The organism is Lentisphaera marina (genome assembly GCF_028745505.1).
Classification (GTDB): Bacteria; Verrucomicrobiota; Lentisphaeria; order Lentisphaerales; family Lentisphaeraceae; genus Lentisphaera; species Lentisphaera marina.
On record NZ_JAQZZL010000001.1, the window covers coordinates 2,306,860 to 2,537,545 of the forward strand.

Consider the following 230,686-nt stretch of genomic DNA (forward strand, 5'->3'; position numbering starts at 1 on the left):
TTAAAGACAAGACAAAAATCCAGTTTCAGATGGATAAAGCGCTTGAAGAGAATCCCGACGCCCATTACCCGAGCGATATCTATCGCGGCCATAAGGCGGATATTTATGAAGGTGGTCACCGGGTTCCGTACATTGTCCGTTGGGATGCTAAAGTGAAGGCAGGAAGCGTGTCAGATGAGCCTATTTGCCTGGTTGACCTCTATGCGACTTGTGCTGATATCGTGGGTGCAAAAATCCCAGATACCGCCGCGGAGGACTCGGTGAGCACTCTTCCAGTAATGCTTGGCACGGCAACAGGACCGATTCATGAGGCCCTCGTGCACCACTCTTACAATAGTTATTTTGCTATCAGAAAAGGTAAATGGAAGCTGATTTTTGGACCTGATTCAGGCGGTTGGAGTAACCCGGCACCTCCATCTAAGAGAATAGTTAAGGGTAGAACCAGTACCGACCCTGCTAAGCTTCAGGAAAATGAATGGCTGCAGCTTTTTGATTTGGAGGCGGATCCGGCGGAATTGAACAACCTTTACGGCAAGTACCCGGAAGTGGTGAAGAACCTGACTGAGATTGGACAGAAGTATATCGATAACGGGCGTTCGACCCCGGGTGCGAACCAGAAAAATGATGTAAAAACGAGTTTGACGCCTAACTGGGTCGATAAGTACAAACGTAAAAGTAAATAATTAAAAGCTAATAGCATTATTGCGGACTCCGCAATGAGGCTTTTTGTAGAAATCAATTCAAGCACAGATCGAACAGATCAACACAGAAGAATTGATATCGACTTTGAACTCGGTCGGACCTTCGGCCCTCATACCGGGGGCTCGCTAAATCATGCACCTGACGCTGCATGCTATCATCGATCGGACTTACAGCCCTTAGTGATAGTAAAGTTCATCTACTTACAATAATTCTCTTATCGATTGAGTCGATAGACCTATTAATCTAGCAATAATATAGAGTAAAAAAGTATTAGCTAATAATGCTGAAAGCATGGATTAATAAAGCCCAATGGCGTGAGAGGCTGTGTGAAAAACACTCTTTTAGGTGCAGTGCACCGATAGAAAATAGCGTGTGGTGCAGCCACACGTATGAAAAAAAATGTATCTAAGGTGCAACGCACCGACACAAGGTATTGAATGTGTCGGACTTACAGCCCTTCAACTTCCTCTTTCAATACAATCATGCACCTATCGGTGCATGCTATAATCGGACGGGCTTTCAGCCCTAAATCAAATTATATTTGTTTTTCAGGTGCAGCGCACCGATAGACAATAGCGTGTGGTGCAGCCACACGTACGGGATAACAGGTTTTATCCGCCCGTATGGCAATACCTCGCGGATGTGAGTCCGACATAGAGTGTCGGACCCAAGTTTGGGCCCTGGCTTAATTTCGAACACATTTTCATGCCCCTGACGGAGCATGCTACGTTCTAGCGGACTCACAGGTGAGCCCTGACAATATAGATATTTCTTTATTTTTCACACAGTCTCTCACGAGCTAGGCTTGATTAAGGCATTCCTTCAGAATTCAAAAGTAAATCTAATTCATTGCCAAAGTAATAGGGCTGGAAGCCCGATCTATTCCAGCGTGGGGCAAAGCCCTACGAAACGAAAATCAAGAACAACTCCAGGGCCGAAGGTCCTAGCGAAATAATGTTATTCTAATGATTGCAAACTCCGCAATTTTTATGCTCTTTGCTGGTTTAATAAATTCCACAAAGCATTCACAAGCAGATACCGTTTGCGAATTTCCTGATGACAGTAGATATTTTTATAATCAAAAAAAGTTTACTTAGCTGTAAAGAACTCACTTCAGGTCTCCGTGAATATTCATATCTAAGTTTCTAAACACTGATATTCCACAGCGATATTTAACGCTATTGAAAGCTGATAAGGTGGCAGACTATATGTATAATTTCGAATTTTTAAGATAAGGATATTAATAATGAAAAAAAGTTTATTTATTGTAGTTTTGTTTTCAATTGGAGGGCTGCTTTGGGCAGACACAAGACCAAATATTGTTTTTATTCTCGCTGACGATATGGGACTCGGCGACATCAAGGCTTATGGGGGCGATCGATGCAAAATCGATACGCCTCACGCCGACCAACTCGCCGCCAAGGGCATGATGTTTCTCGACGCGCACACCTCCTCCGCCGTCTGCACCCCCAGCCGGTATGGCTTGATCACCGGGCGTTACTGCTGGCGCACAGAGAAGCAAGGCGGTGTCCTGAATGGCTATAAGAAAGCCTTGATTAAACCCGACGTACCCACCGTTGCCAGCTTCCTTAAAGAAAATGGGTATCAAACGGCCTGCATCGGGAAATGGCATATAGGTCTGAATCTTGACTCAACTGTTGGCAATAAAAGAACAGAATATAATGCCCTGGAGGCTAAGTGGAGAAAAGGTGAAAATGTTGACATAGATTTAGACTGGTCGGCCGAGATTAAGGGCGGCCCGGTTGATGTGGGCTTTGATTATTTTTTTGGGATTAGCGCCTCCTTGGATATGTCGCCTTACGTCTGGATTGAAAATAACCACTTTGTCGGCACGGGCTCGGTAATTAAAAAAGGAGATGGACGCCCTGGCCCAGCACATCCCGATTTTAAAGCGGATGAGGTGCTGGCGAAGACAACTGAAAAAACCGTTGAATATATCGACCAGGCGGTCAAGAACAAGAAACCCTTCTTTATCTATATGCCCTTGAATAGCCCGCATACCCCAATTGTTCCTTCGTCCGAATTTATCGGCAAGAGTGAGGTCGGTCTTTTTGGTGATTTTGTGATGGAAACCGATTGGTCGGTGGGGCAGGTCGTGGCGGCACTTGAGCGTAACGGCGTTCTGGAAAATACCATGATCGTCTACTCCGCTGACAATGGTTGCAGTACTACTGCACAGAGAAACTCGAATAAGTCTAAAACGAAAATTATTTTCCAAAATGGAGACGGGCAACCCATTGATCCGGACGCACATTACCCAAGTGATATTTATCGCGGCCATAAAACCGACTTATTTGAGGGCGGTCACCGCGTACCCTTTATTGTGCGTTGGGACAAAGGAGTTGCGCCGGGCAGTAGTTGTGATAGCATCGTTGGACTTACCGATTTTTTTGCCACCTGCGCTGACATTATTGGTAAACCCCTGCCGTCGCAAGTGCCGGACTCAATCAGCTTTCTGCCGCATCTTAGGGGCGAAACCCCAGATGCGAAGGGGTCGCGAAAAGATATTATTAATCATTCATTCAAGGGGAAATTCGCCATCCGGCAAGGGGATTGGAAGTTGCTGCTAATACCCGACAAAAGAGTTGCGCCGGCATCAGAAAATTCGCAAGCGCAGAAAGACAGCCGACCTGAAATTCAACTTTACAACCTTTCCAACGATCCAGGAGAAGTAAAAAATGTGCAAGACGCGCATCCTGAAATCACTAAAAGCCTTATCGCTCTACTAGAGACGCAGGTGCAAAGCGGTCGCAGCAACCCTGGTGCTCAATTAAGCAATGATGCTGAGGTGGACATCTGGAAAACCGCAAAAAGCAAAGCCGAAGCTAAAGCTAAAGCTAAAAGCAAAAAAGGCAAAAAGTAATCCCCGTGGGTGGATCGTCTTTCTTTTTCGGCGCATTCTCCTGCCCGCCAACTTGGCAGGACAATGTAATCATAAGGGTCATGAGATAGAGAATGCCCTGGGGACGTCGTAAAGGACAAGCTGTTCAAAAGCGCACTTCCCGCGAGGAAGGAACATGGATCAGTTCGGGTACAGGTGATCACGCGATCCAGCACAGCAATAAGCGCGCCGAACCGGCGCATCCAAACGTGGAGATGGTAAAAATAAGAAAGAAGAAAAAGCCGAGGAATAAGGATAAGAAAAAGTAGAGGCGTATCTGTCATCCGCTGATTTTTTGTTAAGGGGGGGGATTCACAAAAGTTAACAGAACCCAGACTGGAAAGGTAAAAAGCCCCCTGCCCTTACCGAATGAATAAACTAAAACTCATGAAATCAGGATAGAGATTTCACCCTGATCAAAAAAATTATACTACTAATATTAAAAGATAATTGAAAGTGGAGAAACATTACACAAAATGAATCAAAATACCATCAAGAAATATATACTCGCCATCACCGCAGTTTTTTTGACAAGTCCTGCGGACGCTGCTCTGCCCAAGGTCAAAGCAAGTAAGTTTGACTACACGGAAGCGGCTCATGTGCAGCCTCTGAATCAAGCACCTGCCCAGCCCTTATCTTTGTGGTATAATTCACCGGCAACTTACTGGGAAGAAGCCTTGCCCGTGGGCAATGGGCGTCTCGGCGCCATGATTTATGGCGGGGTTGCTAAAGAATTGATTCAGCTCAACGAAGATTCCATTTGGGCCGGGCCGCCCATCCCGAAGGTGAAAGAGAATGTAAGTAGCACGATTGATGAGGTTCGACAACTCCTCTTTGACGGGAAATACGAGGAAGCGCAGAGTAAACAACAGGCGACCATGGCGAAGCGCATTTCTCCTCGGAGCTATCAAACGATGGGGCAACTTCGATTTGACTTTGGTCCCATAAAAAAGGTAACTGCCTACCGCAGGTCCTTGGATCTTGATACCGCGATTGCGACGACTCGTTACACCATCGACGGAGTTAATTATACCCGCGAAGTCAGTGCAAGCCCGGTTGATGACATTATCTCTATCCGCATTGCAGCCGATAAAGCTGGATCCATTTCCTTTTCGACCCATGTTGAGCGCCAAGGTTATTTTAATACCCGAAATAAAGGAAACGATACTTTCATTGCTACTGGTCAAGCCTCACAAAAAGATAAACACCTGGGGGTGAAATTCGCTACGGTCTACAAGCTTATTGCTCAAGGTGGAACGACCCGTGCGAAAATGGGCGGATTTACGGTTTCGGGTGCTGACTCCGTGCTCATCTTAATTGCTGCGAAAACGGACTACAATCGCGATGACACGGCGAATCCCTTAAGCCATGATTTGGTGGCGCTCTGTGAAAGTAGTATTGCTGCTGCAAAGAAGAAAGGCTACAAAAGACTGAAATCTGACTCCATCGAAGCACATCAGGAAATGTTCCGCAGGGTTGAGTTAAACCTCGGAGAACCTAAACCCTGGTCAACTCTGGAACAACTGGAACGCTATAAGAAGGGTGAAAGTGACCCAGCTTTGGAAGCACTATATTTCCATTACGGCAGATACCTCTTGATCTGCTCGTCAAGACCAGGCAACTTGCCGGCCAACCTCCAGGGCCTTTGGTGTAAGGACCTTAAAGCAGCCTGGAACAGTGATTATCATATCAACATCAATCTCCAGATGAATTACTGGCTCGCCGAACCGGCCAACCTTTCCGAATGTCACCTGCCTTTCATGGGCTATCTTGAACGATTGGTACCCTCAGGGCAAAAGACCGCCAAGGACTTATACGGTTGCGGAGGATTCTTTGCGGGTCACACGTCCGATGTTTGGCATGGTACTGTTCCTTATGGGAAGGTGCAGTACGGTCAGTTCGTCGTCGGTGGTGCCTGGTGTACGCAGCACTTCATGGAACATTACCGCTTCACCGGAGATAAAAAATTCTTAAAGAACCGCGCTTTCCCCATTCTAAAAGAAGCCTCGCTATTCTTTCTGGATTGGCTGGTGGAAGATCCAAAAACTAAGAAACTGGTTTCCGGCCCCAGCACCTCCCCGGAGAACAGGTTTTTTGCCCCGGGGACAAAGACACTCTGCAACCTAACCATGGGTCCGAGCATGGATCAACAAATTATTTGGGAGGTATTCAGCAATACACTGGAAGCGGCGCAATTGCTAGGTATAGAAGATGATTTCACCCGTTCTGTTAAAAAGTCCCTCGATCAGCTGGCCCTGCCAAAGATCGCTTCGGATGGTCGCCTGATGGAATGGGCCGAAGAACTTGAGGAAGAGGAACCTGGTCACCGTCACATCTCCCACCTATATGGTCTGCATCCTGGTAACCAATATAATTTCTACGACAATCCTGAAATGGTGGCTGCTGCACGAAAAACTATCGACCACCGACTCGCAGGCGGAGGGGGTCATACCGGTTGGAGCCGGGCCTGGATTATCAACTTCTGGGCACGGTTTATGGATGCGGAAAAGGCCCATGAAAACATTAGCTTACTACTTAAGGAATCTACCTACAACAATCTCTTTGATGGACATCCTCCTTTCCAAATCGACGGCAACTTTGGTGGCGCCGCTGGAATTGCGGAAATGCTCCTGCAATCACACGCAGGACAAATCGACCTGCTCCCCGCCTTGCCCAAAGCATGGCCAAATGGCTCCGTCAAAGGGCTTTGTGCAAGAGGTGGATTTGAATTGGACCTGAAGTGGCAAAACGGAAAACTCACCTCGGCCACCCTGCACTCTAAATTGGGCCACCCCTGTACAGTTCGTTACGGCGAAAAGACTATTAAACTGTCGATTCCAGCGGGTAAAAGCACCGTTTTCGATGAGCATCTTATCAAAAAGAAACGCTAGGAAAGAAATAAGATAAGAGTCAATGAATCCGTCACTAAGGAGAAATAGATGATCAAACAATTTATACTCTTGAGCTTTGTAATGGCCCTGGGAATTTGGGCTGACGATGGTCTCAAAGTGGCGAATTTAAACTCGGTAAAGTGCGACAAAAAGGCTCTTAGCCAATTAGTCGTAAAACTGAAAGATGAGGAGTTCGGTAAAGTCTGCAGTCTCCTCATTGCCAAGGGAGATACTTTGCTCATTGAGGAGTATTTCGGAGATGCGAATAAAGATAAACTTCATCCAACAAGATCCCACACCAAGAGTATGACTTCCTATGTCGTCGGCAAGGCTATTGAACAGGGTAAAATAAAAAGCGTTAACGATCCTATTCTCAAATACCTGCCTGAAGTGGATGCGAGTAAATTACTTCCAGGTGTGGAAAGGATAACCATAAAAGATTGTCTTTCGATGAGCGCCGGGCTTCGTGGCAGTAAGAATAATAAACAGCCAAAGGGGCTCAAAAAAGATGAGCTTATTCCCTGGATTCTTGAGAACTGGACTGAAAAGCTGGTGACGGGAGAACGCAGATTTAGCTATTCCTACTCCGATCCGATAATCATAAGCCATGTTCTTTACAATGCCACCGGCAAGACGATTGAGGAAATGGCAGCGAAGCATTTCTTTAAGCCGATGGGTATCAAAAAACATAAATTCAGGACCTTTGGGAATGGCTTAACCAATCCGATTGATAATATGGAGCTGCGCTCGCGCGATCTACTCAAGCTCGGACTGCTGACACTGAACGGAGGAGTCTGGAACGGCAAGCAGCTTTTAAATAAATCCTATATCGACGAGGCCACTACTGCGCATGCGGTAGTCAATAAGAATGAATCATACGGTTACTTCTGGTGGGTCAATCGGATCAAAGTCAAAGGAAAAACCTATGAAGTGAAGACGGCCTTTGGCGCCGGTGGTCAAATGATCTACGTGATTCCTGAATTTGATATGGTCGTCGTATTTACTGCGGAAAAGGCCGATAAAAGAAAGCTTTTAGCCCTGCTGCAGGACACCATAGTTCCAGCATTTTTAGCTAATAAATAATGATGGGGGGGTAATGGTAGAGAACTTAAGGGGTTTCAAGCTTGTGTACAAGATTTTTAATTGGCCCGCGGGGGCTCCCCGCTCGCCGAAGGCATTTACATATGGGGCTCCGCCCCAAAACCCGACCAAGGGTACAAGTACCCTTGATAATCCCAACGCTAGTCGCTGCGCGCCCGCGCTTAATTTTAACCTTATATCTGCTTAAGTTCCCTACCATTAGGTGGGCTCCCCGCTCGCCGAAGGCATTTAAATATGGGGCTCCTCCCCAAAACCCGACCAAGGGTACAAGTACCCTTGATAATCCCAACGCTAAATTGAAACAGATACACACAAAATGAAACACACACTCACGCTCTCAGCCGTACTTACTTGTCTCTGCCTAGGCCTCTTCCCCTTGATCGGCTTGGCAGTAGAGAAAGAACGTCCGAACATCATTTTGATGATTGCTGACGACATGCCCATGAAAGACTGGGCGACATACGGCAATACCTTCGCCAAAACGCCCAATATAGATACCATGGCGCGACAAGGGCTAAGGTTCAACAACGCTTTCTGCGGCTCGCCGGTCTGCCATCCAGCAAGGTCGGTACTGCTAACAGGCCAGGAAATTTGGCGTTTACGGGATGCTGCACTTTTCGGTGGAACATTGCATGAAGACATCACGACCTATGTTGATCTGTTGAACAAGGCAGGCTACGACCTGGCCTATAGTGGCAAAGGATGGGGACCAGGCGCGCTGTCACCAGGCGGTAGGACTTCGCCTCCAACGGGAAGAAGGTCCAGTCTAGCTGCTGTCCTCAAGCAAGATAGCAAGCGACCCTTCTGTTTCTGGTGGGGAACAATATTGGGTCATCGAGAATTCAATTATCAACCGGATGGCCGCTCCCTAGACGCAATCACACTTCCGCCCTATATCCCGGATACACCGGCTGTGCGCAAGGACTATGCTGGATATTACCAGGAAGTAGAAGCCTTCGATACTGAGGTCGGCAAGGTGATACAGCAACTCGACAAAGCAGGTGTGGCTGATAACACCATCCTGATCATTACCTCTGATCATGGCATGCCTTGGCCTCGGGGTAAAGGGAGTCTCTACGACCTCGGCACCCGAGTACCACTAATTATCCGCTGGCCGGCGCGAATCAAGCCCGGCCGAGTCGTCAATGATTTCATCAGTTTTACCGATTTTGCCCCCACCTTTCTTGAAGCCGGTGACGTAAATGTACCAACTCAAATGACGGGTAAGAGCCTGATGACTATTCTCGAATCCCCAAAGAGCGGGACAATCGAAGCAAAACGTGACCGAGCGCACCTAGGCCTCGAAGCGCATCCCACAACAGGACCTTATACCTGGTGGCTCGGTTACATGTCGTGTCGTGCCATCCGCACAGCTGAATTCCTCTATATTCGCAACTACCCTCGCGACGGGCACACAGGCTGGAAACCGACACAAGCAGGTCCGATTGTAGACATCATGCAGAAACAGATGGCAACAGATGAAACAGCCAAACAGCATTACAATTTATGCTTCGGAATTCGCCCGGAAGAAGAGCTGTATGACATCAAGGCCGACCCTCACCAAGTGAAGAACCTAGCCGCAGACCCTCGCTTCTACGAAACTAAACAAAAGCTCAGTGCAGCCCTCAGCGAGCATATGAAGCTCACTGGTGATCCGCGAGCAAGCGACGATGGTGATATCTTCAAGCACTACCCCGTCTGGTGTTCAGGAGGAGGACGCAAAATGGGTGGCTACAATAGCGCCGGAGTGCTGGAGGTATTTCCCGAGGCAGAATATGCTGACTGGATTAAGAAAAATTTCCCTCTAAAGAAGGAGATAAAAAGCACTTACTAAAAACAGTTTATCGACCGCCGAAGTAGACGGTCGAGCGAATAGCTGGCGCGTATCGTAGGTTCTGACCTTAGGTCTTAATTAGTAGTACATTGTTGCCTACGTAGCAATGCCTAAATCATTCTTAATTATCAATTAAAATCTGCCCAACTGTAAAGAAATAAGTTCAGGTCTCCGTGATTATACACATCTCAGGTTCTCAATACTGATATTCCACAGAAATATGTGAATTGATTTAATGCTGATAAGGTGGAAAGCGATATGTATAATTTCGAAATTTTAAGATAAGGATATTAATGATGAAAAAAAAGTTAAAAAAATGTTAACGATTTGACCATCGATGGCAGCGGGGCAACGATTCTCTATAATAAAAACAAAAACGAAGCAGAGAATCCACCTAACAAGAAATAGTATTTCTTGCCGGTGGTTCTTGGCGTTCGACATAAAGAAGGAACTGGAAATAAACATATGAAAACATCAAACACAAACCGCCTCATGGGCCTTATTTTATGCGGTATTGCTTTTTGGAGCACCGCACTCATTGCGAATGCGAACGACGAGCAGCCAGGCAAACTTATTATGCTCTGGCCCAAAGATGTCGCGAGTCCGGATCCCAAAGGCATGGGAACGATGAAGCCGGGTCGAAAAGGCTCCCTCCGTCTCACTGATATCACTCAACCTTACTTGCGCTTCTTCCCAGCTCCTGCCGGGAAGAAGCCTCGCCCCGTGGTCATTGTAAGCCCGGGAGGAGGCTACATGCATATTGGTAGCAACGCGGGGAGGTACCAGATCGCCAAATGGTACAATGATCACGGAATCTCCGCCTTTGTCCTGCATTACCGAATTCCCAAGCATCGCAATCGTGCCTATCAGGATATTCAGCGAGCGGTCCGGATTGTCCGCTCGCGAGCTGCTGAGTGGAACATCGACCCAGAGCGGATAGGAGTCATGGGTACCTCTGCGGGCGGGCACCTCTCGGCCTGGGTCAGTACCGGTTATGATACTCCAAGCTATAAGGCCGTCGATGAGCTGGACGGAGCCAGCTGTAAACCGAACTTCACGGTCTTGCTTTGCCCGGCCTACTTGAACAAGGGGAAGGCACTAGCTAAGGAGTTTACGGTTACCGATAAACTCAGCCCCACTATAATTATAACATGCAAAGACGACGGCTTTTTTATAGGTAGTGAAGTTTACGCCAAGGCTCTGGAAGAAGCCGGCGCCTCCGTTCGCACCCACTTTTTTAAGAAAGGCGGTCACGGTATCAATCTTAACTCGAAACATCACCCGCTTTCCACCTGGCCAGATCTTTATCTGCAATGGTTGAGAGACATCAAGATTATTGAATAAGGAGCCGAAGCAGAGAATGCACCTGACAAGAAATAGCATTTCTTGCCGGTGATTCTTAGCCTTAGCCAATAGTGAAAAATAAAGAAATATCTATATTGTCAAGGCTCACCTGTGAGTCCGCTAAAATGTAGCCTGCCCCGTGAGGGGCATGAAAATGGGTTCGGAATTAAGCCAGGACCAAACTTGGGTCCGACACTCTATGCCGGACTCACATCCGCGAGGTATTGCCATACGGGCGGATAAAACCTGTTATCCCGTACGTGTGGCTGCACCTCACGCTATTGTCTATCGGTGCTCTGCACCTGAAAAAGTGTTTTTTACACAGTCTCTTTAGCGTGCGTATTTGCTGACTCCGCAGTTTGAATACCGATTGAAATCAGCACTTGCCAAATTAATGGCCCTTGGCAAATCGATGCCCTTTTCTTTGTCGCGTCGGACTTTCCAACCAAGATTCTTTTCGCGATCGACTTCGAACATCGGGTAAGCACTATTAAAATCTGCCCAACTGTAAAGAACTCACTTTAGGTCTCCGTGTCTAATGACTACAGTTATTATAAATACCAATAGCAGGCACATTCCTGCCATAGCTTAACTAAGACATTAAACAACACAAACATATCTGAATTTAGGATAATTATGAAAAAGAACACTTTCACATTAATGATTAAAGCAAAAGGTTTTAAAAAGGCACAGATGACAAAAATAATCGCCATCTTATTATTCCTAACATGCAGTATTTTTGCGGCAGAAACAGATAAGCTCAATGTCATTGTGATCATGGCCGATGATTTGGGCTACGCGGATTTATCCTGCACAGGCTTGGCTGATGATGTGCAGACCCCCAATATTGATCGCATTGCCAAAAAGGGGATTCGCTTTACTAATGCCTATGCGACATCTCCCATATGCAATGCTTCGAGAATTGGCATAGCAACAGGTGCTTACCAGCAACGTCAGGGGATGTACTGGTATCAAGGCAAGGGACTTCATGACCCCAAGTTTAACACCATAGGTGAATCTCTAAAAGAAAATGCTTATAAGACGGGCTATGTGGGGAAATTTCATCACGGCCGTAGTGATCAACCCAAGCATAGAGGGTTTCCACTCAATCATGGTTACGATAGCTTTTATGGTTTTTCGGGTGGCACTAAGCACTATTTAATACACAACAAGGCTAGTGAAAAAAAGATTTACCGTGCCGGTCCCATGTATGTTCAGGACAAGCATGTAGATGTGGAAGGTTTTACGACTGAGCTCTTTGGTGAACAAGGCCGGGATTTTGTGCGTAAGCATAAGGATGAGCCCTTCCACCTTTTTCTCTCATTTAATGCGGTTCATCATTACATCAACCAACTACCCAAGTCCTACCTAAAGGAAAAAAATCTAAAACCAATCCCTGATTTTAAAAATACTAACAAAGATAAATTTAAATGGCGTGAAGAATTTGATTTCCCGAATCATCCACAAGGCCGTCAATATTATCTTGGTCATCTCTATTATTTGGATCGTGAAATCGGCTTGCTTTTAGATGAATTGGAGACCCTTAAAATTGCCGACAAAACCATTATTATTTTTATTGGAGATAATGGTGGTTGTCTCCCCTTATATGCCAATAATGGGGTATTGAAAGGTGGCAAGCGTACTAGTTTTGAAGGTGGCCTGCGTGTTCCAATGATTATTTCACATCCTGATATCAAGACAGCTAATAGAGTATCCCATGCAATGGTTAGCGCTTTAGACCTGCATCCAACGATTTGTGCCATGACTGGTAGTGAAATTCCAAAGAATGTCGATGGCATCAACTTAAGCCCCATGTTTAACGGAGAACAGTTAGATACTGAGCGTCGTGCCCTCTATTGGGATACACCTTACCAAAAGGCAATCCGCAAAGGGAAATGGAAGCTCTTAATCAATGAGAGAGATCCAAACTCCGGCAGGCCTGGCATCCAAAAAGTTGAATTTCTGAAAGGCACCTTCTTATACGATTTGGAAGAAGATCCGGGAGAAAGTAAAGATCTTAGTTCTGGGTACCCTGAAATAAAACAAGACTTATTAAAAGACCTGCAAAAATGGCAGGCTGAAGTCAAGAAATCTCAAAAATAATTGAAGGAAATTTATGTTCAAGAAAAACCCTCAGCAACAAACTAAAAATACTTTAAAGACCTTTGCCAAGTCCTGCCTTTTCCTATTTCCTATAAGGGGTCAGACCTAGGCTGTTAAAACTCTGAGGAGGAGATGGATTTAAATTACTGACTAAAATGGCTAAGAAATAATAAAGAAGAAATGAGAACTATGAAAAAGAGTATTTTAAAACCACTGTTAAGTCTTTATATCTGCTTCATCCCATTTTGCCTATCTCTTGGTTTCGCAGCAGAGACAAAGCCGAATGTCTTAATGCTGGTTATAGACGATCTAAACGACTGGATTGGCCCACTTAAAGGCCATCCTCAGGTGAAAACCCCGGCAATTGACTCCTTAGCAGCACGCGGCATGAATTTCACTAATGCGCATTGTCAGACGCCACTTTGCAACCCTTCAAGAACCAGCTTCATGACCGGGCTCAGGCCTTCTTCAAGCGGAGTCTATGGTTTGCGCCCCTGGTTTAGGAATGTGAAAGAATTAAAAGACTATGTCACTCTACCGCAATATTTTTCTAAAGCCGAATATACCACTTATACCATTGGTAAGATCTATCATGCCAAAGTCTCTATAAAAGATGAGTTTGACCATGTAGGTAAAGCTAAAAAAGCTTTGCGCGCCAAAACAAAGCACGTTAAGACTCCCCGTGGGGGCAATGGCATGGACTGGGGTTTATATCCCTATAAAGATTCAGACCATAAGGATTGGAAGACTGCCGACTGGGCGATCAAGACACTCAACAGTAAACCGAAAGGGCCATTCTTTATGAGTGTTGGCTTTTCACTTCCGCATGTACCTTTACGCGTAACTCAGAAGTGGCTGGATTTATACCCGCTAGATCAGGTTCAATTGCCGGCAATGATTAAAAATGACCGTGAAGATACGCCAAGGTTCAGTTGGTACCTTCATTGGAAACTGCCTGAACCAAGACAGAAATTCCTTATAGAGAGCAATGAACAACATAAAATTGTTCAAGCTTATCTTGGCAGCGTCAGTTATATGGATCATCAAGTTGGCCGAGTTTTAAATGCTCTTAAGAAAAATGGTTATTTAGAAAACACCATTGTCGTACTTTTCTCAGATCACGGTTATCACTTGGGCGAGAAAGAGATTACCGGGAAGAATACACTTTGGGAACAGTCAACTCGAGTCCCTTTAATTTTTGCTGGTCCCGGTATTAATAAAGGAGAATGCCAAGAGCCCGTTGAGCTCCTGGATATTTATCCGACTTTAGCTGAAGCTGCAGGACTTAATAAACCATCCGCTTTGGAAGGTTTAAGTTTAATGGCCCAAATCAACAATCCTTCTACCGAAAGAGAGCGTCCGGCTATAACTACTCACAATCACGACAACCATAGTATTCGCACAAAGCAATGGCGTTTTATTCAATATGCAGATGGCTCAAGAGAACTCTACAATATGCAAAAAGACCCCAATGAATTTACAAACCTGGCCAAACTGCCCGAATATGCACCAGTAATCAAAGAACACCTTAAATGGATTCCAAAGATTAACCGTAAGCCAGTCGAAGGAAGTTCTCATCGGCTCCTGACCTATGAAAATGGCATTCTTCACTGGGAAGGTGAAGAAATAAAAAAGGGTGCAGAAATCCCAGAATAACTTAAGGCTTATGTGAAGTGAAATCCTCAAAATCATTACTCGAGTCTTTCCAATTTGACTGATATTCAGGTTTATGTTTATATAGCTTAATAAACAACATAGGATCAATATGATACGATTACTTCTTATTTCTTTAATGACCGCCTTGCTTTCCTTCAGCACAACGGCAAGTCCGCTAAAAGCTGATATTAATTGGCAGAAGTTCCTCGCCAATCAAGACCCCGTCTGGGAACAAATGCCCAGGAAGTGGTACGAAGCCCCCGTTCTGGGTAATGGCCGCCTCGGCACTTTGATCCGACAGACAGGAGCACAGACAGTCCGCTGGGATGCCGGAAGCTCCGAAGTTGTCGACCACAGACAGAATGACAACAAAAGTGTGCGCAGCCCGGAAGTTCTCAATCGCGGTCGCCTCTTCATCGGTCACTTCATACTCAAAACCAGCGGCACCATCAAATCCGGCAATATTCACCTCGACCTCTACAATGCCGAAGCACGCGGTACCATCACCACCGATAAAGGCTCCATTGCCTGGCGTACATTCGTACATGCCGAGGACATGTGCTACCTAGTTGAGCTCACACCTTCCGCCGGGGAAAAAGGCTGCACTTTCAACTTTGTCCCCGAAAAGGCCATCAGCCCGCGCGTTTTGAAAAAGCGCATAAAAAGCTACAAGCATAACCCCGACCCCGTGTCCGCTCAGCAGGGCGACATCAACTACTGCGAACATAAGCTTCTGGCCGGCGGTAAAACCACCACCGCCTGGAAGCAGGAAAAGTCTGAGAATACACGGCGTTTCTACATCACTATTCAGCACAATTACCCACAGTCCAACTCCACTGAACTGGCTATTGCCGAACTGGAAAAATGCAGCAACAGCAATTTAAGTGAATGGACTCAGCAGCACCGTGATTGGTGGCATAGTTATTATCCTCAGAGTTTTATCACTCTACCGGACAGCAACTGGGAAAGCTTCTACTGGATTCAAATGTACAAGCTGGCGTCGGCCACACGTGCTGACAGGGATATCATCGACAATCAGGGCCCCTGGCTGCAGCCCACCGCCTGGAACTCCATCTGGTGGAACCTCAACGTTCAGCTCAGTTATTCTCAAGTGGCAACAGCCAATCGCCTCGAACTGGGCGAATGCCTCAATAATCATTTTCGTAAAAACTTTAATAACCTCATATTGAGCGTCGATAAAAAATACCAACACGACTCTGCCGCTCTTTCCCGTCACACCTCCCCTACTCTCTTAGGTCTGGCTGGAGAACCCGGCAACAGAGCTCAGATGCCGCGAGATATTGGTTCTGAAGTTGGTAATCTACCGTGGATGTGCCACATATTGTACAACTTTTACCTGCACAGCCAAAATGAAAAAGATCTCACCGAATTGGTATATCCTTTACTCAAGCGCTCTATAAACTACTACCGCCATTTTCTCTTCACTGGTAAAGATGGTAAATTACACCTGCCGGAAACCCACTCTCCGGAGTACGGCAACAGCGCCGATTGCAACTTCGACCTGGCGATGATCCGCTGGGGCTGTAAAACACTAATTGAAATTAACAGACAGCAAAAACTCAACGATCCGCTGCTGAAGGAATGGCAAAACATTCTCGACAAACTGACGCCATATGTTATCGGTAATGATGGTTTTAAAATCGGCAAAAACGAGCCTTTCAAAAAGAGTCACCGTCACTGGTCACACATGATCTGTGTCTACCCTTTCCACGATGTCACTCCGGAAAGTGGCGACAGCAAACTCATCGCCAAATCCCTTGATCACTGGCACAGTTTTAAGGGAGCTCTCGAGGGTTATTCTTTCACCGGTGGCGGTTCCATTGCAGCACTGCTGGGTGACGGTAATCGCAGTCTCGAACTGCTCAATGGCCTCAAAGGATATTTACAGGCGGGAACCATGTACAAAGAAGTCGGCGGTCCGGTTATGGAGACTCCACTGCACGGCAGTCAGGTACTGCAGGAGATGTTACTGCAATGCCGCCACGGCAAAATCCTCGTCTTCCCGGCCGTACCGGATAAATGGCAGGATGCCTCTTTCCACAACTTTAGAGCCGCGGGAGCATTCCTCATCAGTGCTCAGCGTCAAAATGGCCGTAATCAATGGGTACGCATCAAAAGCCTTAAGGGTAAAAAATGCCTTATCAAAGTAAATATCGGTGAAACATTTAAAGCCACCAATGGAGTGAAAATCAGCCCCTTGGCCCATGGCTATTGTGAAGTACACCTCGAAGAGGGACAGGAAACTGTGCTCTACACAGGTGCAGAAAGAGAATTTAGCATCAAGCCCATTGCCAATAAAGAGGCGAACCCCTTTGGTATCAAAAAGGGCGGCAAACTGATTTTCAGATAGCGCTTTATTTTCAGATTTGCAGTTTATCTTATGAAGATACTTAAACTGCGAATCTGGAAAGGTGACACTACAAGTTTTTTTTCCAAATAAAAACTCGATTAGGTATAATAGAGGGCATGATGCTTCGCATACGAGAGGGGATCCTCCCCCTCGAGCTCCCCTAGCAAGGAATTGCCATTCCTTGACCAGGCGACTAAGGGGCTTTGCCCCTTGTAATGGTCAATCGTAAATAAAAATATTAAAGTTAGTAAAAATAATGAACTTACTACCGTAACAGGTGAACTTAGGGAAAGGTCATTAAAAATCATCCTCAAAGACGGAGTCGTACTTTCCATAGAATCTGTAAGTGATCCCAAAAAACTAGCAAGGAATATGCTAGATTATACAGAAGATGACATAATAGAAATGTTGAAAGCGGATAATAAAGAAGTCACACCAAAAACGATCTCTGAACAAAAAAAGCCCGCAGACCTGTAAAGAAATAAGTTCAGCTCTCCGTGTTTACTATATAATAGCATGCAAACTATACAGGGATATGATATATGAAGAATGTTTTTTTGATACTTTTATCTTTTTTAAGTATTATTCAGGCTGAAACAAAAGATGATTTTTCTTCTATGAAAGCTAAAAACTGGCAGGAAGTTTTTTCTGATAAAATGAGCGGAACAGAGTGGAAAGAGAAGTGGTTTCTTGACGGTATTCATGCCAAAGTGAGTAATTCAAAAGAAGCTCTGCAAATCGACACTTCAAAAGGCTTTGCCGTTCTCTGGACTAAGAAAGAGTTTAAAGGCGATTTACGCATAGAATATGATTTCAAATGTTTAGACAGCGACAATAAAAAAGGCGTCAACATAATATACATTCAGGCAATTGATAATAGCAATCACTTTCTAATTGAATAGGCTGATAGGAATGAGAAGGAAAATACATGAAATACATAATACTCACATCAATTTTATTTAGTTATTTTTTACCTGCGGCGCAGATAAAATGAGAATTACTAAATTCATAATTGTAGTCTTGTTCTTACAGGTATTTATTGGCTGCGCAAATCAGGCACATCAGCAAGCTGAGGGTGCATCCGACAAAGTCACCTTGAGTAGAGCAGTCGAACACCCTTTGATCCATGAAGGCCTTTTGACCAATCCCTCAGAAGGCCTGGTATTTGGTAATGGCGATCTGGCAGCCAGCGTGCAAATCTTTTCCAATGAGCTCAAATTGAATCTCGGCAAGAACGATGTCTGGGATACACGTTATAGCAGTCCTGATAAAACAGTGGACCTGGCAGTGACGCAGGATGAACTGATTGCCTATGTAAAAAAACATGGTGCCGTATCAGATAAGCTCTTGAACAAGCAAAAGAAAAAAGGCGGCCCTGTATTTCTTTCACCACTTCGGGTCGGGACAATTCGTATCGTTCATCCTGGGTGGTCGGAGGTTAAGGTTCACTCGAAAGTCAGGATCGACACGGGAACCTTTGAGACAGAATACCATTTCCCCAGCGGTATCTTGCGTTTCACCGCGTTTATCCATCGCGAAAAGAACCTCGTCATGCTGCGTGCCTCTGCGGAAGGACAAGTCCCCTGGTTCACTATAATCCTTGAACGGGAGCCTGATATAAATAATGGCGACCTGCCGCCACTTCAGGTGAAAAATGACTCTAAACTCTTTCGTGGTACACTTTCACAGACGGTCCCGGGTCTGTATGAAACAGCCCCCTTCACCTGGCATATGGCTGCATCTTTTCCTGGCAAAAATCAGCTTGCATCAGTTTCCCGCGACAAAGAAGTCCTTAGTGAAGGCTCCTTTTTGAGTAAAATTCAGCGAGTCGCTTGGTCGCTGAGACAGAACTTTGCACTGCGCGACGGAACTTCAATTAACTTTGCGTTAGGTGTAACTACTGACACAGACGGCTCCACGCCAGCGTTAGACCGCGCCCGTAAACTGGCTGGTAATGCGGGAGTTGATCGATTTGAACAGGAACTGGCTGCCCACACCGCAGCCTGGAAATCTTTTTGGGATGCTTCGGCGATCAGCATTGAGGACCAAGAACTCGAAGCGCTCTGGTATCGTGGTCTTTTCTCCTATGCCTGCCACCTCAGCCCCGGAGCTCAGGCCCCTGGTTTAAATGCGAATATTCCAATTTCAGACCGCTCCCCCTATAAGGGTAAGTATACATGGAATCACAATGTTCAAAAATGGTTTTTTCCTGCTTTGTCCGCCAATCACCCTGAGTGGTACGATGTACTTGCTGATTTAATTGAAGAGCAAACACCGACCTTTAAACATTTAGCCAAAACGATCTTTGGTCTGGAAGGAGTTTATGTGGATCTCTCCGGGAGGCCCCGCCCCATCCCCGAACGCGCCACAAGTCAACCGGTTGTGGGGCGGGCTCTCAGTCATACGGGTTGGCTGGCAAGCATGCTGTTCGATCACTACAGTTTTACCGGTGACACCGACTGGTTGAAAACCCGGGCCTATCCTTTCTTGCGTGAAACGGCCAATTTCTATGCGGCATACCTCGAAAAATACCAGGGCGAAGATCTGGCCATATACCCCTCGCTTAGGCTTGAAGACCTCTGGAGCACAAAGAGAAATCAAAGTTGGGGAAAGAACTTTTTAGGCAATAAAAACAATTCCGTTGACCTGATGATGTTTCGTAAAGCTTTCAAAGATGCGATCGCAGCCGCTGAAATCCTCGGAGCCGACTCTGCCCAACGCGAGCGTTGGTCGCGCTACCTCAAGCGTGTTCCCGAGATCGAATATGGCTGGCGAAACGGTCAGGCCTGGTACGCTATCTGCAAAGACTGGGAAAAGGCTTGGCCCAACTTCGAAGAATACCTGGAACACCTGCGGCATTCTCGCTGGGGCTGTCAGGCTTGGCCCGTCTTCCCAGGTGACTATATTGATGGTGATGAAGAAGGTGGCTTGGCAGCAGTTCTTCGCGACCTTGTAGCTGACGTGGACCTGCTCGACTTAAGGCCTCACACAACTGTACTCGGAACCTTTCACGGCGAAGCAACCGTTATGCCTTTTATTCGATTGGGAATGATGGATAAATTCGATGATATCCGCAGCCTGATGCTCGCCCATCAATATCCCGCCGGGCAATTCAGTCCATGGCGCGCAAGTAGCGGTCAGTCAGTCCTGCTTCCCCGTCTTGATCAGTGGCGTCTTGTGGAAAATCAATACATGCAGATTCTCGGTGTATCAGAGATGCTTCTTCAGAGTCAAAGCGGCATTCTGCGTCTCTTCCCTTATTGGCCCGAAGACAAGGCTGCTGCTTTCCATGATCTCAGAGCCCGAGGAGCTTTTCTTGTGTCTGCCGAACGCGCTCCAGGGACGAAAATTCGAGCCACGATTTACAGCCTCCGCGGTAACACATGTCGACTGCGGTGGAATCAACCGGGTACGCCCACTATTTCGCACAAAGGAGAAGCTGTGCCATTTGCCCTTGAAGGACGGGATGTCATTTTCGAGACTGAGCCAGATGCCAATTATCACTTAGAAGAGAAGTGATAATTTTATAACTACATAGATGAACATCGAGGACAAACCTACAGCAAAGGCCTTTCTATTTGACGAAGGATTACAAGAAGGTGCTAGTGTGGAAATACATGGTATATCTATCTAGGAAAGTATATAAAAAAGTAAGCTTATTATGAAGTATTTTCTATTGTTAATAATTTCGCTCTCTGTAGCGCCTCTTGCTAAAGAGCCAAAGACCTTTGTCAAAAAATCTTTATATCAGGGGTTTATCGAAAAGGATTTTCCTTTTATCAACTCTGCACTTGATCTTGGGAAAGCACCTGTAGGTTTTCCCCAGAACAATTACACCCCGCGTGGTGTTTTCATTCAACTCGCTGAAGGCACCTGGGCCTGCTTTGATCGTGATCTTTTGCGTGTTTCAGCGATTTGGCATGGGGGTGATTTTGAGATGAATACCATGGCACAGGTTTCTTATCCAGGGACTGGTAGTAAAAGTAAATCTTTTCCTAAAATCAAGGGTACTTTGGATTTTGCCACGGGCGTTTATCCGGGTTTTTCTTTAAACAAAACTTTCAAAGATCCTCGTAAAAAGCCCCTTGGCCCCCTGCCCTTGGAACAATGCAGCTGGAAGGGTATAAGACTCACAGGTAAGGAAACTGTCTTGTCCTACTCAATCGCCGGAGTCGATATTCAGGAACAAATAATTTTAATAAAAAAATCTGTTTATTCACGAAAACTACAATTCAAAGCAATTAAACCGATTTCCTTTGTTTTATTCCAGAAAAAAGGTTTAAAACTATTATCGAAATCCAGCAATACGCTCAAACTTAAAGACGCTAAAGGCACCATCACTGTCCATGCCGACAATGCAGATCTTGAAGTGAACAAAGCTGGGCAGGTTTTGCTAACAGCCAATAGCAGTTTTGAAGTTCGTTTCAGTAGAGACAGCTCTGCTTTGAAAGCTTCTTTACAAGCAGCTCAGGCATTAGTAGGGACTCATAAACCGCAAGTACGATGGCCGCAAAGCTTAACCACTACAGCCATTCTTTCATCGGCCAAAGATGACTACCTCGTCGATGAAATTAAACTGCCATTGTCAAACCCCTGGCGCCGTTCCATTCGTTTGGCGGCCATAGACTTTTTTAAGGACGGCCGTGCTGCAGCGCTTACTTTCGATGGTGATGTCTGGTTAATTAACGGTTTACAAGGCGACCTCAATACTATCACCTGGAAACGCTTTGCCTCAGGAATTTACGCTCCGCTTTCTCTCAAAATTTACAAAGAAGAAATTTATGTATTTGGTCGCGACCAAATCACTCGTTTACACGACTCCAACAAAGATGACGAAGCGGACTTTTACGAAAATTATTCAACGGCCTTCATACAATCAATGAACACCAGGGATTTCGCCATGGATATAGTCTTCGCTAATAATGGAGATATTTTTATTTCTAAAGGCGGTATTCAAAACTATGGCGGCAAGATTGCCAATCTGGATTTTTACGAATCAGTTCAGGCTGGTTCAGTCATGCGAATTTTTAACAAGGGCCGTTCCTGTGAAGTTTTTGCCGATGGTTTTCGCGAACCCTTCCTGGGCTATAACCCGCGTTCAGGGAAATTATTGGCGACAGACCAACAGGGGCATTATGTCCCCGCGACGCCAATTCTCGCGGTAGAGAAAGGAGCAAGCTACGGACATGCACCCACAAACTATCGCAACCAGAAAACCCGGGAGCCCATGATATGGATACCCCACAACATAGATAATTCGGCTTCCGGAATGACTTACATGAATACGTCAAAAATGGGTGTATTAAACCAGAAAATGGTCTTGCATTCCTATGGTAAGATGTCTTCCTTTTTGGTTTATGAAGGCAATGGTTTTGGTGGTATATCACCTCTGCAGGGCATTTCCAAGTTCCCGCTCTTAAAAGGTGCTGTCAATCCGATTGACGGGCAATTGTATGTGACTGGTTTTAAAATATACAGCAGTCAGTCACAGGATCTTTCCGGACTTACGAGACTGCGTTATAGTTGTAAGCCCACATCAAACCCAAGTCATGTGGATGTGTTTAAAGAAGGCGTACTTTTAAGCTTTGATTCAAAAATCATAAAAAGTGAATTGGAGAACTTAGATAATTATACCATTCGCCGCTGGAATTACCGGCGTTCTGAAAAGTATGGCTCGGGTCATTATCGTCTTGACTGCAAGCCCGGAGAAGAGCACCTGAAAGCTCTTAAAGCCATTGCCTCCAAAGACTGTAGATCAGTATTTCTTGCCATACCGGGCATGGAACTTGTCGAGCAAATGGCTGTAGAGTATCAACTTAAAGGGGAAAATGATGAAAAAAAGAATGCCGTTTATTTTTCCGTGAGTAATTTTAAAGACTTAGCTGAGGGACAATTTGCTTATGCAATGACTCAGAAACTAAACTTGGAAAAAGCTATAGAAGATAAGGGCCAAGTACTTACAGCTAGCGTAGCTTTAGGCAAGACTCTGCTTAATAAGCATGCCTGTATCGCCTGCCACTCGCTGGATGGCTCTAAACTTGGCAAAATTGGTCCCACATTCAAAGGCCTTTACGCTTCGCAACGTCACTTTAATAAAGCGCCTTCACAAAAAGCTGACGAAGCTTTCATTAAAGAATCCCTAATTGCACCAAATAAAAAAATCGCTAAAGCTTATCAAGTAGCTATGGGCAGTTATGCCGGAAAGCTAACTGATGTCGAGCTTGACTCGATCATTATGTTCTTAAAAACGATAGGCAAAAAGGAAAGTAAAGATGAATAAAATCTATATACACCTGTTATTACTGTGCTTTTTAAGCTTGGCCTGTACTGCAAACTCCCAGCAAGGAAAGCTGCAATTGAAAGATGGCAAGCGGCCACTTTTAACTTACAATGCCGAATATGTAAGTTCTCCCTTTCCTGAAAAACCTTTTTATGGGCGCAGTGGGTACATTCATCCACTTTACAGCCCGTCCGGAAAAATAATCACAGGAGAATTCCCTAAAAGTCACCCCCATCAGCATGCCTTAATGTTCGCCTGGACAAGTGCCGTTATTGAAGGGCGCAAAGTGGATTTCTGGAACAGTCCTAAAAAGCAAGGGAGGATTGAACATGTGGAGACGATCTCGGCAAGCTTGGATAAAATACTGGTTAAACTTCGACATATTGATCTGAGTGCTGGAAAAGAAACGCCCGTTATCAATGAAACCTGGGAGATAACTCTTATCCCCCACAAAGAGCTCAATATTTTCGATCTCAAGTCGACTCAAAACTGTATCAGTCAAACACCTGTAAAGATTAGCAAATACCATTATGGCGGCATGTGCATTCGCGCTACTGACGCCTGGGTTAACAAGGTAAATATTAGTACTGATCAAGGCCTTAATCGCAAGGCAGCGAACAACTCACGCCCCAAGTGGATCGCCATGTCAGGTGAAATAGATGGCTCCATGTGCGGCGTCGCTGCCATGAGTCACCCTTCAAATTTTCGTTCTCCGCAAGCGGTAAGAGTTCACCCCAATAAACCCTATGTTTGCTTTGCACCGATGATTCTTGGCGACTTCGAAATTAAAAAAGGCCAGGCATATATCTCGACTTACCGCTTTGTCACTTTTGACGAAAAACTAAATAAAAAACAGCTAGATATCATCTATAAAGACTTTATTAGTAAGTACTAATACTAGAGAAGCAAACCACGCCACTCCGTGTCTAATTTTAACTTTATATATGCAAATAAAATAATAAATACTAAATTCATAATTGTCGCCTTATTCTTACAGATATTTGCGGGCTACGCAAATGAGGCACACCAGCTAGCTGAGTCAGATGCCGTATATCTCTTAGAAGAGAAGTGATGAATATATCAAATTTATGTACAGAAACATAAACATGACTCCGTGTATAATAAAAACGATATGATTCAGATCTAAATTTATAAAAGTTAAGCCAGGCCCCTATCTTAAAGGAAAAAAATATGATAAATCGAAATTTTTTATTAAGGGCAGTTTTCATGACTGTAGGACTAATTGGCTCCAGTTATGCAGCAGAAAAGGCCGGCAGTGAGAAGCCAAATTTTGTCTTTTTTATTGCCGATGACGTATCGCAGATGGACTTCGGCTGCTATGGCCATCCAACGATAAAAACGCCTCATATAGATGGCTTGGCAGCCAAGGGTATGCGCTTTGACAATGCCTACCTGACTACCAGCAGCTGCAGCCCCAGCCGTTGCAGTATTATTACCGGTCGTTACCCCCATAACACGGGTGCTCCGGAATTACATGTTAAGTTACCCGCCAAGCAAATCCGCTTTCCAGAACTCTTGCGAGAAGCGGGGTACTACACCGTACTTTCCGGTAAGAATCATATGTTTGGCAATAAAGATCGAGCCTTTGATAAAATTACCAAGGGAAAGGACCCGGGTTGCACTGAGTATTGGCTCAAGCACCTGCAAGAACGCCCAAAAGATAAGCCATTCTTCTTCTGGTTTTCTTCGATTGATGCCCATCGTCCCTGGCAGAAAAGTAAACATCTTCGGAGTTACAGCCCGGAAGAAGTGATTGTTCCTCCTTATTTGGTCGATACAAAAGTTACCCGGGAAGACCTTGCCAGTTATTACCACGAAGTCAGTCGTTATGATCACGACATCGGTTTGGTGACGGCCGAACTCAAAAAGCAAGGCGTTCTGGATAATACCGTGATCATCATTGCCGCCGATAATGGCCGCCCCTTTCCACGTGATAAATCACGCTTGTATGACAGTGGGATTAAAACCCCTTGGATCATCCATTACCCTCCTATGATCAAGCAGGCGGCCGTATCGAAAAGTCTTTTAAGTGTTATCGACCTTAGTGCAACATGTCTCGAACTTGCGGGCATCGCAAAGCCTGATTCTATTCAAGGACAAAGTTTTATTCCCATACTGAAAAACCCCCAGGAGCAGATTCGCGACATGGTGTTTGCCGAACATAATTGGCACGTGTATAAAAACCATGAACGTATGGTGCGATTCGGAGATTTTGTTTACATAAAGAATAATTATCCAAATCAAGCCAACCTCTGCTACGAATCGGATACCAAGTACCCCGCCGGAAAAGAACTGTGGGAAGCCCATCTAGCGGTCAAAACGACAGCTCAGCAAGAGCAGATCTTTGCTAATCCCTGCCCCGAAGAAGAGCTTTTTAAGTTAAGTAAGGACCCAAATCAATTGACCAATCTGGCGGGGAATATTGAATATGCTCAACAGCTTAAAAAGGCACGCCAATTACTGGCAGACTGGACAGAGAAAACCGGTGACAGCATTCCGGCCAAGCCGACTCCCAATCGCCATGCTCCGCCGCGCGTCGAAAATGGAAAAATCATTTCTAATGGCAAGTACAAAGTCAGGAACCCACATGGCGAAATGCCCGGTGCATCCAATAATGCTAAGACAATTAATCATCCAGGACCTCTTTGGATGAAGCCAAAGTGAAGCAAGCCATGAACTCAAATAACTTAAGTTGATATCAAATTATTAAGGAAACAATGCTATGAACATATTCAAATTTATTATTTTAAGTATTATTGTTACAAGTCTATCATACGCTGGTGAGGTATCAGAGAGTCAGCAATCATGGTATAAAAAATACAAGGAACAGAAGAATGTTCCTGACCCTGCTAAGCAGCTGCTTAATACGGATAAAGAACCGAATCTGACAGATGGTTTTACTGAACTTTATAATGGCAAAGACCTAAGCGGCTGGCTTACTAAAGGCGGTACCTGTAAGTTTGAAGCAAAAGGTGATATGATTGTCGGAACCTGTGTAAAAGGCTCTCCAGGCACTTACCTTTCAACAGCAAAAGACTATGATGACTTTATCTTTACCTGTGAGCTGAAATGGATTGTTGAGAGTAATAGTGGTGTGATGTTTAGGGCTAAAGCGAAAAAGGGTAAAAAGGGAAGCGAAATGGTTTATGGACCCCAGGCTGAAATGGAATCGCCCTCTAAAGGACGCGGCTGGTCTGGTGGCGTTTATGGACAAGCATGTGGTGGTTTCTTTTATCCGCTTTGGCTTGATGCTCATAAAGAGGCCCGTGCAGCCCTTAAAAAGGATGATTGGAATCGAATCACCATAGAAGCAAAGGGCAAAGTCGTAAAGACTTGGATCAATGGTATCCCGGCTTCTCATATAGTTAACGAGGAATATCTCAAAGGCTTCTTTGCACTACAGATCCACGCAGGCACCAAAGGCACTGTCCAATTTAGAACGCTGAAGGTAAAAGAACTTAAGTAAGGCTCAGATGAATGCAGATGAAGCTTGTGATTCCGCAGGATAAAATTCCTACTAAAATCTCTGAAGTTCGCAGTCCAAAACAGTTCGCTTTTCTGTATTAACTACTGAAAGCTACATTTTAAGAAAATAAGGATTATATGAATAAAATAACTATTACTACAATTACTGCATTATTTTTTTACATCTATGCTTTTGCCCAGGAAGTAAAAGATAATAAGGGAACAAAAAAAGAGACGCAACAGCCAAACATTGTGATGATCTTGGTTGATGATATGGGCTATTCGGATATCGGCTGTTACGGTGGCGAAATCAATACGCCTCATCTCGACCGACTGGCCAAACAGGGGATTTGTTTTACCCAGTTCCATAATACCGCAAAATGCTTTCCGTCCCGGGCAACCCTACTGACCGGACTCTATGCTCAAGATTGTGGCATGTCGCATGGATTCAAACGTTTCACTCATGGGCTTACCTTGGGCGAAGTGCTGAAAGGAGCGGGTTATCGGACGCTGGCATCTGGAAAGCATCATTCGATGGAATCACTGTATGACCGTGGGTTTGATCGTTACTTCGGTTTGCTGGATGGAGCGACAAATCATTTTAATCCGGGGCACCCGCGTGCTGGCGAACCGAAACCGGCGCAGAAGTTGCCTGGACGACGGAGCTGGGCGCTTGATGAAAAAGTCGTGAAGCCTTACACACCGCCGGAAAAGAATTTTTACTCGACGGATGCTTATACAAAGCGTGCCTTGGATTATTTGGAGCAGTATAAAGGTGAAGATAAACCCTTCTTTCTTTATTTGTCGTATACTGCACCGCATGATCCACTTCATGCTTGGCCGGAAGATATCGCCAAATATGCCAATACCTATAAGGTGGGCTATGAGGCCATTCGCAAGGCGCGGATTGCCAAACTGAAGGCATTGGGGCTTTTGGATGAAAATACTGCGGTTACCGCTCCCGTTCACAAGAGTTGGGACAAGTTAAGCGCCAATCAACAGGCCGTTGAAGCTCGTAGAATGGCGGTTTATGCGGCCATGATTGACCGCGTTGATCAGAAAGTAGGAGAGCTTGTCGCCAAACTGGAAGACTTGGGTGAACTGGATAATACACTGATACTGTTTGCCGCAGATAACGGCTGTTCGGCCGAAGTGCCGGAACTCCAAATGCACAAAGCGGGACAGCGCGCCGGAAATGGTTTAGCCATAGAGAGCATTGGCCAAATGGATTACTGGGCTTCTCTCGGCAGAGATTGGGCAAATGTGTCGAATACGCCGTTCCAAAAAGGAAAAAGTAGCAGTTATGAAGGCGGTATATGCACGCCTTTTATCGCCTATTGGCCCAAGGGGATTGCCAAACCGGGTTCGATCAACCGTGCCTTTACCGGTCATTTTATTGATGTGATGGCGACCTTGGTCGAGCTGACTGGTGCCGAATATCCAAGTGAGTTTAAAGGTGCAAAAGTTCCACCTATGGCAGGCGAGAGTTTTCTGCCGCAGCTTAAAGGCGATTTGACATCATCCAGAAAAAAAGACCTCTATTGGCAGTGGGGTATAGGCAAAGCAGTACGCCAAGGGAAATGGAAGGCAGTTGCCAGTGGCAAGAAATGGAAGTTGTTCGATATGTCAAACGATGTGAATGAGACTGTGGATCTCGCCAAAAAGTACCCAGAGAAGTTAGACGCCATGAAACTTCAGTGGTCGCAATGGTATGAGTCAACTGCGGCAGCAAACAAATAAAGCCTGATCAGTTTGGATAAAGTTTGTATTCAATTTTTATTTGTCGTAAATTTTGAAAAAATCGAGGAGCTTAGTAATGGGGAAGTCTTTATCTTAAATTTATATTCATACTATTTTTCATATTAGTTTTAGTGATCCTGTGAAGATACCCAATTCACTACAAGATGATTTACATAAATATATTGCCGGACATTGTAAGTCCGAGAATTGTATACCTATACTTATTAATGGGACAGAAGATCATATTCATTTATTGACTTCTTTATCAAAATCAATCAGTGCCTCATCCTTCCTTAATAAAATTAAAAGTACGTCTTCCAAGTGGATTAAATCTAAATCGCATGAGCATGGTTTAATTTTGAAGAAATTTTCATGGCAAAAGGGCTATGGCGTATTCTCTGTAAGCCCTAGTATTTTAGATAAGGTGAAAGCCTATGTAGAAAACCAAGAAGAGCATCATAAACGTATGACTTTTAAAGAAGAATATATGATGTTTCTTGAGCAGTATAAAATTGATTTAGATGATGAGAAATATTTGTGGATTGATTAAATACTTTGGGTCGGACCTCCGGCCCTGTTCTTTATTTTTGAATTGTTCATGCAGCTGGCTCTGCATGCTAGTGTCGGTCGGACCTCCGGCCCTTAAAACTGGGGGCATATTTGATCATGCACCTAGCGGTGCATGCTAGTGTCGGTCGGACCTCCGGCCCTTAGGGCTGGAAGTCCGACCGATTCCAGCGTGGGGTGAAGCCCCACGAATAGAATTCCTACTCAAATTCAAGGGCTGGAAGCCCGATCGATACCAGCGTGGGGTGCAGCCCCACGAATAGAATTCCTGATCAAATTCAAGGGCTGGAAGCCCGATCTATTCCAGCGTGGGGTGCAGCCCCACGAATAGAATTCCTGATCAAATTCAAGGGCCGGAGGTCCGACCGAATACGAATGATATCCCACCGAATGATTTGTGGATCTCATTATTGCGGAGACCGCAATTTCTGTAATCCTAGAATCAGCGCCAAGCAATGGCGCAGCTATTTCTTAGCGCTTGTATGCTTGGCTTGCTCTTCAATAATTTTCATATCTTTCAACCATTGCAAATAAAGATCCGGCCAAGTAGAAAGCGGGTACCGTTTTGGGCGCAGGGAGAATCCGTGACCGCCCTTCTCAAAAAAGTGTGTGCGGACAGACGCACCGGCTTCTTTTAGAGCATTGGCATAAATTTGACTTCCTGGAAAAAAGCCGTCGTCTTTGGCTGTGACAATCAGAGTTGGGCTGATTTCATTGGACACAGTAAAGTCCTTAGTCAGCGCCTTGCCCTTGTTCATGTAGGCCGGAAAAAGCAAAACGGTGAAGTCCGGCTTACAGCTGACTGCGTCAAGCTTATCGACTTGCTGATATGATTTGATATCAAAACCAGTGCTGACCCGGGCTGCCAGGTGTCCTCCCGCCGAAGAGCCCATGACGCCAATTCGTTTTGTATCGAGGTTCCACTCTGAGGCTCGTGAGCGGACAATTCGTACCGCTCGCTGAATATCTTGAAAAGCGGTTTTGCGACTCTTGGGGACTTGGTATAAGAGCATAAATGCCGAGATTCCCTGTTCATTGAGCCATTTGGCAATCGGGATTATCTTCGTTGTCACAAGAAGGTTGTACCCTCCTCCCGGGCATATAATAATCGCCGGCACAGGCCCCTGCCCTTTCTTGACGGGAGCCGGGAAATAGTGCATTGAAGGCTTAGTTATATCGGTAAGGCGTATATGACCATCACCACGATCGGGCTTAGGTGTTCCCATGCCTTGCTTATCTTGGCTTGCTGCATCTTTTGGCCAAAGCATAATTATTTCACTTGCCTTATCCTCCTTCTCACTCGCAATGACTGCGGTGTTTAAAAAAGAGATGCAGCATAAAGCAAAGAGCATGAACTGTTTTGTATCTAAGGTTTTCATATGTTGACTTCCAGTTATTTTAAATTTTATCTGAACTAAGATATCTCGCCGAACCCATGCTTCAATTATCTATACGATTAGCCATAATGAAGGGCATGATGCTTTGCAAACGAGAGGGACGCTATCCCTCTCGAGCTCTCCCAGCAAGGATTTGCCAATCCTTGACCAGGCGACTAAGGGGCTTTGCCCCGCTTAATGATTAATCGTGATTATCTATCCTTAATTGCAGGATGAGCTTCTGGCCATGTTTGATGTCTTAATTCGCGGTCACAGAATAGCTTTCACCTGCTTTAGTGGAAAAACTCACAATCCCCTTAGCTGATTGGCTCAACTTAATACTCTGTGAATTATGTTTCACACTGAGCTCGCTATTCACTAATAAGCGGCAAGGGCCTCCTTTCAAAGAATGAATCGTCGCAGAAGAAAATTTTCCGTCTTTCCAAGTGATATCAACTGAAAAAGATCCGCGGGCGCACATGCCACGAACCGAGCCCTCTGACCACTCTTCGGGCAAGGCCGGCAGTAAATGAATAAAGCCCATGTGAGATTGCATTAGCATTTCACCTAAGCCCGCGGAATAACCGAAGTTGGCATCAATCTGAAATGGTGGATGAAAGCTGAGTAGATTGCTGTAGAAATTAGCATGGATCTGTTCTTTCAGTAATTTATAAGCTCGATTGCCATCGTGTAAGCGGGCCCAATTGCTGATTTTTAAAGCTTTGCTCCAACCAGTTCCACCATCACCGCGAGCGTTTATGGATACTTGAGCGGCGGCGGCCAATTCAGGAGTGGTAATTGGCGATATTTGGCGGCCTGGATAAAGTCCGATCAGGTGGGACATGTGACGATGCTTATTATTAGGGTCATCGATATCTTTAGCCCATTCCTGCAGTTGTCCCCATTTACCGATCTGAGGTGCGAGCAGACGAGATCGCATTGATGCTACTTTCTTGCGGAAGTCGGCATCGACACCGAGATCCTGTGATGCCTGGATATAGTTGCTAAAGAGGTCATAAACCAGCTGCTGCTCGTAAGAATTGCCCTCGGCAATGGGACCATGTTCAGGAGAAAAACTTTCAGGGCTGACCAATTCACCTCCTGGCCATTCGATAAGGAAATCCTCCCAGAATTGACAGAGCTCCTTGAGCAAGGGGTAGGCGCGATTTTCGAGGTATTGCTTATCCCCTGTATAGGCATAATGATCCCAAATATTCTGCATGATCCAAGCTCCATCACCGGGAATCCATTTGAAAGATGAGCCTCCAAAAATACCGTTCTCCGCACGATGAGCCCAGCCCCTGGTATTGTATTTTTCCTTCGTAGCCTCACGTTTTACCGGAACCACAGAATAGAGCCACTCTGACAGCGGCGTGAAACATTCGGAGAGATTGGCCTGATCGACAAACCAGTAGTTCATCTGGATATTGACATCTGAATGATAATCACAGCGCCACGGCGGCTTATTGCTGTTATTCCACAAGCCCTGTAGATTACTTGGCAAAGACCCTGGGCGCGAACAAGAGATCATCAGATAACGAGCGTACTGAAAAATGAGCTGCTCCAGCTCCGGATCGGGTTTTCCTCCAGTCAGATTGAGTGCAGCAGCCTTGTAAGAAACTTTTGTCGAGCTATCTGCCTTGCGACCACGATATGAATCTAAGCGTTCAGATGTGGGTAGAGATAAGATGTGTTTCGGAGTTTTTCCTAGGTCGAGGCTTAAACGTTTGAACAAGCTTTGATAATCCGTAATATGCTCTTGGCGCAATTGCTCAAATGAACGTTTCGAGGCCTTTGCCAGTAGCTGAGTGATTTTCTGGTGGGGGTGCTGCTGCTTCCAGCCCTTGTCATGGCGATTGAGATAATTAGTATCACCGCTCAATAAAATAAGCAGAGAATTGCAATTCTTAAAGTCAATCTTGCCATCCTTAATCTCTAAAGAACCGCCCTCGTTGATCACCTGAACTTGAGCCTCAAAATCCAAGCGAATGGCATAATTTTCCTCGGGCTTACGATATTGGCCCGACAATTTCCCCGCAAAAGAAATCTTATTGCCCTCTGCCTTAAAATCAGCTTTATGGGCAGCCTTCAAGGAAATACTTCCCTTATAGGCGCCTTGGCGATCCGCCGTTAAACGAAACACCATCACATCCGCCGGGTTGCTGGAGAAATATTCGCGCTTGTAGCTCACTCCACCCAAATTATAAGTTATGGTATGTACGGCTTTGTCGATATTTAGCTCACGGCGATAATCACTAACTTGCTCCGCATTGTCTGTTTTGTCGAAATTAATAAAAAGGTCGCCAAAGGCCTGATAGGACCCCGTATCCGTTTCATCGCCAATCCAAACGCTATCTTCGTTAAACTGAATATGTTCCTTTTGTACGCCACCATAAATCATGGCCCCTAAATGCCCGTTACCTATAGGTAGACACTGCTTCTGCCAATTTTGTGACGGTTGGTCATACCACAGTATATTTGACGATAGATCTTCTTTATCGGCAAAGGCATTTAGACTTAATAAAGTGCAAATGGTGATAAATATTTTTTTCATTGTATTCCTTGTTTAAATGATACCGCTTAATGAATGCGGATTTTTTGAAGTTTTGGGATAGACCAGTGTTATTTTTGGCGAAACTTTTTAGTTATTTAAAGAATTATTTCATCTCTCTTTCCACTATGCTTCCTTAAATCTATGAGTTGATACTTGTAACAATCACGGAGACAGAAAAGTGTTTCTTTACAGATACATCTAATTTTTATTATAATTAATGAAAAATTATACCCTAGCAGCATTGAGGTCGGTCGGGCTTCTAGCTCTTGATTTCTTATCTAATTTTAATCATGCAGCTGGCGCTGCATGCTAGCATTGGGCGGACCTCCGGCCCTAGGGCTGGAAGCCCAATCTATTCCAGCGTGGGGTGAAGCCCCACGAATAGAATGTAGATAAAAAATCAAGGTGCAGCGCACCGATACAAAATAGCGTACACCGTGAGGTGTATGAAGAAGTTTAACAATAAATGGAGGGCCCAAGATTGGGTCCGAAATACTATGCCGGACTCACATTCGTGAGCCCTCGCTTCATTTCATGGTATCGTACGTGTGGCTGACGCCACACGCTACTCTATGTCGGACCTCCGGCCCTAGGGCTGGAAGCCCAATCTATTCCAGCGTGGGGTGCAGCCCCACAACAAGAAAACCCGGTCAAATACAAATCTCACCTTAGCTCTCGTCTTTTCCCCTTAAAGATGTCTCTCGTAAAAATTTATAAATAAGTCTGTAAAGAAACTTTTTCAGGTCTCCGTATAAACGATAAAACACAAAAAATCCTGCGTACCCGGGCTGGAGGCCCGATCTATTCCAGCGTGGGGTGCAGCCCCACGAATAGAATGTAGATAAAAAATCAAGGACCGGAGGTCCGACCGAAAATGAACAAGGCCCAAGAAGATGAAATGACGATCTAATCATTGCGGTGACGCACATCATCAGTCCTAAAAGCTTTAACATTTAATATAAACTAAACTCAACGCAAAAGAGATAAAAATGAATAGAAGAAATTTTTTAATGAGCAGCTCAGCTCTTGTGCTTGCCTCATCCTCTGTCGCTTTTACAAAGAACTCCGATCATATCATCTTTGCTGCAGGAGGCTCTGGAGAAAATGGCGGTATTCATCTTTATAAGGCCTCTATTGATGGCACAAGCATTAGCGAAATTGCTCATGTCGGAAAGGGAGAAGATCACGGTTTTCAGTGTTATCATAATGGTATTCTTTATTCCGAATGTTCAATCGGCCCCAAAAGGACAGGAACTTGCCTTGTAAAAGCCTACCGTTTCAATCGTCGCACTGAGGAATTAACTGAAATCAGCTCTCTCCCAACTGAGGCTAAACTCTGTCACATGGAAACGCAGGGAACCCTCCTTGTCGGTACCGCTTTTGTGGGGGCATATATTGAAAGTTTCCAATTGGCCAAGGATGGTAGAATTGAACGATCCATTGAAAAAATTAGCTTCAAAAGCAAGAGTACAGGGAAGTCAAAACGCAAAAAAGTTCACCCCCATGCCTTCAAGTTTGACCCAGAGGGGCGCTTTGGCTTCATGCCAGATGTAGGTCGTAATCTTATTCAGGTTTTCGAAGTTCAGGGGGCAAAATTAAAGCACCGCCCGGAACTGGATTACAAATCAAAAATTGGTGCCGGTCCCCGTCACTTCACCTTTCATCCCAATGGCAAAAGTGCCTACCTCATCAACGAAAAGGACTTCACTCTAACTGCCTTTAATTACGCTAATGGCCAACTTACTCCGACGGATACACAGACTTGTCTTCCCATGGAGTTCGAAAAACGAAATAGCGGTGCAGACGTCCACGTTCATCCCGAAGGTAAACTTGTCTATGCGTCCAATCGCGGGCACGATTCTTTGGCAGTCTTTTCTTTGGAGAAAAAAGGTAAGCTGAAACTCCTTTCCAATGAATCCACCAAGGGCGAAAGACCCAGAAACTTCGCTATTCACCAGGATTATGCGCTTGTCGCAAACCAGCTCAGTGACAACGTGATCTTTTTTAGCCTCGACTCAGAAACGGGCAAGCTGGAAGAGAGAGGTCGTACTGAAGGAATTACCCTGCCAACTTGCGTAAACGTTCTTTAGGCCTTATTAAATTTTGGAAAGTACCAGGAGCACCGATTGTTAATCGGCACCCTATTGCGGACCCCACAATGATTAGGTCCACATTTCATTCGGTGGGATATTATTTTGTTAGGCCGGACATGTATTCGTGGGACTCCACCCCACGCTGAATTCGCTCGGTGCGCTGCACCTTGCTTTTGTTCGAACTGTGTTCGTGGGGCTCCACCTCACGGTGTACGCTATTTTATAGCGGTGCACTGCACCTACACAAAGCTAATAAAAATCCTTCCGTGTTGTTTTGTAATTTCCCGTACTTAAGAAGCACTTAGGTCTTGGCTTTTATTCAAAATTCACCATTCAAAAATTACCAAAGCTGTAAAGAAACTCTTTAAAGTCTCCGTGTATATTAATTAAAAGAGAAAACTACTAGATATTTATGAAATTTAATTTACTCAAAATGTTACTGTTCTTATGGCTGCTCAATCCTGGGACTTTTACCTTCAAGGAAAAAACATACCTGTTAATGCACCTTGCTGAAAACATGCAACAGCGCGACGTCTTCCTGTCAACCCTGGTGGTTGACTCCGATCATGAGACTGGCACCAGAGTGCATTATGATTTAAATTTAAGTAAAAAATACTGCGCTGGCGGTAAAATAATGGTGACAAAATGTCTGATATAAAATTTAAGTGTGTCGGTTGCGGACTGGAACTTCAGGCCCCGGAAGAACTTCTAGATGCCTTCATTCGCTGTGATAGCTGCAATACCAAACAGCAAGTCACTCGTTCCGCGGAAGTTGACTTAGGCCTCTTGTCCGAAGTACCGGTTCAAAAAAGTCCACAGAAAAAAAAGGCTCAGAATAAAACAAATACTAAGTTTAAAAAAGACCCTAATCCAAAAGGTATTTCTAAAAAAACTACGAAAAGAACGAAGCAGAAAAACTGGCTGCTGGCATTTATCTGTTTGGCTGCATTCGCCGGTGCTGCCTACTGGTTGAGCATCAGGAATAATCAACTAGACGCTACCAGCACTTCTTCACCCAAGACACAAGTCGCCGCTATTGCAGGAGTAATGAAAGCAGTCAGTAGTAATGTCGCCGAGAGTTCGCAACCGCCAGTGTTGGCAGACTTGACTATACCGAGCTCGATCGAGCCATTCTTCGAAAACTACTGCTATTCATGTCACGATGAATTCAGTGAAAAGGGCGATTTGAATCTGGAGGACTTAAGTCGAAAGATCACTAATGCTACCGATGCGACCCATTGGCAGGATATACTCGACCAGATGAATTCCGGTGAAATGCCACCCAAAATAAGCAAGAGCAAGAAAAAAGTTAAACAGCCAACAAAAGAAGAGCTGTCAGCAAGCATTGGCGATTTGACCGAAGTACTGTTTCAGGCCCAAGAGAAACTGCAGGATAGCGGTGGTGAAAAAGTAATCCGCTATTTAACCAGAATAGAGTATGAGGTTACCATCAAGGAGCTCATGGGCATTAAGCTCGATGCCGAAAAACTTCCGGATGATGCCGGTGGCCGTTTCGACACTATAGGGAAGGACCAAAGCTTTACTTCCCGTCGTTTTGAAAAGTATTTCAGCTTTGCTCAAGATGTCTCCCGAACTGCACTTTACTGGGCTCTAAAACCAAGATCTAAGTCGAAAGTTGAGCGTAAAGAATTTGCCAATAGTGAAGGTAAAAGCAAGAAGGTTTATGAGAGTCATCAAAAGGTTCAAAGAGTTATCAATGAGGGGATTACTCCTGCTGAAGCCGGTTTGACTGAAAAGCAATGGGAGAAGCTTAATCCTAAAACCGCTCCCTTTAATGGCGTTAGGAAAGGACAGCGAGAATACTATGAGCGCAATATGGCCATTCATTCCAAGGGCCGCATGCTGTCACACGATTTGCTGGTAGAAAGCGTCGGGGTGATAATAAAACCCGATCCTCGGGCCCATTATAAAATTCGCTTTTGTGGAGGTGTTGTCGATGGCGTGCAAACCAGGAGATTTGTTCGTGTCATGCGCAAAGGTAGATATAGCGGTAAGCACGGTATAGCTTTCGCAAGTTTTCATATCGAAGGCAGCATAGGGAATCCTTCTGTGCATGAAGCTTACTACAAACCTTCTTATAAACCAAAGAAAATTAAACACGACTTTGTTCATATCCTGGAAGATAAAAGGGGCGGACCGAGTTCAGAACAGATGTATCATCATTATAAACCTATTGAACCGGGAGTTCCAAAAGATACCATATTTGCCAAATGGATGGAGTTGGAAGGGCCTTTTTACGATGAAAAGTCAATCTTTGAGCAATTAGTCGAACGTTATAAAGTTAAAACTGCTAAGGATCATCAATTGGACGCGATTGCCGAAGAATTTCTCAGCGAATTTAGCAAAGAAGCTTTTCGCCAAAAAACAGTTCCATCAAAGTTTATTTCGGGCTTGCACGCTTATTATCAAAGCAAAAGAAAAGCTGGCTTGGGCTTTCAAGAGGCCATTATTGATCCACTGGCGATGATCTTGAGTTCCAGTCATTTTCTCTATTTACTAGAGCCAGATGAAAAATCAAAGAACTTAGACGCTTTGAGCCTGGCGAATCGCCTTTCTTACTTTCTATGGAGTTCACCGCCAGATGAAGAGCTATTTTCCTTGGCAAAAACGGGGATGCTTTTAAAAGCAGATGTTTTAGAGCAGCAGGTAGATCGCTTATTGAAGCACCCAAAGGCAGATAGTTTTTTTAAGGGCTTTATGAGTCAGTGGATGCACTTGAAGCGCTTTGATGCTTTAACTTTGGATTCGAAGCGTCTATTGCATAGAACGGATGGCATGATTGAGGCCTCTCAACGTGAGCCGTCAGAGTTTTTTAAAGTACTGGTGCGTGAGAACTTGAGTGCATCAAATTTAATCGATTCTGACTTTGTGACGGTGAATGCTTTGTTAGCAAAGAAATATGGTCTTAATCATAAAAACCTGGGGGATGATTTTCAAAAAGTTAAGTTGCCGGGGAATTCACCTCGTGGTGGAGTCATGACACAAGCAGCCTTTTTGTCTATGGGTACTATGGGGAATCGCACTTCGCCGGTTATTCGCGGTGCTTTGGTTAAAGAAATATTACTTAATGATCCACCACCGCCACCGCCTCCCAATGTGCCTGAATTGATTCACGAAGGAGTGGACCCTCTTGCCAGCGTGCGCACTCTGGTTGAGTTGCATCAAGAGAAAGCTCAATGTGCCTCTTGTCATGCTCGCTTCGACTTTATTGGTTTAGGCCTGGAAAATTTTAATGCCATTGGTATGTGGCGGGATAAGGAACTGGTTAGATTGCCTAGTGGAACTAAGCCAATAAAAAATAAACGTAAAAAGGTTTATGATATAGATGCCAGCGGCAGTTTACCCAATGGTGATACCTTCAAAGATATATTTGGTTTAAAAAAGGCTTTGATGGCACAAAAAAGACAAGTAGCCGGTTCATTGCTGGAAGGCTTATTCTGTTATGCTATGGGCCGTGATTTCAGCTTTACCGATAGGCCGTTTATTCAACAGACCTTAAATGAACTGGAAGTTGATAAGGCAAATGAATATCAGGTCCGTGATATGATTAAAAAAATTATTAGCAGTAAAGCCTTTCAGAGGAAATAAATTATGAATATACAAATCAGCACATCGAGAAGAGCTTTTTTAAGGAATGGCTCAAAGTTTATGGCAGTACCATTTCTCCCAAGTTTATTATCCGCTCAGGAAGGTCGTCAGTTTGACAAAAGCGCTACAGCTAAGTCCACTAAAAGGCTTCTTTGGCTGAGTATGGGCCACGGCCATATGGAAAAGCATTTTTATCCAAAAAGTTATGGTGAACTTGCAAATATCAGTTTGCCGCCCGGGCTAGCGCCTCTGAAGAAAAACCTTATGCACATGACCATGGTCAGCAACTTGAGTAATAATCAGAATATGCAGCCGCACGACGGTTCAGAAGCGTTGTTGACCTGTGCAAATGTGGTCGGCTTCCCAGGTAAGGTTAGACATAATAGCGTTTCCTGTGATCAGATTGCTGCGGGATTTTTAGGCAAAGAGACTCGATATCAAAGCTTACAGCTGAATTGTCGCAGAGAAGATGCGGATAACGGTCATGGAGGAGTGGCACTTTCTTATCGCCACGGCGGTAGTCCACTACCTGGTTTAGAATCACCTTTGGAGCTTTATTACAAAATTTATGGCGGCAATATCAGTCGTGAGGAGCATTTGCAGGTCTTAAAAGATCGCCGCAGTATTTTAGATATCATGGGATTTGAGAGTGACGCCGCTAAGCGGATTTTAAGTAAGGACGATTTTGCTAAGCTGGACGAGTACAGCAGTAGCCTACGCGATGTTGAAAAGGCTATTAGCCGTGAAGCATCCTGGGTGGATGTGCCATATCCAAAGGCAATGACTAAAGCACCTAAAGACGGTCTAATTGGCGAAGCTGAGATAAAAGTGATGTTTAAACTGATGGTGGCGGCTTATCTGACGGACTCAACGCGAGTTATGACTTACCGCATGCCCGATGCCGGTTTATTAAAGGGCATGTCCATCTCTTCGTCACCCCATACACTATCACATTATGGTAGCAGCGAAGTTTTACACAAGCTCAACCTGCAACGGACAAGTAAATGGATGCATTTGTACTCTCAGTTAATTGATGAGTTCAGAGCGGTAAAAGATCCTCTTGATCCCAAGGGCGGGACTCTTTATGACAACAGCCTGGTTTATTGTGGAGGTGGTCTGCGTACGGCACACCGCACAGAAAATGTTCCTTGCCTTTTAACTGGCGGTGGTTTTAAAAGTCTTACTCATGGTAGCCACATAAAAGCAAAAGAGGAAAATACTCCTTTGGCGAATCTATGGACGACGATGTTGAAGGATGCCGGATGCAAAATCGATCGCTTTGCCGATGCCAATGGCCTGGCAGATTCAATTTGGTCTTAGTAAAAAAAATATAAATAAAATGCTAAAATAATTAACATCTGTAAAGAATTCATTTTCTGTCTCCGTGTTAAGGTTTGAAACTGAAAAAATTTTCAGCCATAATCGCAATATCTTGGTATTAAATATTAATTGGAATTAGAGAGATGAAAAAATTTACTTTATTAGAACTTCTGGTTGTTATCGCCATAATCGGCATTTTATCTTCACTCCTTATGCCGTCACTAAATAAAGCTCGACGAACAGCCCGAACTACCGTTTGTATTGGGCAAAATAAGCAAATGGTCTCTTCTTGGTATATGGCCATAGATGATTTAGACGGTAAGTTCTTTGATTATCTTGGTGCTGATAATAACTACGAACTTTGGACAGGGCGTTTAAAGGACTATATTGCTGACGATGCCCTATTAATCTGTCCAGAAACTTCTGTAGTAGAAGAAAGTTCAGGTGGCATAATAGGCACTGCAAAAACGGCCTGGCGAGAAGGCCGAAGAGCCACTAAATCACCTTGGGATATGTCGTCCTATGCCTATAACGGCAGCCTTTTTCCATACACCGGCACACCTAGCTATCATACTCATCCTAGCGACTATGATACTTATAAAAAACTGACGGATGTCTCATCACCTAACGAAACGCCTGTCATAGGTGACGCCTGGTGGCGAAATACGGCAGATATGTCGAATACCTTGACGAGGCTGATTCCAACAAACTTGTCAGCCCCGCGTTCAGGGGATTACAGTGGCAATAGTATTAATAGATTCATAACCAATCGCCATGGGAAAAAAACAGTTATGAGTTTTGTCGATGGTCATGCGAAATCTTTGAGTTTTAGAGATCTCTATCGGCAGCAATGGTTTGAAGATTATGATAAAGATATCCCTGTAGTTAATCATCCTTAAGATCATTGGTGCTGGATAACGGGCGTGGCTTTAAGATCCTTACTCACGGTAGTCACTAAAAAGCAAAAGAGGAAAATACCCCTTTGGCGAATCTATGGACGACAATGCTGCAGGATGCCGCTTGCAAAATCGATCTATTTGCGGTCTACGCAATTATGTGATTTAAATTTCATTTGGTGGAGTATCATTTTTGTTCGGTCGGACATGTATTCGTGGGGCTCGACCTCACGGTGTACGCTATTTTATAGCGGTGCACTGCACCTACACAAAGCTAATAAAAATCCTTCCGTGTTGTTTTGTGATTTCCCGTGCTTAAGAAGCACTTAGGTCCTGGCTTTTATTCAAAATTCACCATCAAAAATTACCAAAGCTGTAAAGAAACTCTTTAAAGTCTCCGTGTATATTAATTAAAAGAGAAAACTACTAGATATTTATGAAATTTAATTTACTCAAAATGTTACTGTTCTTATGGCTGCTCAATCCTGGGACTTTTACCTTCAAGGAAAAAACATACCTGTTAATGCACCTTGCTGAAAACATGCAACAGCGCGACGTCTTCCTGTCAACCCTGGTGGTTGACTCCGATCATGAGACTGGCGCCAGAGTGCATTATGATTTAAATTTAAGTAAAAAATACTGCGCTGGTGGTAGAATAATGGTGACAAAATGTCTGATATAAAATTTAAGTGTGTCGGTTGCGGACTGGAACTTCAGGCCCAGGAAGAACTTCTAGATGTCTTTATTCGCTGTGATAGTTGCAATACCAAGCAGCAAGTCACTCGTTCCGCGGAAGTTGACTTAGACCTCTTGGCCGAAGTACCGGTTCAAAAAAGTCCACAGAAAAAAAAGGCTCAGAATAAAACAAAAACTAAGTTTAAAAAAGTCCCTAATCCAAAAGGTATTTCTAAAAAAACTACGAAAAGGACTAAGAAGAAAAACCGGCTGCCGGCATTTATCTGTTTGGCTGCATTCGCCGGTGCTGCCTACTGGTTGAGCATCAGGAATAATCAACTAGACGCTACCAGCACTTCTTCACCCAAGACACAAGTCGCCACTATTGCAGGATCAATGAAAGCAGTCAGTAGTAATGTCGCCGAGAGTCCGCAACAGCCATTGGCGGCAGATTTGAAAACCACCAGCTCAAGGAATAATCAAGTAGACGACCCCAACACTTCTTCACCCAAGACACAAGTCGCCACTATTGCAGGAGCAATGAAAGCAGTCAGTAGTAATGTCGCCGAGAGTCCGCAACAGCCAGTGTTGGCAGACTTGACTATACCGAGCTCGATCGAGCCCTTCTTCGAAAACTACTGCTATTCATGTCACGATGAATTTAGTGAAAAGGGCGATTTGAATCTGGAGGACTTAAGTCGAAACATCACTAATACGACCGACGCTCAACATTGGCAAGATATACTCGACCAGATGAATTCTGGTGAGATGCCACCCAAAATAAGCAAGAGTAAGAAAAAAGTTAAACAGCCTTCAAAAGAAGAGCTGTCAGCAAGCATTGGCGATTTGACAAAGATTCTTTTTGAAGCAGAGGAGAAACTTAAGGACAGTGGCCGCGAAATAGCCCTCAGACGTTTGAATCGCCGTGAGTATCAGGCAACAATCAAAGACTTGATGGGGATTAAGTTTAATATGGATAAGCTGCCGGAGGATGCCAGCGGCCGCTTTGATACTATTGGCCAGAATCAATCTTTGAGTTCGATGCAGCTTCAGAAATATTTTTCTTTTAACCGGGAAATTACCAAAACATCTCTGTTCTGGGCAGTCAAACCCCGCAAAAAAACATCAATCACAAAAGTAGATGGGGCCAACAAGGAAAAAAGAGAAAAACGGATCTATGAAGTTATCAAGTTGGTCAAGCAGATCAAAAAAACCGGTGAGGATTATCGTGATCTGGGTATAAAAAAGGATGAATGGGAACTGCATAACCCAGGTACTGCTCATTATAAAAGGCGAGATACCTTCGCACAATATTACATCAAGAATGTCGACTATCACAGTAAAGGCCGCATGCTGCCCATGCATAGTTTAGTTAATAGTATTGGAGTTCATTTTGATCGGGACGCCAGGGCAGATTATCGTCTGCGTGTCAGTGGAGGTGTCGTCGATGGTGTGAAAATTCGCCGTGGAGTTCGCCTGACGATTCCTCATGTGGGAAAAGGAGCTAAACACGGTAAGGCGATCGGCAGTTTTTTTATAACGGGAAGTATCGATAAACCATCAACACATGAGATGCTTTTTCAAGCGGAGAATGACATCTCTTTTAAGCCAAAATCGAAGCAGAAAGCCAGGCAAAGTGTTAGCCTATTTGAAGACCTCAGAGGCGGCGTGGGCACGCAGCAGACGTATCATGGTTATAAAACCATCGAGCCCAAGGCTCCTATAGAGACAATAATGGTTAAATGGGCTTTAGCAGAAGGTCCCATTTACGCACCGAAGTCACCTTTTGAATTACTCGTCGAAAAGTATAAAGTGGCCTCCTCAGCTGATAATAAGCTGGATTTGATCGCCCGGGAATTTCTGGTGGAATTTGCTGCGGCGGCTTTCCGCGGTAATGAAGCGTCCAAAGATTTTATTGATGGACTGGTGGACTATTACCATAAGGAAAGAAAGAAAGGCAAAGGCTTTAAAGAAGCGATCATCGATCCACTGGCAATGCTCCTCAGTTCGACAAAGTTTCTTTATCTGCTGGAGCAATCGCAGAAGAAACTGGATGCTATAAGTCTGGCGAATCGCCTTTCTTATTTCCTTTGGAGTTCAGCTCCTGATGCAAAGTTAATGGAACTTGCAAAGAGTGGAGAAATTTTAAAGACGGAAGTCCTGAAATCAGAAGTAGATCGTATGCTGGCAAGTTCTAAAGCCGAAAGTTTTTATAGCGGCTTTATGAGTCAATGGCTGCACTTAAAGCGCTTTGATGCACTTAGTTTAAATTCAAAACTCTTATTGCACCGAACTGATGCAATGATTCTCTCATCTAAAAGAGAGCCGGTTGAATTCTTTAAAACTCTGGTGAATGAAGACCTTTGTGCTTCAAATATAATTGATTCAGATTTTGTTATGGCCAATGGCACACTGGCCATGAAGTATGGCTTAAGTAAGCACTACAAGGGAGATGGCTTTCAAAAGCTTAAGTTGCCTGCAGATTCACCACGCGGTGGAGTCATGACACAAGCAGCTTTTTTGTCGATGGGTACTATGGGGAATCGCACTTCGCCGGTAATTCGCGGTGCTCTTGTCAAAGAAATCCTCCTAAATGATCCACCACCACCACCACCGCCCAATGTTCCTGAATTGGTTCACGAAGGAGTAGATCCACTGGCCAGTGTACGCAGTCTGGTGGTCTTGCATCAGCAGAAGCCACAATGTGCTTCCTGTCATGCCCGTTTTGATTTTATCGGTCTTGGCTTAGAGAATTTTGGACCGATCGGGCTTTGGCGCAATAAAGAAGTGGTTTCGCAAGCCACAGAAGCTAAACAAATACAGAGAAGACCGAAGAAAGTTTATGATGTTGATGCCAGTGGTAAATTGCCGGATGGAACAAAGTTTAAAGATCTTTTTGAACTTAAAAAAGCTCTTATGAAGCAAAAACGTCAAGTGGCTGATTCACTCCTAGAGGGCATATTAGCTTACGCTCTAGGTCGTGATATCAGTTTCACTGATCGCCCCTTCATTCGTCAGATATTAAATGATCTGGAGAAAAAACAGCGAGGGCATGCGAACGGAAAAGTTTACGCTGTTAAAGAAATGGTCAAGCAAGTGGTCACCAGTCAGGTATTTTTGGAAAATTAAGGAATAGATTATGAATATTACTAGCAATACATCGCGTCGAAGTTTTTTGACAAATGGCTCAAAATGTCTGGCCCTTCCCTTTTTATCCAGTTTGCTGCCGGCGAACTTGCAGGCGGCATCTGAAAAAGCGGCTAAGCCAGTGAAACGCCTTTTGTGGATGAGCATGGGCCATGGCCACATGGAAAAGCATTTTTATCCAACCGCCACGGGTCAATTGAAAGGTATGACGCTGCCGCCGGCCTGGAAACATTTACAGAGAAATCTCGCCCATACAACGATGATTTCAAATTTAACGAATAAGCAGAACAAGCAGCCTCATGAAGGCAGCGAAGCTTTGTTGAGTTCTTGCAATGTCATTGGCTTTGCCGGTAAAGCCCGGCACAATAGTATCTCCTGTGATCAGCTGGCTGCTGAGTATCTAGGTCAAAATACCCGTTATGAAAGTTTACAGCTCAATGTCAGACCCAAAGAAGATGGCAACGGTCATGGAGGTGCGGCTGTTTCGTATAGAAAAGACGGCAGCCCCTTAATTGGTCTGAGGACTCCGCTTGAAGTTTACCATGCTTTATTTGGCGGAGGCTTGAGTAAACAGCAGCAACTTGAACTGCTAAAAAAAGAACGTAGTATTTTTGATATTCTAAAAATAGATACAGCGGATAGCAAGCGCCGACTCAGCAAGGGCGATCAAGAGAAGCTTGAAGAATATACGACATCTGTTCGCGATATAGAACTTGCCTTAAGCCGCCAGCATGACTGGATCAATAAACCTTACCCCAAAGCCGGTTTTAGCCCCCCTAAAGATGGCTTGGGCGCAGAAAAAGAAATGCTGATGATGTATAAGCTGCTTGTGACTGCTTATCAAACAGATTCAACACGAGTTATCACTTACCGAATGCCAGATGCCGGTTTGTTAACCAGTATGGGGATTGGCCACTCGCCACATACTTTATCGCACTATGGAAGTAATACCGCACTTCATGAGTTAAATCTAAAACGTTCGACTAAATGGCTTGAGCTTTACTCGAAGCTAATTGATATCTTGCGCGCTGCGAAAGACCCTCTTGACCCGAATGGCGGTACTATTTTTGATAACAGTCTGGTTTTCTGGGGCGGTGGTTTACGTACGGCTCATAGAAACACCAATACACCTTGCTTCCTAACTGGTGGTGGTTTTAAAGGACTCAAGCATGGATATCATCACAAAGCGGCTAAAGAAAATACGCCTTTGGCCAACTTGTGGACGACTATGCTGCAGGATGCCGGTGCCCAAGTGAAGACTTTTGCCGATGCCGATGGCCACACTCGAGGCATTTATTCTTAACCATTTTCTGGAGAAATAAGGTGAAGTATTCATATATTTTTTTAATACAGTTTTTATTTGTAGTGTCGATTTTTGCAAAAGAACCACAGATGCTTCTAAAAGGTGAACTCCTTATGAAGGATGACTTTGATGAGGCAATTGACAAAAGAAAGTGGAAAGTTCAGGGAATGACTGTAAAAAATGGTCAGTTAGAATGGGATGGTGGAGCCAAGATTGGTCCCCAGGGAGAAATCTCCCTCCGTGACCATATAGTAGAGTACACTTTTTCCTGTAATGGAAAATCCGTATATAATCAGTACTTGTATAATGATCATTTAGGTCATGCGATTCTCTTTCGAATGCGTTCCACTACTAATTACTTAATGAAGTGGCAAGACCAAGATGTACTAAATAACTTTAAAGAGTACCCAGATCTTAGTGGATCCACTTTAAAGTCCGGTAAAGTTTACAATGTTGTGGTGGAAACAAGGGGGGATGAGATGCTAGTTCATATGGATGATGAGAATTTTTTATATGGCCGGAATCATCGCATTGACCGTGAAAAGACAAAGTTAGTCATTAATTTTGGAGGTCTGGGGACACTTGATTCTATCCGTATCTGGGAAGGGAAGCCTAATGAAAATTGGCAATCTAAGCGGAAAAGTATCATCGAACAAAAAAAGAAACGTGTCCCTAGGGATGTGGAATCTGATCCGGAGTTTGAGTACAAATACGGCATCGCTTCTCTTCAGGTTTCTTTAAGGTAGAACAATGACTTAAATTATAAAAAAATAATAGACCAGATATCTAGTCATATGCAAGAAATCAAAGACAATTATCGCTTTTTTGGTGGTAAGGAAACCCCACAAAATAAAGCTGCAAAAAGAAAGGCAAAGTCTGATCCTGTTTACATAGAAATGGAAAGAAAATAAAGATTATTGCGGAGCACTCTAGTTCAGCTGAGTTTTTTAGGATAAAAGAACTATTCGTCTGTAAAGAAACACATATCTTACTCCGTGATTAACATGGGAGACCATGATGATTTTTGTACGCCAAGTCTTTTTGCTTGATAATTTCATGTATCCTAATAAGAATTATCCTAATAAGAATTATCCTAATAAGAATTTTAAAAATTGGAATTTTATGAATTATAAAAGCATCATTACGTCATTACTTTTCCTTGTTTCTTCTACAGCAAGTGCTGACCAAACAAGTACTGAACTTAAGGACAATAAAACAGCGCAAAAAGAGCTGCAGACTGAGCAGCAGGAGCAGATTATTTCACCTGAAACCGAAATGGCGATCATGCGGGTTATGAATCTGGAGAATCGCATTCAGACGCTTCAGACAGTTCCGGTAAAGATGAGTGATAATGACTTGGGTAATCATTTTTCCGGAACCTGGCTTTGCTTCACGACGATGCGGCTTAATGGTCAGTTGGGCCGGGGCATCATGCAACTGAATCTGAAGCAGGAAGGTGATCAAATTGCAGGTGACGGTGGTCAAATCAAGAAACCATTCGATCCAACCTCGACTATTCGTCCGATCGGTACGTGGTCTAGTATGACACCCTTCATTGGTCAATTCAAGAAGGCGTATCCGAAAGGTAGACACCACATGGCAGTAATAGAGAGGCAGGGGCTTAAGTCGGGTACATGGGCGACCTTTACTGCAGTCCTGGCCGGTGATGGCCGCACGGCACGTGGCACCCTTGTCAATCGTGGTGGTAACTACGGTTTAATGTTCATGGTTAGAAGAGAATTCCTCGGAGATTTCAAGCATCTACTTACGGAAGAAGGTCGTCGCTTAGAAGCACAACGCAGATTGATTGGTATTGAGAAACTTGAGCTCGCTCTGGATACCGCGAGTATGGACACGGTTCGCATAGATTGGTGGAATAGAGACAAGAATAAAGACGGCAAATTACAATATAGCGAATTCTCACACCCTGACTGGAAGCGTGCTAATCGCAATAAAGACGAGGTTGTCGATTGGGCTGAGGAACTATCGGATCGCGTTCTTAAGAAATTAGTTCAGGACGGGGACTTTTTAGCAAAGCATGGTAAGGATTCACAAAATCAATGGCCGTCGATTTATGCCTGGGGTGTTGCTCATCCTGGTTTTGAGCAGATCTTCTATTTCATCGATTGGAATCAAGATGGCAAGATCAGCGAAGCGGAATACACAGCCTTTAAAGATCAGCTTAAACTTTACAACAAAACGAATTCACAGAGTAATAAAAAGATTTCTTTAAAGAAAAAGAGCTCTCCAAATGCTTCCCAATCGGATTCTCATATTAAGCAAATGGAGGCCACCTTCAGCAAAAAGAAACTGGATAGAGCACGTGAGATTTGGGCAGCTCTCGATAAGAATCGCGATAATATCTGGCAATACGCTGAATTTCCACATCCGGATTGGACGCGCGCCAATCGCGATGGCGATGACGGTTTGAGCTGGAAAGAGGAATTGGCGGATAAAACTTTTAGAAGACAAGCAAAAACCTATCCGAAAAAATATGCTTCTTCATCAAAAAAGTCATGGCCCAATCAGCAAGCCTGGAATAATGATCGACCTGACTGTAAGACGCTTTTTACCTTCATTGATTGGAATAATGATGGAAAGATCACTACTGCAGAGTACGAGGTTTTTGACGTGCAGGTCAAGTCCTATATCGACGGTTCCTACCCCAAAACAAACGAACAGGGAGAGACTGGCATGGAGGTTTTTCTGCGTCTGTCCGGTCAGCAGCCAAAAGCTGGAAAAAAGAAGTAGTTGATCCAATGATTGAGAACAAGGAGTCAAGCTCATTAGCTCATTTAACCATTTTCTGGAGAAATAAGGTGAAGTATTCATATATTTTTTTAATACAGTTTTTATTTGTAGTTTCAATTTTTGCAAAAGAACCACAGATGCTTCTAAAAGGTGAACTCCTTATGAAGGATGACTTTGATGAGGCCATTGACAAAAGAAAGTGGAAAGTTCAGGGAATGACTGTGAAAAATGGTCAGTTAGAATGGGATGGTGGAGCCAAGATTGGTCCCCAGGGAGAAATCTCCCTCCGTGACCATATAGTAGAGTACACTTTTTCCTGTAATGGAAAATCCGTATATAATCAGTACTTGTATAATGATCATTTAGGTCATGCGATTCTCTTTCGAATGCGTTCCACTACTAATTACTTAATGAAGTGGCAAGACCAAGATGTACTAAATAACTTTAAAGAGTACCCAGATCTTAGTGGATCCACTTTAAAGTCCGGTAAAGTTTACAATGTTGTGGTGGAAACAAGGGGGGATGAGATGCTGGTTCATATGGATGACGAGAATTTTTTATATGGCCGGAATCATCGAATTGACCGTGAAAAGACAAAGTTAGTCATTAATTTTGGAGGTCCGGGGACACTTGATTCTATCCGTATCTGGGAAGGGAAGCCTAATGAAAATTGGCAATCTAAGCGGAAAAGTATCATCGAACAAAAAAAGAAACGTGTCCCTAGGGATGTGGAATCTGATCCGGAGTTTGAGTACAAATACGGCATCGCTTCTCTTCAGGTTTCTTTAAGGGAGAACAATGACTTAAATTATAAAAAAATAATAGACCAGATATCTAGTCATATGCAAGAGATCAAAGCCAGTTATCGCTTTTTTGGTGGTAAGGAAACCCCACAAAATAAAGCTGCAAAAAGAAAGGCAAAGTCTGATCCTGTTTACATAGAAATGGAAAGAAAATTAAGTGCCTTAAAAAAACTCGAGTTGGATTACATAATGAGCAAGGATCCCTCGATTAAACCCTTTCGACGGGTCAAGAAGAAATCAAAAAAATAAAAAGAGGCTAAAAAAAGCAATGAGGACTATAAAAAGATTTTTAATGAATTCGAAGCTTTAGAGAAGGCCGAGCTGGCGTATTTCTACAAGAAATTTCCAGAATTAAAATAAAAAATGTTACCGGACTGCGGCAGAATTATCGGTGCAGGGTCTTCTGAAGAGCTTTCCGAGTTTTTTATGATCAACAATAAAAGGTACCTAGATGAGAAGAGTATGTTTATTTTTAATGGTGTTGAGTTTATTCTCGGCAAAGGCTCAGACGTCTGAAACAAACGCCCGCTTAAAGCAGGCTCTCAAGAAGTTTCCTCAGGCTGATAGCAATCAAGATGGTGTTCTGACATTAAAGGAGGCCATGGCTTTTAAGAATAAGTCAAATAAGAATAAGTCTTCGAAAGCTAAGGCTCCAAAGCTAAGTAAAGATTTATATTCCCGGCAAATGATGAATATAAAATATGGGACGCATGAACGCAACCTGATTGATTTATGGGTGGCTAAATCTGATAAACCAACACCTCTGATGATTTTTATACATGGTGGGGGCTTTAAGGGCGGTGATAAAAGTAAAGGCTATAGGCATATACAGGAATATTTGAAAAATGGCATATCCTTTGCCTCAATTAATTACCGTTATATAACGGAAAATGGGATTATGGCTTGCTTAAATGATAGTAAAAGAGCTTTGCAGTTTCTTCGTTATAAGGCTTCGGAGTTTAATTTAGATAAAACAAAATTTGCCTTGATGGGCAATAGTGCCGGGGCAGGAACTTCTTTCTGGCTGGCTTTTACTGATGACATGGCCAATCCGCAAAGTGAAGATCCTGTAGAACGCGAATCCACCAGAGTTTCAGCTGCTATTGGTTTTGGAGCTCAATGTAGTTATGATTTTGAACGCTGGCAGGAAGTGATGGATATTAAGGGAAAAGGAGATCCAAGTGGGGCCTTGCTTTTTTATGGCGTTAAGCGTTTAGATCAGTTAGAAACTAAAGAGGGGAAAGCTTTGATTGACAGTCTCGATATGCTCGACTTATTAAGCAAAGACGATCCACCTTTTTATGTTCATAACAGTCAGCCAGGAGGTCCGGTCAAGATCACTGATAAAAATCATCTTTATCATCACGCCAATCACGCGAAAGCTTTAAAGGAGCGGGCCCTTAAAGTCGGCGTTGAACATTTGTGTATTGCCCCCCAAATAGGCATTATTGACTCGCCAAACAAAGATTTTATGGGTTTTGTCGTGAAGCAATTTAAGGACTGATAATTTCCACAATGCAGAGAAAGCCGGGACCGTTTAAAATAGCTCTGACATTTTAAATAATGTCGTTTTTGGAGCCAGAAAAAGCAATAAGGACTATAAGAAGCTTTTGAGTGAATTCGAAGCTTTTGAGAAGGCCGAGCTGGCATACGTTTACAAAAAGTTTCCTGCACTCAAGTAAAAATTATTTGCCTCAATCTTATTCGTGGGGATGCACCCACGCGGGGATAGGTCTGCCCCCCTAATGAGTTAGCTCAGTGTAAAGCACATAGCCATTCAATATTTCACTTCCCTTCAGACTGCCATTGTTTCATGAGAGCGATATTTTTGTCTTTAATATCGGATTTTCTGGTTGCTGCCATATCACTATCGTATTGTTCTTCAGCTTCAGGGAAACGGCCTTGGTCATCTGACTCGATAATCCAGTTTGCCAATATGCTGCGCATTTCTCGTAATTTGTTTTTATATTTCGGATCACCTGCGAGGTTTTTCAGTTCCCATTTATCTGATTTGAGTTCATATAACTCCTCTTCTGGACGGGTAGGAGAAAACAGCAACTTTTCCTGCAGATCATTTAACTTCCCTTCGGCCTGTAATTGTCGAAAGACGGGCATCCATGGCTTCCCATCTTTATACTGACAAGGTTGAAGATGGGGGCGTTTGGGGTAATAGTTGCGAATGTATTTAAAGTCCCCTGAGCGGACACTGCGAATACGGTCGACTGTCTCATCACAGCGATCTCTTGCTGAAATAACATAATTGCGTGGCTCAGCTTGATCCCCAAATAGAGTTCTGCCCTGCATGTATGCGGGGATATCAATGCCAGCAAAATATAGAGAGCTGGCAGACATGTCTATATGAGCAATAACTTCTTCACGTAGGTTGGGTTTTAATTTTTCGGGAGCCCAGACGATGAAGGGGACCTTAGCACCTTCATCGTAGCAGAATTGTTTCCCTCTTGCCTGGCTGACACCGTGGTCAGTTAAAAAGAAAATGATGGTATTGTCTAAGAGTTTATCTTCTTTAAGGCGCTGCATGATTTTGCCAACTTCCAGGTCGGTGTACTGCACGCTATTTAAATAAATAGCCCAGTCGTGCTTAAAAGCAGCTACATCCGGATAATAAGGCGGTAGCTCGACCTGATCTTTGCTGATCACATTTTTGAGTGCGGGTTCAATTTGCTTGTACCACTTATCAACATTACGAATTTTGCCACCTCGCAATTGAATTTGAGCAAAAAAGGGTTGACCTTTTTTGCGGCCCGACCAGTCAGGGCCATCGTAGAGATCGTTTCTCTTGTAAGAGAAATTGTAGTCTTCTTTACCGTATCTTCCGGTTTTCTCACTGCCGTTACAGGTGTAGTAACCAGCCGCTTTAAAGAGTTCCGGAATTGTTTTGATGTGCTTGGCTAAGTGAATTTTAACTTTACCGCGTGAGCTCCTATGATGGTGAGCTCCAATGGCAGTCTGATACATGCCGGTAATCATGGCTGATCTAGCGGTAGAGCAGACAGGTGCGGTAACGTAGGCATTGCTAAAAACCTGTCCTTCTTTAGCGAGGCGGTCGACATGTGGGCTATGGACCAGGTTTTCCCCATTATAATTGAAATGAGACGACATATCCTCCACAACAATCCATAAAATATTTGGCCTTTCCGAGGCATTTATTGATAAGCATGTGAACAATGCAAAATATATAAAAAATTTCATTTTTAATCCTGAGGTCTTAAATATTTGTGAACGGAGGGGTGTATGTCAGTATTTAGCTAACAGTTCATCATTTACAATCTATACATTTGCTGTTTAAAAGCTTTTAATCTTGAAGATATTCTTCATTTTTTGTTATTATTCTGTATATAATTTACTTCTCGATTAGGTAGAATAGAGGGCATGATGCTTCGCATACGAAGGGACGCTGTCCCCTCGAACTCCCCTGTAAGGAAATACCTTTTCTTGACCAGGCGAATGAGGATTTTACACCGCTTTATGGATAATCGTGATTATTTTCATGATTACCCAGAATAAAGGGCATGATGCTTCGCATACGAAGGGACGCTGTCCCCTCGAACTCCCCTGCAAGGAAATGCCTTTCCTTGACCAGGCGAATGGTACTACAACATGCGTTGGGCTGATACTCCTTTTCATACTAATATCCTCCAGGGTATTCCAGATGCCGAAACTCGCCTAGGAAAAACTTCTCATCCACGTGGTCCTTATTCACATATTGTCGCGAATAAGGGACGTAAAGAAACTGTTCTTTGGTCAGTAGAAAGAAAAGATGGCGGCCGTGGCTTTGGTTTCACTGGCGGTCACTTTCATGCCAACTGGGCTAATGATGAATACCGTAAGCTCGTGCTCAATGAACTCAATTCGATGAATGCTATCTATCCGAATAAAGACGGAGTTGAATTAAAAGTTGAAATCCCCTGAGAAAGGCAAAAAACTATTCAATTAAGTGCATTGCTATAGCTCTGTTATTTACATTGCCTTGTACTGCCTAGACGGCAGCGCTCCAAAGTTAAATTCGCGCTTTGGAGCGCTGACGTCCCGAGGCTGTGTGAAAAATATAAAAACAGATCATATAAGGGCTGAAGGCCCGATAAACTGTAGCATGCACCGCGAGGTGCATGTTGTGATTCCTAATAAGAACAAAGGGCTGTAAGTCCGATACATTCAATGCTTTGTGTCGGTGCTAGGCACCTTTAATACGTTTTTCTTCTAAACGTGTAGCTATCGCTACACGCTATTTTCTTACGGTGCGTTGCACCTAACAAGGTATTTTTCACACAGTCTGGTTTCGTCGGTATATTACGTATTTTTTTCGATATTCTATTCTCATGGAAACCTGTGATAAATATTTTAGGAAGGGTAGTAGGACTTTAGTCCAGAGTCGGTGACTTAAGCTCTTAGGAATACTTTTTCCTGTACTCTCTAGGCGAAAGCCCATTTATCTTCTTAAACTGACGATTGAAATAGGTCTGATTATTAAAACCACAGGCAAATGAAATCTCTGTGATCGTTTCATCGGTTTTTAAAAGTCTTTCGGTGGCTTTTTCAATACGAACCTTTAGCAGGTAATTAATTGGGCTGCTGTTCATTGTGCTCTTAAACTTTCGGTTCAATTGACTCACAGAGAGACCAACAACTTTGGCTAGGTCGTCAGAACTTATATTTTCGCTGTAATGAGCATGCATGTATTCGATTACCTCAGATAGGTCAAAGAAGGGTTTTGCATCAGAACCGGCCATACGCAAATCTCGGAACGTACAAAAAACCCCCTTGATATTCCCCTCTTCATCTCTAAGAGGCTGCTTGTGGGATATACACCATGAAATAACTCCATTCTTATCGGGAACCATCCAGCGCTGATTGACAAACTTTTCTCCCGCTAAAACCTTCCTGTCTTCTTCAAGATAAAGCTCTGCCATATTCTTATCGTAAAAGTCATAATCCCCCTTACCCACCATCTCCTCTGGAGTACAACCTAACATATTTGCATAAGCTTGATTGACATAGACATACTTAGAATTCAAGTCTTTAACAAAACAGCGAGTATCGATATAATAATCAAAGTACTTCAGGAAATCTTCGAGTGAAGACCTGAAGCCTAATGAATCAATATTTATTTCTCCGTCCATGCCCAAATAGTGTTGTTTTTTTCTATTCTAACTCCCTTTATAGCAATCGTCTATCGAGAGTATGTAAATAGATCTCAATGACGATTAAAAATCGTGATAATTTAATGAGATTAAGAAAACTTTATTGCTCCTCAGCTTTCCAGTCCTAAATGAATAAACTTTGGGTCAGCCAAGTATTATTTTAAGAAACATAAAAAAACTAAAAATGTCCGGCAGGTTTTTATTTGACTCAAATAAATAATAAACAAACCATTTACAGGAGCCTTTATGAAGACTTGGGTAGTTATCCAATTAATAGTTTTAAGTATCTTTCTGCCTACGCAAGGGCAGGCACAAACTAAAACCGTCAGTGAATCTGAACGCCAGATTCCTCTATCCTATGATGTCGATGTCATTGTCGTTGGCGGGACTCTACGAGGTGTTGCCGCTGCAGAAGCCGCCGCTAAGCAAGGCGCCAAAGTTTTTCTAGTAACTGATCGCCCCTACCTCGGTGAAGATGTATGCGCTACTCAGAGGTTATGGATTAAATCCGATCAAAAGCCAAAGACTGAATTGGGTGAATCAATTTATGGTAAAGCCCGCAAAACAAAAAATGGCTACTCAATTGTTACACCAATGGATGTCAAGCGAAAGCTCGATGAAGCCCTGTTAAATAAAGAAGTTCCTTATCTCTATGGTAGTTACCTGACTGAAATTCTTCACGATCCAAATGGCGAGGTCGCCGGGATTGTAGTAGCGAATCGCTCTGGTAGACAGGCGATACGTGGTAAGCTTATCATTGATGCTACAGATCGTGCTTTTGCAGCTCGAATGGCCGGAGCAAATTTCACGACTTACCCTGCGGGCCCACAGAAATTCAAACGTATAATTGTTGGAGGTGAGCCAAATAAAGAAGCAAAAAATTTAGGTTTTCAGTACACCGTTGTGCAAGTAGCTAACAAGCCGAAAACCATCAGGAATTCTTACGCAGTTTATGAATATGATTTAGAAATCTCCATGAAAGATGGCTCCTTCAAATCTTTTATTAAAGCCGATAAGCTTGCCCGCGATAAAAGCTACCAATTCGGTCAGGCGACTTACTCAGAGAAGCTATTTCAAATTCCACCAGATAACTTAAAATCGATCAAATCTCACAAAGGCTCATGGCAAGAGGCAAAACAAATCCCCTTAGCTGCCATGACTCCAAAAGGCTTGAAGCACCTTTATGTCCTTGGCGGCTGTGCTGATATATCACGGGACGCAGCTGAACAATTACTCAGACCACTTAATAGCTTACAGCTCGGTCAAATCTTAGGAGCAAAGCTAGCAAAAAAAGCTATCGAAAGAGACTTAGCTCCCGCCAGTAAACTTGTGGTTGCCGGACACGGTGGCGAGGCGACTATCCAGGCTGAAGTGGGAGACGTTTTAACTGGTCTTCGCTGGAAGCCTAGCGAAGGGTCCGTTCGCAGTCCTGCCCGTGCCCTGCCCGTCATTGCTCGTTTCGACACAGTTGTTGTGGGTGGTGGAACTGGCGGAGCGGCTGCCGGCATTGGTGCTTCTCGTGCAGGCGCTCGCACACTTGTTATTGAGCATTTACACGGCCTTGGTGGAGTGGGAACTCTTGGCCGAATTGCCATTTATTACAACGGTAACAAAGCCGGCTTCAACGCTGAAGTTGAGCGAGAAATCACGGCTCTGGCAGATGAAAAATTTAAACCTAGAAGCATCCACAAAAATATTCCCTTTGATATCGAAACAAAGATGGAGTGGTTGCGCAAAGAAATTAATAAAGCCGGAGGTGAAGTTTGGTACCTGACTCTGGGTGTGGGCTCAGTCCTTCAAGATAAGCGTTTTACTGGAGTCGTTGTCGCCACACCAGAAGGTCGTGGTGTCATTTTAGCCAACACCGTCATTGACTCAACCGGCAATTCAGTCATCCCTCACTGTGCCGGACTTGAAACTCAAATGATTGATAATGAACATATTTCAGTTCAAGGAACGGGTTTACCTCCCTGGCACCCTGGTGATAATATGATGAATTCAGATTGGACCTTCGGCCACGATGATGACGTTTTAGATATTTGGCGCATGCACGTTGTAGCAAAACAAAAATTCAAAAATGACTATGACTTAGGGCAACTCATTGACTCAAGGGTTAGACGCCGCATCTATGGTGATGTTTACATTACGCCAATGGACATTCTCAATAAGCGAGTCTTCCCAGATGTGATCACTGTTGCCAAAAGTGATTTTGACAATCACGGTTTTTCCAGACATGACATGTTTATGGTTTATCGCCAGGAAAGAGAGTACATGTACGGTAATATACCTTACCGCGCTTTATTACCCAAAGGCTACGATGGCATATTGGTAACCGGGCTCGGAATCAGTGGTGATGGCGATGCCATGCCGGTTATCCGTATGCAACGCGATATTGAAAACCACAGCTATGCTGCGGGTTATGCTTCCGCTATGGCTGCACGTGACCAATCGACTGTGCGTAAGATTGATATCAAAGAACTGCAAAGACACTTAGTCGACATTGGTACAATTCCAGAGAAGTTTCTAGGTGCGAAAGATAGTTTCCCCTTAAACGAGAGGACTATTCGCGAAGCGGTAAAAAGCCTTGGTAAGGATTACTCCGGTATTGAGAAAATCTTAACTCAAGTGGATGCCGCAATTCCAATGTTGCAAGAAGCCTACAAAGCCTCAAATGATCCAGAAGTTAAATTACGTTATGCTCATGTACTTGGTCTTTTTTACGATGCTACTGGTGTTGATGATCTAATGACTGCAGTTCGTGAAGCTAAGTGGGATAAAGGCTGGAAATTTAAAGGCTGTGGTAACTTTGGTCCCACTACAAGTCCTTTGGATAATTTAATCATTGCCCTGGGACGTACAGGTGACGAAAGAGCTCTGCCTATACTCATCGAAAAAGCTGACCAGCTTAATACAAATCATGCCCTATCGCACTTTCGTGCCCTCTCTGTAGCTTTTGAAACTCTCAAAAAACCTGAAGCAGCAAAAACTCTTGCCGGGCTTTTGAAACTTCCAAGAACTCAAGGCAATGCTTTTCTAGAAATAAATAACGTCAATAAAGTGACCCCTAAAAGCAATTACGATTGTACAAGCCGCGAGGTTTCGTTGAGAGAACTGATTGTCGCTCGTGCTTTGTTCCGTTGCGGTGATTACCAGGGTATGGGTAAGAAAACTCTTGAAGTTTATAGCAATGATTACCGCGGTCACTATGCGATTCACGCAAGAGCTATTTTAAAAGAACAGAATTAAAGGATCATATAAATCATGATAAAAAATCTAAGCTTGTTATTTTGCACTGTTTTAAGCTTTGGTGTTTTTGCAGAAGAACCTAAACCCTTACCTATAAAAGCTGCCATTGAAATGGCGGAGACTGTGATTGCAGAAACGGCTTTAGAAAAAGATCAAAAGCCAAGGCGTTATAATTACTGGATGTACCAAAACTACATAATTGCTGAAGGTATAAAAAATATGGGTGATGCCTTGGATCGCCCAGAATTCAGTGAATACAAAGAAAAACAACTCATGTATTTCTGTGATTCTTATAAAAAAATTACAGATACACGATCACAAAATCATTACCTCAAACCAAGTTCTCTATGGCATAGTGGTATGGTGGCCAGTTTTGTTGAAGCACAGGCGACAAGCAATCACCCTGAAATTGCTCGTGGAATATCTTACTTCCAAGGCATGCTGGATAGAGCGCCTAAAATTGCTGATGGAACACACACTCGCTATAAAAGGCAATGGAAGTCAAAGGGTGTGCAAATTGACGATTTATACATGCTTGTCCCCTATTGGGTGCGTAAATCTAAGCAAAGTGGCAATCCAGAATACCTAGAAAAAGCCATAGAAGAAACGCTCAGTTATTATAAATATTTGTGGAATCCGCAAACAAAACTGATGCATTGTCTATGGCTCGAAAAAAAGCCAGAAGCTAAAATTCATCACTGGGGTCGTGGCAATGGCTGGTTTGTCATGGCCATTACTGACTTATTGCACTTTGTTCCCGAAAATCACCCAAAAAGAGCCGAGCTCCTGAAGATCTACAACAATGTTATGCTTGGCCTTATGGCTCGTCAAAATAAAGACGGCTTATGGCACCAGGTTTTAGATCGCCCAGAAAGTTATACCGAGACCTCCTGTTCCGGCATGTTTACTTACAGCCTTTTACTAGGCTCTAATAAGGGCTGGTTGCCGGCATCTGCTCGTAGCGCTGGCATAAAAGGTTGGAATGGTCTGCAAACAAAATTAACGGACAAAAATCAACTCAAAGACGTCTGTGTCGGAACGGATATGTCCGAAAAAGTGCAATACTTCTTTAAACGCCCAAGGGTAACTCACGATCAACACGGCATAGGACCTTATTTACTGGCGGCCGCCGAAGTTATTAAGCTTGAGAAATAATCATCAATAATAAATAAAAAGACAAATATTATGAAAAAGCTAACCTTGTTATTTTGCACTGTTTTAACCTTTGGTGTTTTTGCAGAAGAACCTAAACCCTTACCTATAAAAGCCGCTATTAAAATGGCTGAGACAGTTATCGCTGAAACGGCTTTAGAAAAAGGCCAAAAGCCAAGGCGTTATAATTACTGGATGTACCAAAATTATATGATAACAGAGGGTATAAAGGCGATGGGCGAGGCTTTAGGTCGCCCGGACTTCAGCTCTTATCAAGATAAACAGATGCTGTACTTTCTCGAAGAGTACAAAAATATTAAACCCATGACTGGCATGTACCTACATCCAAGAACCATGTGGCACTGTGGTATGGTCGCCAGCCTTTATGACTTAAAAAGAACAAGTGACCATCCGGAAATTGCGCGAGGAATTAGCTATTTTCAAAAGATGCTCAATAATGCTCCTAAAGTTGCTGATGGTACCTTGGCTCGATATAGACCTGAGTGGAAATCTAAGGCGATTCAAATTGATGACTTGTACATGGTTAGCCCATACTGGGTGCGTAAATCGGTTGATCTGGGTGAAGCTAAATATCTTGATTTGGCGATCGAAGAAACCCTTAGTTATTACAAGCACCTGTGGAACGCTGAGACAAAATTATTTAATTGTCTATGGCTCGAAAAAAAGCCGGAAGTTAAAATTCCGCACTGGGCTAGAGGCAATGGTTGGTTTGTTCTGGGCATCACGGATTTGCTAAATTTCGTGCCCGAAAACCATCCGAAACGAGCTGAGCTTTTAGAGGTCTATAATAATGTCATGCACGGTCTTATGGCTCGTCAGGACAAAGATGGCTTATGGCATCAGGTATTAGATCACCCGGAAAGTTATACCGAGACATCGAGCTCCGGCATGTTCACTTACAGCCTATTGCACGGCTCTACTAAGGGCTGGTTGCCGCCATCTGCTCGCACTGCCGGTATCAAAGGCTGGAATGGTCTGCAAGCAAAGTTAACGGACAAAAATCAACTAGAAGATGTTTGTAGGAGTACCGGTATGTCTGAGGACCTCGACTACTACTTTAACCGTGAACGGATTACTCACGATCAACACGGTATAGGACCTTATTTACTGGCGGCCGCCGAAATTATTAAGCTTGAGAAAAAATAATCAATTAGGTCTAATGACTAAAGCAAAACACTTTAAGAGGCATTTATGTCGAAAATATTAACTCTCTTATTATTCCTAACATGCAGTATTTATGCCGCAGCAACAGATAAACTCAATGTTATTGTGATCATGGCCGATGATTTGGGCTATGCAGATATATCCTGTACTAAATTGGCAGATGATGTTCATACTCCAAACATAGACAGGTTGGCTGAAAAAGGAGTTCGCTTTACCAATGCTTACGTGACCTCGCCTATATGCAGTACTTCGAGAATTGCCGTAGCAACTGGCGCTTACCAGCAACGTCAGGGAAATTACTGGTATGGTGGTCAAGGACTTCATGACCCCAAGTTTAAGACCATAGGTGAATCACTGAAAGACAATGCTTATAAAACGGGCTATGTCGGTAAATTTCACCATGGAAAAAGCGATCAACCCAAAAAAAGAGGCTTTCCTCTCAATCATGGTTACGACAGCTTTTATGGTTTTTCCGGTGGTACCAAGCATTATTTACTCCACAACAAGGCGAGTCAAAAAACTCATTATTGTGCGGGACCTATGTACGTTCAGGACAAGCGTGAAGATGTGGAAGGTTTTTCGACTGAACTCTTCGGCGAACAAGGTCGAGCTTTTGTGCGAAAGCATAAAGATGAACCCTTTCACCTTTTTCTCTCATTTAATGCGGTTCATCATTATATCAACCAACTCCCAGAGCCCTACCTAAAGGAAAAAAATCTAAGTCAAATCCCTGATTTTAAACCTAATAATAAAGATAAATGGCGTGAAAAGTTTGATTTCCCTAATCATCCTGATGGTCGCCAATATTACCTTGGTCACCTTTATTACCTGGATCGAGAAATCGGTCTGCTTTTAGATGAACTGGAGACCCTTGGCATCGCAGACAAAACTATTGTCATTTTCCTGGGGGATAATGGTGGAGGACTCGCTCTCTATGCCAATAATGGCAATCTAAAAGGTGGGAAATATACCAGCTTTGAAGGTGGCTTGCGCGTACCAATGATTATTTCACATCCTCATATAAAGACAAGTCATCAAGTATCTCATGCAATGGTTAGCGCTTTAGATCTGCATCCAACGATATGCGCCATGATAGGCAGCAAAATCCCTGAGAATGTCGATGGCATTGATTTAAGTCCTTTATTAAAGGGAGAAGATTTAGATACCAAACGTCGTGTACTTTACTGGGACTCGCCCCCGCAAAAGGCCATTCGCAAAGGAAAATGGAAATTGTTAATTAATAAAAAAGACCCTGCAATCACAATGCAGAAAGTAGAAGTTCCGAAAGGTGCCTTTTTATACAACTTGGAAGAAGATCCGGGAGAAAATAAAGATCTTAGTTCTGAATACCCTGAAATGGTACAAGACTTATTAAAAGACCTGCAAAAATGGCAGGATGAAGTCAAAAAATCTCAAAAATAATTTAGAGGACATTGATGTTCGCGAAAACCCCTCAGCAAGAAACTAAAAATACTTTAAAAGTCTTTGTTAAGTCCTGTCTTTTTCTATGTCTAGTCAGTTTAAGCTTGAATGCTCAAGATGCAGATCAAAAAGAGCGTCCGAATATTTTGTTTGCTATTGCCGATGATATGTCGCATGCAAGCGCCTATGGACACAAATGGGTAAGCACACCCCATTTCGATAAACTAGCTAGTGAAGGGATACTGTTTAAAAACGCATTTACCACTAATCCGAAGTGTGGACCATCGCGAGCTGCAACCTTGGGCGGACGCCATTTCTGGCAGATGAAAGCCGGATCGTGTCATTGGAATGTGTGGCCGAATGAATTAAAAATTTATACCGACCTCTTGGCAAAAGCAGGTTACCACGTTGGCCTGACCGGTAAGGGCTGGGGACCTGGAGACTACAAGAAACGCGGCGGGCGTGTTCATAATCCTGCGGGGAAGGCCTACAATACGCAGAAGAAAAAATCTCAGGTGGGCATAAGCGACAATAACTACTCAGGCAATTTTAAGGAGTTTCTCAAAAAGCGAAAACCAGGGCAGCCGTTCTGCTTCTGGTACGGAGCAAAAGAACCTCATCGTGGGTATCTAGCAGGTTCGGGAATTAGAAGCGGTCTTGACCCTAAAACAGTGAAAGTACCGAGTTACTATCCAGATCATGCCGATGTGCGCAGCGACCTTCTGGATTATGCTCTGGAGGTGAACTGGTTTGATAAACACCTCGGCGAGATTGTTGAACACCTGCGCGAGATTGGGGAGCTAGACAATACTCTGATCATTGCAACTAGCGATAACGGAGCACCCTTTCCACGTATCAAGGGACAGATATACGATGAAGACTTTCGTTTGCCAATGGCTGCACGCTGGGGTGCTGTCCACAAAGGTGGGGCAGTTGTTGAAGACTTTGTGAATAATATCGATATTGGTCCAACCTTTCTTGAAGCCGCAGGTGTAGAAATTCCGGAGGAGATGTCTGGCCGAAGCTTTGTTGATATTTTTAAAGCAAATACAAGTGGTTTTATTGATCCTAAACGCGACTTTGTTTGTGTGGGACGCGAGAATCAGGACTTAGGCCGAGAAGGGGATCTGGGCTATCCTGTGCGCGCAATACGGACTCGAGACTACCTCTATGTACATAACTTTGCTCCGGATCGGTGGCCGGCGGGCAACCCTGAAACAGGTTTTACAAACTGTGACAGTTCGCCGACGAAAAGTCTGATCCTCAAGTTACATAAAGAGGGTAAAAGTCAGTACTTTGAGGCAAATTTTGGAAAGCGGCCTCAAGAGCAATTGTTCAAGTTGTCAGTAGACCCGGAATGCATGAAAAACCTAGCCCAAAACCCGGAGTACTCTAAGATAAAAAAAGAACTGTGGGAGCAGCTGAAGACGACATTGATCGATACCAAAGACCCTCGCATCCTAGGCAAAGGCAAGGTGTTTGATAATTATGAATATGTCGGCAGCAACGCTCAACATTCATGGAAAGCCTACATAGAGGGCTGGTGGAAACGACAAAGGTATTAAGCAAAAAAACTCAGTTAAAAATAATTGGATAAACAGTGAAGAAACTTAAATTTATCATAAAATACAGTTTACTGGGTGCCATGTTGGCAGCACTGTTCTGTAGCACTCTGACTGCGGCAGACCCGTCTTCGCCTACGGGCTACGACGTGGCAAGCAGGCCGAATATCATCGTCATCTTAGCCGATGACATGGGCTATTCGGATCTGGGCTGTTACGGCGGCGAAATTCAGACCCCGAATATTGATGCCTTGGCGCGTGAAGGAGTCCGGTTTACTGGCTTCAAGAACACCGCCCGTTGTACGCCGTCACGCGCATCTCTGCTGACCGGTCGCTACTCGCATTCAGTCGGGGTGGGCGCTATGCAGCAAGACCAGCATTTACCCGGTTATCGCGGGCAACTTTCGGCCGATGCTCCGACCATCGCCGAAATCCTGAAACCGCACGGCTACGCAACCGGAGTTGTGGGCAAATGGCACCAAACCGTCACCGGCAAATCGAAACAGAAACCGTTGTTCCCGCTCGACCGCGGCTTCGACTTTTTTTACGGAACCTGGTGGGGCGCGAAGGACTATTTCAGCCCCAAGTTCATGATGAAAAACAGTGAGCACATACCGGACAGCACTACATATCCCGCTGACTTTTATCTGACCTATGCGCTCTCCGATTCTGCGATTGAGTTTGTGGACTCGCAGTTGGGTCAGAAGAATCCATTCTTTTTGTACCTAGCGCACTACGCGCCACACGCCCCGATTCAGGCACCGGCGGATCGGATCCAAAAGTGTATGGAGCGCTATAAAGTTGGGTTTGTGCAGCTCCAGCAGGAACGATTTGAGCGTCAGCAGGAACTGGGAGTGGCACCCGATAATGCAGCAACCATTGACCAGTCCAGTAAATGGAACGCGCTCAGTGAGGCCGAGAAAAATGAGTGGGTAACCACGATGGCAACCTATGCCGCCATGATTGAGGTAATGGATGAGGGGATCGGGCAACTGATTGATGTCTTGAAGAAGAATGGTCAATATGACAATACCCTGATACTCGTGCTCAGTGATAACGGTTCAACACCCAATCATAAGGGAACGAGGAATTCGGCTAATCTTTGTGCCGCACTCAGCAACACGCCATTCAGCGGAGTCAAAGCCCATGCCCTTGAGGGAGGTATCTCTTCACCACTGATCGTCAGTTGGCCGGATAAGCTGAAAGAATATGCCGGCCAAATTCGGAATGGGCGCTGTCATATTATCGATATTTTACCGACCTGTCTGGAGGCAGCCGGGGTCAAATTTCCCGATTCATTTAAAGGAATTAAGCCCGTGCAAGCGGATGGAATAAACTTGATGGCTGCGGTAAAAGGGGCTGAATTAGAAAATCGCCCCTTTTTCTGGGAACATCTAAAAAGCCGTGCTGTTTACCGTGATGGTTGGAAATTGCTTGCAGATAAGACGCTGTGGAAACTGTATGATCTGAGCAAGGACCCTGGCGAGCAATGCGATTTATCCAGTAAGCATCCTGAACGGGCTTCCGCACTCAAAGCGCTCTGGACCGAATGGGCAGAAGAGTATGATGTGATTCCTTGGCCTTCAGCCAGGAAGAAATTTCCTGCTAAATTACAGTAAGTTAAGCAAAGTATAAAAACTCATGTGTCGATGCGTACATTAATAACAATACTCAAGTAATTATGCGATTCACGCAAGAGCTATTTTAAAAGAACAGAATTAAAGGATCATATAAATCATGATAAAAAATCTAAGCTTGTTATTTTGCACTGTTTTAAGCTTTGGTGTTTTTGCAGAAGAACCTAAACCCTTACCTATAAAAGCTGCCATTGAAATGGCGGAGACTGTCATCGCTGAAACGGCTTTAGAAACAGATCAAAAGCCAAGGCGTTATAATTACTGGATGTACCAAAACTACATAATTGCCGAAGGTATAAAAAATATGGGCGATGCCTTGGGTCGCCCAGAATTCAGTGAATACAAAGAAAAACAACTCATGTATTTCTGTGATTCTTATAAAAAAATTACAGATACACGATCACAAAATCATTACCTCAAACCAAGTTCTCTATGGCATAGTGGTATGGTGGCCAGTTTTGTTGAAGCACAGGCGACAAGCAATCACCCTGAAATTGCTCGTGGAATATCTTACTTCCAAGGCATGCTGAATAGAGCGCCTAAAATTGCTAATGGAACATTCACCCGCTATAAAAGGCAATGGAAGTCAAAGGGTGTGCAAATTGACGATTTATATATGCTTGTTCCTTATTGGGTGCGTAAATCCAAGCATAGTGGCAATCCAGAATACCTTGAGAAAGCCATAGAAGAAACTCTCAGTTATTATAAATATTTGTGGAATCCGCAAACAAAATTAATGCATTGTCTATGGCTGGAAAAGAAGCCAGAAGCCAAAATCCCTCATTGGGGACGTGGCAATGGCTGGTTTGTCATGGCCATTACTGATTTACTGCACTTTGTTCCTGAAAATCACCCAAAAAGAGCTGAACTTCTAAAGATCTACAACAATGTTATGCAAGGTCTTATGGCTCGTCAAAATAAAAACGGCTTGTGGCATCAGGTTTTAGATCGTCCTGAAAGTTATACCGAGACCTCCTGTTCCGGCATGTTTACTTACAGCCTTTTACTAGGCTCTAATAAGGGCTGGTTGCCGGCATCTGCTCGTAGCGCTGGCATAAAAGGCTGGAATGGACTGCAGACAAAGTTAACGGATAAAAATCAACTCAAAGACGTGTGTGTCGGAACGGATATGTCCGAAAAAGTGCAATACTTCTTTAAACGCCCAAGGGTAACTCACGATCAACACGGCATAGGACCTTATTTACTGGCGGCCGCCGAAGTTATTAAGCTTGAGAAAAAATAAATACTTTATGAGTAATCAGAAAGTAAATCATCTCATTTTCAAGAGCTTATCAAAGGGATATTTTTTCAATTATCTTCTTATATCCTGTCTTTGTCTAATATGTATAAGTTTTAATGCTCTAGATGCAGATCAAAAAGAACGTCCAAATATTTTGTTTCTTGCGGTTGATGACTTAAATGATTGGGTGGGTTATTTAAAAGGACATCCCCAGTCAAAGACTCCTAACATCGATAAGTTAGCCGGTGAATCTTTTGCCTTTACCCGTGCTTATTGCTCGGCTCCACTTTGTGGACCATCCAGAACATCCTTGATGTATGGTATCTACCCACATCGCACCGGCGTCTACTATCACCATAAAACTTACTCGCCGAAAAAACTTATCTCACCTGATCGGCTTCCCCTGCAACTTGCTTTCCAAAAGAATGGTTACCACACCATTGGAAACGGAAAAATTTATCATGGGAGCTACCATGATTCCAGAGGCTGGAATACTTTCGTTCCTGCTAAATACAAAGACAAAACCAGAAAAGAAATTACGTCCGTATTTGGTGAGGATGCCGGTCGACCATTAAAAGATTTCAGAGTTGGAGTCAGTGCAGCAGATCCTGACTCGGATGAATTAGATGGTGCCATTGTTAATTGGGCCATTGATCAATTCCAGCTTAAGCATAAAAAGCCCTTCTTTATGGCTATTGGTTTAGTCAAGCCCCACGCTCCCTGGATTGCCCCGAAGAAGTTCTATGATCAATTCGATCTTGATAATATACAGTTCCCTGAAACCCCGAAGGGTGATCTTGATGACATTCCAGCTGCCGGAAAATTTATGGCTCAGACTGTTTATCCCTTTTTTGATAAAAACGAGCATGAGATCATTAAAACAAAAGAAGATATCTGGAGAAAGTTGGTTCATGCCTATTTAGCCACCAGTTCCTATGCGGATTACAATGTGGGGAGAATCCTCAAGGCCTTGGAAACTGGTGGCAACAAGGCAGGGAAAATGGGAACTCTACGATATGGTGAGCGATCGTACGGAACTAAACAATCTAGCCTCAAAAATGCCGGAAAAGGTAAAAGAACTTAGTCGCCTCTACAATAAGTGGACGGAACGCTGCTTTGTTCAAAAGCTGAAAGGGGAATAATAAGGGAGTCCCCTGAACCTGAACAGTGAATCACAGAAGTATGATGTTTATAAATATTGATTAAATACTACAAGCTTTCAGATGAGAAAGCCATATATTATTAATGAATAAAGAACTAAGGGCATTGCCTAATTTTAATAAAAAAAGCACGGCAGGTTTTGTTTGACTGCAAATTAAGTATTGATAAGTCACAAAATTTTATCGCAATGAGAGCTCAAAGGAATATATATGAAAAGAAAGTTTACATTAATAGAGCTATTGATTGTCATGGCAATTATCGGCATACTTGCTTCACTACTGCTTCCATCGCTAAAATCGTCAAGGGAAAAATCTCGTCGAGCTGTCTGCAAAAGTAACCTAAGGCAAGTCTATATAGCGGCATTCATGTATCATGATGATAGTGGCTTTTTTCCTGTAGGCGGTGCGACAGTACTCAACAATACGCCTTGGGACCCCAATGGATGGGGACAAACAGAGACCTATATTAAAGATATCATTCCCTACCTAAGTGCCTGGGATCTAACAAGTAATGAACGTCCGGAAGTATTAAAATGTCCAAGTAACACATCGACTCCTTGGAATGCAACAGAGTCAACAACTTACATATATACTGGAAACTTCCAAGACAATGAAAATTGGCCCATGTTTAGAGGCCTAGGTCGTCGAACAACGAGCACGACATGGCTAGACGGAGGTCCTAAAATACCAACGGAAGATAGAACGCTTACTGCCTACGAAGATCCGAGTCAAACCACTGTTTTTGCCGACTTAAACAAATTTACCAATGGTGGGACTAAACACATCAATGTAAATCACTCTCAGCAAGGAGGGAATTTTTTTAATAATGTAACAGATATTTCCTTATACTCAGCAGGTGGCAACCGCAATACATTAGACGGTGCGGTAAAATGGATAAAAACATATCAACTGGGTTATGATAGAGTCGCGAATGAAGACTATTTCCCCAACAGTTCTGGAAGTCGAAAGTATGGCGCTAGTTCTCATTCTTTTTATTGGTAGAGTCAGCACTTAGAGTTTAAAATTGTGGTGCAAAAATTGAAAAATCTTTTTATCGGCTGCCATCTAGTGGATTTACCAAAATTACAAAAATTATAATCAGGTTTTTTATGCGTCTTCTTTTATTTATCGCTTTATCACTTTGTCTAAATGCCCAAGAGAAAGCAAATGTCATCCTCATTTTAGCCGATGACTTAGGTATTTCCGATACCAGTTTAGGAGGCTCAAAGCTCTATCAAACGCCCAATTTAGAGAGGCTGGCTAAAGGTGGAGTTTACTTCACCAATGCCTACGCTGCCAGCCCCCTTTGCTCGCCAACTCGGTCCAGTATTCTTACTGGACAAAACCCAGCCAGAACAGGTTTTACGGCCCCTCATGGGCATTTAAAAAATGTTGTTTTAACTGCCCGGGCCGGCAAAGCGGCGGCGCCTTCAAAGAGACAAGTTCCGCCCGTATCAGTCAATAGATTATCGACAGAATATTTAAGCCTTGGCAAGGTTTTTAAAAATGCCGGATACAAAACAGCCCACTTTGGCAAATGGCACCTTGGCAAATCACCTTACTCACCCTTGGAACACGGATTTGATATAGATATCCCCCATTGGCCGGGACCCGGACCTGCCGGTTCCTTTGTCGCACCTTGGAGATACCCTAACTTCAAAGAGAATTATCCCGGTGAGCATATTGATGATCGTTTAGGTGACGAAATAGCAAAATATATTAGCGAAAATAAAGACCAGCCCTTTTTTATTAATTTTTGGCAATTCTCTGTTCATGCGCCATTTAATGCTAAGCAGGAACTTATTGATAAATACAGAAAACTCATCGATAAAAACAATCCTCAACATAACCCCGTTTATGCTGCAATGGTTGAATCTATGGACGACAGCATAGGCAAAGTCATAGATGCCCTCGAAACAAATAAACTGATGGAAAAAACAATCATTGTCTTTTTTTCAGATAATGGCGGAAATATGTATAATGTTGTCGATGGTACAACGGCCACAAGTAATAAACCTTTCCGCGGGGGTAAAGCCTCTATATACGAAGGAGGAACACACGTACCCGCTATTGTCGTTTGGCCAAATCAAACAAAAACCGGCGTTAGAAATGACAGTTTAATTCAGAGTGAAGATCTTTATGCAAGTATCTTAGAAATGGCAGCTTTACCGGTGGATTACCAGCAGGCAAAAGATTCCATTAGTTTTGTGCCCGTTTTAAAAGGTCAGGGAGCCAAAAGAAAACAAGTTTTTACCTACTTCCCACATTCACCAAATGTTCCCGATTGTGTACCACCATCTGCAGCCCTGAGGATCGGTGATTGGAAACTCATCAAAGTCTTTCATGACAATCCAGATTTAACTGACCGATTTGAACTTTATAATCTTGCAAATGACCAAGGAGAGATGCTTAACCTCGCTTCTCAAAACCCCGAAAAAGTTAAAAGTATGAATGAAGTCATTGATCAGTACCTTAGGAAGAGTGCATGTATAAAGCCTATCAAAAACCCCAAATATAATAGCAAATTCATACAATCTGCCGGAAAATTAAAAGCTCGTGGTCATGGCATTTTTTCCAAAGGTAAAGCAGGCTTGTACATAAGAAAATACGCCGATAATCAAGATATGAGTTTCACTTTACCCACTCCTGCTCTCAAAGCAGGGAAATATACTTTGCAAATGGATATTCGTTCGCTATCGGCTAAAGGAGATATTCTGGTCAAAGGCTTTTCACCAGGAACGAAAGTTACTGATTTTACCAAAATCAATTTAGTCGATGACGGCTTATGGCACCAAAGTTCACATCCTTTTACAGTGATAAACACCCCATCCAAAGTGATGAAGTTTATCCTGGATTTTCCTCAGGGGCAACTTCATTTGAGATCCCTCAAAATACTCGATGAAAATAAAGATCAACTTATCAATCTAAAGTTTTAATACTTGTCTTTAATTGAGCCCTCCATTTACCCGGCCTTTTGTTTGTAAGCCTTATCATTAATCAAAAAAAAGAAAAAAATGAAAATAGAAATGACAAAAAACCTTAGCCTTGTTTTAATTCTCTTGGCATCGATGGCTTATGCCCGTGAACGACCCAATATTATTATTATCGTAACTGACGATCACGGCTATGCCGACTTCGGGGCCTATGAAGGTGCCTCTCCAGATTTGAAAACGCCTAACTTAGACGCTCTTTCAAGTGCGGGTGCAGTGGTGACAAATGGCTACTCCACAGCTCCACAATGTACGCCTTCGCGAGCCGCTATTGCCACATCCAGGTATCAAACTCGATTTGGTTTAGATGATAATGATTTAGCACCTATGGACATAAATGAAAAGACCATAGCAGAAAAATTAAAAGACTCAGGCTATGCAACAGGCTTCGTTGGCAAATGGCATTTAGGCCCTAAAACAGGTAATAAGCTATGGATGGAGAAGAACTATCCTGAAGGTTTGAAACAAAAAAAGGCTCATATTCCCGAAAACATTAGCCGTCCGTATTATCCTATGAGCCGAGGTTATAGCGATTACTATGATGGAGCAAAATCTGTTTATCTAAGGAATTTTGATTTAGAGGGGAAGGCCATAAAACATGAACGCGAAGTCGATAATAAAACCTTCCGAGTTGATAAGCAGACCGATGCGGCTTTAGCTTTCATTGATAAAAATCATAACAAAGCTTTTTTTCTGCACCTGAATTACTTCGCTCCTCACGTTCCCATGGAAGTTGTTAAAAAGCATTTTGATCGTTTCCCTGGTGATATGACTGAACGTCGCCGTTGGGGCTTAGCATCTTTAGCAGCCATTGACGATGGTATTGGTGCTGTCATGGAAACGTTGAGGAAATATAAAATCGAAGAGAATACGATTGTTTTTTACTTTGCCGACAATGGTGCGCCCCTTAAAATCAAAAAACAAGATCTTCCCTACAAGGCTAGAGGCGGTTGGTCCGGCTCTTTAAATGGTGAGCTTGTCGGCGAAAAAGGTATGATTTCAGAAGGGGGTGTGCGTGTGCCCTACCTCGTCTATTGGAAGGGCAAAGTTCCTGCACAAGTTTATCACAAAGCTGTGAGTACCATGGATGCAGGTGCTACCGCTTTGGCTCTGGCGGGTGTGGAAGTGAAAAAGGGCGAGCTCGATGGTGTGAACTTGATGCCGTATTTATCGAAGGGCAACAAGTCAAATCCACATCAATACCTTTATTGGAGGTTTTGGGGTCAGTCGGTCATTCGTTCAGATAAATGGAAATTTTTCGAACTGGAAAATGGCGTTCAGATGCTTTTTGATATGACGGATCCACTCCCCGAAAGAAAAAATATGATCAAGACTTATCCCGAAGTTGCCGCTGACTTACAGAAGAACTTAGCGACTTGGAGAAACCAGCAAAAATGGCCAGGCTTTCTAAAGAGCTATGGTCGTGAAAGCAAGTTTTTCAAACATTATTTTAAGCTCCATGAAGAATAAACTTTGTGATAAGCACTTCATATTCTCGAGTAAATAAGCCTTTTCCCAAGGATAAAAACAAGACAATTACCTTAATGTAGCTCATGGATTCAGCGTCCATATAAATAATCAATAAAAATTTCCGGAGTACCATATGAAGCATGGGATATGTAACAAACTTTTAGTCATAACTTGCTTGCTGTCAATAATGAGTCACGCAGATTCTAAAAAAACATCTGTAATTAAGTCTGGAGCCTCTACGACTAAGCTTGAGATTCAGGATGCAACAGACAAACAAAACCTAGTCGGCATTAACTACTCGACCTGGCATTCATTGGCCTTTAGAAGAAACCAGCCTATACGCAATATCCAAAAGATTCATAGTGGCAAAGGGAAGTTTGGTCACCGAGGATCATGGCACTTCTGGGCGGAACCCGCAGTCGGTTACTACCGTGGCGACAATGCTATGGTCATGGATTACCACTTTGAGCTATTCGAGGAAGCAAAAATTGATTTTATCATATTGGATGTCACCAACATCTATCCAAAATCGAAAATCAAGGATGAGTACATATACAAGCCCTTTGAAGTTATGGTGAAAGTGATGCGTGATCGTCAGCAAGCAGGCAAAGAATCGCCACGCATTGTCATGTGGTCTCCCGGCGTGCTCGCCGAAGAACTCGACGAACGCTATTTCTCTAAACCCGAATACGATGATCTCTGGCTCTACCTCGATGATGGCCAAGGAGCAAAGCCGCTTTTTCTAAGTAGATTGGATAGAGACCAAATCCCTCAGCAGCTCAATGATCAATTGACGATTCGTACGATGTGGGGGTTGCGCAGTAAACCAGCTGATCGCGAATGGTCTTTTCTCGTGAATTACCCTCAAACTGTGGCTACAATTGATGGTAAACCGGAACAGCTGGTGGTGTGCACCGCCTTACAAAAGAACTACATGTCCAATGAAAAGTCTGCCACATCTCGTGAACAGGGCAAGACTTTTCAGCGCCAGTGGTCACGAGCCTTTGAAATACGTCCTAAATTCATCGTCATCACTTGGTGGAATGAACTCATTGCCCAGCGTCAAAAAGATGGAAAAGATGGCCAAGTTCAGTTTGTTGATTTATTCCGTCCCGAATACTCTCGTGATATAGAGCCTATTAAAGAACCTTATGGGGACATGTACTTTCGTTTTATGCGGGATTACATAAAAGCTTATAAGAAGGGAGAGCAAATGCCCATGGATTTACTCGAAGCTTTGGATAATGGGTCTGATAGAGAGGATTTTGACATGGATGGTATACCCAACAGCGTCGAAGGCAGCAAGGATAGCGATGGCGATGGCATCAGCGATCAATGGGATCTTGACTCAAACAACGATGGAATTCCTGATTCCAGAAAGCCAATTGAGAAGGACTAAACAAGCCTAAACTTGGCTGAAGTTTACTCGATTAAACATGATGGGCTTTTCTGAGTGCACTTACAACTAGAATTCGAGATTAATTAACGAATTTCTGAAACCATGCTGGTCGCCTCTGCTCCAATACTTCTAGATAGGTCTTTTCATTATATGGAGTTCTCGTTTTCCAACAACTGTACATGATACGAATCCATTTGTACGCCAAAGCTCTAAGTATTGTGAAGTGAGGTATGTTTAGAGCTTTCTTATGATAATAAAATTCATGTGCCCATATTGATGACCTTATGGAATTATTGGCAAACTCAACAAAACTAAGTTGAGTGAACCTGTCGCATAAAAAACGTCTTCGGACAATATTCATTTTCCCACTCTGAATTGTCACAGGAGCTATTTCACTGATTTTAAGAGCCTCATTTACAGACTGAAATTTTTCTCGATCGTTTCCAAAGAAGGCCATAAGACGTGGTCCGATACTAGGACCTGCTCCTGGAAATGATTGGAATATTTCATGATCTTCATTTTCCCTATAAGCTTGCTCAATTTTTTCGTCATAAGCTTTAATAACCTTATTTAAACTCCGGATTCTGTGGCAGAATTGTTGTATCTCAAATATGTAGTAATCCACCTCATCTTCATCATTAACAACAATAACAGAAGCGCGTAATATTTGAACCCTCACTTTTGTTTTTGTATGGCTTGTACTGCGTTTGTTAAAGAATTTAGTAATGCCGATTTGATGAGCATTAATGATATCCTGCGGGCTTGGATATTTATCCAAAAAATCTAGAAACATGTCTGCATATAAATGATTCCCCACGACTTTGAGTGCATTTGGATAATAGATCTTCAACAATGCAGTGAGTTGATTAGTTAAACGAGTTCTATCATTTACTAAATCACGCCTTTTTATATTCAGTCGCTTCAGTTTTCCTTTTGAAAAAGATTCGTCTACTCTTTTAACTTTATCAGGGTGTTTTAAGTATAGTTCAAGTAATGATTTGGTATCTGCTCGGTCACTTTTCGCGCCACTAAGATGGAATGTTTTAGCAAACTTCGAAGAAGTGGTCGGGTGAACTGTATAGACATCAAATTCACTAATGGATATCAATAAATTCATCAGTGCAGATTGGCAGCTTTCGATGACAACCGCGATGGGATCATTAACAGATTCAAGTATGAGTTCATTAAAGAATTTTTTGAGCGTAAGTAAATCACTACTGATAACTTTACATTCTTCTTCACAATCCCGAAGGATTCGTAGATCATGCTTTTGATCAGCCCAGTCAATCGCAATAATAACTGAGTATTCAGATGGCTTTTTAGTTCTTGTATAATACATTTTTACTCCTTAGGAATATATAGATTTAAAAGTCAGCGTGCGAAATTCCTATAGCATTCGTGGTGGAAGCTTTCTGAGTATTCGTCTTGCTGATAATCATTCCCGGTCGAAGTGCCCAGAAAGTCTTTCAAAGACAGGAGCGCCAATTCGTACCGAGAATAATTAAATTTATATGTTCCTTTTTTAATTCTAAAATTTCTCCCCCAGACCCCCTCATTATATTTATCTATTTAATTACTTGGACTACTATAGGAGCGCCGGCGTCCCGCGGCTGTGTGAAAAACATTTCTTTAGGTGCAGAGCACCGACAGAAAGTAGCGTGCAGCGATAGCTGCACGTAAAATATAATTAAGGACACAAGGTGCAACGCACCGACACAAGGCATTGAGTGTAGGACTTACAGTCCTCTGGAATCAATGAATTGGAGCCTCTTAAATCTTTGCTACTCAGACCAATGGCGTAAGTAAAATATTTAAGAGGCTAACCTTTCGGTGCATGCTATAATCTATCGGGCCTTCAGCCCTTTATATGATCTGTGTTTAGATTTTTTACACAGCCTCGGGTCACCTGCGCTCCCATTGAAGGCCCCTACTGCATAAAAAGTTCAAGCCTTGGACCTGAGGCCTCGGGATTGAGACTGCTAGCAAAGCCGTGAACCAAGGTACCACCTGGTGTTTCACAGGATAGAATAAAGCTGACTTCGGAGCTTTGATCCGACTTAATGAAATCCAGTAATTGCTCTGACTCAACAAAGACTTTTCTTTTGAGTTTAGCTCTGGAAACCGTAAAACTTCCAAGTAAAACGGCATTCTCAATTCTGGGTGCATCATCCCATTTCATAAAGCCCGTACGTTGCCATTGCTCGTCTGGGCCATCGGAGATGCCATAGAGCTGGATGGTACTTTTGGGTGGCATTGTCACCACCTCGCCTAGCCCCGTTGGAACTGAGTTTAAACTCAAACGAACTCTTGCAATCTTATCAAGATCTATATTTTCTAATGGGAAAGCAAAAAGAGCATGGCGGTCAACAGTACGACTTTTTTTCGCTCTTTTCACCATAAGGAATTTTTGATTTAAGCGACTTATATCATTACAGAAAATGACTGAATTTTCATTGCCACTTGAACTCAAAATATGTGAATCCTGTTGCTGTTTTAGAAAACCTTCCAACTGAGTATCTTCGAAATCGACTAGGGAATCAGCTTTCATTGTCGAGGCTTTATTATCTGTCAAATATTTAGTTTCGCCCAATTCGTGATGGAGGGATATCTCTCCTTCCTGAACTTTAAATTCTGCGGATTGTTTATCTTCGGAGATACGGACAGAAAAACGTGTACCATGGTCAATGGCATAACCATTGGGAGTATTGACTCGAAAGCCTTGAGCTGACTCTCTCACATACATGGAAATAGCGCCGGATATGACTTTTACTTCCATGTCGGAAATGAGTTCAATTTTGGCTGGAGCCTCCAGAGTTAAGTCGGCGCCTGAATTAAAAGCTAGCGTAGCGACCCCGCTTGTAAGGTTCAGTGTGCCGGCGTGTAATTCCGAGCCCTCAAGTGTGGATTGACTACTTTCCCAACCGGCGTATTCACTGGACTTAATAATCGCAATATTAGAAGGTTGAGAAAGAAATAAGAAAGCTGGAACAAAGATGAATAATGCCGCAACAGCAGCTATCAAAGTGTAATACTTATTGCTTTGCTTAATACTTCTAATCTCCATCCCCTCCTGTGAGTGACTCTGTAATCCGGCATCCATCATGGTGTACTCAAGGTACTTTTGACGAAGTTCGGGGTTTTGTTCCAGGAGACTCTCAAGTTCTTTAAACTCATCTTCACTGATGCAGTCGAGAAAGTACTTATGGAGTAAATCGTTAAATTTTTTGCTCATGATGAATAGGCCCTTTGTGTATTAACACAGTCCAATAGTTTATCCCTTAAACGTCCTAGCTTTTTGTAAAGTGAATTAACTGATACCGATTGTTTGGCTGCCAAGACCTTAACTGAACCATGGTTTAAGTAGGGAGCCATGACCAAGTGCTGATTCTCTTCTGATAATTTTTTCAAACAGCCTCCAATAGCTTTCTGTCGCCAGGCATACTCATTTTCATCTATTTTTTCAGCGTCATCCGCTAAGAGATTGAGTAAATCATTATTAAAAACAAGGCGATCCGACCTCTTTTTCTGCATGAGGTTCATGCACTTAAAACGGATGATAGTTTTACCCCAGGGGAAAAAGCCCTCTTCACTATCGAGTTGATCGAGTTTTTCCCACATTACCACACTGGCCTCCTGCAGGACGTCATCAACATTCGTCCAAGATGGCAGTAGGCTTCTGGCAAAGGCCCGCATTGAGTTCTCATACTTTAAGAAAAGCTTTAGAAAGTCCGCTTCTTTTATTTTTTTATCCTGATCCATTTCACAGTCTCAATAATTCTTGTCTATATACTTATATTTGAGGAAATTAAAAACCTGCCACCTCAAATTAATAAAATCAAGGGTTTTTCTTTCTCTGAATTCAATTCACGATGCAATTACTTGAGATTTAGAATTATCCGCAGGCCCATGAATTATAATAATATTATCAAGAATTATGATTAAACTGTCATTCTGTGCGGATTTTACGACAATCTAAGCAAGATGAGGCGTTCTTCTGACATATACATAACAAGTACTTGTCTGATAAAACCGTAATTTTAGTGTAAAAATCTGGAATAATTTGATGTTAAAAAAAATATTTTACTGCAGCTTTGTTTTACTTTCTCTGCCTTTAATGGCTGATGGTAATATTAAGCAAATGGCCAAGGAAATTGATGATCTCGTTCATCAAAAACTCGAATCTATTAAGCAGCCTAAAAGAAGTGAAATTGATGATTATACCTTTGCTCGCCGTCTTTACTTAGATGCCATAGGTCGAATCCCAACCTTAGCAGAATTGGAAAGTTTTGTACAAGGCAGTTCAGAAAATAAACGCGCAGAACTTATCACTTCACTTCTCTCATCCAGAGGTCACCAAAGCCATATGTACAATTATTGGGCCGACTTACTAAGAGTCAAAAACATTGGTGACAAACTTATGTATGCCGGGAATTTATCCCAGGCAATAAAATCTGCTCTGCGGGAAAACCGTCCATACGATAAATTTGTGAAAGATATTGTCTCTGCCGAGGGGAACCTTTACAAACCAGGTAATGGACTGGTTGGTTATAAAGCCCGTGAAAGTATGCAGTTAGATCGCCTTTCAAATACCATAAAAACTTTTACCGGCATGGCAATTGAATGCGCTCAATGTCACGATCATCCCTTCGATGACTGGACTCAAAGAGAGTTTTACGAAATGGCTGCCTTTACTTCTGGGACAAGATTACAACTGGATCCACCTAAAAAATTAGAAAAGGAAAACTACGCCGAACTTCGCAAAGCTTTAAAAAATGATAACTTTGATAAATGGATTGTCTACCGTGAGTCAATACGTATGAAATACGCTCGTATAGATGGCTCAGGAACAGGCTACATGCGTTTGCCCCATGATTATAAATACGATGATGGAAAGCCTTTTGAAGTCATCCAGGCAAAAACCATGTTTGGTGCCTCCCCGGCAGTATACACAAAACAAACTGTTGATCGCGTAAAAAAGCATGAAAACAATAGATATGTGGGAGATTCAGCCAAAGCACATAATCAATTAGCTGAATGGGTGACTTCAAGAGATAACCCCATGTTCACTAAAGCAACGGTTAATCGTTTATGGTATTGGATCATGGGCAGTGAATTGGTGGGAAGGGTTAACGACCTGGAATTGAGCGATGAGGGAAAACACCCCGAATTGACGGCAAAACTTGAAGCTATTATGAAGCGCGTCAATTACGACACAAGAAAATTTTACGAAGTCATTTTCAATACTCGTACGTATCAAAGCAGAGCCCTGGCGCTGGGCAAGGGTAATCCTGAATACCTTTTAGATGGCCCCATTGTACGAAGGCTGAGTGCTGAACAGGTTTGGGATTCATTCTTATCACTAAAAAATGGTGACCCCGACAAGCACTTACCCACAAAATTTCATCATAACGGTTTCACCCTCTTTTATGATAAAAGTAAAAACTGGACAGCTGAAGACTTTAAGAATTACTCAAGCAATTGCGGTGTCGGCAGAAGAGGATTTTATGAGGCTGCTCATCGAGAGGCGCTGGAAATAAACGAGGACATCGGCCCAAGGAACGAATTGCGCGCTTCAGAATCCAGAATATATGCCCCTAAATTTCCACTCAATCTCTCCTATGTAGAAGTCAACGGCCTTTTCGGTGCATCCGATAGAGAGTTAATTGATAACTCTAACAAAGAAGCAAATATTCCACAAATTCTTTATTTAATGAACGGCAAGCCCGAAAATCAGCTCATCAGTTCCAAATCCTATTTAAATGATGAATTGGCAAAAGCCAAAGGTCGTGAAAAATATCAGCGCATGTGGCTGGCAGTTTTTAACCGTCCGATGAATGCTAATGAACTCGAGCTCATAAACTCAAACTTTAATCGTAAAGATATTCAAAATATGCTTTGGGCACTTTTAAACTCAAATGAATTTCGTTTTGTAAGGTAAGATAATGATGGATAGAAGACAATTTTTAGGTGGCTTGAGCGTCCTCGGTGGAAGCCTTCCTTTTCTACATGGCAATGAGCAAGTTATTAATCCACAAAATGCTCGGGCAAAATCAGTCATTTACATATGGCTGGGAGGAGGATTGAGTCAGTATGAATCCTTTAATGTTAATTTCAACAAAGACGTTTTGGGCAAATCCAGACCTATAAAAACAAATGTCGATGGGATTCAAATTAGTCATTACATGCCCCATATGGCCAAGCAGATGGATAAGGTTCAAGTATTGACGACAATGAAAACTAATCAAGGCGCTCACCCTGCTGGGGTTTACAAGGCTCTAACCGGTTATAATCCCCGCTCGTCAATAACCCACCCTGAGTTGGGTGCCTGGGTGAGTAAACTTATGACTCATAAAGATGATAGCTTACCAAATTTTGTCGCAATTAATTCACGTCGTGGTGCCACCTCCGGTTTTTTCCCAGGCATGTATGCTGCACTTCCTGTTTTGGATCCAAACAAAGGCATTCTCTACAGTAAGATTCACGAGAAAGTTTCCAGTGAAGATTATTCTAAACGACACAAACTACTCAATGCCCTAAACAGCAATTTTGACCAGGGCTATGGCACGAAAGATACCAGAGCTTACACCGATATCTACCGAAACTCATTAAACTTCATGAATAGTAAAGACATCTCAGCTTTTGATTTAAGGAAAGAAGACGAAAGCATTGCTAAACTCTATGCAAAAGACAATTTCAGTCAGGGCTGTTTATTAGCTGCAAGACTTGCGGAAAAAGGTGTTCGTTTTTCCAAGGTTGCATTGAATGGCTGGGATTATCATAAAGATTTGTATAAAGACTTGCCTCCAAACATTAATAAACTGGATTTAGGTCTGAGTGCCCTGCTTCAGCATTTGTCTTTGAAAGGCTTACTGGATACGACTCTCGTTGTTGTAGCAACTGAATTTGGTCGTAAGCCGGAAGTTAATGTCAATGTCGGTCGTGATCACCACCCCAATGGCTTTACTTGTTTATTGGCCGGTGCCGGAGTAAAATCTGGAGAGATTTACGGTAAGATGAGTCTGGATGGTAAAGAACCCGTTGAAAACCCCATGGAGATTGAAGACCTCAATGCTACAATCGGCTGGGCTTTAGGCTTAGACCCAAGTAAAAAACACATATCTTCCACAGGTCGTCCCTTTAGTTTTGCCAATAAAGGCAAAGCTCAGAAGCAGCTATTCCAAGGTACTTAAAGAACTTATGCCGTAGATCCCTACAAGCGATCACAGTGAACTGCAATCACTAATCCGTTTTGATGCTCTTCCTATTTTGAATAGTTCATCAATCCCTGAATCTGAAAGGTACTTTGCTATTTCTTAGCAAATCCCACTTTGTAGCTATGGCTAAATTACCCCTCAGAGAATTCATTCGAGTCTTCTCGCTAATTGATTCAAATTCTTACTAAATTATTATCACCACTTGCTTCATCTCCATTCAATTTTCAAATTTCCTTGCAACTTAAAAATTTATCCGTGAAAATATAAATTCTGAATTCTTTTCTAATTCCTCCTTTCTGACTTGATCGGCTCGAAACTGAACAATATAATAGATTGATAAAAAACGCCGAATTAACACAAGAATTCCTATGAGTTCATAATATTATATATGAGAAAAAAGATAAGCGGATCTAATATTGAGTGATTTTGCCCCAACAAGAATAACCCTAATTCAAAGGGTAAAAAACCCAGATGATCAGGCTGCATGGACTGACTTCTGTGAGTATTATTCAGGTTTTATCACTATGCTTTTAAACAAGATGAAAGTTCCCAATAGTTTGCACCATGACCTCACTCAGGAACTTATGCTCAAGCTCTGGAAATCTATTAAAAGTTTTGATGTAGATGACAGCCGCGCTCGCTTTCGCACCTGGCTGGGAAAAGTTCTTCGCAATAGCGTCATTGATTATATGCGCTCGGAGAATGCCCGAAAAAACAGAGAATTTAGAACGGGTGAAGAAGATAATTATTTCAACATATTGGCTGGTGGTAACAGCGACCTCGATAAAGTCATTCATCAGGAATGGACAGACTATATGTTAAATCAGGCTATTGAGCATTTAAAGTCCTCCTTTTCCGGCAACGCCATAGAAGTTTTTATGATGAGTTCACAGGGAAATTCCGTTAAAGAAATAAGTCAAAATCTTTCTATTCCGGCCAACACGGTCTATGTCCTGCGCAGTCGAGTTAAGGCCAAGTTCATGGCTGAACTCAAACAACTTAGAGAGCTTTTTGAGTTTTAAATGAATTTCCCTGATTCACTCAGATCCATGTATGATGATGCCAAGGATTATCAACTGGAACTTGACGAGTTGGCTCCCTTAAGTTGCGAACTCAAACAAATCGATGTGGAATATACTGAAAAGGAACTCATTGCCACTGGAGGAATGAAATCCATCTACAAAGTTTTCAGTTCTTCATGTCAACGCCATGTTGCTTTGGCTGAATTATCTGACCACGAAAACATAGAAAACTTCGACCCCTTTATTTGTGAAGCACGGCTCACTGCCCTCTTAGAGCACCCCAATATCATCAAGGTCTATGAGATTGGGATTAACAAAGCTGGACAGCCTTTTTTCACCATGGAACTCAAAAATGGTGATACGCTTCAGAAGGTATTGAATAAAAATCAAACTGAGGACGACAAAGAAACTTATTCGCTAAGTCAATTACTTAACGCCTTTATCAAAGTTTGCGATGCCGTAGCCTATGCCCATGCTCAGGGTATTGTTCATCTCGATCTGAAGCCGGACAATATTCAGGTTGGTTTATTTGGTGAAGTGCTCGTATGCGATTGGGGGCTTGGCAAAGTCGTTGACCAGGAAAAAAAGCATTTTACAACATCGACTTTCAAAAAGGACATCTTAAACAATGCTACTTTGACAGGAGAAGTAAAAGGCACTCCCGGATACATGGCTCCGGAACAAATCACCAACGACAATAAAGCCCCACAGACAGATATCTACGCCTTGGGCGCTATACTTTTCTCCATACTCTGCCCCAAAAGATTGCAGCATTCAAATACTGTAAGCATCATCAAAGAAGCTCAACAAGGTACCCCTGAAAACTTAAAAGACTTTCGCCCACATATCCCTCAGAGCCTTTTCCCAGTCATTGAAAAAGCGATGCAAAAAAATCCACATGATCGCTATGCCAATGTTTTAGATTTAAGGATGGACGTGGAAAGCTACTTAAATGGTTACCCAACCGAAGCGGAACAAGCGGGTCTACTTAGACAAATATCGAAATTTTGGCGGAGAAATAAAACGATATGCTCCACAAGCTCAGCTTTCATCCTTCTGATTCTTATTGGCCTCACTTACTTTATTACTCAAATTAAGGCCAGTGAAATGCAGGCGATTAAAGCCAAAGATAAAGCAGAGAAAACTGCTGCTGAACTTTCTATCGCCTTGAAAAAGAATAAAGAGCAGTCGAAAGAGCTGGTGGAACTGCCAAAAGAAATTATCGAATCTATACTCGACCAAAATCATACTCAATTGGATAATAATACCTTGCTGGCTAATCCAGTTATTGGCATTAAAAGAAGTACTGAACTTTTAACTGCAGCTCTTAAGGTTTACCCGGATTCAAAGAGAATCGCCACTCAGCTTTTTTGGAATTATTTCATCTCAATGCAATTTGACAAGGCTAAAGGTTTTCTGGATAAGCATCGGGAATTAATCAATGATCCGGGGATTGAGCAAAGCTTTCTCATGTTTGAGCCGGGTGACAAGAGTGAGACTTTTCAAAAGATGGTGACCTTTTGCCTCGATAAAAACCTACTGGTCAAGGCAGAAATAATTCTTTCATATTACTCCAAATATTATCGCAATATAGCTGAATATCCCGACTTAATTTTTCGTCTGTATAAGACTTATTATCCAAAACATAAAGATGCCGTTTTTACTTTTGAAAATGGCACTCTTTCTATCGATGCCCCGGAGATTACAAAGTTAGTCTCACAGGCTATATTTTATTGCATATTTCGCTATCTGAGAGTGAAGGAACTGAAGGTTGTCAGAAGTTCTATAAGCTCACCACGAGAGTTCGCTGGCATGTATCTTTTCGAACTTGATTTAAGGGGGACAAAAATCACCAAGCTGAGTTCACTTGGTGGTGAAGAGGTTCAAATCCATAAAGTGATTGTCCGCAAAGATCAATTATCGGCCAAAGAGCTTAAGAGAAGCTCACAAGACTTTGAAATAGAAGTTCGATAAATTTTATCTCCCTTGGACCGGTAAAACACTTGCGATCCAGGGTATTTAATCCTGTGCTGTTTCGTAATTTTCAGTGGTTTAATTAAAGGTGAGTTAAAATCACAAGCAAGCATAAAAAATATCTATAAAATTTATTTTAATTAGAAAAGCTGTTAAGAAAGTCCCCTTTTACTCCGTGTAGTTAAATATGAGCAAGCAGCTAACGCTTGTTGAATCTAAAGCAAGCACGACACGACTAAAATAAAGGACCACAATGAAGCACACAATCAAAACTCTTTGCTCACTTATATTCGTTATTGGGCTCACCAATAATTCTCTCGCGCAACGCAGCGCGACACCACCGGAACGTATAAGTCTACCAAAGGGTTTTGAAATTGACTTGCTGTATTCGGTGCCATCAGCACAAGGCTCCTGGGTTGCCATGTGTAAAGATGATAAAGGCCGCCTCATTGTCAGTGATCAATACGGTGGTTTATACCGCTTACCCGTTCCACAAGCAGGTCAAAAACTAGATCCTTCGCAAGTTGAGCAAATCACTTATTCACCTGCTAGAAAACTTAAGGAAGGAGAGCTTGACAAGCGTACCGAAGCACAAAAAAAATTACCTCAAATTGGTCATGCACAAGGACTTTGTTACGCCTTCAATAGTCTTTACGTTGTGGTCAATGGCCGCAATTCTCCTACAGGTTCTGGGGTTTTCCGTCTTCGCGACAGTGATGGAGATGATAAATTTGATAAAATAGATGTCATTCGCAAACTTTCTTCTTCAGGTGGTGAACATGGCCCCCATGGCATTATTAAAGCTCCTGATGACAAACACCTCTATGTAGTTATGGGTAATCAAACATCACTTCCCCCTGGTTACAGCCATTCGCGTGTACCTAAACTTTGGGGTGAAGATCAACTTTGGCCTCCAATTGAACACTTCATGGTAGGCGCCAAAGCCCCTCTAGGTCACCTTGCTCAAATTGATCCAGAGGGAAAAAACTGGGATGTGATTGCCACTGGCTTTCGCAATCAGTACGACATCGATGTTAATCGTGAGGGGGAAGTCTTTACCTTTGACGCCGATATGGAATGGGACCTAAATACCCCTTGGTATCGCCCGACACGTGTTAACCATATTATTGATGGAGCCGACTACGGCTGGAGAAACGGTACAGCTAAATTCATGGATTACTGTAGCGATACTTTTGGTGCTGTGGTTGACATCGGTCCCGGTTCACCAACCGGCGTAAAATTTGGCTACGGCGCAAAGTTTCCAGCCAAGTATCAAAATGCACTGTATATAAGTGATTGGTCCTACGGTAAACTTTACGCTGTACACATGACTCCCAATGGCTCAACTTATAGTGCCAGCTTCGAAGAATTTGCCAGTGCACAACCCTTGCCATTAACTGACCTGCTTATTCACCCAGATGGTCATATGTATATTACTATTGGTGGTCGTCGCGTCCAATCCGGTCTCTATCGCATTCGCTATACTGGCAATGAATCAACCGCCCCGGTTAAAGCTATTACCGGCGGTGAACAAGCTCGAGCAGAGCGCAAAAAGCTCGAGGCTTTTTTACAAGCAGGAGCGCCCGCTGCTAGTGCGGATGAAATTAAAACTATATGGAAAGGCTTGGGTTCCACTGATCGTGGGATTCGTCATGCCGCACGAGCTGCCTTAGAGAAACAAGATCCAATCCATTGGAAGAATGACATTAAAACAGAGAAAAATCCTCAAATAGTACTGGCCGCTATGATTGCCCTGGCGCGTAAAGACAAGAATTCTTCGGCTGAGATTTTAACTCAAACCATGCGCTTTGACTATAAGTCTTTAAATAAACAACAACGTCTTGATTTATTACGTGCTGTAACCTTAGCAATGACCCGTGGTGGCAAACCTAATGAGGAACTTAGCAATAAGCTTATTGCACATCTCGACTCCATATATCCAGCCTTAACAACTGAGGAAAACCGCGACCTTTCGGCTATTGTTGGCTTTTTACAAGCGCCATATGCAGCCAAAACAGGTATAGAACTTCTCCTGGATGCCCCAGGTCAGGAAGAACAGATTGGCTATGCCCTTAATTTACGTCATGTAAAAGTTGGTTGGACACCTCAATTGCGCAAAAAATATTTTGAATGGTTTGTATTGGCTAGTACTTATTCTGGTGGTGCTCGATTTAAAAACTACCTGGGTGACATCAAAAAACATGCCCTGGCTTCAATTCCAAAAGATGAATTAAGCCCGGAACTCAACGCAACGATTAATGCTAAAGCAAAACAATCTGCTCCAAAGTTCAGCCTAAAGCCACGCAACTTTGTAAAGAATTACACAAGTGAAGATCTTAAAAAATTAGCTGGCAATGGTATTGAGTCTGGCCGTAATTTTAAAAATGGCCGCCAAATGTTTGGTGCCGGCAGTTGTTTTGCCTGTCATCGATTCAACAGTGAAGGTGGTGCTGTCGGTCCCGATCTGACTTCAGTTCGAGGTAAATTCAGCGCTTATGATTTACTGGAGGCCGTAGTTGATCCTGGGAAAGAAATTAGCGATCAATACGGAGCTAGTATTTTCACCTTAAAAGATGGCTCCAAAATCACTGGTCGTATCATGAATATGACACATCCAAATTACTCCATCAATACGAACATGATGACACCAAGTGCCAATACAAAAGTCCATGTAGATAAAATAGAATCTATTGAAAAATCGCCTATCTCTATGATGCCTCCTGGCCTTGTCAACACCATGGCCAAAGAGGATATACAAGATCTCCTAGCCTACCTTCTTTCCGGTGGCGATCCAGAACACAAGTTCTTTAAAAAATAAGGAATAGACTGCAATAAGTTGGAGTTATTCTGTTGAACGCAGAAGCTCCGGCTGATCCACATGCCGTGGACGAATGCGGACTTTATGAAGAAATCTGAAAAATGAAAAAAATTGGAGTTGAGATGAGTGTAAAAACAGCAATGACAGGAGTGTTATTACTTTTTAGCGTAGCATTTGCCCGTGCTGAAAACCGACCGAATCACCCCCCGCACAATGTGGTCGTCATTTTATGCGACGACCTCGGCTACGGTGAACTGCCTGTCTACCGTAAGCTTTACAAAGGAACCGAAGATATTCAGACGGCGATAGGTTCTTTCACGCCGAATATCGATCAGTTGGCGAAAGATGGTGTTGTCTGCACCCGGGCTTACGGTAACAACACATGCTCGCCATCAAGAATGTCTCTCTTGAGTGGAAAGTGGCCGACACGGAAGATCAGGCTGGGCGAGCACACCTTGATCGGGAGATATATGCGTCAGCGTGGCCTCAAGACTGCTCACTATGGAAAATATCACCATCCGGTTGAGAAGGAAATCACGATTCCCTATCATAAGGAATTCCTCGAGTTTGATGAATTCCTTGGCTTCGAAGCAGTGACCAATTATTTCCGCAAAGCCGGCGAAAAAGTAACCCCGAGGAAGAATTCCCCGATTACTTACCGGGTCGGAAGTAAAAAGATCGACTTTCAGTTCAAGAAAGAGGGAGAGTATCTTACAGACACTCTAACCGATCTCTCCGTCGACTTCATTGAGCGCTGCGCTGAGGATAAGAAGCCCTTTTTTGTATACATCCCCTTTAACGCACCGCACGCTCCCATACAAGCAAAGCCCGAAGACCTAAAAACTCTGTTCCCGAAACGTAAGATTGGAAAAACTGGGAAAGACAATAATCGCGAACGTATTATGGCGATGGTCTATGCCGTGGACCGCGGAGTTGGTAGGATTATCAAAACACTGGAGAAAACTGGACAGCTCGATAACACCCTAATCATCTTTGCCGGCGATAATGGTGGCGAACAAAACCTGTCTCTAACCTATCCTATGCACGGCTTCAAGCACGAGCCCTTTGACGGTGGAATCCGCGTACCCTATATCGTGTGGTCAAAACCCCTGCAGAACTCCGAATCGAAACCCGACTACTATGATGGTCTCGTCTCGCTCTGTGACATTCTGCCTACGTCCTTGAAGTATGTTGATCCGTCAACGGAACTTGCTTCCTTGAAAAGCGACGGTACTGATATCATGCCTTACCTTATGGGCAAGGAGCCACCGTTAAAGGGGCGTGCCTATATCAACTTGCGCACCCTCAGCCAGAAGTCCAACACCTGGAAAGGGGGTCGGGACACCAAGGGTAAAACCATAGGCTCCTGTATAGCTCTTCTCGTTGATGATTGTAAGCTTATGAGGCTGGCTCAAGACTCGAAGAAACAGGAAGAGTATTCGTATGCATTCCATCATCTACCGAATATGATTGGTAAGGATCGGCCCAAAGCGGCACTGAAAGAAGACTACTACGAGAGCACCGACAATAATCATCCGGAGAAGAAGAAAGCGATGATCAAACAACTTGAAAAGCTTCTTGAAGGAACAAACCTCGACTGATAGCGAAAGGAACAATACCGTATACCACGCCAAGACATTAAATCTCCTAGGACTGGAAGCCCGAGCTATTCCAGAATGCATCACAAGATGCATGATTATTATAATGAAACATCATTTAAGAGCCGTAAGTCAGACCTATTGATAATTCAAAATTCATAAGCCTGTAAAGAAACTCTTTAATGTCTCCGTGATAAAGAAAAAGGCGCTTAAGGCTTGTTGCTGAATGCGCAAAGCTTTATAATGATAATGAGGTCAATACATATGAAAAAATTTACTTTAATAGAACTTTTAGTGGTAGTGGCCATAATAGGAATTTTGGCGTCTCTATTGATGCCTTCGCTTGCTAAGTCAAGAAACAGCGCCAGGACTACTGTTTGCAAGAGCAACCTCAAGCAACAGGGCACAGTCGTTTTCATGTACCTCGATGACAATGATTCCTATATGCCATACAATTCCAGAGTCAGTCACGAATGGACCGAACCTTTATGGCCCTACATCTACTCGAGTAAATGGCATAATCGCGACCCCAGCTTCCCCGGCACCATCTTTAATTGCCCCTCACCAGACCCAAATAATGGCAATATAAGATATGGCAATAATCGATCCGCCAGAGGTTAGGATGTGAAGATAACAAGCTTCTCAAAACCATCAGAAGGGGCGTGGAATGGCGACACTAGATCCATTTTTTTAAAGAAGGAGACAATCTATTTTTTTCGCCACGAGACAAGAGCCAACATACTCTTTATCGACGGTCATGTTGAAGGCGTTAATTATGGCTCCGTACCGCTCAATACCCATAACGATGTTTTCTGGAGTGGAAATTGAGTCACTGTTGATCAGAAATACATATGAAAAATAAATTAACATTCACCTCCCTATTTTTTTTATTCACCACTGCATTGCTAGCCGATGGCAACGGTCACGGTCACGGCGGCAAGGCTATGTCTTATGGTGAGGATGGTAGTCCTCTGCCGGGATTAAGGTCCCCCTTAGATGTTTATCACAGCTTATTTGGCGGTGGCTTAAGCAAGCAGGAACAATTGCAACGATTGCGCAGAGAGCAAAGTATTTTTGACCTTTTAAAAATCGATTCAACGGCTACTAAACGAACTCTAAGCAAGGATGATCGTGAGAAACTGGAAGAGTACAGCACCGGAGTTCGGGAAATTGAAAAAAGCCTAAGCCGACAGACTGAATGGGCCAATGTCCCTTACCCAAAAGCGACCATTCCCACGCCCAAGAGTACCTTAGAGGGTGAATCAGAGATCATGCTGATGTTCAAGATGATTACTAGCGCTTATCAAATTGATTCTACGCGAATCATCACCTATCGCATGCCCGATGCCGGCCTTTTAAATAGCATGAACATATCTCATTCACCACACACTCTATCTCACTATGGAGTGAACAGCGCTTTGCACGAACTCAATTTAAAGCGCTCCACTAAATGGTTGCAGCTTTATTCTCAATTTATCGATATGATGCGTTCCGCCAAAGATCCTCTGGACCCCAATGGTGGCACTCTATTTGATAATAGTTTGGTCTACTGGGGCGGTGGTTTGCGGACTGCGCACCGCAATAAAAACGTGCCCTGCTTCTTGACCGGGGGCGGCTTCAATATGCTCAAACATGGTCAACATCATATCGCTCCCGAAGACGATACCGCTTTAGCCAATCTTTGGACAACGATACTTCAGGATGCCGGTGCACAAATTACTAAATTTGCCGATTCCACCGGAACGGCGCAAACTCTTTATACTTAAGGTTTATATGTACAAATTACTCTTTTTTATTCTTTTTAGCTTCCATACTGCCTACTGCCTAGATCCCGTTTTTCTGCAAAAGGGAGACTTGATTATTGACGATAACTTTGATGCCGTTAAGATTGACATCTCAACCTGGCCTTCAGCTAAAAATCCTCTGGGTCAAAAAGTTTCAGATGGCTTCTATCATTTTGATTGTTCCCAAAGCAAAGATAAAATGAAGCGAATCACCCTGAGTCATAACTTTGCCGAAGCCATGGGTGACTTCATCCTGGAGCTCAAGATCAAATCTCTGCATAAAATCAAAGCTTTTAACCTCGGCCTCAATGATGATAATGGGCACTGCCTGGTCACTCGTTTTGACAGAAAAAAAATCTATACCTATAAATACAAAGAAAAAGATAAGTATTCTTTACACGAGTACCTCGATGTCATTCAATCCAATTTGAAAGACGGACAGCCTTATACGATCACCATGGAAGTTTGTGCTGACAAGGTCTTTGTCCACATCGATAATGAACATTTTTTGATGAGTCAAAATCCACGCTTTAAAAATTTAAAGAGCAAAATATTTCTTACTTTAGAGCAAGGGAGTGGGCAAATTGACTCCATAAAAATCTGGAAAGGACTAACCATTGCAGAAGCACAGGTTCAAAACTGGCTCGATAAAAAAACGCAGCGACCTGAAGTCAACTTAGATCACGATCGCAGATATAAGCAAAACAAAGCTCTTTCTGATACGCGTATGAACTTAGCTAATGACCCCCAGTACAAAAAAATCACGGACTCTTTACAAAACAAGTGGCAAGCAATTCGAGCGCAATATCCCTATTTCCAAAATTATGCCAAGCGCAAAAAGGAAATGGAAGCCAAGAAATCTAAGCCCAGTTTTCAGGCCGCTTTGAAGGAATACAAGAAACTTCAAGACGCCGAACTCGCTTATCTAAGTCAAGTTCAAGAACGACTAAGTCGTCAACAATAATGATAAAGAAAAACTATTCACTTAATTAGTTCATCTCATTAAAAAGAACCCTGTTAGTAAATATTTTCATAAAAATCCCCGGGCTTTTCTGAGTGCACTTACAACTAGAATTCGAGATTAATTAACGAATTTCTGAAACCATGCTGGTCGCCTCTGCTCCAATACTTCTAGATAGGTCTTTTCATTATATGGAGTTCTCGTTTTCCAACAACTGTACATGATACGAATCCATTTGTACGCCAAAGCTCTAAGTATTGTGAAGTGAGGTATGTTTAGAGCTTTCTTATGATAATAAAATTCATGTGCCCATATTGATGACCTTATGGAATTATTGGCAAACTCAACAAAACTAAGTTGAGTGAACCTGTCGCATAAAAAACGTCTTCGGACAATATTCATTTTCCCACTCTGAATTGTCACAGGAGCTATTTCACTGATTTTAAGAGCCTCATTTACAGACTGAAATTTTTCTCGATCGTTTCCAAAGAAGGCCATAAGACGTGGTCCGATACTAGGACCTGCTCCTGGAAATGATTGGAATATTTCATGATCTTCATTTTCCCTATAAGCTTGCTCAATTTTTTCGTCATAAGCTTTAATAACCTTATTTAAACTCCGGATTCTGTGGCAGAATTGTTGTATCTCAAATATGTAGTAATCCACCTCATCTTCATCATTAACAACAATAACAGAAGCGCGTAATATTTGAACCCTCACTTTTGTTTTTGTATGGCTTGTACTGCGTTTGTTAAAGAATTTAGTAATGCCGATTTGATGAGCATTAATGATATCCTGCGGGCTTGGATATTTATCCAAAAAATCTAGAAACATGTCTGCATATAAATGATTCCCCACGACTTTGAGTGCATTTGGATAATAGATCTTCAACAATGCAGTGAGTTGATTAGTTAAACGAGTTCTATCATTTACTAAATCACGCCTTTTTATATTCAGTCGCTTCAGTTTTCCTTTTGAAAAAGATTCGTCTACTCTTTTAACTTTATCAGGGTGTTTTAAGTATAGTTCAAGTAATGATTTGGTATCTGCTCGGTCACTTTTCGCGCCACTAAGATGGAATGTTTTAGCAAACTTCGAAGAAGTGGTCGGGTGAACTGTATAGACATCAAATTCACTAATGGATATCAATAAATTCATCAGTGCAGATTGGCAGCTTTCGATGACAACCGCGATGGGATCATTAACAGATTCAAGTATGAGTTCATTAAAGAATTTTTTGAGCGTAAGTAAATCACTACTGATAACTTTACATTCTTCTTCACAATCCCGAAGGATTCGTAGATCATGCTTTTGATCAGCCCAGTCAATCGCAATAATAACTGAGTATTCAGATGGCTTTTTAGTTCTTGTATAATACATTTTTACTCCTTAGGAATATATAGATTTAAAAGTCAGCGTGCGAAATTCCTATAGCATTCGTGGTGGAAGCTTTCTGAGTATTCGTCTTGCTGATAATCATTCCCGGTCGAAGTGCCCAGAAAGTCTTTCAAAGACAGGAGCGCCAATTCGTACCGAGAATAATTAAATTTATATGTTCCTTTTTTAATTCTAAAATTTCTCCCCCAGACCCCCTCATTATATTTATCTATTTAATTACTTGGACTACTATAGGAGCGCCGGCGACCCGTCGGCATACGAGAACATGACTCCACAAGACTTACTTGGATAAGGGTAGGGAAAGCTCCTTGCGGAGCCTCCCCTCCTTCCGAACCGTACGTGCGGATCTCCCGCATACGGCTCTCCGGTCAATGCTTACTCCGAAGAGACTGAGATTCCAGTAACCAGGCCTCTTCCAGTGAAAAGAACCCTAGTTCTACAAAGTATTTCTTGGTATATTTCTTGTTATCGATAATCCGATGAGTACCTCTCTTACGGTTGTACTTAGCGATGATACTGCGCAACCTTCTTCGAAAGAAAGCATCAACTTCGAGCATAGTCCAACGATTGGAATGCTTGAAGTACTCATACCAACCTTTGAGACTAGGCCTGAGGGCTTTAATAATTTCTTCTATGGATTGCCAATGACAACGCCTCGTACGCTTGCGTATAGTATCCTTAATTTTAGCCATACTCTGTTTTCGGGGCCACCTATTTATTCTGCCCGTCCTTTTCGAACGCTCAAAGTGATAACCTAGAAATTCAAAGTACTCATCTTGCTGATTCATATCGGCAATTCGGGTTTTATCGGGGTGAAGATTCAGACCATGGGCCTTCATCCAACGCTTTATCTTGCGCAAGCCCCGTTTAGCCGATTTTGCATTATCGCACATCACCAGAAAGTCATCCGCATACCTCACTATTTCAAAACCAGCGTCTCTCATCCTATGGTCGAATTCATCGAGATAAATATTGGCGAGCAGTGGGCTAATTACGCCTCCTTGCGGAGTCCCTTTCTCGGGTTCCCACTCCTTGATTCCGTCGAATATCCCCGCTTTGAGGAAAGCTTCTATAAGGTCAAGGACCTTGCCATCACTTATTTTCTCTTTGACTCGTGCCATGAGTTTGTCGTGCGGTATCATATCAAAGTAACTTTGAATGTCCGCATCAACGACATAGAGCTGTCCTTGCGTAAGTAGATGATGAACCCGCCTAAGCGCGTCTTTACATCCCCGTTGCGGACGAAAACCAAAACTCTGTGCAGAAAATTCCGCATCATATATCGGTTCAATAACATTCTTGAGCGCAGTCTGAACAACTCTATCTCGCACGGTTGGTATTCCCAATGCACGCGTTTTACCGTCGGCTTTTGGGATCTCTACCCTGCGAACGCATTGCGGAAGGTAAGTCCCCGCCTGTAATTGCTTCATCAATTGTTCAGTATTGTGCTCTAACTCTGATTCATAACGATCCAAGCTCACCATATCCACCCCGTGACTCCCGCCGTTTGCACGAACAGATTCCCAGGCTTCTACAAGGTTCACTTCTCGCGCTACTTTATCTATTAAGCTATACCATTTCCTACCTTCAACTCTTGTTTCAAGAGTTCCCAGCATCTGATCTGTCCAGACTGAAGTTGAGGCCCACGCACGAATCTCTTCGGTGCGCCCTAACTGCTCCCATGAATGTTTAGTCGTCTCTGACAATTGTTTCATTCCTTCATTCTTTTCTTCTCAGTTTCATCTTCCTACTCTCCTTCGCTCTGACGGCTTTCACCGCCTTCTTTACTACTATGAGAGCTCTGACTTCTGCATGCCTTATTGCACTGCACATGCAGATCTCCCTGATTAACGTCACACAACCTTCACGGCATTCCGTCTCCAACCACCCTATAGACTTCCTCTACTGCTTTGCTACTCGCTGATATTCAGCATAGAGGATTTTCAGAACTACCTTTTTTTTTTCATTCTGTTCCAAGCTTCGCCAAGCGCACGCAGGCTCGCCAGTACTATAAAGCCGAATCGAGTTCGTCATCCTACGGACTGCTGTTTCGTCTTGCCTTGCTCTCCACCCCGCCTCACGACAACGCAGTTAGGTTCGACTACAACATAATCAGCCTTTGTTGATGAGGACTTTCACCTCATTGATTGTGTGCGCTCTCAGGCGCACGAGCGCCGGCGACCCGCCGGCATACGAGAACATGACTCCACAAGAAAAAATAAAGTATTATCAAATCATCGAAAAATATCTCGACAAGGGCTATGGCTCATGTCTTCTTAAAGATTCGCGCAATGCGCAAATAGTGCTAGACACATGGAAGTTCTTTAATGGTGAACGTTATGACTTAATTGCTTACGTTGTGATGCCAAACCATGTTCACCTTTTGATAAAGACTTACGAGAAGTGGCCTTTAGCAAAAGTGGTGCATTCTTGGAAAAGTTATACGGCGAAAGAAATTTTAAAAAATGAGTATGGTGATGATTCCAATGCCGGCGGGTCGCCAGCGCTCCCAAATAAAGTTTGGCAACGTGAATACTGGGACCGTTTTATACGCGATGAGAACCATTTTCTTAAGGTTATTGAGTACATTCATCAAAATCCGGTCAAAGCGGGCCTGTGTAAACTTCCGGAACAATGGCTATGGTCGAGTGCTTATAAGCCTAAAGAGAATTAGTAATTGTGGATATTTTAAAATGAGATTTATTAATTAGGGTTTTTCTATAGCTTTTTTATGCCGGCGGGTCGCCAGCGCTCCCAAGTGAACATGCAAGGGAGTACTCATGCAAGCTATGAGCTAGGAATTCAAAATGGAGTACAGAAGAGTACAAAAATTGTGGAGTCCGCTAAGAGTGCTTACTTAAATGATAAGTATCAAGGTCAGAGTTATTTACTAAAAAATGTCAAAAATCAAAAAAAAGCACGGCAGGTTTTTCTCTGAGGGAAATAAAGAGTTGACAAGAATGAATATTTTTTAAAATTATAAACGCTGTAAAGAAAAGCATTCACTACTCCGTGTAAAGATGAACAGACTCCAAGTTGGGGGAAAGCCCCCCCCACTTTCCCTGCCCAAAGGATCATGCCCCTTATTGTGGGTAATCGTGAAGGTTTAAATAAACACTGAAGGATTCTGTAATATTTTACAGACTTGCTGCAACAAAAGATGAGAAAATTTTTAGGATAAGAAATAAATGACAGAAGAACACGAAGAAAAAGTTGGCCTAGAGAACCAAGAAGACTTCGGTGTAGTTACCCAGGAAGAATTAAAAGAAATTCAGGAACAATACCGCAAGCAAAAATTAAAGGATACTTTACTTGGCCCGGTCATATCTACCTGTGTACACGTCTTCCTAATTCTTCTTGCTTCGCTTTTCAAAGGCGAAACCAAAGCTGGCAGTGCCAATGTAGAAGTCACCCAGAAAATTGAAGAAGTGATTGAAGAACCCCCTCCGCCTCCTCCACCACCTCCGCCTCCACCCGAACCGGAACTCAAAACAGAGTCGGAAACGATTAATCCCGAAGTTACTGAAACGATGGATCTTACTGAAGATATTGCCACTGAAATCGATGATACTGACGAACCTCCAGCCGCTGAAATTATGGATGATGTAGAACTCATGTCAGATGTTAAACCATCCACCTCACCACTCACATCTGCAAAGATGTTCTCATCTCGATCACCGAATGCCAAAGCCAATGCCATCCGAAAACATGGTGGCTCAGCTCTTGCACAGAAATCACTTGCTAATGCACTCGACTGGCTGGCAAAGAATCAGAACCCAGATGGAACTTGGGGCGCTGCGAATAAGGAATCCATGACCGCACTTGCTGTATTAACTTTTCTTGCTCATGGAGATACACCTAAATCAAAAAAATATGGTGTTCATGTTCGCAAGGGTATTATGAAGTTAGCAGAATGGGGTAAGCAAAGTAAATTTCCTATAGGAATCCTTAATGAAAAACCAAAAAAAGGATCCGCCTATACCCATGGCCTTGTTGCTTACGCAATTGCAGAAGCCTACGCTATGACGGGTAATTATGTTTTGCTTGAACCCCTTAACAGAACAATTCAATATATCTGTGATAAACAAAATCCTGACGGCGGCTTTTATTACGCATATGAAAATAATGGTCATTCAAACCTTTCTACTGCCTCGTATAATTTCCAAGCCTTAAAGGCGGCCAAAGCGGCTGGTTGTGATCTACAAGATCTCCCCGGAGCTATTGATAAAGCGATTACTCATCTTAAAAAACATGCCACTGCTACAGGCTTTTATTACCGTACCGATTCAAAAAATATACGCGCGCCAGCAATGCGTGGCGTAGGCGTTTTGTGTCTACAATTACTTGGCGAACCTAATTGTAAAGAAGCGAAACGTGTAGGCGATTATGCCGCCAAGCACGATATCCAGCATCTTGAGTGGAGAGATAATGGAGAAATAGCACTTTATTTTTGGTACTACACAACTCAGGTCCTGTTTCAACGTGGTGGTAGTGGATGGAATGCGTGGAATAAAAAATTCCAAAAAATATTAATTGAAAATCAAAATCCTGAGGGCTACTGGTTGAGCCCCACCCCACTTGAATTAAATCATTGTGGTAATCAGTTAATTGATAATCAAGTGTACTCTACCGCAAAATGTGCTTTGATGTTAACGGTTTATTACCGCTACTTGCCTTCATCTGCCATCAAAGAATCAGGTGGTGATAAGCCCAGTAAAAAACAAAAGGAAGCCGCAACCGGTGAAGAAGAGATTGATATTTTTATATAAATCAAAATATATTCTTCCGTGTTTTTCCGTCATCTTATGTGCTTAAATATAGTTCCTAGCCATTAGTTCTTAGCTATCATCATTATTTTATGACCTATTGATAAATAAAAACCCATCATTTTCTCTAATTAACTGTCCCAATAAACCCATCAGTCCGTATAAACTTAATGAATTTGTAAGTAAAGTTTATCAAAAATCAAAAACCTGTAAAGAAAACTCTTATCATTTCCGTATTAATAAAAAAAATTAGGGACATACAATAGGACTCAAATGAACAAATTTATTTTACTAATTACTTTATCACTCACTTCACTACTGAGTGCCGCAAAAAAACCCAATATCATTTACGTACTTATGGACGATATGGGACAAGGAGATGTGAGCTGCTTTAATCCTTCGTCAAAAATTCATACTCCACATATCGACTCTTTGGCGGCAAATGGCTTCGGATCAAAGGCTGGAGCCGATACCGTAGAATATGTGCAGCAGGTCATCAATGACGTCTGTAAGAACTGGGGTGGTGATAAAGATAATCTTTATTTAAGTGGCTTTTCCCGTGGTGCAATTTCCTGCGGATATATTGGTTTGGCCAACGATGAGATTTCCAAACTCTGGAAGGGATTGATAGCTTGTCAGCATTACGATGGCTCGCGCTGGAACCAATCTCGTATGAATGATGCCATAAAACGTGCCGCTCGTTTCAAAGGCAAAGCCATTTTTCAAGTTGATAATAAAGCCGAAAAATTCCAAGCTTTAGTAGCAAATACCGATCCATCAGTAAAATGGACCTGGGCAAATTCCGGCCTCGGCAACCATGCCACCACCATGTTCCTCGATAACAGGGACATGATGATCCAATTGCGACAATGGTTTAAAGATTTGACCACAAAATAATGAAACCACGAAAAAGCACTAAAAATCACAAAATTGCGAAGTCCGCAATACTTCGATCACATATTTGTAGGTCGGACCTACGGCCCTTTATTTAAATTAGTAATTCAATTCGTGGGGCTTCACCCCACGCTAGTTTAGATCGGGCTTCCAGCCCTGTTTTTTTCTGTAACACTCATACTTAGGGACGCCGGCCCTTTATTTAAATTAGTAATTCAATTCGTGGGGCTTCACCCCACGCTAGTTTAGATCGGGCTTCCAGCCCTGTTTTTTTCTGTAACACTCATACTTAGGGCCAGCGGCCCGACCTACTCTAGCATGCACCGTTAAGGTGCATGATTTATATAACAATCCATCACTAAAGGGCCGTAGGTCCGACCTATCAATTTTTGAGGCCTGCAATACTACGGCAACACCTTTATTGGTCGAAGAAACATCTTCGATTCACCCTATAATTTCGAGCATTCTTAAAAAACAGAAAATATATAAAACAGCAATTAATTATCGTAAAACAATAATTAATTACTTGAATATGATAAATACTAACTTATAATCATAAAAACTTAATTGTGTAAAAGTAATCAAAATAAAAGGAAAAATTATGCAAAAAATGCAATCACTTAGTAAGTGGCTTAAATGGATCTTCGCAATGTACTTAATTGTTCTTCCAGTGATTCAAATTGTTATCTGGACCTATTTAGATAAGCAAACAGTTCGAACTGGAGCCACCGAGCTACTTCCCTATGGTGTTGTTTTGCCACCCCCCATCACAGATGTAGTTGAAACAAAGTTTGTCTGCTTTTTAATATCCATGGTACCCACCGCAATTACTATGTTCGTATTCTATTACCTAAGTCGATTATTCTCACTCTATTCAAAAGGAATTATTTTCGAAGATTCCAACGTGAATTTAATTAAAAAAATCGCTTACCTACTTCTTATCAAAGCTGCTATCGGCCCCGTTTTCGAAGCCGCCATCACTGCAGCCTGGACAATGGGCAATCCGGTTGGAGAAAGAGTAATCATGTTAACATCACAGACAATTAACCTCAATGGTATTGTTACCGCTCTTATCATCCTCGTTGCTGCCTGGGTAATGAATGAAGGCCAGAAACTTAAACAGGAACAGTTATTCACTGTTTAAGAAGGACATAACTATGCCAATTGTAATTAACTTAGACGTTATGCTTGCAAAGCGTAAAATGCGTTCAAAAGACCTTGCAGATGCTGTGGGGATTACTCCGCAAAACCTCTGCATTCTAAAAACCGGGAAAGTCAAAGCTCTGCGTATTTCGACTCTCGAAGCTCTTTGTCATGAACTCAAATGCCAACCGGGTGAATTACTGGAATACCAGGAAGAGGAAAGCGCATCCTAACGAACATATACATTATTCAGGATGTGAAAATCTAACTAATAGGCTTCAGATAAAACTGAAGCCTATTTTAAAATACACAGAAATTGCGAAATCCGTAATACTGTAATTACACCTTTCTAGGTCGGACCTACGGCCCTTGATTTATATTAGTAATTCAATTCGTGGGGCTGCACCCCACACTAGTTTAGATCGGGCTTCCAGCCCTGTTTTTTTCCTGTCAAAATCACTGAACCTCTTACTTAAAACTAGCGGCCCATTGTTTAATCTCATTAATTAGGGCCAGCGGCCCGGCCTACTCTAGCATGCACCGTTAAGGTGCATGATTTATATAACAATCCATCACTGAAGGGCCGTAGGTCCGACCTAACAAATTTTGACAAAACCTTTCTGTGTCATTACGTGATCTTCTGTGGTCAAAACAATTTTATGCTGAGCTACGAAAAAGCACTGAAAACACAAAATTGCGAAGTCCGCAATACTGTGATCTAATCTTTCTAGGTCGGACATATTAATCAATAAATACTGATTATTTTCGCTAATCAAATGTCCCAATAAACCCATCAGTCCGTATAAACTTAATGAATTTGTAAGTAAAGTTTATCAAAAATCAAAAAACTGTAAAGAAAACTCTTATCATTTCCGTATTAATAAAAAAAATTAGGGACATACATAGGACTCAAATGAACAAATTTATTTTACTAATTACTTTATCACTCACTACACTACTGAGTGCCGCGAAACAACCTAATATCATTTACGTACTCATGGACGATATGGGACAAGGAGATGTGAGCTGCTTTAATCCTTCGTCAAAAATTCATACTCCCCACATCGACTCTTTGGCGGCCAATGGCATGATGTTTACCGATGCCCACACCAACTCATCTGTTTGTACGCCAACTCGCTATGGTATTTTAACGGGTCGCTATGCCTGGCGAACTCATTTGAAAAAGAGTGTTGTTGGCGGAACATCGCCATCACTCATCAAGCCCGGAAGAATGACCCTGGCGTCATTTTTAAAAGAGCAAGGTTATCATACCGGCATGATTGGCAAATGGCATTTGGGCTGGGACTTTTCATTCCATCCCGATAGCGTTGAAATTGACCCGCTTTACTGGGGCTACACCCCCGGCACAAAAATTAATTACTCCAAGGGAGTAAAAAATGGTCCTGATGTCCATGGCTTCGATTATTATTATTCCCTCCCCAGCTCCCTCGACATCCCGCCCTATTTGTATGTCGAAAATGGTGAAATTACCAATTTAGATATCACTGAACGCAAGGGCGAAGAAGGCAAACGTCTGTGGCGTGGTGGCCCCATGTCGGCTGACTTTGACATCGAAGACTGCACACCCAATTTCTTTCGCCGTGCCAACAAATTTATTGCGCAAAACGCAAATGCAGATAAGCCCTTTTTCCTCTACCTCCCGCTTCCCTCTCCCCACACACCCATTTTACCCATCAAGGAATTTCAGGGTAAAAGTGGCATCAATGAATACGCCGATTTTGTTCTACAAATCGATCACCACATGGGGGAACTCATCAAAACCCTAAAAGAACAAAATATCTTCGATAATACACTCCTGGTTTTTACAGCTGATAATGGTATTTCACCTCGTGCGGACATCGCAGAAATCAATAATGCCGGCCATTTTCCTAGCAATGGCTTTCGCGGTCGAAAAGCCGATATCTATGAAGGGGGGCACCGCGTTCCCTACATCGTCACATGGCCCAATGGTGGAGTCAAAGCAGCTTCAATCACGAATCAGACCATCTGCACCACTGACATGCTGGCAACCCTGGCTGATATCCTCGGTAAAAAACTACCGGATAACGCCGGTGAAGATTCCTACTCCACCCTGCCCCTGCTACTTAGCAAGCCCTATAATTTTGCGCGACCCGCCACTGTACATCACTCCATAAATGGCTCCTTTGCTATTCGCCAAGGCGATTGGAAACTCATCTTCTGTGCTGGTTCAGGTGGTTGGCCCAAGAGTGACCTCACTCCCGATATGGCCAAAGCCCAGGGGCTTCCAGTGATTCAGCTTTACAACCTCAAATCTGATCCTGCAGAAACAGTCAATCTCTACAAATCCTATCCACATATTGTCGATCGCCTTACGACTCAGATGCAAAAGCTTATTGATGATGGACGCAGTACTCCCGGCAAGCCACAGAAAAACACTGGTGCCACCCCCTTCCTACCAGAAGGTTTTGCTGAGCTCTCAGCGAAACTCCCCCGCAAAATAGAAACAAATATTAAGGTCGACGGAATCAAATAAATTAATTGATGCGACTTATTCACAACACACTTAATGATATGGAAAAAAATATGTTTAAAATGAGTAAACTCACCCTACTTGCTACCCTCAGCGTATTGATAACATTTTCAACCCAAGCCCTGGATAAAAAGAAAATTGTTTTTCTGGTAGGAGACGATATACGCCATCCCTCTGGAACACATGAGTTTTTTGCTGGTGCTAAACTCTTAAAAAAATCTTTCGAAGCCAGTCCCTTAGCCGATCAACTTAGCTATACTATTGTCAATAATTGGCCTGAAGATACTTCTGTGTTCAATGATGCCGATGTCATCGTTCATTACTATCAAGGCAATAAGTGGCATTTCATGAACGAGCACCATCTTTTGATTGATAAACTAGCTTCCAAGGGCGTTGGTCAAATCTTCATGCATTATGCAGTAGACCCGGAAGAGGTAGCTGAAGAATATATCAAAAAATGGACCGGAGCCGTTTACAAAACGGGCTACTCTTCCAACCCCCACTGGTTTCTAGAAGCTAAACTCGAGAATCACCCCATCAATAAAGGGGTGGATAAGCTCGCTATCCAGGACGAGTGGTACATAAAAATGGATTATGAATGCGACTGCTCCATCGATCACAAGGGACAGTTAGAACAAGAAAAAGTTCATGCCGTTATGAGTGGAACTCCCTCTGTAAAAAAGGATATTGCTCGATTAAATAAAATTCTTAAAAAAGGCGAGAAAAAGCCTTCAGACTTATTAGTCTTTTGGGCAAAAGAAAGAGCCGACAGTGGACGCGGTGCAGGATTCACTGGAGGTCACTTTCACAAAAACTGGGCTAATGATTCTTTTCGTAAGCAAATTATGAACGCCATCATTTGGTGTGCAGGCATGGAGGTTCCCGAGGATGGTGTAATGTTACGCTTCAGTTGAAATAGGACACATCACTTTTTTTCTTAGTTGAGTTACTTTAAAATTGTAACCCTCCGAAAAGGAAATGAATTATGTCTAAAAAACGCCGTTATTTTAGTGCCGACCAGAAAGTTGTCGCCATTCGTAAACACCTACTTGAGCGAACTCCTGTATCTGATATTTGTGATGAACTCAATATTACAACGACGCTATTTTATCGTTGGCAAAAAGAGTTCTTTGAAAATGGTTCTCGAGCCTTCACCAAGGATAACGATAGTAATTTAAAGAAGGTAGAAAAAGAAAATACACTACTCCAAGCGACTACTTCACAGAAAAATGATGTTATCGCTGAACTCGTGGCGGAGAATATAAGCTTAAAAAAGAAACGTGGCCTGATCTAAATGGAAACTGGGTTAGTAAAAACATCCGAGATCAGGTCGTTCAATACCTGTATAGTTGGCATGAGCGTACGCAAATCAGTCTTCGTAGTATGCTCAAAACCTTAGCCCTTCATCCTAGTAAATTTTATCAATGGAAAATACGAGAAGGCAAGGATAATCAACATAATGGTAAACAACCCAAGGATTTTTGGATTACTGAAGATGAAAAACGAACTGTCATTGAGTATTACCAGTCTCATCATCAAGAAGGCTACCGAGCTGTGACGTATATGATGATTGATGAAGATATTGCGTATATGAGTTGCTCCTCTGTTTATCGTATTTTATCAGATGTAGGGCTTATGCGTACTAAAACCACAAAGAAATCCAGTAAAGGAAATGGATTTGAGCAACCACTACAAGCTCATGAACACTGGCATACTGATATATCTTACGTGAAGATCAATAAAAGGTTTTACTTCTTTATAGGCGTCTTAGATGGTTATAGTCGTTGTTTACTTCATTGGGAAATTCGAGAATCAATGGATGAGCAGGATGCCGAAATAGTGGTTAAAAGATCTTTGGAGAAGTTTCCAGAAGCAAGACCTAGGATTATTACTGATAATGGTTCTCAGTATACAGGGCAGGAATTCAAAAAATTCATTGCCATCCATGGTCTCACTCATGTTAGAACTTCTCCATATTATCCACAGAGCAATGGAAAGTTAGAACGTTTTCATTACACTTTGAAAGAGGGCTCAATCCGGCCAAAAGTTCCCTTGAGTGTAGAGGATGCGAGAAGAGTTGTCACGCAGTACGTGGAGTACTATAACAACACCCGTCTTCATAGTTCTATTGGCTTCATTACTCCAAGCGATAAACTTATTGGTAAAGATGTGAGTATTATTCAAGAAAGAAAAAGAAAACTCGCTGAGGCAAAAATTCGTAGGTTAGAGTTCTTTGCAGAAGCTTCATAAGCCAGTAATGTAACAAATCTCAGCTAAGAAAAAATGCCTAACTGTCTAATTTCCGCTGAAGCAGCACAGTAACAAGTCCCAAAATTACTGAAGATCATATCAATGAAAATTTAGACAAGCGCAAACCTCGTTTACAACGCATCTCCTTAAGCACCAAAGCGCTGAATTAAAAATTTTAAACCCTGTAAAGAAAGTTTACGCTCATCCCGTGTATAAAAAGAAGTCGTTTCGCAAAAAATTAAATAAAATGATATCTAGTAGGATAATAATGAACAACTCAATTAAAAAATTCTTATCACTTACACTCGCTATTGGGCTCAGCAGTATCGCCCTAGCGCAAGGTACCGCAACACCCCCAGAACGTATTCGCATTGCCGACGGTTTCAAAGTCGATCTACTTTACTCAGTCCCGAGATCCCAGGGCTCGTGGGTAGCGATGTGCACCGATGATAAGGGTAGACTCATAGTAAGTGACCAAACCGGTGGCATTTATCGATTCCCTGCTCCGGCAGTAGGAGAGGAATTCGATGCTTCAAAAATTGAACAAATCACTTATGCACCAGTGAGTAAATTAAAGAAGGGAGCTAAACGAACTGAAGCTGAAAAATCACTTCCCTTACTCGGTCATGCTCAGGGCTTATGTTATGCCTTTGATAGCCTCTATGTAGTTGTTAACGGACGCAACACACCAACGGGTTCCGGGATTTTTCGTTTGCGCGATACCAACAATGACGACCGTTTCGATAAGATAGATGTGATTCGCAAACTGAAATCCACCGGTGGCGAACATGGACCTCATGGTATTATCAAATCTCCTGACGGGAAACACCTTTTAGTTGTTATGGGTAACCAAACAGAGCTTCCTAGGAATTATAGTCATTCCCGTGTACCTGAATTATGGGGCGAAGATCAGCTCTTTAAACCAATAGCACACTATATGGTGGGTGCAGAAGCACCTCTTGGTCACGTCGCGCAAATTGATCCGGAAGGCAAGACATGGGATGTTATTGCCACTGGTTTCCGTAACCAGTACGACATTGATGTTAACCAGCAGGGTGAACTCTTTACTTTTGACGCTGACATGGAATGGGATCTCAATACTCCCTGGTACCGCCCAACTCGCGTTAATCACATTATTGATGGCGCTGACTTCGGCTGGCGTAACGGCACGGGTAAATTCATGGATTACTGCAGCGACACTTTTGGCGCAGTAGTGGACATCGGACCTGGTTCCCCAACGGGCGTAAGCTTTGCTTACGGTGCTAAATTCCCGGCTAAGTATCAGCACGCTTTTTATATTAGTGACTGGTCATACGGTAAACTTTATGCCGTACACATGACTCCTAAAGGATCGACTTACACGGCTAGCATCGAAGAATTCGCCAGTGCTCAGCCACTGCCTTTAACAGATCTTCTTATTCACCCTGATGGCAATATGTATGTCACTATTGGTGGCCGCGGTGTGCAGTCAGGACTTTATCGCATTCGTTACACAGGTTCAGAGTCAACAGCTCCTGCCAAGGCATTGGTCGGTGGTGAAGCAGCTCGCAAAGAACGCAAAGAACTTGAATCCTTTCTTCAGGCTAGTGCGAAGCCCGCAAATGCAAGTCAGTTAGATCAAGTTTGGAAGGCTTTGGGCTCCAGTGATCGCGGCATCCGTCACGCGGCCCGTGCGACTATGGAAAAACAGGATATCTCGAAATGGAAAAGTCGTACCCTAAGTGAAAAAGATCCTCAAACTGCCTTAGCGGCACTCATTGCTTTAGCTCGTAAAGACAAAAATTCTTCTGCCGAGATCTTAACTCAGCTCATGAGCTTTGATTACAAGTCTTTGAAAAAGCAACACAGATTGGATTTATTACGCGCTATGACTCTAGCTATGACTCGTGGTGGCAAGCCCAATAAGGCTCTATCCGGTCAGCTTGTTTCTTATTTAGATCAGGTTTATCCAGCCATCACTCCAGAAGAGAATCGTGATCTCTCATTATTAGTGGGCTTTTTACAGGCACCTTATGCTGCGCGTAAGGGGATAGAACTCCTAGTTGAAGCTTCCGGTCAAGAAGAGCAAATCGGCTATGCGCTCAATCTTCGTTACCTCAAAGTTGGATGGACCCCGGAATTGCGCAAACAGTATTTTGAATGGTTTGTACTCGCGGGTGGATACTCAGGCGGAGCAAGATTTAAAAACTACCTTAAAGATATTAAGAAGCATGCAGTTGCCTCTATCCCCAAGGCTGAACTGAGCAAAGAACTTCAGGCACTTATCAATAAGAAATCAAAAAGTACTGGCCCACGTTTTAGTCTTAAAGCACGTAACTTTGTTAAAAACTGGACGAACAAGGACCTCAAAGATCTTGCTGGCAAGGGCGTAGAGCCAGGTAGAAACTACAAGAATGGTCGTCAAATGTTTGGTGCAGGTAGCTGTTACGCTTGTCACCGCTTCAATAATGAGGGGGGGGCAGTGGGTCCTGATTTAACGTCTGCGCGCGGAAAGTTCAGTGCCTATGACTTACTGGAAGCTATCGTTGATCCGGGCAAAGATATCAGTGATCAGTACGGTGCGAGTATCTTTAAATTGAAAGACGGCAAAGTGATTACCGGTCGTATTATGAACATGCGTCACCCGGAATATTGGATCAATACAGATATGATGACTCCCAGTAACGTTATTAAAGTCAAAACTGACAAGATTGAATCCATCGAAGACTCACCGATTTCTATGATGCCTCCGGGCCTACTCAATACCATGAGCAAAGATGATATTCAGGATCTTCTAGCCTACCTCATCTCAGGCGGCGACCCCGATCATGAATTTTTCAAAGGAAGTCAAAGTTCATCGGGAGCTAAGCAACTTTTCAATGGCAAAGACCTAAGCGGCTGGAAGGGTGATTCCAAACTATGGAAAGTTCAGGATGGCGTTATCTACGGCAGTACTCATGGCCACAAAATCCCGGTCAATACATTCCTCGTATGGGACGGTGGTGATGTGGAAGACTTCCACCTCACTTGGGAAGCTAAGTTCGAAGTCAATAACTCGGGTATGATGTACCGTGCTTTCTGGAATGATGAGAGTATCTACCGTCTCAGTGGTTATCAATGTGACATGCACCCTAAGCCTGAGTTTGTCGCCATGCTTTATGGTGAAGGCCTCGGCGAGAAAAAACAAAAGCGTGGTATCATTGCTAAGCGCGGTCAAAAAGTTGAAGTTGACGCCAATAGAAAGGTGAAAGTTACAGGTAAGACAACTGATCCTGAAACATTAGATCTGACTCAATGGCAAACTTACGAAGTCATTTGCAAAGGCAATCGCCTCATTCACAAGATCAATGGTAAAGTCACTGTAGATATTACTGACAATCACCCGGAGGCACTCAAAAAGGGCATGATTGGCATGCAGCTTCACAAAGGTGTACCCATGAAAGCTTGGTTTAAAAATATTCAGTTAAAAAAGTTTTAGTTTTATGAGGGGGGCGCTTCGCTTAGGTAGACGATTTTGTTTCCCCCTGCGCCATTGGTCTGAGCTGGCTGAAATAAAATTGGCTATAGGTAATAGGAAAATAGAGTTGCCCCTGCGGCAGTAGCTGGGAGAGTCGGGTGAAATATCACCATCCGGTTGAGAAGGAAATCACGATTCCCTATCATAAGGAATTCCTCGACTTTGATGAATTTCTTGGCTTCGAAGCAGTGACCAATTATTTCCGCAAAGCCGGCGAAAAAGTAACCCCGAGGAAGAATTCCCCGATTACTTACCGGGTCGGAAGTAAAAAGATCGACTTTCAGTTCAAGAAAGAGGGAGAGTATCTTACAGACACTCTAACCGATCTCTCCGTCGACTTCATTGAGCGCTGCGCTGAGGATAAGAAGCCCTTTTTTGTATACATCCCCTTTAACGCACCGCACGCTCCCATACAAGCAAAGCCCGAAGACCTAAAAACTCTGTTCCCGAAACGTAAGATTGGAAAAACTGGGAAAGACAATAATCGCGAACGTATTATGGCGATGGTCCATGCCGTGGACCGCGGAGTTGGTAGGATTATCAAAACACTGGAGAAAACTGGACAGCTCGATAACACCCTAATCATCTTTGCCGGCGATAATGGTGGCGAACAAAACCTGTCTCTAAGCTATCCTATGCACGGCTTCAAGCACGAGCCCTTTGACGGTGGAATCCGCGTACCCTATATCGTGTGGTCAAAATCCCTGCAGAACTCCGAATCGAAACCCGACTACTATGATGGTCTCGTCTCGCTCTGTGACATTCTGCCTACGTCCTTGAAGTATGTTGATCCGTCAACGGAACTTGCTTCCCTGAAAAGCGACGGCACCGATATCATGCCTTATCTTATGGGCAAGGAGCCACCGTTAAAGGGGCGTGCCTATATCAATTTGCGCACCCTCAACCACAGGTCCAACACCTGGAAAGGGGGTCGGGACACCAAGGGTAAAACCATCGGCTCCTGTATAGCTCTTCTCGTTGATGATTGTAAGCTTATGAGGCTGGCTCAAGACTCGAAGAAACAGGAAGAGTATTCGTATGCATTCCATCATCTACCGAATATGATTGGTAAGGATCGGCCCAAAGCGGCACTGAAAGAAGACTACTACGAGAGTACCGACAATAATCATCCGGAGAAGAAGAAAGCGATGATCAAACAACTTGAAAAGCTTCTTGAAGGAACAAACCTCGACTGATAGCGAAAGGAACAATACCGTATACCACGCCAAGAAAAATCAGTGCTATGGGAAAAAGCTTCTACCTGCTTAAACCTACAAAACGCATATAATAGAAAATCAATATAAAACTAGGCCTTACATGAAAACAAAATCCCTACTTGTCGCTGCAACGGTAGCCCTATTCTCTCCTTTCATTTTTGCGGAGAACGCAAAACCCAACGTTATCCTCATTATGGCCGATGACCTCGGCTGGGGCGATACAGGATTTAACGGCAGTAAAGTCATCAAAACACCTCACCTCGACCAAATGGCCGCAGAAGGCCTCCAACTCGATCGCTTTTATTCGGCTTCAAGTGTCTGTTCCCCCACGCGCGCTAGTGTCCTCACAGGTCGCAACCCCTACCGTACAGGCGTCCCCACTGCCAATCAAGGCTTCCTACGCCCAGAAGAAATCGCCCTCCCCGAAGTCCTCAAAGAACAAGGCTATGCAACAGGACACTTCGGTAAATGGCACTTAGGAACTCTGACTCACACAGAAAAAGACTCCAATCGTGGCAAACCCGGCAACAGAAAAGAATTTAACCCACCTAAACTTCATGGTTACGAGGATGCCTTCGTAACAGAAGCTAAAGTACCCACTTACGACCCCATGATTAAACCAAAAAACTTCGATAAAGGAGAATCTTTAAAGAAGGCGAAGAATCAGAACAATACGGAGCTTTCTACTGGGATATCGAGGGCAAGAAAGTCACTGACAATCTCAAAGGCGATGATAGCCGCGTCATTATGGATCGCGTTCTTCCCTTTATTGACCAAGCGGTCGCTGACGAAAAACCCTTCCTCTCCGTTGTTTGGTTTCACACACCTCACCTCCCTTGCGTAGCTGGTCCCCGTCACCAAGAAATGTATAAAGGTCACCCCAGACGCCGAATTTGGATGCATTGGCGGCGCGTGGCATTTTGATGATTAAATCCTTTGCGCAATTCGCAATAATTTGAACGATATCCCATTCGGTCGGACCTGTGTTCGTGGGGTTGCACCCCGCACTGGATTAGGTCGGACCTACGGCCCTTGATTTTTTATCTAAATTCTATTCGTGGGGTTGCACCCCGCGCTGGATTCGGCCGGGCTTCCAGCCCTAGTTTTTTCAAGTAATAATCGCTATTATCTAATATTTAGGGCCTGCGGCCCTACCCATTCCAGCATGCACCGTTAGGTGCATGACCAATTGCTAACCTTAATCCAAAGGCCATAGGTCCGATCTACTAAATTATGATAAAACCTTTCCGTGTCATTCCGTAATCTTCTGTGATTAAAGAAAAGGAAGTAAATAGAATATGATAAAGAACTATTTTGCTTCGGGGTGTTCTGCCAGTATAGCTTTAAGTTCTTGAAGGACTGCAGGGTTCTTATCGGCGAGGTTTTCTGTCTCCAGTGGATCAATTTGGTAATCGTAAAGTTCGTAGTACACACCTTTGCTTTTCTTACTTTTCCATTCAACCATTCGATAACGATCTGTTCTAATAGCTCGCCCCATGTAAGTTTTTGGATAGACATGGTAAGCATGATTTCTAATCTGCTTTTTCTCTCCTTTTAGTACGGAAGCAAAACTTTGACCATCTATCTTGTGGGGACCTGATGGGATGGGTAAAGCTGCCAAATCAGCTAAGGTGGGATAGATATCGACTGTTTCGATAATTGCCTGCGTCGAACTTTTAGCCGCAATATTTCGAGGGTCAACAAAAATCAGCGGTATCCTGGCCGACTCCTCGTAGTTACTGTGTTTTGTCCAAAAACCATTATGTCCCAGGTGATAACCGTGATCACCCCAGAGCACAACAATGGTATTGTCACTTAACTTTAATTGATCAAGGGCTGACATAACTCTAGCTAACTGGGCATCCATATAAGTCAATGAAGCGTAGTACCCATGAATGAGAGTCCTTTCGGTTTCTTCATCCATTTCTTTCATTGAATTGATTGGCATATAATTCCCCAATTCACCTTTAAGTTCCGGCTTATAAGCAAATGTTGGAGCACCTTTAGGAGGCTTTCTATTTACTGCTAAAGGAAGCTTCTTTGGATCGTACATGTCCCAATATTTTGTAGGTGCACAAAAAGGTAAATGAGGTTTAGTGAAACCAACCATAAGGAAAAAAGGCTTTTTACTCTTTTTGGCTTCTTGTAGTCGTTTGATTGCCTCATCAGCTATTCGCCCATCTGCATAGGCATTATCCTGAACGTCAGCTTTTTCCCAGGCTGCCCCCGGCAAAAGACCTTTTTGAGGCTTGTTTGAAAACAAAGCTTCCTCACGACTCATTTTTCCACCATTGCTTTCCTCAAGAAGGTACTCTATGGGCGATTCTTTTTGAAAAGGTACACTCCAGGAAAGCGGATCATTGACATTGCCATGACCAATGTGAAAGACTTTACCTACACCTTGTGAAATGTAGCCATGTTGCTTAAAAAACTGAGGTAAAGTAATCGCATTGGGAACTTTCTTTCTAAAAAATGTTCCGAGATTGTAGATGCCTAAAGTACTTGAGCGCGCTCCGGTCATAAGGTTATTTCTAGATGGAGCACATACAGCCTGATTGCAGTAGGCCATGTCAAAACGCATGCCCCGTGAGGCGAGATCATCGAGTCCGGGGGACTTCACAAAAGTATCACCGTAGGCTCCAAATGAAGGTTTAAGATCATCAACTAAGAAAACTAAAACATTAGGTTTTTGAGCACCCGATAAAGTGGTGATCAATAGAAATACCTGAATCCGTGAGCTGATCTTAAAAAACAGCTTAAAAACAAGAAAACCTGTTGGTTTATAGTAATTTAAGTTACGACACCAAAATCACCCAACAGGTTTTCTCATGAATAAAGCATTTAAACTCGACACAGGCAATGATTCCCTTCACAGTATTGGCGGAATATTTTTAGGTGGCCAAGTCCTTCAACAAAGTGAAATTGACGATGAGTTCAATACAGATCACAAGGCCAATCATATCTTTCAAGATCTAGATATTTTCAAATCACAGGTGGGGTTACTGATTCAGGGGCGTGAACGCTTCACAGATATTAGTCAGTTTCGTGAAAACGAAGTCTTTATGAAATCACTTGGATTAAACAAAGTTCCATCCGAGGAACGTTTGCGTCAACGACTAGAAATCATGTCTTCTGAGCATGAAGTGCATTTAAAATCAGCGAATACAAACCTGCTCAAAAAACAGTGTATAGGTAATATATCAAAAGGGGGGATGAATTTTATTCCACTCGATATGGATGTATCACCCATGGATAACTCCGGTAGCCATAAAGAAAATGTGAGTTGGACATATAAAAATCATGACGGATTTTCTCCCATGTTTGCCTACCTTGGAACTGAGGGCTTTATGCTAAATAATGAGCTGCGTCCAGGTTCACAGCATGCACAAAAAGGGATGCCAGAGTTCTTAGATGACAGCTTTACTATGATCAAAAAATTAAAGCTTAAGCACCCCGTACTACTTCGTTTAGATTCCGCTCACGATGCTGAGGTTAATTTCGGACACCTTCCTGATGATCAATATTTTCTGATTAAACGGAACCTTAGAAAGGAATCTAAAGAACAGTGGCTATCCAACGCACGGCGTTTAGGGCGACAGCTTAAATCTCGAGATGGTAAGAGTGTCTTTGTCGGTGAACTCCATCACAAACATCCTGGAAACAATGAAGAACATAAAGTGGTTCCTGTTATTTTTAAAGTTACGGAACGACTCGAAGATCAAGATGGCAATCGACTTTTGATGCCAGAAATCGAAGTGGAGACCTATTGGACGAATTTACCTTTAGAAGCCGAGGATGTGATCGAACTTTATCACGATCATGGAACCAGTGAGCAGTTCCATAGCGAATTGAAGAGCGATATGAATGTAGAGCGTTTACCCTCAGGGAAATTTAAAGCGAATCAATTCTTTTTGCACTGCGCTATGCTCGCTTTTAATGTGCTCAGAGTCATTGGTAATCACCTTATCCATAATAAATCTTTGGCTCCAATTAAAATCAAAGCCCAACGACGCCGCCTACGGTGCGTGATACGTGACTTGATTTTAACCGCTTGTAAACACGTAAAGCACGCAGGAGATGAAACTCTCAAGTTTGGTCGACATAGCCCTTGGTTTAAGCTGTATCAAAAAATATCATTTAGCCTTTAATCCACTAATAAGAAGTTTATTGCAAAGCTCTTTTATTGAGTTTTGTGCTTTACTCTGTCCAAGTTGGGTGAATTGCCTTAGAAATTGCTATATTTACTATCCTTAGACACCTGATCACGAGCGATAGGCTTAAGAAATAAGGACATCTCACAATCTGGGATAAAAACGATCTAAGAATTACTCGACCAAACCATTATCTCATGAATCTCAAAACCTGATCACGGATTCAGGAAATAATATGACAATTGACTTATTCATTAATTTAAATTCTTAGGTTTGTAAATATGTTCACCCTTTTTCGCAGCTTGATATGCCTCATTTGTATCAAGCAATGCTCCTGGATCGCCACTCTCTTGAAGCCATTTTTCCAATTCTTTTTTTAGACCAACTTTAATAGAGGAATATTCAGGATTGTCAGCTAGGTTTTTCAGTTCGAATTCATCCTGTTCTGTGTGATAAAGTTCTTCCTTTGGACGATTAGTATATCGTTGAACAAGATTAAAAATCTCAGGGCTGTATGTAGACTCCCAAATCCATGAGCCCCAATATTTATTATTCAATTCTCCTGTTCCTTTGATACCCATAAGATGTTTTTCAATAAATTGATTTTCATGCTTGAGGTTCATAATATAGCGAAACTTTCCATTACTGATTGAACGAATCGGAAAAGGTGGCCCTTCAGGTGTGTTATTGTGTATGCCATAAACATATTCCCTGTGAGTTTCTGTTTCTCCAGTAAGTACATTTTTAAAGCTTTTACCATCATACTTTGAAAAATCTTTGGCTCCGGCGATATCCATAAATGTAGGAAGCACATCAGCATATTGTATAAGTGCATCAGTTCTTTTGTTTTTTGGAGTTTTTCCCGGCCATAAACTTATGAAAGCTGTATGCAGGCCCGTGTTGAAATTTGTCCATTTACACCCAGGAAACTGAGCACCTTGTTCTGAGGTGAATATGACCAGGGTATTATCTTTTTGTCCTGATCTTTCCAGACTTTTTAATATATCTCCAACTTGTTCATCCATATAGGTAATTTCAGCCAGGTAACGGCTAAACGCTTCACGAGTTAACTTAGTATCAGCAATATTTGGTGGAAGTTGAATTTTCTTGTCTGGGTACTGAGTTCGGTCTCCCATAACCCAAGGTACATGGGGTTCGACCAAAGCAACAACCAAGCAGAAAGGCTGGTCTTTATTGCTCATAAATTGCTCTATCCCTTGATTACTATGTTTTTGTGTCGGGTTTCTTACGCAGGATTTATCAAAGCCTTCTATCACTGTGAACGGGAAAACACTCTTAGGTTTAACGTGAACTTTTCCAGCAAGTCCTACTCGATACCCCAAAGCTCCTAAATCCTGCGGCATAGTTGTTAGACCTTTGTATGCACTGGAGTGATTCCAGGCAGCTCCATTATTAAATGGGTATAGGCCACTATAAAGCTCCGATCGACTAGGGGCGCACATCGCTTCTGCTACATAAGCCTGATTAAAAGTTAAACCCTCTTTAGCAAGAGAATCAATATTTGGAGTTAGAGCATTGGCACCACCATAAATTGGCAGGTCGTTGTAGGTGCAATCATCGGCTAATATTATTAAAAAATTTGTTTGTTTTTCTGCTTTTATCGTGAATATCAAACAAAAAATCAATAAGGTTAAAGCTTTCATAATGTTCTCATTTTTCATCTTTTATAATCCAGTTTTTAGGTGACTTAAAGCCATCGCGACCATAAGCGCAATGGTCAATGGGATTTTTTTGTCTATCTTTAAATTCTTCAAGCTTTTTAAGCATGAACTTAACTTTCTCGGGATACTTCCCCGTTAAGTTAATTTCTTCACTCGGAGAGTCTTTGAGATTATACAGTTCCAAAATCTTTGTTGATTGATTTCCCTTATGACTAATCAGTTTAACTAACTTAAAATCTCCATCAATAAGTGAGTAGTGTTCTTTGTGAGGACTCTGATGAATATAGCTAAACCAAGCCCGTTCATGTCCTTGCGATTTACCTTGGAGAACTGGCAAGATATTTTCTCCATCAATAGCATATTTTGCTTTATTCAGATCTATGCCTATGACCTTACAAATTGTCGGAAGAACATCTATGTAGCCAATAGGCACACTATTAATTTCTTTGCCATCACTTATACCCCCTGCCGGCCAGCGAGCAGCAGCACATACTCGAATGCCACCTTCATAAACAGAGAACTTCCCATCGCGAATTTCAGTTGCAGACCTGACTTTATTGACCCCTCCATTATCTGAGTAAAACAACACAAAGGTATTGTCAGCAATATTCAGCTCTTGGAGTTTGTCGAGGATTGTTTCTATGCCATCGTCCATCGATTTTACCATGGCTGCATAGATTCGTTTGTTCCCTTTTAGGTTTGGGAATTTATCTATGTCTTCTTGTTTAGCCTGAAACGGAGAATGTGGCGCATTTAAAGCAAGATAGACAAAAAAGGGCTCGCCCTGCTTGTGTGATTCTTCAATATACTTAACGGTTTCCTTGGCTAATAGGTCAGTAGCGTAACCTTCTTCAAACACGGGGTCATTATTTCTATGCCAATCATTTTCTCCTTCCCGCTCATGAGTAAAGTAATCAATCGCACCATTTAAGTGACCATAAAAATGCGTGAAGCCCTGATTCAATGGCAGGTGAGATTCTTGGGAATGCCCCAAGTGCCACTTACCAATAATTGCTCTGCGTTTGTAGCCGTTTTCTCCTAAAACTTTTGGCAATGTCATCAGTTCAGAATCTAGCCCCCGCTTACGCCACGGTGGAATGACGGATCGCATCAGACCTAAAGTATGAGGCCAACGGCCACTTAAGGTGCCAACTCTTGTGGGAGAACATACTGGACATACATAAAAAATTATTAAGTTTAACTCCTTCAAAGGCAATACGATCAATTGCAGGAGTTTTGATAATAGCATTGCTACCAGCGGTAAATGAAACATCGTTATAACCCAAATCATCAGCAATAATGAGCAATATGTTTGGTTTATCCTGAGCTAGGGAAACAAAGGGGAGCAATAAGATTGTTATTAGCAGCTTTTTCATTTTGCCTTCTTTTCTCCATTCATTGGACTTCCTTCTTTATCCTTATTTGAGGAAGTGTGCTTTTCCAAGCTTTTAAACGCGCAATCATCTTTTGGGTAAGTTCAGGATGATCATCAGATAGATTATTTTGCTCGCCCGCATCATTGGTGATATTATAAAGCTGTGGATTTGATCCATCGTAATTACAAAGCAGTTTCCAATCGCCATCACGCATGGCAAGGTCAGGTAGATTTTGAAAGCCATAATAAGACTTCCTGTCGGGTGGCCTATCGTAGTAGATTGGGGCCTTTCTGGATGCCATAGAATGACCAATTAAAGTGTCCGCCATGTCTTCACCATCATAATTTTCTTGCGAGTTCACTCCTGCCAGTTTGAGTATTGAGGGCACTATATCGATGGCAAAAAAAACCGACTGTTTATTTCGCGTTCCTTGCTTGTCTTCAGCCAGTATGCCCGGTCCCCAGGCAATTAAAGATGAGCGAATGCCACCTTCATAAAGATGAGTCTTATACCCTTTCAAATTGGCCGCCTGACCTGCGTCTTTCTCCGGACCATTATCTGAACAAATAAGAATCAGAGTATTATTTTTAAGTTTTGGATCAGCCTTAATAAAATCAAATAGCTGCGCAAATTGGCTATCCATTTCTTCTAAAACACTCAGATAAAGACTGCGTTTATCCGCTCCACGGTGCCAGCCTTCAAGCGTGGGATAAAAGGGTGAATGAACATCATCAGGCCAAAGGTTTATGTAGAAGGGCTTATTATCAGCCTGGGCTTTTTGAATAAATTTGATCGAGGCCTTAGTGAACTCATCTGTAATCTTGGCACGATCCGTCCAAAAAATTTCGCCACGTCCCAATTTCTCTGAATCCTGCCATATTTTGCGAAATTGCGGTTTTTGTGGAGTGCGTACCAATGGTAATAGACGTGGACCCAGTCCTTCAAAGTTCGTTAGTGATTCATCAAAGCCGTACTCAGTAATCAATGGTGCATCACCAACGTTACGCTGCCCCCCCATATGCCATTTTCCAAAATGTCCGGTAGCATAACCCGCTTGTTTTAGACTTCTCGCCAGCATGGGAGCTTTGGGGTCAAGCCAGTTGGCCATGCCACGTTTTTTATTGACTTCACGGCGTGCTAAGTAGGAATTAATTTTCCAGCGCTGGGGGTATTGACCCGTTGAAATGGCGACACGTGATGGAGAACAGATGGGGGAATTTACATAAAACTGCTCAAAGCAAATACCCTCAGCTGCTAGAGTATCGATATTTTTAGTCTGCGCATCACTGTTACCAAAACAGGAAAAGTCAGACCACCCCATGTCATCAATAAATATCATGACTATGTTCGGACGATCCTCAGCTTTAACAACACAAAGGAAACACAAGAATGCGGTGAGTAAAAATTTCATACACTATCCAATTTAATTTATATATGAAAATAATTTTATATGACAAAACTACTGTTTCTATAATATAAAAGATTATTTCTATAAGAAAATGACTCCTAGTTCCAAAAATAGCGCGCTAGTCATCATGAGGTCTTAGTTCTTAGTTCTCATCATTACTTAATGATCTATTGATAAATAAAACTCATTATTTTCTCTAATAAACTGTCCCAATCAGTCGAACAATCCGTATAAACATAATGAATTTGTCAATAAAATTTATAGAAAATCAAAAGACTGTAAAGAAATTTTTTAACTTCTCCGAGTTTTTAAAAAAGGACATACTTTTTATGAAATCAATTTTATCAAAAATCCTATTGGGCTTGATACTGACATCAAGCCTTTATTCAGAAGATAGGCCAAATATCCTTATCGTAATGGCGGATGATTTAGGTTTCTCAGATATTGGCTGTTATGGCGGGGAAATAGAAACACCTGTTTTAGATAGCATTGCTAAAAATGGCATGCGTTTTAGCGACATGTCTAATACCGCAAAATGTCATTCTTCCCGAGTTTCATTACTTACCGGACTACACTGTCACCAGGCCGGAAACATCAGCTTGAGTAAAGCGGCACCTTTCCCGGAAATCCTCAATAAATCTGGCTACGCTACTGCTATGGTGGGAAAATGGCATTTATCTAAAACCCCTCACGATTTTGGCTTTGAGAAATATTTTGGTCACCTAAGTGGTGCCAGCCCCTACATTGTCGGCAATCAGACCTTCCTTCTCAATGGGAAGAAATTTAACAAATTTGGAAAAACCACAGATGAATTCTATTTAACGGACGCCAACACTGATCACGCCATTAATTTTGTGCGCGAATGGGAAGAAGCCGGAGACAAGCGTCCCTTTCTCATGTACATGGCCTACAATGCTCCACATGCCCCTCTATGCGCACCGGAGAAATTAGTTCGTAAATACAGGGGGCGTTATATGGCCGGTTGGCATAAGTTCCGCCAAGATCGTCTAAAACGACAAAAAGAACTTGGGCTTTTCGATGAAACTATTGAGCTCGCAGAGTGGACTGATAATCAACGCCAATGGGATGAACTAACAGAAAATGAAAAGTCCAGGGAAGACTATCGCATGGCCATTTATGCGGCCATGATTGATTCATTGGATCAGAATATTGGTCGTTTTGTCAAATTTCTAAAAGAACAAAAACAATGGGATAATACACTATTTATTTTTGTATCTGATAACGGAGCTAGTCCATTTGAGCGTTCAGCTGGTACGACCATCCTACCCTGGTTACCTAAAACAAGTATGCGTACTGGTGTTGAATGGGGGGCTGTATGCAATACACCTTTTAAATGGTACAAGCAAAACATGCATCGCGGTGGCGTTTCTACGCCGGGAATAGTTCATTGGCCAAATGGCATTAAAGCTCAAAAATGGAACGCCACACCAAGCCACCTCATTGACATAGCTCCAACCCTTTTGGAAGTAGCCGGAGTTCCGTGGCCTCAAAGCTTTAAAGGTAAAAAAATCCCTGACCCCGTAGGACAATCTTTGGTCTCAACTTTTAAAGGCGAGACTATGAAACGAACTAAACCAATTTACTACAATTATTCCGACAGCTATGCCTGGTATGATGGACGCTACAAATTAGTTTCTTACCGTAGTGGCCCTTGGGAACTTTATGATCTTACTAATGATCCAACAGAGAAAAATGATCTCGCTTCTGTACAAACAGAACGCCTTAGCTCAATGAGTGATGCCTGGTATGAGTATGCAGAAAAAGTCGATATGGCAAAAGAACAATACCGTACTCCAAGAAAAGAAAAATCTGTCCCCTGGGGCATCATGTCCAAGACCACAAAAAAGGGTAAAGCTGGTGAATCCAAGAAGGACGAGCAGACTCCGCGTTGGGGCAAAGAAGTTCCCCCACTTAGCCTTTAAGAAAAAAGGCCTTTCTTACATCATAGCCTAGCATACTGAAACAGATGCTCTGATCTCTAACTTGCGATAATTCATAGGCTTATAACACCCAATGAGAAACAAAAACTCATCGGTGTGAACTTTAGTGAAATTATAAAATGAGCAAAATAGGCAAATTAAAACAAAATTTAGTGTAAAAAAGAACGAAAAAAATATAAGAAGAATCCGTGTTAAAAAAAAACTGAAGAATTCTGTAATATTTTACAGACTTTATACAATAAAAGAATATAAGAGATTTTTAGGTTAAGAAATAAATGAGTGAAGAACAAGAAGGACTTGGACTTGATAGCCCAGAAGAATTTGGGGCTATCACCCAGGAAGAATTAAAAGAAATCCAGGAGCAATACCGTAAGCGAAAATTAAAGGACAATTTAATTGGACCAGTTATTTCGACCTGTGTACACGTCTTCCTAATTCTTCTAGCCTCGCTTTTTAAGGGTGAAACCAAAGCTGGAAATGCCAATGTAGAAGTCACCCAGAAAATTGAAGAAGTGATTGAAGAACCACCTCCGCCGCCTCCGCCGCCTCCGCCGCCTCCCGAACCAGAACTCGAAACAGAGTCAGAAACGATTAATCCCGATGTAACCGAGACAGTCGATGTGACGGAAGATATTGCCACGGAAATCGATGAGACAGACGAACCACCTGCCGCTGAAATTATGGATGACGTAGAACTCATGTCAGATGTTAAGCCCTCAACGTCTCCACTCACGTCAGCCAAAATGTTCTCTTCTCGATCACCCAATGCCAAAGCCAATGCCATCCGAAAATACGGTGGATCGGGTGTGGCGCAACAGTCACTGAGGAAAGCGCTGGATTGGCTGGCAAAGAATCAGAACCCAGATGGAAGTTGGGGAGCTGCGAATAAGGAATCCATGACTGCACTTGCGGTACTAAGTTTTCTTGCTCATGGAGATACACCTAAATCAAAAACTTATGGAAGCCATGTTCGCAAGGGTATTAAAAAATTAGCAGAATGGGGTAAGGATAGTAAACTCCCCATAGGGATTCATAATGAAAACCCCGATAAAGGAACGGCTTATACCCATGGCCTTGTGGCTTACGCAATTGCCGAAGCCTACGCTATGACGGGTAATTATGATTTAATTGCCCCCCTTAATCGTACCATTCAATATATCTGTGATAAACAGAATTCTGATGGTGGGTTTTATTATGCATATGCAAATAATGGTCATTCAAACCTTTCTACTGCCTCATATAATTTCCAAGCTTTAAAAGCGGCCATAGCAGCTGGTTGTGATCTACAAGATCTCCCGGTGGCTATTGATAAAGCTATTACACATCTTAAAAAACATGCCACTGATACAGGTTTTTATTACCGTACCAATATATCAAGAATACGCGCGCCAGCAATGCGTGGAGTAGGCGTTTTGTGTTTGCAATTACTTGGCGAACCTAATTGTAAAGAAGCGAAACGTGTAGGCGATTATGCCGCCAAGCACGATATCCAGCATCTTGAGTGGAGAGATAATGGAGAAATAGCACTTTATTTTTGGTACTACACAACTCAAGTCTTGTTTCAACGCGGAGGATCTGGATGGAATGAATGGAACAAAAAATTCCAAAAAATATTAATTGATAATCAACATCCTGATGGCTACTGGTTGAGTCCCACCCCACTTGAGTTAAATCATTGTGGTAATCAGTTAATCGATAATCAAGTATACTCAACCACAAAATGTGCTTTGATGTTAACGGTTTATTACCGCTACCTACCATCTTCTGTCATTAAAAAATCTGGTGGTGATAAGCCCAGTAAAAAACAAACAGAAGCCGCAAAAGGTGAAGAATTCATTGATATTTTTTAAAAACACTTTGGATAAGCAAGTAGCCAAAAGCCTGTTCAGTATCTGAATACATCCTTAACTGGTTATTCGTGACGTAAATAATAATTAGGTGAAAAATGAGTGAAGAACAAGAAGAACTTGGACTTGATAGCCAAGAAGAACTTGGACTTGATAGCCAAGAAGAATTTGGAGCTGTCACCCAGGAAGAATTAAAAGAAATCCAGGAGCAATACCGCAAGCAAAAATTAAAGGACACTTTAATTGGACCAGTTATTTCGACCTGTGTACACGTCTTCCTAATTCTTTTTGCTTCGTTGTTCAAAGGCGAAACAAAAGCTGCTAGTGCCAATGTAGAAGTCACCCAGAAAATTGAAGAAGTGATTGAAGAACCACCTCCGCCACCACCTCCGCCTCCGCCGCCACCCGAACCGGAACTCGTAACTGAGTCAGAAACGATTAACCCTGAAGTTACTGAAACGGTGGATCTTACTGAAGATATTGCCACGGAAGTCGATTTGACAGATGAACCTCCAGCAGCTGAAATCATGGATGATGTAGAGCTCTTGTCAGATGTTAAACCCTCAACTTCGCCACTTACTTCAGCAAAAATGTTCTCTTCTCGTTCACCGAATGCCAAAGCCAATGCCATCCGTAAATATGGTGGATCTGGTGTGGCGCAAAAATCGCTTGGAAAAGCGCTGGATTGGCTAGCAAAAAATCAAAACCCGGATGGTACATGGGGTCAGGGTCACCCTCATTCAATGACGAGCTTAGCTATTTTGACTTATTTAGCACATGGTGAAACAGGAAAATCAAAAAAATACGGGAAAGTCGTTTCCAAAGGGATTGCGAATCTCGCACAATGGGGGAATTCAAGCAGTAGTTTCCCCCTAGGTAATGCTGGGATACGAAACGTTTATGAGCATGCACTAGTTGCTTATGCATTATCAGAAGCCTATGCCATGACAGCTAATTACAGTTTAAAAACGCCAATGAATAACACCATTCGGTTCATCTGTCAAAACCAGCACGAGAATGGTGCTTACATGTATGACTATAAAAAGACTGGTGACTCAAATTTCTCAAATGCTTGCTGGAACTGGCAATCTATGAAGGCTGCTAAAGTTGCCGGCTGTGATGTACCGGAGCTTTCCGGAGCAATAGAAAAATCTCTTGCCCACATGAAAAAACACGCAACGGCTACAGGATTTTATTATCGCTTACAAAGCAAAGGCAAACGCGACCCTTCCATGCGTGCTGTTGGTGTACTCTGTATGCAGCTTCTTGGGGCTCAAGATGACCCGGCCTGCCGTAGACTTGGAGACCTAATCGTCAAAGAGGATATTAACCTCTTAAAGTGGGAGGAACACGGCGCACACAGTGCGCCGGCAGGTTTCTATCTTTATTGGATGTACTATGCGACTCAGGCGGTATTTCAGCGTGGCGGCAGTGACTGGAATAAATGGAACAAGGTTTTTCAAAAACAACTGGTAGACAATCAACACCCTGACGGCTATTGGCTGAGTCCAGCAAAAAAAGGAATTGAAACAGATCGTAATAGCATGGTAGATATCGATAATAAAGTTTATTCAACCACCTTATGTGCATTACAGCTTACCGTTTATTACCGCTACCTACCGTCATCTGTCATCAAAAAATCAGGTGGTGATAAGCCCAGTGAAAAACAAACAGAAGCCGCAAAAGGTGAAGAAGTTATCGATATTTTTTAAAACACTTCTCGACTATGAAAAAGTAGAAAAATGCCTGATACTTAAGTCCTGAATCCTAACATCTATTTACCTAGTTCCAGTTTTAGGTAAACCTGTAAAGAAAAGCGTTCAAGGTTCCGTGGAAAAATGAACAAAGCCGTTTAATTTACAGGTCTATCACCTCATTCAAACAATAATTATAATGGTGTTTACCATGTACATAAACCATGGTTTATTTCTTCGCTTCTGTAAGTAATTTAAAAACCACGACAATTAAGATAATAAAAGCCTTTTAAAATGCCGAAATTCAGCCTCCTCTTCTTCCTTCTTTTGAGCTCTGTGTTAAATGCAACTGACAAGAAACCCAATATCGTTTTCTTCTTTGCCGACGATCAGACTTCCAGTGCCCTGGCCTGCTATGGTAATAAGATTGCCCAAAGTCCCAACATAGATAAATTAGCCACTCAAGGTGTACGCTTTGATAATGCCTTTGTAAGTCAGTCCATGTGCTGGGTGAGTCGAACCACGATTCTAACGGGGCTCACGGGTCGCAGTTTTGTAAGCATGGAAAATTCCCGCCAAGTTATTCCTGATGCCGTAGAAACTCTCTACAGCGATATTTTGAGAGCCAATTCCTATCGCACGGGCTTTATCGGCAAATGGCATGCCCTCATGCCCAAGGGCTGGAAACGCGAGGCACACTTCGATCATTTCGAAGCCATCAGCCGCAATCCCTTTTATAAAAAAATGCCCGACGGCAGCTTACGTCATGAAACCGATCTCATCGTCGACCGGGCCATTGATTTCATTTCTCAAAAAGAAGGTCAGCCTTTTGCCTTAAACTTGTGGTTCAATGCCTGCCATGCAGAGGACACAGATCGTCGACCGGGCATTGGTCATTTTCCCTGGCCGAGATCTGTGGATGGCATGTACGAGGACGTGGTTTTTGATCGACCGCCACTCAGCGAACCGGCTATTTTCAAAAATCATCCCCGCTTTTTCAAAACAGGCTTAGGGCGTGAACGTTATTACTGGCGCTGGAACACGGAACAGAAATATCAGACTAACATGAGAGCCTACTACCGCATGGTGACCGGCATTGACCAGGCCATTGGCCGCTTTTTGCAAGCACTAGAAGATAAAGGTTTGGCGGATAACACCATAATTGTATATTCAGCTGATAATGGTTTTTACCTAGGCAATAGAGGCTTTGCCGGTAAGTGGTCCCATTACGAAGAATCACTGCGGGTCCCTCTCATTATTATGGACCCCCGTCTTCCAAAAAGTAAAAGAGGCCAAGTTGTGGATTCTATTGCTCTCAACCTCGACCTACCTGCAACTTTTCTCGACTGGGCTGGAGTTGATATTCCAGAGCGTTATCAAGGTCGAAGCCTGCAGGGTTTAGTTAACACTGGAACTAGTAAAGATTGGCGAACGGAGAGCTTTCACGAATTCTTTTCAGGGAGGTCCGTCAACCCGGCTTTTGAAGGTATTCGCAATGCTGAATATAAATATGTTCGTTACTTCGATCATGGCAATTATGAGTTTCTCCACAGCCTAAAGAATGACCCTAATGAACTCGTCAACCTGGCTAACAATCCTGAATACAAAGAGATCCTGGAAGACATGCGCCTGCGAGCTGATCAAAAGATCAAAGCCTATGGCGGTCAATTTAAGCCGCTAAAAGAAGCCGTAGAGGACTCTACTAGCCCCTTTCCAAAAGCTGCAGCTTATGTTTCACACGCACCCGACGAGGAAGGCTTTGTCTCTCTCATAAGCCACAAAAAAATGCGCAATTGGGCTGGAGATAGCAAGTACTGGAAATTGAAAAATGGCATCATCACCGGTCAGCACGATGGCTCGCTAAAACAAAACACCTTCCTCAGCTGGAAGGGAAATACTATTCAAAACTTTGACTTGAAGCTCAAAGTAAAAATCACTGCTGGCGGCAATAGTGGCATTCAATACCGCTCTCAATCACGTCCCGACCTAGGACTCTACTCAGTTTCGGGTTATCAATGTGATATAGTACCCGACAACATAGATTATAATGGCATGTTTTACGAAGAGCGAGGACGTCGCATCCTCGTTAAGGCAGGTGCTAAAGCCATTCTGAAAAGTCATGCTCAAATCCAAGTCCTGAATGAACTACCTAAAAAAACCTTCCCTGCCGGGCAATGGCATGAATATCGCATTGTCGTCAAGGGCAATCATCATCAGCACTGGATTAACGATCAGCTCATTGTCGATGTCCACGATGAAGATACCCAAGCTCGCTCACAGGAAGGTATCCTGGCCTTACAACTTCACGCCAAAGCCAAGATGACTGTGCAGTTCAAAGACATCCGTATCAAGCATTTTGATGATTAGATTCATTTCGTAGAGCTGCACCCCAGGCTTTTATATACCGGACCTTCGACCCTCTACTTTTATTTAAACTCGTTTCGCGAGCTAACCCCGCTCTACACATGCAGTCTCTTCAGTCCTAGGGCTAGAAGGCCGGCAGTGAGTAGAGTGTGGCATGAGCCACACGTACAAAACGATGAAATATAGTAAGGGCTCGCGGATGTGAGTCCGCCATATTATTTCGGACCCTGGGCCCTACATAGATTTTAACCCTCTACACCTCACGGTGTACGCTATTTTATAACGGTGCAATAGCACCTATCCAAAGCTCAAATAAAACTTTCCCGTGTTGTTTCCTCATTCCACCTACTTAAAATAATTATCTATCTACCACTAAAAAGCACCGAAAAACACAAAAATCCTTTTGCATTATTTCTTTATGATATTGCTCAGTTCTTCGGGTGAAATAAGACCATTGGAATCTTTATCTATTCCCTTAAAAGTCTTCTTTACTTGGGCTTCGTTGTATGGCGTATTCTTCTTTTTTGCCTTAGCCTGAGAATGATTGAGCCATTCTTCTTCGGTCACAGAACCATCCTTATCCTTATCGAGCGACGTAAACCAGCTTTTTCCTTTCTCGGATTTCTTCTTAGAAGTTTTTTGAGCTGCTTTTTGGGGCGCTTCTTTCGTACTTGTTTTACAGGAGCACCCGTGGGAGAATTCCAGATCACGGTTTTAAGCTTTTCACTAAATTCTTTGACCATAGATGCATAATTCGGATCGCTACCCAGATTATTCCACTCATGTGGATCCTTCTTCAAATCGTATAATGAAGGCCCATTATCGGAAACCGTAAAACGGTATTGCTCAGTGACCAGACCGTAGCGCTGTTTTGCGCAGGTATAGACGATATTTTCCCATGCTGCATTGGGATCCTGCAAGAGCGGCACAAGACTCTTCCCATGGAGCGTGACGTCATTCGGTTTTGCCACGCCAGCCAATTCCAATAGTGTTGGATACAGGTCGATATTACTAACCACGGAGCTCACGGTTTCCCCTGACATTCCACCTGGAACTCGTATAATCAGTGGTGAGCGCGTGGAGATATTATATTCCGTATTTTTGCGCCAGAGACCGTGATCCGTCAGGTGGTAGCCATGGTCACCCCAGACCACGATAATAGTGTTATCGTAAAGTCCTTCCTCCTTGAGAGCCTTGATGACCTTACCCATTTGAGCGTCAGCGTAAGTCGTGCTGGCCATATAGCCGCGTATCAGTTGCTGCGCAGTCTTATCGTCAACACCTTCATTCCAGGCATCACCGACCTTTTTAAATACGTCTTCCGGTTTCACCTTCTTCTCCACACCTTCCGGGATGTAGGCCAATTTACCTGCATCTTCGGGGTACATGTCAAAGTACTTTTTCGGCGCAGCCCATGGCATATGCGGGCGCAGAAAACCACAGCCAATCGCAAAAGGCTTCTTAGGGTCCCGTTCCTTCTTGAGGTATGAAATAACATCGTCGCAGATCTGCCCGTCGTTCAACAGATTATCAGGACCGTCGATCATGAAATAAGCTAATGCCGCGGCACCTTTGCCACTTTTAAGATACTTTTCAACGCTTTCTTTATTCCCGCCTGATTCCAGGACGGCGGCTGCGATCTTCTTTTCGTCGGCACTCTTCTTTCTTCCTGCTATATCCCATGCGGATTTATCCCCTTTGGGAATCTCACTATGATAAATTTTGCCGCGTGACGCCGTCCAGTAGCCAGCCTCGCGCAAAACACGCGGCCAGGTCTTCTGCATGGCAACCATCTCAGTTTGCGTCAGCGCCTTCGAACCCTTTCCCGAGAGCGGACGATTATCAAAGCGGATACCCGTCAGCATTGTACCCCGCGATGGGTTACACAGCGGATAGGCCACATAGTTGCGGTCAAACCTTACTCCGTCTTTTATTAATGCATCAAGATTCGGTGTAATCGGTTCGGGCTCGCCATAAGCTTTGATTAAGGGGCGCAGATCATCAAAGGCAAAGAACAGTATATTCGGGCGCTCTTGGGCCTGAATTAAAGCTGAAAAAGCCACAGTAACGGCAATCTTTAAAATTTTATTCATATTTTTCATCTATTTCGATTAGTCCTATATTTTGCCCAGCCTTTGAATATCTCCTATCAGGAAAGCGCCGTGTTATTCTCGTTCAATGAGGCAGAAAGCCATGCTTATAAAGTTAAAGTTCAATCATCTCGATGCTGATTAAAATTAAATTGTTTTTATCTTCATTTTTTGGTGTTCGTTTGCGGGTAAAACTTCACTTCGTCCAAATACAGCCATTCCCCATCGGGACCTTGCGTCGTGAAGCCCAGATCAATCTCATTAGAACTCACCTGGATATTTGAGATTTTGATTTGAATCCACTTTGATGAAGCCGGGATATCCTTTGATATGGGCGTGCTACCGTGTGACCAGACGTGCATCCGGCATTCATTCATACCCCCCGAGTACTTGGCCCAGGCAGAAAAGGTATAGGTTCCATTGGCAATATGATCCAGGCGCATACGAGAGGTGATTGGGTTCGCCTTTGTCTTCCCGACATGACGCATAAAGGCCTTGCCTTTGTATGCCTTATTTTTACTGTCACCAATAAACAAATCAACTTGATCTGAGTTCACATTGTTATAGATGCCGTCATCCGCAATCCAACTGCTCACGATTGAAGTTTTTTCTATCTGGGATTCCATACCGCGATTGCCAGTATAATTTGCATCAAAAAGCTTTGTGTAGAAGCGGAAATAATCGACCCGCATTGCGGCTCCTTTTTTTGGAAAGCCTTCACCTCCCAAAAAGTCAGCCGTATTACCTAGACCCGAAAGCCAAATTTCGCTTGGTGTGTAGCGAGAATCACCCGGATTATAATTGTGGCGGTAGCGTTCAACCCCATCGATATAGTAAATAATTTTATCGGGCAACCACTCAAAGCCCACTACGACCCATTTTTTGGTGTCGATGTAGGAGTCGACACGTCTTTGATCTTTGCTCCCTTTCTTAGTTTGTTTAACACCTTTGATGTGCCAATGCCAATTAACCCAGGCAGTATTATACGCGGAATCTAGCTCGACCCCGTCTAACTCGATGGCTTTATTACTCCAGGGAGCACGATCATTCAGTGCAGCTTCGTTATAAGCAATTTTAGTAGAGCCCCATTTCTCCAGTCCGTAATTCCAAAACGATTGATGAAAACCTCGCTCCTCATCGTAGAACTTAATCCGAGTCTCATAGTAACCATAACCAAAGGTTTTAGTGGAAATAATACCCCCGCCAACTGGAACGAGTTTACCATCATTAAAAAGGTCTTCCTTCGTGTAGTCTATTTTTAGTATACCAATGCCATTTTCTATGGTCACAGACACGTTTTTCTTTTGACTATATCCGCCCAAACGTGGCTTGAGGGAATCACGATAATACCAATCGGCAGTATTAAGTTGATTATCGTTAAACTCATCCTGATAAACCAGCTCGTAAGCATTTTTTGTGGGAGAATACGCTTTCTCTTTTGAAACTTTTCCCTTTGCATTGGTATTCCCAATAACACAGAAGCTCAGCAGGCATGTTAGAGATAAATTTTTGATCATATCTTTTCTCATAAGTCCTTCATTCTATTTTTTCCTCGTACACTTAACCTTAGCATAATATTTGCTCACTCCGCAATTTTATTTACTTCACGAAGAACTAGTTTTTTTTCTTAACAGCAGAGAGTTAAAAACAGTTAAAACCCTTTGCTTTTTCGAGGTTATTTATTCATGTAAGGCTAAACTAGGGCCAGCGTCCCGAATGATTCTAGCATGCACCGAAAGCTTAGTTAATTAAACCCATTGCTTACGCCATTGGTTTGAGTAGCATAGCTTTAAATGACTAAAAAAAACATAAACGTCATTCAAGATCCGGAGGTCCGATCGGCCGAATTGACATAAAAATCGTTCTGTGCCCACTCTTATATTCTATGCTTAAAATAAGCTGCTTTTTTATTCAAAATGTAGTTTTTACCGGCTTCAATGGTGAAGCTGATGGCCTTTGTTTTGGGACAAACTTCGTGGCTCACTTTAGCTTGTGATTTTTCTTCAAAAACGCCCATTTTCACAGAACTAGAAAAGCTAATCACTGTTTTTGATTTCCCGTCGGGATGATTAAACACAAATTCATCTTTTGCCATAGGATAAACTTTAACTTTTAACTGATCACTTTTCTGATCGCGAAGAACCACAATGCCTTCACCTCCTACAAAACAGGGAGTTTTTGTCACCGGCATTGGGTAATCTTTAAGGATTTGAGGACCGGAGAATTTCTCACCCGAATCATAATCATACCAATCACCCGCAGGTAAATAAATATCGAGAGTCTCTTTTCCAGGATTCCTAAGCTGTGGAGTACAAAGTAAAGATTCTCCAATCATCCATTGAAAATTTTCTATTTCAGTTGCTTGTTTATCACCAGGAAAAGCCAAGGACAGAGGCGTCATTGTGTAAGGAAAACCACTCTCATAAGACTTCATGGCGGCATCATAAAGTTGAGGTCCAATCTCATAATGAAAATCAAAGGGCCTTTTGAGTATGGCCTGCTGTTTTTCACTCCAATTTTTTGGGCTTTCTCCCACAGCCATGCCTGCTGTCAGTGATGTGACCCAAGCCTGAGCAATAATTGTCTTGGAATAACTTCTCATTTTGCGAAAGCCCACTGTATCCGAATAAACATTAGGTGCACCAGAAGCTGCATACTGTAAATAATTTATGGGAATTCTTTTCTTGGCGTCATCAACTTTTGTATCATTTATGCGTTGAAGAGTTCCGGGTGAACTAAAGCTACCGCAGCGCCCCATAACTAAAGCCCCCTCCTTGGCAATTTGTGCAATAGGCTGATCGTAAATATTGATAAACCTGTCATTCAACGACATCATGGTATCTTCCTTGATACCATCAACGCCCCATTTATTATATAGGTCCACATACCACTTCACTGCCTCGGGCTTACGACCATCGAGTATGTAACAGGGAACAATGGGGAAATAAGGCGAAGTCAAGATCAATGGTTCATTTGTTTTTTTCATAACAAAATAGCCTTTTTCCAAACCCTCTTTTGAGATGGGGTTACCGTAAAACATGTCCCCCTTCAAATTGTGATCTCGCTTGCTTGATTTAGGAATATGAGGCCCGCCCGGAAGGACAAAGTTAGTGCGTAGGCCAATCATCCATTTCACATCTGCATCATTCAAAGCCTTTTTAAAACCTTTAGGATCTGGGAATTTTTTTCCAAATCGTCCAAAGCTTGTGGTGGTTCCACCTTCATCCCAAAAGCCAGAACCCGTAATCGCCCAACGCACGCGGTAGCCATCTTTTTGAAATTGCTGAACTGATTTTAAAACTGTTTCTGCATTGGTTTGATAACCAAGTGCGGCCCACGACTCCCAACCCAGCTCAAACCAGCGAAACTTAGGTTTGATTTTGGGGTAATTGTGTAGATCCAAATGGCTACGATAATTTTTATAGATATCCTTCATATCTCCAACAAAATAATGGAAAGAATCCTCTTTACCTGCACTGATATTCATGGAGTAGATCTTTGGCCCTAAAGTGACTTTGATAGGTTCACCTTTATGCACAACTCCAGCTAGATTATTTAAGGGGAAAACCACAAAAGAGCTCGCCCAACGGCTTCCTCCTGGTGTAACTCTAAGGGTGTGCGTTTTATTACTAGAACCAATTAAGTTTAAGTCTGAATTCCATCCTCCAGCATCACCCAAACCATAAGCGACTGGCAAACTACCCAAGGCTAAGGACGTTTGACCTAAGGCTCTATCTGACTTTAATTTAAAGCTAATTTTACCCTTGTTATATTCTAGGGTTACCACGGCTTTTTTACCGTGCTTGGTGATAACATCGTAGGACCCATCTGAGTTGACCTTACTTAGAAAAACTACATGATTATCAATCTTTAGACCTGCTGATTCGTTGGCGGGTGCAATGACTTTTCCATCTTGATCGATAAAACTAAAGCGAAAGCCCTTGGGATCTATTTTAACTGTGGTTGTTCCAAGTTTTCTAGTAATGACTTCTGGATATACATCAAAATCTAAATTTGTCGATTTTGTCGTAGAATTGGAATTTTCTTTCAAGCTCGATGATAGATCCGTATAAAAAACAACTTCTCTTACACGGGCCAAATCATCTGGAGTCTTTGTCACTACAAGTTTTAAAGCTGTAGTTTCCACAGCTTTATCTAAACTCACTACACACTTAGTTGATTTATTGTTAACAACTACGCTTGAGTCGATCTTTTGCCAATTACCTAAGTCATTTTTAAACTCCAAATGAAAATTTTCGACGAAACTTCGCCTTTCGAAACCTGAGTAAAGAGCAAAAGATTTAAGCTTAATCTTTTCATCTAATTTTAATTCTAGCCAAATTTTACCAGAGCTATCTTTTGTACCGATCCAGCGAGAAGCATCAGTCACAACACCATCGATAGCCTGGTTTTTATCATACTCCTTGTAATCACCCGAAGATTTAATGACTTCAATATTCGAGATTGGTTTCGCCAAAGATGAAGAAATTAATACAAAAAGAAAAACTATGAATTTTACAGTATATAATTTCATGATCGACCTCCAGAATTAATATTTCCCACCAATATATATACCATTTACAGCAGCAGCTAAACCATGGGTTGAAATTAATTTAATTATAATTTGATCTGTTTGAATTGCCTCGCTGAAATTCAACTCCACACGCGCGTGATGATTTTTTGCGTCTTCCGCAATAATTTCGCCGGCTCCATTGAGGACTTGAAAATGCTTGACACAAAACGGCATGGCACGATCAAAGTGACCAAACTGCACCGACTCCATGGCGTGGTCGTAATCGGTATCGAAGTTGAGGACGATTTGAGAAATAGACTTTTGTTCTTCCCAGTTTAACACGATTTGCGGCTCGGAATCACTATGGTCAGCAATCCAGGTATTGGACTGAATAAAGGGACGTGTGTAATTATTTAACAACTGCTCTACTGCAAAGGCCTCAATTGCCGGATTAAACCTAACTGCAGGTAATTTACCACCAGGACGACGCTCGGGAATCCAGAACTCAAAGGTATCGAAACCACTGCCTTCCGGCGCCTCTTGAATTGCGGACTTCGCAACTTTTGGATCGGCAATATGCGCCACCGTCATTACAGCACTCAGCAGTTCTTCTGAACTGTACAAACTTAGACCTTCACGTGGCATAACACAGGCGAAGAGGTATTGATCTTCATCAAGCTCAACGTCAAAGTCGCATTCCAGCCATTGCTTTTCGCCTACTTCGATCTCAACAAGCTTAGAACTGAGAATGGTATCTGGCGTAAAATTACCCACTTTGGCTGAACTACGCAACTGCAACTCGACTTGCCCCATGCTTTCGCTCTGATAACAAAAGCTTATCTTGGGCATTCTGCCTTTTTTAGCAGGAAAAATCAGTGCGCGCGCTCTATCCATCGCCAAGAGTTCTTCCCCCTCTTCAATTAATTCTAGCGGGCGTTCACTACTCACTTCCAACTTAGCTTGGTGAAGTAAATTGCCTTGATCAGTCATTTTATGGTGAGGGATAAATTGCCCACTGCGCAAAAGACGAGTCTTGAGCTCATGCATATTGTCTTTTTCTAAAGCGTCTCTCACTTTGAGCTTTTTCTCCACACAAAGAGCCGCCGCCATACCAGTGGCTTGTCCAGTATGAGCCGTAGTCATCATTACTCGCGTGGAACCAAAGGCGATGTGAGAGGCGGAAATCAAACGTCCACCAACGAATAAATTATCTATATTTCTGCTATATAAGCAACGGTAAGGGATCTGATACACGCCCTTAGAGTGATATTGGGTACAGCCGGACTTTTCACTATAAACACCATCTGATGGGTGTAAATCCACGGCCCAGCCCCCCATGGCAACAGCATCTTCATGTTCTTTTTGTTCAATGATATCTGATTGGCTAATCATGTAATCACCCTCAAAGCGACGACTCTCGCGCTTACCTGGAATATTGCCCATCCATTCAAGAGTATGATTCTCCATTTCCGGAAACTTACCGGAATTCTTCAAGTAATCCCAAACGCCATAAGCTACTTTCCAGAGTTCCCATTTAATCTCTTCCGTGTCGTGAATCGTATCCATACGGCCACCGTACTCGAGCCACCAAAGGGCACAGCCTGTGCTCTTTGCGGAAATTTGATTATAACGTGGAATCTTTTTAGTGATATCTTTTAAGGCAAATTCCGGAGCGACAAATTTAACTGGCTTATCGGTCTTTTTACTATAGAAATAAATCGTGTGACCGAGTAATTCACCGTAATCTTGATCAGGAGCAAAAGGCTCATTAAATTCATCGGCTTTTTCAGCACCTATACGGAAAGCGCCACCACTCAAATAGCCGAGTATACCATCACCAGATGAGTCACAAAAATAAGGTGAGCTGATATCGTAAAGGGTAGAGTCCTGAGTACTGAAAGCGCGAACGGACTCGATGGTCTTCTCATCTTTCTTTTCAATCGAAACCATCGCGGTATTAAGGAGAAGAGTGATGTTTTCTTCTAAGCGGACTTTTTCCAGTAAGAGTGCATCGAAAAAGAGAGGGTTACCTTCGCAGTTGCGCCAGGTATTTTCCTCCATAATTTCATTGATCACCCCACCCTCACGAGCCCAGCGATTGTTATTCCCCTGGTGTGATGTAGCTCCTAATGCCCAAAGACGAACTTCCGATGAAGCGTTGCCTCCAAGGACCGGACGATCCTGTATAAGTACAACTTTCACACCTTCTCGAGCAGCCGTAATGGCCGTACATACACCTGCTAAGCCACCACCAATTATCGTTAGATCCGTACTTAGTTTAATATTTTTTAAATCGCGATGATTTTCTGCGTCGACTATAATCATTGGTCTAAGCCTTTTGTTTTTGAATTTTTAAAAATGAAAAAATGCCGCCACCGATGAGTACGAGAACCAATCCAAAGCCCGCTAAGAGGCCTTTATCCTGTTCGTTATAAATCACGAGTCCAAACATCATCAAGGCCAAAACAAGTAAACAAGTCGCCACAATCTTAGCAGGTAAATCACTGGCTTTTTTTACTTCGCCCTCTTCTTTGCTTTTTGCTATAAGGTTTTCAACATTATTCCAGCCCTCAGCCACTGACTTAGCGCTTTTATCCATGAAGATTAAGACGGCAACTGGAACCACGACTCCGATAATGAGGTCCACTATTTTGCCATTGCCATTGGCCCAGTCGGCTAATCCTTGTGTGGCTTCGCCCACTAAAAAGCCTTCTTTTGCTAGGCCCATTTTAAAGATCACTCCTAGGACAAAACTCACTGATACAGTCAGCCACAGAGCTTTGATGTTGATTTTTTTAGTAAACAAGCCCCAAATTGTCGGTGCTAACAAGGGTCCTACCATGAGACTAGTGATGGAGACAATGACTTTCTCTGCGCCACCCAGATAAGGAATCGCCAAAGAAACCAACACTACCACAGCTCCAAGAATAACGGTGAAGATTCGACCGGCTCTAAGGAGTTCAATTTCAGTGGCTTTGGGCTTAAATAAGCGCTGATAAAACTCCTCAGTTAAAACCCCTGCAAAAACATTGAGTTGTGAGCTCACCATACTTGCCGTTGCAGAGAACATCGCCGCAACCATGAGGCCAAGCATGCCAGCTGGAAGCACAGTTTTACAGGCGAGAATATAAGCCTCTTGAGGATCTGCGTTGGGGTTGATAACGCGATAAACTAAAGGTGGTAATAACCAGAATAAGGGACTCACCAGATAAAGACCTCCGAAGAGGTAAGTACTTTTTCGAGCATCTTTCTCATTTGGGACACAAATAAAACGCTGAGCAAAGGCCCACTCGGCACCAATCATAAAGAAATGAATCAGAACCCAGCCCACCATAAAGAACCAGCCATACTTGTCATTCGTGAGGGCAAAGAAACCATCGGGAGCACGTTCAATAAAGGCACTCACACCACCCGCATCACTGAAGATTAATGGAATTATAAAAAGAACGGCTAAGTTGAGGACGATGAATTGCAAAACATCGGTCATAAGTACGGCCCAAAGACCACCCGCCATGGTGTAGATCACTACGATGCTGCCAAAAATGATAATCGCCCAAGTGAGAGATAAGTTGCCCGTTGCCTCATCTCGCAGAAAGTTCCCCTCAGGCAGGGGCATCATAGCAACTAAAACCACTGACAGCGCATAAAGCGAAACGGCAACACCTACAATGCGAAACACCATCATTGCCCAGGTATAAAATTGAACTGCTGCTGCACCAAAGCGTAATTCGATAAATTGTGCGGGAGTATTCACCCCCAAAGTTTTCCATTTACCGGCGACATAATACCCAACGGCCAGAGCCGCAATACCGTAACAAAGGTTGATCACCACGGCGACGATGCCATGCTCATAAGCAATACCGCCCCACACGACAAAAGTCCCCGCAGAGAACATGGTCATAAATGAACTTAAACCGGATGTCCACCATGGGGATTCACCACCGGCAGCAAACATATCTTCTGCACTATTATTTTTAGTTGAGAGAAAAAAACCCACGCCAAAAATCCCCAGCATGTAAACAATCAGTATGAAGTAATCGATAAAATTCATTTAAATTTTCCATAGTTTGTAAATGATACTTTCAGCTTATTATTTCCAAGACCTGATTGCAAAGTATAATAATTACACTATTTACATAAAAACTTATACTTTTTAATTAAAAGGTGCTTTATGGAACTCAATCACGACATCATTTACAAGGACTGGCTAAACTTAAGACTTCACCTCTTTTGGTGTTACGACGGTAAAATTGGTCAAGACAGGCACGCCCCAAATCAGGTACAAAGTTTTAGTGAATTCGATAACAATGGCGCCTGGCTCATACGCAAAGGTTGGGCCAAAGTTGAGTATAATAATGAAACTTACATCGCCATGCCAGGACAATGGCTCATTCCCAAGCCCTGCTCCAGAATTCAAAGTTTTGCAGCCAACACAGAAGTCTTATCGATCTCCTTCGAAGCCTCTTGGCCCGATGGATCTAAACTTTTTGACGATGGTTTAGCGCTAGTCATCGATGCCAAAGGTCACCCGCAATTAGAAAATAAAGCACTGCCTATTGCGGAAGCTCTAAAAGCATTAGCTCCCAATAGCTGGGACGCCAGAGCCTACCCCGCAAACTTTACTGAATTCATGACTCTTAATTCGCTACTATCCCAATGGCTCATCGAATTAGAAAAAATACTTAGAGAAAAACAAATTAGTCATTCAGGGCAATTCAATATTGATGAACGCGTCATGCAGGCCATAAGAAAGCTCAATGAAAAAAAACTCAGCGAAAAGCTCGACATCAAACAATTAGCTGAATCTGTCTACCTGAGCCCCAACCACCTTATTCGGTTGTTTTACGAAAATATCAACAAGAGTCCTGCTCAATACTATGAAAACATTCGTATTGAATACGCCAAAAAACGCCTACTCATCCCCGATTCACGTATTCAGGACACTTCATTATCACTCGGTTTCAAACACCTCTCACACTTTTCAAAATGGTTTAAAAAGCACTGCGACCAATCCCCCAGAGACTATATAAAGACAATTTTAAATTCTTAATTCTAAATCACAGTCATCCCATAAGAAATGATAAATTGGACTAACTGAAAGTAAGTCTGGCTTCATTGAGTACTTTAAATTACCACAAATAAAGGAACTACAATGAAGCCAAACAAAAGTAATCTATCAACCTTAAAACAGATCTGCCAATTAATCCCACCTCACATAGTTAATAAACTTGCTAAGAAGCATGGAATAAAGACTCGTAAATTCAGTTCGTGGAGTCACGTCGTAAGTTTATTGTATACTCAGCTCTCTCATGCTCTAAGTTTAAATGATGTATGTGATGGTTTGCATTATCACTCCAGTTCATTATTTCAGATTAGAGGTGCGACAGCACCAAAAAGAAACACTTTCTCAAATGCCAATCGAACACGAAATGCAGCAATGGCGGAAGATTTGTTTTGGGAAGTTTTAAAGTCACTGCAGTCTCAACTTCCTAGCTTTGGTTTAGATAAACAGAATTCAAACTTTCCACAACGTTTCAAAAGAGCCGTATATGCGGTTGATTCTACGACAATTCAATTAGTAGCTCATTGTTTGAATTGGGCCAAACATCGTCGCCGCAAAGCTGCGGCTAAATGTCATATGCAATTAAACCTTCAAACTTTTTTACCTTCCTATGCAATTGTTAAAGAAGCTAATACTCATGATTCAACAGAAGCCAAGGAGATGTGTGCTACCATTAAAGATGGTGAAATCGTTGTCTTCGATAAAGCTTATGTTGATTTCAAGCACCTTTTTCACCTTGATGCCCGAGGAGTCAATTGGGTGACTCGTTCTAAAGACAATATGACTTATGATATAATTGAGGAACGGCCCTCTAAAGGGGATATCATTTCAGATCAACTCATTAAACTGAATGGGGTGAATACCGAAAAACATTACCCCAAAGTCCTCCGATTAGTTACCACTAATGTTGAGGTTGATGGAAAAATGAAGACCCTGAAATTTCTAAGTAATAATTTACAGTGGGCACCAAGCTCTATCGCTTCTATTTATCAATCGCGATGGGGTATTGAAGTTTTCTTTAAACAACTAAAACAAAACTTGAAGCTAGCTGACTTCTTAGGTCATAATAAAAATGCAATTCAATGGCAAGTTTGGACGGCTCTACTTACGTATGTTTTACTAAGGAGCCTTTTGCAAAAGTCATAAAACAAGCTGAATAAAAGTAGAAACATGTTATCTCAATAGTTACCAAAACAAAAAGAGAAAAAACATGAATCTACCCGGCTTATGGGATACCATAGAAAAGTATTTATTTCCAGGCTTAGAAGAACTTTTAGGCGGAGAATTAACTAAGAAAGAGAAAGAGTTTGTTCGCATCTGCACAATAACTGAGCTTGATCAGTTCAGCCATGAATTTGAATGGTGTGGATTTGGGCGACCTCCGAAAGATCATTTTAATATAGTGAAAGCTTACATAGCCAAATCCGTTTATAACTTCGATACAACAAGATCTTTTATAGACTTTCTCAAATCAAGTACAAAGATACGTCGTTTATGTGGTTGGGAATTTGCAAAACAGCTTCCTCATGAAAGTACTTTTTCTAGAGTATTTGCAGAAATCACCGCCTCTCAGCTCTGCCAAAGAATCCATGAATTCTTAGTGGTAAAACATTGTGGAGACACCTTAGTACCGCACATTAGTAGAGATTCTTCAGCAATTGAAGCTAGAGAAAAAGTCATGTCTGAACCAGGGGCTGAGCCTAAAGCCCCTAAGAAACGAGGGCGGCCTAAAAAAGGTGAGATCCGAATTAAAGAAAAAACCGTAGTGGAAAAGCAGGTCGACCGGTCACTTGAAGAAAACTTAAAAGAGCTCCCAACGCACTGTAATAAAGGGACAAAGAAAAACAGTAATGGTTATAAAGTTTCATGGAAAGGCTACAAGCTTCACTTAGATTGTATTGATGGAGATATACCAGTCGCAGGCCTATTGAGTTCAGCGTCTTTACACGACAGCCAAGCGGCAATCCCTTTAGCACAGATTAGCGCACAACGCATAACTAATTTATATGATTTAATGGATGCAGCCTATGATTCACCTTCTATCCATAAATTCAGCCATCTTTTAGGACATAAATCTATTATTGATCACAATCCTAGAAAAACTGGGGAGAAAAAGATTTTTGACCCGCCTGAAAAAGAACGGTACAAACAGCGGTCATCTGTTGAAAGAGTCTTTTCGAACTTAAAAGACAACTATGGTGGTAGGATGATCAGAGTACGAGGACATGCAAAAGTCATGACTCATCTAATGTTTGGCATTATTGCAATAACAGCAAACCAACTCTTCAAGACTATTTAGCAACTAACATAAAACTATACGTCATGATCAACTTGCGTCCATTTTTGGCTTGTTTATACTCACATGTATCCAATTTCGAGATACATGTGAGCGAGATCTTAAGATTTATCCTGGATGAACTTTTTAATCACTCTAATTCAGGACTTTTGCAAAAGGATCTAAGGTTTTTAGCTTTTAGATCTCAGTGGCCACATTCCTTTTCAAGAATTACGACTCTAATCCGAGGTGTTTTGTGGAGCTATTTCGATTTATCATCTCTTTTGAAAACTTGTGGGACAGCCAGTGATCCTCCAAAGATCAAAGCAGTTCCAGATCAAGCGTATTTACCTAACTTTGATAAAGCATTCTATGGGACAGCATGTGTTTAATTAAGCTCAGTTTTAGTAAAAACCGTTAAACCCCCTCTTTAGAAAAGAGAAGTTTCTAAGCTCAAAGGTTAAGCGGATAAGGCTATTTTAAAGATTTATGGGATGATTGTGATTCTAAATTATTAATTTTTTTGTTAAAACTCAAAATAACTCAAGTACTAAAGAGCACAGAAGTTACGGAGTTCGCAATTTCTTGGCTTACTGTCAAGTCCTGAAAAATAGTTGTCACAATTTGTTGTTTTGTTATGCACATTGTCTGTCGTGAACAGTACTTGGGAATGAGTAACCCAAAGCGATGTGTGGACGGCAATTATTATACAAATAGATAGCTTGTTTAATAGCTGTTTTTGCGCTCTTTAGATCATTGAATGTATTTCTCAAATGGTACTCATATTTTAGGATCCCATTAACCCTTTCAGCTTTTGAGTTTTCATAACAATGATTTTCTTCTGTCATACTAATCAGAAGGTTTTTCTTTTTTAGAATATCGACATAGTCATAACAACAATACTGCGACCCCCTGTCAGAGTGATGGATCGGGTGAGAACCTTTAGGTAGATCTTTTAAAGCCATTTTCAACGCCTTGATACATCCAACAGCTTCTAAGTTCTCTCCCACATTATAAGCAATGATTTTTCTAGAGTATGCATCAGTAATCAATGCTAAATAAACAAAGCTTTTTACTACTCTAATATAGGTGATATCGCATACCCAAACCTGGTTAGGAGATGTTAAATTCATATCTTTGATGAGGTTTCTATAAACTTTAAAACAATGCCTAGAATCGGTTGTGCGACAGTACTTCTTCTTTCTTTTGATTAATAGTCGCTCTTCACGAGCTATATCGAACAAGCGATCTCGTCCTACTTTTATAGAATTCTCTTTGAAGTCATCCGCTAATATATGATGTAGCTTTCGAACTCCGAGCTCTGACTGGATGCAGCGTTGTTCTTTGATCAGTTCGACTATAAGCTTTTGATCCACTTCTTTTTTAGTGCTAATTGATCTATGTTTATAGAAGTTTTGCCGACTCATTTTTAAATACTCACAGAGTTGCTTAACAGTGAAAGATTTGTTCATTTCTCTGACTCTCCAGACAGCTTCGCATCGACTTTTTTTTTGAATGCGACTTTATCTGACACACCGAACTTATCACACGCTATATCAAAGTAAGCTTTATTCATAACATCACTTATAGCTAGTTCAGTTACTGTTTTCTCTAACTCAGCAATATGCTTTTTAAGAGCTTTAATTTCATCAATATCATTTTCTGATTCCACTTTAATCACCTTTGGTAATAAGTCTGTTCTACCATACTTTTTGACCCAGCCTCTTACTGTACAAGAGCCTGATATCCCATAAGCTTGGCTAGCTTCTCCACAGCTTATAAATTTACCTTTGGAGATTTCGTTTACCACTTTTTGTTTAAATGATTCACTATATCTTATTGTATCTTTCATGGGTTGTTCCTGATTTAGATGACAACCTATATCAGGACAAGACAACTGTCATCAATAACTGTCAACTGACAGCTTCCAACTGACCACTTCCCTTTAATTGAGAATTAAAACCATGAAGTCTGTAAAGAAGGACGTACATCTTTCCGTGTAGGTGGGTAAATTAATCATTGCTGAGTGCGCAAATAATTAGGATCAGGTAATATGAAAAAACTTTCACTCATAATAATAACGCTATTTTTCCTTGGCTTTACGATCCAGGCTGTGGACTTAAAGGCACCAAAGAATTTCATAGTGATTTTTGCCGATGACTTTGGTTATGGTGACCTCGGTTGTTACCGGGAGCTTTTCCAGGGAAAAGATGATCTCACCATCTCTCACAAGTTTACACCTAATCTAGATAAACTCGGACGCAACGGGGTTCGTTTTATGCAGACTTATACACCCAGCTGGTGCGCTCCTGCTCGGACCAATCTACTTTCAGGTCGCTGGTGCAATCGTGCCGACATATTGGAGAAGCCCTGGATTGGCAAGCAATTGCGCGATCGAGGTTATACGACTGCCTTTGTAGGAAAGTCTCATGGTACGGGATCCATTGGCCTTAATGCAGACCCCGCCAGTGCCGGTTTTAACGATGCTTTGGTATTCAATGGCGGAATGCGCAAATTTTACATGCGCAAGGGGGAGCAACTGCCAAGGCGCACAGACTTTCAGGAAGCTCCCTTTGTGGCTGAAGGCGGCGAGTACATTACCGATTTATTCACTGACTTTGGGGCTGACTTTATCAAACGTTCCGCTCAAAACAAGAAGCCCTTTTTACTCTACCTTGCGTACACCGCACCACACACGCCATTAGATGGAAAATTAGAAGATCTTCAGGCCATGTTCCCAAAAGAATTCGAGGGCATAGAAAATTCCGATTGGCTGGAATTCATGAATGGCACAAAAGGACGAGGTCATCATCAAGTTCCCGATTCAAAACTTAAAGGATTTAAGAAACGAAGCCCAGGCTGGACCAAAGAAAACTCATTAGCTTACCAAAAAATGTCCCAGTTGGGAACAAAGAAATTTAATGACTACAATTATGCTGCTCTTGTCTACTCTATGGATCGCGGCATAGGCAAAATTATGCAAACACTCAAAGAGGCAGGTGTGGAAGACGATACTTTAGTCATCTTTACTTGCGATAATGGCAGTATTTCAGGCACCAATTACCCATTGCAAAACTTTAAGTCCTCACACTTTGAGGGCGGTATTCGAGTGCCCATGATTTTTTGGAGCAAAGCCATGGCCAATTCAGAAGGAAGTGGACGTATTGTCGATGAAATAACGCCCACAAGCTGTATTGCCCCCACACTTGTCGGCATTGTCGACCAAAAAGAAAAACCGAACTTTCCTTTCGATGGCATTAACCTCTGGCCCTACCTGGCCAAGAATAATCCAATCCCTGACGATCAAAGTTTCTTTTACTCCAGTAGTAACAGCTCTTTTTACAAAGCTGCAGGCCTCTATAGAGATATGTCTTACGGAGAACTAAACTCAGCCAAAAAGAAGTTTAGCCAGGCCCGCTTTTGCGACCTCAAATACTGGGATAGAGATGAAATTTTGAATACGGTATACATAAAGGGTAAAGACAAAATCGTCTTCTGGTCCAGCAAAGACGGCAAAACTCAGGGAGCGACCTATCGAAAATTACCAACTAAAGCTCGTTTAAGCGAGAACCCACAAGCCTTCTTTAAAGAAGAATATGTTCAGCAAGGTCAGTTCCCTACAGGTGCCAATGGCGCAGCATTTATGGATGACTTTATTAAGCTCATCGCTGCAGACAGTAAGGACGAACTGCGCGAAATCCCCATTTTTAATAGCGCTAACGCTAAAAATTCCAAAGCGGTTCATGACTATCTAAAAAAGTAGTTAAATACAGGTAGGTATAAGAAAGACTCAAACACCTTACTTTATCACAAAAAATCTCAGCATAGAAGCGTTTTTATATTGATGAGCTTTAACAAATACTAAATTTTATAAAAAGATTACTTTTTTTCGTAATTCAATTAATCTTTACTACAACTTATTTATATGACGCTTTAAAAAACAGCTATTGTTTAATTATGTTTACAGGGAATTACGAATGAAAAGAAAGACTCAAACAACAAGACGATCTCATTTTCTACTCACAGGATGTATACTCATCGTTTGCTTTGCTAAGGCTACTTTTGCAGAAGAAGGTTTTAGCCCACTCTTTGATGGAACAAGCCTCGAGGGATGGACTGCTGCTAAATCAAAAGGAGATAAGGATTGGGGCGCTTTTTCAATCAACAAAGAGGAAAAAGCCATTCACGTTTACGCGGGTAAAAAGCAAGGTTCCGAACAAGAGCACGATTGCCTCGTATCTAAAAAACAGTTTAGCCATTTCATCTTGCGTATGGAATATAAATGGCTGGACAAACGTTTTGAACCACGTTTGAACTGGGACCGTGATGGAGGTCTTCTCTTCCACGTGCATGGAGACCTCAAAAAAGTATGGCCCAATTGCTTTGAAATGCAGATCGGTGAAACTCCTGCCCATGTTAGAGGCAATACAAAGGATTATTGGAAAGGTAGAAAGCCTACTCATCGTTTTCATAGTGGCGATTACTTTATCGTTCCTCCCCGAGCACACCTTCGCTCCCAGATCAAACGTAAGGGACCTTTTTGGGACCCCAATGGTGAATTAATCAGCACAAATGGAGCAGTAATAACACCTTTCGGAAAAGAAAAACCCAAAGGTGAATGGAACGAAATTGAGATCCGTGTACTCGGCCACAAAAAAGCGACCTTTATTCTCAATGGTGAGGTCGTCTTCGAAACAGTCAATATGGAACAGAAGAAGGATGGCAAGTTTGTCCCCATTGAAAAAGGTCACATCGGTTTACAAGCTGAATCCGCTGAGCTACTTTATAGAAATATTCGAATCAAAGAATTAGACGGGAATAAATGATGATAAGACATACGGTAGTATTTCGCTTAAAGCATGAAAAAGGTTCTGAGCAGGAAAAGACTTTTCTCAAACTTGCCAAGCAATTATCTTCTATTTCCACTGTTAAAAATTTTGAATGCCTGAAACAAGTCAGCCCTAAAAACAACTTTGATTTTGGCCTTTCCATGGAATTTGATAATCAAGCTGATTACGACTTTTACAGCAATCACTCTGAACACAATGAGTTTGTACAAAAGCACTGGATTCCCGAGGTGGATGACTTTCTGGAAATCGATTATGAAAAACACCCATAAGGCCAGTACTTTTTAAAAAAGATTAATTTTGAAGGATATTCTATGAGAGCCCTACTCTACATGCTTTTAGTTCCCACCATGCTCTTCGCTCAAAATCAGGAGCTTCCCAAAGTTGTTGCCCCCAAATATGACGGCACTCCTGTTCCTGCTCCTAAAGAGGCAATCATTCTTTTTGACGGTACATCCTTCAAAGGATGGGAGGTTCATAAAAGCAAAAGAGCAAAAACAGAAAATCCGCAATGGAAGCTTCTGAAAGATGAAAAAGCCATGGAAGTCGTCACTCCAAGCGGTTATATTACCCTTCAGGAAAAACTGCTAAGTCACGGCCACCTTCATATTGAGTGGGCCACTCCTGCTGTAGTAAAAGGCAAAGGCCAGGGTCGTGGTAACAGTGGTGTTTTCATCGAAGGCTTTCCAGAAGTCCAGGTACTTGATTCCTACCGCAACAAGACCTACCCTGATGGCCAGGCCGGCGCCCTCTACAAAAAGAGCAGTCCTCTGGTCAATGCTTGTCGTCCTCCGGGCAAATGGCAATGTTATGATATTTACTTCACCCGCAGTAAGACTGTTGACGGCAAAAAAACAAAGGGCAGTATAACGGTTTATCACAACAATGTTTTGATTCAGGACAATTTTCAGCTCGATACAAGTACTTCAGCAGGCAATCTTCGTATGCAGGACCACAATAATCCTGTGCGTTTTCGCAACATTTGGTTCTCAGAAGGTGTTAAGGCTCCGAAAAATGAATAATTTTTATATTTTTATAAAAAAACCCAACACATGATTTAAAGAGAAGACTTGTACTTTAGCTCAATGAAAAAAGTAGCCGTCATATTAAACCTCAATAAGCAGTACGATCGTTCAATCGTCAGCGGTATAGCTCGTTTTGCGAAAGAACTCAATGAGTGGTCTTTGCACATAGAAGATGAACCCCAAAGAAAAATCCCTGATTTCACTAGCTGGAATGGTGATGGCATCATTGCAGACCTAGATGATATGACCGTTTACGAAACGATTATCAAGCAAAACATCCCCATCGTTGGACTTGGCGGAGGCTACTTAAATACTTCTGAAAAGATCCCTTATGTCTATACTGACAACAAGGCAATCGCCGAACTTGCCGCAGAACATTTATACAACTGCGTCTTTAGAAATTTAGCCTTTTGCAATATTTTGCCGAGTGCCATGAATGGCTGGGCAGAAGAACGCTCGGAGGCCTTTAATAAGTTTGCTCAAATAAATAAATGTCGTATTTCTACATTTGAACAGAGTCAAAATGAGCCTCGGGAACAAGTCATGCAATCATTAGTCCAATGGTTAAAAAATCTGCCAAAGCCCTGTGGCTTGATGGCCGCAAATGACTCAAGGGCAAGAATGGTTCTGGAAGCCTGTCGCAGGGCTAACTTAAAAGTACCTATGGATATTGCCGTTGTCGGTGTAGATGATGATCCACTCATGTGCGAACTTTCTTCACCGCCTTTAAGCAGTGTCATTCAAGGTACAGATCAACTTGGGTATGAGGCCTCAAAATTGCTTCATCAGATGATGCAGGGCAAAGCCGTTTCCAGCAAAGTTATTTCCCCTGGCGGTTTGAGTATTCGTCAGTCATCCGACATTATCGCCATTGATGACCCCATCATTTCTACTGCTCTAAGTTTTATCAGTCAGAATGCATGCAGTGGTATTCGAGTTGATGATGTGGCCCGCAAACTGGAAATCAGCCGCTCGAACCTTGAAAAAAGGTTTAAGACATCTTTAGATCAAACTGTGCATGAAAGGATAAATGATTTTAAAATAAAAAAGGCCAAAGATTTACTTATTGGCACTCAGCTTTCAATTAATGAAATTGCTTTCAAAACAGGCTTTAATACCGTTCAGTACATGAGCAAAGTCATTAAAGATAACTGCGGCAAAAGCCCTAAAGAAATTCGCCTCAAGCATTCGCCTAGATAAGGCTCACTGAAAAATCAAGAATTCAGTAAGCCCTATCACTTTATTAAGCATCAACATTGCGGAAGTCTATGGAATTGTGGCTGTGATCAAAGCCCATAGCTCTTTCTTCTTTTACCGTTTCTTTTGCTCTGTGTGCCAGTACATAAGTCTTTCTATACTGATTCGAAACATTGCCTCCCGAACCGTGAACGATCCATTCGTCGTGAACTGTAATTGAACCTCGTTCGACCTCGACAAATACAGGTTGGGAACCCTCCGGCAAGTCAAGTGTCAAAGTATGAGAGTTATCATCCTTTGTCGAATGTTTAATTAATTCTTTGGCTTTACCAGATCCAGGAATAAATCCGATGCAACCATTTTGACGTTTCGATGGAGTGATTGCCAGGCAACATGTCGTGGTACGTGTGTCTTTGGTAAGCGGCCAGTAGCCCATATCCTGATGCATCGCAAAAGATGCTTTTGCTTTACCAGGCTTCTTAGTCAAAAACTGATCATAGTCTTTGACCATATCATCACCCAGTAATTGACGAGAAATCTGTGTGGCTAATTTTTCAAAGATATTACCCGCAAACTCCGGATGATATTTAGTGGGAAGCATAGCATTAATGAGTGCATAATCCTCGAAGTCTGTAGAAAAATCCTGTGACATATCACAAAAGTCCTTGCCCATCTCTTTTACACAATCAAGCTTACGGTCTTTAAACGCATCGTAGACCTGCTCTATAGACTCAAGTTCTTCTTCATTAAGAACTTGACCCAGCTTTACATAACCATTTTCAAGAAAAAAACCTTTATCTTCTTGAGAGACAAAATAGTTTTGACCATTTCTATACGATTTCATTGGTGACCTCTTTAATTTTTTCACTATCTTAGCGTAAATAGCCACCCAAGGAAATAACTGGATTTTGTTATTTATTTACAAAATTTAATAATCAATTCGCACCACAATTATCACTAGGTCGGACCTACGGCCCTTAATTTTTATTAGCAATGCATTTCGTGGGGCTGCACCCCACGCTGAGATAGGTCGGGCACCACATTATGTGACTTAATCAGTACTAGGACTGGAAGCTCGACCTATTTTAGCATGCTCCGTCAGCTTAGTTAATTAAACCTATTGCTTACGCCTTTGGTTTGAGCAGCATAGGTTTAAGTGACTAAAAATCCATAAACATCTTCTAAGGACCGTAGGTCCGACCTAATAACAATTCAAAATTGATCATTCCCTGAGTGTATCTCATAACAAAGATGTCACAACTGTATTTCTCATGACAATTATAAGTAAATTAAATACCCTGGTAATAACAATTCAACTCTTGATTTATTGCGAAACTTATGGAGTAAAATGAAAACAAAAGAAAATTTACAATCAGTCAACATGGATACTGATACTTACATCAAGAACCCAAAGCTTTCATCACCAAAAAAAGCTTTTTGGAAGCACCTTTTTTTAGCCATACTTCTAGTCATTTTAGGATTTAATATTATTCACCTAGTTAAGATGTTAGAATCTGATTACTCCGGCCCAAAATATGCAAACATACTCATTGCGATACTTTTGTTACTCAACCATGTAGCTTATCAATATACACAAAAAGGGGTTTTGAGCACAACTATGAAAACATTATCTACTCTGTGGCTTATAGGCGTTTTCTATTATTTATTCGCAATATGACAAAATAAGAGTGCAAAATAAAATCAAAGTTCATCTCTGAAGGCTCACAAATAGACACGCTCCTGTAAAGATTATTTTAGCTTGCTCCGTGTTTAAGGAACATAATGATAACACTCATCATAATTTCTTTTTAATAAGCTTTACCACATAATTTCTAAGTAGATCATTTATGAACAAAACGAAAAACAAAAACAGCAACGGAGCCTTGAAAGGTCTTCTCGCACTCGGCTTCCTCCTTCAAGCACCCAATCTAGTCCGAGCAGATTCCGGCTGGCATGAAGAAGCCTTCCCCACAACTATTTCCTATGCAAACATGTCGTCAAAAGAGCGTAATGAAGCCGGCTTCCTTGCCGCTTTAAACAGTGAAACACTTTCCGCTAACAAAAGCTGGAACTACGACATCAAAGAAGCTGGAGACTACCAACTCGCCACCAGCTGGATTGAGGTTTTATCCAAGGGTGAAGTTAAAGTCACCATGAGTATTAATGGGAAAGTCGTCAAAACTCTTAAAGCAGCAGATGGAACTGCAATCATTAATCCGTTTTGATGCTCTTCCTATTTTGAATAGTTCATCAATCCCTGAATCTGAAAGGTACTTTGCTATTTCTTAGCAAATACCACTTTGTAGCTATGGCTAAATTATCCCTCCGAGAATTCATTCGAGTCTTCTCGCTAATTGACTCAAATTCTTACTAAATTATTATCACCACTTGCTTCATCTCCATTCAATTTTCAAATTCCCTTGCAACTTAAAAATTTATCTGTAAAAATATACAATTCTGAATTCTTTTCTAATTTATCCTTTAGTTGACCAGAATCATCAATGCTGTAAGCATAAATGGTATCTTTAAAGAATGCCGCCACAAATAAAGTCTTTTTATCAGGACTTAAAGTCATGCCATTAGGTTTAAAATTAAGAGCCAGAGCCTTGCTGCGCTTTTTACTCTTGCCATCCAGTCGCCAAACACTATTGGTTTTTGGGTCACTGTAAAATAGGGTTCCATCATCCAAGACCCCCAGATCGTTTGAATGAGCCCCTACTCCGTGAACTTTTACTTCCCAAGTTGATATATTCCAGGATCCAATGCCGTCGCGACCACAGCCATAGAGCCGACCATCGGGCCCGAAGGCGATCCCATTGGCGACACCCGTATCAGCTACTACAAGAGTATTTTTATTACTGTTTCGATCAATTTTAAAAAGTTGGCTGCGCGGAACATCGGTAAAATAAAAATTTTCCTCCGAATCCCAGGCCATGTCTTCAGCAACATGATGATCCTTGGATAAGGTCTCCCACTTGGAATTTTTAGCAAAGACAAGATCCTCCGCTCCCCAAAGGAAAGAAGACAAAAAAAGAACTGTGAGGGTAAAAACAACTTTTGCGTACATATACTTTCTCATAAATAAATAATTGATTAACATAAATATTCGCTTAGAGCTTAATATGTACATGAGTCTACATATTACCCGAGATAATTTGTTTTTATCGTATTAAGTAGGGCATGAAATGACAGAAACTGAGTGATTTTGTGGATTTTAAGCAAAATTATAATCACAATTTTTGGAGTGATCAATGAGCTCCGAATACAACTAGAACTCATTATGGTAGCTCAAGCGCTAGTATATGGTCCCCCCTTCTTTTTAGAAAAAAACTTTAAAAGGTTTGGTCCTTAAGAAAAAAATATCATTTTTAATGAAAAGTCATGTAATAAAATGATGATTGGAGCGTCATAAGTAAAAAATAGGAATTTAAATTATGTGGCGATTTTTGCTTTTGCTTGTCTTGGTATATCCAGTCTATGCAGCTGATTTGATTAAAGAAGCTAATAAACTTCATCAACAAAAGAACTACCGGGAAGCCTTTGAGAAATATAAAGAATTTTATTCCGGTAAAGAGATTAATTGGCAACAGAATGATCATAGCTTGTCTGAACTTAATAAGTGCCTGCAAAATTTTAACAAGCAAGAATTACTGGACCCACTTTTAGATACAATTTTAGAAAATTATCCAAATGACCCAATCGCTTTAAAACAAGTTGCCAATGCTCTTTACAAGGCAGGCCATCAGTTCATTAAAATTGATAATAAAATCATTCGTAGCCAATGGACTTGGCAAAGAAATACTGAACAATTAAATGGTACTGAACGAAATCGTAGCAGAGCCTTAGCTCTAATCCTCCAGGCCATAGATATCAACGATGATGAAAAACTACACAAAGACCTTCTACGAACAGCCATCGACATCCTTATGATGAATAGACACATAGGACAATCTTGGCGTTTGCAGTATTTAACTGACTTAAATACTCCAGCTGACTACGGACCCGGCCGTTATTCAAATGACACTAGCGGCGCCCCGGTCAATAATGATGGATCTCCAATTTTTTATGAATCTCCAGAGTCTTTAAATCAAGCCAAGAATGATGGTGAAAGGTGGCGCTGGCTCTTAACTGAATACAGCAAAGTTTCCGAAGATGATCGTTACGAGCTTGAGAAACGAGCCAAATTATCTTACCAGCAATTTGGCGTACAGACAATCCGAAGCTACTCTCGGTATTCCATGCAAGGGGAAAGCCAATTAAAATTTGTCGAGCAATTGAAAACGCTTTCAGATGATGAAACTATTGCTTATTTAGCGACAGGCATTCAGAGGTTTAAGCTTCCTGATGAGCACAATTTTTTAAAGATATGGCACAAGCTCAAAGAGCGGAATCATCTACTAAGTCAAAATTTAGCTGAAGCGTATCTCAATCGCATGCAGTACCAAAAAGCTCTTCAGCACTATAAACAACTCTATAAAATGGAACAAGGAAAATGGATCTTAGAGCGCATTAAACATATTGAAGCTCCAACTGGAGAGTTTTTAGAGAGTTCCGTACAACTACCAGGCAAAGCTGAACTAAAATACAAGTTTCGCAATAGTAAAGAAATCACCTTAAAAGCTCGAGAAGTTAAAATTGATTCATTAATTAAGGCTTATCAAAGCGACATTGAAGCTAACCCAATCCAACTTACTTATCGTCATCATCACCATAATCTTGGCCATGAACTAATTAATGGATCTGCAAAAAAATTCCTAGGCGAGGAAAAAGCCTCTTGGGAATTAAAGCTGGAACCAAGAGAAAATCACTTCGATAAGATTATCACTATCAACTTACCATTACAAAAGACCGGAGTTTATCTCATTGAAGCGAAGAATGAAAAGGGCCAAATCGCGCGTTCTCTTGTATGGTTAAGTGACAGCGTCATTAGCAAAAAAGCGATTGATAAGGCACAGCTTTATATGTTTAGCGATAGTTTAACTGGTGAGCCTTTAAAGAATGTCAATGTAGAATTCTTTGCTTACAGAAAGGAATGGATCGACCATAGAAAATTGAATCAACTCAGTAAGAGATATTATAATTATCACAGCTTTAAATTCACCAAAAAAACTGATGAAAATGGTTGGATTAATATTGGTTCAGACATCATTAAACGCGATGGTAAAAACTGGCAAATCTCTTGCCAAATCAAAGATCAAAATCGTTTTGGGCTCAGCAATTATCAATCTCTATGGTTGGGTCATTATCCAAAAACTTTATACAGCCAAAACAAAACCTATGTGATTACCGACCGCCCTGTTTATAAACCGGCTCAAAAAATTCACTTTTCAGCTTGGAGTGCTTATGTCGACTACAAGAACCCTAAACTAATAAGGAATTCATCCACAACAGTTCGGATTCACAATCCTAAAGGAGAAAAAGTTTACGACAAAAAACATAAATACGATGAACATGGAAGTTTAACTGGAGAATTTGAACTCCCTGCAGAAGCAATGCTTGGAAACTGGTCCATCCGCATCCATCATGCTTACCAAAAGTTTAGGGTAGAAGAATATAAAAAACCAGAATTCGAAGTCAAAGTCAAAGTTCCCGAAGGAACCATTCTTTTAGGTGACAAAATTCCACTTGAAATCAGCGCGGATTATTACTTTGGCGGAGCGGTAAAAAATGCTAAGGCCAAAGTTAAAGTCACTCGTAAGAACTTTGATTTAAGATGGTTCCCCTATAGCCCATGGGATTGGTTTTATGGCAATGGTTATTGGTGGTTTAGCCCGGAGTATAATTGGTATCCAGGCTGGGATAATTGGGCTTGTAAGCGCCCTATCTATTCATGGTATAGAAATTATCATCAAACACCAGAATTAGTTGCATCAATGGAACTAAAAACGGATGCCAACGGCAAAATAAAAACTACCATTGATACAGCAATGGCAAAGATTCTTCATGGCGATAAGGATCATCAATACTCAATTGAAGTAGAAGTCACTGATGATTCCCGAAGAACTATTATGGCAAATTCTACTATTCCGGTAACCCGAGAAGCCTTTAAAGTGTACTCATGGCTTGATAAAGGATATTATTTCGAGGGCGATAAGATTGTGGCTTCATTCCGCTCTCAAAATGCCAGTCAAAAAGCCATTGATGGGAAAGCTAAATTTAAGCTTTACAAAATTACCTATAAAGATGGTGAAGCCCAGGAAAAAGTCATATTTGAGCAGGATGGAGAAGTTAAAAATGGCAATTACTCAATTGATTTAACAGCTCAGAAAGCTGGGCAGTACCGCGCGAGTTTACTTCTTGATAATGGTAACCATCAAGCTGAAGGATCTACAATCTTCTACTGCCATGGCAAAGAGGTACCGGTAGACTCAGTGAAATTTAACAAACTCGAACTCATTCTTGATAAAAAAGAATACAAAGCTGGCGAAAGCGCAAAATTAATGATTAATACAGCACGTCGAGATGCTACCGTTTGGCTGTTTTTAAGACCACATCACAATGTTTATTCAAAGCCAATCCAAGTAAAATTAGATGGTAAATCAAGCATCTATGAACTGCCTTTAAGTATAGATGATATGCCTAATATCTTTGTAGAAGCTATGACTATCTATGATGGCCAAGTTCATCACAGTTATAAAGAAATCTTTTTACCTCCTATGGATAAGCAAGTAAAACTTAAGGTCAGTACTGATAAAAAAGAATACCTACCGGGCGAGGAAGTCAAAATTGATATCCAAGCTAGCGATTTACAAGACAAGGCTATTTCTGGTCTGATTGCCTTAAGCGTCTATGATCGAGCGATAGATTACATCGCTGGTTCAGCCAAACTTCCCAATATCAATGAAGTTATGTGGAAATGGCGACGTCATTTTAATCCGGAAACATATACAAGCCTATCCAAAAACTTTTGGAATCTTTACCTAAACAATGAGAAAAGAATGCGCAATCTCGGACTGTTTGGTGATTACAGTGGTGTTACTTTATTTAGCGGTTCACTTAATAGAAGAGCAACATCGAGTCGCTCATTTATGTCAGAAAAAAAAGCTAAAGCTTCATCGGATATGAGCTTCGCTGCCGATGTAGAAGCTGTAGCCGTTTCGGGGGCTTTATCTGATGATGCCTTCGGCGATGATGGATCAAACAGCGAAACCACAGAAGTCAAAGTCAGAACAAAATTTGCTGACTTGGCCTACTGGAATGGCAAAGTTTTACTTGATAAAAACGGTCAAGGAAAAATCTCTTTTACAGCACCGGAAAATCTCAGTAGCTGGAAGATTCAATCCTGGTATATCAACAAAGATGTGGCTGTTGGCCAGGAGAAATCAGAAATCAAAACCCGTAAAAATGTCATGCTTCGCTTACAAGTGCCACGCTTCCTTATTGAATCAGATGAAGTGATCATTTCTGCTAACCTTCATAATGAGTTGGATTCAGCCGAAGAATTTGAAGTGACTTTAGAAAACTCAGATGTAGCTAAATTAATTGGTAAAAATTCCTTTTCTGTCAAAGTTGAGCCCCATGGTCAAAAGCGCATTGACTGGCGTTTTAAAATCATCAAAGAAGGTGACTTGCAACTTACAGTGAAAGCACTCAACAAAAAAGAATCTGATGCGATGCAATTAACTGTGCCCGTTAAAGTCCATGGCATGCAAATTCTCAAAGCTAGAAGTCACTTTATGGAACAATCCAAAAATGAGCTGAGCTTTATGATTGATATTCCCAAAAAATTCCGACCAGACAGCACATATTGGCAAATGAATTATTCTCCAAGCGTAGCAGGTGCGATGTTGGATGCACTCCCCTACTTGGTCAGTTACCCCTATGGTTGCACCGAACAAACCCTAAACCGCTTCATCCCAACTGCAGTCGTGCAGCAAACTTTAGTGGATCTTGGTTTCTCACTTGAAGATATTCGCCAAAAAAGAGTCAATTTAAATGCCCAGGAACTCGGTGATCCAAGTGAAAGAGCGCAACGCTGGAAGCAGAAACATATTATCGCTTATGACGTCAATGGTGATCCTATTTTTGATGATACACCAGTGTTCTCTGAGGCTTTAGTCCAAGATATGATTCAAGCGGGAATTAACCGCCTCAATAATATGCAAAACTCTGATGGTGGCTGGGGTTGGTTTTCTGGACATGGAGAACGTTCATACCCTCACACAACTGCAGTCGTCCTTAATGGCCTAAGTTCACTTAAAAACCAGAATCAAATCTATAAAAACATCTTCAACAATGGTTTAAGGTGGTTACAAAGATACCAAAAGGAACAATTAGATTCTTTAAAATCACATCAGAAGGATTCTAAAAAAGGCAAAAGTCATGCGGACAATCTCGATGCATTTATCTTCTATATCTTGACTAAAAACAAGAAATATAATAATGAGATGTATAGCTTCTTGATGAAAGACAAGAATCATCTTTCGATACAATCAAAAGCTATCATGGCTCTTTCATGTCAGCTTTTAAAGAAAGAAGATGATATGAATTCACTGAAAAGAAATATTGAACAATTTTTAGTGATTGATGAAGAGAATCAAACTGCATACTTAGATATTCAACATCAACATTACTGGTTCTGGTATGGTTCGCAAACAGAAACTATGGCTTGGTATTTAAAACTGATGACGGCAGTTGATCCTAAAGGAAAAACCGCTGCTTACTTAAGCAAATATCTTATCAATAATCGTCGTCATGGCTACTACTGGAATTCCACTCGTGACACCGCACTCATCATTGAGGCTTTAGCTGGCTTCATGAAAAAATCGGGCCAATTGGAAAGTGATATGGATCTTGAAATTTTAGTTGATGATAAAGTGGTCAAAGATATCAAAATCAATCGTGAGAATCTATTCTCTTATGATTCCAAAGTCCTTCTTTCAGGCGAAGAACTTCAAGGTGGACAAAAGAAAATCACCCTGCGTAAAAAAGGTGATTCGCCACTTTATATCAATGATTACCTCGACTACTTCAGCTTAGAGGACTTTATCAGCAAGAATGGCTTAGAAGTCAAAATTGAAAGAAGGCTTTACAAACTTATCGAACTTGATGCAGACAAATATGTGAGCACCTCAAAAGGTCATGCTCATCAGCAAAAAATTGAAAAGTACCAACGCCAATTGATCAACAATAACGATACTGTGCAAAGTGGTGATTTAATTGAAGTTGAGTTGATCATTGAGAGTAAAAACGACTATGAATACTTGCTAATCGAAGACGCAAAAGCTGCCGGCATGGAAGCCATCTCTGTTCAGAGTGGTTACAGCAGAGAAAACCCAGGTGTTTATATCGAATATCGCAATGACCGAGTTTCAATGTTTACCCAGTTCCTGCGTCGTGGTAAACATAGCTTCCGCTATAAACTGAAAGCCGAAATTCCAGGTAAGTTCTCAGCCCTACCCGCAAGAGTTGAAGCTATGTACTCTCCAGAATTACGCGGCAACTCCAACGAGATTAAACTAAAGATTGTTGATTAAGACTATGAGCTCTGCTTGGTATGTATAGCACGATTTAGAGGCTGTGTGAAAAATATAAATATGATTCATCTTAGGGCTGAAAGCCCGATAAATTGTAGCGTGCACCGTGAGGTGCATGTTGTCATGCCTACTGAAACAGAGGGCTGTAAGTCCGACACATTCAATATTTTGTGTCGGTGCGTTGCACCTTGAACCCCTAATTATATTTTACGTGCAGCTACCGCTGCACGCTACTTTCTGTCGGTACATTGTACCTAAAGGTTTGTTTTTCACACAGCCTCTTTATTGTGCGAGATCCGCAAATTTTTTCACCAACAGGCAAAACAGATCCCCACTACTAAAAGCTGTCGCCGAAGGTGGCAAATAATTTTAGTCCTGTTGACCATCGGGAACCCAGGGGAAAAGGAATAAAAAAATCATCGCCGAAGGTGGCGAACTTGCGTCTTTAATTAGCCCTCCCCGTGGACACCTCTACTTCAATGATATTATGTGCTCACGGAAGCAGATCATTAAAAAATAATCAATTAAAAGTCCACGGAGACCCGGGAGACCTAGCGCACCTTGTTAGTATTAGATTTTTTTAAGGCTTCGAATCGCTCTTTGATTTCATCAAGAGTACCTACCGTTAGGTAAACAGAATAGTTAACTTCCAAACCCGTAGTAAGAGCAAAAGTTCTTATTGGTGAAACATAGGAGCAGGACGAGCCCTTAGGTCCCGTTGAACCATTACCTCTGGCTTTATAACAGGTGAAGTTAGTTGTTCCCGGAGTATAAACTCCTACGCCCCATTTATTATCGTCCACATAGGCTACCCACTCTGAACTGCTTGTACCTTTGCGTAGACCATCCTTACCTTTTCTTTTATTTTCAGCTAAAACTCGCGGTTCCTCACTAATGAGCTTGCCTTCTTTTGTGTAATAAAAGTTTTTTAAGGCACCGTCCACAAAAACTGCGGGCATCTCCTGGTGCCTTGCTTTCCCCTGATCCGGCCCGGTGTAATTCATAATGAAATTGATTTTAGCCAACTTGCCGTCAAGCGTGATATATTGCTCCATCAAGGCTTCCGGACAAGGCTTGGCACTGGACCAGCGGCGAGGTTCTACTTTGGAGTACATGAGCTGCTTTTTCGGATCGCGTTCGAATTTAAGTAAACGAGCGGGCTTCTTATCCCAGCTACCACCCTGAACCGGATTGTAAACCCATGGTTTTCCATTCCAGTCTGAACCATCACTCTTCCCATAATAGGATTGCTGAACAAAGCGACCTTCATCAAAATGATTGAGGAGGTTTCTCCCCGTTTTACTCTCTCCTAAAAAACCAATGCAGGCCCCTCGTGATTTATCCAGGCCAATTTTAATGTGACCATTATCCAGATAGGCCCAGTCTTCTTTGGCTTTTTTTGTATCAGCCAGTAAAAGCTGACTAAACAGACAGAGTGTTATAATAATTATTTTTTTCATGTAAATGATTCTTCTTTTCCTGATTTATATAAACGAGAGGAACTTCGAGAAGCCCGGATTCCACAAAGACACATTCATCTGACCATTCATCACCCTCAGTTGTAAAATGCTGAGGACCTATCCAGTATCTACCTGGAACGGAGTCATGCAAGGGGCCAAAGGTATTTCTTCTCGTCAGAACTATCTTTAGATCGACAAGCTCTTCTTTGCCGCTGAGTTTAGCTTCAAAGGGATCCCAGCCCAAAACCTGATCATCGAGTTTAGCGCAGGCTCCGCCAATTTGCGGTAAGCGCAACTTTTGACTCCCTTCGGGCACTGCGATTTTATAAATGAAAGAACCTGAATAAAAAGGAAAGCCCTGCTTACAAAGGTCGCCAATTTTCACTTTATCTGGCATTGGCTTGATGTGACGCTTTATCCCCGTGAGTTCTACCGCAAATTGACCAAGGAGGTAAATAGCTTCCACATTACTCATCTCTGTATAAACTGTTTTAAGAGTTATGGTATTGTGCCCTTCGTGAAGTAAATCCCGGGGGATTTTTATCCGATGAAAAGCTATATCAATCCATCGCTGTGTTTGCGAACAATCCAAAGCACGACCATTGACGAAAACCTGGAATTTTTCAATTTCTTCCAGAACTAAATCCACTGGTCCTGAAAGGTCGTTTAATTCAAAATCATAAGTGAGTTCCAGCTCGCAAAGCTCTTTTACTTCTTGTTGATTGGTAAACCAGGGCTGCAGCATTTCGCCTCCCCGTCTCATGATTCCATACTGATCACGAATCTCTTGATCAATCTTTAAAACCTCCTGTGCGGCTTGCCACTCACCCTCATTGAGGCGGTAGCTGGCAAAGTCTAAAACACAAATATTATCTTCTTCTAAACTGTACTCAAATTCACCTAAGACAGGGCTTTCTATCAACTCTTCAGATGGGGTTTCGGATTTTATGTCAGCTAAGGGTTCCGCACTTATGTAAAAAATCTTTTCGCCGGCTTTTACAAAGTCAGTTGTGAAACACCTTAGGCCATTACTGTATTCACTAGGCACAGCAAACATTTCTCCACTCTCTAAATCCAACTCATAAATATGACCTGAATCAGCAACTTTTAACTCAACATTTTCTCGACGTTCATCGCGATTGACGTTTAGAGCTGCAAAAATAAGCCCCTTATCAGTCTTTCTTACTTGTCCGAAAATATCCTCAGCCTGAACAGTGGCAATTGGCTTAGGCAGCATCGCTAATAAAACTTCTTTTCTGAACTCAATACTTATAAATGACGGAAATTCGGCTCTCACGGCATCGATATACTTGGGTACCTGCCCTACTACAATGACTTCACCTCCAGCCTCCTGGAAAGCTTTTAGTAAATTTAAAGTGCTAGAGCGCATGGTCTCCATACCCGCGACCACAATTGATCGGTAGCTGCTTTTCCCAACGCGAAATAAGTTACCTTCAACACTGGCTAGACGACTAAGCATCTCTTCATCACCATAATCGAAATCAATCTGACTCTCGAGTAAATAGCTAAAAAGCTTTTGGTAATCATCTTCAAGGTTCTGTATTTTCTGATCCTGAAGTGCAAGAGAATTTGACCAACCCAAATGAACTTGAGCCCACACGCTCTCAACAGGGTTGATCACCAGCACGTCACATACAGCTTCCCCCTGCGCCATCATCATGCCAAAGCGGGCAAAGTAATCTTCCACGTGTTTGTACTCTTTATACCAAGCTGACTGATGCAGTATACTCGCAGGATAATCTCGTTTCGCTTCTCCGCGCATAGTATACCAGGACAGGTGATGGCAGCGAAGATTAATACCCAGTAATGCTTGCCAATCGCCCACAGCCTTATGACCTGAGAAAGGCATTTGCCAACCTGTGCATCCGTAAGTCTCGGTCAAGAGCTGAGTCTTACCCGTTTGACGAGCAGCGGAAGCCAGTTGTTTAACAATCCAGTAATTTTTATTATGTTCACCCAGAACATCTATACCCGGCAAATCCATATGCTCGTAGTAACGCATCATGGATCCCGACATGGCTGTCTGACTGGTTAAATTATCTTCGTGTAAGACATGCCCCGTTAGAACTAAGTTATGTTCTTTACACCACTGCTGACAGGGTATAGCAAAATTTTCGATAAACAGCTGCTGTAACAATTCCACAAAATGCCATTTAACTGGAGAGATAGTTTCACCATCTATCTGCAGAAAAAGTTCGGGTAATTTGGGTATCAAGTCATAGCCAAAGCGCTTTTCAAATTCCTCGAAAAGTTTTTGCGTATAGGGAACTGTACTTGCACCATCTTCGCGATACATCGAAAAACCATCTAAAACTGCGCCGCGATGGGGTTCGTCAGTAAATATACCTTTAATGGATTTACCCAGGCGGTCACCGCATTTTTGAGCATACTTCTCGTGAGTTGATTGTAAGTAAGCTTCGGTCGCATCGCGATTCATGGTGTCCACATAAGTAAAACCATTATAAAAACCACTTCTACCCTGCTCGATAATGGAAAAGCGCAAAAGATTCTTACCCTTACCAAGATTGGTACATACGGCTCCTTCCAAATCACAGTTAAATTCAGCGATTACATTTTCGGTTTTATCAGATGGGTCAACTTCAAGCAGAATGGCTTTTTGGCGAAACTCGGGGTGCTGAGTCACTAAACCACCTGCCAAACCAGACGGCCAGCGATCTTCATCGTATAACCATGATTCCATGCCTAAAGAATCACCGTAGTCAGCACAGTCATTTATTAAATCAAACCATTCTTCACCTAGATACTCGGTCTCCAGACCTGTACGTGAGTGCATAAAATAACCACCAAAGCCCATTTCCTTCATGACATCTATCTGATGAAACAGTTCTTCCTTCTCCAGTTTACCATTCCATGACCAAAAGGGCTTACCACGCCATTGCCTGTCCGGGTTAAGCAAGTGCTCTCTATTCATTAAATTGAATCCTAATTTATTACAATCTCGGGATACTTGAGATTTATCGATATTTACCATTAAGATACAGGGAAGTTAAAAATAAGTCAAATCTTGTCATTTAATTAAATTTTAACTCAACAAAACAAACTGTTCACACAAGCAAACTATAGCAACATCTCTAGTAAGATGACTAAATATGACATCTCAGCTTGACAAATCAGACAGAAGAAAATAGTCTAGAAAAATTTAATGAAGCTAAAATCTCAGTTCACGCTCATTAACTTGAGATTTACATACCTGTATTGAAGCAATAAATAAAGAGTAGATCTATGAACGAAACTCAGAAAGTATCCCTCTCAACTCGTTTTGCATGGGGGACAGGCGGCTGGGCCGACAACTTTATGTTTCAAACTCTCATGATCCTCGCACTCCCCATATATAATATTGAGTTGGGTGTTGATCCTGTCTGGGTAGGTATGGCACTAATGTTTCCCCGTCTTTTTGACGCTATAACTGACCCGCTCATGGGGAATATATCAGATAACACTCAAAGTCGCTGGGGACGCAGGCGCCCATGGATATTTACAGGCACCCTGCTATGTGCCATTTTACTTCCCCTGCTATGGATGCCACCTTTTTCTGGAAAAGAAGCAACTATTATCTATTTCACCATTATTAGCACTCTTTATGCCCTGGCTTATACAATGTTTATCATCCCCTACACAGCCCTGGGTTTTGAATTAAGTAATGACTATGATGAACGCACTAAAGTTATGAGTTGGCGTATGTACGTAGGTTTAGTAGCAGGTCTATGCCTCCCCAACCTTTACGCCTGGTGTCAGAACGACGTTTTCGAAGGAGACATTCTAAAAGGTGCTCGTTGGGTCAGCTTCATTGTAGCTCTTAGCATACTTATCACTGGCTTAACTCCGGCTCTTTTTTGTCGTGAAAAAATCACCGAACCGGAAAAGGATAAACTTAAACTCGGCCAAGCTCTTCTGGAAACAGTTAAAGATGGCTCATTTCGCTTATTACTCAGCGCTTATTTAACTGTTGTCGCTGGCACACTCACTTCTGCGGCTCTAACGCTTTACGTCAACATTTACCACGTTTTTGATGGTGATAAAAAATTAGCTGCAGAAGTCTATGCACTTGGCGGTATGTTCGCTGTTATCGGTGCGTACCTGGGCCTTCGCCTAGCCAATATTATTTCAGTCAAAACCGGCAAAAAAGAAACCTTGATTGCCGGTCTGATACTCACTCTCATTGCTGTGGGCTCAATGTTTTTCACTATGCAACCTGGCTTTCAAGTCCATGAAGTCTGGGGCTTTAAATATCACCCTCAAGCCATCTCATTTTTCTTCTATGGCATGGGTCAGCAGGCCTGCTGGTTGCTTATTGATTCTATGACTGCCGACATCTGCGATGAAGATGAATTACGTACCGGAAGAAGACGTGAAGGTATGTTTGGTGCAGTTAAAAGTCTGGCTTTAAAATCAGGTGTCGCCATCACTGGACTTACTGGTGGCCTTGTTATAAAATTTGCAGGTGCAAGTGACGCTTCACAAGGCGTCGCTCCGGAAGTAGCCAATACGCTCCACAATCTCTTCATCATCATTCAGGCTGCAGGCCTGATTACTGGCATCATCATTTTTATTTTTTACCCCATTACTCGGGCTAAATCTGAAGAAACTCGGCGTCTTCTGGATGCTAAAAATTTAAGTAAATAACAAAGGACAAAGGCATGCTGCAAACTGCCAAATTCAACAAGAGAGCATTTATTTCACTTTTTATCTTAACTCTTTGCGCTCATCAGCTCTTGGCCAAAGAAAGCCGACCTCCCAATATTATTATCATCTTAACTGATGATCACGGCTATGCCGATTTCAGCCCTTATAAAAACTCATCTCCCGACTTAAAGACGCCTCATTTAGATGCTCTATCAAAAAGTGGCGCTGTCATCACCCAGGGCTATTCAACCGCACCTCAGTGCATACCTTCCCGTGCGGCCATTGTCACCTCCAGATATCAGAACCGTTTCGGTTTAGATGGTAATTATTATGCGCCCATGGCCCTTGATGAAGTCACTATTGCAGAGCGACTGCGCGAACAGGGGTATATCACCGGTTTTGTTGGAAAATGGCATCTCGAACCTAACAGAAACAGCCGCCATTGGATGAAAGAAAATTGGCCTGAAGGACTCAAACAAAAGAACCCGAGAATACCCGATAAACTAAAAAGCCCTTATTTACCCATGAATCGTGGCTATACTGAGTTTTATGATGGAACGATGAATGCATACTTAAGAAATTTCGACTTGGAAGGTCGCTCTGTGAGCCCCAAACGCATCGTGGATAAAGAAACTTTTCGCGTCGACAAACAAACTGATGCTGCTCTTGCCTTCCTGAAAAGAAATAGCGATAAGCCCTTTTTTCTCCACCTTAATTACTATGCGCCTCACACGCCTCTGGAAGTTGTAGAAAAATACTTTGATCGCTTCCCTGGAAACATGGCCGAGCGCAGACGCTGGGCATTGGCCTCACTAGCTGCAATTGACGATGGGGTGGGTGCCATCATGGATTCTTTGAGAAAAAACAAGATCGAAGAAAACACGATTATTTTTTACTTTGCAGACAATGGCGCGCCTCTAGCCATCAAAATGGCAGATCTCCCTTTTGATAAACCCGGGTGGGACGGCTCCCTAAATGGTGACCTAGTGGGCGAAAAAGGCATGATCTCAGAAGCCGGTGTACGAGTCCCCTACCTCGTTTATTGGAAAGGCACAATCCCTGCTCAAACCTACAATAAACCCCTAAGTACAATGGACGCCGGTGCAACTGCCTTGGCTCTTGCGGGAATTAAAACTCAAAAGAATGAACTCGACGGTGTGAACCTCATGCCCTATTTAACACAAAAAGACTCTTCCTCACCCCACGAATATCTTTACTGGAGGTTCTGGGGTCAGTCGGCCATTCGCACAGAAAAATGGAAGTACTTCGAACTCGAAAATGGTGTAGAAATGCTTTTTGACATGAATGCCCCCCTGCCTGAAAGAAAAAATCTCATCAAACAATACCCCGAAGTCGCAAGTCATTTACAGAAAAAACTAAGTCATTGGAGAGACCAGCAAAAGCGCCAGGGCTTTGTGGAAAAGTTTGGTCGTGAAGCCAAATGGTTTCAACACTATTTTAAAATCAAATAAAAACATCTTATGCCTATACACACTATCACAAAACTCATCACCTTGTGCTTTGCACTTGGCCTTACAACAAACATTCATGCCAAAGCTAAACCATCTCCCAATATCATCTTCATCCTGGCGGATGACCTAGGCTACATGGATATCGCGGCCTATGCGAGTAAAACAAAAGACGTCAATCGCTCCGAGCTATATCACGAAACCCCAAATTTAGATAAACTGATTGATGAAGGTGTCATGTTTACCCAGGCTTATGCTACCCACCTTTGTTCACCGAGCCGTTCCAGTATCATCACAGGTAAACACGCTTCACGCTTAGGCTTTATGACCGCTACCCCAGGCAACTACAAAACCCATTACAATCAAGGTAAAACACCTCCTCAAGGCTTTTACAAACAGGATGGATTTTATAACTCTACAGGCTCTGCTCCGTGGCCACTCACCCAGGGGATAACTAACATTGCCTTGCCAAGAGATGAAACAACTTTTGCAGAAGCCATGCATAATCATCAGGCTGCTTTTCTCGGCAAATGGCATTTAGGAGGTCATGGCTCGGAAGGCTATTCGCCCTCTGATCAAGGCTTTGAAGAACTTGCCTGGTTCGACGCTGGTGGATCACCCTACTTCAACTGGCGTAAGCTATGGGACAAAAATAAGAAAGTTCACAAAAAAATGGCTCAATCAGATCTTCAACACGGCAAAAGCGGCGAAGTAACCGGAGAAGACTACCTCACTGATGATCTAACTAAGCAAGCCTGTAATTACATACGAAAATCACAAAATTCCACGAAACCTTTTCTCCTTTATTTTTGCCACTTTGCAGTACATACACCACTGCAGGCAAAAAAGGAAGATATTCAGTATTTCACTAATAAAAGCACTCGAGGATGGAACGGGCACCAAAACCCCACCTATGCAGCAATGCTCAAATCACTGGATGATTCAATCGGCGAGATGGTACACACACTAAAAGAAACCAGACAACTCGACAATACCGTAATTATGTTCATATCAGACAACGGTGGAATTAAACGTCCTGACAAAGATGGCAAAGCTAGCATTAGCAACAATGCTCCACTTAAAGGGGAAAAAGCACTGCTCTACGAAGGTGGCATTCGCGTCCCATTTTTTGTTTGGCAACCAGAGAAGTTCAAAGCAAGCAGCTGTGATCGCCCTGTCGACATCAACGATATTTTCCCCACTCTTCTGGAACTTGGTCAATACCCACTTGATCAATATCAAACTTATGGCGATGGTCAATCACTCGTGCCCCTGCTTTCAGACTCAGAGAGCCATAAATATAATCGTGATACTTTTTATTGGCATTACCCATTTTATGTAGGTGTCGGCCTTAAAAAAGGCGATTTAACATCACCAAGATCAGCAATCCGCCACAAAGACTGGAAGTTAATCCTCAACTGGGAAGGAAAATTAGAACTCTACAATATTAAAAATGACCTGGAAGAAAAACACAATTTAGTTAACCAGGAACCTGAACGTACTCAAAAACTATTTAAGCAACTCACAAGCTGGATAAATGAGACAGTTGAAAAGCGTTATGTCCCTATACAAAATAGCGCTTACAAAAAGCACTTAAAAACAGCTAGAGAATTCCATAACATCTTCTCCGACTATGACCAGTCATGGCCACAAGGAAGATCTTCGAGAGTAAAAAATAATCAATAACTTCCAGTAGCTAGCTGACAAATGATTTCAGGTTAAAAAATGGCACCCCCCCCTACTCAACACAGACATTTAATGACAAAAATCAAAAATGTCATTATTTTTTAAGTAATTCACTATAATTATAATAAAATCGTCATTGATGCATGCTTTATAATAAAGTAATTTAAGACTGTAATAAATTTAAGAAATCCACTTATGACAGCACCTAAAAAGCGCCTCGGCAAAAATGACGTTTGCCAAATCATAAAAGAACGAATTACCCGAGGTGATTTTTCTACCGATGGCTTACTCCCTCCTCTGCGTAGCTTGGCGACAGCCATTGGCTGCTCGCGTCACACTGTATGGAATGCAGTGAATCAACTCTGTGAAGAACAATACTTGGTCAGCGACGATACAGGACGCAACAAAGTACACCCTCGATTTATTTTTAGCGGTAAGGACGATGAGTTATTAAGAGTAGCTTTTGTCAGCAAAGGCAATGGTTATCTGGAAGATCCACTGGAAGCTAAAATCTTTCACTACCTCACGGAACATCAGGAAGGTCTTAAAATCTCTCTATCTCTAAGTGCAAACCCCACAGAGCAGCTGATTTCTTTTGAGGACTTTTCCGACTGCGATGCCGCCATTATCGCCACAGCCTGCCCACAAAACCTACAAACACAATTCCAGTCTAAGGAAATAACCAGCGTCACACTAAATCCGCCCCTGAATTTACCTCAGGCAGCCTCCGTGAGAATCGATTATTTCCAATACGGAGAACTGGCCGGTCAGGAAATCTGTAACAGGCAGTTCTCCAAACTTGTTGTGCTAAAACCCGCAAAACATGATTCATCAATTGAGCTGTATTATCTAGGCGTACTCAAGAGTTGGTTACGTGCAGGAAAACTCGAAAGTGATATAAAAACAATCACCGCAGAAGACGACCTTTTTCAACGATTAACAACATTCAACAATGAACTCCGCAACATTGACAGCTCTCATGCTTTTATCCTTTTCACAGCAGAATTTCTCCCTGAACTTCACAGCGTCCTAGACAAACAAGGACAATGGAATTCTCAGGCCCTTATTGCGATGGCCGATGATCACCCTGCTCTTGACGAATTCTCCATAAGTAGCATAGGCTCAGACACCAAAGCTCTGTGCAGTGCCTTAATCCAACAGCTGAGAAATAAAAAAGAAATGAAGACCGACATCATCCCCGGACAAGTCATTACACGTCAGCAAAACAACAATCTCGGGAGTGATTCAAATGCCTAAGAACAAAGTATTTAAATCAGTTCATATTCAATCTGACACTATTTTACAGTCACTTAAAGAAAGAATTTCTGCAGGTGAATTCCCAACCGACAAAGCGATCCCCCCGGTCAGGACTCTGGGTGAACATTATGACATTTCACGACAGACCATTTCCATACTTTTGAAAAGACTCTATGAAGACAATTACATCTACCCCATGTCCAACGGGCGTTATAAAGCCAACCCCAAATACGTTCCCAATAGCGTAGATACAGGAACTCCCCTTAGGCTTTGTTTTTTAGCTGAAAAAAACATACAAGGCCTCACCAATGATTATCAAACTCGAATCTATCAGGCACTGCAACATAATAAAAAGCGATTCAATATCGAAGTTGACTACCAAATACATTACGATAAAAATGAAGTCTTTCAGAAATCGTACGAAGCCTATGACTCCATTATTTTAGTCGGCAACTGGCCCATAGAAACTTTCGACTATTTCAACAGCAAAATTGTTACATCCTGCGTCACTCCCCTCAATCAACATCTTCCTAGAGGTGTACGTATCGACAATGTCTACGGTGGAGAACTTTTGGCAAGTCACATTATTAAAAATCACCATCAAGATATAAAACGCATGAAACTCATTGGTGTTAGTCTGGATTACCCAAATTTTTGGCACGAACAATTCAGCCTGCGAGTAACTGGTTTTAAAAAAGCATGGCTCGAACACGGTCGCAGCTTAAATGAGATTGAAGAAATTATTTTGCCTGAAGATTATCAAGCCATGATCAACGCCTGGATCAAGAATGCCAAAGAGCACAAAGAAGGCGATGCTTACTTCGCCCTATCCGATAAAGATGCCCAGTTTTTGGTTTCAAGCTTGGCTAGTGAAGGTAAAAAATGTCCTCATATTTTCTGCCCAGATAACAGTGAAATTGCCCTTAAAAATAATCTTACCAGCCTTTTCCCTGATCCCGAAAAAATCGCCTTTGCAATCGCTCACCAACTTAGAGTGATCGAAATTGAAGGCCCTAAGCATAAGCAACTCGATTACATCACTCCGGAACTCATCGTTCGCTGAGGAAAAATACTCAACTGACTAGATCATTTTTCTTTATTCTAAGTTGGCTAAATTGGACTATTGAATTATTTTCGCCAAAATATCAAAGTTGATTATTTTTATTATAAATATGATCACTTCACAATAATTAAAAATGAGCATTAATATACAAAACTAGTCACAGTCCCAGAAAGTTCCTATAACAGAGCTACTACCATAACCAATACTATACGGATTAGTCTCAGTTCGGTAACCAGGTCTTTGACTATGAACCTGAATAGTATTGATGTATGTCGTGAACATGATACTTCCATCAACCATTAAAAAATTCATGTATAAATCTTTATGCTTATAATCACTTGTAGCATTAAATATCCATGGGGCTTGTGAATCCGCTTGATTCCCCACATTACTCATAGCATTATGCTCACCATAATGCTCAAAGAAAGCTATACTTTTTGAAGGACTGGTGACTTCAGTGATTCTTCTACTTTGATCAGGATAATTTACTTCGTTTATAATACCTTTCTGCCAGGTCCCATTTCTATAACGACTTGGAATATAAGTCCTTGTGTAACGACCTACAACTCTCTCTACATCATCAGATGGACAGGTATATAACTTATTAGCTGATGCACTCAAGCCGCTCAACAAGGGAAATTGATTTCCATCCAACTTTTGTTGAGTCATTGATAAATCACGAGAATCGTAAATTCCAAGGCGATCATCCCAACTGATACTATCATCCGTGTTCATCATGTAATAATCGTCATTATCAGCTACATACATATAGGTGGCGACATTTATCTGTTTCATATTAGATTTACAAACAGCCGTCCGACCTTTCTCTCGAGAAGCACCCAAAGCCGGCAACAAAAGCGAAGCCAGTATAGAAATAATAGCTACTACCACAAGCAACTCTATTAGTGTAAATCTCTTGCTCTCCATAAGTTCAATCCTTTATAAAAACATGAGGAAAATTTAATTATATAAGAATAATAATACGAACAAAGAACAATGTCAATACTTGTCTTTTTATTTTGTGTGGAATTCTTAAAAACCTGTAGCACTAAGCTCTTCCCCAAACAAAATCAATCAGAAAAAAAATCCGTAAATAGTCAACCCAACAAACAGAAAATATTGGATTCACTAATATTTAAACAGCAAACTTAGTTAAAAAGACAAATTAGGACAATAAAAACTAAGGACTCTAAAGAGAAAAACTTAAGAAATTCATTTCCCCCTAGATATCCACTCATTTAAAAGCCCGTTTTGCTGATTCTAATTCTTTTTGTCAGGAAGAGTTGTGTGCATATTTTTATTCCAAACTTCCTTCTTGTACTTTTTTCGTTCTTCAGGAGTCAACAAAAATGAAGAATTCCAACTCACCGAATCCAGAGAATCTCTCTCTTTCGCAACATCAGCTTTGATCCGTTTGGCAATAGCTACCATGCGTTGCACCACTTCCGGCTTCTCCGCAGCAATATTTTTCTTTTCGCGAATATCTACGCTAAGATCATAAAGTTCTAGATCACCAAAACTTTCAGTTGCCATCAACTTATAATTGCCATCTCTTAAAGCAACACTATGGCGATCACGTCCACCTGACCAGAAAAAAAGAGGCTGGTCACGCTCAAAGGCCCTGGCCTTCAATAAGGGCAAAATATTTTCACCATCAACATTCCTATCTGGTACCGCTTGCTTTGTAATCGCACACAAAGTAGGCATATAGTCGAGCGTCGACATCGGCTCAGAACACTTCTGTCCTGGCTTGATAACTTTAGGCCAAAACGCCAGGGCCGGAACTCGGATCCCCCCTTCATAGACAAAACCCTTCCAGTAACGCAAAGGTCCGGCATTACCATGATTTGTATCCCGTCGCGGATCGAGTTCATTATTCCCCACGATAATTTCACAGCCATTATCGGCCGAAAATAAAATTAACGTATTGTCGAGTTGACCCTGCTCCTCCAGTTCATCAACAAGTCTGCCAATAGCTGCATCCATGTGTGAAACCATACCATAGAATACACATTCATTTTCCCGATAGTGTTTACGGTATTGTTGTTTATATTTATCCGTTGTCCCATGTGGTGAATGTGCTTCATGCGCCCAAAAATTGATAAAAAATGGCTTACCCTGATCGGGTCGATTTTTAAGCCAGGAAATAGCCTCATCCACACAGAGATCGGCCGACAAGCCTTTAAGTTTTGGCAGGGGTGTCTTATTGCGGATAAACCCTGCTGGGTTAAGAATATTAGATCGAGCATCCTGCTCGGTCCAAAAAGCATGATCGAAACCGAATTCGTTCGGTGTTGGGTCACCCTTTTTACCAATCAAATGCCATTTCCCCACATGACATGTATCATAGCCCGCATCTTTCAAAATTTGAGCAATAGTAATTTCTTCAGCACCTAAGCCCTGTAAGTTTGGTCCATCTTTTAGAGTGATCGGTCCATATATCCCAGTCCTGTAGGGGTGACGACCGGTTAACAAACCTGAACGGGATGGTGAACACCAAGGGGAACAAGCATAGAAATCTGTCAGAATCATACCTTGCTCTGCTAATTTATCTAAATGAGGAGTCTCGATCACTGGCCCCCCGCTAAAACCGGTGTCCCAATAGCCCATATCGTCTGCTAAAATCACAATTACATTAGGTTTTTCTTCGGCAAAAATTTGATTTACTGTTCCGGTCATAAAAACAAACATGGCCAATGCCACTTTTTTGAATGTCATCATATTTAATCCTTTTTATTTACAAATATTTTAGTCAAGACTTTAGGTATTTTAAAACACCATAGAAAATGAAAAACTTACGCTAACAATCAACCTTCCCCATTGTAAACTATGGTGAAGCTGTGATCAACAATTATCAAGTAAATCTATTCCCCCAATCTATCACCATAAAGATGGAGCCATTTCTTTATCAATTTCCTGCCAGATTTTAAGGAGTTCCTGCACTTTCTCTGGGTATTTCTCAGAAAGATCTTCAGTTTCTCCGATGTCATCTTTTAAATTAAATAACATAAAAGGCGTTATCTTGGTTCTATCTTTAAGTGATCTACTTTTCAAAAGCTTCCAATCTCCAGACCTTAAAGCTACCTGACCCACACTTTTCCAATAAAGAACTTTATGAGGTTCTTTCTGACTCTTCTCTGTTAAATAAGGAATAAGATTAACCCCGTCTCTTTTTGCTTTATGAGTCACTTTGACGCCGGAAACAGCTGCACTCGTGGCAAAAATATCTGTGGAGATTATCGGCTTATGATAGACTTTACCGGCAGGAAGAGTTCCATTCCAGCGCATAATGAAAGGAACGCGTATACCACCTTCCCTAAGCATGCCTTTTGAACCACTTAAAACCCCATTACTGGAAGTTAATTCTTTAGTTGGCCCACCATTATCACTTAAGAAATAAATGAGTGTATCCTCTTCAATTTTTGCTGATTTTAAGTAATTTAAAACGCGGCCAATATTATCGTCAAGATTGGCCAGCATAGCGGCAAATATGCGACGCTGTATGTCTTCGATGTGAGTAAACCTATCCATGTATTCATCAAGGCCTTGTAGAGGACTATGTACGGCATTGTAAGAAAGAGTCAAGAAAAATGGGCGGTCTGAAGTTCGTTTCATAAAATCAATAGCTTCAGTAGTGAAAGCATCGGTTAAATACTCCTTGACATCAACTGGTTGACTCGAGCGCACAATGGGATTGTTGGTATTATAATCCGGTTCATCGCCCAGAATATCATGATAAATGAGTTTGCCGTCTTTACTGGTCCAACGACCTTTAACTAAACCTGGAAGAACTTTTTTTCTTAGTAAAGTTGTCACACCTTCATATGGTTCAGGAACAAAATAATGACCTTCATGCATGAAGCCGAAGAACTCATCAAAGCCCTGATGCATTGGGTGAAATTTTGCCGTAGCTCCAAGATGCCACTTGCCGATGAGTGAAGTCGTATAACCACTTCTTTGTAGCTGCTCCGCGATAGTCCACTCACTATTTGGAACACCAATTCTGGGGTCTTCATTCCAGTAGCCTGTAGGGTTTTTTTCATAGCCAAAACGATTCTGATAACGACCAGTCATGATTGCTGCTCTGGAAGCACTGCAGTAAGGACCAGTGACATAAGCATTGGTGAATTTCACACCATCTCGGGCCAGAGAATCTATATGGGGTGTTGGGATGCGGCCATCATCCTGGCGTTCAAGTTCACCATACCCTAAATCATCGACTATAATGAGAATTATATTGGGCTGTTTTTCCTGAGCACAAATCAAGCTTACGCTACTAAATAAAAATATTATTATAAATTTCATGAACCACCACTTTTAATAAGTTAATTACACCACAACAATAACTCAAAATCAAAAACTGTCAATTATTGTCTTTTTAATTATTTAGGATTCTTAAAACCCTGTATCATTAGTCATCATCACATATAAAAAACTAAAAAATCTAATTGAGTTTATGAATGAATAGAAAGAGTATTTCATTCACCAAAAATCGAACATCAAGATAAAAAAGACAAGAAAGGACAAAAAAATATTCAGAACTCAAAAGAAACGTGCCAATCGCTTTATTTAAGAGTTATATATGTGACTACAGTAAGTAGTGCTTCAATATTTCTGAGTAAAGATCACCGACGCGATAGGAGTCCTCTTGAGTTTCCTTCAAAATTAAATCGAGCTTAACTTCGTCCTGAACACCAGGCTCACGACCGGTCATATAACTAATGAGTTTTTTGGCAAAAGCCCGAGACATAGGTTTAGTTAATTCTGGAGATTGATAAAATATCTTTAAGTCATCAGCTTTACCTCCCCCATCGGTGTCTCCCAGGATCACTATGCGATCGCCCTTAGAGTTCCTTACGGAGTTTCTATAATTCACTCCCTCCGCAACCCAAATACGGCCTTTAGCGTCAGTAGACATACAGGCGGGATTATAGAGATCGGGAGTGTTCGCCCAGAGACTGATTTCTAAATCCTCTGGCACAGAGAATAGACTCAAAGGCAATTTTTCTGCTCGAGGCAAGGCTTTTAATTCTTCCGCATGAAGCTGAATAAATGCCATATTAGCAAAAATAGCAGCGATCAAAAAGATCTTCAGATTTTTCATTATTCCTTCTCATCCTTCAGTTCTTTTATGCGGATATTTCGGTAAAGCACTTCGGCCCATTCAGCCTGGAGGCCGATAAAACCTTTCGTCAGAGGAACGAGTTTTCCCTCTTCCATTTTTTGAATATTCATAATTTCGTGAACAACCTTTCCGTTTAGCATAAAGGTCGCTTTCTTGTCTCCAAGGACACGAATTTCAATTTCATTCCATTGCCCTTTGGGCTTTTCTATGCCAAACTGAGTAAATACGCCTTTTCCACCTGTGTAGAGATCTCCATTGGGATCCCAGCCACTTTTTTTGCGTTTATACTGAGCTTGCACTTGGTCATTTTGGATCAAAATCAAGTCACCTGTATGGAAGCGGCGAGGTTTTCGCCCCTTCCAGTGCTCTTTGGATTTGCCAGTAACAGTGCCTGGTGTTTCGCCCACTTGCATTTCAATTGAATTTGGCCAAAGTTTTTTAAGGCTGCCGTGAGCATGAAAGAGAACGCCCGCATCTCGATCCCAATCTGTTCGTGGGCTAAATCGCTTTTCCAGCCATTTATATTCCAGTCGTAAAATATAATGGCTGTATTGCTTTGTAGTGATGAGACAACCAGGCACTTGCTCCGAACCATTCTTTTTACCGGCATAGGCATGAATGGCTTTTTCTTCCTTGTTCACGGAAAAAGCATCAGTTGCTCTGGTCGTCCCCCAACCGCTGAGGGTCTTTCCATCAAAGAGTGGAGTAAAGCCCTCTTCCGCAAAGCTTGGACTGATGAATACTACAACAACCAACAGCGCTATAAAACTGACACTGTGTTTATACTTCCATATATCTTTTTTTAACTTCATGATTCTTGTCCTTTTTAACTTATTTGATGGCTCCGCTTCCTAGAGAGAGCTACCATGCCACTAGATAAATCGTTTCTATTTATTTTGACTTCTAAAATTTTTTCTTACTTGTTCCCGACTTGCTCGTAAGCCTCATTCTCTGATCTCCCTGAGTCAAAGCCGGCCGCTTAAATCGAGGTTCTTTATTCACAGTTGGTTTATTTAATTTTGCAGGAAGCCGTTCATCTTCTGTGGAAACTTTAAACCACATGGACTTTAATTGTTCGAGTTTTTCAGGATACTGCGCAGCCAGGTTATGTTGCTCGGTGGGATCTTTACTCATATTATAGAGTTCCCAATTGGACAAGCCTTGACTGACGATTTTCCAATCTCCTAAACGATAGGCGCGATTGTTACCAAACATTTGATAGATCCCATCTTTACGAACCGCCTTCTGGCCCTTAAATGCAGGAACCATAGAGATGCCATTAATAGGCTCGATTTTCTGTCCTTCATATTGCTCTGGGTAGCTCGCTCCGCAGATATCTACAAGCGTCGGCATGATGTCCATGAGGTGAAAGGCATTTTGCTGGTCTACAGTTCCACCAGGCAATGATATTCCTTTTGGCCAGTGCACGATAAAGGGGGAAATAATTCCACCTTCATGCATATTTGTTTTAAATAAACGATAAGGGCTGTTACTGACAAAAGCCCAATCGACACCAACCGTCGTAAATGAATCTCCCTGTGATGTTGGATAGGAGCGTTCAAACAACTCACGTTCACGGGACATGGTAACTCTTTCTGCACCATTGTCGGAACAGAATAGAATGATCGTATTTTCATACTCGCCAAGATTTTTGAGTTGGGCAATTAACCTGCCAATGTTTTGGTCAAGGCGATCAATCATCCCGGCATAAGTCGCCATGAGAAGATCCTGATAATCTTGATCTTCTTTAGACAGTGCATTCCAATCGCGCAGCTTGATCTCTTTCGAAGATGAAGGAAGCAAATCGCTTCCAATGAGGCCAAGATTTTTCATTTTTTCGAGACGCTTTTCACGAGTAGCAAGCCAGCCATTGCTGTATGAGCCTCTGTATTTGTCTATGTCTTCCTGAGGAGCCTGCAGTGGATAATGCGGAGCATTGTAAGGTAGATAAAGAAGAAAAGGTTTCTTTTTGGCTTTTGCCTCTTTTATAAATGTGATGCCGAAATCGGTGATCAAGTCGGTTATGTACTTACCATTAGTATTATAACTCTCACCGTCTAACTGGAGATACTTTGAATTAAAATAATCTTTAATATACCCTGGTAAAAAACCGAAAAAACGATCGAAGCCTAAATCCTTGGGCTCAGGTTTGATATGCCATTTACCTGAGGCTGCCGTGTAGTAACCAGCATTACGCAAGACTTGAGCAATGGATACACCTCGCTCAATATTGCCGTTATGTAATTTAACAGTCCCATCCGATCCGGCATTACCCGCCTGATACGAATGTAAACCTGTAAGTAAGGTCACCCTTGATGAGTGACACTTACCCGTATTATAAAACTGGCGAAAACGCAAACCATTTTGTGCCAATGAATCGAGATTTGGAGTCTTAATTTCTCCGCCATAGCAAGCAAGATCAGAATAGCCCATATCATCGACCATAATCATAATAACATTAGGTCGCTCTTCAGCTAATCCTTGGCTGGCCATTCCAAATATACAGACGATGGTGGCACACACTACTTTTCTGATAACACGCACAAATAACTCCTTAAGTTTTTCATATCAACAGCACGTATGATCTACTTGCCTTGGTTTATGGATTGCCTGATAAGCTTTTGAGATGCTTTAGCAAGTCGTTTAGAAAATTCCTTGTAACCTTTGTCGGTATAATGCAAATCGTTGCTTACCTCAATGATTTCTGTCCCCTTATTCTTCACTCTTCGAGTCTGCAGGCCATCATTGAGATCATCGGTATTGACCCACGCACCATGAGGCAGAGTCTCTGCAATTTTGACCTGTAAGTCTCGTATCGCAATCCACGCATCTGATTTAACTTTATTTTGCTGCATCTTCTCATGCATGTGATAGTCACTCAATCGGCCAATCACCACGTTTATATCCTTGAGCTTTAAGTCAGCCTTAATTCGATCAAGTAATCGGAAGAAATTCTTTTGGTAGATTTCTGCAGGCATTGACTTATCTTTCTTCCAGTCTGGTTTCGGATTGAGGAGCACATCCGATTCGCCCTGCATCCAGATAAAAGTGACGCTGGTAATTTCTTTGTCTTTTATCGCTGCTTTGACGGATGACATCAATTTTGGGTAAACAGTTCCAGGACTCGTGATCTCATTACCATAGGCATCAATTGTCTTTTCCAGCCAGTATGCAATGGAAGAGCCAGCGGCAGCATGGCGAACAGCAATCACTGAACCCTGACCGAATTCTTTCTCTACCATTGGTTTGATTATATCACTCTCGCGAACCTTGCCATTCATATTTGATTGCCCGCTCAGTATGATGAGGTGTTTGGCTTGCTCTCCAGCTGTGACTAGTCCACTGGCTATGACAAAGAAAGTTAAAGCTAAATAGCGCATTGTTCTCATATATTGTTATTCCTTTTAATATGGTTTCGTCTCTTCTTTTTTGATGTTTTCTAACTGGAATTCAGATTCTACTTTGGATGAGTAGATGCTCTTGTGCCGCCGAAGGCAACTAAAATTTTATGTAAACAAAGCTGTCTTTTTGATGATACCCTATTGATCACAAACTATCCTTTTTTATTACGCATCTACTAAACTATTGTTCAGTCGGTAGCTAATCTCACAGCTATTTTTTTACTTTTATTATTTTTTTTAAAAGGATCTCACAGATTATTTTATCAAAAAAATATTGATTCTAAAAATGCTCGCATCTTGAGTTGTTTTGGGCAAAGTACATCAAGTCTACCACAAGCAACAGAGGATGGAGTTTTCAATTAAATTTCACCTGATTAAAGGCGTTCTGGACTATGATGAGACAGAACTTAAAGACAACTAATTAAGGGACTTAGCCAAATCCTTTCTAGGATCGTTATTTTGGTGTACTGATGTTATAATAGTCCAGCATTTCGGATGCACTAAAAGGTCGTTCAGAAATAAGCATTTCATCGATACTACCTTTAAACTGAAAGGACCTTTGTTTTCTAGGCTCAATGGGATGAGTCAAATTGCCAATTTCGAGAAAATCCATTTTTACCGGAGATTGATTCCTTAAAACACTCTCACTCACAGCTTGACCATTGAGATAATGAGTAACTACTTCCTCATTGAAGTCATAAGTTACCCCGAGACATAGCCATTCCCCAAGATATTTCGGTTCAATCAGCTTAGGCTTAGTCATAAAATTATGCCATTTTTGGCTACTGTTTACTTTGTCAACGTAAGCAATAGCTAAGCGAATTGCTCCCCTATCGGTAATGTGCCAACGCATTGCATGAAAGTCACCTTCTTTAACTTTTTCGACCCTCTTTTCTTTGATTGAAGCATTTTGAGTCCAACGGGACTGACCTTCAAATGTCATAAGAGCCTGGTTTAGATTTAATTGATCTATTTTAACCCAGGATAATAAGGTAAAGTTTTTGCGAGTGTGAGGAAGACGAACCATGAAGCGATCATAAAATTTTGAAAAATGAACAGCGCCGTTTTCTTGCCAGCGACCCAAAGCTTTAGTTACCCCAAAAGGATATACTGCTTGAATAGATTTACCCGAAATATCACTTTTAATCAGTCGCATAGGCTTATTCGTTTTGGCCAGATGAAAAAGAGTATCGGGGTCTGTTTTAATTCTTTCATTTTGGGACAACCAAACCTGATACTTATGCTGCGTATTCTTCTCACGTAAATTTTCAAATTCTTGAATGGTAAAGGTCAAAGACCCATTGTTTGGCGAATTAGAAATGACGCCATTACTGACTTCAATAGCATTATCCGTTAGAATACTGGTATATTGCTTAGAACTAACCGGCTTCACTTTCACTTCTCCATCAAGGACTAGCATCCTGGTGTTGTCGAGGCTTGCGTCGACTTGAAATGATGTGCCTATATCGAGGATTTCAGCCTCTTTAGTCCTAACTATAAAACCTTTTCCAAATTCATTTACCTGGCAGCTAATTTTCCCTTTTTCTAAAAAGATTTCCTTGTTGCCAAGAATCTTTATTTTAGTTCCAGCACTCATGGTTAAAGTGACCCCCGACATGAAATCAAGCAGAGCTTTTCCTTTTAGAAGATGAAGCCCTTCTCGCTTGAGAATCTTTAAATGGTTAAATTTCGGGTCGGACCATTGTGCTTCTGAACTGGATGTGATGACGGCCATCACATCGCTGATATTCATCATTGCTTCAGAGTTGAGGTTCTGCGGAACGGAAAGATCTAAACTGGGCTTATCAGCAACAACAGGTATCTGCTCCGAAGGCAGAGAGGCTCCAGGGCGGAAAATAATAAAGCCAATAATTAACATAGCTGCAACCAGCATGCTTAATTGAATGATCTTTTTTTGTTTACCTTCTTTCTCTAAAGCCTTGAAAATATTTTCATCAAAATTGCTTTGACCATTAACGGGTGAATTTAGTAATTCCTCCAACAAGGCAAAACGTGGTTCACTGTCAGTAACGGCTTTTATTTTACCCAGCATGACGACTTCATCGGCAAATGCAGCGCGAAATTCAAGATCATTTTGCAAGCGCTCTAAAAGGCGATCCATATCTTCGTGTTCTTCTTCAGAGAGCCAGATTTTTATAAGTAGTTTTAAGTCATCTTTCATTGAGAAATCTCATTTTTCACACAATTACGCAGCAAACCATTGGCGCGGTACTGCAGGTTGTAGATAGCACCAGGAGTAGAGTTCATTTCTTCTGCCAAAACCTGCGCTTTTGTACCATTGAGTCCGGATTTGACAACAAGTCGCATATTTTGAGGTAATTTGGAAATACATTCCAACAAAGCTTTTATACTGTCGTCTGTTTCTAGTTTAAATTTCTCATCGAGTTCTGGAGAAATTATTTCGACGACTTTCTCTTTAAAGTTAGTCATTAGATGACCGCGTCTTTTAGTGGCACGCATATAGTTAGTTAATTTAAAATGAGCAATACCGCGAATCCAACTGCCAAAATCTTTAGAAGTATCAAATTCAGAAAGTTTTTTATAAGCTGTTATAAAAGTTTCCTGGATTAGATCATCGATGTCACTGTGATTGAAAAGTATACTGGCGACATAGGACCTAACCATGAGTTTATAGTGATCGACAATCACCCAATAGTCATCGCGATCGCCTCTAATAACCTGCTTTATAGCTGTTTCTATATCTTTATTCATAATTTACCTTTACTGACTTATTGTCCTCTGACAAGAAGATCTCACAGGTTTTATAGATGAAAATTATAAATAATAACAGAAACCTAGTTGAAGTCATTTTTCGCTGGACTCTGTACAGACCTGCTCACAAGACGAAGCTCTTAAGCGCCTTCAAAATGTATATATTCTTCAAAAACCATCTATGATTTAAAGAGTGAATAATTAGATGGAAGGATCTACTTAACCCTTCCCCCTAAACATGTGTAGCTACAGTAAGTAGTGCTTCAATATTTCTGAGTAAAGATCACCAACGCGATAGGAGTCCTCTTGAGTTTCCTTCAAAATTAAATCGAGCTTAACTTCGTCCTGAACACCAGGCTCACGACCGGTCATATAACTAATGAGTTTTTTGGCAAAAGCCCGAGCCATAGGTTTAGAATAATCTTTCAGGTAGTCCTTTAATTGACTGACGTCAGAAAGTTTTTGATCATTAATTTTCACCGTGTCAGCAACATAGTGATTATTATATTTACCGACTGAATCATACTTATCCATGAGAATCGCTAAGGAATCCAAGCGCTTGTGACAGGAATTACATGCCGGATTTTGTGCGTGAACCTCCAAGCGTTCACGCAAGGTCTTGGCCCCTGCACTCTCTTCAAAGTCTTTCACATCCACACTCGGGGGCGAAGGCAGTGGCGAATCAAGGATATTTTCAGATATCCAGGCAGCGCGTTTAATCGGCAAGGGGTCCACTCCATTACCAGTGGCTGTAAGGAAAGCCCCCATACTTAAGACTCCGCCTCGACCGGCTTTTTTGGCCTCCACTTTAGTGAAAGAACCACCATCTGATAAATCACCTGTATAAAGGCCATAAAAATCCATCAGGCTCTTATCCATGAAACTGTAATCCGCCTGAACTAAATCGAGAATGGGACGGTTTTCTCGAAACATATTTAACAGGAAAAACTCTGCTTCCTGACGCTGACGCCGCTCAATTTCATTCTTGTAGTAAGTCTTAAACTTACCTTCATCAGGACGGTTATTATTGATCTCACCTAACTTTAACCATTGATAGGTAAAGGCATTGGAAAAGCGCCTAAAGTTGTCATGCTCAATTATCCATTTAGCAAGCCCCTTGTAATCTTTTTTCCTAATCACAGTTTTATATTTTTCTGCGAACTCCGCACTTGGTGGTGACTTATGCGTCATATATGAGGCATAGCGAATTTTATCTTCAATTGTTTTTGCCATAGAATCTAAAATCAGGAATCGCGGAGACATAAAAAAGGCGATCATGGCATTGCGGTAGGCATCCTCCATTTTTATTTTTTGTCGACATAGATCCCTGAACATGTAAGTGTAAATCACACTTAATTTCATGCCGTTAAAGCTATGAAGGTACTTAAATTTCTCACGAACTTCAGTATCATTAATTCTCGTCTCTTCATCGAATGAAAGAGGATTTAAAACGACATCAAAAGGCCCCTCAATTTTCTGATTGGTGATATTAATCTGAGGAAAATCATATTTTTTCATATCCATTTCCCGTCTTGCAGCTTCAATTTCCTTCATTCCTGTTTCTTCACCGTGCCTATGGTGGGCAATCATGTTGGCCAAACGATTTCGCCCAATTAATTGTTTTGCATCCAGAGCAAAAGCCACACCTGAGCGACGCTTGACTTCAAATTCAATTCCATATTCTCCATCGGAGGGAATATCAATTGTTTCCAGGTGCTTAAGTTTTGCAAAAGGATCAGCTGTACCTGGAGGCTCTAAATAGAATCGTACAGGCATGTTGAGTATGGGATTTTCTTCAAACAGTTTTTCGTAGTGAGCAACTATCTCCGGGCCATACTTTTCTTCTGTAATCTTGCTCATGGACATATTTTCACGGGTAGCTGTGAAAGTCAGCCGATATTTACCTGGCGGTAAAGATCGAGCGGCCAAGGTTTTGTCAACTAATGCATTATTATTTCCATCTAGATAACGGTCCTGCTTACTTACTTTCTTTTCTGAAAGATCTTTAAAATTCAATGAACAGTACCATTTGGGATCATATTGGGGCCAGCGCACGTGGGTTTCGGTATCAAAGTTTCTCACGTGAAAAAGCGTACTCGGAAATTTAACTGTTTGATTTAAAGGGTCGACTTGCGGGCGCAGGCCTATAAAACTTTGCAGCATGTCATAAAGAATCATATAATAACGACTGATATACTGGGGGCTCAAAATCTTTCGTTGATGTGTGTAAAAACTCTGCTCTGAGTAAAACTTATGTATGTCTTCCACAGGATTGTACTGCGAGTAATCGACATCAAGTAAATCACCAAGGGTGTTTTGGATTTCATAGGGAGTCATAACCCGAGTAGTCACCCCCTCTTTCAAGTCCTCGAACATCACTTTAATTGAGCTTAAGAGCAAGTCCTGCTCCTCATTTTCGAGTGGGACAGAATCGGGCTCATCTTCAACCGGTGGAGGCATTTCACCTTTATCGATACTACGATAGATCTTTGCCCAGTACTTTGAATTCAATGACTTAGAGGCCATCAAGCGAGCAATATTAAAATCACCTTCAACTTCTTTTCCTTCAGCACCGTGACAGGACACACATTTATTCGTAAGCACTTCATTAAAACTCAAATGACTTAACTCACCCGTAAAAAGGTTTTCTTCCTGGGGTTGATAAAAGTTAGGTTCTTCTTCGAGTTCTTCTTCGGGCTCTTCTTCCTTCACCTCCTCAACAATAACTTGAGCTTTTTCAATGACCGGCTTAGGCTTTTCTTTTTTCACCTCAGGTTTTGGCTGATTTTTCTTCGCTAAATCTGCTTGCTGCTGTTTAACATAAGCAATGATATCTTTGGAGAAAAAGGCTCCTGTACCGATAAGCAGGATCAATACCAACGCCCCCACTGGGAAAGATTTCTTGTTCACAGTCCGGGGTACTTTTGTAGGAGCTTTGAGCTTTTTCTTCGATTTGATTTTTGTTGGACTCCCTTGACGAGCAGAAGACTCTTCTGAACTCCGCTTGACCGCATTGAGTTTTGGTTTTTTATCCCGATCAATAGAACCCTCAACTTTTGTCATCTTTTCTCGCTCACCAATTGAGTCACCTTTTGTTTTTTCGCTTGACTCATTGCTTGCCGAAATCTTCACTTTATTTTTTGCTGCGGCAATTTGTTCTTCTGCTGAACTCGATTGAGATTTTGCCCCAAATTTCGACTCCAGTGGACGAGCATTCAACTTGGGTAAATCTTCAAGTTCAGTCTTGTCTTGAACAGGTTCAACAATACTTTGTACCTCTTGGGCGCCCTGCTCAACAGGAACTTGCTCTAAGGGAGCTTGTTCTGCAATTTTACTTTGAGCTTCCTGCTCAGCTATAAATTCACGCTCGAGTTCACGTCCCACTTGCAGAATAGCTTCTACTTCCAACATTGCGTCCGCAAGCAATTTCTGAGCTTCATCTGAAGGAATCTCTCCATTGGCGGTCTTCTCCTCCAGAACTTCAAGTTCAGCTAATTTTTCGCGAAGTTTTTCTTTGAGCTCAGGGCTCATCATTGGTACAGAGTTAGCCTCTTCAGGCATGGATTCATTGTCACTCATTTGACACCCCTAAGCTTTGAAGAGTTCAGGAATAGCCTGTTTACTGTTGCTGAAAGTAGCTTTTTCAAGCCCACTCTGCCTAAGTATACTGGTGAATAAATCACTGCTTGAATAGATATGCTCTTCACCTTTTAAGCAGGCAATAGACTCTTTATGAGCAAAACCACCCCCGAACAAAAAGGCCGGAGCTTTTTTATTTGTGTGTTTAGATGCATCGGCAAAACCACTGTGAAACAGTACAATGGTGTCGTCATACAAGCCACCCTCTTTTAATTTGTGGAGAAAGTTTTTAAGTCCCGTAAGCACACCTGTGTCAATAGTTTCCAAACCATAAATTCGCTCCGGATAACCTCCATGATGAGTATTGCCGTGGTGATCAAGTTCAACTCCAGGCAGGCCGGCATTTAAGCCCCCTGCTCCAAATTCAACTAAGGCAATTTTCGTCTGCTGTTTCTCAAGTGCATCGTAGATCAAATTAAAATTATTATGGCACGAAGGGATCGGCTGCTTTTGTTCATTTTCACCAAATATCTTCTTTAGATAAGGCTTTGTAACCTTTAGCCACTTTTCACGTTCATCTAAAACTGCCAGCTGATAATCCAAAGAAGCCCTCATATCTTCTTCCTGTATGTTACCTCGCCAGTAACGACGCAGATTTCGCGCTAGAGTTGAAAGAATATCGCGTTCACGTCGAATATGTGCTTTTTCCAACTTGGTATCAGTGCGGGCAAACAGAGTCTCATAAAGTTCATTAGCCCCTTCAATAGGCAAAATGGGTTGTTCAAACTTATTCCAGGACATATTTGAACCGCGGTTGATACGGTTATAGATGTATTTATGACGGGTTTCCTGAATCGAACCATCGGCTAAAACCTGATCGAGACTGATCATTTTTTTATCAGGGAAATGTTGGCGATCTTCATAGGGAATGGTTGTAAAAGTTCCGCGCTGAACTTCATGACTGGCCCTGATACCTTTCTCTGATATACCATCAAAATATGTCATTTGACCTTTAAATTCAGAAAAAATTTCGGTCATGTACTTACAGCCAGCTCCATTATCCTGGAAATTTGGCGCATAAAGACCTAAATCAAGACTCACGAGAACAACATTTTTCTTTAATTTTACGCGAGGTTCAACTTTAGTCCGCGCTGCTGAAAGCTGACTTAACGGAAGCGTCAATCCTGCTGCACTTGATGCCAGAAAAGATCTGCGATTCATCATATTAAAATCTCCAAAAATTGTTGTTTATTGATTCATACAATTGTATGAGAAGGTTCAGATCTTACAAAAAATTAAATATTCCACCCTAATTAAAATCTCTATAAAGCCAAACCTTTTGGCGGGATACTACCTTCGTGTTTGGATTTCACTAGCTTTATATCACTCAATCGAATCTCACCCTTATACCCCCCCAGCATAACTTGAAAAAAAGATTTGAGGTTAGAGGATTTTTTCTTCGTTACCTTGAAACAAAACCTGTAAACTTTTTCATTCTCTTGAGGAGAAATCCTAACATGCAAGCCCCTAGGATGAACAACAGCCCCACTACCCATTTCGCCCTTTCCAACATAGAGAATCGAGAGATTTCCCTCTCCTTTTGCTTTTATTGAAATTTGCAGTTCGTAGATCTGGCCTACTTCTAATTCTTTTTCTGTACTAAGTGTGAGATAATGTGGCTCCGCTGTGTGTTTTGTGCCCAGAGAAACAGAATTTTTTCCATACTTAACTCCAACATAATTAAACTCACTTTTTTTAGCCAAACGCCAATCTCTTTTGACATCAAACTTTCTAAAAAGATCATCAGCCTGAAGTGAACTTATAAAACACAAAAGAAAAATAAACCTAAACATAAAAAACCTTCTATTAAAACTTAATTAAAGACAAAAAATGACATATTTAATCACATAAAAAATAAATATACCATTGAAAAATAAGAGATAAATCTATAAGTGTCAATTCATGTCATTAACAAAAACAGCCAAATATATTGGATTATGTTTCATCTTGATTAATTTTCTTCTTTGGCCTTCTGTTCGTGAATTTTTTGCAGCATTGGCGAACAGACAAACCACACAAGAGTTGCTGCAAACATGAGATCTTTGAGAGCAGAAAATGAGATCACATCAAAGAGGTATAGAAATGCAGGCAGAATGGTCATAACAAGGGCTAATCGACCAAGGATAGTTAAAGCTGTTTTCATTAAGCGACCTCTTCTTGAGTTTTCTTACTCAATAACAAGTACAGTAAGCCACAGCCCAACCAGCACGGCAAAGGACAATACCAGGCTGACACACCTTTAAATTGTATAAAGTAAACAGCTATACCTACAGGTATTAACCAACTAAATAGTACTGCCATATTAAAGGACGAAGCAGGACTGGAGGCATGAAACTTTTCTACATCACCCTTCTGCCTGTAATACCAATCAAAAAACAGAATCCCGCCCATTGGCGCTAAAATCGTGCCGTAGAGGCCAACAAAACCAAGCAACTTCCAGGCAAAAGCTGGAAAAACACCTGCGATAGTTGCAATTATGCCTGCTGCAAAAGTCACCTTAAAGCGGGAGGCCTTGGGAACTATGGCCTGAAAGGCCAAACCAGCACGATATATTGTCGGATTAGCCGTTGTCCACCCCGCTACAATAACACAGAGTATTCCCGCTATCCCCACAACATTATTGGCCATTGGACCTGGAACTGGATTAGTATCTTGAGTTAATTTTATTTGAACAGCCAACATAAGGGCTGCAGCTATCCAGGCCATAAAATGACCGACGTACATCCCTGCTGAAGATGCCCAACCATAAGAAACTTTTTTTGCAAAACGAAAAACGGAAAGGTCAGCCATCCCAACATGCATAGCCGCATTACAGAACCAGGCAAAAAACATCACACTCCAAAAACCCATTGTGCTTTTCCCGTCCCCTTTTTGAGCAACGAGTATGGACTCCGTCCAGACCGACTCAAGTCCTCCCCAGTTATTGACACCAAGCTGCTTGAGCGCAACCACTCCACACGCCAAAAAGACCAATACCATCCAAGGTGCTGCGACATTGGCAAATTTTGAGACCGTTTCATAGCCCAATGCTGCAACAAAGGCTATCACCAAGCCAACAGCTACAACTAGTACAACAAAGAGTAAACTATTGGGATAGACATCTGAAAAACCGGGCATTTCTATATTGAAGGGTATACCCACAGCTGTAGCCGATACCGTAATCATTGCACCCGCAAGGAAACAAAAAAGCACGCCATTAGCGAGATTGTAAAACTTTACCAAGCCACCGCCGGCAATCTTTTCCAGGTGATAATAAAGTGTGTATCGTACTTGTACTGCTATAGGAGCACAAAGGTAACGCCAGCTTAAAACCGCAAGTAAATTACCAATGAGTAGACCCCAAAAAATATTCTGTAGGCTCACGCCATTAAGCAGAAAAAGAGGTCCAATCATAAACTCAGTGCCGGCTGCGTGCTCACCAGCGTACATACCCCAGAATTTATTGGCTCCCTTGAGAGATTTATCTGACACCGGCTCGCGTTCAAACTCGCCCATTTGTGTATTTTTTTCTTCCGACATGTATTCTCCTACTAAAAATTCTTTGAGCGTTAATTGCGCAAAGAAAAATTTCTAAATCAATTAAAGACTTGCTCTATTTTTATGAATTGCTTTAAAAGCTCGCAATTTGCTCGCGCTTGATCAAATCAAGGGCATAAGCTTGAATTGCTGCATTGCCCAGGGAAGTGGCCTCAAATGCCCCCGTTCTTACCGGGCAATCACATAGTGCTTGAGTGAGTTCAACGAGCAATTGATTTCGTCCGCCTCCACCGAGAATTGTTACAGCCTGAGCTTTTTGACCGGAAACTTTCTCAATCTCTCGCAGGGTATTTGCATAAGCATGCGCTAAGCCCTGCATGACTGCACGACTAACAGAGCCAGGATCATCAGGCAAATTCACTTGGCGATCAGCAAACCATTTCACAACACGGTCAGCAAAAGGGTCTTCACTTGTATGCTGATTAAAAAATACTGGATCATCTACATCCAATACTAAATCTACATCATTTGCGGACCTTGCAAGTTCTACAATTTCTGGATAATCCAAATGAGCGCTCTGCTCTTCATTCCAGGTTCTGCGACAGTTTTGAAGAACCCAAAGACCCATAATGTTTTTTAACGGACGACTACGTCCATCCCAGGCAAGCTCATTACTAAGTAAGGCTTTTTTTGCTTCTTGACTCATCAGAGGGCCATCGGAAATCATGCCCATTAGACTCCAGGTTCCTGAAGAAATAAAAACTTGGCCATCTCCTTCTGGAGTTAAGGCAGCTGCAGATGCGGTATCATGTGAGGCACAGGTTAATACTTTTACATCTGTGCTCAAACCAGTAATTTTTGCGACTTCCCCAGAAACGTTTCCTAAGATTTCTCCACTCTTTGTAAGCGGCTTATCAAAAATAGAAAGACCACCGAGTCCAAGCTTTTCAATAAGTTCATGATCCCAGCCGTGACCGGAGGGAGAAGCTATGCCAGTTGAACTGGCATTAGTCCATTCGTTAGATGCCATACCACATGTTTTCCAAGCCAGAAAATCGGGAATCATAAGCATCCAATCTGCTTTTTTTAAAGTCTCAGGACGAGCTTCATTTAAAGCTATTAATTGAAAGACTGTATTAAAAGGTAAATTGCGGATACCGGTTCTCTGCCAAATAAAGTCTTTACCATAGGCCTGTTCAATCTTCTCAGGCAGGCCATCCGTCCTAGGGTCGCGATAACACACCGCCTCTTCAATAATATTTCCATCTTTATCTATGAGAGCAAAATCCACTGCCCAGGTATCGAAAGATATACTTTTTATTAAATCTCCATACTTATCGGCAGCTGTTTTAAAACCTTTGAGAATCCCGGCCCACAAACTCTCCATATCCCATCTCAAGTGCCCATTTTTTTCTTTGGGTTTATTTAAGAAACGGCTCATCTCCACAAGATGAATACCATCAGAAATTTCACCCGCCATCACACGGCCACTTTCAGCGCCTAAATCAACTGCTAATACTACTGCTTTCATAGATTATACCTTCATACAAAGTTAAAAGTCTGAGCACTCCAAAACGACTTAACTAGAGGGAGTCTACTCATAAACACAAAACAGCTTAGAGTGCTCAGACATATTTGAAAGTAAACATATTAAGATATTTTTTCAATGTATTTCAAACTCAATATCTTAACTTTTTGTTGATTTCAATCATTTTTATTAAAATAAAGTTTGAAATAAACAAATTTTAATCTTATAGTTTATTGTTTTAAAGAAACTTTATGTACGTTTCAATTGCAAATAATTAACTCATTAAGGAGTCCCCCTATAATGAAATTAAACCTCGATCGACTTAACGACGTGAACAACAAGTCAATGGACCTGCACAAGGCCGAACTCGACCTCCTCAGTCAAAAACTGGATAAAAAATGCATTAATGCAGAAGAAGTTATCAAAGACATTTCCACTCTTCAGGTGGCGACTCCTTCATGGGCCCTTGGAACTGGCGCTACCCGTTTCGGACGTTTTCCTGGTGGAGGCGAACCCGCCACACTCGAAGAAAAAGTTGGCGATGTGGGCATTCTTAAACAACTCTCAGGTCAAACTTCATCTATTTCACTTCATATTCCTTGGGATATTCCGGAAAATGCTGAAGATATCAAAGACCTGGCTTCCAGCTATGGCCTAACTTTCGACAGCATGAATTCTAACACTTTTATGGACGATCCTCGCGGAGCGAATACTCCAAATGGACTTTCCTATAAATATGGTTCCATGTGTAATACCATCGAAGGTGTTCGCGATCAGGCGATCCAACACAATATTGATGTTATCGAATATGGTAAAAGACTTGGCTCTAATTCCTTAACTGTATGGCTAGCTGATGGTTCCAATTACCCAGGCCAGGCCAACTTCCGTCGCCAGTTCGAAAATGTTCAGGACTGTCTCCAGAAGATTTACAAAGAGATGCCTGAAGACTGGTTCATGTTCACAGAGCATAAACCTTTCGAACCAAACTTCTATTCCACTGTTAATGCAGATTGGGGCTCTAACCTCCTCCTCGCAAAAGGAACCGGTGAGCGTTGCATGTGCTTAGTTGACCTTGGCCATCACCTTCCAAATACCAATATCGAACAAGTCGTTTCTCGGGTGATTATGGAAAAGCGCCTCGCAGGTTTCCACTTCAATGATTCAAAATACAGTGACGATGACCTGACAGTTGGTTCATTAAAGCCTTATCAACTATTCCTCATCTTCAATGAACTCGTAGAGTACCTAAAAGGCGATGAAAAACAGGAAAATGAACTCGCTTGGATGATCGATGCTTCTCATAATACAAAAGATCCAATGGAAGACCTCTTACAATCTTTCGATGCTATTGCCCTAGCCTACGGCCAGGCTCTGACGATTCCAAGAACAGCTCTCAATGAAGCACAATTGAATAATGATGTAGCCGGTGGCCAGGAAATTCTTCAGGATGCCTACAGAACAGACGTTCGACCGCTCGTTCGCGAGGCTCGCATGCGCCAAGGAGCTGCCTATGATCCAGTGGCAGCATACAGAGCACTTCAGGTTCGCAAACAACTTATCGATGCACGCGGAACTCGCGTAGCAGTAACTGGACTTTAATTCTTCTCAAAAAAGGAAAACTAAAATGTCAAAAGAATATAAACACGTAAAATATCTATGGGACGACGCAAAAGCGGCATCAATGGATGAAGTGGAACAGCTCATCTACCGTTCCAACATCCTCGGTGACGACCAGCGTATCACCAATACCGGTGGCGGTAATACTTCCGCTAAAATCATGGAAAAAGACCCTGTTTCAGGTGAAGAAGTGGAAGTTCTCTGGGTGAAAGGCTCAGGCGGTGACCTCAGAACAAGCAAAAAAGAAAACTTCGCTTCTCTCTATCAAGAAAAGCTCATTTCACTTCAGCCTATCTATACGAACCACCCTGAATCTGGGGCAAAAACCCCTATCGAAGATCACATGGTTGGCATGTACCCACACTGTACATTCAACAATAACCCACGCGCCTCTTCAATCGATACACCTCTTCACTCTTTCATTCCCTTCAAGCACGTTGACCACATGCACCCCAACTCGGTAATTGCTGTAGCTGCATGTAAAAACAGTGAAGCTCTTACCAAAGAAATTTTTGGTGACGATATTATCTGGACTCCCTGGCAGCGTCCGGGCTTTGACCTAGGTCTGCAACTCCAGGAAATTTGCGAAAAGCACCCCAATGCCCAAGGCGTTCTCCTTGCAGGTCACGGCATCATTAACTGGGCTGACGATAATAAAGAATGTTACGATCTATCTCTGGATTTAATCGAAAAAGCAGCTGAATTCATTGAATCAAAAGACAAAGGTGAAATGACTTTTGGTGGTGCTAAATACAAGTCACTCAACGCTAAAAAAAGAGATGATGTACTGGCCCAAATCTTACCCTCTCTTCGCGGTCTCGTTTCCACTGAAAAGAAAATGATTGGCACTGTTCACTCAGACGAAACAATCTTGCGTTTTGTAAACTCAAATGATGCCGAACGCCTTTCTAAACTTGGGACTTCCTGCCCGGATCACTTCCTGCGCACTAAGATTCAGCCACTCTTTGTCGATTGGGATCCCGCTTCCGGCGACGTTGAAGAACTCAAACGCCTCCTTGCTGAAGGTGTGGAAGCTTACAAAGCTGACTACCAAAAATACTACGAGGCCTGTAAGCGCGATAATTCTCCTGCTATTCGTCCATCCAACCCATCCATTTGCCTTATTCCAGGCATTGGCATGGTCGCCTGGGGCAAAAATAAATCTGAAAGTCGCGTAACTGCGGAATTCTACAACTGTGCTCTTGAAGTTATGCGTGGTGCAGAAGCCATGGATGAATACGTAGCTCTTCCACAGCAGGAAGCTTTCGATATCGAATACTGGCTCTTGGAAGAAGCTAAACTTCAGCGTATGCCCGCTGAAAAAGAATTCGCTCGCAATGTTGTAGTTGTGGTAGGTGCTGGCTCAGGTATTGGTAAATCTACTGCTCATCGCGTAGCACAAGAAGGCGCACACGTTGTTTGTGTTGATCTCAACGCTGATGCTGCCCAGGAAACGGCTAATGAACTCATCGCTAAGTACGGCGTTGGTATTGGCGTTGCAGGCACTGGCCTTTCTAACTGTGGTCCTGCCATAGCCCTTGCTGGTAATATCACTTCCCGCGAAAGTGTTCAGGCAATGTACAAGGATATTATTCTGGCTTATGGTGGCATCGATAATGTTATTGTAACAGCAGGTATCTTCGTACCATCCGACACGGCTGGTTACATCCCAGATGAAAAATGGGGGCTCACTTTCGACATCAACGTCAAAGGCCTCTTCATGGTTGCTGATGAAGGTAACAAGATTTGGAAGCAACAGGGACTCAAAGGTTCACTCGTTCTCACCACAAGTGTGAACGCAGCAGTAGCGAAACGTGGTTCACTTGCTTACGACACGTCCAAAGCCGCGGCGAACCATCTCATTCGCGAACTCGCAGTCGATATGGCGCCACTCGTACGTGTTAATGGTTTAGCACCTGCGACAGTCGTAAAAGGTTCATCAATGTTCCCACGTGAGCGCGTTATAGGTTCACTTGCCAAGTACAAACTTGAGTATAGTGAAGACTGGGAAACTGAGAAACTTCGCAATACTCTCGCTGAGTTCTATGCAGAGCGTACCCTCACTCAGGAGCCTATTACTCCAGAAGATCAGGCTGAATGCGCCTACGTTCTTGCAAGTAGCATGCTCAGCAAGAGCACAGGTCAAGTGATCTCTGTAGACGGCGGTTTACACGAGGCCTTCTTGAGATAAAAAAAGATTCAAATCACCCTCTTCCAAACAGAGGGTGATTTTTTTAAGACTCTAAGTATTTTAGCAAAAAAAGGAACCCTAAATGTCAGTGACTGCCGACTTACGCCATAAAAACATTATTGATTTTTTAAAACTCAATGGAGAATCAAAAGTCATTGATCTCGCCAATGAGTTTCACGTTACAGAAGAAACAATTCGGCGTGATCTTGGTAAGTTGGAAAATGATGGCAAGCTTATCCGCAAACATGGCGGTGCCATCCTGCAGGATCAAAACTTTTTAGTTGAACAGAGTTTTGAACAGCGACAAATACAAAACATTAAAGAAAAAACCAGTATTGCAGAACACGCAATAAAGCTGATCTCTGAAGGTGAAACCATCTTTATGGATGGCAGTACAACCACTTGGCAAATGTCAAAAATCCTTCCCGATATTAAAGTTACTGTGATCACTGATTCCTTAAGAGTTTTCGTAAACCTGGCAAATCATAAAAATATTACTCTCATTTCAATTGGCGGCACATTGTGGCCCAGTACCCAAACTCTTGTGGGACCAACGGCTATCAGTACCATACAGAATTACTTTGTCGATAAATACTTCTTTTCCTGCCAAGGGATTGAAAAAGACTGGGGAATTAGTGATAATAACAACGACGTAGCGTCAGTTAAGAGTGCGATGATCGCAAATTCTGATAAGAAAATCCTCCTAGTCGATCACAGTAAGCTGCAAAAGAAATCTTTGGTCCGCTTTGCCGTTCTCGACCAAATCGATCAGCTCATCACTGACAGCAAGTGCCCAAAAAACATCATTAAAAGTTTTCAAAGCCAAATAAATACCATCACAGCTGTGTAAATTTACTCCCGTTCAATTGTCAGTAGCGCACTGTCTATGAGTTTTAGGGCGGTGGTAATGCTGCCATCTGGGTAGTAGGCTTGCCAGCTCTCATCCAGCTCATCGTATTTTGAATAGCCCATGAGTTCAAAAACCTGAAAGGCTGTGGGGTATTTGTTATCAATCTCCACTCTGTAAATGAGACTGGGTTGATCTTTGTAAGATTCATTGCCATCACCGGGCTGATTAACTTCTATCACCAGGTAAAAGGGCTCCTCATTTCTTTCGGGTAAAATATAATCCCGTGGGTCAAAGGAGCTATTGGGCGTCGCTCCGCTGACAGATAAGAGTTCTCCATCGTTTTCTTCGGCTTCTTTTTTGGCTTTCTCGTATTCCTCAACTTTCCAGGTCCAAAAAGGCAGGCCGTCAGTATTTTGCGTACTGTGCAAAGTTTTGATGTGATAATAAGACTGGTTCTGTAACCAGATAGCCATTTGAGGAGGTTTCTGAGTTTGATAACCCTTTCCTGCTCGCAGGTCTAACTTAAGTTTAAACTTCGGCGTTGGCGTATAATGATAAATCATGCCCTGATCATTCATGACAAAACGATCTTGGGCAGCCCCTAGATTGTTGCTTAATCCCAAGACCGATTGAACTGGCTTGGGTTGCCAAATAAAGAGCACGGTCAAACTCGCGGTAATACTCAAAGTCAACAACAAATTCTTGGGATGAAAGCTTTTTTTCAAACCTTTAAAATTATGCTTAACATGCAAATAAATGAGTAAAATGAAGAAAAATCCCATAAGAGAATGCAGACCTGTGGTTTTAATAGAAAAGGGTCTGAAATAAGCCAATAAGCCCGAAATAACCAGCACTAAAAAAGTGCTGGCTACCAGGAGATTTACGAGTTGTTTTTGCTTTTTCAAATCTTCTCTTTAACAGGTGTTATTTCAAGACCATCCACAATCACAAAACCTTGGGTTCCGCCATTTGTGATAAGAACTTTGGCTTCGTCCTGTATATCAAACTCACCTAAAACGAAACCACCATCATCGCTCACCTGTTGATTAACTGTCACATTATAAACCTGATCACCAATATTTAGCTTCACAGGAACATTGTTAGCGCGAGTCTCGTGAGTACTATAAAAGAGTTTTATGGCATACTTACCTGGCTTCTCAACTTTCACATTAAATGTCAAAGAGTTTTCGCCCTTAGATTTGTTATCATCATGTAAATAACTAGAGCCAATCGCAGGTGTATAACTGCTTCCCTTAGCCCAGCTTCCAACTGCTTGAGCTGCCGCTGCATCGACCAAAATCTTTCCACCTTTCATGGTTTGAGCTTCATTAGTCTTCGGTTTAGCATCCTGAAGTTCACCGATGACAATGGCATTATGCTTTTTGAGTTCAGTTCGGATTTCAGCTAAATCAACATCACCGGGAGTGATACCTTTTTTGGCTGCAAGTACGGCTGTTACAGCAGTCGCCTGTCCCATAGCCATACAACTTGCTTGAACACGCGCAGCCGAATTGGCTAAACGATCACTGGAAACACAACGTCCAGCCACCATGAAGTTTTTCGATCCTTTAGGGATGAGGCAGCTTCTTGGGATAGTTGGATAAGTACCCGGTTTTAACTTCTTAGGTTTCACACCACCCTTTTCATGTAAATCAATAGGGTAAAAAGAGTAGCAGAGAGAATCCTTAAACACTCGTCCACTTGTATAATCATTTACCGTTAGCACTCGCTCACCTTTGATGCGGTAAGTTTCTCTGCTAGCTGTTTCGGTCATCATGCGATCAATGCTCGCTTTTTCACATCCAGGGATCGTTTTAAGAAATTTAAGCATTCGCAAAATTGACTTTCGACCCGAAAGATTTGTCTGAGTTTGTGTTGCTGCTGTAGATGAATCCGCTCCGTAAACGTGATTTACATTGCCTCTGGTACTACCGATCGGTTGCATAGGATTGCCACCCCAAGTATCGCCTGGCTGTAGTCGGCCATCCTTGATGGCCTCATCATACATCTGCTGAATTTTCTTTCTATTTTTATTAACCACAGCGTGATTAAAACCTTTGTAGATAACAACGTGAGTTCCAGGCTGGCGAGTTTCTTCTCGCATGCGTTCCATTCCTAACATACCTGCAACAGTAGCTCCTCCAGTACAATCGATGATTTGCTTACAGCGCAACTGGTAACTAACTCCTTGACCAACAACATCAACTAGCCAGCCATCAGCTGTATCAGTCACTTTTTCGGGAAATTGATAATAAGCCAGTGAAACGCCTGCATCGAGACAAGCCTCTTCAGCTAAGAGAGAATAAAGCTGACCATTGATATCAACGTGATAATACACATGACCTTTATTGGCTACAGAGAAATCCTGAAGTGGCTTACAATCTATTTCGCGAGTTTTTTTTGCCAGTTCCCAGCCAATACCTGAAATAAGTTGTTTACCCCAGGCATGAAACAAACCAGGAAAACAAACTCCACCAGTTGTGGTTGTCCCCCCCAGCTGTGAGTTACGTTCCAGGAGCACCGTCTTAGCGCCCATACGTCCAGCCTGAATGGCCGCAACGTGACCAGCTGAACCGCCACCCACGACTAAAACGTCCACATCAAGTATATCCGGACTTTCTTTACTCTGCGTTGGCAGGTTCTTTGCATCCGCTTTAAAAACTAATCCGGAAGAAGCAAGAATTGCGGTTCCCGCAATCTGGGCTTTGAAAAATTTACGGCGATCCATAATAACTTCCTTTTATTGTATGTTAAATACAAAAATGTGATTTAAGCGATTCTATATTTTCTTAGTCTAAACTTATATGTTTTTTGATTCTTTATCCTAACTTAGGCATCCTGAAGTTCACCGATGACAATGGCATTATGCTTTTTGAGTTCAGTTCGGATTTCAGCTAAATCAACATCACCGGGAGTGATACCTTTTTTGGCTGCAAGTACGGCTGTTACCGCAGTCGCCTGCCCCATGGCCATACAAGTAGCCTGGACGCGTGCTGCGGAATTCGCTAAACGATCACTTGAAAGGCAACGACCTGCCACCATGAAGTTTTTCGACCCTTTTGGGATGAGACAACTTCTAGGAATGGTTGGGTATGTACCTGGTTTTAATTTTTTGGGTTTAACTCCATTTTCATCATGCAAATCTATGGGATAAAAAGAGTAACAGAGTGAGTCTTTAAATACTCGGCCACTAGTGTAATCATTTACCGTTAGCACTCGCTCACCTTTGATGCGGTAAGTTTCGCGACTGGCCGTTTCGGTCATCATGCGATCAATGCTCGCTTTTTCACCACCGGGAATTGTTTTGAGGAATTTGAGCATGCGCAAAATCGACTTCCTGCCCGCAAGATTGGTTTGGGTTTGCGTTGCTGCAGTAGATGAATCCGCCCCAAAGATGTGATTGCAATTACCACTTTTACTTCGAATAGGCTGAAAAGCATTTCCTCCCCAAGTGTCACCTTTCTTCAGGCGGCCTTCTTTAAGGGCCACTTTATACATTTCTTGAATTTTCTTTTTGTTTTTATTCACCACAGCCATATCAAAACCCTTATAGATGACAGAGTGAGTCCCAGGTTGACGCTCCTCGCCACGCATGCGCTCCATACCCAACATTCCCGCCACCGTTGCACCACCAGAACAATCGATAATTTGCTTGCAACGCAATTGATAACGTACGCCCTGACCGACCACATCTACGAGCCAGCCATCAGCGGTCTCAGAAACTTTTTCAGGAAACTGATAATAAGCTAAAGAGACACCCGCGTCGAGGCAGGCTTCTTCGGCTAAGAGAGAATAAAGCTGACCATTAATATTTACGTGATAATAAACGTGCCCTTTGTTAGCTACAGAGAAGTCCTGAAGGGGCTTACAATCGACTTCACGTGATTTTTTAACCAGCTCCCAACCAATACCAGAGATAAGCTGTTTACCCCAAGCGTGAAAGAGGCCAGGGAAGCAAACGCCACCAGTCGTGGTTGTACCGCCCAGCTGTGAGTTACGTTCAAGAAGAACTGTTTTTGCCCCCATGCGTCCAGCCTGAATAGCGGCCACGTGACCAGCCGAACCACCGCCCACAACTAACACATCTACATCCAGCATATCCGGACTTTCTCCACTCGGCGTCGGCAGGTTCTGTGCATCCGCTTTAAAAACTAAGCCCGAAGAAGCTAAGATTGCAGTACCTGCGATTTTTGATTTTAAAAACTGGCGACGATCCATAATATTTTCCTTCTTATTTAAACTAAATAAATCAAATTATTCAAGTAAGAGTTCGAGCTCTCACCTATTCATTCTTAGATCAGTATTATCGCGCTAAGCCATAATCTTACAGCAAAATGAAATTTTTTGGAAAATTTATATGCCCACAGCTATAGGGGGGGGGGGCAATAACGATTTCCTTAGAATGTAAGAAATTGTTCGGCCGGACCTACGGCCCTATGTTTTGTATTTAATTCATGCAGCTGGCGCTGCATGCTATTATCGACCGGACCTACGGCCCTAGAGCTTGATAAACGCATTGAGGAAGAGTAAAGAAGTTTTCTATCATAACAAACGTTCAAGGGCTGGAAGCCCGAACTATGCCAGCGTGGGGCATAGCCCCACGAATAAAGTTCAACCAAAATTTCAAGGGCTGAAAGCCCGATCGAATAAGACACAGAACTCATTCTTTTGAGCTTAGTTTGAGTTCAATTCGACGTCGACGCACTTCTTTGACAAAACAAGCGTAAAGCCATTTTCCATCAGGACTAATGCGCACATAATTGCAACGGGAGTCCTGTACCGGAGAAGGGATAAGTATGATAGATTCTCTTTTATCCTTGCTATGGGGCTCGACAATCTGTATGCCTAGAGCTGTTCCGGCAACGAGTTTACCATTGGGTAAAACCTGCATGCCATCTAAGAGGCCCCTGCCATTTGATGGGACGGCCAAGACATAGGCCACCTCAGCTTCATCTTCAACTTTTCCAAAGTCATTAATCGGAAAAGCATAAATAGTATCTGCAAAAAATGCGGCAACTAACAGGGTCTTTTTATAGGGACTTAAAGTCAATCCGTTGGGCCTAAATTTAAGAGAGAGGGCCAAGCTGCGTTTTTTAGATTTTCCATCCAGTCGCCAGATGCTATGGGTTTTTGGATCCGTATAAAATAATGTTCCATCATCGAGAATAGCCAAGTCATTTGAGTGAGCCCCTACTCCGTGAACTTTTGCTTCCCAAGTTGATGTGTTCCAAGATGCTATAGCATCACGAGCACAGCCGTAAAGCCGGCCATCGGGCCCGAAAGCGATGCCATTAGCGACCCCGGTATCAGCCACTACGAGAGTTTTTTGATTACTTTCTCGATCAATCTTAAAAAGCTGACTACGTGGGACATCAGTAAAATAAAAGTTCCCTTCTGAATCCCAGGCCATGCCCTCGGCATATTTGTGGCCGACAGATAAGACTTCCCATTGAGAGCCTTTAGCAAAAACAAGATCATCCGCACCCCATAACAGAGACTTAGAGAGAAAAAGAATGATGAAGATAAATTTTGTATTCATAAATACGCCCATATTATTTTATGCAAAAACTCAGCCTCCTACCAACTTAGGTCAAAGGGAGTCAATTAAATATAAAAAACACCTTGATGACTAAAAGTCTTAAACTAAATCATCAAAATCTATAAGTGTTTCCGCGAGAAGCAATGAATATAAAAAATACTAAGAAGGAATTTATGATATGTAGCAAGAGACTCATTTGGAATCAAAATTACTTAATCGAGTTCTCCGAAATACTTATTCCAAGCATCAGGCCCGGCATCGAAATCACCGGGTTCGATGCGTACACTACCATCGAACCAATTAACATTTGATTTGCCTAAACTGCTGCTAGAGCCATGCCAGCGAAAGAGAGGCTTACTTATACCAGGATTATATAAAAATTCTTTGAAGATTGAATTTGTAGTAATATCGGCAAAATAGACTTTGTTGGCCGAATCAACGATTTCATTTAATTTACGATTGCCACGAGTTTCCCTAGTCGCGTGGGGAACAGTAAGTCCATTAACGCCATAAGATGTGTATAGGTAAGCCGCTTGAGATGTGCCGGCTAAGCTGCCTAGGCTAGGACAGTGATATAAACCGGATTTAGTTGCTTGTGTAATATATCTATCAGTACCACTATAATTCACCAAAGTACCGGTAAAACCTGGATTGGAATGACTCCAGTCTAGAGCTACCGTCCATTGATCATTGTCATCTGAGGCCATGGAGGCAAATTGGCCAATTTGTTTGAGGTTACTTTTACAAACAGCTGACTTAGATTTCTCCCTAGCATTGCTTAAGCTAGGTAGCAACATCGATGCAATGATGCCGATAATAGCAACCACAACCAATAACTCAACTAATGTAAATTTTTGTTTCATGTACAGTACCTATAAAAATAAATGAATATATCAATATATAAATACTATATAACAAAGCCAGGGTGCTGTAAATATGATATATTGATTTATCATATAAATCGTGGGTGTAAGTGAGTTTAATATCTTAAATACTCAATCATTAAGCTATCTAAAGGAGGAACTGATAAAGTTAAAGCTTGGGGACTTACTTGCCTCATTTCACCTATGGCAGAGCTATCATCTTGATAAAAAGGGTCGACAAAGTAAACAATCAAAAGCTATAAACTTTTATGCAATAAACATTTATTCATGAGTTCACGATAAGTAGCAGAACAATGCTGATGAATTAAGAATAAACATTCAAACTAAATTTGAACCAAGTGTTCTGGCTGTAATTAGTTCACGATTTATCGTGTAAACCTTAATTCAACATTATTGGTCATAAAGAGACTCATTTGGAATCAAAATTACTTTCCGAAATACTTAGTAAAAGCATCAGGCCCGGCATCGAAATCATCGGGTTCGATGCGTACACTACCATCGAACCAATTAACATTTGATTTGCCTAAACTGCTGCTAGAGCCATGCCAGCGAAAGAGAGGCTTACTTATACCAGGATTATATAAAAATTCTTTGAAGATTGAATTTGTAGTAATATCGACAAAATAGACTTTGTTGGCCGGATCAACGATTGCATTTAATTTACGATTGCCACGAGTTTCCCTAGTCGCGTGGGGAACAGTAAGTCCATTAACGCCATAAGATGTGTATAGGTAAGCCGCTTGAGATGTGCCGGCTAAGCTGCCTAGGCTAGGACAGTGATATAAACCGGATTTAGTTGCTTGTGTAATATATCTATCAGTACCACTATAATTCACCAAAGTACCGGTAAAACCTGGATTGGAATGACTCCAGTCTAGAGCTACCGTCCATTGATCATTGTCATCTGAGGCCATGGAGGCACATTGGCCAATTTGTTTGAGGTTACTTTTACAAACAGCTGACTTGGATTTCTCCCTAGCATTGTTTAAGCTAGGTAAGAGTAGAGAGGCCAATATCCCAATGATGGCAATAACGACCATTAACTCAATTAATGTAAATTTTTGTTTCATGTATAACACCTATAAGATATATCATTGTATCATATATTATATAACCAGCCCAAGATCTCGTCAACATGATATATTGATTTATTTTTTATAAATGTGGATTTAATGTCTTACATACTCAATCATTAAGCTATCTAAAGGAGGAATTGATAAAGTTAAAGCCTGGGAACTTACTTGCCTCATCTCACCTGTGGCAGAGCTATAAATAATTATTGTCTTTAGATCTGTGTCCAAGCTCAGCTCCACTTGCTCAGTATTATCTTGCCAATTGACAAAAAGTTGAACGTCTCTGCCCTCTATATTAACAAAACGACTACTAAGTACTTTATCAAAATTCATAAGTGTTCCATCGCTACGATAAACTTGAGTTTGGCGTGGATTTAAGATCTCATAGGGTTTTTCCATGCGTCCGTAAATCAAAAAATCTTTTGCGGCACCTTTGCGCCAAGCACTAAGATTTTTTATCAGTTGAATAATACTTTTTTGATCGGGTGCAGGGACAGAGAACTTACTACACCAGGCCCAATGGATTTGGCCCTCTTCATTTAAAACGATGGTCATTAAATCGCCGATTGAAAAAGAATAAGCGGTACGCAGAAGCAAGTGATTAGCCCCCTGCTCTGTGCTAAAAAACTCGCTTGTTTCTACTTGATTCCCCTGAAAGTTATTGACGTATTCATGGTAAATAAATGCATAAGCCGGCACCCATCTACCATAGCTCAAAACTTGATTAAAGCGCAAATCATTGAGTGGAAGGTTTTCCATAAAGGGTTCAGCCGCCGCTGCCTCACAGCCTAATAAAACGTCTTTATCATTGGCCCCACTCTGCTGATAAATACCTACAATCAATTGCTGCATGGCATGCACCATCCATGGTCCGGGGCCAGCTGGGTGCCCATGATCAGAACTGTGACAAAAATAAGGGGCACAGCCCAAATTTTGATCAAAGAGCTGAACGTAATCGACGCCTGCAGCAATCATTTTTTTTGTTTCGCACGCTAACAAATCCAAGGTCTTTTTGCGAGAAGCGCAAAGATCGTAACCCCAGCGCAAAGCATCGCCATTACAGACTATTGAACTTTGCTCTCCTTGTGGACCGATGCAGATATCTTCAATTAAATTCAGTTCTTTAAAACGATTTCGGCAGTCGTAGTCACCATCACCCGTGGAAGAAAATTCTGTCCAAGAAGTTCCCGAGCAATAAAGTCCCGCAATATTACCCTGATCATGCAAGGCATCGACATAGTCTTTAAATAAGTCCTCTCCACCCATGGGAGGCCATACATAAGGCGGTGACCAAGGAGCTGTGCCTTCGTATTGCATAATGATATTGAGAATATTCGTCCCAAATTCTTTTTGGTAGTACGCCAAATAAGGCAAGACATTTTTATAGGGGTAGAGCTTATTGGGCTGACTTGGTCCTGCATGATGCCCCTCACCGCGAACTGCGTAAGTACAAACCACTGGCGATTCTTTAATCCAGTCGAGAACTTTCGGATTATCCTTGAGCTTAGGTATTTGGCACAACTTTGCGCAGGTCGCAAAATCACGATAAATCTCTGCGGCGGCGTACCAATCGCCATCGAAACCACCCAAGACCATGGCATAAGGCATCTTATAATTAGTTCTTGTGGCACTGGTAAAAACTTTATAAATGAGGCGAGTGCCCTCTTCAACTGTACAGAACTCGATTTCTTTAGGTCCATGTGACTCATCATGCGAGGCCAAATACAAGCCCCCCTTGGAGGACTGCACCGACATGTACTGCATCTGCAAAGGTCCAGGGTACAAACCATACCAGCCTCCAGAAGGGTACTCCACGGCTTTGTAGGGATGCTGACGAGCACCAGGATCATCAATCAAACAGCCCTCACTAAAGGGCCAGAATAATTCTAAGTCGCCTCCCTGAGCTTTAAAATCATTAACTAGAGTGACTTTGGGAAATTCAACAAACTCCAGTAATTCTAAGGCTGACTGACTGTTAAAATCTACATCTATACGCCATTGAGTCAGGGGGCTGTTTTTTGAACACTCTATATATACCCTGGCAGATATCCCCCGCTCAAAAAAACAATCACTTGCAATGTTTTTATATTGTAGGGTAAAAAGTGTTTTATCTTCTTTATCACTGCGTTGCCAAGTAAAAGATTCTGCTTGGCTTGAATCAAAGCATTGTGTAGCTCCCACGGCATTGCGAAACTGAAGAGAGAACAGGGATTCATTTACATCCGGAACAATAAATTCTCGCCCACTTATAAAAGATAATAAATAGCCCTTTTGCCCATCTAGAGCAAAAGATAAGTTATCGTTTTCATAGGTGATTTTATTGCTATCCGCTTCCATTGTTAATCCCTTTTAGGAAGGTAACCTGAATCGTATTGGGCATCGTAATCTGGATTATCAATCGGCTTCCAGGCTTGGGTTTGATCCAACCAAGCTAGTAGCTCTGTCTCCAACTCAAGAGCCTTTTCGGGCAAGTCGGAAACTAAATTTTTGGTCTCGCCCTGGTCATTATCTAGATCGTAGAGTTCAAGCGTGCGCTCCCCCTTCCTCTCAAAATAATAAATCAGTTTATATTTACCCTTCCTAATGGCACAAGCGGGACGATCTGCCCAAAGAATATCGGAATTGAGTGACCAGCTGTATTTTGGATTATGCCAAAAAAGACTCGTTCTTTGCAAAGCTTTGGATTGAGTGAGTAATGGAAAAAGGCTTTCACCTTCGACTTTTTGCTCCTCAGGAACAGCAACTCCGGTGAATTCACAAATCGTAGCATACAAATCATGAGTGATAATAGGAGTCTGTGAAATACTATTAGCCGGAATGACTCTAGGTAATTTAAAAATGTAGGGAACTCTCGTTCCTGCTTCATAGATACTGCCTTTCCAGCCTCTCAAAGGTTCAGCAAAAGTTAAACGGGTATTGCGTGGTACCACTTGATTACCCGCACGTTGGTAGACTAAAGGACCATTATCCGAAGAAAAAATAAGCAGTGTATTCTTATCCAAACCAGATTTTTTAAGGTAGTCATTAATCAATCCAACGCTTTCATCCAAGTGCATGACCATGGCGGCATAAATCGAGTTCATCTTAGAATCTGGAGTTTGCTTATGATCAAATTTTTTGATATATTCTTCACGAGCTCCATGGGGAGAATGAACTTGATAATACGGTAGGTAAAGAAAAAAGGGCTTGTCCTTATTTTCTTCCATAAAATTTATCGCCTCGCGTGTTAAACGCTCAGTTAAATGCTCACCTTTTGGGCCGTTTTTTAAACTGTGAATCCTATAGGGAGAAAACCAGGATGGTGGCCCATGGTAATCCCCTCCTGCAATATTGATATCATAACCATATTCTCTTGGATCTGCTTTAGGGTCTGAGTGACTGAGGCCCATGTGCCATTTCCCAATGCTGGCAGTTACATAAGCAGCAGACTGCAAACAATCCGCAATAGTGACCTCTTGCGGATCGATTCCCGTATTGGTGTAAGCTGGAAGTAAACGATGGCGAATATCCCGTTGACCAACCTTCGTTTTAAGCTTATCACCACCCATTGGATAAGCTCCAGGAGTTTTGCCTTTTAGCCCCTTGGTGACGGGTACGTTAATCCCCATGGTCGCCGGGCTCTTGCCTGTATGAAAAGCGGCTCGCGTAGGAGAACACAAAGGGCCAGAGGCATAACCATTAGTAAAAACCATACCTTCACTTGCCAGCTTATCGAGATTGGGTGTTTCGACAAACTTATTGCCGTTAAACCCCACGTCCATCCAGCCGAGATCATCCGCAATCATAAAAATAACATTGAGTTTCTCGTGCTGAGCTTCTTTTGCGAAAAGCGCAAATGGAGCTATCAAAATTAGGAATAATACTGGCTTCATCATTTTCCTTTTACTCATATTTATGCCTATACTTACCTGTCTTGGCTACTTTTTTAGGAAGAGTGGCCTTCCAGGCTAGTAGTCGCTGTTTAAGTTTTTTGGCTATTTCAGGGTTTTGTGCAGATAAATTTTCATCTTCAGCCGGATCATTTAAAATATCGTAGAGTTCCTCACCTACAATTTTGCGCTTTTTATCTAAAACCAAGTAGTACTTCCACTTACCTTTACGCATGCCCAAGCCTGGATTATTTTGCCAAAAGAGTGGTTTTTCACGTTTATAATTGTCACCAAGCCACACCTTGGAAACATCTTCACCATCTATATTTTCGGGCATTTTTTCAATTCCAACTAATCGGCAAACTGAAGGTAACCAATCCAAACCGCTAATGACATTTTCTTGATCAATATAATTGGCTTTCACCTTACCTGGCCAACGAATGATAAAAGGGATTCTCACACCACCATCGTAACATGTTCCTTTGTTACCTTTGAAAGGACCCGTATCGCCCAGCATATTCTTTTCTACAATTTTGCGTTTTTTAATTTCACCATCTCTACTTTTACGAATTTTATTACGCGATTTTGGTCCAGCAGCATCCATGCCAATTCCATTGGGTCTCTGAGGTCCCTGATCACTGGAAAAGACCACAATGGTATTCTCAGCTAAGCCCAATTCATCCAAAACGTCCATAACGCTCTTCACATTCTGATCAAAGGCATAAACATTACCTAGATAATGGCGCATATTCTCATCCAGATTTCCACCTATGAGAACACTATCTTCAAAAACCGGCTGCATGTAATTGGAAAACAAACTCTTGTCGACTTTTAAATCCTTAAATTCATCCAAATAATTTTGAGCGGAGATAACTGGAGAATGAGTGGTGAAGCCCCAAATATTCACATAAAAAGGCTTGTCTTTGTGCTGCTTAATAAAGTCGATAGCCGCATCAAAAATAGGTGTATCACGACCCTTGGGAGAATCTCGCACCGGAATTCCACCAGAGTCATTAACATCAATGCCATAAACGCCATTGCTGCGATCCATGCCAATATGCCACTTACCGAAGTGGCCTGTGGCATAGCCGCTTTTTTTCAAAAGCTCGGTCACAGTGATTTTATCACCGAAGTCAAAATCATCAGTACGCTTTTCAAAACGTGCGTTGCTGATCCCAGTCATAATACCTGTGCGACTAGGATTACAGGTTGCACCTGCTGCATAAGCCTGAGTAAAGCGCCTTCCCTGACTCGCCAGTTTATCGATATTCGGTGATTTTACATAAGGGTGACCATAACTCGCTAGGTCGCCATAGCCAAAATCATCGGCAAAGATAAAAACAAAATTTGGTCTTTGTTCAGCTTTTGCGAAAAGAGCAAAAACAAATACAAAAAGGATGAACTGAAATGGATAATTATTCCTCATATATAAAGCTCATAAATTATTAAAACGGAAATTATTTAAGCTTTAGGTAATCAACTTCGACTTTCACCTGACCTGATTTAACAACAGGTAAAAGCAGGCCAATGCGTCCTTGTGATGTGTAAGCAGACCAAGCGGAAGACTTACTAAGGTCCACCGTATAATCATGCCACTGACCATCAGCTTTAAAGTCAAAAGGCACATCCTTTCCCTTCCACTCACTATGACGAACAACGATCTTCGCAAGGGCCAAGTCGGTACCGGCTTGCGTAGTCACCTTCATCCGCAATAGAGCTTTTGAGTACTTTTGGGTATCGATAGCACTATTCTTGTATAAGATGGGGGTTACGCCTGTCATTCCTCCCATTAGAGTAATGCTTAAGCCCGAAGCACCATATTTCACATCAAGGATCTTGTCTTTATTTTGTGCTTTGTGAAGACGTGAATTGCCCTTACCTTTTTTGAAATCAAAAATGACCTCCTTTGATTGACTAGGTGCACCAGAACCCAATTGATCGGCATGCTCTGGCCAAAAAGAAGGCTCTTGCTCTACGACCTGAGCTTTCCATTCATCAAAGGATTTCACCATCTCTGCATGTTTCTCTGGCATGGATTTTTTAAAATTATTTTTTTCACCAAGATCATCACTAAGCTTATAGAGTTCCTCTTTGTATTCCGTCGACCATTTTTTGTTGCCGAGGTATTGATAAGAACGAATCAACTTCCAATCACCAGAACGGTAGGCTTCCTGACGAAGGTAATTACCCTGCCATCCCCAATCGCGGCGACGCCAGCCAAACTCTCGATTTTCCTCCTTATTAGCAAAGAGGTTCACACCATCTAGTTCGCGATCTTTGGGAACATATTTCATGGCATCAGCGGCTGCTAGAACCGTAACGGATGCATCCATCAAGATAGCCGCTCTTTGATCGACTGTTCCAGCTTTAATTTTACCGGGCCACTGCATGAGAAAAGGAACGCGTATCCCACCCTCTTCCAAGTGCTGTTTAGTCTTTTTTAAAGGCCAGCAATTCGCAGAAACCATGCCGCCATTATCTGAGGTAAAGATGATCAAAGTATTGTCATATTTGCCCTGCTCTTTTAGACTTTTAAAAATTCTAGCGATATGTGAATCTAGGTATTCCACCATTTTGACATAAACTTCTCTTCCCTCTACCGTTTTTGGTTTAGCTCCAGCATCAAAAGCAAGCGATGGGTCAGACGCAGGGTCCTGTAAAGGCGTATGGGGAATTGACCATGGCAGGTAAATAAAGAAGGGTTGATCTTTCGTTTCTTGGATAAAATCAATCGCTTTATCAGTCCAAATATCGGTCAAATATTGCCCTTCAAGATTTGTTACCCACTCTCCGCCAGTTTTAAAGAGCATGGGGCGACCTTCGCAATCTTTATTGGCATTTTTATGTTGAAAGTAGCCCGTATTATGATCGATAATTAACCAATCATCAAAGCCGTGAGCCCCTGGCCAAGAAACACCTTTGCTTTCGCCAATATTCCATTTGCCATAAGCAGCCGTTGCGTAACCAGCTTCCTTAAGCCACATCGCAATCGTTGGATCATTTTTTGCCACCACCCCATCTGGTGAACCACGATATGCTTCCGCCCATTCACCTAGGCGACTGGGGTAACGCGCAGTCAATAAAGCACGACGGGCAGGCGAACAAATAGGAGCTGCCGAGTGAAAATCTGTGTAACGAACACCATTCTTTGCCATGCTATCGAGAGTAGGAGTTCTAATGGGAGTATTATTAGGGGCCTCGCCTTCTGCATTGGGGTTATAAGAACTTAAATCGCCATAGCCTAAATCATCCGCTAGCATAAAAATAATATTGGGGGGCTTAGCTTCAGCAAAGAGTAAAAATGCGCTGAGAAAAATCACTACAAGAGATATTTTTTTCGAAATCATAAGCTGTACCTTAATTAAGTTAATAACTACTTTTGCGGCGCTTTTGCCTGCGGATCGTAATTGGGATTAAGTTTGGGAAGTACCGCCTCGGTTTCGACAAAATGCTGCTTTAGCATCGCACTTAGTTTTGCCACTCGTTCGGGATTTTGTGCTGCTATATTATGATTTTCACCGATGTCATTTTTAATATCAAAAAGTTCGTAGCGATGCTTGTTATTTTTACCATCAAAAAAGTAAGATACTAACTTGTAGTCGCCATGACGAATCCAAGCAGAGGGAATGGAGCCGTTCCTCTCGACCAAGTAATTGGGCCAGTAACCATAGAGCGTATCGCGCACTTCTTCACCTGTTATCAGGGCTGGGACTTGCGATACCCCATCAATTGCTACTCCAGTGGGCATTTTCGCTCCTGCCATTTCTACAAATGTCGGAAAGACATCCACACCCGAAAAGTAGCTATCACTTTTTGTTCCTGCTTTAATTTTACCCGGCCAAACAACAATAAACGGAACTGCGGTACCACCATCGTGAATCGTTCCTTTACCACTTTTTAAGGGGTAATTACTGGTGGCGGGGATATCGACAATTTCTTCCACTGTACCATTGCCCCAATACGCTTCATGGGTATAGGCAGATTCAATAGTTCCACCATTATCACTGCTGAGAACAATGATGGTTCGATCGGCAATACCAGCTTCATCAATAGCTTTGAGTAAAAGCCCTACATTATCATCAAAGGTTTCGATCATACCTGCAAAAATCGGATTGCGTTGTTGGGCATCAGTTGGAAGTTTAGCCGCTTTTTTACGATATTTATCTAACAGATCGAGCTTGGCGAACATGGGTGAATGAACTGAAAAAGCCCAGTAATTTAAGAGGAAAGGACGGTCTTTATTTTCTTTGATGAACTCGATCGCTTCTTGGCCCATGCGATCTTCTAAGTGTTCACCCTTTTTAAGCGTGAAGCTATCGCTGTATTTTTTGGGACCAAAATAACTTCCTTTGGGGCCATGAGATTTGGTATGGGGCACATCCACATCAAAGCCGTGTTCAAGGGGCGTATAAGGTTCGTGACCTAGATGCCATTTACCATAGTGTCCCGTTACATAACCCTGAGCTTTTAAAACTTTTGCATAGGTGGGGAAGACCGTATCTAAACGAGTTGTACTTTTGGGACTGATGACTTTTTGATGAGGCCAGCCCTTATCAGGTGTATGAGCTTTTAAAGATACTAAATTAATATGACAAGCAGGCTGAGTCATCCCTAAGCGCTCGGCATATAAGCCCGTCATTAAACTGGCTCGGGCGGGAGAACAAACGGGTGAAGTCGAGTGAAAGTTACTCAATTTCACTCCCCGCTTGGCCAAGCTATCTATGTGTGGAGTCTCGTGAAAAGTACTCCCGTAACAAGAGGGGTCAGCCCACCCCAGGTCATCGGCTAAAATAAAAACGATATTTGGGGGCATTTCTTTAGCATTAAGGGTACTTAGGCTAAAAAGAAGAATGAATGATCTAAGTATTAATTTCATTTTTGAATACGTTCCTTACCATTTTGATAGTTAAGAGCCAGTTTTTGGGCCTTGGCCACAATTGAACTCAAGTCTTTTTGACGATAAATCTTAAAATATTGCATGTCGCCATGAAATTTAAGAGGAGAAATTTCTTTAGGATCAATTTTACCAGATGGATCAGCTCCTAAAGTCAAACCACCAATCCCCTTATGGACACCGTGAATCGGCCACATCATTTGTTCTTTGGCAATGCGTTTTCCGTTGACCCAAAAGGAAATTTTGTTGTGGTATTGCTCCACATGAGCCACAAGGTGAACCCATTGATTCATAAATGACTTTTGGGCATCGATAAATTGCATGCGAAACTTGTATTCCTTCATCATCAAACCGGGACAACCATCCTCAATGAATAACATTAGACCACGATAATCATTGCCTTGTGCGCAAATCACCCCATCTGAACTGGGGCGCACTAGAGTCTCGATCACATAACTGCCCTTATCAGGCGTTACTTCTTTATGCCAGGAAAAACTGACTGATGTATCATCGCCAAAACGCAAAGCCTTAGCATTTAAGCCATCGACAATTTGGCCATTATTGATTTTGACTTTGTTAGCAATAACTGACTGATCTTTTGAATTTAAGCCCTGCTTAAACTCAAGGTCACAAATTAGGCCTTCCTGCACTCCCCATTGGGGTTCTGGCCGAGGCCTAGGAACGATTTTCTTGTACTTGGTCTCTTTCTTTAATTCTTCTATCTTTTGTTCCATAGCTTTAACAATCTCCGCATGTTCAGGAGATGTAGCTAAATTCCTCATTTCATGGGGATCATTTTCTAAATCATAGAGTTCGTTCACATCATCTATATCGGGATAAGTCGTGTAGACATAACGATCCGTACGAACTGCAACAATGCGCGGCAATGTGGGAATTAGATCGCGCCAGTAAGTAAATAGGTAAGCATCTCGCCAAGGCGTTTTTTTACTCTTATCAAAAAGGGGCATACAGGATTCACCCTGCATAATTTCAGGTGCTTTCACTCCGGCAATATCGAGAATTGTTGGCGCCACATCAATATTGAGCACCATTTGATCAAGGGTAGAATCTGCCGGTATTTTTGCGGGATAACGCATAATTAGCGGGATGCGCATGGACTCATTATAATGGACTCGTTTATCACCTCGTTGGTGCTCACCGAGAAGGTAACCATTATCACCAGCAAAAATAATGACTGTATTATCTAATATCTTCTTGTTCTCAAGAAGTGCATAAATTTTTCCAATCCCCTCATCAACTGCAGCAATAGCACGGAGATAATCTTTAGTGTGGGGGTGTGAGCCATTTTCTTTGGTGTAAGGACGAGGGGTCTTAACTGCAGGAGTTTCGTGAGTATTATTAAATCTAAGACGATATAGGGTTTCCGGAGGAAGACTTACCCGCTGCCATTTGGGTTTATCTTTCAAATTGTCAAAAAAACTATCTTTTTTGGGGACCGTTTCGCCTTTGTACAAAGAAGAATGACGTTTAGCAGGAGTGAAAGGCTGATGCACCGCTTTGTGTGAAAGGTAAACGCAAAAAGGCTTATCAGAATTCTTGTCAATAAACTCAAGTGCGTAATTAGTGAGTTCATCGGTGATATAACCAGGGTTCTCAACTATCCTGCCATCAATGTTTAACTTATTTCCGTTATAGTGCCCCTGCCCTGAAAAGGAAATCCAGTGATCAAAACCTCTGCGAGGTTTATTACTGTGATCCAAATGCCACTTACCGAAAAAAGCTGTCTTATAGCCTGCTCGCTGAAGTAAAAGCGGAAATGACGGAGTCTTATTTTGATTAAATTCGCGTCCTTCCACATTGGTGCACACCCCATTGACTTGCGGGTAAGTGCCAGTCAAAAATCCCGCTCGTGCAGGTGCACACATAGAAAGAGTTACAAAGCTATTTTTAAAATGCACACCCTCATTGCGAATACGATCAATATTTGGAGTTTTTAAAAAGGGGTAATGCCCCATAAATCCCATGGCATCGTATTTTTGATCATCAGTCAAAATAAAAATAATGTTGGGGCCTTTGTCTGCCGCCAGCATGGTGTTTGCGAAAAGCGCTAAAATTATAAATAAATACTTCATGATTAGTCCATGTAAAAAACTTCTTGAAGAGTGACTTCCACAGGGGAATGATCAGCCTTAGTTTCCATAATATCTTGCATATAAGCCCACCATTTTTTTACAATTTCTTGGTCGGGTATAGAATCTGCACTATGATTCTCTTTCAGTTTTAAAGACGCAAACAAAATATGGGTCTCTTGATCTAAATAGATCACATAATCATACACCCCTAATTCTGTAAGTTTTTGTTTTAAATCAGGCCAAATTTCGTCATGGCGCTTTTTATACTCCACTTCAAAACCCGGAGTTAACTTCATTTTTAAGCCGACTCTCGTCATAAATTTCACCTTTATCAAGTTATACTTGATTAAATGATATAATGATATTTCATTTAATCAAGTGTTTTTGTATCTTTTATAGTAACTAAGCAACTTAAAAAGTTCGGCTAGCTCGCGAATTAGGCGACCTTATCTATAGCAAAAAAACGACTCAAAGATGAGTCGTTTTTCATGTAAAGCTAGATGGATATTACTAAATGATGTTTTTTGACAAGCATATAATTCAACCACTATAAGCAACTATGCTAAATATATTTTAGCATCAAGACTTTATACATTACTGAAGAGTCAGTAGTCAGGGCTGCTGAATTAAGCATAAATATTCAAACTTAAGTTTGAGCTACAAGCTATTCCTGTAGGTAGTTCACAACTTATCGTGTACAGTTTGATTTTCGATAAAGCTTAATTCATAGACATTGATTAGTTGGCCCAAAACTTGGGGCGAATTTTTATATGTCCCGGCTCATAATTGGCGGGGTGATCTTCCATGAGTAATTCACTGGCGACCTGGCCCATTTCTTTACCGGGGATTTGGATCCAGGCGCTGGCCGCAAAGGGTGGTTCAGCAACCTCAAAAAGCGAAGCAATGGAGTCTTTGACTTCAAACTTGAGATCATCTATCTCGGACATGACTTTATGAACACGTACAGCTGAAGGGCCGTTATCCACTACGAAACCGGTAATTTCCGGGTGCTTTTTCATGAGCATTCGAACATCAGCTTCCACTCTGTCCTGCCAGTCCTTACTTTCAATAATATGAACATCCACAAAGCATTCATGATCGACCTTTAAACCGGCTTTTTCCATCGCTATTTTATAACCATCGTAGCGGGCCTCATTTGTCGGCAGGTGAGTTGCCCCGACAAAGGCAATTTTTTCATGCCCCTGCTGAATCAACTTATTAGTGAGCATTTCAGTAGCTTTTTCATTATCCAAAGAAATCAGGCGGCTTTCAAATCCGGGTGGGCAAATATCGGCAAAGAGCACAAAAGTGCCTTCTTCAATATAGCGATTGATCCAGTCACTCACCTTGCGGCAATGAGATTCAGAAATAATGACTAAGGGAGATGTGAAATAAACCAAGGACTCTAAACGCTGACGAGCTAAAGAACGAAGAAGAGTGAGTTCACGATCGGGCTTACTATGAGTAAAATTAATACTCACTAATTTACCTTCATTCATCATGCTATTTTCTAATTCAATGAGCAAGTCAGTGTGGAAATCTGAAAAAATCTCAGGAGTAAATAAACCGATGAGGCCACTTTGAATCTTGGGACTACTCATCGCTTTAGGGTTTTCTAAGAAGGTCCCCAAACGACGACGGCAACTGACCACTCCTTGAGCTTCCAGCTGCTTCATAGAGCGCTGAACTGTAAGAATAGAAACTCCCAGTTCTTCGACGAGCTCACGATTAGTTGGGAGCTTATCGCCTTTTTTCAAAGTCCCATCTTTGATCTTTTGCGAGATGTGACGCAAAACCTGATGAGAAAGATTAACTTTACCTTGTGTGATTGATTCAGCTGGCATGTACAACACTCCTAAATATTTGATTTAATTATACATTAATTCAAGAGATTGTTTTTTCTAGACTTGCTAGTCCAAGGCCACGATATCAAACTGTATAACTTCGGTTTTAACTTTTAAAGGACCATGATTTTCGAAAATTAAGAAGGCCCATTCCACTCCGTGCTCTTCGGGGGCAGCCGTTTCATTACCTTCAAAACCTAGCCAGTTCTTCACCCAGTAGCCACGTTGGCCTGGGAAGTATTTCCCTTTAAGAGACTGACGATAAAATTTAGTAATATCAATCTCCCCTTCAAAAATGGTGCGCTCTAAGGATGGTGCATCCATCTCAATATAATTATCCTTAGACTTCCAAGCTGAACCTTCACCAAATTGCAAGTCCTCATCATTGAGTACATTTATAGGAGCACGCCACCAAGCGCTATTTCCCGAGCACGCCCCATCTCGAACTTGTTTATTAAATTTCATATTTGCAGTGGAATACACCCCTAGGTGTCCATGTTTACTCCCGTCATTCTTTGGATGGACCCAAACATTTTCCTGATTGTAAGAAGCCAACATGAACTCCGCTAAGCGGTAACGATCGCCACGTTCGCGCATATTAAACCCAACCACAAGTTGAAAATTAACGGGGTCTAAGCGGGTCCGCATATAGCGAGAAGCTAATTTCTCCTGTAAATATTCTAATTTGCGTCCGTTAGGAGCAGTCTCTCCATTAACAGCATACTTAAAAACATTCTCGCGCATTTGTTTAATCAAACCTGCCTGACCTTCTTGCAGGTAGTCATAGATCGTCCATTCCTTCAACTCATCACGACCATCTTCAACCGTTAAAGCTACTTTGTACTTAAGGACTAAGCGACGATTAGTCTTTTTTTCCTGTCGATTTTCCTGCATGATTGTTTTTGACAACTCCCATCCCTGCGGATCGGAATGTAAACGCATTGCCCAAGAGGCTTGCTCGCGGTGATGAACTTCATTAATCGGACAAATCCAGCGCAGAGGATTCACGCGATTATCACCGATAAAAGTGATTTTATCTTTTTCCGCAATGGTCACATAACCATTGGTTTTTTGCAAAAGCTCCTTGGTCACAGCACTTGGTGATTTGACTACAGGATCGACTAAATCACCTTTGTAGGGATTTGTTTTACGCGCATTCGGAACGAGAAAGTCATCCTTGCCACGTTTGTCTTTCATCCATTCAATAAACTTCGACTGATAAATCTCATAAGGTGTACTAAAGCAAGTCACGACTACATTATCATTTGCTGGCTTAGGATGTTTGGGGTGATGATAAAAAAGTGGAAAGCGGTAGTCTTTTACCCAATCGCTAAACTCACGACGCAGCTCTTTGCTATCTCCGCAAAAAGCATCCATCACAGCACTAAAAGGCTGTAATTTACCCATGCCTTGCTTTTCTTTAGATAAGTAATCGTTATCTTTGAACCATTGCACCTCGACGGAAACTTTTGGTTCTTCACTTTTAGCGGGCGACCATTTTAAAACCGATCTTTCAGAACTAGCCTGCAAACTTGTAATAGTTAAAACCAGGCCAATAAAATATTTTTTAAGCTTCATTTACAGTTCCTTCATTCACTTGGTCGTTCACTTCTTGACTGTCTTTTTTGCGCTGATCAAGAATTCTACGCGTTTCTTCTGCTTTTTGTCTCGTTATAGGGAACATAAACATAAGTCCAAGTGCCGTCAATAAACCTATAGCCTGAAGTGAAACAAAAATCACTTTCATTCTATAGCCCACTTCTGGAGAAGTTGTCTCGGCACTAGCATCGAAGCCAGATAACTGTAAAACATAACCCGAGAATACTGCCGTCAAGGCTAAGGCTAACTTACAGACAAAGCCCGATGCCGAACTGTAAATCCCCTCCTGCCTTAAGCCACTACGAAGCTCGTCGTCATCAATCACATCGCCAATCAAGGAACTAATCAGCAACCAACAACTCTGTACACCCATGCCCAGAATTACGCCCGAAACTAATTGTAGGTAAGGCATAGCTGGGGTTAGTGTAAACCAAGAAACCCCCGTTCCAAAGAGTGCCGTAACTAGGGCGATAATCATCGCCCTCTTCTTGCCTGTTTTTTCAGATACTTTCTTAATCACTAACATGCCTATAAATGCCGCGGCAATCATTGCTGTCCCTGCCACACCGGAAAGGGTTGCAGCTGTATCTTTATCGCCATTAAAAATATAATAAATATTGATATAGAGGGTGAGTGCACCGCAAGAAAAGAGTGTCGTCACAATAATAAGATATGAACTCATGAGAGTGAGAAAGGCCTTGTTCTTAATCAAATAGCCAAGAGATTTAATTAAGTTAGTCTTCTTTTGCTCTACGACCACATTTTCTTCACGAGAAAAAATTGCCGGAATAATCCCCACTAAGAGAACAATAGCGGCAATGACATAACTCACTACTTTGATCCCTTCTGCTTCTGTTTCACCACTCATAAGGACGAGTTTATAAAGCCATTGGGTGGTCACTCCTGCGGCAGTCGCAAAATAGAAGCGCCAGGCAAATATTCGAGTCCGCTCATCGTAATCCGAGCTTAATTCATAGCCCAAGGCTGTATAGGGAACATTAAAGATTGTATAAAATATTGAATGTAAACACATGGCAATGACAAAATAAGTAAGAATAGTATTTTCCGAGCCCGCTGGTGCCATCCAGATAAAGGGAAATAACAAGGCACAAAGTAGCGCTCCAGCAAAAATATACTGACGACGACGACCAAAACGACTACGAGTATTATCAGATATAGTCCCCATTAAGGGATCGGTTATCGCGTCAATAACTCTTGGCACTGCCAGAGCCCAACCTAACAAGACCGCATCGACTCCCAAGCCAATATTGTAAATCGGCATAACTAAAGTGGTCACCCCAAAACTCAAAAAGGTATCCGCCAAACCAGCAGAACCATAGAGTGCTAATTTACTGGTTTTTAAACGTTTGATTTCATGTGTCGACATTTTGTCTCCATCTTAAATTTATATTATATAAGTTATAATTGCCTTTCTTTTGTGATATATCAATATGTCATTTAATTATTTTTATGCTTTATTCTAAATAATTTATTTTGCACTCGTTTCGGGAAAATTTTTCTCAATTTGCTTGAGGTACTCATAACCATACTTCACATCGGGTTCTAAATAAGCATCTTCGTAGAATTCATTCCATATTCCCACAGTAATAAATTTACGACCGTTATTTTTTTCTACACTCTCGCGTGCCAATTTTAAAGATTCACCATAAAGCTTTGGTGTACCACCGTGATAGTAAAGCATATGACCTTGGGGGCCCCAATGTCTAAAATCTTCACGGGTCGTCACCGTTGGTACAAAACCGTCTCCCCAGACTTTGTACATCTTGTTCCAATGGTCAATCATTGAGGGCATGAGGTGAGTTTTATAATCCGCTTCCCAAACTTCACCGCGCCTTGTTCTTATTTGTTCTTTACCCTTTACTTTAATTTTTTGTTTATAAACTATGGGGTAACGCTTCTCCAAATCTGGTCGAGCATGAGTTATATAATTAAAAGAACCATCAAAACCAATATCTCTAAAACCCTTTGAGTACTTAGGTAAAATATCACCTAAGCTCAAAAAGATTTCATGACCATAAGTACGCGCAATGGCTCTTTGCTTTTTTATCCATTTCTTTAAGTTCTCCATCTTCACGTCTGAGTCGCCTTCTCCTCCATGTTCCTCTCTTAAGAGAGCTGGTGCATGAATGATAATTAAGGGCTTACCATCCACCTTATAATAATTGGGCTGATTGAGAAAGTTCTCACAGGCATATTCCATAGTTCCTTCCGGAATCCAAGCGTGACCATGATTTGTCCACATACACACAAAGTCAATCTTTTTAGCATAAGGATTCGTTTTTACCGGCGCACCACCTGTTTGATCTTTACGTAGAAAGCCTACTTCAATTGAAGCGTTAATGTGACGATGACGGGGTGAGTTATCAAACTTTTCTTTTGACTCAGAGGGGTACCAATCAAACATCACTAAGTTTATTCCTGCCTCACGCATCCATTTAATTTGCCAATCCATAACTCGCGGATCAGACAAACGGTAATAACTTATGCCATTATAGCGAACTTCCGGATCTTGTGAATCATAGAGTAGAGGCAAACGCAAAGCTTTACCATTGGCTAACTCAGGCCAGTGCTTACCTCCTGGATTCCACGCTGGAAAATTCCATGCCGCTACAGTCCAATCTGACTTTGCCTTGTCTGCAATCTTACCTGCCTGCTTTTTTGATACATCGATTCTTCTAAGGGGTACATTGATTATTGATCCATCTTTATCGAGCCAGGGTTGATCCGAAGAAAACTCAATTTCCTTAGCCATGAGAGATAGATTTAAGATAAGAAACAATAAAAAATAACGCACCACTGACTCCTTTTTATTTTGATTGATTTTGTATTTTTAAAATAAAACATTTCATTTTTCGTTGACTTAATGATATATTGATATAATTATATGGCAATTGATATTTTAATTTATTTAAGGAAATAACATGAAAACTATTCTCGCTGGAGTTAATTATTTTGCCGGTTGGTGGGAGCCCCTCCCCAACAAATGGCACCGTCACGCCGATTCATTTGCCATCGAACAAGGAGAAGACTGGCGCCCTGACTTTCCTGAACGAGTCCCCCTCTTAGGTGAATTCAATAATCAAGAGACTTTGAACAAAGAACTTGTAGTTGCCGGTGATTACGGCGTCGATTTCTTTCCTATCCTGTGGTATTACAACGAAAAAGATGCCGAACGCGAACCCCATAGCAGTCTACTCAACAACATTTTTGATGATTACCTTAATTCACCAAATGCAGACCGAGTTAACTTTTTTATCGAATTCTGTAATCACCCCCCTTTTGATGTCACCGAGGATTGGCAATGGCAAGAATGCCTTGATGCTTGGAAAAAAATTATTACTCACCCCTCTTACTTAAAGGTAGGTGGTAAAGCCCTCTTTAAAGTTCACGGTGCCGATTACTTTATTCAACAAAACAACAATGATATAGCACGTTGCAAAAAGCAGCTAGACTCAATCAGAGAACTCTTTCGCAGTAAAGGCATGGAAGTCATTATTGGGGCTGGAGTAATGACTGAACAACATATTGATGCAGACAACCCTATAGCTCATGTTTTTGATTTTACTTGTACCTATATGGACTTTCCAAACCTTGAGCCCAAAGATACGGATTATCCCTATGAACTGCTCGGAGAACACTGTCGTTTGGCTCGCCAAATACACAGCAAAGATGCGATTCCCTACATGCCTTATATGCCCGCTGGTTGGTCCCCCCGCCCGTGGCCAGATACCCGTGCCTGTTTTGATTTTCCCACGCGAGAAGAATGGCGTAAAGAACTTGAACTCATGCGCAACGATCTTCTAACTCTTCCAAATCTCGGCTTGCCCCTTGCTGATGGCAGCATTCAAGCCGCTTTTAATTCCTATGCTTGGAATGAATTTGGTGAGGGTGGTATAATTGCCCCTACTCACATAACTGAATACATGAAGTTAGAAGAATGGAGCGCTATTTTTAAGGCTGAACAAGTTCATAACGAACATGATTTAATCTTCAATTAATTCTGCTTCGCGCAATTTATTTTCATAATTATCCATAAAGTGGGGCAAAGTCTCAGTCGCCGGGTCAAGGACCGGCAGGTCCTTGCGGGGAGTTCGAGGGGCGGAGCTCCCTCGTGTGCGCAGCACCATGCCCTCTACTCTGGTCAATCGTAAATATTATCGCCAAGTTTTCGCAAAGACAGGATGAATTGCTTTATGGCAGAGTCCTAATACTTCACTTAGCCTGGGATTAAATACCAGGGATTCATATCCATCCAAAAAAAACAAAAGGCCCTCCCGTCGTTGACGGGAGGGCCTTTTGTTTACTGCCAAGCTATACTTATTTTAAGCTACCAGGCTTAATATTGTCTTCATCCCATTGCTGCCACATTTTGAGCATTTCATCATAGCGTTCGGGCTGAGATTTAGATAAATTATTTTTTTGCGCTTTATCTTTTGATAAGTTATAGAGAGCCGGCTTAGCCTTTGCCCAACCATTGCGCACTAGCATCCAATCTCCCTTGCGAATCGCCCAACCATTTTGTTCTGGCTTTTTTGACCATGCATTATAGCGCCAATAGAGGCTCTCGTGAGGGTCACTTTTCTTTTGACCATTCAAATAAGGAATGAGGTCGACACCATCGAGTTGCCATTGGTCTTTAATTGTTGCACCAGCTGCCACAAGAGCCGTAGGCTTGATATCCAAACTGATAATCGGTTTACCATAAACTTTGCCACGGGGAATTGTCCCCTTCCACTGCATGATAAAAGGCACGTGAATTCCTCCCTCTAGCATCTGAGACTTAGACCCACTATAAGGCGTACAAAGTGAAGCATTACCGGGGTACCCACCATTATCACTAATAAAGAAAATCAAGGTGTCTTTTTCAAGCTTATTATCTTTCAAAACTTTGAGCATGCGTCCTACATTATCATCCATACAGGCAATCATCGCTAAACTCGTACGACGCAAAGGGTCTTTGATGTGCTCGAAGCGTTTGAGATCCGATTCTTTAGCTTCCATGGGCACGTGAGGTGTGATATAGGAAACAAAGAGGAAGAAAGGCTTTTTCTTGTTGCGCTCAATAAATTCAATAGCCTCGCGCCCAAAAGCGTCGGTCGAATACTCTTTCATCTCAATCTTTTCTGGTCCGCGGCGCATTTGGACATTGTATTTTGATGGACGATCAGCCCAGTAGATATTGCCATCCTGGTTCCAATAAGTTTCATCAAAACCGCGATTATAAGGATAGGAGTGTTTTTTACTTGTTAGGCCCCATTTGCCAATGTAGCCAGTAACATAGCCCTGCTCCTTCATGCGTGTCCCCATGAGTGGAACCGAGCGTGGAATCCCAGGGTCATAAGCCCATTAATTCGATTCGAAACCAAAGCGATTTTGGTAGCGACCACTCAAGATGCCTGCTCTTGAAGGGCCACATTGTGGTGCTGTTACATAGGCCTCGGTAAAGCGTACACCATTTTGTGCCAGAGTATCGATATGCGGAGTACGCACATCATCGACTGAACCTTGGCAACTCAAATCTGCATAGCCCATATCATCGGCTAAAATCACAATGACGTTGGGTTTGCGCTCTTTTTTATCTGCTTGAGACCAAGCTAAAAACGGGGTCAAGGCGAGTGATGCCCATGTAAGTAATTTACGATTCATGCTTATTTCTCCTTAAAGTTCCACTTCCACAAGACTGACTTCCTTAAACTCATTTGTTTGTGGATTCAGACTCAAAGTTTTAATTTCGTAGGGACCAAATTTCAGCTCTTCACTAATATTGTACCCCGGCAGGTCAACAATACAATTTTCAGCATTGCCGGACGATTCAAAGAGACGAATAATTATATCGTCGCTCTCTTCTGCTTTTTTAATCGCCGTGACTAAAATTGTGCCTTCACTCAATTTAATAAAGCCTTCAGTATCTAAATCACCTTTTCCTGAAGGGAAGAAGGCCAATGCCATGGGCTTTTCGTTATGGGCTATAGACTCTCTTTCGATTTCTTTAAAGCGCCCTTCTGCTGAAGAGGCGTTGAGCCAGGTTCTATAAATATGGTGCCCCTGATCAATTCTTGGCGAATACCGATCCTGCTTCATGATTTTACGACCAAAGAGGTTCATGCCCGCATAAGCCGGGGAACGCAACATGGAAACACGTAGCTCACCATCTTTAAAATCGGAGCCATAAGTACTGTCTGTAATGACCGAAAGAGCTGAATCTTCTTGTTCAGACTTAACGATCATCCAACGCTGGGCTACCGACTCACGGCCATCTTCGAATAAGCGATCATAGCCATAGGCAACCTGACCATAGAATTCAGATTTTTGATCAACTGTAGCTAATGACATCTTGAGGAAGCGCTGTTTTTCATTCCAATGAACACGAGTCTCCATTTCAAGCTCAGAACCTTGATGCGCTAAATGGTACCTTTGACAAATATAAGAATCACCGTAACCGAATAAAGCTTCGACGGTAACTCTAGCATTACCATTTTCAACAATCCTGACGGGTTGAAGTTCCTCTACATGAACACCTGCAAATTTAGCCGCACGTTTAGGCGATAGTAAAGTGAATTCACCAATTACATTTCTAAATTCATAAATATCGGTTCCCCAGGCATCTTCATCATCGTGAAGAACAAGAAATTTTGCACCTCCTTTCTTGAGCATTTCTTTTCCTGCTACAATGTAGCTATCAATCAAACCACTTGTAGGATTTATCTCAACTCGCATTTCACCATTGTCAAAAACATAATTCTCTGTTGCCGAAATTTTTGGCGGTTTGGGCTGTTTAGGAATCACTTTTTCACGACAATCAACACGAGTCATTTGAGTCGGTGCTAACTCAACGATAAAAGAAACCTTTTTGCGCCAGTCCAGCGGTAAATTGGCTTGTTCATCCTCTACCTGACAAGGCAGAAGCTGATCATTCTGATAAACAAAAATATCGGTAAAGGAATCTTCACGATTTTGATTTTCTAACTGAAATTCACATTCCACGACTGTCTTGATTGGAAAGGGATGGGGATTGTAAATCAATATGGGGGTTTCACCCTCTTTAGCTCTTGGCTGCCCCTTTGCAAGTGCAAAGAATGCCCTAGCTTTAACCCGAGACAAAATCTCTAAACCGTGGTCCATGACCCGCAAACCAGCTTCCTCTACTGCCTCAATGGATGAACCAGGCAAAATGTCGTGAAATTCCGCTTTAGCTAAATCATACATGGCCTCACGCAATTCATCTTCAGGATATTTCATCAAGCCTTTTGACCAAGCAAAGACCGACATCTTCTCAGTCATGAATAAATAATTTTCTAATTGACGGTGCTTTTGCTTAATGCGGATTTGAGTTGTATAACAACCCACTAAGGTTGAATTTAAATCATTTTGACGAACGGGTAAAGAATCCTTGCGTTTTGCGAGCTGTTCAAAATAATTCTCAGGTGTGGAATGTACGACCTCATGGGTAGCGCTCAGCTTTTCCTTCAAATCTTTGAGCATAGCTAAATCCTTACGAGAAGCTCCACCACCGTGATTACCCACGCCCCAAAGAACCATCATATCGTCTTGATCGGCACAAAGTTCTTTAACTTCTTCTACTTTTTCACTCGCTTTTCCTAAGAAAGATAAATACAGATCATGGCTTCTGTGCGCCATTACTTGTGAGCCATCGTAGCCCTCCCAGATAAAGTCCATCGCTTCCAGTTTCATTTCACGCTCTTCGGGACGACAGAAAATATAGGAATCGTAACCACTTTTAGCTAAGATCTGTACCAAGCCCCGCGTGTGGCCAAAGGGATCAAAATTGATTGCCGTCGTGGGCACTTTGCCAAATTTATTTTTAAAGTACTGACGTCCCAGCATGATCTGACGAACAAAAGATTCACCACTAGTCATATTGCAGTCGGGCTGTAAATACCAGCCTCCCATAATATGCCACTTACCCTCTTTAACGAGACGCTGAATCTTCTCAAAAAGTTCCGGCTCATATTCCTCGACCCAACGATAGAGAATCACTTCGTTGTGATTAAAAATAAAAGCCTCGCCTTCATACTCGTCACAAAATTCTGCCGCTTGACGAAAGGTGCCCAGCATCGCCGCTGCTCCCTCTTCCCATTCCCACAACCACTCAGGGTCTAAATGGGCATTACAGACCAAATGTATTCTTTTCTTTTCTTGCTCAGACATAATTAAAAACCTTATTCAGAATTGATAAATGCGTTATAAGATAAATCATTATATCAATTATACCAATAAGAATTATCTAATAAAGAAAAGAACTTATCAAAAAACAATCAACTCTCGTATATTTTTAAAGATTGATTTACGCAAAAATAAAAACAACTTTGCGGACTCTGCAAAGATGTTTTTATCGAAGTAAATTTACGCACGATCCATACAGATCAACGCAGATATTTTTGAGCCAGAATTATTCTTAATTTTAGAATATGCCGGGAGCGTCGATTTTTAATCGGCATTCAAACTGCGAACGCTGCAACAAGAAGTGAGGGTAATTCATCCAGCGATTTCACAGATATAAGCAAAGGATAATCATTTACTTTTGTGCTCTCCTGTAATCTTTAGTGCTTCGATATTTTTAATAATTAAGGAAGTCATACTAAGTGATTTTAAACACAAAAAACCACCAAACTGCACAAAAAAATTTCAGCTAATCAATTTCCACGGGCAGGTAAGCTGCCCTGACAGTGAAACTCAGAGCATTTTGTGCTCTTACACGAGCCATTCTTGGGTCGTGAGCATCTGTTGTAGGTCCAGGGCTTATAATATTGTTTACTCGCTTGACGGAACCATCCTCATAGAGAAAGTTACGATCTAATGTGCCGCGCAAGTCGCTACTCCTATAAAACCATGACTTGTAACCAGCTGTACTGACTCCTGAACGAGACATCCCTTTGCTAGGGTGCGAACTTACCCATTTATTTTCATCTACGTTATATTGATCATTATCGGCAAGTAAAACACTGAAGGAGTTATCTATGCCATCATAGCCCCAAGTTATACGGTCACCCACCTTCAAAAGTGCAGTAGTTTCTCTATGTCCATCGGCATCGAGCAAGGCCTGCCCGTAGTACATTTCATAGGCTCCCCCAAGTCCGGCAGTAGTATCAGTTTTTGGATCAAACTCCGGCTTATTTAATGGACAGAATAAACTATCAAGTGATATATAGCTGGCCAGCAGAGATCTTCCCGCGGAGCTCGGTTCCAGTAAATGAAGTTGGTACATCGTGCGTTGAGGCCAATACTGATCGTTATCGTCTGCGTAATTATATAGAGCTATAGAATTTTGGCGCATATTCTCTGTACAAACTGCCAATCGAGCTTTATATCTAGATTTGCTCAATGAAGGCAAGAGCAGTGAAGCCAAAATCCCGATGATCGCAATCACAACTAAAACTTCTATTAAAGTAAAACTTTTGTTTTTTCTCATCCTGCTATACTCCTTTAAAATAAATTCAGATACTTAACTCCTTATATATAATCTCTTCCAAAAAATCAATAATTGTCATTAAAACAAATAAGGATTTGACTAGAATATTATAATAAATAATTAAATCATTACATAGCCACTGTCACCATAAAGCCTTAGTTATCAGCAGCAATAGTCATACTAATGAGCTCAACTAAATATATACAATCGTAGCAAATTTGAGCCACCGGATCTATGATTTCATGGCTGTAAGCCCGATAGAAAATAGCGGACATCGTGAGGTGTATGGAAGTTGATTTATAATAAAGTAAGGGCCCAAACTTGGTTCCGACACTCTATGCCGGACTCACATGCGCGAGCTATTGCCATACGGGCGGATAAAAACTATTTCCCCGTACCTGTGGCTCACGCTACACGCCAATATATATCAGACCTAAGGGCCTATACTTTTGTTTTTAATAGAGTCCATGCAAGTTGGCGCTGCATGCTTTTATCGGCCGGCCAATAAAAACCTTGTGAACGTCGTGTTTAAAAAGAAATCGTCCTATCTTTTCTTTTCCATGGCTTCATGGTTAAATTTCTTTCTTTTTCATGGGGCCATGAATAAAAAAGGGGCTATGTATTCATCTCAGTGCCATTCAGCTCAATCCTTAGCGATTATCCATCGTAAAGATCAAGGTAATCAGTTATTTTTGCAGTCAAAAAATAAGGTAGATTAATTAAGGTAAATTCCTTACCATTGGGAGTTACACACGTTTCCAGCTTTAATTCTGAAGCAGATAGTCTCACAGCACACTTGCAAGCAGTCTCATCAATGAAAAGATGAAGCGACTTTAACGAACCAACAGCTCCTGACTTAACTTCTATGGGGATAAGCTCTGTGCCATGCTGAATGAGAAAATCAACTTCAGCATTAGAACGAGCACTTTCTCGAACCCAGAAACAGAGCTTCTGAAGTTGATTAGTTTGTCCCGCTATTAGCTCCTGTGCCACAATATGTTCAGCCATCAATCCTTTATAGAAGCCGTGCAGATCTTCTTTAAGCAGGTAGTGCTGTTGTAATCCAACGAAATAGTTCACCAGACCTGTGTCAAGGAACTGCAATTTAGGATGTTTTTTAAAGTCAGGAATAATTGGAAGTTCAAGTGAAACGCTTGGATAAAGCCGCTTTACAAGCATTGCACTTTCTAGAGATTTGACTGCTTCACCCACTTCTCTTGCTTTATAGTTAGAATTCCCAAAACCTCCCAATTTGATTCGCTTAGAAGCTTCAAAAGGGGCTGTTTGAATTACATGCTTAAGGACTTTATTAAGTGTACTATTTTTTGCATATTTCCCGGCATCATCAATATATGAAAGGAGGAGATTTTGATATGTCGAATTAAGAGAAGTAATAGAACGCTTAGTGATATAGCGTGCTATTACCTCGGGCATACCACCAAGTAATGTGTATGTGTGGAATAAATCAAATAGCTTTGCTACAGAAAATCGTGGAACCGGAGTTGTCGAATAAGCATTTAATGCGGCCTTCTCTCCTGTTGCTTCAAGAAACTCCTCAAATGTTAAGGGGTGCATAAATTGAAACTCGACTCTGCCTACTGGAAAGCTGATATGGCTGTCGGAAATAAATGTTTCTAGTAATGATCCGGCTGCAATCACATGCACCTGGGGCAAGTGCTCAAAAAAATAGCGTAGAATCGCAATAGCAGCTGGCGAGTTCTGAATTTCGTCGATAAAAAGCAGCATACTACCACCATTGACCTCAATATTCTTTGTCAATAAAATAGCCTCAAATAATTCATCTACAGGCAAATTATGATCAAATAAATCAAGCTCTTCTTTGTTTTCCAAGTTGAGGTATATGTATTGATCGAATGACTCTGAAAAAATATTTACAGCTGAGGTTTTACCAACTTGCCGTGCGCCACGAAGAATCAGTGGTTTTCGGTCAGCTCTCTTACGCCATTGTTCCAATTCCCTGCAGACCGTTCTGTTAAACATAGATATTCCCATTTTAGTGTTATATTTAACATATATCAAAAAAGATACTAAACCAAGTTCATTTGTAACAAAGTATGGGGTGTTTTTAATTATAATTGTCCTATAGTACAGGGTGTTTATCTCTAAAAATGTACTAAAACACATGCTGTTTAATTTTATGGTGCTAAAAGAACCTTATCCCATTAAAGCGGAACACACAACTTTTAATTCCCCTTGGGAACTGGAACTTTATAAGCAAATAAACCTGAGTAAAAAACATCAATCCAAGAACAAGCCATACATAACGCTCCAAAAGACCATGATACTTATCTCTTCCCCATTACAAAGTGTAAGGAACTTTTATAGCAATAGGCGGGAGTACATAGGCAATGCCAATTGAGGACAGCAAGTAAATTACCGATGAGTACGCCTCAGAAAATATTTTTTAGACTCACATCATATTTATTAACAAATTCTGTAAATCATAACTTGGCTATTGCTTCTCGAGAAATTAAACCTAATGCGTAAGCTTGAATGGCAGCATTGCCATGTGAGGTCGCTTCAAAGGCCCCCGTGCGAACTGGACAATCACAGAGTTCTTGGGTCATTTCTACGAGAAGTTGATTGCGTCCGCCGCCACCGAGAATGGTGAGTTGCTGAGCTTTTTGTCCAGAGACTTGTTCCAACTCATGCCAACTCATAGCTATTTGAAAAAATCATACCTATGTATTATGTTACACTTATTACATATCAGTATACTAGCCATACTTAAGAAGGGTAAATATGACCATCAGAGAACTAGCCAAAGCCGCAGGAGTATCCACGGCAACGGTGTCGCGAATGTTAAATAAAAATGGTTTTGTGAGCAAGGAAGCTGAAGAAAAAATAAATGCAGCTATGAAGGCCAATAACTTTAATTCTGAAAAACGAACAACAAGAAGAGCCTCAAACGACGAAAACTCAAACCAGCTCAATTTCACCATGCTATGGACTTCCGACATCAGAGATTCAATGACTGCTACAGGTCATGAAATGATGCTTGGAATTACTGACACACTACGTTCCACAGGAGCCAATTTAGTGGTTGATTACATAGACCCTAATGGTGACATACCTAAATGCCTTACAGAAACAGGATGTGATGGTGTATTCCTACACGGAGGAAAATTACCCAAGCACCTAGCCGAACTCGTCAAGAAGACTCCAACAGTATGGTTACTCCAGGCGGGCGACACGGAATACGGAGACAGAGTTCAACCGGATCACTGGAAAATAGGATTAAATGCCTACGAACACCTGAAATCACAAAACTGCAAACATGTGTGCTGTATAAGCCACAAGCTTTCCAGTATCTCCCCGCCCTATTGGCAATCAAGACTCGAAGGCTTTTCACACGCCGCTTCTTTTGGAGCAATCAAGTATTCTATCATTAAAACTGAGGACCTTGGGGCCTCTACCTCCCCCGAAAACATAAGCAAGGCGGCTATTGAGGTCGTAAATAGCTTCGAGGAACTATCACCACGTCCCGATGGCCTTTTTATTACCAATGCATTGGGGCCATACATAAATGCTGAGTTAACTCGCAGGGGGACTATTCCCATGAAAGATATCTACATGATATCTGGAGACATGGATTCTTACGGCCAATTTATAGACACCGAAACTATAAAGATTGATATTCAGGCTAGAGAAATTGGCAAACTTGCCGCCGAAGCAATGCTCTTGCGCTTAAAAAGCCCCGATATGGATAAAATCAAATACATTACTGAAACAAAGCTTCTCAGCTCTAATGAGTAAATAGACTCACTCCCCTCCAAAACTCTGTAATCACTGAAGTATTTAAATATATTCACAAACAAATACCCGAATATTATTACTAAATAGAGAGCCCTCACTCTCGTCTTAATCCCCCTTATTAACTAAACTCAAACTCGAGTTGTAGCTAAGAAAGGGTACCCACATGCCCCTCCCCCGCTTATCCCATCTCCCCCCAAATAACTATATATTTATAGGTTACTAAAAAAAAAATCCTTTCATTTCCAGCAAGCATGTTTTTTAGTAAGTATCAAACTATGTAACACGAAACAAAAAAAAATTGACAAAGCTATTGACTTTAAGCTAAAACACACTTATATGTAACAAACATGTAACAAATGAAACAAATACTCAAGAGGTCCAAATGCTAAAATTAACTCACTTAAAAACACTAATTATTTATGGAGTGATTTTATTTGCATTTAGCATTAAAGCCGAAACTAACAGAGATACTAAGAATTATTTTAAACACTCCAAGCTAGTTTCAAGCCCTTCAAACTCTCCAGCAGACTACATTTGGCAAACCAAAGAAGGTTACATCATTATTCAGGGCGGCGAACTATCCCTACTTACAAATGACTCAAAGAATTGGGTTAAGCTCAAAAACAAGCCTTTGAGAATATCAAAACACGCTATGACTACGAGCTACGATGGAAAATTCTATATTGTTGACGGGACAAAAACTTTCACTCTTGAATATGTAAACGGAGGCATAATTCGCAATGATCTCAAAGATCTTCCTGCCCCAATCACAAATGGTGACATAAGTGTTAATAACCATAAATTATATATTACTGGACTGGACACAGAGGGCAACAACATCTTCTACTGTAACGGGGTGAAACAAAACCTTTGGAGTACACAAAAAACAAAAAAAGTACTCATGGCCCAACTTAAGGGAAATGTTTATGTTTTTGCGGATGAGAACAGATCTGGCAAACTGACTGCTTACGAGTTTAACACTCATAAAAGTAAATGGAATCTAATAGGCAGCAGCAACATTGCTATTGAAACAACAAAAGCCTTTGCCTGTGGTGATGCCCACATACTTTTTTTAAGTAAAAACACTAAACAAATTCATGCATTATACCTCGACCAGAAAAAATGGGTGCAATTCAATATTGCCTCATTACCTGAAGCCGACTTTTCTCTTAGTAGCGATTATAAAAGCTTTACTGTTGTTACACCTAAAGCTACTCATAAATTTGAAGCTATTTTCCCAAAAACAAAATATGGAATTTGGGATCACCTCATCGTCGGTCTGTTCTTCTTAATGATGCTCGGGGTTGGTCGGTACATAAGTAAACGCGAAAAAGACAGTAATGACTTTTTCCGCGGTGGCCAGCGCCTCCCCTCTTGGGCCGTTGGTATCAGTATGTTTGCCACAGGTGCGAGTGCGGTTAGTCTCATGGCTCAACCGGCTCAAGCTTACACCGACAACTGGCTCTACCTCTCAATTGGCCTTGTGCAATTCATCCTGCTCCCTATAACTTTTTTTGTGGTAATCCCCATTACTCGCAGGCTACAATTTTCCTCAGCATTTGAATACCTTGAAGCACGATATTGTCCGGCGATGCGCATGTTTGGTAGCCTTATTTATGCCTTCATGCAACTCGTAACAAGAATGGCTACAGTCATGCTCTTGCCCTCAATCGCCTTGAGTGCAGTTTGTGGTATCCCCATGGAAGTAAGCATCCTCATCATGGGCACCGTGACGACAATCTACTGCATGATGGGTGGCTTCGAGGCCGTCGTTTGGACGGATGTTATTCAAGCCTTTGTCATGCTCCTGGCAATGATCATGTGTGTAGTCTGGATCTTTATATCACTGGATACCTCCGCAAGTGACGCATGGCAACTCATTTCATCTGAAAATAAACTACAGCTATTTGATTTTTCCTGGGATCAAACGCAGCCAATTATATATATCATCTTCTTCTCTTACGCGCTACAATCCATTGCCGTTCCCATGGGGGATCAAAATTTCATCCAGCGTGTCCAAGCCGTAAAATCCGAAAAAGAAGCCCGCAAGGCAGCCTTCATTCAACTAGGCGTTGCTATACCACTCAATGCCTGCCTATTTGCCTTAGGCACCTGCCTTTACCTCTATTACAATGCCAATCCGGCGGATATTAGTCCCGCTATGAAAGCCGATGGGATTTTCCCCCTCTTTGCAGCTCAAACCCTCCCCACCGGTCTGGCCGGCATTGTAGTGGCCGCATTGATGGCCGCAACTATGTCTACTCTCTCCAGCGCGCTAAACAGCGTATCCAACATCGCAGTTGAAGACTATGTCCGTAAGTTCAAAAAAGATTTTAGTGACCACCAGGCCATCGTTTGGGGCAAAGGCTTTACCGTCGCCCTTGGCATTATTGGCACAGCTTTGTCCTTATTGCTAGCCCAAAGTAACTCCACCTCCATATGGGACCTAATCTTAATGATCCTCGGGGTTATTTTTGCTCCTCTCAGCTCTATGTACCTATTAGGTGTCTTGACCAAACGAGTCAATACCGCTGGTGTTATTGCTGGGTGCATTGCGGGAATATGTGCAACGCTCTACTGCAAAAGCAATTTTAATCTACACGTATTTTTCTTTACCCCGATAGGTCTAGTTCCTAGCTTAGTCGTAGGCTATTTGCTCAGCTGGATCATCCCCAGTAAACCTAAGGACCTCACTGGTTTAACCATTTTTTCACTACCACCAAAACCCGAGAAATCTTAAAGAGGAAAGCACCATGCGATTAGAAAGACAAAGATTCACTTTAATTGAGTTACTCATCGTGATTGCCATCATTGGCATTCTCGCCAGTTTACTGGCTCCTACATTAAAAAATGCTAGGGGAAAAAGTAAATCTGCAGTTTGCAAATCAAACCTCAAGCAATGGGGCATGTTTACGGCAATTTATACAGATGATACAGACGGATTTTTACCATACAGAGTTTTTGGCGTATGGACTATAAACAAGTATATTCCAAGCTCTATAGGTGAACACAAATTTTGTCCTTCTGATGAATTGGCACAAGACAAAAACAAGAGATTAGGTCAAGGAGGCTCCATCAGAACATCTTATGGTTATAATGGCAGTCTAGCTAAAGATAATTCACTAGCTGGTGATACGCTCAAAAAAATTACTGATATAGAGATACCAAATCACACTCTATTATTTATAGATCGTGGTCATAATGGTGAAAACGACGGCTACCCTGGTGGAGGAAATTTCAGCGGAGAAAAAGCTGATTTCGTCTGGGTTCATAAACATAAAGCTTACGCTAGGCATGAGCAAGAATACGCGAACATGGTCCAGCTTGATGGCAGCGTCAATAGGGGTAAAGCCATCTATTACAGGACTCCCAGCGGCTGGAATAATAGCTATAGACATTGGCATTTTCAGATAAACAAATATTCGGCTTATGCGGCACAGGCCTTGGCTGAAATTCAGTAATAATAACACTCAAAAATAACAATTATTTAAAAGATAGATTTAAGGCGAGAATTTTAATGAAAAAAACAATAGCAACTCTGGCAGCGACTGCCCTTACTTTTTGCTCTTACGCCGAAAGTGATAAGTATCTCGATAACTTTTACGCACCAGAAATTCAGCTTTTCGGAACAGCAGATGCTTCTCAGCAACTCGAGAGTGACTTAAAGCAACGCTTAGCTGTACCGGAATATTTTAAAAACGCATATCAGCGTGATCAGCATCCGGCTTTCTCTCATGATTTCAGTGATAAAAAAAATGGTGATTTTAGCATTGTCTACACACCATCAAAAGTAGCTCGGGGATCACAATTCGGTTTCATGACCAATTTGTGGGGTCTTTATAACGAACTTGATGAAAATTACAGCGTTAAATTTTCCCTAAAAACAGAGAATCTTGCTAAGGTTCAAACGAGCTGGAAAGTTCAAATTGTCGACTCAAAAGACAATGTGGCAACAACAACCCTAGAAGGTATTAACACCAAGGGCAAATGGGGAAAATTTGTCCTCCCATTGAAGAACCTTAAGAAAAGTGAGAAGTTTGATTTAAACACCATCAAACTTTGCTTATTCGAAGCTCCCAAATTTGCCAAAGACGCAAAAATCAAATTCGATTTTATCCGTTTTGATAATGGGGAAAAAGTTATTGGCATCACTGACAAGACCATCACTCAGATTATAGCTGAACAAAAAGCCACCAAACAAACTCGTATCAATAGAGCTTTTGAAGCATCGGCAAAGAAAGCTCATCACCCCATGGTCAGTGCATTTGCCCTGCTCTACCTTAATAAAGATTTAGCCAAAGCCAATAAGTTAGTACGTGAAAGCCTCATTGGATGGGGAAAAACAAACCCCTGGGGCTTGT

At 42.0% G+C, this 230,686-nt stretch carries 155 protein-coding genes and 3 pseudogenes (2 of these 158 running past the window's edge); 93 read left to right on the forward strand and 65 right to left on the reverse strand.

The window, feature by feature from the left end; genetic code table 11:
- The 19 genes from PQO01_RS09390 to PQO01_RS09480 form a co-directional block, all read left to right on the forward strand.
- Positions 1 to 683: the 3' end of a sulfatase family protein gene (locus PQO01_RS09390; RefSeq protein WP_274313758.1), read on the forward strand. It extends 949 nt beyond the left edge of the window; the window shows 683 of its 1,632 coding nt (coding positions 950-1,632); its start codon lies off the left edge, out of view; it ends in the stop codon at positions 681 to 683.
- A 1,265-nt stretch (positions 684 to 1,948) separates the two neighbouring features.
- Entirely contained in the window at positions 1,949 to 3,586 is a 1,638-nt protein-coding gene (locus PQO01_RS09395) for a sulfatase family protein (RefSeq protein ID WP_274313759.1), read from the forward strand.
- A gap of 92 nt (positions 3,587 to 3,678) precedes the next feature.
- Positions 3,679 to 3,873, forward strand: a complete 195-nt coding sequence (locus PQO01_RS09400; RefSeq protein ID WP_274313760.1) for a hypothetical protein — start codon at positions 3,679 to 3,681, stop codon at positions 3,871 to 3,873.
- Positions 3,874 to 4,080: 207 nt separating this feature from the next.
- On the forward strand, positions 4,081 to 6,495 hold the full coding sequence (locus PQO01_RS09405; protein WP_274313761.1) for a glycoside hydrolase family 95 protein: 2,415 nt from the start codon (positions 4,081 to 4,083) through the stop codon (positions 6,493 to 6,495).
- Between the two features lie 48 nt (positions 6,496 to 6,543).
- Positions 6,544 to 7,578 carry a serine hydrolase domain-containing protein gene (locus tag PQO01_RS09410; RefSeq protein WP_274313762.1) on the forward strand — a complete coding sequence of 345 codons (1,035 nt, stop codon included), beginning with the start codon at positions 6,544 to 6,546 and terminating at the stop codon, positions 7,576 to 7,578.
- Positions 7,579 to 7,912: 334 nt separating this feature from the next.
- Positions 7,913 to 9,430, forward strand: coding sequence for a sulfatase family protein (locus PQO01_RS09415; RefSeq protein ID WP_337994443.1), 1,518 nt, complete (start codon positions 7,913 to 7,915; stop codon positions 9,428 to 9,430).
- 465 nt (positions 9,431 to 9,895) lie between these two features.
- On the forward strand, positions 9,896 to 10,774 hold the full coding sequence (locus tag PQO01_RS09420; protein WP_274313763.1) for an alpha/beta hydrolase: 879 nt from the start codon (positions 9,896 to 9,898) through the stop codon (positions 10,772 to 10,774).
- A gap of 154 nt (positions 10,775 to 10,928) precedes the next feature.
- Positions 10,929 to 11,108 carry a hypothetical protein gene (locus PQO01_RS09425; protein ID WP_274313764.1) on the forward strand — a complete coding sequence of 60 codons (180 nt, stop codon included), beginning with the start codon at positions 10,929 to 10,931 and terminating at the stop codon, positions 11,106 to 11,108.
- A 302-nt stretch (positions 11,109 to 11,410) separates the two neighbouring features.
- Positions 11,411 to 12,877 carry a sulfatase family protein gene (locus PQO01_RS09430; protein WP_274313765.1) on the forward strand — a complete coding sequence of 489 codons (1,467 nt, stop codon included), beginning with the start codon at positions 11,411 to 11,413 and terminating at the stop codon, positions 12,875 to 12,877.
- Between the two features lie 189 nt (positions 12,878 to 13,066).
- Positions 13,067 to 14,533 carry a sulfatase gene (locus tag PQO01_RS09435; RefSeq protein WP_274313766.1) on the forward strand — a complete coding sequence of 489 codons (1,467 nt, stop codon included), beginning with the start codon at positions 13,067 to 13,069 and terminating at the stop codon, positions 14,531 to 14,533.
- Between the two features lie 109 nt (positions 14,534 to 14,642).
- Positions 14,643 to 16,904, forward strand: coding sequence for a glycosyl hydrolase family 95 catalytic domain-containing protein (locus tag PQO01_RS09440; protein ID WP_274313767.1), 2,262 nt, complete (start codon positions 14,643 to 14,645; stop codon positions 16,902 to 16,904).
- A gap of 542 nt (positions 16,905 to 17,446) precedes the next feature.
- Positions 17,447 to 17,806 (forward strand): hypothetical protein, encoded by a 360-nt coding sequence (locus PQO01_RS09445; protein WP_274313768.1) that lies wholly within the window; start codon positions 17,447 to 17,449, stop codon positions 17,804 to 17,806.
- An 88-nt stretch (positions 17,807 to 17,894) separates the two neighbouring features.
- The gene (locus PQO01_RS09450; protein ID WP_274313769.1) at positions 17,895 to 20,423 is read left to right on the forward strand and encodes a glycosyl hydrolase family 95 catalytic domain-containing protein; all 2,529 of its coding nucleotides are present in this window, start codon (positions 17,895 to 17,897) and stop codon (positions 20,421 to 20,423) included.
- A 142-nt stretch (positions 20,424 to 20,565) separates the two neighbouring features.
- Positions 20,566 to 23,184 carry a c-type cytochrome gene (locus tag PQO01_RS09455; protein ID WP_274313770.1) on the forward strand — a complete coding sequence of 873 codons (2,619 nt, stop codon included), beginning with the start codon at positions 20,566 to 20,568 and terminating at the stop codon, positions 23,182 to 23,184.
- Positions 23,177 to 24,079, forward strand: a complete 903-nt coding sequence (locus PQO01_RS09460; RefSeq protein WP_274313771.1) for a DUF6807 domain-containing protein — start codon at positions 23,177 to 23,179, stop codon at positions 24,077 to 24,079. The genes PQO01_RS09455 and PQO01_RS09460 overlap by 8 nt, the downstream gene beginning before the upstream one ends.
- Positions 24,080 to 24,411: 332 nt before the next feature.
- The gene (locus PQO01_RS09465) at positions 24,412 to 25,869 is read left to right on the forward strand and encodes a sulfatase family protein (RefSeq protein WP_274313772.1); all 1,458 of its coding nucleotides are present in this window, start codon (positions 24,412 to 24,414) and stop codon (positions 25,867 to 25,869) included.
- Positions 25,870 to 25,927: 58 nt separating this feature from the next.
- Positions 25,928 to 26,671 carry a 3-keto-disaccharide hydrolase gene (locus PQO01_RS09470; protein ID WP_274313773.1) on the forward strand — a complete coding sequence of 248 codons (744 nt, stop codon included), beginning with the start codon at positions 25,928 to 25,930 and terminating at the stop codon, positions 26,669 to 26,671.
- Positions 26,672 to 26,808: 137 nt separating this feature from the next.
- Entirely contained in the window at positions 26,809 to 28,410 is a 1,602-nt protein-coding gene (locus PQO01_RS09475; RefSeq protein ID WP_274313774.1) for an arylsulfatase, read from the forward strand.
- 97 nt (positions 28,411 to 28,507) lie between these two features.
- Positions 28,508 to 28,960: an IS200/IS605 family transposase gene (locus PQO01_RS09480; protein ID WP_420792916.1), complete on the forward strand. Its 453-nt coding sequence runs from the start codon at positions 28,508 to 28,510 to the stop codon at positions 28,958 to 28,960.
- Positions 28,961 to 29,441: 481 nt separating this feature from the next.
- On the opposite strand, the gene PQO01_RS09485 is transcribed toward PQO01_RS09480, so the two are convergent.
- A complete protein-coding gene (locus PQO01_RS09485) occupies positions 29,442 to 30,356 on the reverse strand; it encodes an alpha/beta hydrolase (protein ID WP_274313775.1) in 915 nt (304 codons plus the stop codon).
- Between the two features lie 256 nt (positions 30,357 to 30,612).
- Positions 30,613 to 32,907, reverse strand: a complete 2,295-nt coding sequence (locus PQO01_RS09490) for a glycoside hydrolase family 95 protein (RefSeq protein ID WP_274313776.1) — start codon at positions 32,905 to 32,907, stop codon at positions 30,613 to 30,615.
- Between the two features lie 989 nt (positions 32,908 to 33,896).
- Between PQO01_RS09490 and PQO01_RS09495 the strand changes: the two genes are divergently transcribed.
- The 10 genes from PQO01_RS09495 to PQO01_RS09540 all read left to right on the forward strand — a co-directional run bounded on the left by PQO01_RS09495 (position 33,897) and on the right by PQO01_RS09540 (position 51,008).
- Positions 33,897 to 34,997, forward strand: coding sequence for a lactonase family protein (locus PQO01_RS09495; RefSeq protein WP_274313777.1), 1,101 nt, complete (start codon positions 33,897 to 33,899; stop codon positions 34,995 to 34,997).
- A gap of 648 nt (positions 34,998 to 35,645) precedes the next feature.
- The gene (locus tag PQO01_RS09500; protein WP_274313778.1) at positions 35,646 to 38,609 is read left to right on the forward strand and encodes a DUF1592 domain-containing protein; all 2,964 of its coding nucleotides are present in this window, start codon (positions 35,646 to 35,648) and stop codon (positions 38,607 to 38,609) included.
- Between the two features lie 60 nt (positions 38,610 to 38,669).
- Positions 38,670 to 39,929 carry a DUF1552 domain-containing protein gene (locus tag PQO01_RS09505; protein ID WP_274313779.1) on the forward strand — a complete coding sequence of 420 codons (1,260 nt, stop codon included), beginning with the start codon at positions 38,670 to 38,672 and terminating at the stop codon, positions 39,927 to 39,929.
- Between the two features lie 278 nt (positions 39,930 to 40,207).
- Entirely contained in the window at positions 40,208 to 40,828 is a 621-nt protein-coding gene (locus PQO01_RS09510) for a hypothetical protein (protein WP_420792919.1), read from the forward strand.
- A 666-nt stretch (positions 40,829 to 41,494) separates the two neighbouring features.
- Positions 41,495 to 44,629, forward strand: coding sequence for a DUF1592 domain-containing protein (locus PQO01_RS09515; RefSeq protein ID WP_274313781.1), 3,135 nt, complete (start codon positions 41,495 to 41,497; stop codon positions 44,627 to 44,629).
- Positions 44,630 to 44,639: 10 nt separating this feature from the next.
- Positions 44,640 to 45,950, forward strand: coding sequence for a DUF1552 domain-containing protein (locus PQO01_RS09520; protein WP_274313782.1), 1,311 nt, complete (start codon positions 44,640 to 44,642; stop codon positions 45,948 to 45,950).
- 113 nt (positions 45,951 to 46,063) lie between these two features.
- A complete protein-coding gene (locus tag PQO01_RS09525) occupies positions 46,064 to 46,696 on the forward strand; it encodes a hypothetical protein (RefSeq protein WP_274313783.1) in 633 nt (210 codons plus the stop codon).
- Between the two features lie 271 nt (positions 46,697 to 46,967).
- Entirely contained in the window at positions 46,968 to 48,701 is a 1,734-nt protein-coding gene (locus PQO01_RS09530; protein ID WP_274313784.1) for a hypothetical protein, read from the forward strand.
- Positions 48,702 to 48,862: 161 nt separating this feature from the next.
- Positions 48,863 to 49,753, forward strand: coding sequence for a hypothetical protein (locus tag PQO01_RS09535; RefSeq protein WP_274313785.1), 891 nt, complete (start codon positions 48,863 to 48,865; stop codon positions 49,751 to 49,753).
- Positions 49,754 to 49,955: 202 nt separating this feature from the next.
- Entirely contained in the window at positions 49,956 to 51,008 is a 1,053-nt protein-coding gene (locus PQO01_RS09540) for an alpha/beta hydrolase (RefSeq protein WP_274313786.1), read from the forward strand.
- A 281-nt stretch (positions 51,009 to 51,289) separates the two neighbouring features.
- Here PQO01_RS09540 and PQO01_RS09545 read toward each other — a convergent pair whose 3' ends face one another.
- A complete protein-coding gene (locus tag PQO01_RS09545) occupies positions 51,290 to 52,714 on the reverse strand; it encodes a sulfatase family protein (RefSeq protein ID WP_274313787.1) in 1,425 nt (474 codons plus the stop codon).
- 408 nt (positions 52,715 to 53,122) lie between these two features.
- On the opposite strand from PQO01_RS09545, the gene PQO01_RS09550 reads away from it, so the two are divergent.
- Positions 53,123 to 53,434 carry a hypothetical protein gene (locus PQO01_RS09550; RefSeq protein ID WP_274313788.1) on the forward strand — a complete coding sequence of 104 codons (312 nt, stop codon included), beginning with the start codon at positions 53,123 to 53,125 and terminating at the stop codon, positions 53,432 to 53,434.
- Positions 53,435 to 53,910: 476 nt separating this feature from the next.
- Here PQO01_RS09550 and PQO01_RS09555 read toward each other — a convergent pair whose 3' ends face one another.
- Positions 53,911 to 54,642, reverse strand: a complete 732-nt coding sequence (locus PQO01_RS09555; protein ID WP_274313789.1) for a helix-turn-helix domain-containing protein — start codon at positions 54,640 to 54,642, stop codon at positions 53,911 to 53,913.
- A gap of 267 nt (positions 54,643 to 54,909) precedes the next feature.
- Between PQO01_RS09555 and PQO01_RS09560 the strand changes: the two genes are divergently transcribed.
- The 12 genes from PQO01_RS09560 (at position 54,910) to PQO01_RS09615 (ending at position 73,126) form a co-directional block, all read left to right on the forward strand.
- Positions 54,910 to 57,909, forward strand: a complete 3,000-nt coding sequence (locus PQO01_RS09560; protein ID WP_274313790.1) for an FAD-dependent oxidoreductase — start codon at positions 54,910 to 54,912, stop codon at positions 57,907 to 57,909.
- A 15-nt stretch (positions 57,910 to 57,924) separates the two neighbouring features.
- Complete coding sequence (locus tag PQO01_RS09565) at positions 57,925 to 59,064, forward strand: glycoside hydrolase family 88/105 protein (protein ID WP_274313791.1); 1,140 nt, start codon at positions 57,925 to 57,927, stop codon at positions 59,062 to 59,064.
- A 30-nt stretch (positions 59,065 to 59,094) separates the two neighbouring features.
- Positions 59,095 to 60,228: a glycoside hydrolase family 88/105 protein gene (locus PQO01_RS09570; protein WP_274313792.1), complete on the forward strand. Its 1,134-nt coding sequence runs from the start codon at positions 59,095 to 59,097 to the stop codon at positions 60,226 to 60,228.
- Positions 60,229 to 60,273: 45 nt separating this feature from the next.
- The gene (locus PQO01_RS09575) at positions 60,274 to 61,668 is read left to right on the forward strand and encodes a sulfatase family protein (RefSeq protein ID WP_274313793.1); all 1,395 of its coding nucleotides are present in this window, start codon (positions 60,274 to 60,276) and stop codon (positions 61,666 to 61,668) included.
- A 14-nt stretch (positions 61,669 to 61,682) separates the two neighbouring features.
- On the forward strand, positions 61,683 to 63,233 hold the full coding sequence (locus PQO01_RS09580) for a sulfatase family protein (protein ID WP_274313794.1): 1,551 nt from the start codon (positions 61,683 to 61,685) through the stop codon (positions 63,231 to 63,233).
- Positions 63,234 to 63,268: 35 nt separating this feature from the next.
- Positions 63,269 to 64,849: an arylsulfatase gene (locus PQO01_RS09585; RefSeq protein ID WP_274313795.1), complete on the forward strand. Its 1,581-nt coding sequence runs from the start codon at positions 63,269 to 63,271 to the stop codon at positions 64,847 to 64,849.
- A 118-nt stretch (positions 64,850 to 64,967) separates the two neighbouring features.
- Positions 64,968 to 66,110, forward strand: a complete 1,143-nt coding sequence (locus PQO01_RS09590) for a glycoside hydrolase family 88/105 protein (protein ID WP_274313796.1) — start codon at positions 64,968 to 64,970, stop codon at positions 66,108 to 66,110.
- Positions 66,111 to 66,117: 7 nt separating this feature from the next.
- Positions 66,118 to 67,191 carry a sulfatase-like hydrolase/transferase gene (locus tag PQO01_RS09595; protein ID WP_274313797.1) on the forward strand — a complete coding sequence of 358 codons (1,074 nt, stop codon included), beginning with the start codon at positions 66,118 to 66,120 and terminating at the stop codon, positions 67,189 to 67,191.
- A gap of 286 nt (positions 67,192 to 67,477) precedes the next feature.
- Positions 67,478 to 68,269, forward strand: a complete 792-nt coding sequence (locus PQO01_RS09600; RefSeq protein ID WP_274313798.1) for a DUF1559 family PulG-like putative transporter — start codon at positions 67,478 to 67,480, stop codon at positions 68,267 to 68,269.
- Between the two features lie 107 nt (positions 68,270 to 68,376).
- Complete coding sequence (locus PQO01_RS09605; protein ID WP_274313799.1) at positions 68,377 to 70,203, forward strand: sulfatase; 1,827 nt, start codon at positions 68,377 to 68,379, stop codon at positions 70,201 to 70,203.
- A 78-nt stretch (positions 70,204 to 70,281) separates the two neighbouring features.
- Positions 70,282 to 71,727, forward strand: coding sequence for a sulfatase family protein (locus PQO01_RS09610; protein WP_274313800.1), 1,446 nt, complete (start codon positions 70,282 to 70,284; stop codon positions 71,725 to 71,727).
- Between the two features lie 187 nt (positions 71,728 to 71,914).
- Positions 71,915 to 73,126: a thrombospondin type 3 repeat-containing protein gene (locus tag PQO01_RS09615; protein WP_274313801.1), complete on the forward strand. Its 1,212-nt coding sequence runs from the start codon at positions 71,915 to 71,917 to the stop codon at positions 73,124 to 73,126.
- A gap of 79 nt (positions 73,127 to 73,205) precedes the next feature.
- Here the strand turns inward: PQO01_RS09615 and PQO01_RS09620 are convergent, their stop codons facing one another.
- The 3 genes from PQO01_RS09620 to PQO01_RS09630 form a co-directional block, all read right to left on the reverse strand.
- Positions 73,206 to 74,465: an IS110 family transposase gene (locus tag PQO01_RS09620; protein ID WP_274312477.1), complete on the reverse strand. Its 1,260-nt coding sequence runs from the start codon at positions 74,463 to 74,465 to the stop codon at positions 73,206 to 73,208.
- Between the two features lie 588 nt (positions 74,466 to 75,053).
- Positions 75,054 to 76,358: a FecR domain-containing protein gene (locus PQO01_RS09625; RefSeq protein ID WP_274313802.1), complete on the reverse strand. Its 1,305-nt coding sequence runs from the start codon at positions 76,356 to 76,358 to the stop codon at positions 75,054 to 75,056.
- Complete coding sequence (locus PQO01_RS09630; RefSeq protein WP_274313803.1) at positions 76,355 to 76,885, reverse strand: sigma-70 family RNA polymerase sigma factor; 531 nt, start codon at positions 76,883 to 76,885, stop codon at positions 76,355 to 76,357. Before PQO01_RS09630 ends, PQO01_RS09625 begins: the two co-directional genes overlap by 4 nt.
- 304 nt (positions 76,886 to 77,189) lie before the next feature.
- On the opposite strand from PQO01_RS09630, the gene PQO01_RS09635 reads away from it, so the two are divergent.
- The 10 genes from PQO01_RS09635 (at position 77,190) to PQO01_RS09680 (ending at position 90,500) form a co-directional block, all read left to right on the forward strand.
- Entirely contained in the window at positions 77,190 to 79,064 is a 1,875-nt protein-coding gene (locus PQO01_RS09635) for a DUF1549 domain-containing protein (protein WP_274313804.1), read from the forward strand.
- Between the two features lie 4 nt (positions 79,065 to 79,068).
- The gene (locus tag PQO01_RS09640; RefSeq protein WP_274313805.1) at positions 79,069 to 80,316 is read left to right on the forward strand and encodes a DUF1501 domain-containing protein; all 1,248 of its coding nucleotides are present in this window, start codon (positions 79,069 to 79,071) and stop codon (positions 80,314 to 80,316) included.
- A gap of 440 nt (positions 80,317 to 80,756) precedes the next feature.
- Entirely contained in the window at positions 80,757 to 81,362 is a 606-nt protein-coding gene (locus PQO01_RS09645; protein ID WP_274313806.1) for an RNA polymerase sigma factor, read from the forward strand.
- Positions 81,363 to 83,336 (forward strand): serine/threonine-protein kinase, encoded by a 1,974-nt coding sequence (locus PQO01_RS09650; RefSeq protein WP_274313807.1) that lies wholly within the window; start codon positions 81,363 to 81,365, stop codon positions 83,334 to 83,336. It begins immediately after the preceding gene.
- Positions 83,337 to 83,589: 253 nt separating this feature from the next.
- Complete coding sequence (locus tag PQO01_RS09655; RefSeq protein WP_274313808.1) at positions 83,590 to 86,154, forward strand: c-type cytochrome; 2,565 nt, start codon at positions 83,590 to 83,592, stop codon at positions 86,152 to 86,154.
- Positions 86,155 to 86,255: 101 nt separating this feature from the next.
- The gene (locus PQO01_RS09660) at positions 86,256 to 87,755 is read left to right on the forward strand and encodes a sulfatase family protein (RefSeq protein ID WP_274313809.1); all 1,500 of its coding nucleotides are present in this window, start codon (positions 86,256 to 86,258) and stop codon (positions 87,753 to 87,755) included.
- 261 nt (positions 87,756 to 88,016) lie between these two features.
- Positions 88,017 to 88,373, forward strand: coding sequence for a type II secretion system protein (locus PQO01_RS09665; RefSeq protein ID WP_274313810.1), 357 nt, complete (start codon positions 88,017 to 88,019; stop codon positions 88,371 to 88,373).
- 3 nt (positions 88,374 to 88,376) lie between these two features.
- Entirely contained in the window at positions 88,377 to 88,580 is a 204-nt protein-coding gene (locus tag PQO01_RS09670) for a hypothetical protein (protein WP_274313811.1), read from the forward strand.
- Between the two features lie 23 nt (positions 88,581 to 88,603).
- The gene (locus tag PQO01_RS09675; RefSeq protein WP_274313812.1) at positions 88,604 to 89,518 is read left to right on the forward strand and encodes a DUF1552 domain-containing protein; all 915 of its coding nucleotides are present in this window, start codon (positions 88,604 to 88,606) and stop codon (positions 89,516 to 89,518) included.
- 7 nt (positions 89,519 to 89,525) lie between these two features.
- Positions 89,526 to 90,500: a hypothetical protein gene (locus PQO01_RS09680; RefSeq protein WP_274313813.1), complete on the forward strand. Its 975-nt coding sequence runs from the start codon at positions 89,526 to 89,528 to the stop codon at positions 90,498 to 90,500.
- A 117-nt stretch (positions 90,501 to 90,617) separates the two neighbouring features.
- Here the strand turns inward: PQO01_RS09680 and PQO01_RS09685 are convergent, their stop codons facing one another.
- A complete protein-coding gene (locus PQO01_RS09685) occupies positions 90,618 to 91,877 on the reverse strand; it encodes an IS110 family transposase (RefSeq protein WP_274312477.1) in 1,260 nt (419 codons plus the stop codon).
- A gap of 386 nt (positions 91,878 to 92,263) precedes the next feature.
- Entirely contained in the window at positions 92,264 to 93,610 is a 1,347-nt protein-coding gene (ltrA, locus tag PQO01_RS09690; protein ID WP_274312433.1) for a group II intron reverse transcriptase/maturase, read from the reverse strand.
- Between the two features lie 485 nt (positions 93,611 to 94,095).
- On the opposite strand from ltrA, the gene PQO01_RS09695 reads away from it, so the two are divergent.
- The 12 genes from PQO01_RS09695 to PQO01_RS09750 all read left to right on the forward strand — a co-directional run bounded on the left by PQO01_RS09695 (position 94,096) and on the right by PQO01_RS09750 (position 109,017).
- Positions 94,096 to 94,569, forward strand: a complete 474-nt coding sequence (locus tag PQO01_RS09695; RefSeq protein ID WP_274313814.1) for an REP-associated tyrosine transposase — start codon at positions 94,096 to 94,098, stop codon at positions 94,567 to 94,569.
- A 514-nt stretch (positions 94,570 to 95,083) separates the two neighbouring features.
- Positions 95,084 to 96,664, forward strand: coding sequence for a prenyltransferase/squalene oxidase repeat-containing protein (locus PQO01_RS09700; protein WP_274313815.1), 1,581 nt, complete (start codon positions 95,084 to 95,086; stop codon positions 96,662 to 96,664).
- Positions 96,665 to 96,934: 270 nt separating this feature from the next.
- Positions 96,935 to 97,558, forward strand: coding sequence for an alpha/beta hydrolase (locus PQO01_RS09705; protein WP_274313816.1), 624 nt, complete (start codon positions 96,935 to 96,937; stop codon positions 97,556 to 97,558).
- 598 nt (positions 97,559 to 98,156) lie between these two features.
- Positions 98,157 to 98,699 (forward strand): DUF2975 domain-containing protein, encoded by a 543-nt coding sequence (locus PQO01_RS09710; protein ID WP_274313817.1) that lies wholly within the window; start codon positions 98,157 to 98,159, stop codon positions 98,697 to 98,699.
- Positions 98,700 to 98,712: 13 nt separating this feature from the next.
- Positions 98,713 to 98,931 carry a helix-turn-helix domain-containing protein gene (locus PQO01_RS09715; RefSeq protein WP_274313818.1) on the forward strand — a complete coding sequence of 73 codons (219 nt, stop codon included), beginning with the start codon at positions 98,713 to 98,715 and terminating at the stop codon, positions 98,929 to 98,931.
- Positions 98,932 to 99,611: 680 nt separating this feature from the next.
- Positions 99,612 to 101,213 (forward strand): sulfatase family protein, encoded by a 1,602-nt coding sequence (locus PQO01_RS09720; protein WP_274313819.1) that lies wholly within the window; start codon positions 99,612 to 99,614, stop codon positions 101,211 to 101,213.
- A 50-nt stretch (positions 101,214 to 101,263) separates the two neighbouring features.
- Positions 101,264 to 102,124 (forward strand): ThuA domain-containing protein, encoded by an 861-nt coding sequence (locus PQO01_RS09725; protein WP_274313820.1) that lies wholly within the window; start codon positions 101,264 to 101,266, stop codon positions 102,122 to 102,124.
- Between the two features lie 71 nt (positions 102,125 to 102,195).
- Complete coding sequence (locus tag PQO01_RS09730; RefSeq protein WP_274312221.1) at positions 102,196 to 102,504, forward strand: transposase; 309 nt, start codon at positions 102,196 to 102,198, stop codon at positions 102,502 to 102,504.
- 47 nt (positions 102,505 to 102,551) lie between these two features.
- Positions 102,552 to 103,460: an IS3 family transposase gene (locus PQO01_RS09735; protein ID WP_274314052.1), complete on the forward strand. Its 909-nt coding sequence runs from the start codon at positions 102,552 to 102,554 to the stop codon at positions 103,458 to 103,460.
- A gap of 268 nt (positions 103,461 to 103,728) precedes the next feature.
- Positions 103,729 to 106,917: a 3-keto-alpha-glucoside-1,2-lyase-like domain-containing protein gene (locus PQO01_RS09740; protein ID WP_274313821.1), complete on the forward strand. Its 3,189-nt coding sequence runs from the start codon at positions 103,729 to 103,731 to the stop codon at positions 106,915 to 106,917.
- A 137-nt stretch (positions 106,918 to 107,054) separates the two neighbouring features.
- The gene (locus PQO01_RS09745) at positions 107,055 to 108,152 is read left to right on the forward strand and encodes a sulfatase family protein (RefSeq protein WP_274313822.1); all 1,098 of its coding nucleotides are present in this window, start codon (positions 107,055 to 107,057) and stop codon (positions 108,150 to 108,152) included.
- A gap of 121 nt (positions 108,153 to 108,273) precedes the next feature.
- Complete coding sequence (locus PQO01_RS09750; RefSeq protein WP_274313823.1) at positions 108,274 to 109,017, forward strand: sulfatase family protein; 744 nt, start codon at positions 108,274 to 108,276, stop codon at positions 109,015 to 109,017.
- A gap of 465 nt (positions 109,018 to 109,482) precedes the next feature.
- On the opposite strand, the gene PQO01_RS09755 is transcribed toward PQO01_RS09750, so the two are convergent.
- Complete coding sequence (locus PQO01_RS09755) at positions 109,483 to 110,889, reverse strand: sulfatase (protein WP_274313824.1); 1,407 nt, start codon at positions 110,887 to 110,889, stop codon at positions 109,483 to 109,485.
- A gap of 112 nt (positions 110,890 to 111,001) precedes the next feature.
- Here PQO01_RS09755 and PQO01_RS09760 point away from each other — a divergent pair, with 112 nt between their 5' ends.
- Positions 111,002 to 112,321, forward strand: coding sequence for an IS1380 family transposase (locus PQO01_RS09760; RefSeq protein ID WP_274311999.1), 1,320 nt, complete (start codon positions 111,002 to 111,004; stop codon positions 112,319 to 112,321).
- A 257-nt stretch (positions 112,322 to 112,578) separates the two neighbouring features.
- Here PQO01_RS09760 and PQO01_RS09765 read toward each other — a convergent pair whose 3' ends face one another.
- Genes PQO01_RS09765 through PQO01_RS09780 form a run of 4 tightly spaced genes read right to left on the reverse strand, consistent with a single transcriptional unit; the run spans position 112,579 to position 116,793 of the window.
- Positions 112,579 to 114,006, reverse strand: coding sequence for a sulfatase family protein (locus tag PQO01_RS09765; protein WP_274313825.1), 1,428 nt, complete (start codon positions 114,004 to 114,006; stop codon positions 112,579 to 112,581).
- On the reverse strand, positions 113,996 to 115,198 hold the full coding sequence (locus tag PQO01_RS09770) for a sulfatase-like hydrolase/transferase (RefSeq protein WP_274314070.1): 1,203 nt from the start codon (positions 115,196 to 115,198) through the stop codon (positions 113,996 to 113,998). Before PQO01_RS09770 ends, PQO01_RS09765 begins: the two co-directional genes overlap by 11 nt.
- Positions 115,089 to 115,382: a sulfatase-like hydrolase/transferase gene (locus tag PQO01_RS09775; RefSeq protein WP_274313826.1), complete on the reverse strand. Its 294-nt coding sequence runs from the start codon at positions 115,380 to 115,382 to the stop codon at positions 115,089 to 115,091. The genes PQO01_RS09770 and PQO01_RS09775 overlap by 110 nt, the downstream gene beginning before the upstream one ends.
- Before the next feature lie 19 nt (positions 115,383 to 115,401).
- Positions 115,402 to 116,793, reverse strand: a complete 1,392-nt coding sequence (locus PQO01_RS09780; RefSeq protein WP_274313827.1) for a sulfatase-like hydrolase/transferase — start codon at positions 116,791 to 116,793, stop codon at positions 115,402 to 115,404.
- 326 nt (positions 116,794 to 117,119) lie between these two features.
- On the opposite strand from PQO01_RS09780, the gene PQO01_RS09785 reads away from it, so the two are divergent.
- The 4 genes from PQO01_RS09785 to PQO01_RS09800 all read left to right on the forward strand — a co-directional run bounded on the left by PQO01_RS09785 (position 117,120) and on the right by PQO01_RS09800 (position 124,659).
- Positions 117,120 to 118,733 carry an arylsulfatase gene (locus PQO01_RS09785; protein WP_274313828.1) on the forward strand — a complete coding sequence of 538 codons (1,614 nt, stop codon included), beginning with the start codon at positions 117,120 to 117,122 and terminating at the stop codon, positions 118,731 to 118,733.
- Positions 118,734 to 119,026: 293 nt separating this feature from the next.
- Complete coding sequence (locus PQO01_RS09790; RefSeq protein WP_274313829.1) at positions 119,027 to 120,601, forward strand: prenyltransferase/squalene oxidase repeat-containing protein; 1,575 nt, start codon at positions 119,027 to 119,029, stop codon at positions 120,599 to 120,601.
- A gap of 95 nt (positions 120,602 to 120,696) precedes the next feature.
- Positions 120,697 to 122,310, forward strand: a complete 1,614-nt coding sequence (locus PQO01_RS09795) for a prenyltransferase/squalene oxidase repeat-containing protein (protein ID WP_274313830.1) — start codon at positions 120,697 to 120,699, stop codon at positions 122,308 to 122,310.
- Between the two features lie 276 nt (positions 122,311 to 122,586).
- Positions 122,587 to 124,659 (forward strand): sulfatase-like hydrolase/transferase, encoded by a 2,073-nt coding sequence (locus PQO01_RS09800; RefSeq protein WP_274313831.1) that lies wholly within the window; start codon positions 122,587 to 122,589, stop codon positions 124,657 to 124,659.
- A 405-nt stretch (positions 124,660 to 125,064) separates the two neighbouring features.
- Here PQO01_RS09800 and PQO01_RS09805 read toward each other — a convergent pair whose 3' ends face one another.
- From PQO01_RS09805 to PQO01_RS09830, 7 genes and pseudogenes are all read right to left on the reverse strand, one after another.
- Positions 125,065 to 125,223, reverse strand: a complete 159-nt coding sequence (locus PQO01_RS09805) for an EF-hand domain-containing protein (RefSeq protein ID WP_274313832.1) — start codon at positions 125,221 to 125,223, stop codon at positions 125,065 to 125,067.
- Between the two features lie 6 nt (positions 125,224 to 125,229).
- A pseudogene (locus PQO01_RS21635) lies at positions 125,230 to 125,361 on the reverse strand (hypothetical protein); the annotation flags it as partial.
- Between the two features lie 14 nt (positions 125,362 to 125,375).
- Positions 125,376 to 126,758 (reverse strand): annotated as a pseudogene (locus PQO01_RS09810) (sulfatase); the annotation flags it as partial.
- 152 nt (positions 126,759 to 126,910) lie between these two features.
- Positions 126,911 to 128,263, reverse strand: a complete 1,353-nt coding sequence (locus PQO01_RS09815; RefSeq protein ID WP_274313834.1) for a glycoside hydrolase family 16 protein — start codon at positions 128,261 to 128,263, stop codon at positions 126,911 to 126,913.
- Between the two features lie 359 nt (positions 128,264 to 128,622).
- Positions 128,623 to 131,280 (reverse strand): TIM-barrel domain-containing protein, encoded by a 2,658-nt coding sequence (locus tag PQO01_RS09820; protein ID WP_274313835.1) that lies wholly within the window; start codon positions 131,278 to 131,280, stop codon positions 128,623 to 128,625.
- A gap of 15 nt (positions 131,281 to 131,295) precedes the next feature.
- Complete coding sequence (locus tag PQO01_RS09825; protein WP_274313836.1) at positions 131,296 to 133,584, reverse strand: FAD-dependent oxidoreductase; 2,289 nt, start codon at positions 133,582 to 133,584, stop codon at positions 131,296 to 131,298.
- Between the two features lie 4 nt (positions 133,585 to 133,588).
- Positions 133,589 to 135,310 carry a sodium:solute symporter family protein gene (locus PQO01_RS09830; RefSeq protein ID WP_274313837.1) on the reverse strand — a complete coding sequence of 574 codons (1,722 nt, stop codon included), beginning with the start codon at positions 135,308 to 135,310 and terminating at the stop codon, positions 133,589 to 133,591.
- A gap of 120 nt (positions 135,311 to 135,430) precedes the next feature.
- On the opposite strand from PQO01_RS09830, the gene PQO01_RS09835 reads away from it, so the two are divergent.
- The 3 genes from PQO01_RS09835 (at position 135,431) to PQO01_RS09845 (ending at position 138,620) form a co-directional block, all read left to right on the forward strand.
- Positions 135,431 to 136,309: an AraC family transcriptional regulator gene (locus PQO01_RS09835; protein ID WP_274313838.1), complete on the forward strand. Its 879-nt coding sequence runs from the start codon at positions 135,431 to 135,433 to the stop codon at positions 136,307 to 136,309.
- A 102-nt stretch (positions 136,310 to 136,411) separates the two neighbouring features.
- Positions 136,412 to 137,467, forward strand: a complete 1,056-nt coding sequence (locus PQO01_RS09840) for an IS4 family transposase (RefSeq protein ID WP_274313839.1) — start codon at positions 136,412 to 136,414, stop codon at positions 137,465 to 137,467.
- 64 nt (positions 137,468 to 137,531) lie between these two features.
- Positions 137,532 to 138,620, forward strand: a complete 1,089-nt coding sequence (locus tag PQO01_RS09845; protein ID WP_274312032.1) for a transposase — start codon at positions 137,532 to 137,534, stop codon at positions 138,618 to 138,620.
- Between the two features lie 611 nt (positions 138,621 to 139,231).
- Here PQO01_RS09845 and PQO01_RS09850 read toward each other — a convergent pair.
- Positions 139,232 to 140,068, reverse strand: a complete 837-nt coding sequence (locus tag PQO01_RS09850) for an IS3 family transposase (RefSeq protein ID WP_274313840.1) — start codon at positions 140,066 to 140,068, stop codon at positions 139,232 to 139,234.
- Complete coding sequence (locus tag PQO01_RS09855) at positions 140,065 to 140,448, reverse strand: transposase (protein WP_274313841.1); 384 nt, start codon at positions 140,446 to 140,448, stop codon at positions 140,065 to 140,067. The genes PQO01_RS09850 and PQO01_RS09855 overlap by 4 nt, the downstream gene beginning before the upstream one ends.
- Before the next feature lie 201 nt (positions 140,449 to 140,649).
- Between PQO01_RS09855 and PQO01_RS09860 the strand changes: the two genes are divergently transcribed.
- The 5 genes from PQO01_RS09860 to PQO01_RS09880 all read left to right on the forward strand — a co-directional run bounded on the left by PQO01_RS09860 (position 140,650) and on the right by PQO01_RS09880 (position 145,668).
- Entirely contained in the window at positions 140,650 to 142,359 is a 1,710-nt protein-coding gene (locus tag PQO01_RS09860; RefSeq protein WP_274313842.1) for a sulfatase family protein, read from the forward strand.
- Positions 142,360 to 142,573: 214 nt separating this feature from the next.
- Positions 142,574 to 143,422, forward strand: coding sequence for a 3-keto-disaccharide hydrolase (locus PQO01_RS09865; RefSeq protein ID WP_274313843.1), 849 nt, complete (start codon positions 142,574 to 142,576; stop codon positions 143,420 to 143,422).
- The gene (locus tag PQO01_RS09870; RefSeq protein WP_420792917.1) at positions 143,422 to 143,715 is read left to right on the forward strand and encodes a Dabb family protein; all 294 of its coding nucleotides are present in this window, start codon (positions 143,422 to 143,424) and stop codon (positions 143,713 to 143,715) included. The genes PQO01_RS09865 and PQO01_RS09870 overlap by 1 nt, the downstream gene beginning before the upstream one ends.
- 42 nt (positions 143,716 to 143,757) lie before the next feature.
- Entirely contained in the window at positions 143,758 to 144,465 is a 708-nt protein-coding gene (locus PQO01_RS09875; protein WP_274313845.1) for a 3-keto-disaccharide hydrolase, read from the forward strand.
- Between the two features lie 63 nt (positions 144,466 to 144,528).
- Positions 144,529 to 145,668, forward strand: coding sequence for a XylR family transcriptional regulator (locus PQO01_RS09880; protein ID WP_274313846.1), 1,140 nt, complete (start codon positions 144,529 to 144,531; stop codon positions 145,666 to 145,668).
- A gap of 43 nt (positions 145,669 to 145,711) precedes the next feature.
- On the opposite strand, the gene PQO01_RS09885 is transcribed toward PQO01_RS09880, so the two are convergent.
- Positions 145,712 to 146,509, reverse strand: a complete 798-nt coding sequence (locus tag PQO01_RS09885; RefSeq protein WP_274313847.1) for a phytanoyl-CoA dioxygenase family protein — start codon at positions 146,507 to 146,509, stop codon at positions 145,712 to 145,714.
- 504 nt (positions 146,510 to 147,013) lie between these two features.
- Between PQO01_RS09885 and PQO01_RS09890 the strand changes: the two genes are divergently transcribed.
- On the forward strand, positions 147,014 to 147,343 hold the full coding sequence (locus PQO01_RS09890) for a hypothetical protein (RefSeq protein ID WP_274313848.1): 330 nt from the start codon (positions 147,014 to 147,016) through the stop codon (positions 147,341 to 147,343).
- A gap of 169 nt (positions 147,344 to 147,512) precedes the next feature.
- Positions 147,513 to 147,890: a hypothetical protein gene (locus PQO01_RS09895; protein ID WP_274313849.1), complete on the forward strand. Its 378-nt coding sequence runs from the start codon at positions 147,513 to 147,515 to the stop codon at positions 147,888 to 147,890.
- A gap of 185 nt (positions 147,891 to 148,075) precedes the next feature.
- Here PQO01_RS09895 and PQO01_RS09900 read toward each other — a convergent pair whose 3' ends face one another.
- Positions 148,076 to 148,732, reverse strand: a complete 657-nt coding sequence (locus PQO01_RS09900) for an SMP-30/gluconolactonase/LRE family protein (RefSeq protein WP_274313850.1) — start codon at positions 148,730 to 148,732, stop codon at positions 148,076 to 148,078.
- Positions 148,733 to 149,099: 367 nt separating this feature from the next.
- On the opposite strand from PQO01_RS09900, the gene PQO01_RS09905 reads away from it, so the two are divergent.
- Positions 149,100 to 155,141 carry an alpha-2-macroglobulin family protein gene (locus PQO01_RS09905; protein WP_274313851.1) on the forward strand — a complete coding sequence of 2,014 codons (6,042 nt, stop codon included), beginning with the start codon at positions 149,100 to 149,102 and terminating at the stop codon, positions 155,139 to 155,141.
- A gap of 551 nt (positions 155,142 to 155,692) precedes the next feature.
- Here PQO01_RS09905 and PQO01_RS09910 read toward each other — a convergent pair.
- Complete coding sequence (locus PQO01_RS09910) at positions 155,693 to 156,601, reverse strand: hypothetical protein (protein ID WP_274313852.1); 909 nt, start codon at positions 156,599 to 156,601, stop codon at positions 155,693 to 155,695.
- Positions 156,564 to 159,554 carry a glycosyl hydrolase gene (locus tag PQO01_RS09915; protein WP_274313853.1) on the reverse strand — a complete coding sequence of 997 codons (2,991 nt, stop codon included), beginning with the start codon at positions 159,552 to 159,554 and terminating at the stop codon, positions 156,564 to 156,566. Before PQO01_RS09915 ends, PQO01_RS09910 begins: the two co-directional genes overlap by 38 nt.
- Positions 159,555 to 159,865: 311 nt before the next feature.
- Between PQO01_RS09915 and PQO01_RS09920 the strand changes: the two genes are divergently transcribed.
- The 5 genes from PQO01_RS09920 (at position 159,866) to PQO01_RS09940 (ending at position 166,741) form a co-directional block, all read left to right on the forward strand.
- Positions 159,866 to 161,266 carry an MFS transporter gene (locus tag PQO01_RS09920; protein ID WP_274313854.1) on the forward strand — a complete coding sequence of 467 codons (1,401 nt, stop codon included), beginning with the start codon at positions 159,866 to 159,868 and terminating at the stop codon, positions 161,264 to 161,266.
- 14 nt (positions 161,267 to 161,280) lie between these two features.
- Entirely contained in the window at positions 161,281 to 162,738 is a 1,458-nt protein-coding gene (locus PQO01_RS09925) for a sulfatase family protein (protein ID WP_274313855.1), read from the forward strand.
- 9 nt (positions 162,739 to 162,747) lie between these two features.
- Positions 162,748 to 164,421, forward strand: coding sequence for a sulfatase (locus PQO01_RS09930; RefSeq protein WP_274313856.1), 1,674 nt, complete (start codon positions 162,748 to 162,750; stop codon positions 164,419 to 164,421).
- A 195-nt stretch (positions 164,422 to 164,616) separates the two neighbouring features.
- Positions 164,617 to 165,678: a GntR family transcriptional regulator gene (locus PQO01_RS09935; protein WP_274313857.1), complete on the forward strand. Its 1,062-nt coding sequence runs from the start codon at positions 164,617 to 164,619 to the stop codon at positions 165,676 to 165,678.
- Positions 165,671 to 166,741, forward strand: a complete 1,071-nt coding sequence (locus PQO01_RS09940) for a GntR family transcriptional regulator (RefSeq protein WP_274313858.1) — start codon at positions 165,671 to 165,673, stop codon at positions 166,739 to 166,741. The genes PQO01_RS09935 and PQO01_RS09940 overlap by 8 nt, the downstream gene beginning before the upstream one ends.
- 153 nt (positions 166,742 to 166,894) lie before the next feature.
- Here PQO01_RS09940 and PQO01_RS09945 read toward each other — a convergent pair whose 3' ends face one another.
- From PQO01_RS09945 to PQO01_RS10015, 15 genes are all read right to left on the reverse strand, one after another.
- Positions 166,895 to 167,668 carry a type II secretion system protein gene (locus PQO01_RS09945; RefSeq protein WP_274313859.1) on the reverse strand — a complete coding sequence of 258 codons (774 nt, stop codon included), beginning with the start codon at positions 167,666 to 167,668 and terminating at the stop codon, positions 166,895 to 166,897.
- Between the two features lie 333 nt (positions 167,669 to 168,001).
- The gene (locus tag PQO01_RS09950; RefSeq protein ID WP_274313860.1) at positions 168,002 to 169,462 is read right to left on the reverse strand and encodes a sulfatase-like hydrolase/transferase; all 1,461 of its coding nucleotides are present in this window, start codon (positions 169,460 to 169,462) and stop codon (positions 168,002 to 168,004) included.
- 159 nt (positions 169,463 to 169,621) lie between these two features.
- Positions 169,622 to 171,046 carry a sulfatase-like hydrolase/transferase gene (locus tag PQO01_RS09955; protein WP_274313861.1) on the reverse strand — a complete coding sequence of 475 codons (1,425 nt, stop codon included), beginning with the start codon at positions 171,044 to 171,046 and terminating at the stop codon, positions 169,622 to 169,624.
- A gap of 283 nt (positions 171,047 to 171,329) precedes the next feature.
- A complete protein-coding gene (locus PQO01_RS09960) occupies positions 171,330 to 171,845 on the reverse strand; it encodes a DUF7133 domain-containing protein (protein ID WP_274313862.1) in 516 nt (171 codons plus the stop codon).
- On the reverse strand, positions 171,845 to 172,678 hold the full coding sequence (locus PQO01_RS09965) for a 3-keto-disaccharide hydrolase (RefSeq protein ID WP_274313863.1): 834 nt from the start codon (positions 172,676 to 172,678) through the stop codon (positions 171,845 to 171,847). The genes PQO01_RS09960 and PQO01_RS09965 overlap by 1 nt, the downstream gene beginning before the upstream one ends.
- A gap of 91 nt (positions 172,679 to 172,769) precedes the next feature.
- Positions 172,770 to 174,410, reverse strand: coding sequence for an arylsulfatase (locus PQO01_RS09970; RefSeq protein ID WP_274313864.1), 1,641 nt, complete (start codon positions 174,408 to 174,410; stop codon positions 172,770 to 172,772).
- Between the two features lie 41 nt (positions 174,411 to 174,451).
- Positions 174,452 to 175,255: a sialate O-acetylesterase gene (locus PQO01_RS09975; RefSeq protein WP_274313865.1), complete on the reverse strand. Its 804-nt coding sequence runs from the start codon at positions 175,253 to 175,255 to the stop codon at positions 174,452 to 174,454.
- 466 nt (positions 175,256 to 175,721) lie between these two features.
- Positions 175,722 to 177,449, reverse strand: coding sequence for a FecR domain-containing protein (locus tag PQO01_RS09980; protein WP_274313866.1), 1,728 nt, complete (start codon positions 177,447 to 177,449; stop codon positions 175,722 to 175,724).
- Positions 177,446 to 178,000, reverse strand: a complete 555-nt coding sequence (locus tag PQO01_RS09985; protein ID WP_274313867.1) for a sigma-70 family RNA polymerase sigma factor — start codon at positions 177,998 to 178,000, stop codon at positions 177,446 to 177,448. The genes PQO01_RS09980 and PQO01_RS09985 overlap by 4 nt, the downstream gene beginning before the upstream one ends.
- A 246-nt stretch (positions 178,001 to 178,246) precedes the next feature.
- The gene (locus PQO01_RS09990) at positions 178,247 to 181,579 is read right to left on the reverse strand and encodes a DUF1588 domain-containing protein (RefSeq protein WP_274313868.1); all 3,333 of its coding nucleotides are present in this window, start codon (positions 181,577 to 181,579) and stop codon (positions 178,247 to 178,249) included.
- A 9-nt stretch (positions 181,580 to 181,588) separates the two neighbouring features.
- Complete coding sequence (locus tag PQO01_RS09995; RefSeq protein WP_274313869.1) at positions 181,589 to 182,803, reverse strand: DUF1552 domain-containing protein; 1,215 nt, start codon at positions 182,801 to 182,803, stop codon at positions 181,589 to 181,591.
- Positions 182,804 to 182,901: 98 nt separating this feature from the next.
- Complete coding sequence (locus tag PQO01_RS10000; RefSeq protein WP_274313870.1) at positions 182,902 to 183,432, reverse strand: hypothetical protein; 531 nt, start codon at positions 183,430 to 183,432, stop codon at positions 182,902 to 182,904.
- Positions 183,433 to 183,590: 158 nt separating this feature from the next.
- On the reverse strand, positions 183,591 to 183,782 hold the full coding sequence (locus PQO01_RS10005) for a hypothetical protein (protein WP_274313871.1): 192 nt from the start codon (positions 183,780 to 183,782) through the stop codon (positions 183,591 to 183,593).
- Positions 183,782 to 185,158, reverse strand: a complete 1,377-nt coding sequence (locus PQO01_RS10010) for a purine-cytosine permease family protein (RefSeq protein WP_274313872.1) — start codon at positions 185,156 to 185,158, stop codon at positions 183,782 to 183,784. Before PQO01_RS10010 ends, PQO01_RS10005 begins: the two co-directional genes overlap by 1 nt.
- Positions 185,159 to 185,249: 91 nt before the next feature.
- On the reverse strand, positions 185,250 to 186,647 hold the full coding sequence (locus PQO01_RS10015) for a rhamnulokinase (RefSeq protein WP_274313873.1): 1,398 nt from the start codon (positions 186,645 to 186,647) through the stop codon (positions 185,250 to 185,252).
- A 297-nt stretch (positions 186,648 to 186,944) separates the two neighbouring features.
- Between PQO01_RS10015 and PQO01_RS10020 the strand changes: the two genes are divergently transcribed.
- The 3 genes from PQO01_RS10020 (at position 186,945) to PQO01_RS10030 (ending at position 191,302) form a co-directional block, all read left to right on the forward strand.
- Positions 186,945 to 188,243 carry a sugar isomerase gene (locus PQO01_RS10020; protein WP_274313874.1) on the forward strand — a complete coding sequence of 433 codons (1,299 nt, stop codon included), beginning with the start codon at positions 186,945 to 186,947 and terminating at the stop codon, positions 188,241 to 188,243.
- A 25-nt stretch (positions 188,244 to 188,268) separates the two neighbouring features.
- Positions 188,269 to 190,452 carry a bifunctional rhamnulose-1-phosphate aldolase/short-chain dehydrogenase gene (locus PQO01_RS10025; protein WP_274313875.1) on the forward strand — a complete coding sequence of 728 codons (2,184 nt, stop codon included), beginning with the start codon at positions 188,269 to 188,271 and terminating at the stop codon, positions 190,450 to 190,452.
- 82 nt (positions 190,453 to 190,534) lie between these two features.
- Positions 190,535 to 191,302 carry a DeoR/GlpR family DNA-binding transcription regulator gene (locus PQO01_RS10030; RefSeq protein WP_274313876.1) on the forward strand — a complete coding sequence of 256 codons (768 nt, stop codon included), beginning with the start codon at positions 190,535 to 190,537 and terminating at the stop codon, positions 191,300 to 191,302.
- 2 nt (positions 191,303 to 191,304) lie between these two features.
- On the opposite strand, the gene PQO01_RS10035 is transcribed toward PQO01_RS10030, so the two are convergent.
- The 17 genes from PQO01_RS10035 to PQO01_RS10115 all read right to left on the reverse strand — a co-directional run bounded on the left by PQO01_RS10035 (position 191,305) and on the right by PQO01_RS10115 (position 215,912).
- Positions 191,305 to 192,207 carry a DUF4405 domain-containing protein gene (locus PQO01_RS10035; protein WP_274313877.1) on the reverse strand — a complete coding sequence of 301 codons (903 nt, stop codon included), beginning with the start codon at positions 192,205 to 192,207 and terminating at the stop codon, positions 191,305 to 191,307.
- Entirely contained in the window at positions 192,204 to 194,030 is a 1,827-nt protein-coding gene (locus tag PQO01_RS10040; protein ID WP_274313878.1) for an FAD-dependent oxidoreductase, read from the reverse strand. The genes PQO01_RS10035 and PQO01_RS10040 overlap by 4 nt, the downstream gene beginning before the upstream one ends.
- Positions 194,031 to 194,131: 101 nt before the next feature.
- Positions 194,132 to 195,520 (reverse strand): FAD-dependent oxidoreductase, encoded by a 1,389-nt coding sequence (locus PQO01_RS10045; protein ID WP_274313879.1) that lies wholly within the window; start codon positions 195,518 to 195,520, stop codon positions 194,132 to 194,134.
- A 442-nt stretch (positions 195,521 to 195,962) separates the two neighbouring features.
- Positions 195,963 to 196,841: an SMP-30/gluconolactonase/LRE family protein gene (locus PQO01_RS10050; protein WP_274313880.1), complete on the reverse strand. Its 879-nt coding sequence runs from the start codon at positions 196,839 to 196,841 to the stop codon at positions 195,963 to 195,965.
- Positions 196,842 to 197,053: 212 nt separating this feature from the next.
- Positions 197,054 to 197,704, reverse strand: coding sequence for a type II secretion system protein (locus PQO01_RS10055; protein ID WP_274313881.1), 651 nt, complete (start codon positions 197,702 to 197,704; stop codon positions 197,054 to 197,056).
- Between the two features lie 446 nt (positions 197,705 to 198,150).
- Positions 198,151 to 198,795: a type II secretion system protein gene (locus PQO01_RS10060; RefSeq protein ID WP_274313882.1), complete on the reverse strand. Its 645-nt coding sequence runs from the start codon at positions 198,793 to 198,795 to the stop codon at positions 198,151 to 198,153.
- A 99-nt stretch (positions 198,796 to 198,894) separates the two neighbouring features.
- The gene (locus tag PQO01_RS10065) at positions 198,895 to 201,135 is read right to left on the reverse strand and encodes a DUF6259 domain-containing protein (protein ID WP_274313883.1); all 2,241 of its coding nucleotides are present in this window, start codon (positions 201,133 to 201,135) and stop codon (positions 198,895 to 198,897) included.
- A 2-nt stretch (positions 201,136 to 201,137) separates the two neighbouring features.
- Entirely contained in the window at positions 201,138 to 202,688 is a 1,551-nt protein-coding gene (locus PQO01_RS10070; protein ID WP_274313884.1) for a sulfatase, read from the reverse strand.
- Complete coding sequence (locus PQO01_RS10075) at positions 202,681 to 204,093, reverse strand: sulfatase family protein (RefSeq protein ID WP_274313885.1); 1,413 nt, start codon at positions 204,091 to 204,093, stop codon at positions 202,681 to 202,683. The genes PQO01_RS10070 and PQO01_RS10075 overlap by 8 nt, the downstream gene beginning before the upstream one ends.
- A gap of 31 nt (positions 204,094 to 204,124) precedes the next feature.
- The gene (locus tag PQO01_RS10080; protein ID WP_274313886.1) at positions 204,125 to 206,014 is read right to left on the reverse strand and encodes a sulfatase-like hydrolase/transferase; all 1,890 of its coding nucleotides are present in this window, start codon (positions 206,012 to 206,014) and stop codon (positions 204,125 to 204,127) included.
- Between the two features lie 26 nt (positions 206,015 to 206,040).
- On the reverse strand, positions 206,041 to 207,543 hold the full coding sequence (locus tag PQO01_RS10085) for a sulfatase (protein ID WP_274313887.1): 1,503 nt from the start codon (positions 207,541 to 207,543) through the stop codon (positions 206,041 to 206,043).
- Complete coding sequence (locus PQO01_RS10090) at positions 207,540 to 209,654, reverse strand: sulfatase family protein (protein ID WP_274313888.1); 2,115 nt, start codon at positions 209,652 to 209,654, stop codon at positions 207,540 to 207,542. Before PQO01_RS10090 ends, PQO01_RS10085 begins: the two co-directional genes overlap by 4 nt.
- A gap of 2 nt (positions 209,655 to 209,656) precedes the next feature.
- A complete protein-coding gene (gene rhaM, locus PQO01_RS10095; protein ID WP_274313889.1) occupies positions 209,657 to 209,971 on the reverse strand; it encodes an L-rhamnose mutarotase in 315 nt (104 codons plus the stop codon).
- A gap of 420 nt (positions 209,972 to 210,391) precedes the next feature.
- Positions 210,392 to 211,498, reverse strand: a complete 1,107-nt coding sequence (locus PQO01_RS10100) for a GntR family transcriptional regulator (protein WP_274313890.1) — start codon at positions 211,496 to 211,498, stop codon at positions 210,392 to 210,394.
- A gap of 66 nt (positions 211,499 to 211,564) precedes the next feature.
- Positions 211,565 to 213,076 (reverse strand): hypothetical protein, encoded by a 1,512-nt coding sequence (locus PQO01_RS10105; protein ID WP_274313891.1) that lies wholly within the window; start codon positions 213,074 to 213,076, stop codon positions 211,565 to 211,567.
- The gene (locus PQO01_RS10110; protein ID WP_007279422.1) at positions 213,066 to 214,484 is read right to left on the reverse strand and encodes an MFS transporter; all 1,419 of its coding nucleotides are present in this window, start codon (positions 214,482 to 214,484) and stop codon (positions 213,066 to 213,068) included. The genes PQO01_RS10105 and PQO01_RS10110 overlap by 11 nt, the downstream gene beginning before the upstream one ends.
- Before the next feature lie 102 nt (positions 214,485 to 214,586).
- Positions 214,587 to 215,912, reverse strand: a complete 1,326-nt coding sequence (locus PQO01_RS10115; protein WP_274313892.1) for a glycoside hydrolase family 99-like domain-containing protein — start codon at positions 215,910 to 215,912, stop codon at positions 214,587 to 214,589.
- A gap of 127 nt (positions 215,913 to 216,039) precedes the next feature.
- Here PQO01_RS10115 and PQO01_RS10120 point away from each other — a divergent pair, with 127 nt between their 5' ends.
- Complete coding sequence (locus PQO01_RS10120; RefSeq protein WP_274313893.1) at positions 216,040 to 217,116, forward strand: hypothetical protein; 1,077 nt, start codon at positions 216,040 to 216,042, stop codon at positions 217,114 to 217,116.
- Here PQO01_RS10120 and PQO01_RS10125 read toward each other — a convergent pair.
- The 6 genes and pseudogenes from PQO01_RS10125 to PQO01_RS10150 all read right to left on the reverse strand — a co-directional run bounded on the left by PQO01_RS10125 (position 217,102) and on the right by PQO01_RS10150 (position 225,235).
- The gene (locus PQO01_RS10125; protein ID WP_274313894.1) at positions 217,102 to 217,245 is read right to left on the reverse strand and encodes a hypothetical protein; all 144 of its coding nucleotides are present in this window, start codon (positions 217,243 to 217,245) and stop codon (positions 217,102 to 217,104) included. The two genes, PQO01_RS10120 and PQO01_RS10125, sit on opposite strands and share 15 nt — an antisense overlap.
- A 190-nt stretch (positions 217,246 to 217,435) precedes the next feature.
- Positions 217,436 to 218,764 (reverse strand): annotated as a pseudogene (locus PQO01_RS10130) (sulfatase family protein).
- A 12-nt stretch (positions 218,765 to 218,776) separates the two neighbouring features.
- Complete coding sequence (locus PQO01_RS10135) at positions 218,777 to 221,287, reverse strand: glycoside hydrolase family 38 N-terminal domain-containing protein (RefSeq protein WP_274313895.1); 2,511 nt, start codon at positions 221,285 to 221,287, stop codon at positions 218,777 to 218,779.
- Between the two features lie 481 nt (positions 221,288 to 221,768).
- Positions 221,769 to 222,548 (reverse strand): type II secretion system protein, encoded by a 780-nt coding sequence (locus PQO01_RS10140; protein WP_274313896.1) that lies wholly within the window; start codon positions 222,546 to 222,548, stop codon positions 221,769 to 221,771.
- Between the two features lie 657 nt (positions 222,549 to 223,205).
- Positions 223,206 to 224,549: an ATP-binding protein gene (locus PQO01_RS10145; protein WP_274313897.1), complete on the reverse strand. Its 1,344-nt coding sequence runs from the start codon at positions 224,547 to 224,549 to the stop codon at positions 223,206 to 223,208.
- Positions 224,550 to 225,010: 461 nt separating this feature from the next.
- Positions 225,011 to 225,235 carry an FGGY-family carbohydrate kinase gene (locus tag PQO01_RS10150; RefSeq protein ID WP_476408967.1) on the reverse strand — a complete coding sequence of 75 codons (225 nt, stop codon included), beginning with the start codon at positions 225,233 to 225,235 and terminating at the stop codon, positions 225,011 to 225,013.
- Between the two features lie 76 nt (positions 225,236 to 225,311).
- Here PQO01_RS10150 and PQO01_RS10155 point away from each other — a divergent pair, with 76 nt between their 5' ends.
- The 4 genes from PQO01_RS10155 to PQO01_RS10170 form a co-directional block, all read left to right on the forward strand.
- A complete protein-coding gene (locus PQO01_RS10155) occupies positions 225,312 to 226,325 on the forward strand; it encodes a LacI family DNA-binding transcriptional regulator (protein ID WP_274313899.1) in 1,014 nt (337 codons plus the stop codon).
- Between the two features lie 382 nt (positions 226,326 to 226,707).
- Entirely contained in the window at positions 226,708 to 229,065 is a 2,358-nt protein-coding gene (locus PQO01_RS10160; protein ID WP_274313900.1) for a sodium:solute symporter family transporter, read from the forward strand.
- A gap of 13 nt (positions 229,066 to 229,078) precedes the next feature.
- Positions 229,079 to 229,786 carry a type II secretion system protein gene (locus PQO01_RS10165; protein ID WP_274313901.1) on the forward strand — a complete coding sequence of 236 codons (708 nt, stop codon included), beginning with the start codon at positions 229,079 to 229,081 and terminating at the stop codon, positions 229,784 to 229,786.
- Between the two features lie 56 nt (positions 229,787 to 229,842).
- Positions 229,843 to 230,686, forward strand: partial view of a hypothetical protein gene (locus PQO01_RS10170; protein WP_274313902.1) — the start only. 1,808 nt of this gene lie beyond the right edge of the window; 844 of the gene's 2,652 nt are visible here — the first part of the coding sequence; its start codon is at positions 229,843 to 229,845; its stop codon lies beyond the right edge, outside the window.

Bases quoted from the DNA above. Each gene is read 5' to 3' on its own strand.
- PQO01_RS09395 (WP_274313759.1), top strand. From the start codon at position 1,949: ATGAAAAAAAGTTTATTTATTGTAGTTTTGTTTTCAATTGGAGGGCTG.
- PQO01_RS09400 (WP_274313760.1), top strand. From the start codon at position 3,679: ATGCCCTGGGGACGTCGTAAAGGACAAGCTGTTCAAAAGCGCACTTCC.
- PQO01_RS09405 (WP_274313761.1), top strand. From the start codon at position 4,081: ATGAATCAAAATACCATCAAGAAATATATACTCGCCATCACCGCAGTT.
- PQO01_RS09410 (WP_274313762.1), top strand. From the start codon at position 6,544: ATGATCAAACAATTTATACTCTTGAGCTTTGTAATGGCCCTGGGAATT.
- PQO01_RS09415 (WP_337994443.1), top strand. From the start codon at position 7,913: ATGAAACACACACTCACGCTCTCAGCCGTACTTACTTGTCTCTGCCTA.
- PQO01_RS09420 (WP_274313763.1), top strand. From the start codon at position 9,896: ATGAAAACATCAAACACAAACCGCCTCATGGGCCTTATTTTATGCGGT.
- PQO01_RS09425 (WP_274313764.1), top strand. From the start codon at position 10,929: ATGGGTTCGGAATTAAGCCAGGACCAAACTTGGGTCCGACACTCTATG.
- PQO01_RS09430 (WP_274313765.1), top strand. From the start codon at position 11,411: ATGAAAAAGAACACTTTCACATTAATGATTAAAGCAAAAGGTTTTAAA.
- PQO01_RS09435 (WP_274313766.1), top strand. From the start codon at position 13,067: ATGAAAAAGAGTATTTTAAAACCACTGTTAAGTCTTTATATCTGCTTC.
- PQO01_RS09440 (WP_274313767.1), top strand. From the start codon at position 14,643: ATGATACGATTACTTCTTATTTCTTTAATGACCGCCTTGCTTTCCTTC.
- PQO01_RS09445 (WP_274313768.1), top strand. From the start codon at position 17,447: ATGAAGAATGTTTTTTTGATACTTTTATCTTTTTTAAGTATTATTCAG.
- PQO01_RS09450 (WP_274313769.1), top strand. From the start codon at position 17,895: ATGAGAATTACTAAATTCATAATTGTAGTCTTGTTCTTACAGGTATTT.
- PQO01_RS09455 (WP_274313770.1), top strand. From the start codon at position 20,566: ATGAAGTATTTTCTATTGTTAATAATTTCGCTCTCTGTAGCGCCTCTT.
- PQO01_RS09460 (WP_274313771.1), top strand. From the start codon at position 23,177: ATGAATAAAATCTATATACACCTGTTATTACTGTGCTTTTTAAGCTTG.
- PQO01_RS09465 (WP_274313772.1), top strand. From the start codon at position 24,412: ATGACTGTAGGACTAATTGGCTCCAGTTATGCAGCAGAAAAGGCCGGC.
- PQO01_RS09470 (WP_274313773.1), top strand. From the start codon at position 25,928: ATGAACATATTCAAATTTATTATTTTAAGTATTATTGTTACAAGTCTA.
- PQO01_RS09475 (WP_274313774.1), top strand. From the start codon at position 26,809: ATGAATAAAATAACTATTACTACAATTACTGCATTATTTTTTTACATC.
- PQO01_RS09485 (WP_274313775.1), bottom strand. From the start codon at position 30,356: ATGAAAACCTTAGATACAAAACAGTTCATGCTCTTTGCTTTATGCTGC.
- PQO01_RS09490 (WP_274313776.1), bottom strand. From the start codon at position 32,907: ATGAAAAAAATATTTATCACCATTTGCACTTTATTAAGTCTAAATGCC.
- PQO01_RS09495 (WP_274313777.1), top strand. From the start codon at position 33,897: ATGAATAGAAGAAATTTTTTAATGAGCAGCTCAGCTCTTGTGCTTGCC.
- PQO01_RS09500 (WP_274313778.1), top strand. From the start codon at position 35,646: ATGTCTGATATAAAATTTAAGTGTGTCGGTTGCGGACTGGAACTTCAG.
- PQO01_RS09505 (WP_274313779.1), top strand. From the start codon at position 38,670: ATGGCAGTACCATTTCTCCCAAGTTTATTATCCGCTCAGGAAGGTCGT.
- PQO01_RS09510 (WP_420792919.1), top strand. From the start codon at position 40,208: ATGGTCTCTTCTTGGTATATGGCCATAGATGATTTAGACGGTAAGTTC.
- PQO01_RS09515 (WP_274313781.1), top strand. From the start codon at position 41,495: ATGTCTGATATAAAATTTAAGTGTGTCGGTTGCGGACTGGAACTTCAG.
- PQO01_RS09520 (WP_274313782.1), top strand. From the start codon at position 44,640: ATGAATATTACTAGCAATACATCGCGTCGAAGTTTTTTGACAAATGGC.
- PQO01_RS09525 (WP_274313783.1), top strand. From the start codon at position 46,064: ATGAAGGATGACTTTGATGAGGCAATTGACAAAAGAAAGTGGAAAGTT.
- PQO01_RS09530 (WP_274313784.1), top strand. From the start codon at position 46,968: ATGATTTTTGTACGCCAAGTCTTTTTGCTTGATAATTTCATGTATCCT.
- PQO01_RS09535 (WP_274313785.1), top strand. From the start codon at position 48,863: ATGAAGGATGACTTTGATGAGGCCATTGACAAAAGAAAGTGGAAAGTT.
- PQO01_RS09540 (WP_274313786.1), top strand. From the start codon at position 49,956: ATGAGAAGAGTATGTTTATTTTTAATGGTGTTGAGTTTATTCTCGGCA.
- PQO01_RS09545 (WP_274313787.1), bottom strand. From the start codon at position 52,714: ATGAAATTTTTTATATATTTTGCATTGTTCACATGCTTATCAATAAAT.
- PQO01_RS09550 (WP_274313788.1), top strand. From the start codon at position 53,123: ATGCGTTGGGCTGATACTCCTTTTCATACTAATATCCTCCAGGGTATT.
- PQO01_RS09555 (WP_274313789.1), bottom strand. From the start codon at position 54,642: ATGGACGGAGAAATAAATATTGATTCATTAGGCTTCAGGTCTTCACTC.
- PQO01_RS09560 (WP_274313790.1), top strand. From the start codon at position 54,910: ATGAAGACTTGGGTAGTTATCCAATTAATAGTTTTAAGTATCTTTCTG.
- PQO01_RS09565 (WP_274313791.1), top strand. From the start codon at position 57,925: ATGATAAAAAATCTAAGCTTGTTATTTTGCACTGTTTTAAGCTTTGGT.
- PQO01_RS09570 (WP_274313792.1), top strand. From the start codon at position 59,095: ATGAAAAAGCTAACCTTGTTATTTTGCACTGTTTTAACCTTTGGTGTT.
- PQO01_RS09575 (WP_274313793.1), top strand. From the start codon at position 60,274: ATGTCGAAAATATTAACTCTCTTATTATTCCTAACATGCAGTATTTAT.
- PQO01_RS09580 (WP_274313794.1), top strand. From the start codon at position 61,683: ATGTTCGCGAAAACCCCTCAGCAAGAAACTAAAAATACTTTAAAAGTC.
- PQO01_RS09590 (WP_274313796.1), top strand. From the start codon at position 64,968: ATGATAAAAAATCTAAGCTTGTTATTTTGCACTGTTTTAAGCTTTGGT.
- PQO01_RS09595 (WP_274313797.1), top strand. From the start codon at position 66,118: ATGAGTAATCAGAAAGTAAATCATCTCATTTTCAAGAGCTTATCAAAG.
- PQO01_RS09600 (WP_274313798.1), top strand. From the start codon at position 67,478: ATGAAAAGAAAGTTTACATTAATAGAGCTATTGATTGTCATGGCAATT.
- PQO01_RS09605 (WP_274313799.1), top strand. From the start codon at position 68,377: ATGCGTCTTCTTTTATTTATCGCTTTATCACTTTGTCTAAATGCCCAA.
- PQO01_RS09610 (WP_274313800.1), top strand. From the start codon at position 70,282: ATGAAAATAGAAATGACAAAAAACCTTAGCCTTGTTTTAATTCTCTTG.
- PQO01_RS09615 (WP_274313801.1), top strand. From the start codon at position 71,915: ATGAGTCACGCAGATTCTAAAAAAACATCTGTAATTAAGTCTGGAGCC.
- PQO01_RS09620 (WP_274312477.1), bottom strand. From the start codon at position 74,465: ATGTATTATACAAGAACTAAAAAGCCATCTGAATACTCAGTTATTATT.
- PQO01_RS09625 (WP_274313802.1), bottom strand. From the start codon at position 76,358: ATGAGCAAAAAATTTAACGATTTACTCCATAAGTACTTTCTCGACTGC.
- PQO01_RS09630 (WP_274313803.1), bottom strand. From the start codon at position 76,885: ATGGATCAGGATAAAAAAATAAAAGAAGCGGACTTTCTAAAGCTTTTC.
- PQO01_RS09635 (WP_274313804.1), top strand. From the start codon at position 77,190: ATGTTAAAAAAAATATTTTACTGCAGCTTTGTTTTACTTTCTCTGCCT.
- PQO01_RS09640 (WP_274313805.1), top strand. From the start codon at position 79,069: ATGATGGATAGAAGACAATTTTTAGGTGGCTTGAGCGTCCTCGGTGGA.
- PQO01_RS09650 (WP_274313807.1), top strand. From the start codon at position 81,363: ATGAATTTCCCTGATTCACTCAGATCCATGTATGATGATGCCAAGGAT.
- PQO01_RS09655 (WP_274313808.1), top strand. From the start codon at position 83,590: ATGAAGCACACAATCAAAACTCTTTGCTCACTTATATTCGTTATTGGG.
- PQO01_RS09660 (WP_274313809.1), top strand. From the start codon at position 86,256: ATGAAAAAAATTGGAGTTGAGATGAGTGTAAAAACAGCAATGACAGGA.
- PQO01_RS09665 (WP_274313810.1), top strand. From the start codon at position 88,017: ATGAAAAAATTTACTTTAATAGAACTTTTAGTGGTAGTGGCCATAATA.
- PQO01_RS09675 (WP_274313812.1), top strand. From the start codon at position 88,604: ATGAAAAATAAATTAACATTCACCTCCCTATTTTTTTTATTCACCACT.
- PQO01_RS09680 (WP_274313813.1), top strand. From the start codon at position 89,526: ATGTACAAATTACTCTTTTTTATTCTTTTTAGCTTCCATACTGCCTAC.
- PQO01_RS09685 (WP_274312477.1), bottom strand. From the start codon at position 91,877: ATGTATTATACAAGAACTAAAAAGCCATCTGAATACTCAGTTATTATT.
- ltrA (WP_274312433.1), bottom strand. From the start codon at position 93,610: ATGAAACAATTGTCAGAGACGACTAAACATTCATGGGAGCAGTTAGGG.
- PQO01_RS09695 (WP_274313814.1), top strand. From the start codon at position 94,096: ATGACTCCACAAGAAAAAATAAAGTATTATCAAATCATCGAAAAATAT.
- PQO01_RS09700 (WP_274313815.1), top strand. From the start codon at position 95,084: ATGACAGAAGAACACGAAGAAAAAGTTGGCCTAGAGAACCAAGAAGAC.
- PQO01_RS09705 (WP_274313816.1), top strand. From the start codon at position 96,935: ATGAACAAATTTATTTTACTAATTACTTTATCACTCACTTCACTACTG.
- PQO01_RS09710 (WP_274313817.1), top strand. From the start codon at position 98,157: ATGCAAAAAATGCAATCACTTAGTAAGTGGCTTAAATGGATCTTCGCA.
- PQO01_RS09715 (WP_274313818.1), top strand. From the start codon at position 98,713: ATGCCAATTGTAATTAACTTAGACGTTATGCTTGCAAAGCGTAAAATG.
- PQO01_RS09720 (WP_274313819.1), top strand. From the start codon at position 99,612: ATGAACAAATTTATTTTACTAATTACTTTATCACTCACTACACTACTG.
- PQO01_RS09725 (WP_274313820.1), top strand. From the start codon at position 101,264: ATGTTTAAAATGAGTAAACTCACCCTACTTGCTACCCTCAGCGTATTG.
- PQO01_RS09730 (WP_274312221.1), top strand. From the start codon at position 102,196: ATGTCTAAAAAACGCCGTTATTTTAGTGCCGACCAGAAAGTTGTCGCC.
- PQO01_RS09740 (WP_274313821.1), top strand. From the start codon at position 103,729: ATGAACAACTCAATTAAAAAATTCTTATCACTTACACTCGCTATTGGG.
- PQO01_RS09750 (WP_274313823.1), top strand. From the start codon at position 108,274: ATGAAAACAAAATCCCTACTTGTCGCTGCAACGGTAGCCCTATTCTCT.
- PQO01_RS09760 (WP_274311999.1), top strand. From the start codon at position 111,002: ATGAATAAAGCATTTAAACTCGACACAGGCAATGATTCCCTTCACAGT.
- PQO01_RS09765 (WP_274313825.1), bottom strand. From the start codon at position 114,006: ATGAAAAATGAGAACATTATGAAAGCTTTAACCTTATTGATTTTTTGT.
- PQO01_RS09775 (WP_274313826.1), bottom strand. From the start codon at position 115,382: ATGAAAAAGCTGCTAATAACAATCTTATTGCTCCCCTTTGTTTCCCTA.
- PQO01_RS09780 (WP_274313827.1), bottom strand. From the start codon at position 116,793: ATGAAATTTTTACTCACCGCATTCTTGTGTTTCCTTTGTGTTGTTAAA.
- PQO01_RS09785 (WP_274313828.1), top strand. From the start codon at position 117,120: ATGAAATCAATTTTATCAAAAATCCTATTGGGCTTGATACTGACATCA.
- PQO01_RS09790 (WP_274313829.1), top strand. From the start codon at position 119,027: ATGAGTGAAGAACAAGAAGGACTTGGACTTGATAGCCCAGAAGAATTT.
- PQO01_RS09795 (WP_274313830.1), top strand. From the start codon at position 120,697: ATGAGTGAAGAACAAGAAGAACTTGGACTTGATAGCCAAGAAGAACTT.
- PQO01_RS09800 (WP_274313831.1), top strand. From the start codon at position 122,587: ATGCCGAAATTCAGCCTCCTCTTCTTCCTTCTTTTGAGCTCTGTGTTA.
- PQO01_RS09815 (WP_274313834.1), bottom strand. From the start codon at position 128,263: ATGATCAAAAATTTATCTCTAACATGCCTGCTGAGCTTCTGTGTTATT.
- PQO01_RS09820 (WP_274313835.1), bottom strand. From the start codon at position 131,280: ATGAAATTATATACTGTAAAATTCATAGTTTTTCTTTTTGTATTAATT.
- PQO01_RS09825 (WP_274313836.1), bottom strand. From the start codon at position 133,584: ATGATTATAGTCGACGCAGAAAATCATCGCGATTTAAAAAATATTAAA.
- PQO01_RS09830 (WP_274313837.1), bottom strand. From the start codon at position 135,310: ATGAATTTTATCGATTACTTCATACTGATTGTTTACATGCTGGGGATT.
- PQO01_RS09835 (WP_274313838.1), top strand. From the start codon at position 135,431: ATGGAACTCAATCACGACATCATTTACAAGGACTGGCTAAACTTAAGA.
- PQO01_RS09840 (WP_274313839.1), top strand. From the start codon at position 136,412: ATGAAGCCAAACAAAAGTAATCTATCAACCTTAAAACAGATCTGCCAA.
- PQO01_RS09845 (WP_274312032.1), top strand. From the start codon at position 137,532: ATGAATCTACCCGGCTTATGGGATACCATAGAAAAGTATTTATTTCCA.
- PQO01_RS09850 (WP_274313840.1), bottom strand. From the start codon at position 140,068: ATGAACAAATCTTTCACTGTTAAGCAACTCTGTGAGTATTTAAAAATG.
- PQO01_RS09855 (WP_274313841.1), bottom strand. From the start codon at position 140,448: ATGAAAGATACAATAAGATATAGTGAATCATTTAAACAAAAAGTGGTA.
- PQO01_RS09860 (WP_274313842.1), top strand. From the start codon at position 140,650: ATGAAAAAACTTTCACTCATAATAATAACGCTATTTTTCCTTGGCTTT.
- PQO01_RS09865 (WP_274313843.1), top strand. From the start codon at position 142,574: ATGAAAAGAAAGACTCAAACAACAAGACGATCTCATTTTCTACTCACA.
- PQO01_RS09870 (WP_420792917.1), top strand. From the start codon at position 143,422: ATGATAAGACATACGGTAGTATTTCGCTTAAAGCATGAAAAAGGTTCT.
- PQO01_RS09875 (WP_274313845.1), top strand. From the start codon at position 143,758: ATGAGAGCCCTACTCTACATGCTTTTAGTTCCCACCATGCTCTTCGCT.
- PQO01_RS09880 (WP_274313846.1), top strand. From the start codon at position 144,529: ATGAAAAAAGTAGCCGTCATATTAAACCTCAATAAGCAGTACGATCGT.
- PQO01_RS09885 (WP_274313847.1), bottom strand. From the start codon at position 146,509: ATGAAATCGTATAGAAATGGTCAAAACTATTTTGTCTCTCAAGAAGAT.
- PQO01_RS09890 (WP_274313848.1), top strand. From the start codon at position 147,014: ATGAAAACAAAAGAAAATTTACAATCAGTCAACATGGATACTGATACT.
- PQO01_RS09895 (WP_274313849.1), top strand. From the start codon at position 147,513: ATGAACAAAACGAAAAACAAAAACAGCAACGGAGCCTTGAAAGGTCTT.
- PQO01_RS09900 (WP_274313850.1), bottom strand. From the start codon at position 148,732: ATGTACGCAAAAGTTGTTTTTACCCTCACAGTTCTTTTTTTGTCTTCT.
- PQO01_RS09905 (WP_274313851.1), top strand. From the start codon at position 149,100: ATGTGGCGATTTTTGCTTTTGCTTGTCTTGGTATATCCAGTCTATGCA.
- PQO01_RS09910 (WP_274313852.1), bottom strand. From the start codon at position 156,601: ATGAAAAAAATAATTATTATAACACTCTGTCTGTTTAGTCAGCTTTTA.
- PQO01_RS09915 (WP_274313853.1), bottom strand. From the start codon at position 159,554: ATGAATAGAGAGCACTTGCTTAACCCGGACAGGCAATGGCGTGGTAAG.
- PQO01_RS09920 (WP_274313854.1), top strand. From the start codon at position 159,866: ATGAACGAAACTCAGAAAGTATCCCTCTCAACTCGTTTTGCATGGGGG.
- PQO01_RS09925 (WP_274313855.1), top strand. From the start codon at position 161,281: ATGCTGCAAACTGCCAAATTCAACAAGAGAGCATTTATTTCACTTTTT.
- PQO01_RS09930 (WP_274313856.1), top strand. From the start codon at position 162,748: ATGCCTATACACACTATCACAAAACTCATCACCTTGTGCTTTGCACTT.
- PQO01_RS09935 (WP_274313857.1), top strand. From the start codon at position 164,617: ATGACAGCACCTAAAAAGCGCCTCGGCAAAAATGACGTTTGCCAAATC.
- PQO01_RS09940 (WP_274313858.1), top strand. From the start codon at position 165,671: ATGCCTAAGAACAAAGTATTTAAATCAGTTCATATTCAATCTGACACT.
- PQO01_RS09945 (WP_274313859.1), bottom strand. From the start codon at position 167,668: ATGGAGAGCAAGAGATTTACACTAATAGAGTTGCTTGTGGTAGTAGCT.
- PQO01_RS09950 (WP_274313860.1), bottom strand. From the start codon at position 169,462: ATGATGACATTCAAAAAAGTGGCATTGGCCATGTTTGTTTTTATGACC.
- PQO01_RS09955 (WP_274313861.1), bottom strand. From the start codon at position 171,046: ATGAAATTTATAATAATATTTTTATTTAGTAGCGTAAGCTTGATTTGT.
- PQO01_RS09960 (WP_274313862.1), bottom strand. From the start codon at position 171,845: ATGAAAAATCTGAAGATCTTTTTGATCGCTGCTATTTTTGCTAATATG.
- PQO01_RS09965 (WP_274313863.1), bottom strand. From the start codon at position 172,678: ATGAAGTTAAAAAAAGATATATGGAAGTATAAACACAGTGTCAGTTTT.
- PQO01_RS09975 (WP_274313865.1), bottom strand. From the start codon at position 175,255: ATGAGAACAATGCGCTATTTAGCTTTAACTTTCTTTGTCATAGCCAGT.
- PQO01_RS09980 (WP_274313866.1), bottom strand. From the start codon at position 177,449: ATGAAAGATGACTTAAAACTACTTATAAAAATCTGGCTCTCTGAAGAA.
- PQO01_RS09985 (WP_274313867.1), bottom strand. From the start codon at position 178,000: ATGAATAAAGATATAGAAACAGCTATAAAGCAGGTTATTAGAGGCGAT.
- PQO01_RS09990 (WP_274313868.1), bottom strand. From the start codon at position 181,579: ATGAGTGACAATGAATCCATGCCTGAAGAGGCTAACTCTGTACCAATG.
- PQO01_RS09995 (WP_274313869.1), bottom strand. From the start codon at position 182,803: ATGATGAATCGCAGATCTTTTCTGGCATCAAGTGCAGCAGGATTGACG.
- PQO01_RS10000 (WP_274313870.1), bottom strand. From the start codon at position 183,432: ATGTTTAGGTTTATTTTTCTTTTGTGTTTTATAAGTTCACTTCAGGCT.
- PQO01_RS10005 (WP_274313871.1), bottom strand. From the start codon at position 183,782: ATGAAAACAGCTTTAACTATCCTTGGTCGATTAGCCCTTGTTATGACC.
- PQO01_RS10010 (WP_274313872.1), bottom strand. From the start codon at position 185,158: ATGTCGGAAGAAAAAAATACACAAATGGGCGAGTTTGAACGCGAGCCG.
- PQO01_RS10015 (WP_274313873.1), bottom strand. From the start codon at position 186,647: ATGAAAGCAGTAGTATTAGCAGTTGATTTAGGCGCTGAAAGTGGCCGT.
- PQO01_RS10020 (WP_274313874.1), top strand. From the start codon at position 186,945: ATGAAATTAAACCTCGATCGACTTAACGACGTGAACAACAAGTCAATG.
- PQO01_RS10025 (WP_274313875.1), top strand. From the start codon at position 188,269: ATGTCAAAAGAATATAAACACGTAAAATATCTATGGGACGACGCAAAA.
- PQO01_RS10030 (WP_274313876.1), top strand. From the start codon at position 190,535: ATGTCAGTGACTGCCGACTTACGCCATAAAAACATTATTGATTTTTTA.
- PQO01_RS10040 (WP_274313878.1), bottom strand. From the start codon at position 194,030: ATGGATCGCCGTAAATTTTTCAAAGCCCAGATTGCGGGAACCGCAATT.
- PQO01_RS10045 (WP_274313879.1), bottom strand. From the start codon at position 195,520: ATGGATCGTCGCCAGTTTTTAAAATCAAAAATCGCAGGTACTGCAATC.
- PQO01_RS10050 (WP_274313880.1), bottom strand. From the start codon at position 196,841: ATGAATACAAAATTTATCTTCATCATTCTTTTTCTCTCTAAGTCTCTG.
- PQO01_RS10055 (WP_274313881.1), bottom strand. From the start codon at position 197,704: ATGAAACAAAAATTTACATTAGTTGAGTTATTGGTTGTGGTTGCTATT.
- PQO01_RS10060 (WP_274313882.1), bottom strand. From the start codon at position 198,795: ATGAAACAAAAATTTACATTAATTGAGTTAATGGTCGTTATTGCCATC.
- PQO01_RS10065 (WP_274313883.1), bottom strand. From the start codon at position 201,135: ATGGAAGCGGATAGCAATAAAATCACCTATGAAAACGATAACTTATCT.
- PQO01_RS10070 (WP_274313884.1), bottom strand. From the start codon at position 202,688: ATGAGTAAAAGGAAAATGATGAAGCCAGTATTATTCCTAATTTTGATA.
- PQO01_RS10075 (WP_274313885.1), bottom strand. From the start codon at position 204,093: ATGAGGAATAATTATCCATTTCAGTTCATCCTTTTTGTATTTGTTTTT.
- PQO01_RS10080 (WP_274313886.1), bottom strand. From the start codon at position 206,014: ATGATTTCGAAAAAAATATCTCTTGTAGTGATTTTTCTCAGCGCATTT.
- PQO01_RS10085 (WP_274313887.1), bottom strand. From the start codon at position 207,543: ATGAAATTAATACTTAGATCATTCATTCTTCTTTTTAGCCTAAGTACC.
- PQO01_RS10090 (WP_274313888.1), bottom strand. From the start codon at position 209,654: ATGAAGTATTTATTTATAATTTTAGCGCTTTTCGCAAACACCATGCTG.
- rhaM (WP_274313889.1), bottom strand. From the start codon at position 209,971: ATGACGAGAGTCGGCTTAAAAATGAAGTTAACTCCGGGTTTTGAAGTG.
- PQO01_RS10100 (WP_274313890.1), bottom strand. From the start codon at position 211,498: ATGCCAGCTGAATCAATCACACAAGGTAAAGTTAATCTTTCTCATCAG.
- PQO01_RS10105 (WP_274313891.1), bottom strand. From the start codon at position 213,076: ATGAAGCTTAAAAAATATTTTATTGGCCTGGTTTTAACTATTACAAGT.
- PQO01_RS10110 (WP_007279422.1), bottom strand. From the start codon at position 214,484: ATGTCGACACATGAAATCAAACGTTTAAAAACCAGTAAATTAGCACTC.
- PQO01_RS10120 (WP_274313893.1), top strand. From the start codon at position 216,040: ATGAAAACTATTCTCGCTGGAGTTAATTATTTTGCCGGTTGGTGGGAG.
- PQO01_RS10125 (WP_274313894.1), bottom strand. From the start codon at position 217,245: ATGGTGCTGCGCACACGAGGGAGCTCCGCCCCTCGAACTCCCCGCAAG.
- PQO01_RS10135 (WP_274313895.1), bottom strand. From the start codon at position 221,287: ATGTCTGAGCAAGAAAAGAAAAGAATACATTTGGTCTGTAATGCCCAT.
- PQO01_RS10140 (WP_274313896.1), bottom strand. From the start codon at position 222,548: ATGAGAAAAAACAAAAGTTTTACTTTAATAGAAGTTTTAGTTGTGATT.
- PQO01_RS10145 (WP_274313897.1), bottom strand. From the start codon at position 224,549: ATGTTTAACAGAACGGTCTGCAGGGAATTGGAACAATGGCGTAAGAGA.
- PQO01_RS10155 (WP_274313899.1), top strand. From the start codon at position 225,312: ATGACCATCAGAGAACTAGCCAAAGCCGCAGGAGTATCCACGGCAACG.
- PQO01_RS10160 (WP_274313900.1), top strand. From the start codon at position 226,708: ATGCTAAAATTAACTCACTTAAAAACACTAATTATTTATGGAGTGATT.
- PQO01_RS10165 (WP_274313901.1), top strand. From the start codon at position 229,079: ATGCGATTAGAAAGACAAAGATTCACTTTAATTGAGTTACTCATCGTG.